Annotated in this window: 182 protein-coding genes and 7 pseudogenes (2 of these 189 only partly in view); 113 read left to right on the forward strand and 76 right to left on the reverse strand. The window is 72.7% G+C overall.

Features of this window, described 5'->3' with window-relative positions:
* From EKG83_RS15030 to EKG83_RS15040, 3 genes are all read left to right on the forward strand, one after another.
* A protein-coding gene (locus EKG83_RS15030) for a hypothetical protein (protein WP_153278119.1) crosses the window boundary here: on the forward strand, positions 1–19582 show its 3' portion. 13580 nt of this gene lie to the left of the window's left edge; the window shows 19582 of its 33162 coding nt (coding positions 13581–33162); its start codon lies beyond the left edge, outside the window; it ends in the stop codon at positions 19580–19582.
* 75 nt (positions 19583–19657) lie between these two features.
* Positions 19658–20284, forward strand: coding sequence for a helix-turn-helix transcriptional regulator (locus EKG83_RS15035; RefSeq protein WP_153278120.1), 627 nt, complete (start codon positions 19658–19660; stop codon positions 20282–20284).
* A 24-nt stretch (positions 20285–20308) separates the two neighbouring features.
* Entirely contained in the window at positions 20309–20497 is a 189-nt protein-coding gene (locus tag EKG83_RS15040) for a hypothetical protein (RefSeq protein WP_033433239.1), read from the forward strand.
* 501 nt (positions 20498–20998) lie between these two features.
* Here the strand turns inward: EKG83_RS15040 and EKG83_RS15045 are convergent.
* The 6 genes from EKG83_RS15045 to EKG83_RS15070 form a co-directional block, all read right to left on the reverse strand.
* Complete coding sequence (locus EKG83_RS15045; protein WP_033433238.1) at positions 20999–22336, reverse strand: multicopper oxidase family protein; 1338 nt, start codon at positions 22334–22336, stop codon at positions 20999–21001.
* Positions 22329–23153: a cupredoxin domain-containing protein gene (locus tag EKG83_RS15050; protein WP_084716808.1), complete on the reverse strand. Its 825-nt coding sequence runs from the start codon at positions 23151–23153 to the stop codon at positions 22329–22331. Before EKG83_RS15050 ends, EKG83_RS15045 begins: the two co-directional genes overlap by 8 nt.
* 173 nt (positions 23154–23326) lie before the next feature.
* Complete coding sequence (locus EKG83_RS15055) at positions 23327–24280, reverse strand: NADP-dependent oxidoreductase (RefSeq protein ID WP_033433264.1); 954 nt, start codon at positions 24278–24280, stop codon at positions 23327–23329.
* Positions 24281–24840: 560 nt separating this feature from the next.
* Positions 24841–25215 (reverse strand): hypothetical protein, encoded by a 375-nt coding sequence (locus EKG83_RS15060; protein ID WP_033433236.1) that lies wholly within the window; start codon positions 25213–25215, stop codon positions 24841–24843.
* A 119-nt stretch (positions 25216–25334) separates the two neighbouring features.
* Positions 25335–25766, reverse strand: coding sequence for an SRPBCC family protein (locus tag EKG83_RS15065; RefSeq protein ID WP_033433235.1), 432 nt, complete (start codon positions 25764–25766; stop codon positions 25335–25337).
* A 135-nt stretch (positions 25767–25901) separates the two neighbouring features.
* The gene (locus EKG83_RS15070; RefSeq protein ID WP_033433234.1) at positions 25902–26474 is read right to left on the reverse strand and encodes a TetR/AcrR family transcriptional regulator; all 573 of its coding nucleotides are present in this window, start codon (positions 26472–26474) and stop codon (positions 25902–25904) included.
* 921 nt (positions 26475–27395) lie between these two features.
* Here EKG83_RS15070 and EKG83_RS15075 point away from each other — a divergent pair.
* Together EKG83_RS15075 and EKG83_RS15080 are read left to right on the forward strand one after the other, a co-directional pair.
* A complete protein-coding gene (locus tag EKG83_RS15075) occupies positions 27396–28826 on the forward strand; it encodes a DHA2 family efflux MFS transporter permease subunit (RefSeq protein ID WP_084716807.1) in 1431 nt (476 codons plus the stop codon).
* Complete coding sequence (locus tag EKG83_RS15080; RefSeq protein ID WP_033433233.1) at positions 28823–30169, forward strand: carotenoid oxygenase family protein; 1347 nt, start codon at positions 28823–28825, stop codon at positions 30167–30169. The genes EKG83_RS15075 and EKG83_RS15080 overlap by 4 nt, the downstream gene beginning before the upstream one ends.
* A 321-nt stretch (positions 30170–30490) precedes the next feature.
* On the opposite strand, the gene EKG83_RS49590 is transcribed toward EKG83_RS15080, so the two are convergent.
* Positions 30491–30754 carry a CGNR zinc finger domain-containing protein gene (locus tag EKG83_RS49590; RefSeq protein ID WP_228122622.1) on the reverse strand — a complete coding sequence of 88 codons (264 nt, stop codon included), beginning with the start codon at positions 30752–30754 and terminating at the stop codon, positions 30491–30493.
* Positions 30755–31154: 400 nt separating this feature from the next.
* On the opposite strand from EKG83_RS49590, the gene EKG83_RS15090 reads away from it, so the two are divergent.
* Entirely contained in the window at positions 31155–31544 is a 390-nt protein-coding gene (locus tag EKG83_RS15090; protein WP_194283021.1) for a hypothetical protein, read from the forward strand.
* A gap of 128 nt (positions 31545–31672) precedes the next feature.
* Here the strand turns inward: EKG83_RS15090 and EKG83_RS15095 are convergent, their stop codons facing one another.
* Positions 31673–35068, reverse strand: a complete 3396-nt coding sequence (locus EKG83_RS15095; RefSeq protein ID WP_051766432.1) for a BTAD domain-containing putative transcriptional regulator — start codon at positions 35066–35068, stop codon at positions 31673–31675.
* Between the two features lie 580 nt (positions 35069–35648).
* Here EKG83_RS15095 and EKG83_RS15100 point away from each other — a divergent pair.
* The 3 genes from EKG83_RS15100 to EKG83_RS15110 all read left to right on the forward strand — a co-directional run bounded on the left by EKG83_RS15100 (position 35649) and on the right by EKG83_RS15110 (position 40414).
* Positions 35649–36494: a DAHP synthetase I family protein gene (locus tag EKG83_RS15100; RefSeq protein ID WP_033433232.1), complete on the forward strand. Its 846-nt coding sequence runs from the start codon at positions 35649–35651 to the stop codon at positions 36492–36494.
* 226 nt (positions 36495–36720) lie between these two features.
* Positions 36721–38610, forward strand: a complete 1890-nt coding sequence (locus tag EKG83_RS15105; RefSeq protein WP_051766431.1) for a DUF6461 domain-containing protein — start codon at positions 36721–36723, stop codon at positions 38608–38610.
* A gap of 418 nt (positions 38611–39028) precedes the next feature.
* On the forward strand, positions 39029–40414 hold the full coding sequence (locus EKG83_RS15110) for a hypothetical protein (protein ID WP_033433230.1): 1386 nt from the start codon (positions 39029–39031) through the stop codon (positions 40412–40414).
* Here the strand turns inward: EKG83_RS15110 and EKG83_RS15115 are convergent.
* Positions 40344–40772, reverse strand: coding sequence for a CAP domain-containing protein (locus EKG83_RS15115; protein WP_051766435.1), 429 nt, complete (start codon positions 40770–40772; stop codon positions 40344–40346). The genes EKG83_RS15110 and EKG83_RS15115 overlap by 71 nt on opposite strands.
* A 160-nt stretch (positions 40773–40932) precedes the next feature.
* Here EKG83_RS15115 and EKG83_RS15120 point away from each other — a divergent pair, with 160 nt between their 5' ends.
* On the forward strand, positions 40933–41391 hold the full coding sequence (locus tag EKG83_RS15120; protein WP_033433229.1) for a hypothetical protein: 459 nt from the start codon (positions 40933–40935) through the stop codon (positions 41389–41391).
* A gap of 480 nt (positions 41392–41871) precedes the next feature.
* Here the strand turns inward: EKG83_RS15120 and EKG83_RS15125 are convergent, their stop codons facing one another.
* Positions 41872–42717, reverse strand: a complete 846-nt coding sequence (locus tag EKG83_RS15125) for a hypothetical protein (protein WP_033433228.1) — start codon at positions 42715–42717, stop codon at positions 41872–41874.
* Positions 42718–43248: 531 nt separating this feature from the next.
* Complete coding sequence (locus EKG83_RS15130) at positions 43249–43749, reverse strand: hypothetical protein (protein ID WP_153278121.1); 501 nt, start codon at positions 43747–43749, stop codon at positions 43249–43251.
* 267 nt (positions 43750–44016) lie between these two features.
* Here EKG83_RS15130 and EKG83_RS15135 point away from each other — a divergent pair, with 267 nt between their 5' ends.
* The 4 genes from EKG83_RS15135 (at position 44017) to EKG83_RS15150 (ending at position 48209) form a co-directional block, all read left to right on the forward strand.
* A complete protein-coding gene (locus tag EKG83_RS15135; protein ID WP_051766430.1) occupies positions 44017–45699 on the forward strand; it encodes a hypothetical protein in 1683 nt (560 codons plus the stop codon).
* A gap of 225 nt (positions 45700–45924) precedes the next feature.
* Positions 45925–46374: a DinB family protein gene (locus EKG83_RS15140; protein ID WP_033433226.1), complete on the forward strand. Its 450-nt coding sequence runs from the start codon at positions 45925–45927 to the stop codon at positions 46372–46374.
* On the forward strand, positions 46371–47579 hold the full coding sequence (locus EKG83_RS15145) for a MalY/PatB family protein (protein ID WP_051766429.1): 1209 nt from the start codon (positions 46371–46373) through the stop codon (positions 47577–47579). The genes EKG83_RS15140 and EKG83_RS15145 overlap by 4 nt, the downstream gene beginning before the upstream one ends.
* A 141-nt stretch (positions 47580–47720) precedes the next feature.
* Complete coding sequence (locus EKG83_RS15150) at positions 47721–48209, forward strand: hypothetical protein (protein WP_033433225.1); 489 nt, start codon at positions 47721–47723, stop codon at positions 48207–48209.
* Between the two features lie 50 nt (positions 48210–48259).
* On the opposite strand, the gene EKG83_RS15155 is transcribed toward EKG83_RS15150, so the two are convergent.
* On the reverse strand, positions 48260–48922 hold the full coding sequence (locus tag EKG83_RS15155) for a type 1 glutamine amidotransferase domain-containing protein (protein WP_033433224.1): 663 nt from the start codon (positions 48920–48922) through the stop codon (positions 48260–48262).
* 107 nt (positions 48923–49029) lie between these two features.
* Here EKG83_RS15155 and EKG83_RS15160 point away from each other — a divergent pair, with 107 nt between their 5' ends.
* The 5 genes from EKG83_RS15160 (at position 49030) to EKG83_RS15180 (ending at position 54684) form a co-directional block, all read left to right on the forward strand.
* On the forward strand, positions 49030–49935 hold the full coding sequence (locus EKG83_RS15160; RefSeq protein ID WP_033433223.1) for a LysR family transcriptional regulator: 906 nt from the start codon (positions 49030–49032) through the stop codon (positions 49933–49935).
* 541 nt (positions 49936–50476) lie between these two features.
* Complete coding sequence (locus EKG83_RS15165; RefSeq protein WP_033433222.1) at positions 50477–52120, forward strand: AMP-binding protein; 1644 nt, start codon at positions 50477–50479, stop codon at positions 52118–52120.
* A gap of 37 nt (positions 52121–52157) precedes the next feature.
* Positions 52158–52427, forward strand: a complete 270-nt coding sequence (locus EKG83_RS15170) for a phosphopantetheine-binding protein (RefSeq protein WP_033433221.1) — start codon at positions 52158–52160, stop codon at positions 52425–52427.
* A 5-nt stretch (positions 52428–52432) separates the two neighbouring features.
* Positions 52433–53713: a cytochrome P450 gene (locus tag EKG83_RS15175; protein ID WP_153278122.1), complete on the forward strand. Its 1281-nt coding sequence runs from the start codon at positions 52433–52435 to the stop codon at positions 53711–53713.
* Positions 53710–54684, forward strand: a complete 975-nt coding sequence (locus tag EKG83_RS15180) for a ketoacyl-ACP synthase III family protein (protein ID WP_033433219.1) — start codon at positions 53710–53712, stop codon at positions 54682–54684. The genes EKG83_RS15175 and EKG83_RS15180 overlap by 4 nt, the downstream gene beginning before the upstream one ends.
* Before the next feature lie 305 nt (positions 54685–54989).
* On the opposite strand, the gene EKG83_RS15185 is transcribed toward EKG83_RS15180, so the two are convergent.
* Positions 54990–55355 (reverse strand): hypothetical protein, encoded by a 366-nt coding sequence (locus EKG83_RS15185; RefSeq protein WP_033433218.1) that lies wholly within the window; start codon positions 55353–55355, stop codon positions 54990–54992.
* Between the two features lie 226 nt (positions 55356–55581).
* Between EKG83_RS15185 and EKG83_RS15190 the strand changes: the two genes are divergently transcribed.
* Both EKG83_RS15190 and EKG83_RS15195 read left to right on the forward strand, forming a co-directional pair.
* A complete protein-coding gene (locus tag EKG83_RS15190; RefSeq protein WP_051766428.1) occupies positions 55582–56385 on the forward strand; it encodes an SDR family NAD(P)-dependent oxidoreductase in 804 nt (267 codons plus the stop codon).
* A gap of 649 nt (positions 56386–57034) precedes the next feature.
* Positions 57035–57409 (forward strand): hypothetical protein, encoded by a 375-nt coding sequence (locus tag EKG83_RS15195; RefSeq protein WP_153278123.1) that lies wholly within the window; start codon positions 57035–57037, stop codon positions 57407–57409.
* A gap of 31 nt (positions 57410–57440) precedes the next feature.
* On the opposite strand, the gene EKG83_RS15200 is transcribed toward EKG83_RS15195, so the two are convergent.
* On the reverse strand, positions 57441–59114 hold the full coding sequence (locus tag EKG83_RS15200) for a prenyltransferase/squalene oxidase repeat-containing protein (protein ID WP_033433217.1): 1674 nt from the start codon (positions 59112–59114) through the stop codon (positions 57441–57443).
* Positions 59115–59554: 440 nt separating this feature from the next.
* On the opposite strand from EKG83_RS15200, the gene EKG83_RS15205 reads away from it, so the two are divergent.
* The 4 genes and pseudogenes from EKG83_RS15205 to EKG83_RS47765 form a co-directional block, all read left to right on the forward strand.
* On the forward strand, positions 59555–60031 hold the full coding sequence (locus tag EKG83_RS15205) for an RICIN domain-containing protein (RefSeq protein ID WP_084716805.1): 477 nt from the start codon (positions 59555–59557) through the stop codon (positions 60029–60031).
* A 492-nt stretch (positions 60032–60523) separates the two neighbouring features.
* On the forward strand, positions 60524–62359 hold the full coding sequence (locus EKG83_RS15210) for an RHS repeat-associated core domain-containing protein (protein WP_153278125.1): 1836 nt from the start codon (positions 60524–60526) through the stop codon (positions 62357–62359).
* A gap of 70 nt (positions 62360–62429) precedes the next feature.
* Positions 62430–62642, forward strand: a complete 213-nt coding sequence (locus EKG83_RS15215; protein WP_033433213.1) for a hypothetical protein — start codon at positions 62430–62432, stop codon at positions 62640–62642.
* Between the two features lie 292 nt (positions 62643–62934).
* A pseudogene (locus tag EKG83_RS47765) lies at positions 62935–63331 on the forward strand (aldehyde dehydrogenase family protein); the annotation flags it as partial.
* Positions 63332–63817: 486 nt separating this feature from the next.
* Here the strand turns inward: EKG83_RS47765 and EKG83_RS15225 are convergent.
* Both EKG83_RS15225 and EKG83_RS15230 read right to left on the reverse strand, forming a co-directional pair.
* Positions 63818–64771: a transposase gene (locus tag EKG83_RS15225; RefSeq protein ID WP_228122623.1), complete on the reverse strand. Its 954-nt coding sequence runs from the start codon at positions 64769–64771 to the stop codon at positions 63818–63820.
* 206 nt (positions 64772–64977) lie between these two features.
* Positions 64978–65427, reverse strand: a complete 450-nt coding sequence (locus tag EKG83_RS15230; protein ID WP_033433255.1) for a MarR family winged helix-turn-helix transcriptional regulator — start codon at positions 65425–65427, stop codon at positions 64978–64980.
* 74 nt (positions 65428–65501) lie between these two features.
* Between EKG83_RS15230 and EKG83_RS15235 the strand changes: the two genes are divergently transcribed.
* On the forward strand, positions 65502–66347 hold the full coding sequence (locus EKG83_RS15235; RefSeq protein WP_084716803.1) for an alpha/beta fold hydrolase: 846 nt from the start codon (positions 65502–65504) through the stop codon (positions 66345–66347).
* Between the two features lie 17 nt (positions 66348–66364).
* Complete coding sequence (locus tag EKG83_RS15240; RefSeq protein ID WP_033433212.1) at positions 66365–67264, forward strand: NAD-dependent epimerase/dehydratase family protein; 900 nt, start codon at positions 66365–66367, stop codon at positions 67262–67264.
* A gap of 584 nt (positions 67265–67848) precedes the next feature.
* Here the strand turns inward: EKG83_RS15240 and EKG83_RS15245 are convergent.
* Together EKG83_RS15245 and EKG83_RS15250 are read right to left on the reverse strand one after the other, a co-directional pair.
* Complete coding sequence (locus tag EKG83_RS15245; protein WP_051766425.1) at positions 67849–68154, reverse strand: cupin domain-containing protein; 306 nt, start codon at positions 68152–68154, stop codon at positions 67849–67851.
* Positions 68111–68698: a TetR/AcrR family transcriptional regulator gene (locus EKG83_RS15250; protein WP_033433210.1), complete on the reverse strand. Its 588-nt coding sequence runs from the start codon at positions 68696–68698 to the stop codon at positions 68111–68113. The genes EKG83_RS15245 and EKG83_RS15250 overlap by 44 nt, the downstream gene beginning before the upstream one ends.
* Between EKG83_RS15250 and EKG83_RS15255 the strand changes: the two genes are divergently transcribed.
* Positions 68697–69533, forward strand: a complete 837-nt coding sequence (locus tag EKG83_RS15255; RefSeq protein ID WP_228122624.1) for an oxidoreductase — start codon at positions 68697–68699, stop codon at positions 69531–69533. The genes EKG83_RS15250 and EKG83_RS15255 overlap by 2 nt on opposite strands.
* An 8-nt stretch (positions 69534–69541) precedes the next feature.
* Here EKG83_RS15255 and EKG83_RS15260 read toward each other — a convergent pair whose 3' ends face one another.
* Entirely contained in the window at positions 69542–69940 is a 399-nt protein-coding gene (locus tag EKG83_RS15260) for a hypothetical protein (RefSeq protein ID WP_033433208.1), read from the reverse strand.
* A 305-nt stretch (positions 69941–70245) separates the two neighbouring features.
* Here EKG83_RS15260 and EKG83_RS15265 point away from each other — a divergent pair, with 305 nt between their 5' ends.
* Positions 70246–72372, forward strand: coding sequence for a tetratricopeptide repeat protein (locus tag EKG83_RS15265; protein WP_194283022.1), 2127 nt, complete (start codon positions 70246–70248; stop codon positions 72370–72372).
* A gap of 28 nt (positions 72373–72400) precedes the next feature.
* Here the strand turns inward: EKG83_RS15265 and EKG83_RS15270 are convergent, their stop codons facing one another.
* The 8 genes from EKG83_RS15270 to EKG83_RS15305 all read right to left on the reverse strand — a co-directional run bounded on the left by EKG83_RS15270 (position 72401) and on the right by EKG83_RS15305 (position 88247).
* Entirely contained in the window at positions 72401–73498 is a 1098-nt protein-coding gene (locus EKG83_RS15270; protein ID WP_033433207.1) for a HesA/MoeB/ThiF family protein, read from the reverse strand.
* Between the two features lie 613 nt (positions 73499–74111).
* Positions 74112–75602, reverse strand: coding sequence for a TRAFAC clade GTPase domain-containing protein (locus tag EKG83_RS15275; protein ID WP_033433206.1), 1491 nt, complete (start codon positions 75600–75602; stop codon positions 74112–74114).
* Positions 75599–76396, reverse strand: coding sequence for a P-loop NTPase family protein (locus tag EKG83_RS15280; RefSeq protein WP_033433205.1), 798 nt, complete (start codon positions 76394–76396; stop codon positions 75599–75601). Before EKG83_RS15280 ends, EKG83_RS15275 begins: the two co-directional genes overlap by 4 nt.
* 230 nt (positions 76397–76626) lie before the next feature.
* Positions 76627–79176 (reverse strand): hypothetical protein, encoded by a 2550-nt coding sequence (locus tag EKG83_RS15285; RefSeq protein ID WP_153278127.1) that lies wholly within the window; start codon positions 79174–79176, stop codon positions 76627–76629.
* Between the two features lies 1 nt (position 79177).
* Positions 79178–80707 carry an Hsp70 family protein gene (locus EKG83_RS15290; RefSeq protein ID WP_051766423.1) on the reverse strand — a complete coding sequence of 510 codons (1530 nt, stop codon included), beginning with the start codon at positions 80705–80707 and terminating at the stop codon, positions 79178–79180.
* A complete protein-coding gene (locus EKG83_RS15295; protein WP_051766422.1) occupies positions 80691–82508 on the reverse strand; it encodes an SPFH domain-containing protein in 1818 nt (605 codons plus the stop codon). The genes EKG83_RS15290 and EKG83_RS15295 overlap by 17 nt, the downstream gene beginning before the upstream one ends.
* A complete protein-coding gene (locus tag EKG83_RS15300) occupies positions 82501–84135 on the reverse strand; it encodes a protein kinase domain-containing protein (protein ID WP_084716802.1) in 1635 nt (544 codons plus the stop codon). The genes EKG83_RS15295 and EKG83_RS15300 overlap by 8 nt, the downstream gene beginning before the upstream one ends.
* A gap of 419 nt (positions 84136–84554) precedes the next feature.
* The gene (locus EKG83_RS15305; protein ID WP_153278128.1) at positions 84555–88247 is read right to left on the reverse strand and encodes a bacterial transcriptional activator domain-containing protein; all 3693 of its coding nucleotides are present in this window, start codon (positions 88245–88247) and stop codon (positions 84555–84557) included.
* A 441-nt stretch (positions 88248–88688) separates the two neighbouring features.
* Here EKG83_RS15305 and EKG83_RS15310 point away from each other — a divergent pair, with 441 nt between their 5' ends.
* Positions 88689–90245 carry a peptidoglycan-binding domain-containing protein gene (locus tag EKG83_RS15310; protein ID WP_033433202.1) on the forward strand — a complete coding sequence of 519 codons (1557 nt, stop codon included), beginning with the start codon at positions 88689–88691 and terminating at the stop codon, positions 90243–90245.
* Positions 90246–90282: 37 nt separating this feature from the next.
* On the opposite strand, the gene EKG83_RS15315 is transcribed toward EKG83_RS15310, so the two are convergent.
* Complete coding sequence (locus tag EKG83_RS15315) at positions 90283–92064, reverse strand: NACHT domain-containing protein (protein WP_153278129.1); 1782 nt, start codon at positions 92062–92064, stop codon at positions 90283–90285.
* 790 nt (positions 92065–92854) lie between these two features.
* Between EKG83_RS15315 and EKG83_RS15320 the strand changes: the two genes are divergently transcribed.
* The 4 genes from EKG83_RS15320 (at position 92855) to EKG83_RS15335 (ending at position 96280) form a co-directional block, all read left to right on the forward strand.
* Entirely contained in the window at positions 92855–93364 is a 510-nt protein-coding gene (locus tag EKG83_RS15320; protein WP_051766419.1) for an NUDIX domain-containing protein, read from the forward strand.
* The gene (locus EKG83_RS15325) at positions 93336–94814 is read left to right on the forward strand and encodes a prenyltransferase/squalene oxidase repeat-containing protein (RefSeq protein ID WP_033433201.1); all 1479 of its coding nucleotides are present in this window, start codon (positions 93336–93338) and stop codon (positions 94812–94814) included. The genes EKG83_RS15320 and EKG83_RS15325 overlap by 29 nt, the downstream gene beginning before the upstream one ends.
* A 40-nt stretch (positions 94815–94854) precedes the next feature.
* Entirely contained in the window at positions 94855–95250 is a 396-nt protein-coding gene (locus tag EKG83_RS15330) for a MerR family transcriptional regulator (protein ID WP_033433200.1), read from the forward strand.
* A 106-nt stretch (positions 95251–95356) separates the two neighbouring features.
* Positions 95357–96280 (forward strand): NADP-dependent oxidoreductase, encoded by a 924-nt coding sequence (locus EKG83_RS15335; RefSeq protein ID WP_153278130.1) that lies wholly within the window; start codon positions 95357–95359, stop codon positions 96278–96280.
* A gap of 84 nt (positions 96281–96364) precedes the next feature.
* On the opposite strand, the gene EKG83_RS15340 is transcribed toward EKG83_RS15335, so the two are convergent.
* A complete protein-coding gene (locus EKG83_RS15340) occupies positions 96365–97225 on the reverse strand; it encodes a helix-turn-helix transcriptional regulator (protein ID WP_033433198.1) in 861 nt (286 codons plus the stop codon).
* Between the two features lie 185 nt (positions 97226–97410).
* Between EKG83_RS15340 and EKG83_RS15345 the strand changes: the two genes are divergently transcribed.
* The 4 genes from EKG83_RS15345 (at position 97411) to EKG83_RS15360 (ending at position 100411) form a co-directional block, all read left to right on the forward strand.
* Positions 97411–98382 (forward strand): SDR family oxidoreductase, encoded by a 972-nt coding sequence (locus tag EKG83_RS15345; RefSeq protein ID WP_033433197.1) that lies wholly within the window; start codon positions 97411–97413, stop codon positions 98380–98382.
* 343 nt (positions 98383–98725) lie between these two features.
* Entirely contained in the window at positions 98726–99049 is a 324-nt protein-coding gene (locus EKG83_RS15350) for an antibiotic biosynthesis monooxygenase family protein (RefSeq protein ID WP_033433196.1), read from the forward strand.
* Positions 99050–99159: 110 nt separating this feature from the next.
* Positions 99160–99354 (forward strand): hypothetical protein, encoded by a 195-nt coding sequence (locus EKG83_RS49595; RefSeq protein ID WP_211269173.1) that lies wholly within the window; start codon positions 99160–99162, stop codon positions 99352–99354.
* Between the two features lie 223 nt (positions 99355–99577).
* Positions 99578–100411 carry a hypothetical protein gene (locus EKG83_RS15360; RefSeq protein WP_033433195.1) on the forward strand — a complete coding sequence of 278 codons (834 nt, stop codon included), beginning with the start codon at positions 99578–99580 and terminating at the stop codon, positions 100409–100411.
* 74 nt (positions 100412–100485) lie between these two features.
* On the opposite strand, the gene EKG83_RS15365 is transcribed toward EKG83_RS15360, so the two are convergent.
* Positions 100486–101688 carry a hypothetical protein gene (locus EKG83_RS15365; RefSeq protein WP_033433194.1) on the reverse strand — a complete coding sequence of 401 codons (1203 nt, stop codon included), beginning with the start codon at positions 101686–101688 and terminating at the stop codon, positions 100486–100488.
* 430 nt (positions 101689–102118) lie between these two features.
* Between EKG83_RS15365 and EKG83_RS15370 the strand changes: the two genes are divergently transcribed.
* Positions 102119–102637 (forward strand): RICIN domain-containing protein, encoded by a 519-nt coding sequence (locus EKG83_RS15370; RefSeq protein WP_170191898.1) that lies wholly within the window; start codon positions 102119–102121, stop codon positions 102635–102637.
* 122 nt (positions 102638–102759) lie between these two features.
* Here the strand turns inward: EKG83_RS15370 and EKG83_RS15375 are convergent, their stop codons facing one another.
* Positions 102760–103569 (reverse strand): DNA/RNA non-specific endonuclease, encoded by an 810-nt coding sequence (locus EKG83_RS15375; protein ID WP_153278132.1) that lies wholly within the window; start codon positions 103567–103569, stop codon positions 102760–102762.
* 300 nt (positions 103570–103869) lie between these two features.
* Between EKG83_RS15375 and EKG83_RS15380 the strand changes: the two genes are divergently transcribed.
* From EKG83_RS15380 to EKG83_RS15490, 24 genes are all read left to right on the forward strand, one after another.
* On the forward strand, positions 103870–104994 hold the full coding sequence (locus EKG83_RS15380) for a DUF2235 domain-containing protein (protein WP_051766418.1): 1125 nt from the start codon (positions 103870–103872) through the stop codon (positions 104992–104994).
* Positions 104995–105690: 696 nt separating this feature from the next.
* Positions 105691–106587: a hypothetical protein gene (locus EKG83_RS46875; protein WP_033433191.1), complete on the forward strand. Its 897-nt coding sequence runs from the start codon at positions 105691–105693 to the stop codon at positions 106585–106587.
* Positions 106563–107240, forward strand: coding sequence for a DUF4255 domain-containing protein (locus tag EKG83_RS46880; protein ID WP_033433190.1), 678 nt, complete (start codon positions 106563–106565; stop codon positions 107238–107240). Before EKG83_RS46875 ends, EKG83_RS46880 begins: the two co-directional genes overlap by 25 nt.
* 11 nt (positions 107241–107251) lie before the next feature.
* Entirely contained in the window at positions 107252–108814 is a 1563-nt protein-coding gene (locus EKG83_RS15390) for a phage tail sheath family protein (protein ID WP_033433189.1), read from the forward strand.
* Positions 108815–108852: 38 nt separating this feature from the next.
* Positions 108853–109299 carry a phage tail protein gene (locus EKG83_RS15395; RefSeq protein WP_033433188.1) on the forward strand — a complete coding sequence of 149 codons (447 nt, stop codon included), beginning with the start codon at positions 108853–108855 and terminating at the stop codon, positions 109297–109299.
* Between the two features lie 9 nt (positions 109300–109308).
* Positions 109309–110955, forward strand: a complete 1647-nt coding sequence (locus tag EKG83_RS15400) for a phage tail sheath family protein (protein WP_033433187.1) — start codon at positions 109309–109311, stop codon at positions 110953–110955.
* A 1-nt stretch (position 110956) separates the two neighbouring features.
* Positions 110957–111388 carry a phage tail protein gene (locus EKG83_RS15405; protein WP_033433186.1) on the forward strand — a complete coding sequence of 144 codons (432 nt, stop codon included), beginning with the start codon at positions 110957–110959 and terminating at the stop codon, positions 111386–111388.
* A gap of 5 nt (positions 111389–111393) precedes the next feature.
* Positions 111394–111597, forward strand: a complete 204-nt coding sequence (locus EKG83_RS15410) for a hypothetical protein (RefSeq protein WP_033433185.1) — start codon at positions 111394–111396, stop codon at positions 111595–111597.
* 4 nt (positions 111598–111601) lie between these two features.
* A complete protein-coding gene (locus tag EKG83_RS15415) occupies positions 111602–112258 on the forward strand; it encodes a CIS tube protein (RefSeq protein ID WP_033433184.1) in 657 nt (218 codons plus the stop codon).
* Complete coding sequence (locus tag EKG83_RS15420; protein ID WP_033433183.1) at positions 112255–113328, forward strand: phage late control D family protein; 1074 nt, start codon at positions 112255–112257, stop codon at positions 113326–113328. The genes EKG83_RS15415 and EKG83_RS15420 overlap by 4 nt, the downstream gene beginning before the upstream one ends.
* A gap of 9 nt (positions 113329–113337) precedes the next feature.
* Positions 113338–113991 carry a phage baseplate assembly protein V gene (locus EKG83_RS15425; RefSeq protein ID WP_051766416.1) on the forward strand — a complete coding sequence of 218 codons (654 nt, stop codon included), beginning with the start codon at positions 113338–113340 and terminating at the stop codon, positions 113989–113991.
* 16 nt (positions 113992–114007) lie between these two features.
* Positions 114008–114391, forward strand: a complete 384-nt coding sequence (locus tag EKG83_RS15430) for a PAAR domain-containing protein (RefSeq protein ID WP_033433182.1) — start codon at positions 114008–114010, stop codon at positions 114389–114391.
* A gap of 3 nt (positions 114392–114394) precedes the next feature.
* Positions 114395–114811 carry a GPW/gp25 family protein gene (locus tag EKG83_RS15435; RefSeq protein WP_033433181.1) on the forward strand — a complete coding sequence of 139 codons (417 nt, stop codon included), beginning with the start codon at positions 114395–114397 and terminating at the stop codon, positions 114809–114811.
* Positions 114808–116778: a putative baseplate assembly protein gene (locus tag EKG83_RS15440; RefSeq protein ID WP_033433180.1), complete on the forward strand. Its 1971-nt coding sequence runs from the start codon at positions 114808–114810 to the stop codon at positions 116776–116778. The genes EKG83_RS15435 and EKG83_RS15440 overlap by 4 nt, the downstream gene beginning before the upstream one ends.
* On the forward strand, positions 116775–118049 hold the full coding sequence (locus EKG83_RS15445) for a phage tail protein (RefSeq protein WP_033433179.1): 1275 nt from the start codon (positions 116775–116777) through the stop codon (positions 118047–118049). Before EKG83_RS15440 ends, EKG83_RS15445 begins: the two co-directional genes overlap by 4 nt.
* 10 nt (positions 118050–118059) lie before the next feature.
* A complete protein-coding gene (locus tag EKG83_RS15450) occupies positions 118060–118986 on the forward strand; it encodes a hypothetical protein (protein WP_033433178.1) in 927 nt (308 codons plus the stop codon).
* Entirely contained in the window at positions 118983–119738 is a 756-nt protein-coding gene (locus tag EKG83_RS15455; protein WP_033433177.1) for a hypothetical protein, read from the forward strand. Before EKG83_RS15450 ends, EKG83_RS15455 begins: the two co-directional genes overlap by 4 nt.
* Positions 119735–120685 (forward strand): hypothetical protein, encoded by a 951-nt coding sequence (locus EKG83_RS15460; protein ID WP_033433176.1) that lies wholly within the window; start codon positions 119735–119737, stop codon positions 120683–120685. Before EKG83_RS15455 ends, EKG83_RS15460 begins: the two co-directional genes overlap by 4 nt.
* 7 nt (positions 120686–120692) lie before the next feature.
* Positions 120693–122018, forward strand: a complete 1326-nt coding sequence (locus EKG83_RS15465; RefSeq protein WP_153278133.1) for a hypothetical protein — start codon at positions 120693–120695, stop codon at positions 122016–122018.
* Positions 122015–123862, forward strand: coding sequence for a hypothetical protein (locus EKG83_RS15470; protein ID WP_033433174.1), 1848 nt, complete (start codon positions 122015–122017; stop codon positions 123860–123862). The genes EKG83_RS15465 and EKG83_RS15470 overlap by 4 nt, the downstream gene beginning before the upstream one ends.
* 46 nt (positions 123863–123908) lie before the next feature.
* Positions 123909–124265 carry a hypothetical protein gene (locus tag EKG83_RS15475; RefSeq protein ID WP_153278134.1) on the forward strand — a complete coding sequence of 119 codons (357 nt, stop codon included), beginning with the start codon at positions 123909–123911 and terminating at the stop codon, positions 124263–124265.
* A gap of 23 nt (positions 124266–124288) precedes the next feature.
* Complete coding sequence (locus EKG83_RS15480) at positions 124289–125119, forward strand: hypothetical protein (RefSeq protein WP_153278135.1); 831 nt, start codon at positions 124289–124291, stop codon at positions 125117–125119.
* Between the two features lie 81 nt (positions 125120–125200).
* On the forward strand, positions 125201–127327 hold the full coding sequence (locus tag EKG83_RS15485; protein WP_084716798.1) for an AAA family ATPase: 2127 nt from the start codon (positions 125201–125203) through the stop codon (positions 127325–127327).
* A 2-nt stretch (positions 127328–127329) separates the two neighbouring features.
* The gene (locus tag EKG83_RS15490; RefSeq protein WP_033433170.1) at positions 127330–131043 is read left to right on the forward strand and encodes a hypothetical protein; all 3714 of its coding nucleotides are present in this window, start codon (positions 127330–127332) and stop codon (positions 131041–131043) included.
* Positions 131044–131099: 56 nt separating this feature from the next.
* On the opposite strand, the gene EKG83_RS15495 is transcribed toward EKG83_RS15490, so the two are convergent.
* Entirely contained in the window at positions 131100–132413 is a 1314-nt protein-coding gene (locus EKG83_RS15495; protein WP_033433169.1) for an actin cross-linking domain-containing toxin, read from the reverse strand.
* A 160-nt stretch (positions 132414–132573) separates the two neighbouring features.
* Positions 132574–133665: an alpha/beta hydrolase family protein gene (locus tag EKG83_RS15500; protein ID WP_153278137.1), complete on the reverse strand. Its 1092-nt coding sequence runs from the start codon at positions 133663–133665 to the stop codon at positions 132574–132576.
* 100 nt (positions 133666–133765) lie between these two features.
* On the opposite strand from EKG83_RS15500, the gene EKG83_RS15505 reads away from it, so the two are divergent.
* Both EKG83_RS15505 and EKG83_RS47770 read left to right on the forward strand, forming a co-directional pair.
* Positions 133766–134299: a helix-turn-helix domain-containing protein gene (locus EKG83_RS15505; RefSeq protein ID WP_051766415.1), complete on the forward strand. Its 534-nt coding sequence runs from the start codon at positions 133766–133768 to the stop codon at positions 134297–134299.
* Positions 134296–134442, forward strand: a complete 147-nt coding sequence (locus EKG83_RS47770) for a hypothetical protein (RefSeq protein WP_228122625.1) — start codon at positions 134296–134298, stop codon at positions 134440–134442. The genes EKG83_RS15505 and EKG83_RS47770 overlap by 4 nt, the downstream gene beginning before the upstream one ends.
* A gap of 411 nt (positions 134443–134853) precedes the next feature.
* Here EKG83_RS47770 and EKG83_RS15510 read toward each other — a convergent pair whose 3' ends face one another.
* From EKG83_RS15510 to EKG83_RS49605, 3 genes and pseudogenes are all read right to left on the reverse strand, one after another.
* Positions 134854–135660: an NPCBM/NEW2 domain-containing protein gene (locus EKG83_RS15510; protein ID WP_033433168.1), complete on the reverse strand. Its 807-nt coding sequence runs from the start codon at positions 135658–135660 to the stop codon at positions 134854–134856.
* 115 nt (positions 135661–135775) lie between these two features.
* Positions 135776–136432: an IS3 family transposase gene (locus EKG83_RS49600; RefSeq protein WP_153278138.1), complete on the reverse strand. Its 657-nt coding sequence runs from the start codon at positions 136430–136432 to the stop codon at positions 135776–135778.
* A pseudogene (locus tag EKG83_RS49605) lies at positions 136390–136524 on the reverse strand (transposase); the annotation flags it as partial. The gene EKG83_RS49600 and the pseudogene EKG83_RS49605, both read right to left, overlap by 43 nt.
* Before the next feature lie 186 nt (positions 136525–136710).
* Between EKG83_RS49605 and EKG83_RS15525 the strand changes: the two are divergent.
* Together EKG83_RS15525 and EKG83_RS47775 are read left to right on the forward strand one after the other, a co-directional pair.
* Positions 136711–137979 (forward strand): hypothetical protein, encoded by a 1269-nt coding sequence (locus EKG83_RS15525; RefSeq protein WP_051766414.1) that lies wholly within the window; start codon positions 136711–136713, stop codon positions 137977–137979.
* A 74-nt stretch (positions 137980–138053) separates the two neighbouring features.
* Positions 138054–138296, forward strand: a pseudogene (locus EKG83_RS47775) (flavoprotein); the annotation flags it as partial.
* Between the two features lie 178 nt (positions 138297–138474).
* Here the strand turns inward: EKG83_RS47775 and EKG83_RS47780 are convergent.
* Positions 138475–139056, reverse strand: a complete 582-nt coding sequence (locus EKG83_RS47780; protein WP_033433166.1) for a hypothetical protein — start codon at positions 139054–139056, stop codon at positions 138475–138477.
* Between the two features lie 660 nt (positions 139057–139716).
* Between EKG83_RS47780 and EKG83_RS15535 the strand changes: the two genes are divergently transcribed.
* The gene (locus tag EKG83_RS15535) at positions 139717–140739 is read left to right on the forward strand and encodes an SGNH/GDSL hydrolase family protein (protein WP_033433243.1); all 1023 of its coding nucleotides are present in this window, start codon (positions 139717–139719) and stop codon (positions 140737–140739) included.
* Positions 140740–140825: 86 nt separating this feature from the next.
* Here EKG83_RS15535 and EKG83_RS15540 read toward each other — a convergent pair whose 3' ends face one another.
* The 6 genes from EKG83_RS15540 to EKG83_RS15565 form a co-directional block, all read right to left on the reverse strand.
* Positions 140826–141407, reverse strand: a complete 582-nt coding sequence (locus tag EKG83_RS15540) for a ribosome-recycling factor (protein ID WP_084716796.1) — start codon at positions 141405–141407, stop codon at positions 140826–140828.
* Positions 141404–141661 carry an RNA recognition motif domain-containing protein gene (locus EKG83_RS15545; RefSeq protein WP_033433165.1) on the reverse strand — a complete coding sequence of 86 codons (258 nt, stop codon included), beginning with the start codon at positions 141659–141661 and terminating at the stop codon, positions 141404–141406. The genes EKG83_RS15540 and EKG83_RS15545 overlap by 4 nt, the downstream gene beginning before the upstream one ends.
* Before the next feature lie 472 nt (positions 141662–142133).
* Entirely contained in the window at positions 142134–142517 is a 384-nt protein-coding gene (locus tag EKG83_RS15550; RefSeq protein ID WP_153278140.1) for a hypothetical protein, read from the reverse strand.
* A gap of 286 nt (positions 142518–142803) precedes the next feature.
* Entirely contained in the window at positions 142804–144516 is a 1713-nt protein-coding gene (locus tag EKG83_RS15555) for a DUF11 domain-containing protein (RefSeq protein WP_170191896.1), read from the reverse strand.
* A gap of 55 nt (positions 144517–144571) precedes the next feature.
* On the reverse strand, positions 144572–145027 hold the full coding sequence (locus EKG83_RS15560; RefSeq protein WP_033433240.1) for a hypothetical protein: 456 nt from the start codon (positions 145025–145027) through the stop codon (positions 144572–144574).
* A gap of 82 nt (positions 145028–145109) precedes the next feature.
* Positions 145110–146411: a DUF11 domain-containing protein gene (locus EKG83_RS15565; protein ID WP_153278142.1), complete on the reverse strand. Its 1302-nt coding sequence runs from the start codon at positions 146409–146411 to the stop codon at positions 145110–145112.
* A gap of 1090 nt (positions 146412–147501) precedes the next feature.
* Between EKG83_RS15565 and EKG83_RS15570 the strand changes: the two genes are divergently transcribed.
* Positions 147502–148383: an NAD(P)-dependent oxidoreductase gene (locus EKG83_RS15570; protein ID WP_051765863.1), complete on the forward strand. Its 882-nt coding sequence runs from the start codon at positions 147502–147504 to the stop codon at positions 148381–148383.
* 62 nt (positions 148384–148445) lie between these two features.
* On the opposite strand, the gene EKG83_RS15575 is transcribed toward EKG83_RS15570, so the two are convergent.
* Entirely contained in the window at positions 148446–149390 is a 945-nt protein-coding gene (locus EKG83_RS15575; protein WP_033431273.1) for an acyltransferase domain-containing protein, read from the reverse strand.
* Positions 149391–149680: 290 nt separating this feature from the next.
* Positions 149681–150625, reverse strand: a complete 945-nt coding sequence (locus EKG83_RS15580; protein ID WP_033431272.1) for an NADP-dependent oxidoreductase — start codon at positions 150623–150625, stop codon at positions 149681–149683.
* Positions 150626–151115: 490 nt separating this feature from the next.
* Here EKG83_RS15580 and EKG83_RS15585 point away from each other — a divergent pair, with 490 nt between their 5' ends.
* On the forward strand, positions 151116–152336 hold the full coding sequence (locus tag EKG83_RS15585; protein ID WP_228122626.1) for a glycosyltransferase: 1221 nt from the start codon (positions 151116–151118) through the stop codon (positions 152334–152336).
* 9 nt (positions 152337–152345) lie between these two features.
* Here the strand turns inward: EKG83_RS15585 and EKG83_RS15590 are convergent, their stop codons facing one another.
* On the reverse strand, positions 152346–153983 hold the full coding sequence (locus tag EKG83_RS15590; protein ID WP_051765859.1) for an FAD-dependent monooxygenase: 1638 nt from the start codon (positions 153981–153983) through the stop codon (positions 152346–152348).
* Between the two features lie 343 nt (positions 153984–154326).
* Here EKG83_RS15590 and EKG83_RS15595 point away from each other — a divergent pair, with 343 nt between their 5' ends.
* Together EKG83_RS15595 and EKG83_RS15600 are read left to right on the forward strand one after the other, a co-directional pair.
* Complete coding sequence (locus tag EKG83_RS15595; RefSeq protein ID WP_211269113.1) at positions 154327–155877, forward strand: flavin monoamine oxidase family protein; 1551 nt, start codon at positions 154327–154329, stop codon at positions 155875–155877.
* On the forward strand, positions 155874–157064 hold the full coding sequence (locus EKG83_RS15600) for a cytochrome P450 (RefSeq protein ID WP_051765857.1): 1191 nt from the start codon (positions 155874–155876) through the stop codon (positions 157062–157064). Before EKG83_RS15595 ends, EKG83_RS15600 begins: the two co-directional genes overlap by 4 nt.
* Positions 157065–157073: 9 nt before the next feature.
* Here EKG83_RS15600 and EKG83_RS15605 read toward each other — a convergent pair whose 3' ends face one another.
* From EKG83_RS15605 to EKG83_RS47790, 8 genes and pseudogenes are all read right to left on the reverse strand, one after another.
* The gene (locus tag EKG83_RS15605; RefSeq protein ID WP_033431271.1) at positions 157074–158228 is read right to left on the reverse strand and encodes a cytochrome P450; all 1155 of its coding nucleotides are present in this window, start codon (positions 158226–158228) and stop codon (positions 157074–157076) included.
* A gap of 38 nt (positions 158229–158266) precedes the next feature.
* Positions 158267–161194: a ferritin-like domain-containing protein gene (locus EKG83_RS15610; RefSeq protein ID WP_033431270.1), complete on the reverse strand. Its 2928-nt coding sequence runs from the start codon at positions 161192–161194 to the stop codon at positions 158267–158269.
* Positions 161195–161454: 260 nt separating this feature from the next.
* Positions 161455–161760, reverse strand: a pseudogene (locus EKG83_RS49610) (SDR family oxidoreductase); the annotation flags it as partial.
* A gap of 42 nt (positions 161761–161802) precedes the next feature.
* Positions 161803–162216 carry a transposase gene (locus EKG83_RS15620; RefSeq protein ID WP_211269112.1) on the reverse strand — a complete coding sequence of 138 codons (414 nt, stop codon included), beginning with the start codon at positions 162214–162216 and terminating at the stop codon, positions 161803–161805.
* A 61-nt stretch (positions 162217–162277) separates the two neighbouring features.
* Complete coding sequence (locus EKG83_RS15625; RefSeq protein ID WP_228122874.1) at positions 162278–162892, reverse strand: transposase; 615 nt, start codon at positions 162890–162892, stop codon at positions 162278–162280.
* Positions 162853–163347, reverse strand: coding sequence for a winged helix-turn-helix domain-containing protein (locus tag EKG83_RS15630; RefSeq protein WP_153278143.1), 495 nt, complete (start codon positions 163345–163347; stop codon positions 162853–162855). The genes EKG83_RS15625 and EKG83_RS15630 overlap by 40 nt, the downstream gene beginning before the upstream one ends.
* 53 nt (positions 163348–163400) lie before the next feature.
* On the reverse strand, positions 163401–163697 hold the full coding sequence (locus EKG83_RS47785) for a hypothetical protein (RefSeq protein ID WP_211269111.1): 297 nt from the start codon (positions 163695–163697) through the stop codon (positions 163401–163403).
* A gap of 321 nt (positions 163698–164018) precedes the next feature.
* A complete protein-coding gene (locus EKG83_RS47790) occupies positions 164019–164660 on the reverse strand; it encodes a transposase (protein WP_211269110.1) in 642 nt (213 codons plus the stop codon).
* A 234-nt stretch (positions 164661–164894) separates the two neighbouring features.
* On the opposite strand from EKG83_RS47790, the pseudogene EKG83_RS49615 reads away from it, so the two are divergent.
* Together EKG83_RS49615 and EKG83_RS15640 are read left to right on the forward strand one after the other, a co-directional pair.
* Positions 164895–165182: pseudogene (locus EKG83_RS49615) on the forward strand (transposase); the annotation flags it as partial.
* Entirely contained in the window at positions 165133–165768 is a 636-nt protein-coding gene (locus EKG83_RS15640) for an IS5 family transposase (RefSeq protein WP_211269109.1), read from the forward strand. The pseudogene EKG83_RS49615 and the gene EKG83_RS15640, both read left to right, overlap by 50 nt.
* Positions 165769–165779: 11 nt before the next feature.
* On the opposite strand, the gene EKG83_RS15645 is transcribed toward EKG83_RS15640, so the two are convergent.
* From EKG83_RS15645 to EKG83_RS15665, 5 genes are all read right to left on the reverse strand, one after another.
* Positions 165780–166877, reverse strand: a complete 1098-nt coding sequence (locus EKG83_RS15645; RefSeq protein ID WP_084716416.1) for a serine hydrolase domain-containing protein — start codon at positions 166875–166877, stop codon at positions 165780–165782.
* Positions 166874–167782 (reverse strand): DUF6895 family protein, encoded by a 909-nt coding sequence (locus tag EKG83_RS15650; RefSeq protein ID WP_033431267.1) that lies wholly within the window; start codon positions 167780–167782, stop codon positions 166874–166876. The genes EKG83_RS15645 and EKG83_RS15650 overlap by 4 nt, the downstream gene beginning before the upstream one ends.
* Positions 167779–168513: a hypothetical protein gene (locus tag EKG83_RS15655; RefSeq protein WP_051765855.1), complete on the reverse strand. Its 735-nt coding sequence runs from the start codon at positions 168511–168513 to the stop codon at positions 167779–167781. Before EKG83_RS15655 ends, EKG83_RS15650 begins: the two co-directional genes overlap by 4 nt.
* 55 nt (positions 168514–168568) lie before the next feature.
* Positions 168569–168757 (reverse strand): hypothetical protein, encoded by a 189-nt coding sequence (locus EKG83_RS15660; protein ID WP_033431266.1) that lies wholly within the window; start codon positions 168755–168757, stop codon positions 168569–168571.
* 72 nt (positions 168758–168829) lie between these two features.
* A complete protein-coding gene (locus EKG83_RS15665) occupies positions 168830–169216 on the reverse strand; it encodes a peptidase inhibitor family I36 protein (protein ID WP_033431265.1) in 387 nt (128 codons plus the stop codon).
* A gap of 316 nt (positions 169217–169532) precedes the next feature.
* Here EKG83_RS15665 and EKG83_RS47795 point away from each other — a divergent pair, with 316 nt between their 5' ends.
* Entirely contained in the window at positions 169533–170420 is an 888-nt protein-coding gene (locus EKG83_RS47795; protein WP_228122627.1) for a transposase, read from the forward strand.
* A gap of 359 nt (positions 170421–170779) precedes the next feature.
* Here the strand turns inward: EKG83_RS47795 and EKG83_RS49620 are convergent.
* Positions 170780–170992, reverse strand: a pseudogene (locus tag EKG83_RS49620) (SDR family oxidoreductase); the annotation flags it as partial.
* A 353-nt stretch (positions 170993–171345) separates the two neighbouring features.
* On the opposite strand from EKG83_RS49620, the gene EKG83_RS15680 reads away from it, so the two are divergent.
* The 3 genes from EKG83_RS15680 to EKG83_RS15690 all read left to right on the forward strand — a co-directional run bounded on the left by EKG83_RS15680 (position 171346) and on the right by EKG83_RS15690 (position 174866).
* Positions 171346–173622, forward strand: coding sequence for a hypothetical protein (locus tag EKG83_RS15680; RefSeq protein ID WP_228122628.1), 2277 nt, complete (start codon positions 171346–171348; stop codon positions 173620–173622).
* 86 nt (positions 173623–173708) lie between these two features.
* Positions 173709–174410, forward strand: coding sequence for a hypothetical protein (locus tag EKG83_RS15685; protein ID WP_153278145.1), 702 nt, complete (start codon positions 173709–173711; stop codon positions 174408–174410).
* 165 nt (positions 174411–174575) lie between these two features.
* A complete protein-coding gene (locus EKG83_RS15690) occupies positions 174576–174866 on the forward strand; it encodes a DUF4342 domain-containing protein (protein WP_051765851.1) in 291 nt (96 codons plus the stop codon).
* A gap of 65 nt (positions 174867–174931) precedes the next feature.
* Here EKG83_RS15690 and EKG83_RS15695 read toward each other — a convergent pair whose 3' ends face one another.
* Positions 174932–175879, reverse strand: a complete 948-nt coding sequence (locus tag EKG83_RS15695) for a helix-turn-helix transcriptional regulator (protein WP_033431262.1) — start codon at positions 175877–175879, stop codon at positions 174932–174934.
* Between the two features lie 60 nt (positions 175880–175939).
* On the opposite strand from EKG83_RS15695, the gene EKG83_RS15700 reads away from it, so the two are divergent.
* The 5 genes from EKG83_RS15700 to EKG83_RS15720 all read left to right on the forward strand — a co-directional run bounded on the left by EKG83_RS15700 (position 175940) and on the right by EKG83_RS15720 (position 179977).
* A complete protein-coding gene (locus EKG83_RS15700) occupies positions 175940–177073 on the forward strand; it encodes an epoxide hydrolase family protein (RefSeq protein WP_033431261.1) in 1134 nt (377 codons plus the stop codon).
* Between the two features lie 130 nt (positions 177074–177203).
* Complete coding sequence (locus tag EKG83_RS15705) at positions 177204–177761, forward strand: TetR/AcrR family transcriptional regulator (RefSeq protein WP_170191841.1); 558 nt, start codon at positions 177204–177206, stop codon at positions 177759–177761.
* The gene (locus EKG83_RS15710) at positions 177761–178651 is read left to right on the forward strand and encodes an aldo/keto reductase (protein ID WP_033431295.1); all 891 of its coding nucleotides are present in this window, start codon (positions 177761–177763) and stop codon (positions 178649–178651) included. Before EKG83_RS15705 ends, EKG83_RS15710 begins: the two co-directional genes overlap by 1 nt.
* A 20-nt stretch (positions 178652–178671) precedes the next feature.
* On the forward strand, positions 178672–179691 hold the full coding sequence (locus EKG83_RS15715; RefSeq protein ID WP_033431294.1) for an NADPH:quinone reductase: 1020 nt from the start codon (positions 178672–178674) through the stop codon (positions 179689–179691).
* Positions 179692–179812: 121 nt separating this feature from the next.
* Complete coding sequence (locus tag EKG83_RS15720; RefSeq protein WP_153278146.1) at positions 179813–179977, forward strand: hypothetical protein; 165 nt, start codon at positions 179813–179815, stop codon at positions 179975–179977.
* A gap of 3 nt (positions 179978–179980) precedes the next feature.
* On the opposite strand, the gene EKG83_RS15725 is transcribed toward EKG83_RS15720, so the two are convergent.
* The 4 genes from EKG83_RS15725 to EKG83_RS15735 form a co-directional block, all read right to left on the reverse strand.
* Positions 179981–181159, reverse strand: coding sequence for a hypothetical protein (locus EKG83_RS15725; protein ID WP_033431260.1), 1179 nt, complete (start codon positions 181157–181159; stop codon positions 179981–179983).
* A gap of 557 nt (positions 181160–181716) precedes the next feature.
* Entirely contained in the window at positions 181717–184164 is a 2448-nt protein-coding gene (locus tag EKG83_RS15730; RefSeq protein ID WP_322746673.1) for an ATP-binding protein, read from the reverse strand.
* Positions 184164–184484, reverse strand: a complete 321-nt coding sequence (locus EKG83_RS49400; RefSeq protein WP_322746674.1) for an AfsR/SARP family transcriptional regulator — start codon at positions 184482–184484, stop codon at positions 184164–184166. Before EKG83_RS49400 ends, EKG83_RS15730 begins: the two co-directional genes overlap by 1 nt.
* 415 nt (positions 184485–184899) lie before the next feature.
* Positions 184900–186120 carry a glycosyltransferase family 4 protein gene (locus tag EKG83_RS15735; RefSeq protein ID WP_051765847.1) on the reverse strand — a complete coding sequence of 407 codons (1221 nt, stop codon included), beginning with the start codon at positions 186118–186120 and terminating at the stop codon, positions 184900–184902.
* A gap of 119 nt (positions 186121–186239) precedes the next feature.
* Here EKG83_RS15735 and EKG83_RS15740 point away from each other — a divergent pair, with 119 nt between their 5' ends.
* The 7 genes from EKG83_RS15740 (at position 186240) to EKG83_RS15770 (ending at position 194908) form a co-directional block, all read left to right on the forward strand.
* Positions 186240–187193 (forward strand): NBR1-Ig-like domain-containing protein, encoded by a 954-nt coding sequence (locus tag EKG83_RS15740; RefSeq protein ID WP_228122876.1) that lies wholly within the window; start codon positions 186240–186242, stop codon positions 187191–187193.
* Positions 187190–188029 carry a hypothetical protein gene (locus tag EKG83_RS15745; protein ID WP_153278148.1) on the forward strand — a complete coding sequence of 280 codons (840 nt, stop codon included), beginning with the start codon at positions 187190–187192 and terminating at the stop codon, positions 188027–188029. The genes EKG83_RS15740 and EKG83_RS15745 overlap by 4 nt, the downstream gene beginning before the upstream one ends.
* A gap of 319 nt (positions 188030–188348) precedes the next feature.
* A complete protein-coding gene (locus EKG83_RS15750) occupies positions 188349–188789 on the forward strand; it encodes a hypothetical protein (RefSeq protein ID WP_033431258.1) in 441 nt (146 codons plus the stop codon).
* Positions 188776–190200: an SUMF1/EgtB/PvdO family nonheme iron enzyme gene (locus EKG83_RS15755; RefSeq protein ID WP_084716412.1), complete on the forward strand. Its 1425-nt coding sequence runs from the start codon at positions 188776–188778 to the stop codon at positions 190198–190200. The genes EKG83_RS15750 and EKG83_RS15755 overlap by 14 nt, the downstream gene beginning before the upstream one ends.
* Positions 190201–190216: 16 nt before the next feature.
* Positions 190217–192739, forward strand: a complete 2523-nt coding sequence (locus tag EKG83_RS15760) for a hypothetical protein (protein ID WP_033431257.1) — start codon at positions 190217–190219, stop codon at positions 192737–192739.
* Positions 192739–194091, forward strand: coding sequence for a hypothetical protein (locus EKG83_RS15765; protein WP_033431256.1), 1353 nt, complete (start codon positions 192739–192741; stop codon positions 194089–194091). Before EKG83_RS15760 ends, EKG83_RS15765 begins: the two co-directional genes overlap by 1 nt.
* A 49-nt stretch (positions 194092–194140) precedes the next feature.
* Positions 194141–194908 carry a Bax inhibitor-1/YccA family protein gene (locus EKG83_RS15770; protein WP_033431255.1) on the forward strand — a complete coding sequence of 256 codons (768 nt, stop codon included), beginning with the start codon at positions 194141–194143 and terminating at the stop codon, positions 194906–194908.
* A gap of 199 nt (positions 194909–195107) precedes the next feature.
* On the opposite strand, the gene EKG83_RS15775 is transcribed toward EKG83_RS15770, so the two are convergent.
* Together EKG83_RS15775 and EKG83_RS15780 are read right to left on the reverse strand one after the other, a co-directional pair.
* Complete coding sequence (locus tag EKG83_RS15775; RefSeq protein ID WP_033431254.1) at positions 195108–196232, reverse strand: cytochrome P450; 1125 nt, start codon at positions 196230–196232, stop codon at positions 195108–195110.
* Positions 196233–196324: 92 nt separating this feature from the next.
* A complete protein-coding gene (locus EKG83_RS15780) occupies positions 196325–197449 on the reverse strand; it encodes a M28 family peptidase (protein WP_228122629.1) in 1125 nt (374 codons plus the stop codon).
* Positions 197450–197585: 136 nt separating this feature from the next.
* On the opposite strand from EKG83_RS15780, the gene EKG83_RS47800 reads away from it, so the two are divergent.
* Entirely contained in the window at positions 197586–198170 is a 585-nt protein-coding gene (locus EKG83_RS47800; RefSeq protein WP_228122630.1) for a tryptophan 7-halogenase, read from the forward strand.
* A gap of 1109 nt (positions 198171–199279) precedes the next feature.
* Positions 199280–199561 (forward strand): hypothetical protein, encoded by a 282-nt coding sequence (locus tag EKG83_RS15790; protein WP_153278149.1) that lies wholly within the window; start codon positions 199280–199282, stop codon positions 199559–199561.
* A gap of 488 nt (positions 199562–200049) precedes the next feature.
* On the opposite strand, the gene EKG83_RS15795 is transcribed toward EKG83_RS15790, so the two are convergent.
* Positions 200050–201615, reverse strand: a complete 1566-nt coding sequence (locus EKG83_RS15795; RefSeq protein ID WP_228122631.1) for an outer membrane protein assembly factor BamB family protein — start codon at positions 201613–201615, stop codon at positions 200050–200052.
* Between the two features lie 1018 nt (positions 201616–202633).
* Here EKG83_RS15795 and EKG83_RS15800 point away from each other — a divergent pair.
* The 6 genes and pseudogenes from EKG83_RS15800 (at position 202634) to EKG83_RS47810 (ending at position 207499) form a co-directional block, all read left to right on the forward strand.
* Positions 202634–204646: an MMPL family transporter gene (locus EKG83_RS15800; protein ID WP_051765839.1), complete on the forward strand. Its 2013-nt coding sequence runs from the start codon at positions 202634–202636 to the stop codon at positions 204644–204646.
* The gene (locus EKG83_RS15805; protein ID WP_170191839.1) at positions 204534–204806 is read left to right on the forward strand and encodes a rhodanese-like domain-containing protein; all 273 of its coding nucleotides are present in this window, start codon (positions 204534–204536) and stop codon (positions 204804–204806) included. Before EKG83_RS15800 ends, EKG83_RS15805 begins: the two co-directional genes overlap by 113 nt.
* Before the next feature lie 238 nt (positions 204807–205044).
* Positions 205045–206160, forward strand: coding sequence for an FAD-dependent monooxygenase (locus EKG83_RS15810; RefSeq protein ID WP_033431250.1), 1116 nt, complete (start codon positions 205045–205047; stop codon positions 206158–206160).
* Between the two features lie 256 nt (positions 206161–206416).
* Positions 206417–206779 carry an SRPBCC family protein gene (locus tag EKG83_RS15815; protein WP_211269108.1) on the forward strand — a complete coding sequence of 121 codons (363 nt, stop codon included), beginning with the start codon at positions 206417–206419 and terminating at the stop codon, positions 206777–206779.
* Between the two features lie 23 nt (positions 206780–206802).
* A pseudogene (locus tag EKG83_RS47805) lies at positions 206803–206919 on the forward strand (transcriptional regulator); the annotation flags it as partial.
* Between the two features lie 283 nt (positions 206920–207202).
* Positions 207203–207499, forward strand: coding sequence for an MmyB family transcriptional regulator (locus EKG83_RS47810; RefSeq protein WP_248782389.1), 297 nt, complete (start codon positions 207203–207205; stop codon positions 207497–207499).
* Between the two features lie 59 nt (positions 207500–207558).
* Here EKG83_RS47810 and EKG83_RS15825 read toward each other — a convergent pair whose 3' ends face one another.
* Entirely contained in the window at positions 207559–208173 is a 615-nt protein-coding gene (locus EKG83_RS15825; protein ID WP_153278150.1) for a TetR/AcrR family transcriptional regulator, read from the reverse strand.
* Positions 208174–208262: 89 nt separating this feature from the next.
* Between EKG83_RS15825 and EKG83_RS15830 the strand changes: the two genes are divergently transcribed.
* Together EKG83_RS15830 and EKG83_RS15835 are read left to right on the forward strand one after the other, a co-directional pair.
* The gene (locus EKG83_RS15830) at positions 208263–209126 is read left to right on the forward strand and encodes an NmrA family NAD(P)-binding protein (protein WP_033431249.1); all 864 of its coding nucleotides are present in this window, start codon (positions 208263–208265) and stop codon (positions 209124–209126) included.
* A gap of 157 nt (positions 209127–209283) precedes the next feature.
* Positions 209284–210192, forward strand: a complete 909-nt coding sequence (locus EKG83_RS15835) for a TIGR03619 family F420-dependent LLM class oxidoreductase (protein WP_033431248.1) — start codon at positions 209284–209286, stop codon at positions 210190–210192.
* A gap of 121 nt (positions 210193–210313) precedes the next feature.
* On the opposite strand, the gene EKG83_RS15840 is transcribed toward EKG83_RS15835, so the two are convergent.
* Complete coding sequence (locus EKG83_RS15840) at positions 210314–211828, reverse strand: FAD-dependent monooxygenase (protein WP_033431247.1); 1515 nt, start codon at positions 211826–211828, stop codon at positions 210314–210316.
* A 34-nt stretch (positions 211829–211862) separates the two neighbouring features.
* Positions 211863–212741: an SDR family oxidoreductase gene (locus EKG83_RS15845; RefSeq protein ID WP_033431246.1), complete on the reverse strand. Its 879-nt coding sequence runs from the start codon at positions 212739–212741 to the stop codon at positions 211863–211865.
* 114 nt (positions 212742–212855) lie between these two features.
* On the opposite strand from EKG83_RS15845, the gene EKG83_RS15850 reads away from it, so the two are divergent.
* Complete coding sequence (locus EKG83_RS15850) at positions 212856–213428, forward strand: TetR/AcrR family transcriptional regulator (RefSeq protein WP_033431283.1); 573 nt, start codon at positions 212856–212858, stop codon at positions 213426–213428.
* A 365-nt stretch (positions 213429–213793) separates the two neighbouring features.
* Here the strand turns inward: EKG83_RS15850 and EKG83_RS15855 are convergent, their stop codons facing one another.
* Positions 213794–214951 carry a sugar ABC transporter substrate-binding protein gene (locus tag EKG83_RS15855; RefSeq protein WP_228122632.1) on the reverse strand — a complete coding sequence of 386 codons (1158 nt, stop codon included), beginning with the start codon at positions 214949–214951 and terminating at the stop codon, positions 213794–213796.
* Between the two features lie 264 nt (positions 214952–215215).
* Entirely contained in the window at positions 215216–215905 is a 690-nt protein-coding gene (locus tag EKG83_RS15860; RefSeq protein WP_051765828.1) for a TetR/AcrR family transcriptional regulator, read from the reverse strand.
* Positions 215906–216116: 211 nt separating this feature from the next.
* On the opposite strand from EKG83_RS15860, the gene EKG83_RS15865 reads away from it, so the two are divergent.
* The 3 genes from EKG83_RS15865 (at position 216117) to EKG83_RS15875 (ending at position 221741) form a co-directional block, all read left to right on the forward strand.
* Positions 216117–217364: an amidohydrolase family protein gene (locus EKG83_RS15865; protein WP_228122633.1), complete on the forward strand. Its 1248-nt coding sequence runs from the start codon at positions 216117–216119 to the stop codon at positions 217362–217364.
* 32 nt (positions 217365–217396) lie between these two features.
* Positions 217397–218149 (forward strand): SDR family NAD(P)-dependent oxidoreductase, encoded by a 753-nt coding sequence (locus tag EKG83_RS15870; protein WP_033431245.1) that lies wholly within the window; start codon positions 217397–217399, stop codon positions 218147–218149.
* Positions 218150–218966: 817 nt separating this feature from the next.
* A complete protein-coding gene (locus EKG83_RS15875; RefSeq protein WP_051765876.1) occupies positions 218967–221741 on the forward strand; it encodes an AAA family ATPase in 2775 nt (924 codons plus the stop codon).
* On the opposite strand, the gene EKG83_RS49625 is transcribed toward EKG83_RS15875, so the two are convergent.
* A complete protein-coding gene (locus tag EKG83_RS49625; RefSeq protein ID WP_033431244.1) occupies positions 221704–222009 on the reverse strand; it encodes a hypothetical protein in 306 nt (101 codons plus the stop codon). The two genes, EKG83_RS15875 and EKG83_RS49625, sit on opposite strands and share 38 nt — an antisense overlap.
* Positions 222010–223053: 1044 nt before the next feature.
* Here EKG83_RS49625 and EKG83_RS15885 point away from each other — a divergent pair.
* The 5 genes from EKG83_RS15885 to EKG83_RS47830 all read left to right on the forward strand — a co-directional run bounded on the left by EKG83_RS15885 (position 223054) and on the right by EKG83_RS47830 (position 225730).
* Positions 223054–223530: a hypothetical protein gene (locus EKG83_RS15885; RefSeq protein ID WP_033431243.1), complete on the forward strand. Its 477-nt coding sequence runs from the start codon at positions 223054–223056 to the stop codon at positions 223528–223530.
* Positions 223527–224699: a zinc-dependent alcohol dehydrogenase gene (locus tag EKG83_RS15890; protein ID WP_033431242.1), complete on the forward strand. Its 1173-nt coding sequence runs from the start codon at positions 223527–223529 to the stop codon at positions 224697–224699. The genes EKG83_RS15885 and EKG83_RS15890 overlap by 4 nt, the downstream gene beginning before the upstream one ends.
* 319 nt (positions 224700–225018) lie before the next feature.
* A complete protein-coding gene (locus EKG83_RS49020) occupies positions 225019–225150 on the forward strand; it encodes a hypothetical protein (RefSeq protein ID WP_265590336.1) in 132 nt (43 codons plus the stop codon).
* Positions 225151–225164: 14 nt separating this feature from the next.
* Positions 225165–225395: a hypothetical protein gene (locus EKG83_RS47825; RefSeq protein WP_211269107.1), complete on the forward strand. Its 231-nt coding sequence runs from the start codon at positions 225165–225167 to the stop codon at positions 225393–225395.
* A gap of 2 nt (positions 225396–225397) precedes the next feature.
* On the forward strand, positions 225398–225730 hold the full coding sequence (locus EKG83_RS47830) for a transposase (protein WP_211269106.1): 333 nt from the start codon (positions 225398–225400) through the stop codon (positions 225728–225730).
* On the opposite strand, the gene EKG83_RS47835 is transcribed toward EKG83_RS47830, so the two are convergent.
* Together EKG83_RS47835 and EKG83_RS15905 are read right to left on the reverse strand one after the other, a co-directional pair.
* Entirely contained in the window at positions 225707–226798 is a 1092-nt protein-coding gene (locus EKG83_RS47835; protein WP_211269105.1) for a barstar family protein, read from the reverse strand. The genes EKG83_RS47830 and EKG83_RS47835 overlap by 24 nt on opposite strands.
* Positions 226799–226924: 126 nt before the next feature.
* On the reverse strand, positions 226925–227758 hold the full coding sequence (locus EKG83_RS15905; protein WP_033431240.1) for an SDR family oxidoreductase: 834 nt from the start codon (positions 227756–227758) through the stop codon (positions 226925–226927).
* 162 nt (positions 227759–227920) lie between these two features.
* Here EKG83_RS15905 and EKG83_RS15910 point away from each other — a divergent pair, with 162 nt between their 5' ends.
* The 4 genes in view from EKG83_RS15910 to EKG83_RS15925 are tightly spaced (at most 48 nt apart) and all read left to right on the forward strand, a layout consistent with a single transcriptional unit that may run on beyond the window.
* A complete protein-coding gene (locus tag EKG83_RS15910; RefSeq protein ID WP_153278151.1) occupies positions 227921–228067 on the forward strand; it encodes a hypothetical protein in 147 nt (48 codons plus the stop codon).
* Positions 228064–229245, forward strand: a complete 1182-nt coding sequence (locus EKG83_RS15915) for an LLM class flavin-dependent oxidoreductase (RefSeq protein ID WP_033431239.1) — start codon at positions 228064–228066, stop codon at positions 229243–229245. The genes EKG83_RS15910 and EKG83_RS15915 overlap by 4 nt, the downstream gene beginning before the upstream one ends.
* 48 nt (positions 229246–229293) lie before the next feature.
* Positions 229294–229485: a hypothetical protein gene (locus EKG83_RS15920; RefSeq protein ID WP_211269104.1), complete on the forward strand. Its 192-nt coding sequence runs from the start codon at positions 229294–229296 to the stop codon at positions 229483–229485.
* Positions 229482–230686: the 5' portion of a cytochrome P450 gene (locus EKG83_RS15925; protein ID WP_084716409.1), read on the forward strand. It continues 22 nt past the right edge of the window; 1205 of the gene's 1227 nt are visible here — the first part of the coding sequence; the start codon lies at positions 229482–229484; its stop codon lies beyond the right edge, outside the window. The genes EKG83_RS15920 and EKG83_RS15925 overlap by 4 nt, the downstream gene beginning before the upstream one ends.

Below are 230686 nucleotides of genomic sequence, written 5' to 3' on the forward strand. Positions count from 1 at the left end.
CGACCGGCCGGTGCTCGAACTGTCGCTGGTCCACGGGCCCGGCGGCGGGCCCGTGCCCGAGCAGTGGGAGCGGGTCGACGCGTTCCGGCAGCACCTCGTCCAGGAGGTCGCCTCCCGCGCCGACCGCTACGAGCCGCCGAGCGTGCTCGTCTCCGGTCCGGGCGAGGCGGCGGCCCGCGTGGCGGCGGAGCTGCGCGGCGCGGGTGTCGAGGTGACCCTCGACCCCGTCGGCCCGGCCGGCCGGGTGGACGTGCGGGTGGACTGGTCGCTGCGGGCCACCGGCACGCGCGTGCCGGCGGGGCCGCCGACCGGGACCGCTTTCGCGGCCGGTCCGGGGATCGCGGCCGGTCCGGGGATCGCGGCCGGTCCGGGGACCGCGATCGGTCCCGACACCGCGGCCGGCCCGGGAACTGCGGCCGGTCCGGAAACTGCGGCTGGCCCGGACACCGCGATCGGTCCCGACACCGCGACCGGCGAACCGGCGCGGGAGCGGCGGGCGCGCGACATCCTCGCCGACGAGTCCTGGCGGCACAGCCGGGACCGGGACGCCGCCTGGTTCCGGCGGACCGACCCCGTGCCCTCCGACGCCGTCCGCGCGGCCGTCGCGCGCGCCACGTCCGCGGAGCGGGTCCGCGGTGAGGACCCCACCGTGAGCGGCCGGTCCGCGATCACGCCGACCGGCATCAGCCTCGACCGCGTCGACTCGCGGATCGCCTACGACACGGTCGTCGTCGACGTCGGCGGCGTCAGGGTGCGCGACTTCACCGTGAAGCTCTTCCTGGACCCGGTGGACGGCGCGGACGGCACCGCGGGCCACGCTGGCCCGGAGCAGTTGGCCGAACTGCGCGACCGCGTCGAACGGGGTGTCGCGGAACTGCTCAACCGCGGCAACCACCTGCCCGGTGGTGAGCAGTTCCACGTCACGGTGGCGTTCACCGACTCCCCCGGGGAGGCCCACGGGCACATCCGCGTCACCCCGGCCGGTGCGCGGGCCGACCAGGTCCACTGGCCGGTGGACGTGACCCCGCAGGTCGCGGTGCACGAGCTGGGTCACTTCCTGGGCCTGCGGGACGAGTACGCCTCGGCTGCCGGGCCGGTGCTGAACCGGCACGAGGACCGCGGTCGGGCGGTGTCCGACGACGGCCTGATGGGCGAGGCCGTGCTGACCTCGTCCGCCGGCCTGCTGCCCAGGCACCTGTGGCGGGTCGAGAACACCCGGCTGGCCCTCGGGCCGACCGCCCTGGCACCCGACCACCCCGCCGACGGGGACGTCCTGGTGTCGGCCCCGGACGAGCAGGAGCGGCGCTGGCGCCGCCGCGGGGCCGACTTCCTGCGCCGCGTGGTGCGCCGGCCCAGGCGCGCCGGCGACTCGGACCGCTCGCCCGTCCCCGAGGGGATCGCGGAACTGCCCGCCTGGGACACGGACGTGGCGTTCCACACCAACGTGCCCGCCGAGCTGCCGGCCGTGGAGGCCGTGGAGCGCGTCGGGTGGACCGAGACCGACGTCCACCGCGAGGCGGCCCACGTGCGGGCGCGGATCTGGGACCGCGAGGACGAGTGGGACCGGGCCTTCGGGGTGGCCCACGGCATCGTCACGAGGGTCGTGGACCCGCGCCGGGTGGTCGACCGGGCGCTGCACGCGGACCTGGCCTACCTCGTGGCGGAACGCCTGGTCGGCAACTGGGGCACGGGCGCGTCCACGGCGTGGGCCCGGTCCGTGGTCGACGACCTGGGCCTCGCACCGGAGCCCGAGCAGGACGCCGGCCCCGCGGTCGACCTGCCGCCCGACGGCGGGCCGGCCCGGTGGACCGGGGAGTCGCTGCGGGTGCGCGGGACGGAGGCCAGGCAGCACCTCGACGAGGTTCCGGCCGGCTTCCGGGACTTCACCGAGCGCCACGCGACGCGCCTGGTGCGCTCCGTGGTCCTGGACCCCGACGGGCGACCCGAGGTGCCGGACCTGGTCGCGGTCGTCATGCGCGACCTGACGAGCCAGGGGAACCCGCGGCAGTCCCTGGTGCTGGCCCACTCCATCGCCCGGGACCTGGGGATCGCCCGGGACCTGCCGCCCGTGTACCGGGCTCCCGACATCTCGTTCACCTACCGGTCGGGCAGCACCGAGCCGAACGCCGCGCAGCGGGCCATGGTGCGGGCGAAGGTGGCGGACCTGGTCGCCGAGGCGTCGCTGCGCGTCCGCCGCGGCTACCTGTGGCCGGTGCTCCGGGTCGCCGGTGACCCCACCGGGGCGCGGTTCGTGCTCGACGTCGCGACCGAGATCGCCCCGCAGGTCGTCGTCCAGGCCCTGCCCGGACGGCCCGACGGGGTCGACGTCGTGGTCGAGTGGTCCCGCGAGCTGTCCGACGCCGGGCGGGAGCGCTCGCGCTCGCGTTCGCACTCGCGAGCGCAGTCCCGGTCGTCGTTCCGCGACGGGGCCGAGGCCGAGGCCGGGCCGTCCGACGCGGTCGAGGTCGACTCCAGCCGGATCGGCCTGCACGACGTCGCCTACCGGACCCTGGTGCAGGACGGGCAGGCCATCGGCGTCGCCTTCCTCGTCGGCGGCGAGGCCGAATCCGCCGCCGAGGCGTTCCGGAACCGCGCGGCGGACGACCTGGCCGCCAGGGTGGGGGAGCGCGGCGACTTCCACGTCGTGGCCAGGCACGACGCGCGCGGGTTCTTCGTGCCCGCCCGGAGCGGTTCGGGCGGGTGGTGGCTCGACGAGCGCGGGATGGCCCGGTTGGTGATGTCGGTCGGGATCAGCCCGAACGCCACGCTGGTGTTCCTGTCCTGCCTGGTCACCGACCCCAACCCGCTGCGCGCCGCGGTCTGGGAGCGGGGGCACCGGGGTACCGTGACGACCTTCTCGGACCGGGTGCAGCTCAAGCCGTCCGGCCAGGTCGACCTGTGGTCTCCGGACACGTTGGTGCTGCCGTCGCCCGGTGCGGTGCTGCTGGACGACCGCGGCGGGAGCGACGTGGTCGACCTGGGCCCGAACGACGCGGGCGTGGTCGGCATCGTCGTCCCGACCGGTCCGGACGACCTCGGGCGCTGGCGCGACGTGCACTCCCGCGCGACCGGGGTCACCGCCGAACCGGTCGAGATCCAGGTCTACGCGTCCACGGCCGGCGGCCGGTTCCGGGACGGGAACGGCGAAGTCGGGCCCGCGGTCCTCGCGACGAACGTGAGCACGTCCCCGAGCCTGTCCAACGCCTTCCCGTGGACACCGGTGGTGCTGGTGGTGGACCCGCTGGACGGTGTGGACCCCATGCCCGCCGCGGCCGAGTTCGAGGCCGCGCCGGCGCCGGCCGCCCTCCACCCGCGCGTCCTGACCACGACCCTGGCGGCGCTGCCCGGCATCACGCCGGCCGAGGTCGGTCGGCAGGAGGTCGGCGAACAGGATCCGGCGCGGGTGCCGTCGGCGGACTCCACCGAGGACCCGTCGACCGGCGGGCGGGTGCTGGACGGGCGTGGGTACACCTCCCCGCGGTCGATGAGGTGGCTGTCCGGCAGTCGTGCGGCCGCTGCGGCCCGACCTCCGCTCGCACCGGCGGACCCGTTCCCCGCCGACCGGTGGTCGCGGTGGCTCCGGAACTCGGTCGTCCCGGACGACGCCCAGCTCGACGAGTGGGCCGAGTTCCTGGGACCGGACTACTTCGGCCTGCGGGTCCCGCCGAGGACCCCGGCCTTCCTGCTCGGCCTCGACCACCGGGAGCTGACCCCCGGGCAGGTCGTCAGCCTGCTCCGGGCGATGGACCTGGTTTCGACCGGTCCGGTGGCCCCCATCACCTCGGCGGGCCTCGACGACCGGGTCGAGCTGGTGCTCGTCAGCGACCGGCGGGGCACCGACCGCACCGCCTGGGCCCCGGTCGGCGAGCAGGCCCCGCTGCCCGAGGTGCTGTCGCTGCCGAAGCTGATGCACTCGATCTGGCTGGGTGGCCCCCTGGCCGACCGCGGCACGACGGGCGCCTTCCGGCGTCAGGTGGCGGCCCGAGCGCGGCTGGCCCCCCGCTGGACGCAGGTCGTGTGGACCGACGTGTCCCGGGACGAGGTGCGGCGCGCGGTGTCCGCCCCGGACGGCGCGACCGGTCGCCTGGCGGACGTGCGGTCGATGCGGGAGTGGGCGCGGGACAACGGCGTCGTCCTGGTCAACGTGGACGAGTACTTCCACGAGGCGAACCCGCTGCGGTTGCACGGACCGGTCGCGACCGAGCGGGCCAAGCTGGTGCCGTCCGGCTACGCCGCGGCCAGCGACGTCCTGCGCTGGGAGCTGCTGTACGGCGTCGGTGGCGCCTACGTCGACGGCGACAACGCGGTCGACGACGTGACCGCCATCGAGGACGTGGTGTCGACGCCGGAGGCGTACGCCATCTCCGTCCCGCCCGTCGACAGCATCGGCAACGAGGTGGTCGTCGTGCCGCGGGACCACCCCGTGGTGCTCGCGCAGCTCAACGTCCTGTTCCGGTCCTACCGGTCACCGCAGGACGAGGTCGTGGACCCGCTCCTCGACGGTCTGGACTTCGACCACTACCGGGATCGGCGGCACGGCCACCTCCAGGCCCGCCGCCACTCGGTCATGGGCCGCACCGGACCGGGCACGCTCACCGAGCTGGCGATCGGGCTCGGCACGAGCACCGCGGAGATCCCCAGGGTCCGGGACGGCATCTCCGACTCCGGCAGCCTGAGCTGGGCCGGTCGACCCGCGGCGGAGCCGTCGCCGGACATGGGCGGGGCCGAGGTCCTGCACACCCTGCAGCGGGTGGTGCACACGCTGGTGCGCGACGTGGTCAACCGCAGGGGGGACCTGCACCTGACGGCCGTGGAGCCGGTCGTGAACCGGCTCCCCTCGCCGGAGGACGGGTGGACCGCCGTCCTGGAGTTCCTGGCGTCCCGCCCCGAGATCGCCGACCTGGTCGAGTCGGTCACCCTGGTGCGCGCCGACCAGCCCGCCGACGCGGAGGTCGTGCTGCCCGACCGGGCCTGGCGGTACCTGGGGGTCGGCTCGGAGTTCTCACACCTGCGCGGCGAGCTGCTGGTGCCCGCGCGACTGGTGCCCGCCGCCGGGCCGGTGGGCCCCGGTGCCCGCGCGGCCACCGGGAGCACCGTCGCGCCCGGCGGGCAGCGGTCCGTGCCGTTCGGGTTGTCCCCCGCGGACTGGGAGGCGGCGCGGGCGCTCGTCCCGCCGCTGCGGCGCTCGCACCGCTGGCACGACCCGCGGCCCGAGCTCGCCGAGTTCAACCGCCGCACCGAGGACGACCGGGCGCACCGCGCGGAGTTCGGCGCCGAGCTCGACGCCGCGGCGGACCAGGCGCTCCGCGACCGCTTCCGGCACGAGCTGGGGCGCGTCGGCGGTCCACGCCACGCCCCGGTCACCGGTGCCGCCGTCGACGCCGCTTTCGACGTGCGCCGGGTGGAGCACGCGGGCCGACGGGTCACCGAGCTGACCGTGCGCATCGCCCTGACCCCCGCCGGGACGGTCGGGGCGCGGGAGGCCGACGCGGTGTGGTCGGCCCTGGAGACCGGGGTCGAGGAGGTCTACAACGCGCCGGGGCACGTGTTCCGCACCGGCCCCGCCGGTGACCGCCTGCTGGTCCGGGTCGAGCGGGTGGGACCGGGGGGCGATCCGCACCGGGTGGTCGTGCTCACGGACGACCCCGGCGTCGGTCCCGACCAGGTCACGTGGCGCGTCGACCGGCCCGCGGCGGAGTACGCGCACGAGCTGGGGCACCAGCTCGGGCTGCGGGACGAGCACCGCGAGCGGCCCGAGGCCGCCGACCGCCCGGAGCCGGACCGGGCGGCGGAGCCGCCGCACGTCCCCGGTTCCCTCATGGGCGACTACCGGTTCCCGGGGGACGACGGCCTGGTGCGCGGCGGCCTGCGGCCCCGCCACCTCGACCTGCTCGGCACGGTCGTGGGCGACGTGCCGCCGCACCCGCTCGCCGAGGCGCCGCCGCCGAGCGGTCCGGAGGTGGTGCACCGACCGCTGCACGACCGGCGGGGACGCGTCGTCGGCGTCGCCTTCCTGGCCGGCGCGGAGGCGGACCTGGTGGAGGAGGCGTTCCGCAACGGCGCCGCGGCCGGGGACGGCGCACCGCGGTTCTCCGTGGTCGGGCACCACGGAGCCACCGGGTTCCGGGTGCCGCTGCGGGGCGGTGCCGAGGCGGTCGTCCCCAACGACACCTTCCTGCGGCTGGCGCTGGGCGCGGGTCGCGTCGACCCGCGCGCCGAGCTGAACGTGCTGAGCTGCGTGGTCGGCGAGGCGGACGCCGCCGAGTTGCGGCAGCTCGCCCGGGACCTCGGTCACGAGGGCGCGGTGCGGACGTTCCGGTCGAACGTGCTGCTGCGGCGCGACGGCCGGTCCGCCGTGCTGCCGGCCGGGTACGAGCCGCCCGCGTCGGACCAGTGGGTCGTGCTCCTCACCGGTGCGCGCGAGGCGGTCGACCTCAGGGCCACCCCCCACTCCGCCGGGGCCACCGCGTTCCCGCGCCTCCGGGTGGACGCGGAGGTCTGGCGGGACCACCACGGCACGGTCCCGGTGCCGGTCGAGTCCGCGGCGCCGTACTACGTCTACGTCCACGGCACGCCGGACGGTGCTTTCCTGGTCGACGGCGAGCGGGTGGACGGTCGGGGGCTGGCCCGCGTGCTGCGCCTCCGCCCGGCGTTCCGGCGCGCGGGCCGGGTGCCGGTGCTGCTGGTGGTCGACCGGCCCGCCGAGGTGTCGGTGTCCGCGCTGCTCGAAGGACCGGTCGAGGACCACGACGGCACGGCGCACCTCGCGGAGGCGCGGGAGTTCGCCCGTGCGTTCCGGCACCGCGGCCGACCGCGCCTGGTGGTCACCAACTCGCGGGCGGGCCTGTCCGGTGCGGAGTACGAGGTCGTGTCCGACGTGACCGCGGAAGACCTCTCGGAGACGGTGCTGCCGGACATGGAGGGGCGCACCTCCGCGCTCGCCTACCCGGTGGCGCACCAGGATGAACGGGAGCTGGCCCGATACCTGCGCATGAGCACCGCGCAGGACCTCCGCCTCGTCGCCACGGCCCCCGACGGCGCGTCCGTGCGGTGGTCGCCCGCGCCGTGGGTGGACAGCACGGGGGAGGGGCGGACGCCGCCGTTGCGGTTGTTCCTGCACAGCCGTGGTGGTCGGTTCACGGCGCGGGTCGTGAGTGGTTGGCGGGTGCGGCTGGGTGCGGAGGTGACGTCGCCGCTGGTGGTCGCGACGGCGGATTCGTTGCGGCGGTTGGATGGTGTGGTGCGGGCTCCGCTGGTCCTCTACACGGAGGATGCGGTGGGTGATCGGAAGTTGAACCGGCGGTTCTTGTCGTCGTTGCGCGAGTTGGAGGGGGCTCGGCAGACCTTCGACTACTCCGGTCCGCTGTCGTTCAAGGGCGACGAGTTGCCGTTCCCCACGTTGCACGGTGCCGACGGGTTCGCCTCGGGACCTCCGCCCGCGCCCGGCGACCTGGTGCGCGCGGTGCGGGACGACGTCATCGGTTTCCCGGTCGACGGGCAGACCGTGGAGGACATCTACCAATTCGCCGCCTTGGTTGGTGGTGGTGGGGTGGTTGTGGGGCCGTGGGGTGGTGTGCGGCCGTTGTTCGTGGTGGTGGTTGCGGGTGGTGATGGGTTTGCGCGTGTGTCGGGAGTGGGTGGTTTTTCGCTGGAGTTGAGTGGTGGGGAGTTGTTGGAGCATGTGGTTTCCGATGGTCGGGTGAGTGGGGTGTTGGCTGCTGATCCGGGTCGGCCGGTGGTGTTGGTGGGGCCGGGTTCGGGTCGTGCGGTGGTCGGTGATCTGGGTTATGACTTCGCGGGTGCTTTGCATCGGCGGGGGGATTTCCGGTCGGTGTTCGTGGCTGCCGGTCCGTCCGTGGTGGGCGGTGGTGGTGTGCGGGTGGCCGGTGGTGCGGGTTTTGTGGACGTGTCGGGTTTGCGCGCGGGTGATGTGCGGGTCAGTTGGATTCCGGCGGCTGATGGGCGTGCGTTGGTGTTTTTGGTGCGGAGGGAGGGTGATCAGGGGCGGTTCGAGGAGTTGACGCGGTGGGCGGCGGGGGTGACGCCGGAGTCGTTGGAGCGGGTGTATTTGTCGGATGGGCGTTCGGCGCCGTCGCCGTGGCGCAGGGGTCGGGTGCCGGTGGTGGTGTTGGCTTCTCGCCGTGGCGAGGGGTATCACGTGGAGCGGGTCGACGGGGTGGTGCTGGACCCGGTTTCAGGTGCGGGTTTGGCCGAACTGTTGGTCGACGACCTGTACGTGCGTACCGCGGCAGGTAGCAGTCCGGCGACCCCGTTCATGCTCTCCGCACTCGACGGACCGACGATCGACGTGATCGGCTTCGCGAAGGGCATGGCCCCTGGCGGGTACTCGCGCGAGTTCTACCAGCCCGTCGGCAGGTTGCTGTTCACCCGGCACGGGCAGATCACCCTGAGCGGCAACGGGCTGCAACAGGTCCCGCCCATCCCGCCCGGTGGCGACGACGTCCAGGTCCTCCCGCTGGTCGACCCGAAGACCGGTCAGGTGTACGGGCAGGCGTACCCGTACACCGACGAAGACCCGCGCGTGATGGTCACCTACTCCCGGCTGGAGGCGAGCCGGGCCGCGGGCCACTACTTCACGGAGGTCGTCACGGACGACGGCCGTCGGGTGCTGCGGGCGATCCGCAAGCCGTGGCCCGCCGGCACCTGGCAGTTCAGGCTGCACGGCGCCCCGAGCGGTTTCGTCGTCCGGATGCGCACGCGCCTGCCCGCGCGAGGCGGCGACGCCCTGCTGGTGTCGGGGGAGCAGGCCGCGAAGCTGTTCCGCGGCGCGTCGGTCCTCCGCGCGGCGCGGCCCGAGCCGAGCGGGCCGTTCCTGATCATGTCGTGCAGCGTCGATCGGCAGGGCGGTGGGGGTGACACCCAGGCGTACCGGCTGTGGCGCCAGTGGGCCGTCGACCACGAGGTCGACGCGGCTTTCTACGCCGCCAACTTCAACGTCTACACGCGACCCGACGGCACGAACGCGGTCGAGGACGAGGGACGGTTCCACCGGGTGCAGGAACCCGGAATGCTGCACGACCCCGTCGAGCGTCAACCGCAGCTCGACGTCCCGGCACCCCTCGAACTCCGCAACGTGGTGTCCGTCACCCTGGCGGACGAGTCGGGGAACCCGGTCGGCGTGGGCTTCCTGGCCGGTGGGGAAGCCGAGGTGGTCCGGTCGGCGTTCACCGCGGGGGTCGCGGGGAGGGTCCCGGGAGCCGCTGCCGACGCGCGCCGCTTCTTCGTCGCGGTGCACCACGACGAGCACGGGTTCCGCGTTCCGCTGACGACAGGGCGGACCGCGGTGCTGGACGACGTCGCGTTCCTGAAGCTGTCGCTGACCGCGGGGCTGCACCGCGACGCGACGTTGACGTTGCTGAGCTGCTCGGTCGCCGACGGCGAGGCGCTGCGCGCGGCCGCCGGGGTGGTGGGGTTCCGGGGCGGGGTGGTGTCGTTCCCGCAGCGGGTCGAGCTGACCGCCTCGGGTGGCTTCCGGCTGCTGGAGGTCGGCGAGACCGCGCCCGGGACGTCCGACGCGGTCGTCCTCGACGGTGACCGGAAGGTCGCCGTGTTCGCGCCCGTGGCCGGGCGGGACGCCGGTTGGGGCGACTTGCCGCGCCGGATGCCCGCGCACGGCGGGGGAGCGGAGGCCGTGTACGCCTTCGTGGACCTCGGGGAGCAGGGCTTCCTGGTCGAGGGCGTGTGGTACGACGGTGCGCGGTTCGCGGCCGAAGCCGCGGTGGCACCGGCCTTCCGGGACTCCGAGCCCACCGCGCCGGTGGTGCTCGTGGTCGCACCCGCCGCGGTGGGGCAGCGACGGCTCCAGCACGCGCGGGAGTTCGCCCGGGCCCTGCGCGGTGACGGACCGCCACGGGAGGTCCTGGTCAACACCCGACCGATCATGGTCGACCCGGCCACCGGGTTCGTCGACACGCAGGACGCGGGCTTCGAAGTCGTCTCGTCGCCGGTGGACGACACCGTGCCGGTGCCGGGCGGAACCCCCGGCGCGCGTTCGGGCGGCGCCATCCGCTCGGCGAGGCGCGGTGGGCAGGCGGGTCACGACCGTCGCCGCACGGGCTCCCAGGCGCCTGTTCCAGGCGAGTTCGCCCGCACCGACCGGGCCGCCGGGGGCGTCTGGTTCCGCCGGCTGCACAGCGACGACTCGCTGTGGCGAGCGCACTACGGCACGGTGCCTTTCCGCGATGCCTCCCCCGCGCCGTACTACGTCTACGTCCACGGCACGCCGGACGGTGCTTTCCTGGTCGACGGCGAGCGGGTGGGCGGTCGAGGGCTGGCCGGCAGGCTGCGCGCGCTGCCGGGGTTCAAGCGGGTCCCCTTCGCGGTGCCGGTGCTGCTGGTGGTCGACCGGGCCGCCGAGGTGTCGGTGTCCGCGCTGCTGGACGGACCGACCGGGGTGGAAGACCCCGAGGCCCACCTCGCGGAGGCGCGGGAGTTCGCCGAGGCCCTGCGGGACGACGCGCGACCGCGCCTGGTGGTCACCAACTCGCGGGCGGGCCTGTCCGGCTCCGACTACGAAGTGGTCTCCGAGGTGATGCCGCACGACCTGGCGTCGCTGACTCCGCGCGACGTGGAGGGGCGCGCCTCCGTGCTCGCCTTCCCGGCGCAGCACGAGTACGCGGTACGGCTGGTCCAGTACGCGACCGGCAGCACGGTGTACGACCTCCGCGTGGTCGCCCAGGACCAGGGTGCCGAAAACGCGGTTTGGGCGCCCGCGCCGTGGGTGGACAGCGCGGGGGAGGGGCGGACGCCGCCGTTGCGGTTGTTCCTGCACAGCCGGGGTGGCCGGTTCACCGCCTGGACCGCGGGTGGTTGGCGGGTGCGGTTGGGTGCGGAGGTGACGTCCCCGCTGGTGGTCGCGACGGCGGATCTGCTGCGGCGGTCGGGTGGTGTGGTGCGGGCTCCGCTGGTCCTCTACACGGAGGATCCGGTGGGTGATCGGGAGTTGAACCGGCGGTTCCTGTCGTCGTTGCGCGAGTTGGAGGGGGCTCGGCAGACCTTCGACTACTCCGGTCCGCTGTCGTTCAAGGGCGGCCCGATGTTCTTCCCCACGCACACCGGCGAGTTCACCTCCGGACCGCCACTGGCGGCGGGTGACCTGGTGCGCGTCGTGCGGGAGGACGTCGTCGGCTTCCCGGTGGACGACGCCGGCGCCCGCGCGATCGCGGAGTTCGCCGCCTTGGTTGGTGGTGGTGGGGTGGTTGTGGGGCCGTGGGGTGGTGTGCGGCCGTTGTTCGTGGTGGTGGTTGCGGGTGGTGGTGGTTTTGCGCGTGTGTTGGGGGTTGGTGGTTTTTCGCTGGAGTTGAGTGGTGGGGAGTTGTTGGAGCATGTGGTTTCCGATGGTCGGGTGAGTGGGGTGTTGGCTGCTGATCCGGGTCGGCCGGTGGTGTTGGTGGGGCCGGGTTCGGGTCGTGCGGTGGTCGGTGATCTGGGTTATGACTTCGCGGGTGCTTTGCATCGGCGGGGGGATTTCCGGCCGGTGTTCGTGGCCGCTGGTCCGTCCGTGGTGGGCGGTGGTGGTGTGCGGGTGGCCGGTGGTGCGGGTTTTGTGGATGTGTCGGGTTTGCGCGCGGGTGATGTGCGGGTCAGTTGGATTCCGGCGGCTGATGGGCGTGCGTTGGTGTTTTTGGTGCGGAGGGAGGGTGATCAGGGGCGGTTCGAGGAGTTGACGCGGTGGGCGGCGGGGGTGACGCCGGAGTCGTTGGAGCGGGTGTATTTGTCGGATGGGCGTTCGGCGCCGTCGCCGTGGCGCAGGGGTCGGGTGCCGGTGGTGGTGTTGGCTTCTCGCAGTGGCGAGGGGTATCACGTGGAGCGGGTCGACGGGGTGGTGCTGGACCCGGTCTCGGGTGCGGGTTTGGCCGATCTGCTGGTCGACGACCTGTACGTGCGTACCGCGGCAGGTAGCAGTCCGGCGACCCCGTTCGTGCTCTCCGCGCTCGACGGACCGACAGTCGGTCTCCACGACTTCGCGAAGGGGATGCGCCCGGGCGGGTACGCGCGTCAGTTCTTCGGCTACGACGGCTTCGAGTTCGTCGCGGGGGGGAAGCTGCAACTCAGCCACCCGAACGGTGAGATTTCCAACCCGGCACTGCCCGAGGGCGACGAAGTCCACGTCCTCCCGCTGGTCGACCCGAGGACCGGCCAGGTCTACGGGCAGCTCTACCCGTATGCCAACAGCGACCCGCACTCGATGGTCACCGTCTACCGCGCGGTGGCCGCGAACTCGGCGAACCACTACTTCAGGAGCCGCCGCACCGAGGACGGCGGCACCCTCCTGGAGGCGATCCGCAAGCCGTGGCCCGTCGACGCCTGGCAGTTCGCGGGGCATGGCAACGCAGAGGGGTTCACCTTCCGGATGCGCACGCGTCGTCCCGGGCTGGGCGGCGACGCCTTCACGCTGCCGGGTGAGCACGCCGCGAAGGTGTTCTACAGCTCGTCGATCTTCAAGGCCGCGGGTCGCTCGTTGAACGGGCCCTTCCTCCTGGGCGCCTGCCTGGTCAACACGCGGGACGAGCAGGGGAACAGCCAGGCCCTGCGCTTGCGGCGGAAGTGGAACGAGGACCACTCCGTCGAGGCGACCTTCTACGCCGCCGACGCCATCGTCCACTCCGGACGTGACGGCCGGTACTCGGTCGAAGACAGCACGATCAGCCGCGTGAGATCCGCCAACGCGTCGCCGGAACCCGTTGAACGCCTGCCGGAGTTCGACCACGTCCTCCCGCCGGAAGACCAGGAGGCGTCCGTCACGCACCTGGCCGGCGCGGTGTCCGCGGACCTCGCCGAGTCGTCGGACGTGGCCTTCACCGACCTGGTGGACGGGCGCGGTGTCCTCGTGGGCGTCGGGTTCCTGACCGGCCGTGAGGCCGACATCGCCCGGGAGGCGTTCCGCAACGGCGCCGCGGAGGCGGTCGCACCGCCCCGGGGAGGTGCCTCCCGCTTCTTCGTCGCCGTGCACCACGACGAGCGCGGATTCCACGTGCCCCTGAAGTCGGGCGGCGTCCGGGTGTTCGACGACCACTCGTTCCTGCGGCTGCCGGCCGTGATGGGCGCGTTGCGCGGCGGGCGGACCTGGCTGACGCTGCTGAGCTGCTCGGTCCAGGACACCCGTGCCCTGCACGGCTGGGCCTCGGCCACCGGGCGGTCCCCGCAGGTGGAGAGCTTCCCGGGCAAGGTGGAGCTGTTCCGGTCCGGCGCCGTCCGGTTGCTGCCCCCGGACGAGGTCGCCTCGCCCGCGGGTGACGACTCGGTGGTGCTGTTCGGCGGACCGGAGCCGGTCGACCTGGGGGTCGCCCCGTCGGCGTTGGCGGGTTTCGCCTTCCCGAGCACACCCGGGGACCTGGAGCGGTGGCGGAGCATCCACACCGGACTCGTGCCGTCGTCCGACCACAAGCCCGCGGTGAACGTGTTCGTGGGGTTCGGCAGCGGTGCGTTCCTCGTCCGCGGCGCCCCGGTGTCCCCGGAAGCCCTGGCGGCGGAGGTGACCCGGTTGGAGAACTACTCGGGGGTCGCCTCGACCAACCGGCTGCTGCTGCTCGTCGACGGCGTGACGGGGGACGAACACGTGCCGGTGGCCTTCCGGTTCGTCGCGGCGCTGAGGGGTGACGGCCCCTTCCGCCACGTGACGACCAACACCCGTCCGGTTCCCGCGCCACCACCGGGCGGGCAGGTCGTCCTCCCCCCGGACGGCACCAGGTTGCTGCCGCAGGTGCAGGCGACCGACTTCGAGCACGAGTCGCTGGTGGACGCGCACCGGCGCGAAGTCGGCCTGGTCTTCCCGTACTCGGACGCCGCGCCGCCGGTGGAATCCCTGTGGTCGCTCACCGACGAGGGCTTCCAGCTCGTCCGGGTGTTCGACGCGGCGACCGATGAAGTGGTGATCGCGCCCTGGGCCGGGGTGATCACGTCCGGCCGGGCCCGGCCTTTCGTGCTCTACCTGGCCGCCATCGACGGGCGCTACCGGCTCTCCGTCGGCGACGACACCTCCATGGGCCTGACGGCGGAGCACGTGGCCACCGTCCTGACCGGGAACCCGCTGTTCCGGCGCTTCCTGGACGAACCGGTGCGGCGACCGCTGATCCTGCTGACGAAGGAACTGCCGTCGTCCGATCCCGCCGCGACCCCCGACGTGAACACCGGGCTGAACGAGCGGTTGCTGCGGAAGTTGTTCGAGCTGTCGGGGCCGAGGCCGACCTACGAGTACACCGGTCCCCTCGTCGCCGGCCACAACGCCGTCGCCGAGCTGCGCCCCGACCGCATCCACCCGGGGCCCGTGCCGGCGCCCGCCGAGGTCGTGGGGGTGGTGCGCGACCACGTGTTCGCCTTCCCGCCCGGAGCCGGTCCGTCGGCCCTCCCCGACGTGGTGGCGGCGTTGACGGGCGGTCACGCGGCACCGGTGGGCCCGTGGGGTGCCGCGGAGCCGTCGGCAGTGGTGGTCGTGTCGGGCACCACCGGTTTCGCGACGGTGTTCACGCCCGACGGCAGGGCGATCGAGATGGACGGTGACCAGTTCGGGCGTTCGCTGCTGCGGGACGGTGACTTCACCTCGCGCCTGCTCGGCCACGCGGGTCCGGTCGTGCTGCTGGCGGATTCCGCGGGTTCGCGGGTCGGGTTCGGCGGGCTCGGCTTCGACTTCGCGGGGGCGTTGCGCGCGGCGGGCTTCTTCCACGACGTGTACGCCCTGGCCGGTGGCGGACCGGAGGTGGTGGCCGGAGCTGTCGTCCCGCAGCAGGGCGCGCGGTTCGAGCTGGTGTCGGTGTTGCGCCCGGGGGACGTGCGCAAGGACGTCATCCGCGACAGGTACGGGAACGTGGTCGCGATCCTGCTCCACTACCACCTCAAAGAGAGGATGGAGGCGGTACTGCGGTCCTGGGCCACGGGCCTGAGGGCGGTGAAGGTGGCGCAGTACGAGCGCGAGGCAGAGCGCGTGACGGCCAGGTCGCCGTGGATGAAGGACGTGGTCCCCCTGATGTTGGTCGCCGCGAGGCGGGAGGACGGCTACGAAGCGGTGCGCGGTGACGGTGTGACGATCACGTTGTCGCCCTCGGAGCTGAGCGCGGTGCTGGCCGACGACCTCGACGTGCGCGAGGGAGCCGGCAACTGGTCGGCCGTGCCGTTCCTGCTGGTCGCGGTCGACGGGAGCACCGTGGGAGCGCAGGAGATCGCCGACGGCATGACCGCCGGGGGCTACCTGCGGGAGGTGGTCTACCCCGACCGGGGCAGCATGTTGTTCAGCGACGACGGCTTCCTGGCCGTCACGGAGGGCAAGCTGGTTTCCGCCAAGCCGACCCAGAATGCGTACCCGGTGACCAGTCACCCGTTGTTCGACCGGAACGGGGTCCTCATCGGCGAGAACTTCCCGGTCCGGACCATGGACCGGCTCTTCGCGTCGGCCTTCGCGGCGAGCGGGGCGATGCGGGACTCCGACCACTACTACCTCATGCGCGAGGTCGGACCCGGCCAGGAGCCGCTGCTGACCAAGGCCCGGTTGCCCTGGGCGGATTCGCCCCTGCTCCCCTGGCACGCCATGGTGCACGGCGGGTCGTTCGGCGTGACGTTCAGCCTGCGGACCGGCAGGCCCGACCGACTTGGCGACCTCGCCCCCAGGAGCGGCGTGCAGGCGGCGGCCACCATCGTGGCCACGGACCTGTTCGCGCGTGCGAGCACGGTGCCGGGTACCCCCGTCGTGCTGGAGTCGTGCGACGTCGCCGCTCCCGCGGAGGGGGACCGGGTGCCCGAGACCTCTGCGCTGCGACAGCTGCTGGAGAACTTCCACCGGGTTCCCACGCCGGTCTACGGCGCGACCGACGTCCTCACCACCGACATGGCCGCCCGCGTGCGCATGGTCAGGTGGCCGGGGCAGCTGACCGAAGCCCTGCCGCCGGGCGCACCGCTCACCCCGGTGGTGGTGGTGCCGGAGCTGGATCCGCGGGACGTGACGCTCGTCGACCTGGTGGACGAGGTGGGCGGGCACGTGGGCGTCGGGTTCCTGGACGGGCGCGATGCGGTGATCGCGCGGGAGGCGTTCCGCGGCGGCGCCGCGAACGGCATCCCGGCCGGTCCCCCGGGCGGACCCCGGTTCTTCGTGGCGGTCCACCACGACGAGCGCGGCTTCCACGTCCCGCTCAAGTCGGGCGGCGTGGCGGTGCTGGACGGCTACTCGTTCGGGCGCCTGTTCACCGCGGTGAACGCCGTGGCGCTGCCCGGTCCCTACCTGACCTTGCTGAGCTGCTCGGTCGCCGACTCCCTGGCCATCTCCGCCCACCTGGAGCGGTCGAACCGGAGGGCCCACGTCCAGGTGTTCCGGAACAAGGTGGAGCTGTACCGCTCGGGCACCTTCCGGGAGTGGCCCGCGGGGGTGACACCGCCCGGGTCGGAGGACTCGGTGGTGCTCTTCGGTGGCTGGAGCAGCCGGGCCGAGTTCGACGCGCACGCGGGTGCGGCGGGGGGCATCGCGTTCCCCACCGACCGGGCGCAGAAGTCCCGGTGGAAGGACCTGCACCGGAGGATGGCGCGGATTCCCGGCCTGCCCGCACCGGTGTACACCTACCTGAACTCCGCCGACGACCGGTTCACGTTCCGCGGCAAGCCGGTGGAAGCGGCCCGCCTGGCCGCGGAGCTGCGGTCGTCCCGGGCCTACCGGAAGGCGGACCCGGCGGCGCCGGTGGTGCTGGTGGTCGACGGGCCCGCGCGGGCCGGCCTCGTCGACGCGGCGCGCCACCTGGCCGGCGAACTGCGCGTGCACGACGCGGACCGCCGCGTCCTGCTCGTCGCCGGCCCGGCGGGCACCGGCGCCGGGGAGGTCGACGTCCGGCGCGCCGGCCTGCGCCAGGTGTCGCCCGTGCGGCCCGACGACGTGGTGTGGCGACCGCTGCACGACGCCCGCGGCGCCGGCTACGGCGTCGGCTTCCTGGCCGACCACCGGCAGAGCGCCGCCCTGGCGGCGACCGGCCCGGACATCACCGAGCACGCTTTCCGCATGGTGACCGTCAACCGGCGGGGAGGGGGGTTCACGGCCGAAACCCCACCGTGGGCCCGTGCCGCCGGCGGCCGGGCGCGACCGGCGGTGGTGTACGTGCAGGGCGACTCGCGGAGCTTCCTGGTGGCGGCGCGCGACGGCTGGGCGGTGGCGCTCGACCCGGTGGCCATGGCGACGCTGCTGCTGGCGAACGACTTCTTCCGGGCCCTGGTCGGGGGAGCGGTGAGACCCCCGCTGATCCTGGTCAACCAGGCGAGCCCGAGGGCCGCGGTGATGACCGGGCTGCTGGGGACCGAGCTGCGCAGGCTGATCGGACCCCACCCGACCTACGGGTACACCGGCCCGTTCTGGCTCCGCAACGGCGTGGGGCTGTTCACGCTGCCCCCTGGCGGTCGCCCCGTCGACATCGCACCGCCGCTGTCGCTGGAGCAGGTGCTGCACCGGACGTCGGGTGCGGTGCTCGCCTTCGGCAGCCGCGGCCCCGGTGGCGCGGCGCTGGACGCCGTCGTCGCCGCGGTCGGCGGTGGCGCACCGGTCGTGGGTCCCTGGGGGGACGAGTCGCCGCTGCTGATCGCGGTCGAGTCAGCCGAGCGGTTCGCGACGGTGTACCCGCCCTCGGGGGGCGGCGTCGAGCTGACCGGTGCGGAGCTGGGGCTGATGCTGCTGGCGGATGACGGCTTCACCGCGCTGCTGGAGGCGCACCGCGGCCCGGTGGTGCTCCTGGGCGAGCGGGCCGGCGACCGGGTGGCCATCGGTGGCCTCGGGTTCGACTTCGCGGGTGCGCTGCGCGGGAAGGGCTTCTTCCACGACGTGTACGCGCTGTCCGGCGGCGGGGTGCGCCCGGCGGGCGGTGCTGTCGTGCCGCGGCGGGACGCGGAGTTCACGTCGGTCTCGGTGCCGCGCGCGGGGGACGTGCGCACCGAGGAGCTGCTCGGCCCCGACGGCCGGGTGGTCGCCCTCCTGGTCCGCTCGCCGGGCGACGACGACCGGTCGCGGGCGCTGCGGGCGTGGGCCGCGGCGGTGCCGCCGGACGGCCCGCTGTTCCAGCGCTCGTCGGACGGCGCCGAGGTGCCCCGGCCGTGGCGGGAGGGGACGACGCCGGTGCTGTTCCTCGCGACGCGCGTGGCGGACGGCTACGGCGCTGTGCGCGCCGACGGCGCACCGGTGCTGCTGTCCGACGACGACCTCGCGGACACCCTGCGGGACCACGGAGCGGTCCGCGCGGTCGCGGGGTCGCGGTCGGACGACCCACTCGTGTTCCTCGCGCTGGACGACGCCGCCGTGGACGTGGGCGCCTGGGCCGCGGGCATGGCGGAGAGCGGCTACTTCCGCGAAGTGCACCACCTCGACGGACCGGTCGAACCGGGAGCCGGCGGCGTGCTGCTGGTCGGTGGGACGGGCACGTGGCGCACCGAGGCGCCGGTGCTGGGCGCGGAGGTGATCAGCCACCCCTACCTGGCACCCGGTGACACGCGCCCCGGCGGGCAGTTCTTCCCCCTCGTGCCCCTCGACGCGTTGCACATGGCGTCGGCCTGGTTGCGGGAAAAGCGGTCGAACCCGTCCCACTACGCGGTGACGAGGGCGACCGGCGACGACCAGCGGCCCGGTGGGACCACCCAGGTGTCGGTGCGCCTGCCGTGGGCGCGGTCCACGCTGCCACCCTGGTACGTCGACGGGCACGGCGGCGAGCAGCACATGACGTTCCGCCTGGGTACCGGCGATCCCCTGGTGCCCGGTGACGTCCTGCGGATGGGCGGCAAGGCCGCGGCGCGGGTGATCGCGTCCAGTGCGGCCTACCGCCGGGCCGCACTGCCCGCCGGTACCCCGCTGGTGCTCGGCGTGTGCCGGATCGGGGCCACTCCCAAGGACGGCGGGCCGTCGACGGCGTACCTGATGCGGGAGGAGTTCGAACAGATCCGCCACTCGCCCACGCCCCTCTGGGCGGCGACGCAGGTCATGGACCACAGCGTCGACAGCGGCATCCGCACGGTGCACGCGGGAGGCCGCTACGTCGAGGCCCTGCCGCCGGGGGCCGAGCAGGCCCCGTTGGAGGAGGTGCCCGTCCCCACCATCGTGGACGCGTCGTTCGTCACGCTGACCGATGGCGGCGGCGGTGTGGCGGGCCTGGGCTTCCTGGTCGGTCGGGACGCCGAGATCCTGAGGGAGGCGTTCGGCAACGGCGTCGCGCGGCACTTCCCCGACCCCGGTCCGCGGCGGTTCTTCGTGGCGGTGCGGCAGGACGACAGGGGCTTCCACGTGCCGCTGCACTCGGGCGGTGCGGCAGTGCTGGACGCCTCCGCGTTCATGCGGTTGCTGCTGGAGTCCGGGGCGGTGGACGGGAAGGCGGTGGTGACCTTCCTGAGCTGCTCCTCGCCCGACCTGCACGGCCTGGACGAGGTGGCCCGGCAGTGGGGGCACACCGGCAGGGTCGACGTATACGCGACCGGCGTCGAGTTGACCAGTACGGGCATGTTCAGGGTGGTCCCGCCCGACGAGGTGCCACGGCCCTCCCGGAACTCGCTCCTGCTCGTCGCCGGCCGTGTTTCCGCTGGTGGAGGCTTTCTCCCCGACTTCGAAGAACGCGTTTAGAACGGCTTCAGACGGGATGTGGTGATCCTTCGGCAGGCTGCGCCGCAGAACAACCGGAGTCGTTCGGAGGCGGCAGTGCGCAAGGTGAAGGTGGCTCTCCAGGCGGCGGACCCGTTGAGCAGGGCGGGCCTGATCGGCTATATCGAAGACCACCCGGGTTTGGTGGTGTTGCCGGCGGAGCAGCGTCATCTGGCGGAGGTGGCCGTGGTGGCGGTGGACCGGTTGTCGGCGGAGGTGGTGGCGGGGATGCGGCGGGCGGCGACCGAGGTGGGGACGCCGGTGGTGTTGGTGGTGGGTGAGTTGGAGGAGTCGGAGTTGCCCACGGCGGTGGAGTGCCGGGTGGTGGCGGTGTTGCCCAGGGCGGTGGCCACCGCGGAGCGGTTGGTGCACGGTGTGGTGACGGCCGCGGCGGGTGACGGGGTGATGCCGCCGCATCTGGTGGGGGCGTTGATCAGGGACGTGGAGCGGTTGCAGCGGCAGTTGCTGGCCCTGGACGGTGTGGGGTCGCGGGACCGGTTGACCCCGCGTGAGGAGCAGGTGCTGCGGATGATGGCCGAGGGGTTGGACACGGCGGAGATCGCGGTGAGGCTGTCGTACTCGGAGCGGACGGTGAAGAACGTGATCTACGGGGTGACCACGCGGTTCAACCTGCGCAACCGGCCGCACGCGGTGGCCTACGCCGTCCGCGCCGGCCTGATCTGACCCCCACCACCCGAGGAGACAACCATGCGCACGAGCCGCCACCACGACCAGGACGCCGACCGGCAGCGGGATCGCCCGGGAGGTGAGGCGGGGCACCGGGGCTCGCTCGTCGGCTCCGGGCCCCACCACGAGGCGGACGCGGGCACCGACCGGTGGCGGATGACCGACCAGGGGGTCATCGACGTCCCGTTCCCCGAGTCGGACGTCGCCTGAGCCGTCCGGCGGGCGGCGTCCGAGCCGGTTCCCCCCCCCGTCGGGAATCGCGGATGGCTCGTGCCGGCAACCCCGGTGGTACGACGGCGATGTGGGTGCGTGACCGCCTCGGCGGCCCGTCGCGCGCGTCGGGGACAGGTCACCCGCCGGCAGGGTTTCCTTACCCGTGACCGAAACCCGCTCCGGCGACAGCCCGAACGTGATCACCGCCGTGGCCACCAGGCCGGCCACCGGTTCCGACGCCGGAGTCCTGCCCGGCGTCCACACCGGACTGCGACACCAGGGCCTGCGACCACACCTCTCCGGTCCACCTGGAGCGGGCCGAACGCGGACACCGGACCACGTCGTCGGACCACTGCCCGCAAACCCCACCCTTCGGCACCGGAAGGCCGAGGGCTTCGCCCGCGACGACTTCCGGCACCAGCGCTACGCGGCCCGCCGCGGCTCGACAACCACACGGGGACACCCCCTCCGGTGCGCCGCGCCCCCCGGGCGGGTCGGTCACGCGGTGACCTCCAGCACCCCCATCATGCCCTGGTCCTCGTGCGAGGCGATGTGGCAGTGGTAGACGGTGCGACCCGCTTCGCCGAGGAACGGCACCGCGATGGTCACGGTGCCGCCCGGCGGGACGTTCACGGTGTCGCGCCAGGCCGTCAGGGCCTCGGGCCGACCGTCGCGGGCCACGACCTGGAAGCGGTAGCTGTGCAGGTGGAACGGGTGGTCGGTGGTGTGCTCGTTGACCAGGTCCCAGACCTCCAGGGTGCCCAGCCCGGCGGTCAGGTCGACGCGGTGGTGGTCGAACACCCGGCCGTCGAGGGTGAACCCGCCGGTCCCGTCCCCGCCGAAGGCGATGCGCCGCCGCCGCACGGCCGTCGCGGGGTCCAGCACCTCCACCTCGCGCAGCCGCCCCGGCAGGGGCACGGCGGCCAGGCCGCCCTCGGGGACCTCCACGGCGGCCAGGCGGGACCGGGGCGTCGCGGCCCCGCCGGCGCCGTAGGTGGAGTACGGCAGGGCGGTCAGCTCCAGTCTGCCGGCGGCACTGGTCTCCACCAGCACCTCGGCCCGCTCGCCGGGGGCCAGCAGGACCTCCGCCACCTCGACCGGGGCCTCGACGAACCCGCCGTCGGTGGCGATCAGGTGCATCGGCACGCGGTCCTCCCGGCGCAGCACGCCGATCAGCAGGTGGTCGCCCGGGGTGGCGTTGAGCAGCCGCAGCCGGGTGCGGCCCGAGGTCGGCCGGAACACCGGCCGCACCACGCCGTTGACGCCCACCTCCCGCCCGGTGCGGGTGAACATCACCAGCCGGTCGTCGCAACCGCGCAGCAGGTCGTCGGTGGGACCGGTCACGACGACCGGCCCGGCCAGGCCCGCGAGGATCTGCCACTCGACACCGCCGTGGGCGTGGGGGTGGTACCAGTACGTCCCGGCCGTGCCCGCCGGCACGGTGAACTCCTGGACGCGGCTCCCGCCGGGGGCCTGGTGCTCCAGCGGCGCGTCCACGGCGGGGGCCAGCGGCAGGCCGTGCAGGTGCAGGCTGCTGTCGACGTCGAGGCCGTTGCGGAAGCCCAGGCTCACCCGGTCGCCCTCGCGCAGCTCCACCAGCGGGTTGACCCCGTTGTAGCGCAGGCCGTCGCCGGTCGGCGCGGCGACCAGTTCACCCCGCAGCACGCCGTCGGCACCGGCGCGCAGCCCCAGGGGCTCGGGCCGGGGGAGGGGCGGGCCGTCGGCCGGCCCGCCCCCGGTGGCGCGCACGGCCAGCGCGCCACCCCCGACCAGCGCGGCGGCCGTGAGGCCGCCCGCCACCAGCAACGCCCGCCGGGACAACCGCGGCTCAGCCATGGTGGTGCCCGCCGGTGTGCTCCTGCCCGGACGCGGCGCCCGCCGCCGCGTCCAGCGCCCCGTCGACGACGGTGAGCCTGCCGACCATGCCCTTCTCCTCGTGGTCGCCCGCCGCGCAGTGCACCGCGTACTGGCCGGGCTCGGCGTCCACCACCGCGACGCGGGTCCGGCCGCTGGGCACCTCGATGTCCACGCCCAGGTCGGTGATGGTGAAGGTGTGGTCGTCGTCGGTCTCGTTGGTGAACCGGAACGCCACCGGCTGCCCGGACCCCACGCGCAACTGGGCCGGGGAGAACTTGAAGTTCGTCATGTCCACGGTCGGGAGCGCGGCGACCTGCCGGTCGGTCAGCGAGCCGGTGTCGTCGGCCTGCGGCCACACCACCACCAGGAGCGCGGCCAGCGCCGCGCCGAGCGCCCCGCCGCCGCCCAGGACGACCAGCCGACCACCGGCGCCGCCGCGCAACTGGAGCACCAGGGCTGCCGCGACGGCCACCCCGGCGGCCAGGACCAGTGCCACCGCGGTGGTGAACGGCGGTACGTCGGCCGGGCGGACCAGGTCGAACGACAGGCCGGTCGGGCGCGAGAACACCACCAGCGCCGCCACCGACGCGGTGACGGCCGGGGCGATCCGCGACCGCCGCCACAGCAGCACGGCGGCGATGACCGGGAAGGCGGAGATGGCCGCCATGCCGGGGTTCGGCTGCCCGGCGAGCACCAGGAACGTGATGGCGTTCGCCACGGCCAGGACGGCGGTCGCCGTCAGGGCCGCGATCGTGGCCGCCGAGGTGGACCGCGCTGTTGTCGCAGGAGCGCTCATGACATCCTCACTTTGTGATTGATTGACCACTCACTAACGGGTACAGCTCACCTTGTGCGGTGTCGGTATGTCAAGTCACCTAGGGGTTCGACCGGCAGAAGTGCCTTAAAGCGCAGTGCTGGTGGCCGAGTGTGTAATCAGTCAACCACTGAGGTGTCGGAGCGGTGCGGCGCTCACGGGGACACCCGCAGGACGAGCTTGCCGCGCACCCGCCCGCCGGCCGAAGCGCGGTAGGCGTCGGCAACGTCGGCCAGCGGCAGCACGTCGGCCACCTCGACCCGCAGCACGCCGCTGTCCACCAGGGTGGCGATGTGCCCCAGGGCCACCCCGTCCGGCTCGACCAGGAACGACGTGGCCCCGAAGCCGCGCTCGCGGAACCCCGCCAGGAGGTGGTGCGGCGCGCTGGAGGCGACGGCCACGTACAGCCCGCCCGGCTCCAGCACCGCCATCGACCGGCTGCCCGTTTCGGCGTGGTCGTCACCCACGAGGTCCAGCACCACGTCGATGCCGCCGATCCGCTCCTCGAACGGCCCCTCGGTGTAGTCCACGCACTCGTCCGCGCCGAGGTCGCGCAGCCAGGCGTGGTTCCCGGCGCGCGCGGTCGCCGTGACGTGGCAGCCGAGGTGCTTGGCCAGCTGCACCGCGAGGTGCCCGACCCCGCCCGCCCCGGCGTGGACCAGCACGCGCATGCCCTCCTCGACCTCGGCCGTGTCCACCAGCGCCTGCCACGCCGTGAGCGCGGCGAGCGGCAGGGCGGCGGCGTGCACGTGGTCGGCGGTGCGGGGCTTGCGCGCGAAGTGCCGGGACGGGGCGGTGACGTACTCGGCGTACGCCCCGGCCGCGCGGGGGAACCACGGCATCCCGTACACCTCGTCGCCGGGGGCGAGGGTGGTCACGCCGAATCCCACCTCTTCCACCACGCCCGACACGTCCCAGCCCGGGATGAACGGCAGTGCCCCGATCGCGGGCGCCACCGCCTCGCCGCGCCCGGTCTTGTGGTCGCACGGGTTCACGCCCGCCGCGATCACCCGCACCAGCACCTCGGTGGGCAGCGGCACCGGCCGCGGTACCCGCACCGGCGTGAGCCGCTCGGGCCCGCCGAACTCCGGCTGGTGGATCGCGCGCATCATCTGGCCGCTGTTCATGGCGTGCCTCCCGGGACGAGGGGTGGATCGGCTCGGGCACCGGTGGGCTCCCGCCGCGGTGGCGGGGCCCGTGGCGTCGCCGTCGACCCGCGCGGTGCCCCCGCGACGCAGTCTGGGAGTCGCCGGCGCCCCTCGGTGCTCCGACCGGGCGCGGCGTGCCCCGAGGGGAAGGGGACCGTGCCCGAGCACCTGGTGCCGCGGTGCCCGCGGGGCTCTCGCGCCGGATGCGCCCGGCGGTCACCGGGCGGCGTCCGCGTTCCCGCCGTGGGGTGTCCCCTCGACCTCGGTGGTGCTCTGTTCGCGTTGTGGGGGAACGGTTTTCAGGCTGCCCCCGTGAGGGGCGGGATCTCCGGCACCGCCGGGTGGCCGGTCCTCGGGCCGGGGGCGTGCGTTCGCGCCGGCGCGAAGTCGTACCGGACCCGCGAAGCGGGGAAGCAGTGCGCCGCCCACCGCCCGGCGGTGTGCCGGGTGGTGGGCGGCGCGGTTGCCGTCCACAGCGGACTGCGGCGGACGTGTCGCCGGAACTGCTCCGGCTCGTGCGCTCAGAGGGCGGGGAAGGTGATCGCGGGGTTGTTGTAGGTGCCCGAGACGGTGATCGTCATGTTGCGGTTGAACCTGGGAAGGGCGTACGACCGCGTGGCGTACCCGGACCGGTCGTGGTTGACGATGACGTACACCGGCTCGTTGCCGTAGTGCGTGCTCGTGACGCACTGGTTGGTCCAGGCGATGAAGCTCCTGATGTTCCGGTTGGGGAAGCTCAGCGACGAGTGGATCTCGTTGGCCGGGTTGCACAGGGTCAGCGCGTACTGGACCGGCGTGGCCGTCGTGGCGCCGGCGGTGCCCGCCCCGCCCGCGACCACGGCCGCCGCGACCGCGAGGGGGACGGAGAGCTTGCGGAGGAAGGACTTGATGCCCACGGTGCTCCTTCGGGGTTGGTTGTTCTCGCGGCGAAGTCTGGGTGAGCCGCGCGCCGGTGAGGACGGGTCGAGGTCCCTTCGTGCCTCAATGTGCAGGCCGGTCTGCGCGGACCGGTCGGTCAGCTCTCGGCGGCGGCCTTCAGCCGGCCCAGCCACGCGATCAGGGAGGAGTCCAGGCCCGCCTGCATGGCCGCCACGTCGGCGCGCACCGCGGGGCCGTCCCACGACTCCTCCGTGCACACCTCCACGGCGCCGTCGATTTCGGTGAACGTCCACACGTGCACGCCGTCGATGCCGTGGGCCGGACCGCCCCAGCAAGTGCGGCGGAGCGGTTCGACCTCGTGCACGGTCGAGGTGATGTCCAGGCCGTAGGTCTGCCAGGAGAAGGAGGTGCCGGGGGCGAACGGGCCGTCGAGCGCCGCCGAGGTGATGTCGGTCTGCCACGCGGGCCAGGCGGCCACGTCGGTGTGCAGGGCCCAGACCTTCTCCAGCGGGGCGTCGACGGTGATGCTGTGCCGAGAGATCACGGCGGCGTCGCGGTCGATTTCCATGGTCTTCGTCCTTCCGGTCCGCCCGGTGGTCACCGGGCTGGTGCACCCGATGCGGGTACACACCATTGATTGGTCAATCACTCACTTTTGACACGCGCGTCGTTGCCGCGCGCGTCGTTGCCGTGCGCGGCCGGCTCAGTAGTGGCGGATGCCCGCCGCCAGGGTCCTGCTCCACGGGGCGTCGAGCGCATCGGCGTCCACCGCGACCAGCAGGTGGCACAGCGCGCCCTTGGCGAAGAAGTCCCGCACCTGGTCGTCGTTCCCGCCGGAGACCTGGCGGACGTACTCCACCATCCGGGCGTACCCGTGCTGGACGGCCTCGCGCGCCGACGGTTCGGACACCGCTGCGGCCTGGGCGTGCATCTGCACCAGCAGCAGGGTGTCCTCCTCGCCGATCAGGCGTGCGTACGCCTCGCCCATCGCGTCCAGCACCGCCTCGGGGGAGTCGGACGCGGCCCGTGCCGCACCGTCGGCCAGGCTTTCCCGGATGCGGGCGAAGCAGTGCTCGACCACCCTCAGGAAGAGCGTCTCCTTGTCCGTGAACAGCCGGTAGACGTAACCCTGCGAGATGCCCGCCGACTTGGCCACGTCGGCGGTCGTCGTGCCCCGGTACCCCTTCGCCGCGAACGCGCCGAGCGCGGTCCTCAGCACGGTGTCGCGCCGTTCCTCCGCCGAGGAGAGCTGCCTGCGGCTCGTTTCTCCGGTCATGTGAGTAATCAACCACTCATACTTTCCGTTGTCAAACCACCTGCCTGAAGGTCCGGGGGTGCTGCCTGTCGGGGCAGCGTCGTTCCCCGGCGGGTCCGCCGAGGTGTCGCCACCGCGCCGGTCGGCGTCCACCGCGCACGTGGACGGCGGGCGGGACGTCCCGGCGTTGTCGGGCCCGGCGGTCCCGGCGGTTCGGCCAGGCCGGCCGTCGCCCTCGCGGCGATACCGGCCCGGCCTTTGCGCTGTGGCTAGGGAGATGCCCAATCGCTCTTGTACGCGGTGAGGGCCTCCGTGTGCCGGAATGGGTGCGTCGGGCACATCCACTCCGCCCGGAGGTCCTCCCTGCTTTCAACCCGACGTGCCGTCGACAACCTGATTGGTCACTACACCTGGACGGCGGCCTGCTCCGTGCGAGTGGTTCCGGTCGGCCTGGTGTTCACGGTGGTGTCGCGAACCATTTGCCGATTGATGTTCCACCGCGCAGTCGGGCGAATTGGGGTCGGAATTCTTCGGCTGGCATTTTTGGTGCGATCCGGCACGTTGTTGCGCACCGGTGTTTGGTGAACCACTCCTTGACGTGCCAGTTGGCTTGGGCAAGCGGCTCGATGTCCGAAAAGTTCCACTAGGTGACTCTGTGGACTCCATGTTGCGGCCGTGAGTGACCGATCACTCTAGGCAGGCTTCGTCAGGTAGGCAGGTGCCTCCCAGGCGTCTGCGCGCAGCGTCGTGTGACTGAGCGCACCGACGTCGGGCGCCCTTTCCGCAGGTGCGCCTTGCATGAACGGGCGAAGCGGTCCGCCCGAAGGAACATCGCGCCGGAACCGCCTTGGAAAATGGCTCCGGCGACTGGTCTGATGCTTTCCGCGGCACCCCTGGAACGCCGCTTCCCCCACCGTGGAACCACAGCCGAGGTGACGTCCCGTGACTTCCCCAGCCCCACCGCTCGAAGCCGCCCCGGTAGGCCGCCGCACCGCCGCGCTCGCGGTGCTGGCGGGCGCGCAGTTCCTGGTCGTGCTGAGCACGTCGATCGTCAACGTGGCACTGCCCGCCATCGATGCCGGGCTCGGGCTGTCCGCGTCCGGCATGGCGTGGGTGGTCAACGCCTACGTGCTCGCGTTCGGCGCGCTGCTCCTGCTCGGGGGCCGGGCGGGCGACCTGCTCGGCAGGCGGCGGGTGTTCCTCGCCGGGGTGGTGCTGTTCGGCGTCGGCACGCTCGCCGCGGGGCTCGCACCCTCGGCGGCGGTGCTGATCACCGCGCGGGCGGTGCAGGGCGTCGGTGCGGCGGCGCTCGCCCCGGCGGCCATGTCGCTGGTCGTGGCCCTGTACCCGGAGGGGCCCGCGCGGGGACGGGCCCTGGCCGTGTGGGGCGCGGTGTCCGCCGTGGGCGGTGCGGCGGGCATCCTGCTCGGCGGGGTCGTCACCGGGGGACTGGGGTGGCGCTGGGTGTTCCTGGTCGGCGTCCCCGTGGCGGTGGCGGTGTTGGCCGCGGCCCTGGTCGTGGTCGCGCCCGACACCCCCGGTGGCGGGGCGCGCGCGGACGTGCCGGGTGCGGCGCTGGTCACCGCGGGCCTGGTGGCCCTGGTGACCGCCCTGTCCGGCGGGCGCGGGTGGACCGACCCCGTCACGCTCGGGCTCCTCGGCGCCTCGGCCGTGCTGCTGGCCGGGTTCGTGTGGTGGCAGCGGCGCAGCGCCCACCCCATGGTGCCGTTGCGGATCTTCACCACCGCCCGCGTCGGCGCGGCGAGCGTCGGGATGACCGTGCTGGGCTCCGTGTGGGTCGGCATGTTCTTCTTCTTGCCGCTCTACCAGCAGCGGGTGCTCGGCTACACCCCGCTGCTCGCGGGCCTGACCCAGTTGCCGCTGGCCGCGGCCAACACCGCGGGCTCCTGGCTGACGCCGCGCGTCTCCGCCCGGTGGGGTGAGCACCGCACGCTGGTCGCGAGCCTGCTGGCGCTGGCCTCGGGCCTGCTGTGGCTCGGTGCCATCAGGGCGGACGGCACCTTCGCGGTGGACCTGCTGGGCCCGTCCGTCGTCGTGGGGCTCGGGCTGAGCGCGTCGTTCGTGCTGTTCACCGGTGCTGCGGTGGCTGGCGTGCCCGCCCGCGACCTCGGCCTGGCCAGCGGGTTGAGCAACGCCACCCGCCAGATCGGCGGCGCGGTCGGCCTGGCCGTCCTCACCGCCATCGCCGCGGCCCGGACCGCCGCACTGCCCGGCGTCCCGGCCCCCGAGGCCCTCACCAGCGGCTACCGAGCCGCGTTCCTCACCGCAGCGGCCGTGATCGCGGCCCTGTCCCTCTACGTCGCGCGCGCTTTCGCGGGCGCACCCGTCCCCGGAAGGAAGGACCCGTCATGAGCCTGCCCTACATCAGCGACCACTACACGCCCGTGGTCGAGGAGAGCACGGCCACCGGTCTGGTCGTGCGAGGCACCCTGCCGCCCGAACTGGACGGCCGCTACCTGCGCAACGGCCACAACCCCAAGCCCGGTGTCACCCCGACGCACTGGTTCAAGGGCTCGGGCATGGTGCACGGCATCCGCCTGCGCGACGGGCGGGCGGAGTGGTACCGCAACCGCTGGGTGCGCACCCCGCTGTTCGAGGGCAAGCCCGCCTACGACGAGCACGGCAAGCCCGACCTGGCCGCCAGCGTCGCCGGCACGCACGTCATCGAGCACGGCGGTCGCCTGCTGGCGTTGCAGGAGGCCAACCTCCCGTTCGAGCTGGACGCCGAGCTGGGCACGGTGGGCTGCTTCGACTTCGGCGGCAAGCTGAAGACGAACATGACCGCCCACCCCAAGGAGGACCCGGTCACCGGCGAGCTGCACTTCTTCGCGTCCTCGCCGTTCCCGCCGCACCTGATCTACTACGTCGCCTCGCCGCAGGGCGACATCGTGCGGCAGGAGGTCGTCGAGGGGGTGGGCACCGGCCTGATGCACGACTTCGCCATCACCGAGAACTTCGTGGTGTGGGCGGACATGTCGGTCACCTTCACCATGGCCGAGAAGTCCGGCATCCCCTACCGCTGGAACGACTCCTACACGCCGCGCATCGGCGTCATGCCGCGCACCGGCGCGCCGGTCGTGCAGTGGTTCGAGGTCGAGCCGGGCGCGCTGCTGCACGTGGCCAACGCGCACGAGGACGCCTCGGGCCGCATCGTGCTCGACGGTCCCCGCTTCGACCGCTCCGCGTGGGAGGCGTCGTGGAAGTGGTGGGCGGGCCTGGCCGGCCACCCCGAGGTCCCGGCCGTCGGTGTCGTCTCCCACCGCTGGGTGTTCGACCTCGCCGCGGGCTCGGTCAAGGAGGAGCTCGTGGACGACCTCGTGGTCGACTTCCCGACCATCAACGAGACCGTCCTGGGCCGGGAGAACCGCTACAGCTACGCGGTGGCCTTCCCCGGCGCCGGCCTGCACCACCACGGCATCGTCAAGTACGACAACCTCACCGGCGCGCGTCAGGTGACGCCGCTGTCGCGGGACGAGATCCCCGGCGAGGCGGTGTTCGTGCCCGCCGCCGGCGGTGGCAACGAGGACGACGGCTACCTGCTCACCATCGTCAGCAACACCGCCCGCAACACCTCGGAGTTCCACGTCCTCGACGCCACCGACCTGACCAGGGCCCCGGTCGCCGTCGTCGAGCTGCCCCACCGGGTGCCGGGCGGCATCCACGGCTCCTGGGTGCCGGCGTCCGACCTCGCCTGACCGGTTCGGCCGCCGACGCTCCCCCTCGGCCCACCGGCGGCCGACTCCCCGCGATGCCCCTGTCCGACCCCGCGGGGTCGGACAGGGGCATCGCCCTTCCCCCGGTCGGCGGGCCGTCGCCGGTGCACGGCCGTCGACGACGCGGGGGGCTTGCCGCTCGGTGAACGGGTTCGGTCGTGCTGCGAGCGCTGTTCCGACCGCCGGGAGTGCTCCGGCCAGGAGGCGGTGCTCGGGGCTGCCTGCCGGGACGGGCGAACGCGACGGCGGACCGCCGCGGCGGACCCGGCACCGCGGTCGGGACGATGCCGGTCGGAGACCCGGTCAGCCCCGCGCCGGCACCTCCGGTGCGGAGGACCGCACCAGGCGCCGCCTGCGCCGGTACTCGGCCGCCTTCACCCGGTTTCCGCACTCGACCATGCCGCACCACCGCCGCGGCTCGCCCCGCGAGTCGTCCACGAACAACGGCGTGCACTCCGCCCGCCCGCACTCCGCACGCGCGCCAGGTCGGCCGACCCCAGCAGTTCGATCGCGTCCCGGGCCACCGCGGACAGCGCCGCCGCCGGGTCCCCCGGCGCTCCACCGCACCGCGGGCGATGAGCACCGGGCGTACCGGCGACGCGTCCGCGAACGCCTGGAGCCGCGCCGCGTCCACGGTCACCCGACCGCTCACGAACACGTGCACGTCACCAGCACGGCAGCGACGTCAATCCGCCTGTCGTCGGTGACCCGCCGGTGCCGCTCCGACACCCGCTCGCGCGCGTGCGGGCGCACCGGTCGGGTTCGGCGTGCCCGGGCCGTGCGGGCAAGTGACGTGGTCCAGGTGGGCAGACACCGGCCCGAAGACCTCGTCGCGGTCCGGCGGCACGTGATCAGCTTGGCGCAGCCCTTCCGGAAGGAGGTGCGCCGTGGGCACTCGCGTCCACCGGTCCACCGCGGTCCCCGTCCCGCCCACCGGCCACCCCGGGCGCACCCGGCGGGTCACGACGTGACCGACCAGGACGAAGCGGCCCTCCCGGGCGAGACCGGTCCGGTGTTCGCCGGTGACCTGGTCCTGAGCCTCGCCACCACCGGGGCGCTGGTGCTGGAACCGGCCGAGGCGGACCGGCTGATCGCCGGGCTGGAGCGCACGCTGGACGAGGTCACCGAGCGCATCCGGGTGGTCGACCTGCTGCGCGGTGCTTCGCTGGACAACCTCCGCCGTGCCCACCCCGAGGTGGAGCGCGCCGTCGTGGACGTGGTGTTCGCCGAACAGGTGGGCAACAACGGCCTGCGGCGGGCCCTGGACGAACTGCCCAAGTACATCGAAGCCTTCGAGAGGGCCAAGAGGCCGCGCCCCGGCGCGGATCGCCCGCCGGAACCGCGATCCGAGCGGTGAGGCGCCCGAGCCGAGCGGCGGACCCGCGACGGCGGCGGTGGTCGCACCACCGGTGTCGCGTCGTCGGGACCGGACTCGCCGCCCACGCGGCGGGACGTGAGCGCCCCGGCTCACGTCCCGCCCGCGAGTCAGAGCTTCAACGTCCCGAGCAGCCGCTTCTCGGCCCGGAGCACGTCCCTCGCCGCGCCCAGCGCCTCGTAGCCCGCCAGCGCCTCCCGGAAGGCGGCGTCGGCCTCGCCCGCCGCCCCCAGGCCCGTCAGCACCACGGCGAGGTCTTCCAGCGCCTCGGCCAGCTCCACCGGCCGCCCGGCCATCCGGTAGCGCGCCACCGCCGTGCGCAGCGGCTCCGGGTCGCCCTGGAGCAACCCCCGGCAGCGCGCCTCGGCGGCGAAGGCCCGCGCCGGCACCCGCTCCCGTGCCGCCTCGGCGACGCACACCCGGTGGGCGCGTTCGGCGAGCTCCCAGGCACCCACCGCCACGGCCGAGCGCACCGCGTTGGGCATCCACTGGTGCCGCAGCGTGAGGTGTCCCGGCTGCTCGCGCAGCAGCGGCTCCAGATGTCCGAACACCTCGGTCACCCCGGCGCCCTCGCACTCGGCGACGAACGCCCGCGCGGCCAGCAGGAAGTCGGCGTGCTCGCGGTCGGCCACCAGCGCCATCGGGTGGTCCGCCGCGGTCGCCAGGTGCGCCCGCGCCTCGTCGAGCCGACCCCGGCGCGCCTCCACCAGCGCCGCGAGGCCGGGCACGAGCAGCGCCGGCCCGTTGTCCTTGAGGCCGTGCTGGTCGACCACGTCGGCGGTGTGCTCCAGCCCGGCGAGCGCGTCGTCCCAGCGGCCGGTCCAGAACTCGTGCACCGCCACCCACGCGCGCAGGAACGCCGCGCTGGGGCCGCGCCGCGCCCTGGCCTGGGCCGCGCGCAGCGCCTGGCCCGCCTCCTCCAGCCGGTCCAGGTTCTGGAGCGTGAACGCCCGGTTCTCCAGCAGCACGGGCCGCAGCTCGTGCACGTCCTGGGGGTCGCCGATCATGGTCAGCGCCAGGTCGACCTGGGCCAGCGCCTCGACGTGGTCGCGGCGCGCCGTGCTGATCTGCCACAGCACGCGCAGCGAGTGGCTCATGGCGAACCCGTCGGCGGACTGCTCGGCCCGGCTGATGGCGTCGTGCGCGTACCACTCGGCCTTCTCCAGGTCGGCGAACCCGGACCGGTAGATGTCGGCCAGCAGCGCCTCCTGCCGCGTGCGGCACGGCTCCGGCGTGGCGTCGTTCTCCACCGCGACCCGCAGCGTGCCCGCCGCGGCCTCCACCTGCCCCTCGCCGAGGTAGAGCATGGCCAGCACGCACCGCATCTCGGCCGCCAGGTGCGGGTCGCGGGTGTGCGCGAGCACGGCCCTGGCCTCGCTCTCCGGTCGCTCACCGCGCCAGAACCTCAGCCACGCCAACCAGGAGGTCAACCGGTCGCGCTGCGCGTCGGTCAGCGTCGGCTGGTCGGCGGCCGAACGGATCAGCTCGAAGACCAGGTCCTGGTCGGTGAGCATCACCTCGCGGACGTTGTCGGCGACCCAGCCCGTGCTCCAGGCGTCCAGGTTCGGGGCCGCGGCGGCCAGGTGCCGGGCCACCCGCACGGCGGGCGCGCCCGCACCGGCCAGCGCCCGGGCCGCGTGCCGGTGCAGGGCGGCGCGCACCGGGGGCAGCACACTTTCGTAGAGGCCGTGGCGGAGCAGCGGGTGGCGGAAGGCGAACTCGGCGTCGGCCTCGACCAGCACCCCCGCGGTCAGCGCCTCCTGGACCGGGGAGACCAGCTCCGAGGGCGAGCGGTCGAGCACGACCGCCACGTCGCCGATGGCGAACTCCATCCCGAACAGCGCACCGGTGCGCAGCACCTCCACCGCGTCGACGGACAGGAAGTCCAACCGGTCGGGCGGCAGGACCTCCGCCGACCACGTCGACTCGTCGGACTCGCCGGTGAGCTCGGCCACCCCCGAGCGCACCCGGATCGCGTCCCGGCCCACCAGCTCGTCCAAGGCGCTGACCGCGTAAGCCGGGTTGCCGCCCGCCTGCGCGATCAGCCGCCGCAGGCCCTCGGTGGGGGTGGCGGCGAGCCTGCGCGTGACCAGCTCCACCAGCGCCTCGTCCGGCAGCGGGCCGAGGCGGAGCACCTGCCCGCCCGTGCCGCGCACCGCCTCGCGGACCCGGTCCAGGTCGTCGCGGCGCGGTACCGGCCGACAGGTGCCCACCAGCAGCAGCGGCAGCCGCCGGGTGAGCCGGACCAGGCGGTGCCACGCCAGCGCGCTGACCCCGTCGGCCCAGTGCAGGTCGTCCACGGCCAGCACCAGCGGTCCGCGCCCGCACAGCTCGGCGACCAGGTCGACCAGCCGGTCGACCGCCTCCAGCTCGGAGTCGTCGCCGCCCGCCTCCAGCAGCGCCTCGGCCACCGCCGCGCGGACCGGGTCGTCCGAGGTGGTGCTCACGCCCAGGGCGTCCAGCAGCACGCGCAGGGGGAACCGCATCCCCAGTTCGTCACCGGTGCCCCAGGCGATCCGAACCCCCTGCGCGCCCACCTCGGCCAGCAGCGCGGCCAACAGCGCGGACTTGCCGATGCCCGGCTCGCCGTCCAGCCACACGCCGCCGCCGCGCCCCGCCGCCAGGTCGGCCGCCGACCGGCGCAGCAGCTCCAGTTCCGACTGCCGCCCGACGACGTTCGGGGGAGTCGGGGGCTTGCGCACCGGGATGGTGGCGCGCAGCGGCGCGGCAGGGGCGACCATGCCCTGCAACAGCCGCTGGTACACCGCCAGCAACTCGGCGCCCGGCTCGATGCCCAGCTGGTCCACCAGCAGCCTGCGGGTTTCCCGGAAGACCGCCAGGGCCTCGGCGTGCCGGCCCGCGCCGTGCAACGCGGTCATCAACAGCGCGCGCAGCCCTTCGCGCAGCGGGTGCTCGGCGGCCAGGGCGGTCAGCTCGGGCACGACCTCCGCGTGCCGGCCCAGCTCCAGGGCGAGCGCGGCGCGGCGCTCGGCGGTCGCCAGCCGTAGCTCGGCCAGGGCGGTGCGCCGCGTCCGGGCGAACGGGCCCGGGACGCCGGCCAGCGCCTCGCCGCGCCACAGGGCCAGCGCCTGCTCCAGTTCCTCGACCGCCGCCGCCGCGGGCATCGAGGCGGCGCGCTGCCGGTGCGCCTCGAACAACGCCACGTCCGTCGCACCGGGACCCAGCCGCAGCGAGTAGCCGGAGCCGGTGGAGACCAGGACCTCGGGGGCCGACCGCGCCGACCGGTGGGGCTCCAGCAGCTTGCGCAGACCGGAGACGTAGGTGTAGACCGACGCCTCCGCGTTGGTCGGGGGCTGGTCCCCCCACACGGCGTCGACCAGCTCGTCCAAGGCCACCGGCTGGTTGGCGCGCAGGGCCAGGACGGTGAACACGGCCTGGCGCCGGGCGGCCCCGAGGTCGATCTCGGTGCCGGCGAGGAAAACCCGGACCGGACCGAGGAGTTCGGCGAACAGCGGCTCGGCGCGTGGAGGTTCGGCAGGCGGCATGGTGCGTCCCAGGGGTGTGCGGTGGACAGGACGTCGGGTCCCAGCCTAATGGCGCGGTGAACGGGAATTGTGAACACCGCGTGTCGGCCGCGACGCCGCTTCCCGGTGGGACCGGGGATCGAACCGGTTCGGTCGCCGGTACCTGACGGGGCGTGGAGGAGTGGGGCGCCCCGGCGGCTGTCGCGTTGCGCGGGGCGGCCGTTACCGGGTCCGCCTCCCTCCGCGGACTTCGAACCGCTCGAACGGAATGCACCGGTCAACTCGGTCCAATCCGGCGCGGAACGCGGAGCGGGGTGCCCGGGTCGGGTGCGCGACCCGAACAGCCGGCGCGCACGCCGTTCGGGCAAGGCCGACCGGCCCAAGGTGCAACGGGGGCCGGGGGAACTGTCGCGGCGCGGCGAGCGCGGGGAAGGTGGTCGGAACTCCGGCCGGAACGCCCGGTGGACCGGGTGGCGCGCCGGCGGGCAGGTCGCCCGGTCGCATCCCGGCGACCGGGGTTCCGGCGTCCGCCCGAGACCCAGCGGACCTGTGCGCGCCCGCCGTCGCCCGCGCGCCGCGAAACCCAGGAAGGAGCGAATTCGTGATCTCCCCCCGGGTCGCCCCGTTCGTCGCCTCGGTGGTGGAGCGCCACCGCGCCGCCGTGCAGGCGGTGCTCGACCGGATGGACGACAGGCTGCTGGTGGTCGCCGGCCCGCGGGTCGTCCACGACGCGGGCACCGGCTTGGACTACGCCGGGCAGCTCGCCGAGGCCGCCGCCCGCTGCACCCGCCAGCTGCTGGTCGTCCTCGACGCGCGGCTGGTCACCCGGGACGTTGCGGCGGCCCACGAGTTCGCGCTGGAGGCCATGCGGATCGGGCTGCCCCTCGCCGCCCGGGTCGGGGATCTCGCACCGGCACCTCACCTGGCCGCCTACGCCCTCACCGGCCCCCGCACCGCGGCCACGTACCGGTTCGCCCTGCCGGTGGGCTGCGAGAGCGGCGCGGACGGCGACATCGCGGACGCCGTGGGAGCGCTCCGGCAGGCCGCCGCGTCCCGCCTCGCGCCGCTCGGCCCGGCTCGCGCCGAGCGGCGGACGCACCTGGTGCTGCGCTGCGCGCCCCACCGCCCCGAGCACGACCCCGACGCGACCACCGCGGCGCTGACCCGGCTCCGGACGGCCGGCCTGCCCGCCCGCCTCGCGGTCTCCGCTTCCGGCGGGGACCCCCAGCGGCAGCGCGGCGTCGTGGCCTCGGTCGCCCGGCAGGTGGGTGACGGGCAAGGGGGGATCGTCGGCGTCGTGATCCCCTCGTCCGTGCACGAGGAGGGCGGGGCCGCCGTGCGCCGCGGCGCGGCGACCACCTCGCCGTGCCTGGGCCTGCCCGACACGGTGTCCGCCCTGGACGCGCTGGCCATCGCGGTCGAGCGCAGGCGCATCCGGGACCGCTGACCACCCGCGGTCCCGGCTCGTTCGGGAACCGCGGCAACCCCGGAGGTGGGTGGCGGCCGACGTGCCCGCCGGTGGCGATGTCACGCGTCCGACGCACCGGCCACCGGGGCCACTGGCCGTCCGGGCAACACCACCGGCACGTCCGCGCACCGGGGACCGGCGTCCACAGCGGACGATCACGGCCCGCTGCTACTACTGGGGTACGTAAGCGAACCCAGGAGTCCCGGTGCGCGAACTGCTCCAGCAAGACCGGCTACGCGCCGGCGACGAGGTCCTCTCCCCGTCCGGACGCCACGCCCTGCACTACGACGCCCGCGGTGCCGCCGTGCTGACCGACCGGCAGCGGGCCGAGGTCCGGTGGCGGTCGGAACCGGGGCGGTTGTTCCTCGACGGCGACGGCGTGCTGCGCGTCGAGGACGGCACCGGGGGGCCGGTCCGGTCCACGGGCCTGGCGTGCCCCGGCGCGGAAGTGCTCGTGGTCACCGACGACGGCGACCTGGAACTGCTCAGCGGCGAACGCGTGCGCCTGCTCAACTCCCGGCTCGGACCGGTCGGGGTGACCGCGGTGGCCGGTGCCGCGCCCGCCGCCGCCATCACCGCCGACCGGTACCTGTTCAGGCAGGGCGAGCACCGGCAGGTGGTCGCCCGGACGCCCGACGGGTCGCTGCGGGTGACCACCGACGAGCCGGGGAGCTGGAGCTTCACCCTGCCCGCGCGGCTGGCCCGCTGGCTGGAGCAGGACGGCACGGTGCTGACCTGGCGCATCCTGCCCAACGGCGAGCGGTTGGCCTGGACGTTGTGCCTGGTGGACGCCTCCGGTGACCTGCGGTGGCGGGAGAACCCGCGGCAGGCGCACGCGTACCCGCCCCCCGCGCGCCCGCACGCGCACGGCGGGCCGGAGCTGCCGCGCGGGGGGCGGCTGCGCCACCAGTCGCTGACGTCGCCGGGCGGGTCCCGCACCCTGGTCCACGAGGACGACGGCAACCTGGTCCTCTACGCGAACCCGAGCGGGCGCGCCCTGTGGTCGACCGGGACGTGGTGGGCCGGTGACGGCTGGGTCGACCTCACCGACGCGGGGGATCTCGTGGTGCGCAACTCCTGCGGCGCACCCGTGTGGCGAGCGGGCGCGCGGGACGGGCAGCGGCTGCGGGTGGGCGACGACGGCGGCGTGGCGCTGCTGGACGCGCTCGGTCGGGAGGTGTGGGGCGTGCGCGCCGGATCCGCCGACGCCGTCCCCTTCCCGCACGTCGGACGCGGCCCGGCCCTGCGGCGCGGGCAGAGCCTGGGGAACCACTCGCTCACCTCCGCCGACGGCGGCACGGTGCTGGTGTGCCAGGCCGGGCGGCGGCTGGTGCTGTTCGGGCCCGGCGGGCAGCGCCTGTGGGAGCGCTACCTGTGGGAGACCGACCGGGCCCACCTCGCGCTGGACGACGACGGCGTGCTGCGGCTGCGGGCCCGCGACGGCAGCGCGGTGGCCCGCCTGGCCGGTCCGGCGGACGAACTGGTCGTCCTGCCCGGTGAGGCGGTGTTGCGGTGCGCCGACGGGACGGTGGTGTGGCGCACCGGGCGCCCGCCTCGCGACTACACGTCGTGGCTGAGCGCGCTCGTGCACGACGGCGCCTACTGCGCGACCGTCGTCCACGACATCGACCCCGACGAGGCGCTGCGCAGGCTGGGTGCCCGTCCCGGCGGCATCGCCACCGGCACGTGGAGCGAGCTGAGGAAGCGGGTCGACCCGGACAGCGGCGTCGCCGTGGCGGCGTTCACCCTCGGCTGGCACACCTTGCTGGTGCAGGCCGGTTCCCGGCTCGCGCCACCCCGCCCGAACCTGTCCGCGGGCACGTTCGCCGTCACCTGCTGCCGCGAGGCGGGCGCCGACCCCGCGTTCCTGGTGTTCCGGGACGGCGCCGTGGTGGCCGACCACCGCGGCGGTGACCCGGGTGACCGGCCCCGCGCCCCCGAGGTGCGCCGGGCACTGGCCGCGATGGGGGTCGACAGCCCCGCGCGGGCGGCGGTCGAGCGGGACCTGGAACTGCTCTGCCGCACCGCCGAGGTCCACCCCACGCCCCTGGACGTGGTCAGGCCCGCCCGCATCGCGGTCATCGGGCGCGGATGAGCGCCCGGCCGAGCGCGGTGCTCGCCGGCGCGCGGGAGGCCGGGTGCCGACCGGGCTCCCGACGCGCGGCTCCACCGCCCCGGCACGGCGGGGGCGGTCGGTGGTGCCCGTGGTCGGTGGTCCCCGCGGTCGACCGGTCCCCGCCGCGGCGCGCGGTGGTGGTCGGGAACCGGGCCACCCGGTCCGGCGGTGCCGCCGCCGGTCCGACAACGGTGGCGTTCGGGCAGAGTTGGCACCCCCGACGGGCACACCCGACCGGTGCGGTGCTCACCGGCGCGGTGGTGATCCCTACCTTCGACTGAAGTCCTCGCGCCTTACCACACCAGGGTTGCGAGGCGGTGAAATCCTTTACCCGTCGAGGAGAGCGCATGTCCGCAGTGGTCGGTAGGAGACCGCGCCCCAGTGCCGTGGCGGCCACGTGACCGGCTGGGACCGGTACCGCCCGCTCGACGGCGGGTGGGTCGGGCTCCTGCGCCGGACCTCCTGGCGGGTGCGGTGCGGCATCGTGGTGGAGCGCGAGGGCGCGGTGGTCGTGGTGAGGTCCGCCGGGGACGACGAGCACCGGCTGCGCCAGGTCGTCCGGGCGCTGCCCGCCGCACCGGCCTCCGTCGTCGTGGGCACCACCGGGAAGGCCGTCCTCCCCGTGCTGGCCCGGGTCGTCGCCGACCGGGCCGGGCGGGGCGCCGGCGTCGTGCGGCTGGTCGCGCCCGGCGGCCTGCCCGCGGTCGACCCGTCGTGGTGGCGCCGCCTGGCCGAGGCGACCGGTGTGGAGCTGCTCGTGCCGTCCGGGCCGGTCGCCGTGGCAGGCGGCACCCTGTTCGTCCGCGGCGACCACGAGCGCCTGCCCGGCACGTGGCGGAGGTACGCCCCGGGCGGGTCGGGCCGCGACCTGGGGCCGCGCCACCCCCCGCCGCACTGGCAGGACGCCGTGCCGGCGAGCGGGACGCGCGTGCACGGCCGCCTGATCGCCGAGCACCTGCCCGTCGGGGTGGTGCTGCGTCCGGCCGCGACCGCGCCCCCGGCGGAGTGGCACGCGGTGGCACCCGACCCGCACCGCGTCACCGTCATCGTCGGCGTGCCGGGTGGACCGCGCGTGTGCGCCGAGGACGTGACCGACTACCTGGCCACCCTGCTGCCCGAGGTGTGCGCCGCCGCCCGCCTGGTGTGCGGCGACGGCCAGGACGCGGTGACGCTCGGCAGGACCGCGGCGGGGCTGCTGGGCACGGCCGTCACCGTGGTCGACGGCACGCCCGTCGTGCGCGGTGACGAGATGCGGTTCACGCTCCGCGACGGAGCCGGGCGCCCCACCTGGGCGCCTTACCTCCAGGAGATCCGCTGCCCGGCGGGGGAGGCGTCGGCGGCGCCGCTGCGCTGGCGCGTCCCCGTCGCCGGGCTCGTGCCCCACTCACCCGGCGTGTTCCGGGTGGACGACGGCTGGCTGCTGGGCGTGATGCGCAGCGGCCTGTGGTTGCGCCGGAACGGCCGCCCGCCGCACCCGGTGCCCGTGGGGCCGCCCGTCGACCCGGCGGTGGTGACGCTCGCCGTCGGCGACCCCGGGGAGCCCCTGCCCGAGCAGGTGTGGCCGGTGCTGGCCGACCTGGTGGACCGCCTCGACGCGGACGTGCTGCCCAGGCTGCGGCTCTCCGTGCTCGGCGAACCCGGGCCCCGCGGCCGGGCCGCGGCGCGGGAGCTGGCCCGTGGCCGCGACATCGGCATCCGCCTGCCCGGCGCGGTCAGCGGTCAACCGCTCCCGGGTCCGGTTCGAAGCCGAAGTTCTGCGTCCACCAGTGACCGTCCGCGGTGAGCACCAGGCCCACGCCGATCCGGGTGAAGTCCGGGCGCAGGACGTTGGCGCGGTGCGGGGTGCTGCGCATCCACGCCTCCACCACCTGAACCGCGGACTCCTGGCCGAACGCGACGTTCTCACCGCCCGGCTGCCCGTACCCCTCGGCCAGCATCCGCTCGAACGGGTCGGGCCCGTCGGGCAGCTTGTGCGCGAGCAGCCGGACCCGTGCCATGTCACCGCTGTGCCGGCGGGAGGAGCACCGCAACCGCTCGTCCACCACGAGCTTCGACAAGCGGCGTCGGGAGCGCTCCACGTTGACCAGCGACACGACCCGGTCCTCCAGCGCCTTGCGGGCTGGTTCGCGAAGGGAGGCCACGGGGGAAAGGTAGAGCACCCCGTACCGCGGGTGGCCGACCTCTGTCCGGGAGGACCGGCGTTGTGCGCGGTCGGGCAGCCGGTGGCGCCGGCACACCGCGCGACACGCCCACCGGTGGTGCGCTGCCCAGCCCGTCCGCGGTGCGGTCCTCAGCGGCCCGGTGCCGGTCCACGTGGAGGGCGGGGGTGGTGTCGAGGTCCGCCCCGAGGCCGCCGACGAGGGGGACCTCGTGCGCACCGCCGAGCCCCAGCAGGCGGCCGACCCGCACTCCGATCACCCGGTGGGACGCCCCGACGGGCCACGTGCCGGGCCCCGGCCCGTCCTCGCGCACCAGCCGGACGACGTGGTGGGCCTCCGCCGCGTCCTCGATGAACTCCACCGACAGGGGGAGCAGTTCACCACCCGGCAGGTGGTACCCCTGGTTGAACACGCGGTCGACCGCGGTGGCGACCCGGGCCCGGAACAGGGCCACCTCGGCCGCCCCGACCCCGGACGGCCGCAGGTGCGGGACCAGCGTGGCGTCGCGCACCCGGACGCCGTCCACCTCGAACGCGCGGACCTCGCACGCCGGACCCCGCGCGACGACGGGGGCGTTCCGCCGCGCCGAGTCGAGCCGTGACCACGGGACCGCGGTGGGCCGCGCGTCGTGGGGGCCGTGGCGCCACCGGCTGTCGACCGGCAGCGACGACTCGCCCGGCACGGGCACCACCCGGCGCGGCCACTCCACGAACACGTCCACGCCGTCGCTCCGGCCACCGCCGAGGACGCGGGCGTCGACGGGGCCGCGGCGGGCGAGGTGGTGGCGCACCGGCTCGGCCCCGGCGCCCGAGACCACGACCACCGGCGGGGGGAGGCCGCGCACCGCGAGCACGCGCCAGCTCCCGCAACGGCCTCACCAGCCGTTCCACCCGCAGCCACTGGAGGGCCGTGAGCGCGGTGCGCCCGCCTTCGAACGACAGCGCCAGTTCCCGGGCGCGGTCGGCGCCGTCGACGACCTCGGTCCGCAGCTCGGAGGTGGTGCGCGCGACGGCGGTCCGCAGGCCCCGGTCGGGGTGGTCGTCGGCCAACCGCTGCGCCAGCTCCGCGGTGACGACCGCGGTCAGGTCGTCCACTGCGGCGGGGGAGAGCCGGTGGTCCCGGCCGAGCGCGGATGCGGTGATCTCGGCGGCGCGGCGCCCCAGTTCCCGCACCACGTCCCGCGAGGGGGCGTGGCGGTCCACCGGGACAGCGGTGCGGCGATCCCGAGTTCCACCGCGATGCCGCGGACGAGTACTGCCGGCCCGTTCGCGCAGCGGCGCTCCCGGACCTGCCCCACCACCTCGGCCGCCGCCACCGCGGCGAGGTGTTCCACGGCGTCGAGCGGGACGCGACCACCCAGGTCCACGGCGGACACGGCGATGTCCCACCCGGGCGACGCCGCGGCAGTCCTCCAGGCGACCTCGGCCGCCGCCCGCAGGCCCTCCGCCGTCCACTGTGGTGGGTGGTCGCCCCCTCTCGTGCCGGCCACCGCACCCCTGACGACTTGTTCGGTGCCGGGGAGCGGGCTTCGCGCGGCGAACCGGTCGGGGACGGGCCACGCCTCGTGCGCGCCCGGGGTGGCGGTGAGCCGCGCTCGCTCCAAGGGGGCCCGCAACCCCGCCGCGACCCGGCGCAGCACTGCAGTCGACGTGGCGGTCGGCACGACGCCCACCAGCCAGGTCGCGGCGATGTCGACGACGTCCCGGTGCAGGTCGTCGGCGAGGGGGCCGTGCGCGTCGAGGACGGGGGCGACCAGGCGCCAAGCCGCCTCCTCCACCGCCCGGAGGTCCTCCGCGGGGTGGTAGTCGGCCCGCCAGCGCCGCGCGTGGGCGGCTTCGGCGCGCACGTCGGCCGCTGTCAGCGGGACCTCCGCGCCCCCGATCCGCTCGTCCTGGTCGCCGAGGTCGAACCCGGTGTGCGCGGCCAACCAGAGGTGGCGGGGCCTGAGGACGGCCGTCGTCCCCGTCCTCGCCGGCCGTCCGCCGGGGTGGGCCGGCCGCGGTCCGGTTCCCGAGGCGTGCTCGGCCGGTTCGGACCGGGGGCCGCGGGTGTCGTCCCCGCTCGCCGCTCGCCCGTTCTCCCTCCGCTGTGCTCCCGACGCGGTGCTGATCGGACTCCAGCGGCACAACAACTCCTGTGGGCAGGACTGGAAGACACCTCGCATGCGGAGCGGTGGTACCGCGTCGGTAACCCTGAAGTGAACACCGGTGGGCGACAACGTTGCCCGTTGACGCCCTCCCCATGTCCCCTTCGCGCCGAACCGGCCGGGTTCACTGGCCGAGAACGGCTCGGAACCTCAAGGGGACATCAAGTGTCGCAACGGTTCACGCCGATGGGTCGCGGGTCCGGAGTGGACCGAGGCGAACCGGTCGGCAGGCGGGTTTGCCAACGCACGGCGCACACCGCCCGTGCGTCGAGGTCCGCCCTCGCGGTCGGGGCGCCGGCTGTGGGCAGCGGGTCAGCACCAGGGCGAGGTGCTGACCCGCCACTGCCGGGAGTCGGGGTTGCCGAGGTTCTGGTCGGGCCCCCGCATGGACAGCCCGCCGTCGGGCCACGCGGTGAGGTACTTGCCGTTGCTGACGAGTTCGGCGTCCGTCGTCGCGCAGGAGGTGATGTTCCACTCCTGACCGCTGTCGCCGGCGACGCAGTTGCCGAAGTAGGGCCACCACCCGTCGTTGTCCAGGCACATGCCGTTGTGGTTGCGCAATCTCATCTTGCCCGTGCCGGTGGAAGTGGCGTACCAGGTGAAGGCATCCGGGGCGCTGACGAAAACGGAGAACTGGCCGCTGCTGCACCGCCGCTGCACGAGCAGGTCCGATCCGTTGTCGGCCAGGCAGTTCGAGGTCAGTTCGCTTTTGATCACCAGGGTGGTCAGGGCGTCGGCGGACGGGGCGTTGACGGCCAGGGCGCCGGTGAGCGCGGCGACCCCGGTGGTCAGGGCCAAGAGCTTTTTCAGCATGCGGGAGAACATAAGGAGGACTTGAGCCACCCCCTACGACCGCGTCGCTCCCGTGCCCCTGCGCGCAGCAGCCGCCGCCCGAGCGGGCAGAACCCGCCACCGGTGGGGAACCTCGGGAAGAGCAGCCCACCCGGTGGTCACCTCCGGTCGGGGTGCGGCCCGTTCCCGTTCGGGCATTCCTCGCTCGGCGTCCGGTGTCGCCGGTCCGGGCGCGGGTCATGATTGCCTCCCGAGCAGGTCGGTGAGCAGCGTGGGAGGTCGACCGTCATGAACAGCGGGGACGCGGCGACTGAGTCGATGATGGTGTGGCCCGCCGAGGACTGGGCGACCGGCCTGTTCCAGAAGCTGGACCCGCTGCCCAGCGGGCGCGAGCCGCTGCGCGTGGAGGTGGTGGGCGGCGGGCCGGTGGGGCTGTCGTTCGCGTGCACCTTGCGGGCGATGATGGGTGACCAGGTCGTCGTCCGCGTCCACGACCGGCGTTGGAAGAGGCAGGGCAACCGGGTCGTCTGGTTGGGGGAGGCGGAGGGCAACCACCGCCGGGAGCAGGTCGTCACCCTCCAGAGCAACGTGTGGTCCACGCTGCCCGACCTGGTCCGGGAGCGGTTGTTCGCGGCCGGCCGGTTCGCCGAGATGTGGCCGCTGGGCCCGGATTCGCCCGCGGAGAAGGGCAGGCCGCGCAACGTCAGGATCCGGTGGTTCGAGGACTGCCTGCTGGAGATGGCGCGCGACGTCTACGACATCGAGCTGGTGCCGGGCCGCTACGAGGTGCCCGAAACCTTCGGCGACACGCACATCCTGGTCGTCGCCGACGGGGCGAACTCGCCGACCCGAACCGCGCTGAGCGACCACTTCGGCACGCCCGACCGCAACTTCTACTCGGTCGGCGGGGAGCAGTTGGTGGAGACGGTGCTGGGCATCCGGGTCCGGGGCGTGTTCCCCGACGAGTACACGGTGCCCCTGACGGTGTCGCAGAACCGCTACCTGTTCAACTCCCTGGGCGGCGGGTTCATCAACATGCGGCTGACCACCGAGGAGGCGTCGGAGCTCGTCGCGATCGGGGAGGACGCCCCGGTGGAGTGCATCCGCACCTACCGCTGCATGATGCTGCCGCGTGCCGACCGGTTCGTCTGCGACCGGCACCGGGCGGTGTTCAAGCCCTCGATCGACCGGCTGTCGTTCCTGTGGCCCCGCGTCCTCGACGGGGCGCGCCTGTTCGGCGCCGGACCCCGGGACATCCTGGGGATCACCGCGTTCAAGCTGTCCATGACCCAGAACGCCCGCTTCACCGCCCAGCTCGGACCGGGCACGTTCGGGTTCCTGATCGGTGACGCGGCGAACTCGCTGCACTTCTGGCCCGGACGCGGCCTGAACACCGGGGTCAAGAGCGCGCTGTCCCTGGCGGGCACGCTGCGCTCGCGCTGGCGGGGGCGGGCGTTCCGCTCGTCCGACTTCTCCGCCCACGAGGGCCTGATGCAGCAGCTCCAGTACCGCGAGAAGTCCCGCGCCTGGACCACCATGCTCATGCCCGACGACGACGGCACGCCAAGGCTGATCGAGGACCGGCTGCGCGCCGGGTTGACCGGCCCCCACGACCGTGCCGAGCTGACCAGGCTGCTGTTCGAGCGCGTGAAGGACGTCAAGGCCAGGTTGAGCGACCGGATGGGACCCGTGCCGGGCGACGACTGGTACCTCCGGCGGATCAACGGGCTGCACGTCAAGACGCTCGCCCAGCTCGTCGAGAGCGGCCCCTGGATCACCCGTGAGATCGGGGGCGACGAGGTGGCCGTGCACGTCGACTTCCCGGGCGCCGCCGCACCGGTCGAGCCCTCGTGGCGCCACGCGAGGACCGCCCACCCGGTCCTCGCCCAGGCCCCGCTGGTCGAGCAGGTCGACCCGGAGCAGACCACCATGACCTCGCTGCGCGACGTCCTCCCGGCCCTGAACGCCTGACCGGACGGCTCCCGCCGCCGGCGTGGTGCATCGTCCACGTGCCGCCACCTCCGTCACCGTATTGACGGTGACGGAGGTGGCGGCCAGAATCAAGTCACCATTTAAACGGTTACTTGGTTCGGGGTAGGGCGCGGGCACGCCGGTGTCCCACCCCGGAGCCGAGCCGCCCCTGGGAGGAGACCTCCGGTGACGCCCGAACGACCTCACGCGCGCGGATCGTGCCCGGTGGACGAGTACCTGTACTTCGTGGACCGGGCCTTCGACGGGATGCTGGCCGCCCTGGACCGGCTGGGGCCCGACCGCGGCAACACCGCGCCGCCGCTGCCCGGCGCCAACAGCCCCTACGCGATCGTCCACCACTGCGCCGAGGTCGTGGACTACTGGATCGGCCACCTGCTCGCGGGCCGGGCGATGGACCGGGACCGGGACGCGGAGTTCCGCGCGACCGGCGACCCGGGCGAGCTGCGCGACCGGGTGGCCGCGCTACGGCTGCGGCTGCGCGAGGACCTGGCGGGCGTCGACCTCGCCGCACCGCCCGCCACGGCGCCGCCGGCCGGCTACCAGGGCCCGGAACGACCGCTGAGCGGCGCGGGCGTGCTGCTGCACGTGCTGGAGGAACTGGCCCAGCACCACGGGCAGGTGGAGATCAGCCGCGACCTGCTGGAGGCGTCGTGACCACCGACCCGCTGTTCGACGCCCGCACCGCCGAGGAGCTGCGCGCCGGGTACGGGGTCAAGTGGGGGCGCGTCGCCGACGACGTGCTGCCCGCCTGGGTGGCCGACATGGACTTCCCGGTGCCGCCGGTGGTGGTGGAGGCGCTGGACCACGCGGTGCGCCACGGCGCGCTGGGCTACCCGGACTGGCCCGGCGGCAACCCGCTGCGCGCGGCCTTCGCCGGGCGGATGCGGGCGCGCTACGGCTGGCGGGTCGCCGCCGACGAGGTCCGCGAGCACACCGACCTCATCCAGGGCCTGCAACTGACGCTGCACCTGGCCACCGCGCCGGGCGACGGCGTGCTGGTGCAGACCCCGAACTACCCGCCGTTCCTGGCCACGGTCACCACCATGGCGCGGCGGCGCGTGGAGTCGCCCTGGCTGCGGACCGCCGACGGGTGGGTCCCCGACCTCGCCGGGCTCGACCGCGCCGCCCGGGACTGCCGGGTGCTGCTGCTGGTCAACCCGCACAACCCGACCGGGCGGGTGCTCACCCGCGACGAGCTGCGCGAGGTAGCGGTCATCGCCCGCCGCCACGACCTGCTGGTCATCAGCGACGAGATCCACGCCGAGCTGACCCACGACGGGCACGAGCACGTGCCGCTGGCGTCGCTGGGCGATGACATCGCGCGGCGCACGGTCACGCTCACCTCGGCCACCAAGGCGTTCAACCTCGCCGGGTTGCGCTGCTCGGTCGTGCACTACGGGCCCGAGCGCCTGCGCGCGCTGCGCGACGCCCAACCGCCCGACCTCTACGGCGTCGTGTCCACCCTGGGAGTGGTGGGCACGCTGGCCGCCTGGCAGGGGGGCGACGACTGGCAGCGGCGCCTGCTGCGGGTGCTGGACCGCAACCGGCGGCGGACCGCGGCCGCGCTGGCCGAGTGGGGCGGGGCCGAACCCCTGCCCGAGGCCGGCTACCTGTACTGGTTCCCGGCCGCGCTGCTGGGCGCGACCGGGGAGGACCCGGTCGCGGACGTCCTCGACCGGACCGGGGTCCTGCTCGACGGGGGAGCGGGCTTCGGCGGGGACGGGCACCGGCACCTGCGGCTCAACTTCGCCACCGGCGCGCCGCTGCTGGAGGAGGTGCTGGGCAGGCTCTCGGCCGCCGCGCGCGGAGCGGGTGCGCCGGGCGCCGGGGCGGGTGCGTCGCCCGCCGTCGGGCGCTGAGCGGGCGCTGAGCGGGCGCCGGCCGCCGGAGCCGGCGCGTCCGGGCACGACCGCCGGACCGGGCGGGCACGGGAGGCCGTCCGGCCTTTTGGGCGGGGCGTTCGCGTGGTGGTCTGGGAGGCGTCCTGGAGGAGGTCGACCGTGACACCGCACCGGATCGCCCAGCGGCCCGCCCCGCCACCCGCCCGTGAGGCTGCGGCGGTCGCCGAGTGGTACCGCCACCGCTGCCGCTGGCCCGTCGAGGTGGTGGCCGACGAGGCCCGCCTGCCGCTCGGCGGCGGGGTCGTCGCGTTCAAGGTCCCCGCCCGCCTGGTCGCCGCGGTCGTCGCCCGGTTGACCACCCAGCAGGCGCTCGGGCCCGCGCTGCGCGTGGCCGACGACCGCGTGGTGTTCCTGTGCGACGCCAACGACGACGTGTTCAGCGGCATGGACCTGCCCGTCGGTGTCGTGCACCTGCGCGCGCCGTCGAAGCTGGTCCTGCCGCCGCCGCGGCTCGCCTCCTGCTGGCTGGCCCTGCCCGAGCGGGACCGGACGTGGCTGCCCTCGGCGAACGCGGTCTTCCGCGCGATCGTCGACGTCGCGACCACCCACGCGTCGCCCCGCCGCCTCCCGCGGTTCCCGTACACCTGACGGCGCGGCGCCCCGCGCGGCCGGGCCGGGCGGGGGGCCGCGGTGGGCGATCAGGCCAGCGCCTTGAGCACCGCCTGCGCGGTGTCCACACTGGACTGCGGGTTCTGGCCGGTCACCAGCGTGCCGTCCACCACCACCGTGCTCGACCACGCCGGCCCGGTCTCCAGCACCGCGCCCAGCTCGCGCAGCCGCGCCTCCACCGAGTACGGCACGGCCAGCCCGCCCTGGCGCTCCTCCTCGTCGGTGAACGCCGTCATCCGCCGCCCGGCGAAGGCGAACGAACCGTCCTCGCGCACCGCCGACAGCAGCCCGGCCGGACCGTGGCACAGCGCGGCGACGACCTTGCCGGCGTCGGCGAACGACACCAGCAGCTTCCCCAGCGCCGGGTCGCCGGCCAGGTCGGCCATCGGGCCGTGCCCGCCGGGCAGCACCACGGCGTCGTAGTCGGCCGGGTCCACCTCGGCCAGCACCAGCGGCGAGGCCAGCTCGTCGGAGATGGACTCCAGGTAGGCGTCGAACTCCTCGCCGCGGCTGGCCGCGTCCACCACCGGCCGCGCGCCGCCCGGCGTGGCGATGTCCACCCGCGCCCCCGCCTCCCGCGGCACGCGCACCGACTCCACGACCTCCTCGGCCCAGAACCCGGTGGCGTGGCGCGACCCGTCGGCCAGCACCAGCTCGTCCGCCGCGGACACCACGACCAGCACCCTGCTCATCGGAAAAACCCCTTCTCAACTCGGGACCGTCGACGACCAGTCCATCACTTTTCCGACGACTAGGCTGGGTGCGGCCATCACGTTCCTTATGCCTCGGAGTTGACGCGGTGCCCGACCTGGACCTGCTGGCCACGTTCGTGGAGATCTACCGGAGCGGTTCGCTGACCGCCGCGGCGCAGCGGCGCGGCCTCACCCAGCCGGCGGTGAGCGGACACCTGGCCCGGCTCGAACGGGAGCTGGGCGAGCCGCTGTTCACGCGCGGCAGCCGCGGCGTGACGCCGACCGCGCGCGCCGACGAGCTGGTCCGGCGCGTCGGCGCGCACGTGGACGCGCTGCGGTCCGCGCTGTCGGGCGCCGACGGGCGGGAGGCGTTCGCGGGCACCGTCCACCTCGCGGGCCCGGCGGAGCTGCTGACCGCCCGCGTGCTGCCCGCCCTGGCCCCGCTGACGACGCGCGGCCTGCGCCTGCGGGTCGCCGTCGGCCTGGCGGCGGACCTGCTCACCGCACTGGCCAACGGGCGGCTGGACCTGGTGGTGTCGTCGGTGCGGCCCACGGACCGGGCGCTGAGCGCGACGCCGTTCGCCGACGAGGAGTTCGTGCTCGTCGGCGCGCCCACCCTGGCCCGGTCGGTGGACCGGGAGCTGCTGGCGCTCGACCCGGTGCGGGCGCTGGCGCACCTGCCCCTGGTGGCCTACGCCGAGGAGCTGCCGATCATCCGCCGGTACTGGCGCAGCGAATTCGGCCGCCGCCCACCCAACCAGGTGGCGGTGGTCGTGCCGGACCTGCGGGCGGTGCTGGCCGCGGTCGTGGCGGGCGCGGGTGTCTCGGCGCTGCCGCGCTACCTGGCCGAACCGGCGCTGTCGGCGGGGTCGGTGGAACCGGTGCACGTCGCGGCCGTGCCGCCGCTCAACACCCTCTTCCTGACCACCCGCGTCGGCGGCCTGGCCAACCCCGCCGTGGCCCTGGTCCACGACCACCTGCTGGCCCGCGCGAAGCACTGGAACGGCCTGTGACCGGCCGGCCGCCCCCGGGCCGGACCCGAGCGGTGCCGGCCCCGGTCCGTCCCATGTGGACTGGACGTGGTCCGGCTCGGCGCAGCCGGTGGCGCCCGCGAAGTACGGCCGGGCGGATGACGTTGCAGCCCGGCCGGTGGGTAGCTCACCGTGGACCAGCCGCCGCCGTTGGAGGCGCTGCCCGCGGAGAGGCGTTCGGCGAGGGCGGTCCGCGGTGTCGGGCCTCCGACGCGCCGCGGACGGCGAGCGCCCGCGGGATGCCGGGCAGGCCGGTCACCGACATGACCGCGACCTCCGGCAGCGGGAGCGCGGGACGGCCCGCGTCCGGCATCGATCCATTGCTTGACAATGCACTGGGCGAAACCCAGACTCTGTCCCGAAAGAGCCCAGCGTCGGGCGGACCACCAATCCCCCAGCCCGGACGCCACCCCGTCGGGAGACCACCCCACCTGCTTTCCCACGCGGATCGCGCCCGCGATCCGCGTGACCCCCGCACGTCCGCGAACCCCTTCGTCCTCCCGGGACGGTCAGGAGAGTGAGCATGGCGGACCACGGCCGCGCCGCGGTGACGACCCTGGCGGAACTGCTCGACCACCTCGACGACGAACGCGGTGACGCGGTCGTCGCGTTCCCCGAGACCGGGCAGCGGTTGTCGCACCGCGAGGTCCCCGCCCTGGCCTGGGGTGTCGCGGACGCGCTCCTGCGCGCCGGGGTGGGTGAGGGGTCCGTGGTCGGCGTGCTCGCCGGCACCGAGCCGGACTTCCTGCCCGCCGTGTTCGGGGTCTGGGTCGCCGGCGCGGCGGTCACCGTGGTGCCCGTGCCGCCGATGCCGACCCGGCCCGAGCAGGTCGCCGACGGGCTGGCCGCCCTCGTCGCCCGCCTGGACCACCTGGTGGTCGCGGAGGGCCTGCTCGCCGTCGCCGCGGAGCTGGCCGGGCGCCGGCCCGGCCTGCGGGTCGTCCGCGTCCGCGACTGCGCGCCGAAGCCCCGGCCGGCCTGCGCCGCCCGGCCCGGGTCGACGGCCGTGGTCCAGTTCACCTCCGGCAGCACGGCCCGGCCCAAGGGCGTCGTGCTCACCCACGCCGCGGTGCTGGCCTGCTTCGCCTCCACCGCCGTGGCCAGCGGCGTGCGCGCCGACGACGTCTTCGTGTCGTGGGTCCCGCTCTTCCACGACCTGGGCCTGATCACCGTCCTGTTCGGCCTGTGGAGCGGCTACGAGCTGCACCTGTTCAGCCCCTGGCACTTCGTCCGCAGACCGCGCCGGGTCGTCGAGCACCTCGGCGCCGTCGGCGGCACCGTGTTCGCCGGACCCGACTTCGCCTACGACCGCCTCGCCGAGGCGTACGGCGACGGCGTGCTCAACGGGCTGGACCTGCGGTCGTGGCGGCTCGCGCTCAACGGCGGCGAACCGGTCAAACCCGGTACCGTCGACCGGTTCTCCCGCGCCCTCGCCCCCGCCGGCCTCTCCGACCGGGCCGTGTTCCCCGTCTACGGCATGGCCGAGGCCACCATGTCGGTCGCCTGCCCGCGACCGGGCGGGCCCACGCGGGTCGCGTGGCTGGACCGCGAGGCGCTGGCCGACCGGCGCACCGCGCTGCGCGTGCCGGACGGCGCGGAGCACGGCACCGGGCTGGTCTCGGTCGGCCGGCCGGTGCCCGGCATGTCGCTGCGCCTGGTCGCGGCGGACGGCACCGAGGTCGCGGACGGGCAGGTGGGGGAGATCGCGCTGCGCGGCCCGGCGCTGACCAGCGGGTACCTCGACGACCCCGAGGCGACCGCGAGGGCGTTCCGCGACGGCTGGCTGCACACCGGCGACCTCGGCGTCCGCCTCGACGGCGAACTCCACGTCGCGGGCCGGCTCAAGGACATGATCATCGTGGCGGGCCGCAACTTCTACGCCGAGGACGTCGAGGACGTCGTCCGCGCCGCGCTGCCCACCGGCCGCGGCCGGTGCGTCGCGTTCGCCGACCACGAGCGGGAGCGCATCGTCGTGGCGCTGGAGACCGGGGACCCGGCCGGTGCCGCCGAGCTGTCCGCGCGCGTGCGCGGGCTGGTGTCCGCGCGCCTGGACCTGGGCGCGGTCGACGTGCACGCGGTGCCGCGCAACACCTTGCCCCGCACCACGAGCGGCAAGTGGCAACGTGCGCTCACCGCCCGCCTGTTCCGCCGGCTGACCGGGGCGTGAAGCCCCCGACCACCCGCACCCGCCGAGGAGGACCAGCTTGTCCACGACCGACCGCGACACCGTCGACTTCACCGCGCTGATCCGGGAGGTGCTGTCGCAGGCGCTCGACGTCGACCAGGACGCCGGCGCGCTGCCGCTCGACGTCCCCTTGGTCGGCCTGCCCAACATGAGTTCCCTGGCGATGCTGCGCGGCGTGGTGCTGCTGGAGGGGAGGCTGGGCCTGGAGCTGGACGACGACGAGCTGGTCACGGCGAGCACGATCGGCGAACTCGCCGCCGTCGTCGAGCGCCAGTACCTGCGGAGGTGAGCCGGGTGCGCCAGGAGGACGCGACCACGTGCCCGCGGCTGATCACCGAGGGCTACCGGGACCGGGTGCACCCCGAGATCTACGACGAGCTGGCCCGGCAGGGGCCGGTGCGGCGCGTGCTGCTGCTGGGCGACGTCCCGGCGTGGGTGGTCACCACCCGTGCCGAGGCCGACGACGTCTACCGGGACCCGAGGCTGGTCAAGGACCCGCTGCGGGTGGCGGCCCTCGGCCAGGCGATCGGCACCCGGCGGGTGCCGGAGGACCTGCCGGCGGTGGCCGGCAGGCAGTTGATGAACCTCGACGGCGAGGACCACGCCAGGGTCCGGCGCGTGATCGGCAAGCGCCTGTCCGACGCCGCCCTGGAGAGGTGGCAGCCGGCCATCGACCGGGCGGTCGAGCACCGGGTCGAGGCCCTGGCCGCCCACGACTCCGCAGATCTGGTGCGGGACTTCGCGACCCCGCTGGTGATCGAGGTCGTCGCGTGCGTCCTGGGCGTCCGCGAGGAGCTGACCGGGACGATCATGCGGCACGGCCGCCGCCTGCTGGGCACCGGGTCGCCGCGCAGCGCCGAGTGGACCGAGTCCTACCGGCTGGCGGTCGAGGCCGCCGACCGCGCCGTGCGCGAGCGCGACCCCGACGACGGCGACGACGTCCTGGCCGCGATGCTGCGCGGCCGGCGCGACGGCCTGCTGAGCCGCCGCGAGATCACCTCCAACCTGATCATGCTCATGCTCGGTGCCGACCTGCCGGTGGTCGGCTTCATCGCGCACGGCGCCGCCGTGCTCCAGGACGACCACCGGGAGCGCGCCGCGCTCCTGGGCGGCGACGCGGCGGCCGTGGTGGACCGGCTCGTCGCGAAGCGGCCACCGATCCCCTTCTCCAGCTGGCGCTTCGCGGTCGAGGACCTGGAGATCGCCGGGCAGCGCGTCGCGGCCGGGGACGCCGTGCTCGTGCTCACCGCCACCGCGAACCGCGACGGCACCGCGAACCGCGACAGCACCGCGAACCGCGACACCACCGCGAACCGCGACACCACCGCGTGCCCGGTGACCGCGGGCGCGGCTCGCGGCCGCTCGTCCGGGCACCTCAGCTTCGGCGCCGGCCCGCACCGCTGCCCCGGGGGCCCGCTCGCCCTGCGGCAGGCGGCCACCGCGCTGCCCGCGCTGTTCCGCCGGTTCCCCGGGCTGCGGCTGGAGGTCCCGCTGTCCGAGGTGCCCTGGCACGGCGGCATCGGGCCGCGCGTGCCCGAGCAGGTGCGCGTCCGGCTCACCGGGACGCGGTCGTGAGGGTCGCGGGCGCCGTCACCCTGGCCGGCTGCGCGCTGTGGTTGCCCGAGGAGTGCTACACCGCGCGGCAGGCGCAGGCCAACGGCGCCGTGAGCACCGCGGACTCGTCGGGCGAGGGCATCGACCGGCTCCCCACCGCCGCGGGCACCGCCCCGACCCTCATGGCCGTGCTGGCGGCGCGGCGGGCCCTCGACCAGGCCGGGGTGCGGCCCGACCGGCTCGCGCTGCTCGCCCACGCCTGGGTCTACGACCAGGGACCGCAGACCTGGACGCCACCGCACCGCGTGGCGCGGGAACTGGGCGCGCTCGACTGCGCGGCCGTCGGTGTGCGGCAGATGTCCAACGGCGGCGCCTCGGCGTTGCAGGCCGCCGTCGCCCACCTGCTCGCCGAACCCCGGGCCGAAGCGGCGCTGGTCACCACCGCGGACGCCTTCACCGACCTGCCCTACGACCGCTGGCGCCCCGTGCCCCCGCTCGGCGACGGCGCCACCGCCGCGGTGCTCACCAGGGGGCCGGGCCGGCAGGTGGTCGAGGCGATCGCGTCCGCCGGTGACAGCGGGCTCGAACTCTCCTACCCGACCGCGCACCCGTTCGAACCGCTGCCGGGAGGGCACGTGCGCACCCCCGGCGCGCCCGACCGCGGCGCCCTGCGCCGGATCGCGCGTTGCGTGGGCCGGGCCGTCGACGCCGCGCTGGAGGACGCCGGCCTGGCCCCGGACGACCCGAGGATCAGCGCGGTGCTGCCGCCCCGCGTCGGGCGCACGTTGACCGACTACCTGACCGGTGCGGCACTGGCACCGCCACTGCGCGGGAAGACCGTCGCATCGGGACGGCACACCGGCCACCTCGGCTCCGGCGACCTGCTCGCGAACCTCGCCGAGCACCCGCCACCCGCCGCCGGGGACTTCCACGTGCACATCAGCATGGGCGCCGGGTTCACCAGCACCTGCCTGGTCACGCGGGGGACCTGAGCCCGGCGCGCGGGCCCGCCGGGAACCCGGTCGAGGTGCTCGCTCGAACGTTCCGAGGGCCCGGATCGGGCTCGGTCGACCCGATCCGGACCGGGCACGGGTTCCGGCCGGCCCCGCCACGCCGCCCTGGAGGACGGCGGTGCGACCCGGCGCGAGCAGGCCGGGACCGCCGGAAGAGGTCCGGTCGACCGCCCGCACCACCGGGGAACCGGTCACGCCCCTCGGGGTGTTCTCCGCAGGACGCTCCGCACCGGTGCGGCACCGGCGCGGAGCGGGGGCGCGAGCCCCGGCGTCGGCGACCGGTGTCAGTAGCGGAAGACCGACCCGTCGGCGCGGACGTGGAAGACCTCGTTGGCCAGCCGGGTGGTGTACGAGCTGCGCACGGTGTTCCGGACGGGGTTGGAGCCGGGCTTCGGGGACACCTCGATGACGACCTGCTCGTTGCCGTAGTGCGTGATCGAGGTGCACTGGTTGTAGCCGACCGTGGTGCTGGAGACGAACCGCTGCGGGAAGGTCGCCCTGGCGACCAGTGAGGTGGAGTAGTCGCACAGGGTGAGCTGGTACGCGGCGGCGGCCGAGGCGGTGCCGGCGATGCCCAGCACCCCCAGGACGATCAGGGCGGTGGTCAGCAGCGGGACGGTGATGCGGCGCAGGGCCGAGGTCGGGGCCACGGTGTTCCTCCATGGTGGTCGGTGTGCTCAGCGTGCAGTCTGGGAGGTTGACGGGCCGTCCGCGCCGGGTCGCCGGGCCGCTGTGCGCACACGGGAAAGCCGCCGTGCCCGGACCGCTCGACCTCGTTTCCCGGTCGGGCACGCCGACCGGGCGCGGCGGGTGTCGCCGGGACGCGCCGGGGTTAGCGTGCGGCCACCAATCCCGACCAGGCGAGGGGCCGAGCCCATGTCCTACGACTTCAGCGGCATGACGTTCGTGATCACGGGTGGCTCGCGGGGCATCGGGGCGAGCACGGCGCGCGCCGCCGCCCGGTACGGCGCGAACGTCGTCGTGTCCGGCACGCGGGAGGCGACGGGCGAGGCCGTCGTGGCGGACGTCCTCGCGGCCGGCGGCGAGGCCACGTTCGTGGCCTGCGACGTGCGCGACGAGGACCAGGTGCGGGGGTTGATGGCCCGCGCGGTCGAGGTGTACGGCGGCATCGACGTGCTGCACAACAACGCGGGCGTCAACGAGACCGCGCTGACCCCGAGGGTGTCGCTGGAGGACCTGACCGCCGAGACGTTCGACCACGTGCTGGCGGTCAACGTGCGCGGCGCGTTCCTGTGCGCCAAGTACGCCCTGCCGCACCTCAAGGCCAGCACCCGCCACCCGTCGATCATCAACACCGGCTCGACCGGGTCGTTCCTGGCCTTCCCCGGCTGCATCGCCTACGGCGTCAGCAAGGGCGGCATCAGCCTGCTCACCAAGAACCTGGCCCTGGACCTCGCACCGCACGGCATCCGCGTCAACTCCTTCGCGCCCGGCGTCACCGAGACCGAGATGGTCGCCGACTACGTGGCCGCCGCCGCCGATCCCGACGCGCTGATGCGGGCGATGACCGGCGCCCACCTCGTGCCCCGGCTCGGGCGGCCCGAGGAGATCGCCGAGCTGGTGTGCTTCCTGGCCAGCGACAAGGCCCTGTTCGTCAACGGCGCGGAGTGGCCGATCGACGGCGGCACGCTGGCCTGGCGCGGCACTGCCGAGCGATGACCACCCGTTCCGCCGACCGGGGACGGGGGCCCGCATCGCCGCGGACCCGCACCGCGCCTGCGGCGGTCAGCTCGCGCCGTACGCCCGCACGACGGGGTAGCCCAGGTCGTCGAAGACGTAGGTGTAGACGTTCTGGTACTCCGCGGTGAGCTCCTTCGCCATCATGGTGCCGCCGCGCTGGTCGGGGTTGCCGAAGATGACGACCCTCTCGCCGCCCCGATGGGTCCCGGTGACGCACTGACCGGCCGTAGAAGGCGGCGTAGAAGTTGTACTCGTCGGCGGGGTTGCAGAGCTGGAAGGTGTACGTCGACGCCGCCGCGGTCAGGGCGACCGGAGACTTGCGGAGGACGGGGGTGAGGCGCAGGATGCTCCTCCTGCGCGTTCTCGGACGGTTCGCGGCGAAGTCCGGGTGATCGGCGGACGGCGCCGGGACGACCCGCCCCGCGCCCTGCCCCAACGGGAACCGGCTGCTGCCCGAAGCCGCGTCGTCGCCCCCCGGTCCGAAGTGGACCGTAAGTCGGCCACGCGCTGTGGGCCTCCGGGACGAACGGCACGCCCGTGCGGCGGCTCGTCGTGCGCGACGACGGCGACGTGGTGCTGCTCGACGTCGACGGCGCCGAGCGCTGGAGCACCGGGCCCGCGCGCGGACGTGCCCCGGACGCCCGCCCAGTGGCGCGCCTTCCCGAGCTCCTACAGCGCCGACTACCGGCGCGTCGCCGACGAGGACGACCTGGAGCAGGTCGAGTCCGGCCGGCTGGGCTTCGCGGGAGCGGACGAGAACACCCTCCTGGCCCTGGAGGAGCGCCTGGGCCGTCGGCCGGCTACCGGGCGTTCCTGCGGGTGTCGGACGGGTGGACCGACCCCGGCCCGTTCACGTACTCGACCCACACCACTGCGACGGTCGGGTGGGTGGGTGGCCGACGTGAACCCGGCCCTCGCCGAGGTGTTCCCCGAGGGCGAGACCTTCGAGTACCTGCGCACCTACGCCGGGCGGCCCGTGCGACCGGCGGAACCGACCGGCTGACCGGGGTTCGTCCGGCAGCGGCGTGGTCGCCTCACCCGAGCCGGTTCCAGCGGACGGCCGCCTGGCGCACCAGCACCGCGGTGGGATCGGTGCTCCCGGGTGCCGCTGCGTCCGGCCGGTGCGTCGCCGGGAAGCCCGCGTGCGACCGCACCGGGTCGCGCAGCCAACCGATCCCGGCGGCCGCCGCGTCCAGCACCGGTCCGGTGCCCGGCGCCTCCGCCAGGGCGAGCAGTGCCACCGCGGTGCTCAGGGGGTCGGCGGCCCGGCCACCCGCACGGGCCCAGCCCCCGTCCGGGAGCTGCGCGGCCAGCACGTGCCGGGCGCCGAGTTCCACGGGAGGGGCCCAACGACCGCGCAGCGCCCCGATGACCCTCATGCACGCACGGGTGCCGTGGAGCGTGCCGGGCCACCGCCCGGACACCCAGCCGCCGTCCGGCGACTGGGCCGAGCACAAGCGGTCCAGCACCCGCTCGACGGGCAGGTCCGCGCCGAACTCCAGGCCGGCGTGCAGGAGGTTGGCCAGTGCTCCGGGATCGGTCGCGCCGCTCCCGCGAGGACTGCCGTTCGTCGGGAACGCCCACCGCAGCGCTCCCTCGACCTCCTCGCGGAGGGCGTGCGCGCGGCCCGTGCCGACCAGCAGCCTCAGGACCTCCGCGAGGACGTCGACATCACACGAGTCGTCGGGCAGGTCGGGGACGTCGGGCAGGCAAGCCCACAGCACCCGCCCGGGGCGACGACCGGCCAGCAGGCGCTCGACTTCGCGGTCCGGGTACCCGTCCGGCCCGCCGCCGGCGACCGGGTGGCCGACCTCGACCAGCGCGTTCGCCACCAGGAGGCGGGCGAGGAGATCACCGTCCCCCCGGGGCGGGACCGCCGACCGCTCGTGTTCCGACGGGGTGCGCGGACCGGCGTGGACGAGAACCCGCCGAGGACCGCTCGGGAAGGGAACCGTGACTACGTGACCCTCAGGAAAGGCGTCTCGTGGGGCGGTTCCGGGGAGAAGCCCGCGCCGCATCGTGATTTCACGCCCCACCAGGTCCACGTGGGCCAGCCACGCACCGACCGGCAGCCCGTCGGCGGCGACACCGGCCGCCGCGACCGCCGCCGAAGCGCGGTCGAGCGCCTCGGCGGCGACCCCGTCCAGGTGCAGGGCGCGCCCGAGCCGATCCACCTCGGCGGCCGACCGGCAGCTCGACGGCCACCCGCCCAGCCCGGCGAACCGCGCTGCCAGCGCCAGGACCGGCGACGGCTCGCCGGTCAGGGCGTCCTCGCGCCAGCGGGTTACCCCGTTCACCAGGGACTCGGCCACCACCAGGTGCTCAACCGACCGCGCCAGCCGGTCCGCGGTCCCGGCCGCGCCACCGAGCCGACCCATCGCCACCAGCAGCACACGGGCGAAGGCCACCCTCAGCCGCGCCGGCAGCGGTACGTCGTCAGCGGCCGCGCACTCCGGTGAGCCGGCCCGGTGGTGCCCAGGGGTGCCGGGTGCCACCGGGCACCACACCGGGTTGGCGCGCAATGCTTCCCGCACGCCGAGGGGGACGGGCAGCAGGCCCACCGCGACCCGGTAGCCCTCCACTGCGGCTGGCGCTCCTCGCAGGACGGACGAGGCGAACGCGGTGGCGGCGGTCGAGAGCCCTGCCAGCTCGTCGGAACCCACACCGGGGAATGCGGGCGCGAACCCGCGGACGTCGACCTCCGGCATGGGCACCGGGTCGGGGAATGATCCCGCGGAACCGCCGGCACAGGTTGTCCCGTCCACCGCTCACCAGCCTCCCTCGCCGGGGATGACCAGGCGCATGGGAAGGATAAACGCGCTACAACCCGCGCGGCGAGGCTGTGGACCCATTGTGCGCGAAGGAAAATCACGCGGTGCCCGATCAGGCAGCCGAGGAACGGGCTCGCCGGTGGTTTCCGCCCCGGGCGATGCGGGTCGGGTCGGACGGCGTGCACCACGTGAAGTCGGGGCACACCCCCTTGCGCGTTGAGGCAGAGCGGTCGATGGCGGTCTTCGCGCGGTCACCACTGATGATCCAGACTTCGGGGCGGTTCGGGTGGGCCTCCGGCGGTTCCCGGTGTCCGGTGCCGTCCGTTCCGCCCGACGTGGCGCCGGCCTCGTCAACCACTGACCAATGAGAAGGTGTCATGCGTTTTCTCCGTATCACCACGTTGATCGGCGTCATCGCCGTCGCTGTCGGGTTGCTGTCGGCGCCGGCGCAGGCCGCGACCGTCACCCTGTACGGCACCCTCCAGAACAAGCAGACCGGTTTCTGCCTGGACTCCAACGCGCAGGGGAAGGTCTACACGTCGACGTGCGCCTCGGCCAACAGGTACCAGCAGTGGGTGTTCACCTTCGACGAGGCAGTGGGCACGCACACGATCAGGAACGTGGCGACCGGCAGGTGCCTCGCCGTGGGCATCGTCGAGAACCCCTTCGTCGCGACCACCTCCTGCGGTACCGGGAAGGACTCACCCATGGAGTGGGTCAAGTCGGGTGACCGACGGGTCAACAAGCTCTTCGGAGTCTGCCTGGACTCCAACAGCGCCAAGGAGATCTACCCGCTGCAGTGCAACGGCGGCAACTACCAGAACTGGCAGCTCAACAAGCTCTTCGGAGGGTGAGTCACGCGGTACCACGCCACCGCTGTTCCGCTGTGGAAGTCGCGCGCACTACGGCCACGAGGCCGGCGCCGGCCGATGCGTCACCATGTTGACAGTGACGAGGAAGACTCTCCAGATTCTGTCACTGTCTGAATGGTTGCTTGTTCGGGGAAGTGCGAGCGGGTTCCGTGACCATCGACGAGTACCTGTACTTCACCGGCCTCGGAGCGCGCAATTGACCAACGCCGGTGTGCTGCGACCCGCTGTTCGACGACGTGCTGCCCGCCTGGGTCGCCGACATGGACCTCCCCGTGCCGCCGGTGGTGGCGGACGCCCTCGCGCACGCGGTGCGCACCGGCGGCCCGGGCTACCCCGACCGGCCCGGCGGCAACCCGCTGCGCGCCGCGTTCACCGAGCGCATGGCCCGGCGCTACGGCTGGGAGGTCGCGGCGAACGAGGGTCAACCCGGACGGCAAGGAGTCGAAGTACCTCTACGACGCCGACGGCTCGCGGTTGATCAGTCGCGAACCGTCCGCGACGACGCTGTACGTGTTCGGCCAGGAGATCCGCCTGGAAACCGGCACCAGCATCCCGTCGTGGACCCGCTGGTACTCCCACGGCGACCAGACCGTGGCGGTGCGCAACAGCGTGACGGGCCTGAAGTGGCTGATCCCGGACCACCAGGGCACCAACCAGATCACCGTCGCCAAGGACGCCAACCTCACCGTCACCCAACGCCGCCAGACCCCCTACGGCGCCAACCGCGGCACCGCACCCCCGTCATGGCCCGACCGCCTCGGGTTCGTCGGCGGTCGCAACGACGAGTCGGGCCTGACCCAGGTCGGCGCACGCCTGTACGACAACGCCTCGGGCCGGTTCCTCTCCGCCGACCCGGTCATCGACAACAACGACCCGCAGCAGCTCAACGGCTACGCCTACGCCAACAACAGCCCGGTCACCTTCAGCGACCCCACCGGCCTGATCCGCGACTGCGGCCCCGACGGCGTGATGTGCGGCCTCGACAGGCGCATGTTCAGCGGGGACAAGGACGCGCAGCAGGCTCAACACGAGAAGGAGAAGCGGTCCGTCCAGTCGTACCGGCGGGCGGTTCAGCAGTACACCGCCGCCGTCAAGGCCGAGACCGAACAGGCGATGACCCAGCAGGGCGTCAGCTGGGAGGACTACCAAAGAGCCCTGGCCGATGCCCACAAGACCAAGTGGGATGTGATCAAGGAGGTCGCCTGGGACGTCCTGAAGGAGATCTCGGGCTGGAACGACATCGTCGACTGCTTCACCAAGGGCGACATCTGGGGCTGCGCCGGACTCGTCGCCGGCCTGGTCCCGTGGGGCAAGGTCGGCAAGATCCTCGAAGCCGGCTGGAACGCCATCAAAGCCGTCGACCGACTCGCCTCCATCGTCAGCAAGGCCCAGGGCGTGCTGCGCCGCGTCCAGGGCATCGCCGAACAGGCGGCCCGGGCCGTCACCGAGAAGTTCCAGAAGACCTCCTCCGGAGGCGGGAGCTGTGCTTGGCACAGCTTCGTGGCCGGAACCCGGGTGTTGATGGCTGATGGTTCGACCAAGCCAATCTCGGAAGTGAAGATCGGCGGCGAAGTCAAGGCCACCGACCCGGCCACGGGGGAGACCACCAACCGCGAGGTCGTCGGCACCATCGTCCACGACGACGAAGGCGACATGACCAAGCTGACCGTCGCCAGCCAGGACGGCGCCACGGGCAGCGTGGACGCCACCTCCTGGCACCCGGTCTGGGTCGACGCCGAAGGCCGCTTCGTCAACATCGGCGACCTCAAGCCCGGCCAGGTCCTGACCTCGGCCGACGGCACTTCACCGGTCGTCACCGATGTTGACCGCTACACGCACTTCGAGCCGGTCTACGACCTCACGGTCGAAGGCGTCCACACCTACTACGTCGTTATCGGTGTGGACGACATGCTCGTGCACAACTGTGGCGACAACATGGACTTCGTCCACGGCACGTCGGCCGCGCACGCGGACAACATCGAGGCCAACGGCCTCAGTGCCGACGGTGCTCGTGCCGGCTTCCACGGAGGCAGTCTGGGGCAGCCTGGAAAGTTGTTCACTTACCAGGTGCATGGCGCCGGAGAATCGGAAACCTTGAGCGCTGCGGCTACCTTCGCGCGATCACGAACTCCATCAGGGCAGGACTCGTCAATCCTGATTTTCCGTACGTGCGCTTGCATCTACAACCGGTTGACGAACGAAGGGCACATCTCGACTCACGTGACCGATGAGACGACGGGTAGGATTGAACACATCTTCGGCGGTGGTGCGATGCCGCACCTGGAACTCATCCACCGTAGGACTTTCTAATCTGTGATCACGGGTAGTAGCTTGACAGGTGCGACGGAGGTGGCCAGTGCGAGAAAACGGAGAATCTCCGATGTCGAGTGAGTACGACGACATCTCGCCGGAGGTCTGGGAGCACGCAAACAAGTTCCGTCGAGCGCTGGATGCGGTTCGGCTCACCCATCGGGGGCGCCCGGTGGGGGAGATCCGCCAAGCTCTCGTCAAGGAATGCGAGGCGGAGGGCATCAAGCCTTGGAACGAGGTCCTGGATGACGCCGCATACCAGGTGTCGATTCAAACGGATTGAGCGGTTCGCGGTCCTGGGAGTTGACCTGAGTGGGTAGCGCGACGGCCCGTCGGGTGGGGTTGGTTCCTTTTCTGTAGGCACCGTCCACCGGTCGGGCCGTTGTGTTTTCCAGCTATGGCTGTACTCTGCGGAAAAAAGCGGAAGAATGGTCTCCGGAAAGGTCTGCGAATCGGTTTTCGACCGGCTTCTGAGCCTGATTTCCCAGGGTTGAAGGCATCTTCGTGGTGCAGGCGGACATTTCCGGTCATGTTGCTGCCGGCCTCGTTGCCGGCCGAGGCGAAGTTGCCTGAGAGCGGTGCTGCCGGTGCCCAACGAGGTCGTGGGATGTTGGCGGAGGGTCCGAGATTGCCGGTGGTGTCGTTCACCGGTTCGGGGTCGGTGGGTATTCGATCCTGGGGCGGGTGCCGCGCAAGCACGTGGTGCTGGAGCTGGGCGGCAACGTCGCCGCGGTGGTGTGCCCGGACTGGGACGACCTGGACTTCGCCGCCTCGCGCATCGCCACGTTCGTGATGTACCAGGGCGGGCAGTCGTGCATCTCGGTCCAGCGCGTCTACGCCCACGCCGACATCTACCCCGCGTTGGCCGAGACGGTGGTGGCGCACGTGCGCAAGCTCGGTGTCGGCGCCCCGACGGACCCTGCCACGGACGTCGGCCCGCTGATCAAGCAGGCTGCGGTAGTCGCGCTCAACCTGTCAGCGGATCTGCGCAGCCTGGGTGAGGAGAGCGAGTCGGCGGTGTGGCACGCGTACACGGTGGAGGGGGCCCGCCGGGTACTCGGCGAGGAGTGCCCGGCGGTGATCGCTGCCATCCAGTATGTCCGGGTGAACTGCGACGCTGACACCATGCAGTTCTGACCGACGCGGTTTTGGCTTGAGATTCAACCGGTTCGGTGTGGTCGACTGCGTTCCGTTGCGGGCACGTCGTTTTGTGGCTTCCAGTACGGACACCAAGTGCACGTCGTGGCGGGTGGCGGGCCGGTGGTTGGGGTGTCCGGCCGGTCGCCCTGGGCCGGGGCGGGTGGGTTTTGGTGCACCGGTCGGGCGGGTGGTGTGTCGGCGCAGGTGCCGAAAGGCGCGGCGGACGCGAGCGGGAGTGAGCCGGTCGGGTGAGGCGGGTTTCTCCCAAGGACGACGTAGGTCGGCGGCCAGGACCAGCCATGTCCACCGGTCGGCCGCTCACGGGTCGTGGATCTTCGGGTGGGTCCGGCCCAGGGTCTGTTTGAGCATGCGGAAGGTGTGCTCGATGTCGAAGCGGCGCAGGAACGCCTGCCAACACCGGTCGACCTCGCCGGTGTCGAGGTCGACGTTGGAGTGCCACAGCCAGACCGGTTTCGGGATCGCCCCGGAGGGCAGCCGCTGCACTTGAAGCCGGATCACGGCGCCCTCGATGATCGGCAGTCCGTCCTCGCCCGCCGCCCAGGCCGAGCGGTGGGGCAGCCGCGGGTGCAGCCGGTCCCTGGCCCGGACGCGGGCCAGGGCGTAAAGGCGGATCCTGGTCCGTGACCGCACCTGTGGCGTACCCCGGGCGGCCGGGTCGCCGAAGACGAACTCGTCACCGTGACGCCGCGGACGACCCCACGTACCCGGCGGACGCGGCAGGGTGGCCCGGCGCAGCACGCGGTCCGACCGCATCCGCACCAGCACCGCCACCGGCAGACCGGCCAACAGGAACGCCAGACGGGGACCGTCGTAGCCTGCGTCGGCCACGATCAGGATGTCCGGGTCATCCGGCCGGTGGTGGCCGAACTCGACCAGCGCGCCCACCACCCGGCGCAGCTGCGCGGCGGTCACTGTCGCGGCGTCGTCGCCCGGCGCCAGGCGCACCGCGTCCAACGGCGCGGTCCAGGAACCGCGTCCGGTCTTCAGGGCGACGACGATCGAACAGGGCCATCCCGGCCCATCACGTGCTGATCCCTGCTCTGCCCGTAGGTGTGGCACAGGATCCGCTGCGGCGAGGTGTGGGCTTCCGGACGCAGCCAGGCGGTGATGTCCCTCGGTGTCCACCTCGCCGCGCGCCAGCGCGGCATAGACGCTGCCGTGCCCGCGACGGCGTTCACCCACCAGCGACAATTCCGCCGGCGAGCGCACCGGCCCGTCCGCGTACAGCATCGCCTCGGCTGGCTCGAACAACGCAGCCGACCGCCTGGTCAGACACCGGTGGAACTCGGTTCGGAACCGACCCAACACCCCACTCGCCGTCCTGTGGTCGGCGTCGTGCACACTGGCCACCGCGGCCTCTGGTCGATCTTCTAACTGTCGCAAGAAGGATGATCAACCAAGGGCTCTTCCATGATCAACCGGGTCCGGCGGCCGACCGTCGCTCGTTAAATCTCAAGCTAGGTCAGCTCGTCGGCCAACGCCGTGATGGTCCTGGCCAGGTCCGGCAGCAGTTCGGGCGGGATCCGGTCGAGCACCCGCTTGCGCGCGCTGGTCAGGTACGACGGCTGAGCCGCCTGCATCACCCGCAGTCCCTCGTCGGTCAGGATCGCGTCGTTGCCGCGCGCGTCCTCGCCGTGGCGCTCCTTCTGCACGAGACCGTGCTTGCCGAGCCCGTCGACGACCCTGGTGATGCGGGACGCGGTGAGCCCCGCCCGGGCGGCGAGCGCCGACATCCGCAACCGGCGGCCGGGTGCCTCGCTCAACAGCAGCAGCACGGCGAACTCGGTCATCGTCACGCCGGTGCGCGACATGTCGTCCTCCAGCGCGCGGGGCAACGCGTGCACCAGGCGGCCGAGGCTCTGCCAGAGCCGGTTCTCGTCGGGCGATAGCGGAGTGGGTGCGGTCACGCTCACAGGTTACTTGCCTAACCAAGCAATAGGGAGTATTCCTTGCTTAGGCAAGCAAGCTAAGGGGTGATCGCATGAGGTCTCCAGCGTCGGCGCCGGAGGGGTTCGAACACGCGTATGCCGAGGTCAACGGCGTGAAACTGCACTACGTGATCGGCGGAGAGGGACCGCTGCTCGTGCTCGTGCACGGCTGGCCGTTCAGCTGGATCGAGTTCCGCGCACTGCTACCGCTGCTGGCCGCACGCGGCTTCCGGGTCGTCGCACCGGACCTGCGGGGCTCCGGCGACTCGTCGATCCCCGACGGGCACTGGACCAAGCAGGACGAGGCCGACGACCTGCACCGGCTGCTGCGCCACCTCGGCCACGACAACGCGTTCGTGCTCGGCACCGACGTCGGCACCATGACCGTGCACGCCTGGGCCCAGCGCTACCCGCGGGACGTGACCAGGCTGGTGCTCAGCGAGTGCTTCCTGCCCGGCTTCGGCCTGGAGGAGCACCTGTCGTACCTGTGGCACTTCGGCTTCCACGCCGAGAGCGAGTTCGCGGCGAAGCTCGTCGAGGGCCGCGAGGAGCAGTACCTGTCCTGGTTCTACCGGCAGATGATCCGCGGCGGCATCACCGAGGACGACCACGCCGAACTGCTGCGCACCCTCACCCGGCCCGGCGGCATGCGCGGCGGGTTCGAGCACTACGCCACGGTGCTGGAAGACGGCCGCAACGCGCGCGCCGGCGGCAAGGTCGAGGTCCCGGTGCTCGTGCTGCACGGCGAGTACGGCCTGCCGTCGGACGTCCTGCTCAACGGCGCCCGCGAGGCCGCGACCGACGTGCGCGCCGAGATCGTGCCCGACGCCGCCCACACCTACGCCGCCGACAACCCGCACGCCACCGCCGACGTGCTGACCCGCTTCTTCGCCGCCTGACCACGGAGCCGGAACCAATGCAGATCCTCGTCACGGGCGCCACCGGCTACGCCGGCCGCCGCGTCTCCGCCGCCCTCGCCCGCGCCGGGCACACCGTCCTCGGCCTCACCCGCGACCCGTCGACCGCCCAGGACCTGGTCGTCGACGAGGTCATGCCCGTCGCGGGCGACCTCGCCGAGCCGGACACCTGGCGCCCCCACCTCGACGGCACCGACGCCGTCGTGCACCTGGTCATGGACCTCGACGACCCGGCGGGCATCGACCGCGGGCTGTTCGCCGAGATCGCCGAGGCCGAGAAGCGGGACGGCCGACGACGCCACCTCGTCTACACGACCGGCATCTCCGCCTACGGCCGCACGGGCGTGGCCCTCATGGACGAGAACACGCCGGGCAACCCGGAGAGCCCGATCGGGTTCCGGTTCGCGCTGGAGGGCGAGCTCGCGGCGAGCGGCCTGGCGCACACGGTCGTGCGTCCCGGCTTCATGTACGGCGGCACGGCCACCACCTCCATGACCGCGCAGTGGTTCGCCGCGGCCGAGGCGGGCACGCCCGTGTTCTACGGTGACACCACCAAGCGGTGGAGCTGGGTGCACGTCGACGACCTCGCCGAAGCCTACGTGCGCGTCCTCGACCGCGAGCCCGCCGGCGAGGTGTTCGTGATCGCCGACGACCAGCGCCTGACCGCGCTGGACGTGCAACGGGTCGCCGTCCGGGCGGCGGGCTTCACCGGTGAGATCCGGCTGGAGCCCGCGGAGGCGGGTGGGATCATGCAGGTGGCAGCGGACCAGGACGAGCTCGTGTCCAGTGCCAAGGCGCACCGGCTGCTCGGCTGGCGGCCGAGGCACGTCTCGTTCACCGACGATCCCGGAAAGCACTACCGGGCCTGGGACAGCGGTCGACGACGCGTTCGCGGGTGAGGAACGCGACTCCTCGCGTCATCGCCACCACGCGTCCGGGTCGCCGGGAAAACCTGTTGGAGGCGTTGAATTGTCGGGCGCGGTGTTCCGCCGTTGGACGCAGGGATCGTCGAGTGCTCGGGAACCGCTCTGGGGCTTGTTGACCTGCACGACGACGTCGTACCGGTGGTGATTGATCCGGTTCTCCGTCGAGTGGACGACGACAACGACGGTGGGGTGGAAACGTTACGCGCGGTTCACCCCGCCGTCCGTACTGCTGGTCGAGCGGCTTGTCTGTACTCGTTGGTGAGACCGTCGAGGATGAGGGTGCGGAGCACTCCGCGGGTGTCGAGCTCGTGTACCGCGATCGGGTGTTGCCGAGTCTCGGGTGGTGGTTGGTCGCGGGCCTGGTGGTGTCGATGACCCGTTCGCCGTGGCGTTCATCCGGGGCGTCTGTGGTGCGCTGGTGGAGGGTGTCTGAAAGCCTGTGTGGAGGGTTTGTCGAGGCGGTGGAGCAGGATCATGGCGCGGCAGCCGGTGGGCCGGCGCGTTGGCGATCTCCCGCCGGGAGTGCGGAGCACGAGAAGCAACCATCACCGTTCGTCTCAGCGGAAGTTGCCAACCTGCTCGTCAAGCGACACGGTCCCCTCCACGACGACGTCGCCCGTGTGCGCGGTCGTCACGGTCTCGATGAGCACGACGTGCATTTCGTCGTCGGCAATCGGGTTGTGCTGCACGCCTCGGGGTACCACGTAGAACTGCCCGGGCGTCAGCACGACCTCCTCGTCGTGCGCGTGCCAGACCAGTTGGCCGAGGAGCTTCGCGACCTTGACGTACTGGTCGTTGACCCGCCCGACGACCCAGCGTTCACGGCCGCGCAGCCTTCCGGGAGATGCCGGCGATCGCCGCATCGGCGATGCGATTCCGCGTCGCCGGGGCGACCCCCGCCTTCGCGAGTGCCTCCAGGCCGCGATGCGTGGCGACGACCAGGCCGCCGAGCGCCTCCGCGTCGGCCTCCGGGTCGACGAGCCCGGCGCGCTGGGCCTGCTCGACGAGCCGGCGACAGCTGTCCAGCAGGGTCTCGTAGGCCGCCAGCGACCGCGCGGCGACCGCGTCGTTCTCGGATGCCAACTCCGCGGTGCCCTTCGCGAGCAGGCAGCCGTACCGGTTGGTGATCTCCGGTGAGTGCAGCCACGCCCGGAGCCGGATGAGGGCTTCGTCCTCGGGTCCGTCGACCAGGGCTGCGGCCATCGCGTCCGATCCGGCGCAGTAGTCGTCGAACACCCGCTGGAAGAGCGCCTGCTTGTCGCCGAACGCCGCGTACAGGCTGCCCTTGCTCAGCCCGGTCGCCCGTGACAGGTCGTCGACGGAGGTGCCGTGATAGCCGGTCTCGGTGAACCGCTGCCGAGCGGCATCCAGCACGTCGGCTTCAACGAACTTCCGCGGCCTGGCCATGCGCCCAGCGTACGTCGTTCTGGACGATCGGTCCAGAACGTGTATTCTGGACCGTATGTTCAAAACTCCTGCCTCTTCCGATCCCTCCGAGTTCGCCGGCAAGCGGGTGATCGTCACCGGTGGCTCCCGCGGCATCGGGGCGGCGATCGTCCAGCGGTTCCTCGACGGCGGTGCGAGCGTCGTCACCACGGCACGCAGCGCCACCGACGAGACGCCGAAGGGCGCCACCTTCATCCCGGGCGACATCAGCACCCTCGCCGGCGTCCAGGCATTCACCGCGGCGGCGCTCGGTGAACTCGGCGGCGTCGACATCGTCGTCAACAACGCCGCTGCCGCCCGCGCCCACCTCGGGGGCATCTCGTCGATCCCCGACGAGGAGTGGGTCGACGCCCTCGACATCAACTACCTGTCCGCCGTGCGGGTCACGGGTGCGCTCCTGCCGGCTCTGCGCGAATCCGGTGCCGGCGGCGTCGTGGTCAACATCTCCTCCGGGGCGGCCGTCCTGCCGGCGGCACCGTTGGCCCACTACGCCGCCGCGAAGGCCGCGCTCAACGCCTACGGCAAGGCGCTCGCCGCCGAGCTCGCCCCGGTCGGCATCCGCGTCGCCACCGTCATGCCCGGCAACGTCCTCACCCCCGGCGCCGACGCGATCCGCCAGACCTTCGCCGACGCCATGGGCGTTCCCCTGGAGGCCACCACGTCAGCCGTCCCCCTCGGCCGACCGGGAGACCCGCGCGACATCGCCGAAGCGGTCGCCTACCTCGCCTCCGACCGCGCCCAGTGGGTCACCGGGGCGAACCTCGTCGTCGACGGCGGCGAACTGCCCGTCTTCTGACCGCGGAGTCAGTGCGTCACTGACGCACTTCTCGCCCGGCGGCGCGAAGCCCGAACCGCGCCGCCGGGCGCAGCACGCGGGCACTCCTCGGGCGGATGACCCGCGAAAGGCAACCCGTGGACACCGCACCCTCGCCCTCGACCGGTCGGCTCGCCGGCCGTCGGGCAGGGGGAAGCGAGCCGAACAACCAAGTCGACGTGCCACCGGTCCCCGAACGCGGTGGCCGGCTCGGCCATCGCATCGACCACGTTGATCACCACCAACGGGTGCAGCCGCGCCCGCTTCGCCGACGCCACCGAGAACGTGCACAGGTCGGCGTACCGCACCGGGGCGTCGGCACGCGTTCCGGCCAACCCCTGCTCGAAGAGGTCGATCGCGTCGTCGAGCGCCCCGGGATCGCGGACCACCGGGGCGTCACCAAAATCCTGGTGGTAGCGCGCCGGCGACGTGCATCTGTTTCACGGCCACGTCGTTCCCGCGTTGATGCGGTGACCAGGTCACCGGATCACCGCCCGGCATGCAGACGACCTTCCTGCCGCGATGGCCCGCGACTGCCCACGACTCGTATGCCCCATCCGTGTGGGTAATGGAAGCTGTAAGTGGGCGGCGGAGGCTGGTTGCCCTCGGCTCGTCCGCAGTTGGGGTGACGCAAATGAGCTGGGCGGGTGGCATACCGGCTTTGCGGGCGCTTTCTGCGAGAGACTTGGAACTCATGGTCGATGGTGTCAGCAACGACATGGGCGGCACGGTCCACGGAGTGTCGGTCCAGGCAGGCCGAATCGATCAAGTGGTGTTGCCGCCCGCTCCGGAAGCCGTGGTGGTGCCGCGACAGTTGCCGGCCGTGGTTCCCGATTTCTGCGGGCGCAGTGCCCATGTCGCCGCTCTCGACGCCCTGCTGGCGGAGTCGGAGGGAAATACCGGCGGGGCGGTGGTCGTGGCGTTGAACGGTTCGGCTGGAGTGGGGAAGTCGACGTTGGCGGTGTGGTGGGCGCACCGTGTCCAGGACCGTTTTCCAGGCGGCACGTTGTTCGTGAACCTGCGCGGCTACGGCCCGAGCGCCCCGTTGGCCCCGCAGGTCGTGCTGACGGACTTCCTCACCGCGCTCGGTGTCGCGGAGCGGCGGGTGCCCGAGGGCGTGGAGGCGCAAGGCGCGTTGTTCCGGTCGTTGGTGACGGAGCGGCGAGTGCTGGTGGTGTTGGACAACGCCGGGTCCGCCGAGCAGGTGCGTCCGTTGTTGCCCGGTGCGGCGGGGTCTCTGGCGTTGGTGACCAGTCGGGGTGCGCTGTCGGAGCTGGTGGTGCTGGAGGCGGTCCGGCGGGTGGCGGTGGACGTGTTCGAGACCGCGGACGCCGTGCGTTTGGTGGAGGGGGTGGTGGGTGGGCCTCGGACCGCCGCGGAGCCCGATGCGGTGGGGGAGTTGGCGGAGGTGTGCGCGCTGTTGCCGTTGGCGGTGCGGGTGGCGGCGACGCGGGTGGCCTCGCGTCCGTTCCTGTCGGTGGCCGACGTGGTGGAGGAGATCCGGGAGGAGCAGCGGGGTCTGATCGGGGCGGGCGGGTCGTGGCGGGGGTTGGGTGCGGTGAGGTCGGTGTTCGACTGGTCCTACGCCCGGCTCGACCCGGTGCATGCGCGGGTGTTCAGGTTGGTGGGGTTGCACCCGGTGCCGGAGTTCGGGGTGCATGCCGTTGCCGCGCTGGCCGCGCTGGATTCTCGTTCCGCGATCCACGTGCTGGAGGAGCTGGCGGAGCAGCACCTCGTCGAGCCGGTGGCCCGTCGTCGGTACCGGATGCACGACCTGTTGCACGACTATGCCGCGTTGCGCGCCGATCTGGACGAGACCTCGGGAGGGCGGGAGGAGGCGGTGACGCGCCTGGTGGGGTGGTATGCCGGTGTCGCGGTGGCGGCGGACCGGTGGCTGTTCCCGCGGGCGGCTTCGGTGCCGATGCCGGTGGAGGCGCGAGATGTCTCGGCGCTCGTGGCGGACCGGGAGCAGGCGGTGGGCTGGTTGCGCCGGGAGCGGGCGGTGCTGTCGGCGGTGCAGCGGATGGCTGCGGAGCGGGATCTGTACCCGGTGGTGGTGGCGTTGGGTGTGGCATCGCGTCATCTGTGGTCGGGCCCGCGGGCGTGGTGGCCAGAGGGTGTGGAGGCGGTGTCGCGGGGTGTGGACGCCGCGGTGGCGTCGGGGGACGTCCCGGCCGAGATGCTGCTGCGGGATCTGAAGGGGCACAGTCACCGGGGCGCCGGGGAGTTCGAGGCGGCCGAGGCGGAGTACCGGGTCGTGCAGGGTGTGGCGGAGCGCTCGGGGAACCACGACTGGCACCGGTGGGCGTTGTCGGGGCTGGGGAGCCTGCGGCGGGTGCAGGGACGTCCGGAGGAGGCCGATGGGTTCTACCGGGCCTCGTGCGAGATCGCCGTACGGGTGGGCGACGAGGTGGCCGAGGCGATGGTGCGGGGCAACCTGTCCGAGGTCGCCGTGGCGCGCGGTAGGTTCGACGAGGCGTTGGACTACGCGCGACGGGCCTGGGAATGGCGCAGCCGCAACGGCGATGTGCTGACGATCGCATACGGTCGGCACCAGTTGGCGGTGGCGTGGCAGGGGCTGGGCGGGCACGACACGGCGGTCGAACTGTGGGAGCGGGTCGTGGACGTCTACGCCACGCACGAGGACAGGAAACCACAGCTGGCTTCGGTGCTGGAGGCGATGGCCGGGTCGCTGACGGCCACCGGCCGGCCGGACGCCGCCGCGGACCGGTTGCGGCGGGCCGCCGGGATCCTGTCGGATCTCGGTGACCCGCGCGCCGGTCATCTCGTGCGCCGGGCTGACGACCTTTCTGCCGGCTGACCCCTCGGGGCCGTGGCGGAGCGGTGGTTCAGGCCGCGGCGGGGCCGCAGGCGGGGCAATCCGGGTCCGGTGCCTCGCAGTCGTCTTCGGCGTGCCGCAGGGTGACCAGGTTGTAGGTGACCCACCGGGTGGCCTGGAGCCGGGGGATGCCGGTGATCAGGCTCATCACGGCGTGCGCGGACAACAGCCCGGCGATCCCGGCCGACACTGCGTTCACCGCGTGCACCCCGTCCTCCCAGGCGTCACCGGGCCGGAATGCGACCGGGGTGGCAGTACGCGCCTGCGCGGCAGGGCGTGCGCACTCCCGGCACCGGCCGTGGCCGGGCACGAACACGCCGACGCTCACCCGGGGCCCGCGGTAGCCGCCGTCGACCCAGGCGGTACCGGTGGCCAGGCACGCCCGGTTGGTCCACGACCGGATCGCGCGCGGGGTGTCGGCGCCCATCAGCAGTACGTCGCATCCGGTCGCCAACCGCCGCAACACCCCGGTCCCGTCCACGGTGGTCCGTTCGCCGGTTATCTCCACATCGCTGTTGTGCCGCCGCAACGCCTCGATGGCGGCGTCGACCTTGGGGCGGCCCAGGTCGTGCTCGGTGTAGAGGACCTGCCGGTTGAGGTTGGACAACTCCACCACGTCCGGTTCGACCAGGTGCAGCGCGCCGATCCCGGATTGGGCCAGGGCGAGCGCGGCCGCGCTGCCGACCCCGCCGACACCGACCACCGTGACCCGCGCTCGCCGCAGCGCCAGCTGCGCGTGCCAGCTCGTGGTCCGCGGTGCCGTGTCCATCGACCGCCACAACGCCCGGCCCCGGCCGTACCGTTCGAGGTCGGCGTCGGTCAGGCCCTCGGGGGCCGGTTCGTCCGCGTCCTCCAGGTAACCGGCGGCGGCCAGCGTGTCGATGGCCGCGCGGACCGTGTCGGGCGGCTCGTCGGGGTGGTGGTGGACCAGGTCGGCGACCGCCTGGCCCACTGTGCGGGACCCGTCGAGAAGGACGAGCAGCGCCCACACCGTGCCGTCCGGGTCCGGGATCGTCGCGGCGACCCCCGGCAGGGCACCGCCGATCCGCACGTGGCCGTCGCCGAGGCGGACCGGCCGGTGCTCGTATTTGATGCGCGGACGCAACATCACACTTCTCCTCGTCACCGGTGTCAGCCGTTCGGGTCGCTGTTGCTGTCGGTGCCGCCGAACTCCTGCGTCACCGGGATCAAAATGATGATCATGTCCTCACCTCCGTCCTTGCCGGTCGAGGTGGAACAGGGCGGGGAAGGGCAGGCACGGACGCGGCGGCCGCGCGTCGTCTGCTGGTGGGACGTGGAACCGGAGCGGGTTCACCCTGGTCCTCCTCTCCTGTGGCGGCCGGCGGATGGCCGGTCGAGAAGAGGATGCGGCGCACCCCGGGACAGGACCGGGGACGGCCGGCGGGTCAGGACCGGGACAACGACTCGCCCGAACGGGTGGTCTCGTGTCCGCTGGGCGGGGTGGGCTCCACAGCACCCGGGACGAACACACGCCGGCCACGGAACCGAGGTTTCGACCGGGTCCCCGACGACCAGCGCCGACGGTCCGGGAACACCGCTCCTACCGGGGAGTCCTGCGGCGGGAACGCGGGCGGCGCCCGGGCGGCGACCTCGTCGTCAGAAGAGGGCGGTGCAGGCGAGGGCCAGCAGGCCGATCGTGGCCAGAGCGGACAGGAGCAGGAGGACGCGGGCCACAGCGCGGCCACGGTTGGTCGACGAGGTCATGGGGTGGTTCCTGTCAGCAGCCAACGGATGGGAGCGGCCGGGTCGTCGTGGGGGGTGGCGGAGGTGGCGAGGTAGGTGACCACGAAGTAGCGGACGTGGGGGAAGTGGTGTTCCGCGGAGTGGACGAGGTCGGCATGGCCGTGGGCGATGAGCCACGCGCGGACCGCGGCGGGGCGGTCCGGCGGGTCGGTGGCGTAGGGATGGGTGTGCCCGGAGAGGGTGTCACCCTTGGTGACGACGACGGCGATACGGCGCGGTGTGGCCGTGTCGTGCTCGCTGAGGGTCTCGGTGAGCAGGTCGAGGACCGCCTTGGGGTCGGTGCCGGACGGGCGGGAGGTGGCGAGGACGTCAGGGGCGGCGCGGGCGCGGACGGCGGGAAGGGCGAGCGGGTCGACGACGAGGATCACGCCGTCGCTGAGGGCGAGGAAGGCGGAGTCGGCGATGAGGTCGGCGTCCTGCGCGATCTCCCCCGCCGCGTCGTAGAGGTGCAGGAGCCGGTTGCGCACCCGCAGGGTGTGCGAGACCGGTTGGCCCACCGGCGTGCGCGGCGGGAACGCGCCCTCGGCGAGCAGGGCGTCGGTTTCGGCCAGTCTGCTGTCGGTGAACGGGTCCGCGGGGACGGCGTCGTGACCGGACCTCATGCGGGCGACCGCGGTGTGCAGGAACACCGACTTCCCGGCGCCGGTGCCGCCGACGACCGGGACGTGACGCGTGGGCGTGATCTGGGTCGGGGCGGGAAGGGGGGCGTCGCAGTCGCCACAGCGCGGGGAGAGACCGCGTTTGCCGGTGAGCAGCAGTGTCGGCAGGTCCTGGCCGCAGCGGCAGGTGCGGAGGAACAGGCCCTGTGCGCCCGGGATGAGCGCGTGGTGCTCGCGACCGCAGGGGCAGACGAACACCGGGCGGGCGAGTCGGGCGTGGCAGCGGGGGCACTCCGTCGTGATCCCCCTCAGTGCCAGGGAAAGCGCTTCGAACAGGTACAACGTGCCGCAGAGGAATCGGAAACCCGTGACCGCGGCGGTGAGGAGGACCAGCTGCACCACCCAGGTGGTGGTCAGCAGGACGAGCGCGAGGGCGTGGCCGATGGCGAACCCGGTGCGCACGGTGAGCGCGAGGAACGGCATCGTGGACGAGCGCGTGATGACCGGGGATTCCCGGATCGGGCGCACCCGCCGCAGCCCGTCGCCCGCGAAGCCCTCGTCGACCCGGCTCGGTCGGCGCTGGTAGAGCGCCACGAAGCAGGCCACGCCGAGGTGCCGGTGGTCGCGCAGGGCCGGGCCGGACAGGTACCGCCGGTCGGCGGGATCGGGCAGGGTGTCCAGCGCGAGGTGCGCGGTGTCCGCCCGGGCGGCGAGGCAGTCGAGCGCTTCCCGGGTGACGGCGATCAGCGCCAACACCAGGCTGAGCGCGACCGCCGCGGCGAGGACCGGTCCGGTGATCACGACCACGAACACGGCCAGCAGCAGGTAGAGGACGAGTCGGACGATCACGAGGTCGTCCCCTCGCCGCCCCGGAAGCTCCGCATCGCACCGAACCCGGCGAGCAGCCACAGCAGCGGGTCCTCCACCCGGTAGGCCACCGGTTCCCTCCTGCCGTCCGCGCGGTCGCCGAGCGCGGTCGCGGCGAAGTAGCGGTGGTGGCGGAACGCGGTGCGGACACCGCGGATGAGGTCCGTCCTGTTCCAGTGGCCGAGCCAGGCGGTGGTCTCGTGGTGGACGTCCACGCTGTCGGACACCGCGTGGCCGCCTGTCCGCGGGACGGGCCGCAGCAGCGGCGACCCGGGGTCGACCATGTCCCACACGGTGTCCAGTTTGGTCAGCACCACGGCCAGAGGCAGGTCGATCGGGCAGTGGGGGCGCAGGCCGCGTGCCGCGCGGACGGCGTCGGCCAGTCGGGTGATCCCCGCGTCGCCGGGCACGGCTCCGGGTTCGACGGCCAGGACGAGGCCGTCGGCGTGCGCCGGGTTCGCCGCGGCCGCGTCGGCGCTGTCGTAGAACGCGATCACCACGGCCCGGGCCCGCGATCGGACGCGCAGGCTGACCAGCAGCGGCTCGGGCCCCGTGGCGCGGTGCAGGACTGTTTCGGCGACCAGCACACGGTCCCGCTCGTGCCGCAGCCTGCTCTTCTCGCCGAGCACGTCGAGGGACATGCCGGGGAAGCGGTCGTCCAGGTGCCCTTTCGCGACCCGCCGGACGACCGACGCCAACCACGTGCTCTTACCGGAGCCCGCCGCCCCGACCACGGCGACCACCCTGGGGTGGCCCTCGATGTACTCGCGCGGCACGGCCTGCCCGCACGCCGGGCAGACCCGACGGGCCTGCGGAGCCCGCCCGTGCGGGCACCTGCCTCCGCGCGCGGCGGAGACCGGGAACGGGATCGCGCTCTCGCCGCAGCGCGAGGAGCACCGCCTCAGGTACGCCTTCCCCGGCGTCCGGGTGTGGCAGTAGGGGCAGGCCGGGACACGCCGGGTCAAGACGCCCCGGAGCGGAGCAGGCACAGCGGTCTCCTCTCGGGTCAGGGCACGACCAGGAGGTGGGGGGCGGGATGGGCGAGCGCTACGGTCTCGTCCAGGGAGAACGCGCGGAGGAACACCGGCCGCGGTAGTGGGCGCGGCACCCGGATGCGGACGGGCCCGGGCGGGCCGGGGGCGGGCAGCCGCAGGATCTCGACGCCGTCCTCGGGGACCAGCGGACGTGATCCGGACTTGGCGACGACCGCGATGTCGGGGGTGGGCTCCGGACCGTGCACGGCCAGCAGCAGGTGGTCCCGGCGCCACCAGGCCGCGCGCCGGACGCTGTAGCGCACCTCGCGCAGCCGGATCGAGCACACCGTGGCCATGGGCCCGAACCGGCCGGAGTCCGCGACCGACACCCCGAACCAGTGCGCGCCGGGCAGGGTCGCGGTGATCCGCGCGCCGCGGCCCGCGTACGCGGACCTGCTGATCTCGACCGCGGTGGCCTGCGGGTCCAGCGGCCCGGTGGGCGGCCCGTCCACCCGCCAGAGCACCCGCGCGTCGGTGGCCCACATCGGCCACTGCCACGACAGCACCACCTGGGGGCCGAATCGCCTGGCGTGCAGGCCGGTGACCGGTTCCAGTGGCGGAGCCACCCGTGTCGCCGGGCCGATGGCGGCGAGCGGGCCGGACACCGTGACCGGCACGAGCACCCGCTGCCCCGCCAGGGCCGCCAGCGGGACCGACGCCCGGCCCGTGTCGCTGACCGCGACCACCCGGCCCGCGACCACCGCGTCGGCGGCGCGGAGGACCTGGGGCGCGGGTGCGACCCCGTCGGGTGGGACGCGGATCACCAGCGGAGTGGAGCTCTGCCTGGTCCAGGTCAACTCCACGGTGTCGCCCGAGAGGCCGGCCCGCAGGTCGGTGACCTGGCGCGGCTCCCCCGGGCACTCGCCGTGGACCGTCAAGCCCGCGCTGTCCTCGGGTGTGCCGGCCCGGCCGGGGTAGCGGGCGCGCACGAGGTAGCGGTACTGCACACCGGGCACCGCGGCGGTGTCGTCGAACCCGGTCCCGTCGGTCGTGGCGGTCTGCGCGGTGTCGCCCGACGGCGCGGTCCTGGTCACCGACGCGCCGACCGCCCCGGGGGGCAACCGCCAGCGGCCGTGCACCGACAGCATCGTCGACTCGACCACCAGGTCCAGCACCTCGGGCGCCGGCACGATCTCCCTGCTGTGCGCCACCCCGCCGGGGACGCCGTTGCGCAGGGTCTGCACCGTGTACGACGTCGGCACACCGAAGGGCGGCACGTCCGTCAGCGCCAGGGCGTCGGTGTCGTGGGCGATCACCGTCCCGCCCCGGCTGACCCGGTAGGTCAGGCGGCCCGCGGTCGATGTCGACCGCGGCCACGTGACGACGACGGCGTCGTGGTGCGCCCGCACGGACACCTCGGCGGGTGCCGCGGCCGGACAGCGGCGCAGGCCCGACGTGATCGCGGGGTCCGTCAGCTCCCGGTCCACCGCCAGGTAGCGGGCGGCCGCGTCCTCCGGCGCGGTGTCCTCCAGTTCGCGGGCGGCCGCGAGATCGGCGGTCAACCGGTCCACGGTCGCGGCCAGCGCGTCGCGGACGCGCTCCCAGTCCCCGGTCAGCCGCCTGCTCGTCAGCACCAGGAGCGCGGCGTGCAGCCTGCCGTCCGCGATGGCCTGCCGGTAGTCGGACTCCCAGTCGGATGGGTGCGTGTGCCGGCACCAGACGGCGTAGGCGAGGGTGTCGGGGTCGCGGGGGAGGCCGCTCGCGACGCGCCGTTGCGCGTCGGCCGCCGCGAGGAAGCTGACCTCCTGGTAGCCCAGAAGCACGGCCACCGACAGCTCGGTGAGGAACTCGTGGCGCAGCAGCGCGCTCAGTCCGTCGGGTTCGTCCAGCGCTTGTTCGACGAACTTGAGCACCGTCAGCTCGGCCTCGACATCGGCTCCTCGTCCGGTCCGCAGGTGTGCGCGCCTGCGTCGGAGCGCGTCCGCGTGGACGTCCGGGCCGCCCGAAGCCAGTTCTCGGGTCAGGTACTCCCACAGGCTGGGGATCCCGAGGTCGGCCAGCGCGGCGGTGATCCGGCGCGACCGGGGCGTGTCCGGCGTGATGTCGAGGCTCGCGGGTTCGCGCTCGGCCGCCCGGTGCTGTTCGAGCGCGGCCAGGACGTCCGGACGGCTCCAGCGGCCCGCGGACTGCCGGACGAGGGCTGCGACGGCGGCGGCGGGCATACCCGGCGCGGACTGCAGGAACTGGTCGACCGCCTTGGCGAGGGCGGTGCGTTCCGCCGCCACGGCGGTCCGGTGCGCCGACCGCCGGCCGGGATCGCCCAGCACCCGCGCGGCGGTCCGGCGCCCGCGCCTCAGGCGGTCCACGGCCTGGGTGTGCTCGCGCAGTTCGGGGGTGCCCCACAGCGCCGGAACGGCGGTCAGCGCCGAGTCGACCTCGTCGGCGGTGCAGTCGGTGGGCAGCCGGTAGACCCGGAACAGGTTCCGGTGGGGCGACCACCCCGTCTCGACCGGCGTGATGACGTCGGCGAGGTAGGCGCGGGCGTCGGTGTCGCGGAGCCCGGGAAGGTCCTTCTCGGCCATGTCACCGCCGCAGGCCCGGTAGCGGCGCGACGGCGTCGGTGCCGCCGCCGCGGACCTGGGTCTCGATCCGCAGCCGTGCACCGTTGGCCGCGCGGGCGTCGATTCGCAGCACGCCGTCGGCGCCGAGGGAGAAGTCGAGCTCGATCGGGTCGCCGCGCCTGCCGTCCCGGGGGAGCCCTTCCATGGTGCGCTCGTCGAGCCGGAGGTGGTCGGCCTCGTCGTCGGAGAGCACGTCGGTCGTGGACTCGTACACGGCGACCCGCATCGCGGTCTGCCCGTCGCGCACGGTGCACAGGGTGTGCCGTCCGCTGGTGGGCAGCGGGGTGTTCGGGGCGATGATCCAGTGCACCGCGCTGCCCAGGGAGGGGCGACCGGCGTCGCGCACGATCAGCACGCCGTAGCCCTTGGACGTCACGTCCACGACCTTCCGCGGCTCGCCCGCGGCGACCTGGGCGGCGCCCCTGGCGACCACCAGTTCCGCGTCGGCCGCGAGCCGCGGCGCCGGCAGGTGCGGGAACGTCTCCCGGAGCCTCCTGGCCACGGCGGGCGTCCGTGACATCCCGCCGACCAGGAGGACGTCGTCGATCGTCGGCACCCCGGCGGCGCGGGCCTGGTCGAGGAGGTCGCCGGTGAAGTCGAGGGTGCGGTCGAGCAGGTCGGAGGTGGCCTTTTCGTAGTCGCTGCGGGAGATGACCATGCGGTGCACGCGGCCCCGCGTGGTTCGCAGGCTCAGCACCTGCTCGGTGGAGGTCGACAGCGCGACCTTCACCGCCTGGACCTGCCCGAGCAGACCTGCCATCAGGCGCGGAGATGTCCGGGGGTCCTCCTCCTCGTCGGAGAAGTCGCCCAGCTGGTCGAGGACGAGGTCGACGAGCACCCGGTCCCAGTCGGCGCCGCCGAGCCGGGCGTCCCCGCCGGTCGCCACGACCCGGACCTCGTCGGGGAACATGAGCACGACGGTGACGTCGAAGGTGCCGCCGCCGAGGTCGTAGACGAGGACCGCCCGACCGGCCGGGGTGGCGCGCAGGCCGCTGGCCAGCGCCGCCGCGGTCGGTTCGTTGACCAGGTCGAGCACGTCCAGCCCGGCGGTGCGGGCCGCCTCGCGGGTGCGTGCCCGCTCCGCGGTCCCGAAGTAGGCGGGCACCGTGACCACGACGCGGGCCAGCGGACCGTCGGCGGGCACCGCGGTGCCGAGCGCCTCCAGCGCGTCCTCGACGGCCTGCCGCAGGATCAGGGCCGAGATCTGCTCGGGCCGCAGGTGCCCGCCGGGGACCGCGACGGTGTAGTCGCCGCCGATCTCGCGCTTGATCTCGGTGATCACCCGCCCCGGCTCGTGCACGCGCTGGTCGAGCGCGAGCCCACCGACCGCCGCGGTGCCGTCCGCGGCGAGGTACACCGCCGACGGGGTGGTCGCGCCGCCCTCCCGGTTGGTCAGCACCCGGGCCTCCCCGGTGCCGTCCACCACGCAGACGCACGTGGTGGTCGTGCCGAGATCGATGCCCAGGCGGGGAAGATCAGCGCCGGTCGTCATGCTCCTCCTCCTTCCGGTCGTAGGTCTCGGTGAGCTGCGCCGGCTGTGGCTGCACGTCCGCGGTGTCGAGCACCCACAGGGGAATCTGCCCGGCGCGCTGGGAGACGCTGCGGACCCGTCTGGGAAGGTCGAGGATCCCGGGGTCGCCCGACGCGACGAAGACCTGGGGGACCTGGCGGCTCGCGTCGATCCTGGCCATCCGCTCCGCGGCGACCTGGTCACGGCCCAGGATGCGGACGTCCTCCTCGAGTTCCGCCGACCGCTTCATCTTCTCCTGCTTGATGCTCTCCCTCCGCAGGTCCGTCTCCACCGCCGCGTTGGTCAGCTGCTGGCCGAGCTGCCTGCTCTGCTGCCGCAGCTTCGCGATGTGCCGGAACTCCTCGTTCATCTCGTCGGACTGGAACTTGATCGCGCCGATGGTGGTCAGCCGGGGGGAGACGTTCTGCTCCCGCAGCGCCTGTTCGACCAGGGTCTTCAGCTCGGCGCGGACCTGGTTCTGGTCGCTGATGAACTCCTCGATGAGGTGGCTGTTGGACACCTCGTTGAAGTAGCCCTTGACGACCACCCCGAGCAGGCGGGTGACCAGCCGCTGCACCGCGGCCGACTTGCGCACGCCCGCGGTGCCGTGCGCCTCGTCGTCCTCGCCGAACCGCTTGACCAGGTGCGGCGCGGTCTCCGGCGGGATGACGAAGGTCTGGGTCAGCTCGACCGAGACGTGGAACCCGTCCAGCGTCACCTCGATCAGGTCCAGTTCGGAGTCGTAGCGGTCGGCGCTGACGTCCTTGCGGCCCCAGGAGAGGATCAGCTCCCGTGAGGGGATTCGCACCACGCGGGCGAAGAACGGGTTGATCGCGTAGGTGGAGCCGCCCGGGAGCACCTCCGACTGCGGCCCGAACTGCCCGCCGTTGGCCAGGAAGATCCAGGGGAACTGGAAGCTCTCGTGGCCCTCGATCTTCGGCGCGGGCTCGGCGGCGTCGACCGGGTGCAGCCCTTCGGTGACGATGACGACACCGGTCTCCTCGCTCTCCACCGACACCAGGCGCAGGTCCTCAGGCTCCAGGTAGTGGTGGGACAGCGGGACCGTCTCCAGGTCCATCTGGTTCTCGGTGAGGACGTTGAACATGTCGGTGTTGATGGCGTAGTAGCTCCCGCCGGGGAGCAGCGCCTGTTGCGGGCCTTGCTGTCCGCCGTCGTTGAGGAACTTCACGCCGTCCTGGAAGTAGTTGCAGTCGACGTGCTGGGCGAGGGTGTGGCCGTAGGGCATGATCCCGCCCACCTTGGCCACCACCACGCCGATGGTCCGCAGCGGGACGTAGGTGCGTTTGACGATCCGCACCTCGAAGACGGTGGGGTGGATGGCGTACTGGCCGCCGCTCTGCAGGACCTCGATCTGCGGTCCCTGCTGACCGCCCTGGTCGAGGAACGCCTTGAAGTCCTGGAAGTGGTCGCAGGGGACGTGCCGGGCGATGGGCTGTCCGTGTTCGAGCGGACCGCCCATCCTGGCGTGCACGATCCCGATCGAGTCCACCGGAATGCTGATCAGGTCCTGGACGTCCACCCGGTGGAGCCAGTGTGGACGGAAGTAGATGCGACCGCCGCGCAGCAACTCGCTCTGCCGGTTCACCGCCCCGGCGAGCGACTCGGCGAGCCGGAACGAGCTGTACTTCCGGGTCACGATGACGAACTTGCCCAGCGGGACGTCCACGATCGACCGCTTGACCTGCTGCACGACCAGGACGAGGAAGCCCAGTCCGGCCAGGATGGCGAGCCCCGACAGCACGAAGCCGATGATGTCACCCACTGCGCCGCTCCTCGCTGATCCGGTCGTGCACCGCGGTGACCGTCATGCTCCAGTTGTCGTACCAGCCGTATGACCGCTTGGGTGGACGCAGCGTCGGGAAGAATCCGGGGACGTCCCCGCGGTCGGCCACCCATGTCTCGTAGTCGTCCGATATGGCGCCATCACGGCTCCACCCGAAGGCGCGGGACAGGGTGAACATCCTGTTCCGCGAGTTCTCCGGCAGCAGCGCCCGTTGGGCGCGGAAACCGTGCCTGCCGCCGGTTTCCCGCTGCCACACCTCGGCGAGCTCGCGCAGGAACGCCGTGCCGACGTAATTGACGTGGGACCGGGTCATCCAGCCCTCGTCCGACCGGCCGGCGGCCGCCAGCAGCATGTCGGTGGTCAGCCGGTCGGCCGCGACGAGATCGCCCGCCCGCAACGCGGTGCGCACCGCCGCGACGAGCGCGGCCGTGCGGTCCACCGGGCTGGTGGCGTCGTGCGTCGGCTGCTCCGTGCGCACCAGGGCGCGCAACCGCGCGAGGTGGTCGGGACCGGGCAGCGCGTTGGCCCGCGCGTCCAGGAAGGCGTCCGGCTGCCGCGGACCGGCGACGACGATCCGCCGGACGGGGATGTTGCGCCGTTCCGCGGCGAGCCGCATGTCGACGGCCTCCGGTGAGGGCCGGTCGGTGACCAGGGTCAGCAGCACGCCCGCGCCGTTGAGGGTGTCCGGAACGGAGGAGATCCGCACGGTGAAGCCGTTGTCCACCAGGAGCTTCCGCAGTCGGGCCTGGTAACCGCCCGGGGATGCGCCGCAGATCACCACGGACGCGGCCACCGATTCCAGCTCGGTGGCCACCTCGTCGGCGTCCGGCCGGTCCCGCGCCTGCTTGGACAGGGCCAGCCCCACCATCTCGCGCACTTCGCCCGGTACCGCGCGCAGGTCCGGATCGGCGCCGAGGATGGCGGGGATGACCTCGCCCGCCGCGCCGTCGCCGAACGGCCCCTGCCCGGTCGCGGCGTAGAAGACCACACAACCCCACGCGAAGACGTCGGACTTCACCGACGCGGTGCCGCCTCCTTTGACCAGTTCCGGAGCCTGGTAGGGCAGGGTTCCCATCACCTTCCCGGTGCTGGTCAGTCGGCCGATGTCGGCGACGGTGGTCGCGATGCCGAAGTCGATCAGCACGGCGCGGGTCGAGCCGACCATCACGTTGGAGGGCTTGAGATCGCGGTGGACCAGCCCTTCCCGGTGGATGTCGCGCAGCGCCCGCGCGGTGTCGCGGGCGAGCGAGACGACGCGTTCGGCGGGCAGGCCCCTCCCGGGCATCGCCAACCGGTCGAGCGACTGTCCCCGGACCACCTCCGTGGCCACGTAGAGCGGGTCGCCCACCACTTGCCGGTCGACCACGGCGGCGGTGTACTCCGAGCGCACCGCCTGCGCCGCGGCGATCTCCTGGGTGAACCGCTTGCGGTACACGGGATCCGCGGCGTGCGACGAGTGGATGACCTTGACGGCCACCTGTTCCCCGGACGACTCCGCCAGGTACACCGTTCCCATCCCGCCCGATCCCAGCCTGCCCAGAACCCGGTAGGGTCCCAAGCGCCTCGGATCACCGGGCCTCAGCCCCCCGAACTGCTCAATGACCATTCGTCACCTTTCCGGCACACGAACGCCCCCTGACGCCTGCCACACGCGGACCCCGCTTGCCCGCGGTGCGTCAAAATACGATGCTAGCCCGGCCCACAACAAAAGCGCTTGGTTATCACGCTTTTGTCCTAAAACACTCGACTCAGCGTGTTCCCCGGTAACGGAACCGTCAAGATCGCCTGTTCGACAAGAGTCCGCGACGTGGAATCGGCTGTCCTCGCCGTAAATCTGCGGATTTGCAACTCCGGAAACAATGATCTTGCAATGCGGTTGACCACCCGGTGGTCGACCGTGGTGTGGAGCTCGAAGCGACAAAGGCACCAGGCTCGTGATCGCCGCCACCTGCCGACGCCGCCTGCGCAATCACTCGTCGTCCGAGGAGTTCCCGCGCACCACTCCGGTCCTCAAGCGGACCCCTCTCACGGCCACCAGCGTCGCGCGTCGTCGATCGCCGCGGCGATGCCGTCGGGAAACCCGGGACCGGCGAGCTCCGCCAGCCTCGGGGCGGCCCTGTCCAGGAGCGCGAGACACGTCGTCCGACTGACCGACCGCATCGTGCGGCGAAGCAGGGCGACCAGGTCCGGGCCTGGCAGGACCGCCGCGGCACGGGCCACCACCAGGATCAGCAGTCCACGGTCCCGGCTCGGTGCCGCCGCCGCGGCCCGTGCGAGGTGAGCGGCGGAGCCGAGGACGGGGACCAGGCCGGTGAGCGCCCGCGTCCGGGCTTCCTCGGGGAGGTGCTCAACGGCGGAAAGCGCCACCTCCACCTCGGCGTCGGCCAAACCGGGTGCGGCCGAGGCCAGCGCGCGAGCTCTGCGGAACGGGTCGTCCATCGCCAGGATCTCGGAGAGCGTGCGAGCGGGGGGCGGGGGAAGGCCGTGTCCCACGGCGGTGGTCCGCTGGTCGGGCAGCGCGTATCCGGCCAGCACCCCGGCGCGGGTCTGGCGGTCGGCCGCTGCGGAGACCTCGGCGTCGGCGGGGTCGGAAGTGGCGGTGATGGTGCGGGCCGCGGTCAGCGCGGCGGTGAGCACCGGCGGCCGTTCGCCGACGGGCAAGCGGGCCGCGACCGCCGTCAGCAGGACGGCCCGCGCGTCGAGGTCGGCGATCCCGGGCGCGGCGGCGAGCACCTCGGCGAGGTCGCCGTCGGAACCGGTCGGGATGAGGGCGACGAGCTCGTCAAGGCGTGCGGGTTCGCCGCCGTCCGCTGTGGCGCGCTTCAGCAGTGCGCCGATCGGCGGCCGGGGCGCCTCACGCGGAGGGGCGGTCGAGGCTGCGGCGGACACCGCGTCATCGACGAGGTCGTCGGGCAGTTCCGGCAGGATCCGCCGGACGGCCTCCGCGCGATCGTGCTCACCGGCGACGGACATCGCCGAGTCCAGCGCGTCCCGGAGCAGGCTGCGCCTGGGCTGCCCGTCCAGGCGTCGGGCGATCGCCGCCTGCGCGGCGGCGCGCCACCCGCCGTGCCGTATTCGGGAGGCGATCGACACCGCGTCGGCCACGTCCGCCAGGTGCGGCGCGATCCGGGTCAGCACGTCGCCGGTGATGTGGGTGACGGGATCACGGGCGGCGGCCAGCGCCCACGCGACCGCCGCAGGACGAAGGCCGTCCGGCAGGAACGGGACCAGCGCGGCGAGCAACAACCCTCTGGCGGGCGGGGCGTGCAGCCTGCGGGCGTGCGCGACCGCCCGCGACGGCGTCCACATCCCGGCCTTGACCAGGGCGACCACCAGGTCGGCCGGGATGTTCGCGGTGAGACTGGTGATCGAGGAGACCGCGAGCGCGCACCGTGCCTCGTCCACCAGCGTCGGCGCGGACCTGCCCGCGGCCAGCGCCTCGTCGGTTCGGTGTGCGAGGTGCGTCCACAGGGCGGCGATGTCGGCGAGGTAGTCGTCGACGGCGTCGGCGTGCTCGTGGGCGGCGAACCACAGGTTGCCCGTCCGGCCCTCGACGGCGAGCAGCCGGCAGAGCTCCTCGGCCCGCCCGGCGTCGAGCAGGTGCCCGGCCAGGTGCCGCACCGCGTACCCCGACCCCGCGGTCAGCAGGTCGGGGTCGGCGGCCAGCCGCGGCAACCCGGCGTCGAGTCCGCCGAACCTGCCGAGGTGGTGGTCGACGATCCGGTGACGTGCGGTCGACGCCGCGGCGCCCAGCGTCTCGCTCCAGTGCCAGTCCTCCTCTGCCCCGAGGTCGTCGAGGGGGCGGCCGTTGAGGAACTCCCGCAGGCTGGTGTGGTGGACGGCGAACCTGCGGGCCGTCGGCCCCGCGCGCTCCACGGCGAGGAACGGCCGAAGGGTGCCGTGGCACCAGCGCCGGACCGCGGTCTCGTCGGCGTCGGCCGCCAGCGCGAGGTCGGCGGCGTCGAGCGGCTCCCCGATGACGGCGACCACGCCCAACAGCCGCAGCAGTCCGGCGTCCCAGGCGGGGCTCCGGCTCCAGCGGTCCACGGTGTCGGTGTAGTAGCGGGACAGCCCCGGGGGCAGAGTGGCGAGGTCCCGCACGTTGCGAACCCCGTTCCGCAGTTCCTCGACGGCGTAGCGCAGGTAGACCCAGACGCCCTGGCAGCGGTCCGACAGCGCGGCGATGACGTCCTCACCGGCAAGCTCCGGCGGCAGCACCGCACGCAGGTGCGCCTCGACGTCGAGGCGGTTGCGCGGGTCGTCGGCCGCCAGCCGCACCACGGCGGAGTCGCCGCCGGCACGCGGCGGGGGATGGCCGGTCCGGTAGGTGCCCACCACGAACACCCCGTCCGGCAGCACGAACGGCAGCCCCCACGGCTGCCCGTCGGTCTCCGCCTCGTCCGCACCGTCGACGACCAGGACCAGTGGGCTCCCCGCGGCCCGCGCCCGCTTGGCCGCCGCGTGGAGCACCACGTCGAACCCCTCCGGGGTGAACGCCCACTCCGGCACCATCGCGCCCGGCGCGATGTCCGCCAGTGACCACCGCCGCACCAGCTGGCCGGCCAGGTTCTGCAACCCGACCCGCACCGTCGCGCCCCGGCTCAACCCGGCGAAGTGCCCCACCCATCCCCGCTCCCGCACCAGGAACGCCGCCAACGCCGTCTTCCCCACCCCGGCGTCCCCCGCGACCCAGACGTAGCCGCCGGACATCCCGGCCAGCCAGGCGTCGATCTCCGCGAGCACCCAGGCCCGCCCGGTGAACCCCTCGCTCAACACCCGGTCCGTCACCTGCCGGTGCTCCCGGACGGCGTTCTCCACCGACACCGCGGCGGGGCCCGCCGGCACCGGGATGACGGTGTGGCCCTGAACTCCGACCGCGGGACTGCCAGGGACGACGTCGGGTACGGCCTGGCGGCCGGTGAACTCGGGCAGCTCGGCCGGCAGGCCGTTGGACGCCCGGGGCGCGGCTGGTGAGAGCCGGCGGGGCATGGCGATCGTGCGGCGGACGTGGGCAAGCGTGTCCGCGGAGGGTTCGGCGCCGTGGATCTGGCGCATCAGGGTGGTGAGGCGGTCGCGCCAGGCGGGGACGGCGATGTGGCGTCCGAGCGCGGACAGGGCGCGGACGCCGAGGAGCAGGAACTCGTCGGTCGGGTGGTGCTCGACGAGGACGTGCAGCTCCTGCAGCACCCGGTCGGCGTGGCCGCTGTCCAGCAGGGCGTGTAGGTGGTGCTCTTTGAGCGTCCGGTGCCGGGCGATCATGTCCTCGCGGCGGCGGTCGGCCCAGTCGCCGCCGAGTCCGGCCAGCGGGGCACCCCGCCACAGGGCGAACGCCTCCTCGAACCGGTCCAGGTCACGGGCCTGCTGGGCAGCGTCGGCCAGGATCAGGAACCGGTGGTAGTCCACCAGCATCGGGTCGATGTCGAGCACGTAGAACCCAGGACGTGACCTGCTGTCCAGCCAGGCGCTGTTGCCGCCCGCGCGGGTGAGGGCGCCGCGTATGTGCTTGGCGTAGGTCTGGATGGTGGACGCTGGTTTCCTGGCCTGTTTGCGCTCCGGATTGTCGGGCGACCACAGGCAGTCGATCAGCTTTCCGACGCTGACCGGTTTGCGCGGGGACAAGGCCAACGCGGCCAGCATGCATTGCTGCGTTCTTGTTTTCAGCTTGTGCTCGCCCTGGTCACTGCGAATCTCGACCCCGTCCAACAGCCGGATCTCCACCCGCGCCCTCCCGCAAGGCTCGACCTGTCCGGAGTGTGGCAGGCGGTCGGTCGGGGGAATCCGCAACCGTGCGGGCGTTCACCCGTTCGGATGTGGTTTTGTCCCGTCGGTCGTTCCCGGTTCTATTCGGGAACACCCGTCTCCAGGTAGTGCTCAAACTGGGATTCCCACTGGCGGCCAACACCGCCGAAGCGGTGTCGTTGGCCGCGTGGAACGGTGAAGCGGAGGATGTGGTCCAGTACTGGGCGCGGACCGCCCCGCGTGAGGCGACTGCGGACATGACGTTGACCCGAAGTCGTCTGCAGGTCGCCCGCGCCACACGTACCCACGCGACGGCCTGACCGGGAGGACGGCGTGGGCTGCCCTTCCGGCTGCCCACGCGGGCGGTCACAGGCTCGGCGCGGGCGAGGACCGTGGGACCGGTTGGTCCGGGGAGGGAGCATGCGCGGTGTTCGGCGGGCGTCCGCGGTGGTCGCGGCCGTGCCGGCACGCGTCGTCCAGGCGCCCCGGCCCCGCGGCGTCCTGGCGTTGCAGCGGGCCGCCGGGAACCAGGCCGTCGCCCACGCGCTCCAGCGGCTGACCGAGACCGAGCGGTTCGAGAACCTGGTCGCGCCCCGGTATGCGAGCAGCGACCGGCTGCAGAGCGCGTTCGATAACCAGCCCGCGATGGGCGCGTTCGAACCCGACCACGAGGCCGTCCGGCTCGTGCAGCAGGGGCTGGTCAAGGACGGGTTCCCACTGCCCAAGTCGACCAGGCCCGACGGCACGCTGGACGGCGTCTTCGCCGGGGAGACCGCGGGCGCGGTGACGGCGTTCCAGCGCAAGCACCAGCTCCCGACCAAGGACGGACGTGTCGGCCGACAGGTGCTCAGGCGCCTGGACGAGCTGGAGATCGGCGGTGTCGGGCCGGGCTCGAACGAGACGCAACGCCGCCACGCCCTGGCCGAATCCGTGCTCCGCGCGCAGCAGGACCGCGTCCGTGCCCTGATCCGGAACGGCCTCGCGCTGCGCCCGGCCGGCACCGCGCCCGACCGCCGTGACGTCCTGTTCCGCAACGCGTGCGAATGGATCGACCGCGGCCGCGCCGACATGCACGTCATGGTCCGCACGCACGACTCGCTCTTCCGCGCGGGCAAGGCCGGCGCGCAGAACGCGACGCCCGGCACGTTCGCCTACTTCGACTCCGCCACCACGCACCCCGGCAGCGGCGGCACCTACCCGATCAACCCCGGGCCGGGTGAGGAGCGGCACGTCTCCTACGCGCCGGGTGGTTTCCACGGCGTCACGGTCAACTCCGACATCAAGCTGCTGGACGTGGAGAACCGCACCGACGAGGAGCTGAAGACCACGATCCTGCACGAGGTCCAGCACATCGCCGACCGCACCGAAGGCCAGACGCCCACGCAACCGGAAGGGCCTGGCCGCGTGAAGATGTTCGACCGCGCCGGCCGGCCGGACCTCCAGCTCGAAGGCCACGTGAACGTCTACCAGACGGAGTTCCGCGCGCACTGGATCGAGCACCCCGAGGGCGATCCGGCCGACAGGTACGGATCGTCCACCGCGCCCGCGACGAACGCGCAACCCGTGGTGTTCGCCGATCCGACCGGGACCACCCGGCAGGCCAGGACGAGCTTCAAGAACCTGCGTCAGGAGAACGTGTTCTTCGATTTGATCAACAACGGCTACGAGGTGGCCGGGCCGTACACGTCCAGCGCGCAGTTCAAGAAGATGGCCGACGACTACGCCCTGCCGGCCGGGGTCAACCTGGTCGACTCGGTGCGGGTGGACGACCTGCTCAACGCCGTGGGCGCGTGCGACACCACCATGACCGACCGGCACCCGTCGATCGTGGCCATGCTCGCCTCCGCCGGGCGGCTCGACGAGCCCGACCGGCGGTTCCTGCGCGACCGGGGGCTGTCGAAACCGTTCTGGGACAACGCCGACCGGCACCTGGGCAAGGCGCAGACGGCCCGGCTCGTCAAGGCGATCGGTCCGTGAGCGGAGCCGGTCCGGAGTTCCGGTCTCCTCACGGCGATCATCCGGTGTCGTAGGTGCGCGCCAGGTACTCCTGGAGTTTGCGGTGCCGGAACTGGTAGACCGCTCCTTGTCGGCGGAGCACGCCTCGCGCGTGCGCCTCGTCGAGGAAGGCGATCCACCGCCAGGGCGCTCGACGCGTCAGTGCCCACCACGGACGGGCCACCGCTGCCCACTGCCCCCACGCCGTGGTGGCGAGGCCGCGGCGGAGGGACAGCACGGAGGTGCCCGCTGTCCCGAATGCCACGGCGCCCATCAGACTGAGGTCGGCAAGTGTGGTGGCTGTGCCGAAGAGGGCGATCGTGGGGGTCACCAGGGCGGTGAGGAACCCGATCTTCGCCATCGCCTGGACCGTGGCGTTGCGCCGGTCCATGGCCAGCGACCTCGTCGGCCCGGCCACCGACTGGATGTCGATCGGGATCTGCAACTGCGGCATGAACCACTGCAGGGGGAGGACCAGCAGAAGTGCGTAGAACAGGATGCCGAGCGGGGCTGGTCCGTCCCGCAGGAGGCCGACATACCCCACGCTGTAGACGTGGTGTGAAAACATGAACGTTTCCCTCGACTCCGGCCTGCCGCGGAACTTCGGACGTCCCCAACGCAGGCGTGACGGTTCCGCCGGTCCTTCGCGCTCCTGTCTGCGGAGCATGCCGTAGGCGACGACGGCCAGCAGCGCCGCGAAACACGCGAAGAGGACGTTGCCGCTGACCGCGGACCCGGTGTCCGCACCCGCGACCGCGATCAAAGCCCTCGACAGGCCGAGCACGAGGAAGACCTCCGACACCGCGATCGCGGCGAGCCACGACCTGCGCAGGGTTTCGGGGACGGCGTCTCCCACCTGCCACCACGCCAGGTCCTGCCTGCCCGTGTCGGTCAAGTGCCTGGCCGCGACCCGGAGGTACCGGAGGACCCGGTCGACGTCGTGCCGCGGTGCACTCGCACCCGACCGGAAGGCCGCCGGGACGAAGCCGGCGAACAGGTGCTCCTCCAGCAGTCTGCGAGTTCCGAACCGGTTGGCGTCCAGCAACTCGGACGGGTCCTCACCCGGTGTGTCGCTGTAGGCGGTCCTGGCCAGCGACACCATCAGCGGCGTCGTCAGCAGCTCGGCGAGCACGGACGCGGCCCGGTCGTGGGGCCGGCTCCGCAGGCGTTCGAGGACCGGCTCCCACGCGGTGGTACCACCCTCCGAGGTCTTGCGGGTGGTGAGGGGGAGGTAGGCGACCACGTCGTCCACGCCCAGGTCCACGAGTTGGATGCACGCGGCCCGGGTCAGCACGTCGGCTTCGGCGACAGCGGTCGCGTACTCGTCGGCACGACTGGTGATCACGGCCGGGGCGGAGGTGGAGTTCAGCTCCTCCAGCACGGTCGCGCGAAGCGGTGCCGCGACCTCGTCGAAGCCGTCCAGGATCGGCAGGACGTGCCGCGCGTCGACCAGCGCCGCGGCCAGCGGCTCCCCGGTAGGCGCTCGTCGGGCGAGTGCCGGGTAGTCCCGGACCAGCCCGTTGACGAGCCACTCGCGCAACGAGGCGCTCCCAGGATCCCAACCACCCGGGTTCACCAGGACGGGCACCGGCTCCTCGCGGCCGCGGGTGCCGAGCAGCCCGAGCACCAACCGCACGGCCGCGGACGTCTTGCCGATCCCGGCCCTGCCCAGCACGACCAGGCGTCCCGACGGGAGCCCGCGGTAGAACGCGGTGATCCCGTCGAGATCACCGCCGGGGTCCGCGAGCTCCTCGGTCCGACCGCCCGACGTGCGCACGACATTGGCCCAGTGATCGCTCAACCGTTCGTCGGCCGGTCGCCACCGCACCGGTAGTGGAAAGGGATCGTGCAGACGTCTGCGTTCTTCCTCGTCGCGCCACTGCACGTGCACCGCGTGCGCCAACAACTCCGCGGTATTGGCCAGCACATCGGAAAAACCTCGTGCGGACTGGTTGATCACGCTGATCGACCCTGTGACGTCCCCTGTCTGTATCAGGGGGCCGTGCACGGTGCCTCGTACCGCATTGCGCACCGATCCGCGCTGCCGCTTGAACAGCTGTACCCCCTGTGCTCCGTGGTGAAGCGCATGCTAGGGCATGGTTTGACAGGTCGGGCCGCAATACTGCGAGCTCATGTGGTGACTTCGTGGTTGCCGAAATGTCGTCCAAATGCGGACCGGGAACGATTCGGCTCCGTTCCATTTCCGAAGGGGGCGATCTGTCGGTTTCACCTCTTCGGGCACTCGCCGGGAACGCCCGGCGCCGTCACGAGGACCGGTGTGCGCGGCTGGGCTCGCACGAAGTCGGGACGGGTCTTGTACCCGCTGGTCGGAGCGGCTATACCGGTGTCGGGACACCCGGGTTCGGCCCCCGCTGCCGGACGAGATCGCCGCCCTGGCCTGGTTCGAGGCCGACCGGCAGGCGCGCGAGCACATCGTGCGGCGCTTGGCCGGGTTCCGCGACCAGCAACCGCCCGGACGACGCCCGTCCAGGAGGAACCGGCATGAGCGACGGCGTGGAAGCGGTCGTCCACACCCGGGACCGATCCGCGCGCGGGCGACCGCGGCACGGTGACGGGATGGCCGCCTCGTCATGGAGATGATCGACTTCGTCGACGCCGACGACCGCGTGGTCGGTCGGGGGCAGCGGGGCGGTGCCCGCGACGCCGGTCTGCACTACCGGGTGGCCGCGACGGTCGTCCTCAGCGCGGATCGCGTCCTCGTCTACCGCCGCCCCGGCACCGCCGGGGTGTACCCCGGCCACCACGACGTGCTCGTGGGCGGCACGGTGCGGTCCGGGGAGAGCTACCGGCAGGCCGCCGAACGGGAACTGGCCGAGGAGTTCGGCATCCGGCCGGTGCTGCGCGAGGCGGTGCGCGAGCGCCGGGAGTCACCGATCGGGCCGTGTCACCTGGCGGTGTACCTGGCCGAGGCCCGCGGCCGGCTCCGGCCCGACCCGGCGGAGGTCGACCACCACGAACTGCTGTCCGTCGCCGAGGTCCTCGCCCGCCCGCCACGGCCGTTCGTCGCCGTCGGGCTCGCGGTCCTGCGCCGACTGTTCCGGGAGCACCCCGATGCGTTCCGACGTGAACCGCTGCCGTGACCGGCTCGCCCGCCGCGTGCTGGACCGGGTCGGTCCCACCGGCCTGGTCGACGCACCCTGCACGAGCCGGGTGTTGGAGTCGGCGTTGCTGGTGGCGCTGCTCGACCGGGAAGGGCTCGCGCCGGACCGGGCCGACGCGGCGCGGGGTTTCCTCAGGGCCGCGCTGGATTCCGACCCGCCGGATCCGCTGCAGTGCGCGCTGGGCCGCGCGGCCCTGGGCGAGGCCGTCACGGGAGAACCGGTGCTGCGGGACCTGCTGTCCCGGGTCGGCCCGGACCACGCCGCCCGGAAACTGCTGGTGTTCCGGACCCTGTTGGCCGAACTCGGCGCGGCCGAACACCCCCGCGACGTGCCGGGGGCCGTCTTCGAGGCCGGGCACCAGGCGAGTTGGGTGCGGTTGCAGCTGTCCGCGCTGAAGGTCATCACCGCGCCGGGCACCGCGGGCGAGGCCGACTGGGCGTGCCTGCGCCCGGCACTGCGGCCGGGCCCGGTGTGGGAGGCGAGCCACTTCACGCGCCTGGTGGGGCTGTTCGCGCTGCGCCGCAATCCGGTGTACCGGCCTGCCGTCCGCGACGCGCTGCTGCGGGTGGCGGCCGAACAGCGGTCGGGCGGCGGTCTGCCGTTCATCACCGGGCTGGACGTGTTCGCCACCGCGATCGCCGGCATCGCGCTCGCTCGCGTCACGCCGGAGGAGCCGAGGGTGGTGTCGATGGCCGACGGCCTGGTCGCGCAGCAGAACCCGGACGGCGGGTTCGGCTACACGGTCGGTGTGCGCCAGAGCGACGTCGACGACACCGCGTACGGCATCGAGTTCCTCCGCGCCCTCGCGCCACGACGGCACCGGGACGTGATCCTGGCGGCCGAGGAGTACGTTCTCGCGCAACAGAACCCCGATGGCGGGTTCCCGACGTTCGGTCGGGGAGCCCCGTCCGAGGTCGCGATCACCGCGGGCGCGGTCAACGCGCTCGCCCCCGACCCCGCGCACCGCGGCGCGGTCGAACGCGGGGTCGGGTTCGTGGTCGACGCCCGGCAGGTCGTCGAACGGGGGTGGAGCCGCAACGCGAGCAACGTCCTGTTCCGGGTCGCGCTGGCCTGTGGCGCACTGGCACCGGATGCCGCCGTCGCACTGCGCTCGGCCGCGCACGGCACCCGTCGGCGCGCTTGGCGGTACCTGGTCGACACGCAGGGGCCGGACGGCGGCTGGGGGCACGAGCGCGGTGATGCGAGCGACCCGATCAGCACCGCCTACGCCGTGGTCGCACTGGCCGCGTCGCCCGACCACGCCGCGGCCCTGGGGCGTGCCGTGGACTACCTGGTGACCCGCCAACAGCCCGACGGCGGCTACCGCAGCCGGCCCGACCAGGCCGGACCTCGGCCACTGCTGTACGACACGCCCGCACTGGCCGACATCGCGGTGCTCCTGGCCCTGAGCGCCTGCGGCGAGCGGTGACCCGGTCGTCGCTCGGGCACGCGGGCGTAGGCTCGCGGGAATGCGGATCGGCGAGCTGTCCAAGCGCACGGGCGTGAGTCCGCGCTCACTGCGGTACTACGAGGAGCAGGGCCTGCTGACCAGTTCGCGCTCCGAGGCGGGGCAGCGGCACTATTCCGATGCCGCGGTCCAGCGCGTGTCGCTCATCCGACAGCTGTTCGACGCGGGCCTGTCCAGCCGGGTGATCGCGACCGTGCTGCCGTGCGTGGACGTCCCCGGTGACCTGGACGTCGCCGAGGAGACGTTCACGGCGATGATGCGCGAGCGCGACCGGATCGACGCCGAGATCGCGCACCTGGTCGAGACCCGGGACGCGCTCGACGTGCTGATCAGGGCCAACAGCCGGCACCGGGCGGAGCTGTCCACGGCCCCGGAGCGGGCGGCACGGTCGGCCTGATGCTGTGACCTGCGCCTCAGCCGCTTGCCGCTGACACCGATGTCAGAGGTGAGGATGGCGACAGCGCCCGGAATCACCGGGTCGGGAATGCAGGAGGCGGTAGGAAATGGGTCAGGCTTGGGGTTTCGGCAGGTATGGCGGGCCCGAGGTGCAGGAGTTGTTCGATCGTCCCGATCCCGTCCCCGGTCCCGGCGAGGTGCTGATCCGGGTCGACGTGGCCGGCGTGAACCCCCTCGACCACCTCCTGCGCTCGGGCCTGGTCCCCGGGCTCGACGGCGGGCGTCCGTTTCCCCGCGTGCTGGGCATGGAGGCAGCCGGAACCGTTCTCGCCCTGGGCGAGGACGTCGACGGCCTGGAGGTGGGTGACGCGGTCTTCGGCTTCGCGCTCACCGGTGGCGGCACCTACGCCGAGACGACGGTGCTGTCCGCGCCGAACACCGCGCGCATCCCGGCGGGCCTGTCCGCGACCGTGGCGGCGACGCTGCCGGTGGCCGGGACGACCGCGGTGGACGCGCTCGACCAGCTCGGCCTCCCGGCCGGTGCCGCGGTCCTGGTCAACGGCGTCGGGGGCGGGGTCGGCCTCGCCGTCGCCCGGCTGGCCGCCGGGCGCGAGCTGCGGGTGGTCGGCATCGGGAGCACCGCCAAGCGCGAGCACGCCGAGGCCATCGGGGTGCGGTTCGTCGACTACACCGCCGGGGACGTCGTCGCCGCGGCGCGCGAGCTGGTCCCGGACGGCTTCGACGGGATCGTCGACACGGTCGGAGGCGCCTCGCTGCGGACGGTCGCTCCGCTGGCCCGGGAGCCCCACAACGTCGTCGCCGTGGGTGATGTGTCCGTGTCCGATCTCGGTGGGCGTTTCGTCGAGCGCCGCCTCGACCGGGAGAACCTGGAGCGGTCGGCCCGGCTGGCCCTCGACGGCCTCCTCGAACCCGTGATCACCGCGGTCCACCCGCTCGCCGACGCCCCGGCCGCCCTCGCCACCGTCGAGAACGGTCACACGTCGGGCAAGGTCGTCATCAAGGTGGCATGAGAAGTGCCCGGCCACCCGACGCGGTCAACCGTCCACAACAGACGGGTGAGGGACCGCGGCCGGCGCGCACGTCGGTCAGGGCGGTCACGTGCCCGGGGGCGTCCGCGCGACGATGCGCTGGGCCCCGATGACCGAGAGGAGCCGCAGCTTCTCGTGGCTCTCACCGCCGGGCACCGCGGTGTAGACGAGCAGGATGTGGGACTGCTCGGGGTCCAGGAGCGTCTGGCACGTCAGCTCCAGGACGCCGACCTCCGGGTGCACGTAGCGCTTGACCCCGTCGTGGTGGACGCCGATCTCGTGCTCGTCCCACACGGCGCGGAACTCCGCGCTGCGGGCGAGCAGGAGTTCCCTGAGATGGGCGGCCCGCGACCCGGGCCCGCGGAGGGTGACCACCTTGCGCAGCCCGGAGGCGAAGACGCGGGAGTGCAGCGCGTGGTCGTCGGGGTGGTAGAGGGCGCGGGTGGCCGGGTCGGTGAACCACCGGTAGCCGATGCTGCGGGACGGGCCGGTGTACCCGGTGGTGTCGCCGGTGAGCGCGACGCCCAACGGGGTCTGCCGGAGCGTCTCGCCCAGCTCGGTGACGATCTCGGCGGGCGTGTCGGCGAGCCGGTCGAGGATGCGGAGCAGGCCGGGGCTGATGTGCTCGCTGGTCGCGCCCCTGGCGGGCGGGTTGTGCCCGGCGAGGCGGAACAGGTGGTCGCGTTCGTCGAGGGACAGGTGCAGGCCCTGCGCGATCGAGGCGATCATGTGCTCGGACGGGTGCGGTCCGCGTTCCTGCTCCAGCCGGCTGTAGTAGTCGGTGGAGATGTGGCAGAGCGCGGCGACCTCCTCGCGGCGCAGGCCGGCGGTCCGGCGCCGCTGCCCGCGGGGCAGGCCGACGTCCTCGGGTTGGAGCGACTCCCGGCGGCGGCGCAGGAACCCGGCGAGCCCGGCTCGGTCGATCACGACTGCTTCCTCCCTGGTCCCGGTGCCGTTCCAGTCTGCCCTCGGCGCCGGGCGGTTGCCTGGGATCACCGATCCCCCCATCCGGGCCGCCGGGTGGGACCGGCCTGCCTGGGATCGGGAGACCGTGGATGTCCCCGCGGATCGGGCGCAGCCTGGGGGCACAGCCACCGACCGAGGAGCAGCACATGGCACGCACGCGACCGGACATCACCGTTCCAGACCTCTCCGGGAAGCTCGCCGTCGTCACGGGCGCCAGCGACGGCGTCGGCCTGGGCCTGGCGGCCCGTCTCGCCGCCGCCGGTGCCGAGGTCGTCATGCCCGTCCGCAACCGCCGCAAGGGCGAGGCGGCGATCGCGCGGATCGAGGAGCGGCACCCGGGCGCCGTGCTGTCCCTGCGGGACCTCGACCTGTCGTCGCTGGACTCGGTCGCCGCGCTGGGGGCCGCGCTGCGCGGCGAGGGCCGCCCGATCCACATCCTGGTCAACAACGCCGGCGTGATGACCCCACCGGACCGGCAGACCACCGCCGACGGGTTCGAGCTGCAGTTCGGCAGCAACCACCTGGGGCACTTCGCCCTCGTCGCCCACCTGCTGCCCCTGCTGCGCGCCGGACGGGCCCGGGTGACCTCGCAGATCAGCGTCGCCGCGAGCCAGAACGCCATCAACTGGGACGACCTGAACTGGGAGCGGTCCTACCACGGTCGTCGCGCGTACAGCCAGTCCAAGATCGCGTTCGGCCTGTTCGGGCTGGAGCTGGACCGGCGCAGCCGGGCCGGGGGCTGGGGCATCACCAGCACCCTCGCCCACCCCGGCGTCGTGCCCACCAGCCTGCTGGCCGCGCGCCCCGAGATCGGCCGGGCCCGGGACACCGCCGCCGTGCGCCTCATCCGCGCCCTCTCGCGCCGCGGCCTCGTCGTCGGCACGGTCGAGACCGCGCTGCTCCCGGCCCTGCTGGCGGCCACCTCACCGGACGCGCACGGCGGGCGCCTGTACGGTCCCGGCGGCCTCGGGCACCTGGCCGGCGCGCCGGCCGAGCAGGCCGTCTACTCGCCGCTGCGCGGCGAGGACGACGCCCGCCGCATCTGGCGGATCTCCGAGGACCTCACCGGCAGCTCGTTCCCGACCGTAGAGAGTGCCCGGACCGGGTCCGGCGGGTGAGGCCGGGACCGCGGCCACGTGCACCGAGCGGTCGACGGTCCGACTGGAGTCGGACACGATCGGCAACCGGCACCCGAGTGAGCTCCGGACTCCGACATCGGGCCACCGGGTGATCGTCACCACAGCGCCAGGATGCGGGTAGCCCCTTCGGCGTTGGAACCGATAGCCTTCGTCGGTCGAAAAGGACCTGGGTCGGCAATGGTAAGCCCGACCCCCTCAACACGAGGCTCCGTTTCGTCGCCTCGGCGACGGACCCGCGACAAGTTCTCGGCGAGCAGCCGGGGCTTGACGCTGCCTGTCTGTTGAGTCTCGGCTTCTCACCTCGTCATGCAGAGGAGAAGCGATGCCCGTCATTCGTGTTGGCTCAGCGGTGACCCAGATCAACGTCTTCACCGTCGAACCAGACCACCAGCAGCCTCTGATCGACCACCTCGCCCGTGCTGCCCGGATCGCCAGCGAGGTACCCGGCTGGATGTCGGCCAGCCTCCACCGCAGCCTGGACGGCACCCGCGTCGTCAACTACGCGCAGAGCGAGGATCACGATGCCGCGCAGCGGGTGATCCGGCACTTGAAGTCCCAGGGAATGCTGGAGGGCAACAAGGCGTTCGGGCAAGCCCACCCGGGCCTGTACGAAGTTTCCTTCACCCTTGATCGAGACGACATCTGACACCTGCACGGCCAACCTCGGCCAGGGAGGAATGAAGACATCCATTGCGCGGTGTCCGGCGTAGCCACGCCTGAACGGGGCCGCGGTCCCCGCCGGGGATGATGAATGCGGTGAACGGGATCGCCTGTCCGGCGATCCCGCCGGTGCCGCCGGAGCGGACGGCGTGCTCGATCTGGACGAGGGTGTCGTGCGAGGTTGACCAGCGGTTGCGGGACTGGCACGAGGCCGGCGTCCGGCAGCGACCGCACGAGGGCCTGCTCGCCGAGTTGGACGCCGCGAACGCGCTGGACCGGTCGCGGTGGTGATCGACGGATCGCACGTGCGGGCCCTCGTAGGCGGCCCACCGCCGCCTACCGATCCGGTGGGAGGTCCGCGATGACATCCACGAGGCGTTCCCGAACCCGGCCTGCGGGGCGGTGACTGTTCGGGATCGCCCGGCGTCGCGCGTCCGGTGACATCGCGTCCCGTCAGTGTGGCAGGGCGCCGCATCCGGGACGTGGCCGACGGCACCCGCTTACCGTTACGGCCATGACCGGTGTCGGACTGCAGCTCGCGGTGTTCGACGGGAACTCCTGGTCGTGCGCCGAGCCCTGGTTCATCCCGGCCGATCCGACCGCGCCGGTCCCCGCTGCCCTGCGCGTCTACGACGACGCGCTCCACTGCGTCGTGGTCCGACGGGGCCGACTGGCGCTCGACAAGTACGAATTCGCCAGAGGTGGCTCCTGGGGAAGGGGGGAGCGCATCGAACCGCCGGGTGGAGCGGTCCTGCTGAACGGCGTGGCCCTCACCGGACCGGATCTGTACGTCGAGGCCGAGCTCGTCGACGGGCGGGTGGGCCTGTACGCCACGCCGGTGAACGCGACGACCAACTGGGAACCGGTCGTCGAGCCGACGCGGGTCGGCGAGGGCACCGGCCTGTCCTGCCGTGAACGGGTCACCGGGGCGTGTGCGGGGCTGCCGAAGCCCGGAGGTGCGGAGCCGGGCATCTCGGAACTGCGGTCGCGGGCGACGATGACCGCATACCGGGGGAAGGTGTGGTGCGCCTACGACACGGGGGCGGCGAACAACCCCTTGTACTGGCAGACCTACGTGGCCTCCACGTGGAGCCCGCCTTACCGGTTCGGCGGCACGACGCGCGGACTCGATCCCGCGCTGTGCGTGTACGGTGACCTGCTGTACTGCTTCCACCGCGCCGAAGACGGCGTGCGGTTGCGGTGGAGCGCCACGAACAGCCTGGGCTGGAGCGCGGCCCACGACACGCCGATGAAGGCCCTGAGCACCCCGGCCGTCCGGGCGTTCCAAGGCGCGCTCTACTGCGTCTACCTGGCGGCCGAGCCGTTGTCGGACGAACCGGCTGGTTAGGCGTCGGCACACCCCGACCGCCGGCGGTTCCCCGGTCGGAGCGGTCGGAGCGACCGGGGCACGGGGCTCCGCCGCTACCGGCTGTCGTGGGTGGTCGCATCGACGTCGGGGGGCAGGTAGGGGAGCATCCGCTCGGCGACCTGGTGCTCGGGGTTGTCGGCGTGCTTGGTGAGGACCTGGGTGAGGTAGGCGCGGAAGCTGGGTTTCCGCCATGCCACGGCGAGGTCGTCGCGCAGGAGGGCCGCGGTCTCCGGGTCCGGGGTCGCGGTGGGCGGGATGGTGCCGAGACGGGCGCGGGCGCGGTGGAACTCGAACCAGTCGGACTTGGTGGGTGCGCCGCGCAGGGCGATGGCCTGGTCCAGCTCGGCGAGGGCGCGGTGGTGCTCGCCGACGTCGGCCAGGGCGGAGCCGAGTTCGGCGCGGTAGGCGTAGCGGCCGGGGTCGGCGTCGACCAGCGCCCGCAGCACCGGGATGGTGCGGCGTCGGGCCAGGTCGTCGGTGGACGGGGAGCGCCGCACCTTCGTGACGCTGCGGAAGGCGTACTCGCGTTGCGCCGGTGTCGCCTTGGCCAGCAGGTCGGCGAGGGTGTCGAGGCGCGGTTCCGGGCCGCGGGAGTCCAGTTGCGCGTCCACCACGGCCAGGAGCTCGCGCAGGGCGCGCTGGTCCTGCTGGACCTGGTCGACCTCGGCCTGGACCGGTGCCAGGGCCTGGTTGACCTGGCTGCGCACGAACGAGGCGATCCCCCCGTCGAACTCGGTGAACATCTCCATCAGCCAGGTGCGGGCCCCGATGTAGCTGACGAGGAACCCCAGCACGGTGGGCAGCACCACCAGCGCCCCCGCGAGCACCGTGGCGTGCTTGGCCGGCTGGAACGCCGTGGCGATCGTGTCGACCAGCCGTCCCGCCGCGTCCCCGATCGCACCCACCTGCACCAGGCCGACACCGACCAGGATCTTGGTCAGCCAGTCGGAGATCTGCTCCAGGTTGGTGTTGGCGCTCAGCGCGGTCGTGCCGTCGCCGCGTTGCGCGCGGTCCTCCGGGATGCGGGGGATGCCGAACAGGAAACCCGTCAGCGCACCGCAGGCCGTCGCCGCCGCCGCGACCAGCAGTGCGGTGCCGAGCACGGCGGTGGCGGGCACCGTGCTCAACGCGACGAGCACGATGAGCACGCCGAGGGACACGGCGGCGATGCGCACGTGCACCAGCAACAGGCGCCGCCGCTCCACGCGGACCTCGTCCGGTTGCCGCCCCGTCGGGTGGCTGCCGGTCACCACCATGTGCCGCCCCGATCCGGACCTCGCCGCCAGTTGCGTTCCCAAGTCTGGGTTCGCCGCCGGCGCCGTGGCAATCCACAGCACCCGCACAGGTGGGCCGTCCATCAGAACGGCTGAATCTCGCGGCGCGGCGCCGGACGCCGACATCGCACGATCCGGTGGGCACTCCATCGTGGTGACCCCGTCGCGGACAGGTGGCGGCAGCCCCCTCCTCGTAGCGGAACCGGGCCGCGTGGTGGTGCCGCACCGGAGACCGCGCTCGCCGCGCCGATCGACCACCTGGCGTTCACCCCCGGCCTCAGGGCTGGGCCACCCCCTACCGGTGACCGTTCGGAATCGCCGCAGCGCCGAGGTCGGTGACGCTTAGCCCCGTCAGCGTGAACAAGCGCCGCGACCGACAGCCCTCCGACGGCGCCCGCTTATCGTCATGGGCATGACGAGGAAACCAGGCCGCGCGTTGACGCTGGTCTTGATCATCGCCCTGTCGCTGACGACGGCGATCACCACCGCATCCGCATCCGACGCCGATGTCGGTGCCGAGCGGATGGTCCAGCAACGTCCTTACTCGATCCGACCGAAGGTCGATGCTTCCTTCGCGTTCACGCTGGCCGCCACCAACACGGACGTGACGGTGGAGAAGCGGAACAGCAAGAACGACCACCAGCTCTGGATCCAGGGGAAGTCCGACGGCCAGGGCTACTTCCGGCTGCAGAACAAGTCCCGGAAGGACATGTGCCTGGCCATTCCGAGCGGTAGTGGCTCGGCGAACGTCTTCGCGTGGCCCTGCGGCACGCACACCGGTTACTACTGGAAGTGGACGAAACAGCAACAGCTCCTGAACAAGGACTCCGGCAAGGTGGTGGCGCCCCAACCCCCGCCGGCTCCCGGCAAGCCGATCGTCCAGTGGACGTCCGGAGACGGGAAAGCCGACCTCGTGCGGTACGAGTTCTGATCCGGCGCGGCCGTCGAGTTGCCCTGCGCGACGCCGGAAGCCGCGGACACCGGTACTGCTCGACGACCCGGCGCCGGGCGCTCCCGGGAACCTGCCCGGTCGGCCGCACCGGCGGGTGGCGATCAGAACCGCGCGCCCTTGGGGTTCGGCGTCCACTGCGGCGTGAACTCCCCCGTGACGGGGTTCATCCTGATGCCGCGTGGCGGGAGTTCGGGCAAGGGCAACTTGGTCAGCTCGAACAACCCGTTCAGGATCTCCTTCGTCGTCTCCGAGAGCTCCGGGCAGTGGTAGCGGACGTCGATCTTGATGTACTCCCTGATCGACTTCTCGCAGTCGACCTCGGAGTCCGGGAACATCAACTCGGGGCTGACCTCGACGTCGAAAAGGATCTTGATCTCCTCCACCTCCTCCAGCCCCTTGACCGTCTTGCCCTCCTTCAGCTGGCGCAGTCGCTCGATGGCCTTCTTGACCGGGGCCTCGACCTTCCCCAGGTAGCTCCCGTTGGCCTTCCTGGTTAGCGGGGTGAGGTTCGCGGAGGTGCCGGGACCGCCGAGGTTGTCGTTCTCCAGGTGACCCTTGACCCAGTCCGAGTCGGCGTCCATCCCATGGGCCTCCAGCATGTCGACGAGCGCTTGGGAGAGGCCGTTCTCCCCGCCCTCCTCTCCCGGCCCGACGGGGCGGATGACCCTTCTCCTCCCCAGTTCCTCGACGTCGGTGCACTCGCCGTCCTTCGGCTGGTTGCCTACGAAGCCGGTCGGTGACCTCCAGTCGTAGACGGCGGAGGCCGAGGTGCCTCCGCCCTGCGTCAGGGACCGGAGGGTCCTCGGCTTCTTGGTCGCCTCCGCCGCGGGGTCCGGTTCGGCTTCCCGCGGTCGTTTCCCGGCGCCTTGGCCGACCGGTGGGGCGAGGTCGCTCCCGAGCAGGTGGCGCATGCGGTGCCGCGCGTCCGCGGGAAGGACCGGAACGGCGGGGGACTGCCGTCCCGGGCTCGCGCCCTCGTCCCGCACCGCCTTGCCCGGCCCGCCACCGGAGGTCTGGCGGGAAGGATGTTCGTGCCCGCTCGGCATCTGCTCAGGATTCCCGATCGTCGGCGTGGTCACAATCACCGCGACGAGGGACCGACGAGGTGTCCATCGCCTGGCACCGCACACGTTCGGGCGACGCCGGGCGCCGCCGTGCGCGCGGGGCGGAATAGTTGGGCCCGACTCGCCGTGCACGGAGGAGGAAAGCCCGTGAGCGCACCACCCGCCGACGACCGACCGGCAGGTCGCGCTCTCGTGCTCTGCCTGGACGGAACGCGCAACGAGCCGGAGACCGGCACCACGAACGTGGCGCGCGTTTTCGACCTCGCGGTCAAGGACGAGCGGCAGCTGGTGTACTACGACCCCGGCGTGGGGACGATGGGGTCGCGGGCCGCCGCCACCCGGTTCGGCAAGGCGCTCACCCGGTTCGCCGGGCTGGTGGTCGGCTTCGGCATCAAGGACAAGGTCGAGGACGCGTACCGGTTCCTCGTGCACCACTACCGGCGGGGCGACCGGATCTACGTGTTCGGGTTCAGCCGCGGCGCCTACACCGCGCGGGCCCTGGTCGGGATGATCAGGACGGTCGGCCTGCTGCGGCCCGGGGCGGACAACCTGGTGCCCTACGCGCTCAAGCTCTACACCCGCGGCGGCAACCGGAAGCGGACCGAGGAGCAGGAGCGGGCGTTCTGGGACCTGTGCACGAGGTTCGAGGCCAGGTTCGGCAACCCGGACTTCCCACCCCGGCTCGGCCGGCAGGTCGAGTTCCTGGGCGTCTGGGACACGGTGAAGAGCGTGGGGTGGCTCAACTGGCGCGCCCGGTACGAGCAGGCGCACTGGCCGTTCACCCGGAAGCTGCCCAACGTGGGGCGCGGCAGGCACGCCCTCGCGCTGGACGAACGCCGGCGCCACTACGAGGACTACCGCTTCGACCCGGCGCAGGTCGGCCGCGGTGGCGGTCGGCTGCGCGAGATGTGGTTCCCGGGAGTGCACAGCGACGTGGGGGGCACCCCTCCCGACGACCACCGCCTGGCCGACATCGCGCTGAAGTGGATCGTCGACGAGGCGGTGGCGGTCGGCCTGAGGGTGGACGGGAACGCCTACCGGGAACACGTCTCCGTCCTCCCGGGGCAGGACCTCCCCGCCGACCACGCCCTGGGCCGGATCCACCCGAACAAGGCCGCCTGGGCGCTCCTCGGCCTCGGCTGGCACCGGCGGACCGCGGGCGACGGCGACGAGGTCCACCCCAGCGTCCACGACCGCGTGGACGCGACCAGGGACGACCCCCGGCCGTACCGGCCGCCGGTTCCACTTGGGCAGGCGGCCACCTCGCGCTGACCCGGGCGGCCCGGCGCACTGCCGCGTCGCACCGCCGCGTCGCACCGCCGCGTCGCGCGGCGGCTTCCGCGACCGCCGGAGCCGATCGGTCCCGGGCCGGGTTCCACCGCCTCCCGGCGCGACCGGGTGCCGGTCGGGTATCCGGAAGAGCGGTACCCGGCAGAGCCATTACCGCCCGCGAGCCGCGCTCGATCGTCGACGACGGCTTGATTCCTGCTCATTGGCGGAGGGCATCACCCCGAGGTGGGCGGCGGAAGCGGGGCCGTTGACAATGAAATGCACGGCTGATGGCCCCACCCGGCAGGATGACGCCGTCGCGCGGTTACGCCCGTGGCACGCGGGTCATTCCTTCAGGTCGGATTCCGGTCACTCTCGGTCGAGATCGTGCGGCGGACCGCCGCGAAAACGGGCGATCCGATCCCGACGGGCGGGGTCGGCGGGGTGGGATCCTGTCCCGGCGTCAGCAGGCGATCACCACGAGGTCCATCATCCCGGTGATCCGTGGAACGGCGGCGTTGCGATCTTGTCGAAGCGTGTGCACGATCGGAATCGTCATCGTGAGGCATCGAAAGCCGAGAAGACGGTTGAAAACCTCGGCATCGGGTTGTCGCGCAACCTCGGGGTGCCGGTAGTCATCTGCCGGTGTTCGGATATTCGGGCGGCGACTGTTCGGGCGACGGGAGACGAGTGGCGGAGATGGCGGAACAGTCGGCGCCGGAGGCGCGCGAGTACCAGGGCAGCGCGGACCAGTCCGCCGGAATCGACCCGGAGCGGGAGATCCGGGAGCTCACCGAGCTGGTCTACTACTCCGACAACCTGGCCGGGAACCTGAAGTCCCGGGCCGAGGACCTGAAGGCGGCCCTGGCCAAGTTGCAGAAGGAGCGCCAGGAGATCGCCAAGCAGCACGGCGAGTACGTCAAGGGCAAGTACAACGCGAAGCTGCGGGAAATCCTTTCGAGCGTCAAGTGTTCGCTGCCGGACTACCGGCTCGCCCTCGGGGAGAAGGCGGACGACGCCGACAGGCTGATCGAGGAGCTCAAGGCCGAGATCGGGCAGGCGCGCAAGGACCTGGCCGCCGCCCGCAATTCGCTGGACCAAAAGAAAGGAGAGGTGAAGAAGCTGGCGGAGGCGTTGAAGGAGAGGCAGGACGAATTCGACGACTCGATCAAGCTGTCGGCGACCTTGACCGTCAAGCACAAGTACCTCAAAGGGCTCGCGGACGGGATCGCGGGCAGCGTCAACAACAAACCGCCTTTCGAGGTGTACGCCACGGCCGTCGAGATCGTCCGGCAGTTCGACGAAGCCGAGGTCCGCGTCCCCTTCCCCGGCGACTACCTGGACGACCTGATGAAGAAGTGGGCCGCGGTCGTGGCGGCGCGGAAGGCGCTGACCACCGCGTCGGCGCAAGAGGCCGATCTCCAGGGCAAGGTCCAGCAGTACGACAAGCTCCTCAAGGAAGACCTCACCAAGGACAGGATCGCGGTGCTCCTGCGGCGCTGGCAGCAGCAGACCAAGGACGAGGTCCCGCAGGTGGACCCCGAGGCGCAGTCCGACGAAGAGGTGTCCGAGTGGGGCGCGGTCACCTCGCTCTGAACCTGGTCAGCCACGCGTTGCGGTCGCTGCTGGTGGAGCAGTACCGGGCCGACCCCCAGGTGGGCAGCCTGGTCGGCGGTGAGGGCGGTGTGGTGTGCAGCGATCCGTCCCAGGCCGCCAGGGATCCCGCCCGGCGCCTGTCGCTGTGGTTGTACCGGGTCTCGGAGAGCGAGTTCCTGCGCAACGCCCCGCCGATCGCGGAAGGGTTCCGGGAACAGCGGCACGCCCCGCTCGCCGTGGACCTGCACTACCTGATCACCCCCTTGACCTCCTCGGAGGAGAACGACCAGGTGCTGTTGGGCAGGACCTTGCAGATCCTGTACGACCACCCGGTCATCCACCTCAGCAAGACGGGGGCCGACGACTTCGACGAGATCCGCGTCGCCCTCGTGACCCCGGACATGGCGGAGATGACCGGCATCTGGAGCGCGTTGGGCAACCCCTACCGCCTGTCCGCCGCGTACCTGGTGCGCATGGTCAAGATCGCGAGCGAGTGCATCGAACCGGTGCACCGGGTGCTGGACGCCAGCGCGTTCTACGCCGCCATGGACAACTCGTCCGGCGCGCCCGTTGTCGGCCCGTTCGAACGACGCGGGATCGGGATCGGGGCGGAGCCGGCCGCCTCGCCCACGTCCCGACCCGATTCGGCCTGAGGAGCGAACAGATGCCCGAATACCTGTCTCCCGGCACCTACGTCGAAGAGCTTCCCGCTGACGTGGTGCCCATCGAAGGAGTCGGCACGAGCACGGCCGGGTTCGCCGGTCTGACCGAGCGCGGCCCGACCGCCGCGACGCTGGTCACCTCGTGGCCCGAGTTCGAACGGTGGTACGGGGGCGTCTTCGACCCGGAGAGGTACCTGCTGCCCATATCGGTGCAGGGTTTCTTCGCCAACGGCGGGCTGCGGGCGTACATCGCGCGGGTGACGTTCTCCGTCGACGTGGCGGAGCTGCGATTCGGCGAGGGCGGACCGAGGGTCAGGGCGGTCGGCCCCGGTGACTGGGGCAAGCGGATCGCGGTGCGCGTGCAGAGGGCCACCTTGAACCCGAACGCCTTCCGGTTGCAGGTCCTCTACTTCACCGTCAAACCCGGTGAGCCGATCGACGAGGCCAAGGCCGCGGGTGCCACCGTCATCGAGGACTTCGACGAGCTCGTCACCGACCCCACCAAGTCGCAGTTCGCGCCGAGCCTGGTCAACACGGGGTCCCAGATCATCACCCTGGACTGGCCGAAGACCCCGACCGCGGCCCTGGAACCGTTCGACGACTTCCGCTTCCTCGGCATCTCGGGGGAACCCGAGAACTGGCCCACCGCCGACCACTTCATCGGCAAGGCCGATGCGAACAAGGGCGCCACGGGCTTGGCCGCCCTGGCCGCGGTGGACGACATCGCCCTGCTGGCCGTGCCCGACGCGGTGAACCCGGCGATGCAGGCGATCCGCGGGAAGGTGGTCGGCGCGATGATCGAGCAGTGCGAGAAGCTGAAGAACCGGTTCGCCATCCTCGACGTGGAACGGGGCAAGCGCGGGTTCGACGGCAAGGCGGCCAAGCCGTACCTCTTCCCGCGCTCGGACTACGCCGCCATCTACTACCCGCACGTGCGGACGCTCAACCCGATGACCGGGCAACCGGTGCTGGTGCCGCCGAGCGGGTTCGTCGCGGGCCTGTACGCCTTCAACGACACGACGCGGGGCGTGCACAAGGCACCGGCGAACTACGAGTTGCGGGGCATCCTCACCGAGGACGTCCGCCCGGGCGAGGGACCGCTGGAGTTCACCGTCTCCAAGGGGCAGCACGACACCCTGAACCCGGTGGGGGTCAACGTGATCCGCGACTTCCGGGCCGCGGGCCGGGGGGTGCGGGTCTGGGGCGCCAGGACCACCTGGGCGCACCAGGAGTGGATGTACGTCAACGTGCGCCGCCTGTTCAACTTCGTCGAGGAGTCGGTGAACCGGGGCTCGCAGTGGGTGGTGTTCGAACCGAACTCCGAGCCCACGTGGGCACGCCTGCGGCGGACCGTCGACGCCTTCCTGGAGCAGGTCTGGCGGGACGGCGCGCTGATGGGCGACAGCAAGGAGCAGGCGTACTTCATCCGCTGCGACCGCAGCACGATGTCGCAGGCGGACATCCTCGGCGGGCGGCTCTACTGCCTGATCGGCCTCGCCCCGGTGCGCCCGGCCGAGTTCGTGATCCTTCGGTTCTCCCAGAAAACGATCGAGGCGGCAGGCTGATCCCGCTTCCGGACAGCTTCTAGACAGGAGGCACGACGATGGCAGAGACCGGCAAGCGGCTCGACCCGTTCGCCGCGTTCAACTTCACCCTGAACATCGACGGGCTGGGCGGCTCGCACGGTTTCTCCGAGTGCACGGGGGCGAACACCGAGCAGGACGTCATCGAGTACCGCGAGGGCAACACCGACCCCAAGCTGCTCAAGCTGCCCGGGTTGAAGAAGTTCGGTGACATCACGCTGCGCCGGGGCTTCACCACGAACAAGGAGCTGTGGCAGTGGCGGCAGACGGTGTTGCAGGGCAAGACGGTGCGGCGCACCGGCAGCATCGTGCTCAACGACGAGGGGGGCAAGCCGGCGCTGACGTGGAAGTTCACCGCCGCCTGGCCGCGCCAGTACTCCGCGCCGAACTTCAACGGCACCGGCAGCGAGGTCGCCATCGAGGAGCTGATCCTGGTCGTGGAGACCCTCGAACTGGACGCGAAGTAGGCGGCCGGCATGAGCGAGGGCCAGGTCGTGCCGGTGCGGTCCGACCCGTTGGGGGCCGACCGGGTTCCCGGCGTCGGGGTGGAGTGGCTGGACGCGGCGCCGCAGTTCCGCGACGCCGTGCCCACCGACGTGGCCGGCTTCGTGGGGATCGCCGAACGGGGCCCGCTGCACCAGGCGGTGCGGGTGGACAACTGGGACCAGTTCCGCGGTGTGTTCGGCACCCGGCTCCCGCACGCCTACCTGGCCTACGCCGTCGAGGGGTTCTTCGCCAACGGCGGACGGCGGTGCTGGGTGGTCCGCGTCGCGGACCCGGTCGCGGCCGGTCCGGCGTGGGACCGGGTGCGGGTCGGCGTGACCTCGCGGTGCCTCCGGCTGGGGGCGAGCAGCCCGGGCGAGTGGGGCAACCAGGTGCGGTACCGGGTGGAGCCGGAGGCCGGTGGGCTGTTCGGCCTCCGGTTGCGCCGGGGCGACGTGGTCGAGGCGTGGCACGGGCTGTCGGACGGGTCGACCGCCGGCGATCGCGACGCGGTGGCCGTCCTCAACGACCCCGTCAAGGGCTCGCGCCTGGTGGCCGCGTCCTGGTGGGAGGAGGACCGGCCCGCGGACGGCGGGCCGCGCACCCGGGACGGCCGGCTGAGCCGGGGTGACGACGGGCTCCGCCGCTTGCGCCCGGAGCACTTCGCCGACGACGAGCGCGGTTGGGGCGTCGAGGCCCTGGACGGGGTGGACGACGTGTCGCTGGTCAGCGTCCCCGACTGCTGGTCGCCCTCGTCGACGCGGTGGCGGAGGCCGCGCCGGCGGTGCCCGCACCGGGGCCCCGACGACCCGAAGGCGGCGGGCCCGGTGCGGGCCGAGTTCGGGTGGAGGACCGCGGCGTGGGTGCAGCGCCAGGTGGTGCGGCACTGCGCGGAGCGCCAGGACCGCGTGGCGCTGCTGGACGCACCGCGGTTCGACGAGCGCGGCAAGCCCGCGGACCGGGCCGCGGTGCTGGCGTGGCGGGCCGGGTTCCGCTCGCCGTTCGCGGCCCTCTACCACCCGTGGATCGTGGCACCGGACGGCACGGCGGGCGGCGGCACGGTGGTCCCGCCCAGCGGCCACGTCGCCGGGGTCTGCGCGGCGGGCGACAGCGCGGTCGGCGTGCACAAGGCCCCGGCCGGCGAAGTCCTGAAGCTGGCCGTGGACACCGCGGCCGAGGTGGACGACGTGACGCACGGCGAGCTGAACCACAACGGGGTGAACGTGCTCCGGGCGAACCGCGGCGTCCGGGTGCTGGGCAACCGCACGCTGGCTCCCGCCGACTCACCCCTGCGACGCCTCAACGTGCGTCGCCTGATGTCGGCGCTGGAGGAGCAGATCCGGCGCGGCACCGCGTGGCTCGTCTTCGAGAAGGCATCGCTGAGCGTGTGCGGCGACGTGGAACGCGTCGTCCACGGCGTGCTGGAGGACGCCTGGCGGTCCGGCCGGCTCGCCGGTCCCACGCCCGAGGCGGCGTACTCGGTGCGGTGCGACCACACCGTCAACCCGCCGGTCGAGCTGGCCAGGGGGAAGATCACCTGCCTGGTGGCGGTGCTCCCGCCGCAGTCCGCGGAACGGCTGGTCCTGCGCCTGGTCCGCAGCCCGGCCGGCGTGCTGACCGAGAAGCAGCCGGGAGGGTGATGTGACGGCACGGCACTACCCGTTCCTCGCGTTCCGGTTCGAGGTGAAGGTCGGCCCGATGGCGATGGGCGGCTTCAGCGAGTGCAGCGGGCTCCAGGTGCGCGTCGAGACCCACGACGTGGTGGAAGGCGGGCTGAACACCTACGTGCACCGCCTGCCGACCCGCCAGCGCCAGAACGACATCCGGCTGCGCCGCGGGTTGGCCGGTCAGCGGCTGTGGGAGTGGTACTCGGCGTGGACCGCCGGCCGTTCGAACTGGCAGACCTGCTCGATCCTGCTGTGGGCGGAGAACGGCACCGACGTGGTGGCCGAGTGGCAGGTGCTCCAGGCGTGGCCCGTCGCCTGGGTCGGGCCGGAGTTGGACGCGACGCGCAGCGCGGTCGCGGTGGAGACGGTGGAACTGGCCCACACGGGCGTGAAACGAGTGAGGTGAGGGTTGTGCCGCTGCACATCGACAACCTGGTCAGCCGGGTGCGCACCGCGGACGGCGACGCCGTCGGGGGCGAGTGGAGCGAGGAGCAGCTGGACCGGCTGGTTGAGCTGGTGCGGGAGCGGTTGGCGCGGGACCGGCGCGACGCCGAGCAGGTGGCCGACGCGACGCGGATCGGGGCGGACGCCCTCGCCGCGGGCTCGGCGGAGTGAGCGGATGTCGCTGACCAAGCTGCACTTCGAGGTGTTCGGCAACCCGGGGTACGCGTTCGACGCGGACTTCAACCCGACCGAGTACACCCTGGCCAAGGAGAACGACGTGTGGAGCAGGAAGCGCCACAGCCAGAAGCCCCTCCAGCAGTACGTCGGCGTCGGCAACGAGGACCTGACGCTCGACCTGCTCTTCGACACCACGCGCGAGGGCCTCGGCCGCGACGCCGTGGCCGTCACGACGCGGACCGAGCGGGTGGACCGGCTGATGAGGGTGGACCGGCACACGCACGCCGTGCCCCAGTTCCAGGTGACGTGGGGGACGGGCCTGAAGCTCCGCGCGGTCGCGACCCGGCTGCGCCAGCGGTTCACCCTGTTCAACGCCGACGGGGTCCCGTTGCGGGCGGAGGTGACGCTGACGATGCGGGAGGTCGGGGCGGAGAACAGCGAGAAGGCGAAGAAGACCGCTTCCCCCGACCGGACGAAGACGTGGGTCGTCCGGCGCGGCGAGACGATGACGACCATCGCGTCCCACGCCTACGACGACGCGCGGCACTGGCGGGTGATCGCCGAGCACAACCCGCGGGTCGACCCGCGCCGCCCGGCGCCGGGCACGGTGCTGGAGCTGCCGCCGCTGCCCTCCACCGAGGGGGCGGCGCGGTGAGCAGGGGTGCGGCGCGCGACGACCGGGCCTTCTTCGTCCCGGACCTGGGGCTCAGGGGTGAGAGGGGGCCGATGGGGGAGTCCGTCCTGCGCGACGTCGTCGACGTGACCTTCACCGACGGGATCGACCGGATCGACAGCTTCACCGTCACGCTCGTCAACTGGGACGAGACGACGAGGACGCCGAAGTACAGCGATGCCAAGGACTTCCTCCCGGGCAAGGGCCTCGCGCTGTCCCTCGGCTACCGGGGCGCCGGGGAGCTGACCACGATGCTCGCCGGCGAGATCACCGTGGCCAGGACCCACCTGCCGGCCGACGGGCTGCCCACCCTCACGGTGACCGCGGTCGACGTCCTGCACCGCCTGAGGGACGTCCGCCGCACGGCGGTCTACGAGAAGATGACCGACGACGCCATCGCGAAGAAGGTCGCCAAGCGGCTGGGCGTCCGGATCAGGACCACCCCGGTCGACGGTCCGGTGCACCCGTACGTGTTGCAGGACAACGAGTACGACGTGGTGTTCCTGCTCGGCCTGGCCAGGCGCGCGGGCTACGAGCTGTGGGTGGAGCAGGGCGACCTGCTGCGCTTCGGCGTCGCGGGCAAGACGGAGGTCCACGAGCTGGTCTGGGGCGGCGGCACCCTGGTCGAGTTCGAACCGGTCCTGAACTTCACCCGGCAGGTCGAGGGCGCGACGGTGCGGGGGTGGGACCGGTCCAGGAAGGAACCGATCGTCGCCTCCGCGACCGCCGGCGCACTGCCCGGTCCCCGGGAGAAGGACCTCAAGCAGGCGCTGGCGGCCGCGCGCCGGGGCCGCGAGGACATCACCGTGGGGGTGGTGGCGAGCGCGGGGGAGGCGAAGCACCGCGCCCTGGGCCGCCTGCGCACCCTCGGCACCGAGGTGCTGCGCGCGACCGGGTCCACCGTCGGCCTGCCGGAGATCCGGGCGGGCTGCCGCATCGAGGTGGGCAAGGTGGGCACGAGGTTCAGCGGCATCTACTACGTCACCGGCACCGAGCACCGGCTCGGCAGGTCGGGCTACCGGACCCACTTCGACTGCCGACGGGAATGGTGAACGCCGGACATGGCGACAACCGACGGTCTCGGGCTCGTGGTCGGCCTCGTGGTCGACCTCCGCGACCCGCTGCGGCTCGGCCGCGTGAAGGTGCGCTACCCCGAGCTGGGCGCGGACGTCCGCAGCGACTGGGCCCGCCTGGTCACGCCGATGGCCGGCGGGGGGCGGGGCGTGGTCTTCCGGCCGGAGGTCGGCGAGGAGGTCGTGCTCGGCTTCCTCCAGGGCGATCCCCGGGCGCCCTACGTGCTGGGCGGCGTGTGGAACGACAAGGACCGACCACCCAAGGGCGATGCCGAGGGCAGGAACGACCTGCGCTTCATCACCTCCCGCAGCGGTCACGTCGTCCGGCTGGACGACACCGCCGGCCGGGAGCGCATCGAGGTGGTGGACCGCACCGGGCAGTGCCGGGTGGTGATCGACAGCGCCCGGAAGAAGGTGGTCGTGGTGGCGGGCGCCGGCGGCATCGAGCTGGTCAGCAGCACCGGGACGATCAGGTTGAACGGCAAGGACGTCACGATCGACGCCACCAACACCGTCAAGATCTCCGGTCGCGCCGTGGACGTCGGCTCGACCACGTCGACCAAGGTCAAGGCCGGCACCACGCTGTCCGCGTCCGGCACGCAGAGCACCACCATCCGCGGCGCCACCGTCAACATCAACTGAGGGCCGGAGGGCCACCGTGGGCAAACCAGCCGCCAAGCAGGGAGACCGGGTCGTCGGGGTGGACGTGCACCTCGTCCAGCCCCCGGGCGCACCGTCGCCGATCCCGGTCCCCCTGCCGTTCCAGGGAACGCTGAGCGGGGCGCTGTCCCGCAACGTGAAGATCGAGAAGCGGCCCGCCGCGATGTTCGGCAGCACGGTGCGCAACACACCGCCGCACCCGCCCCTGCCCTACGTCAAGCCGCCCACCAACGAGGGAAGGGTCTTCCTCGCGAGCTTCACCGTGTTCATCAACGGCCGACCGGCGGCGCGGTCCGGCGACCTGGTGCTGACCTGCGGCGACCCGGTCCCCCTGCCGACGGCGGTCGTGCAGGCGACCGGCACCGTGCGGATCGGGGGCTGACCGGTGGACGTGCGGGTGCTGGGCCGGGGGCTGGGGTTCCCGGTGCGCCGGGAGACGGCCGGGCTGCGGGTGTCGTCCGGGGCGGACAAGGTGCGGCAGAGCATCCTGCTGATCCTGTCCACGGCGCCCGGTGAGCGGCAGATGCGCCCCGACTTCGGCTGCGCCATCCACGACCTGGTGTTCCAGCCCAACACCCCGGTGCTGCACGGCCTGGTGATCGCCAAGGTCCGCGAGGCGCTCATCGCCTGGGAGCCGAGGGTGGACCTGGTGGACGTGGCGGTGGAGGTGCCCGCGGGCACCCCCGACTGCGTGCTGGTCCGCGTCGACTACCGGGTGCGGGCCACCAACGCCGCCCACAACCTGGTCTACCCGTTCTTCGTCGACGAGGGCGGCGTCGGGACGGTCGGGGGCAGCTGGTGAGCATCGACCTGCCCAACCTGGACACCCGGTCCTTCGACGACCTGATCGCCGAGGCGCTGCGGCGGATCGCGAGGTTCGCCCCGGAGTGGACCGACCTCAACCCGAGCGACCCCGGCGTCACGCTGGTCGAGCTGTTCTGCTGGCTGGCCGACACGGTGCTGTACGAGACCAACCGGGTGCCCGAGCTCGCGCACCTGAAGTTCCTCCAGCTGCTCGGGATGCGGCAGCGGCCCGCGCTGCCCGCCGAGGTCGACCTGACCTTCGACCCGGTCGAGGACAAGCAGGTGGACGTGCCGAAGGGCACCCGGGCGGCGGCCACGGACGACCGCGGCGAACAGGTGGTGTTCGAGACCGACCACCACCTGGCGCTGGTGCCCCACGAGCTGACCCACGTCGCCGTGAAGTCCGCGGGCCGGCTCCAGTGGATCCGCAGGCCCGACCAGCCCGCGCCCGCGTCGTTCCACCCCCTGGGGTGCGAGCCGATGCCCGGGGACGCCCTGTACCTGGGTTTCGGAGCACGCGCGCGATCCGCGGGCGGATCGACCCCGAAGGGCGACTTCCCCCGGGAACTGCGGCTGCACGTGGCCGTGCCGGGGCGGGGGGCGACCGCGGAGGCGCTCGCGGCCGCCGCCCCGGACCCGCCCGCGGAGCTGAGCTGGGAGTACCTGACCGCGGCCGAGGGCAGGCCCGGCGACCACGAGTGGCGGCCGCTGCCGGTGTTCGAGGACGACACCGGGCGGCTGACCCGCGGTGGCTACCTGGTGCTCGGCGGGCCGAAGGGCGTGCCGAGCACGGCCCCGACCGGCATCGGCGTGGCCCGGTACTGGTTGCGGTGCGGCCTGGCCGACGGGCACTACCCGCCGGGCCGGGAACCCGTGATCGCGCCGCCGGCCGTGAACACCGTGCACGCCCGCAACCTCGTCACCGTCCGGGAGGAGCCGCTGGGCGTGAGCGAGGGGCACCCCGACGAGTCCTACCGGCTGCTGCACCGACCGGTCGCCGAGGGCAGCGTCGCGGTGGCCGTCCGACTGACCGACGGAGAAGCCGGGGAGCAGCGGTGGGAGGTGCGCGACGACCTGCTGTCCTCCGGGCCGGACGACCGGCACGTCGTGCTGGAGCCGACGAACGGCGTGCTGACCTTCGGCGACGGCCGCCGGGGTCGGGTGCCGCCGGTGGGGGCCGAGGTCGTGGCCGTCGAGTACCGCCACGGCGGTGGTTCGGCGGGCAACGTGCAGGCCAGGACGGTCACCACCCTGGTGAGCGAACTGCCCGAGGTGACCTCCGTGGTCAACCACCGGCCCGCCGTCGGCGGCACCGACCGGCAGTCCCTCGACGAGCTGCGCGCGGAGGCGGCCGCGGTGCTGCGCCACCAGCGGCGGGCGGTGACCGCCGGGGACTACGCGGCGCTGGCCCGCGAGGTGCGCGGGATCGTCGACGCGGTCGCCCTGCCGGAGACCCACCCCGGCCACCCGGGGGTGAAGGTGCCGGGCGCGGTCACCGTGGTGGTGGCGGCACACCCGGACGTCGGTGGTCCGGCGGTGCACGCGCGGCTGCTGTCGGACGTGTGCGAGCACCTCGACCGCCACCGGCTGCTCGCCACCGAGCTGTGGGTGAGCCAGCCGCGCCTGCTGCCGGTGGAGGTGGCGGTGGCGGTCACCCTGGAACGGCGGGCGCTGTCACCGGACCTCGTGCGCGAGGACGTCGACAAGGTGGTGAGGGCGTTCTTCACCCCGTTCAGGCGGGACCGGCACGAGGTGGTGCGCGGTGCGGCGTTCCGCGATTCGCTGCGGTCCGCCGAGCTGACCCGCGACCTCCTGCGGGTGCGGGGGGTGTTCGGTGCCAGGGTGCTGATCACGGCAGGCGGCAAGCAGGTCACCGACGAGGTGGAGCTCGGTCGGGGTGCGCTGCCGGACCTGCGGGCGGTGCGCGTCGACCTGGTGAAGCAGCCACCGCGGGAGGGCCGATGAGGCCGAGCGGACCGACGCACTGGCTGCTGGACCGGCGCACCGGTTGGCGGAGCGCGACGACGTCGGGCGTGATCGCCGGCGAGCACCTGGCCCTCGCCGCCGGTGGCGGTGTCGGCACGTGGACCTGCCGCCCGCTCGACAGCGGCGTCAACCGGTGCGCCTGGGGCCGCGTCGAAGTGGAACTGGCCCGGCTGCCGGCCGGTGCGGCCGTCGAGCTGAGGACCGCTTCGGAGGAGGCCGAGCCGGACGGGGACGCCCCGACCGTCCCGCTGCCACCGCGGGAACCCGACTGGGTCGTCAGCGGGCGCGAGGACGGCCCGGTCGACGGCGCCCGGGAGGACGTCACGGTGGACTGGCCCGTCAGGGCCCGCCCGGGTCGGTTCCTGGAGGTGTGCCTGCGGCTGTCCGCGGCGGCGGGCGCGGGACCGGAGGTCCGGGCCGTCCGGGTGCACTACCCGAAGACGTCCGCCATGGACTTCCTGCCCGCGGTGTTCCGGTCGGACGAGACCGGCCGGGACCTGCTCGACCGGTTCCTCGACGCGCTGGACGTCACCTGGGCCGAACTGGTCGGCCGGGCACGCGCGCTGCCCTCGCTGCTCGACCCCGGCGCGGTCCCGGCCGGTGAGCCGCTGCGGTCGCTCGCGCGCTGGTTCCGCATCCCGGTCACCGCGCCCGGCCGGCCCGCGGAGGCGGAGCGCAGGCTGCTGGCGGCCGGGATCGGGTCGCTGCGCCGCCGGGGCACGCCCGAGGCGCTGCGCTCGGCCCTGGCCGCGCTGCTCGGCGTGCGCGGCACCGGGTTCCCCGTGGTGGTGGAGGGCGGGGGTGCCGGCAGCACGCCGTGGTTGGTGCTGGACAACCCCGGCCGGGCCCGGCTGGGCAGCCCGGTGCGGTTGTGGAGCCCCGAGGCGGTGGGCAGGCTGCGCATCGGCGCGTACTCCACGGTCGGCGTGGCCCGGCTCGTCGACCTGGGCGACCCGGCGCGTGACCGCGACGCGGTCACCAGCACCGGCCACCGCTTCCGGGTGTACCTGCCCGCCACCTGGTTGCGGGACCCGGCGGTGGTCGAGTCGGTGCGCGCGGTGATCGACGCGGAGCGCCCGGCCACCAGTTCCTGCACGCTCGTCGCGGTGCCCCGGAGGACCGTGGTGAACCGGCAGGCCACGGTGGGCGTGGACACGATCGTCGGCGAGTTCGGCACGGTCGTGGGGAACCAGTCCGCCGTGGGCCTCGACACGCTGGTCGGTCCCGCCGCGCCCGCCGGGGCGAGGTGATCGGGAGCCCATGACGGACAAGGTCGACGTGCCCCCGCCGGAGCCCACGCAGCGCAACCGGTACTTCACCGGCAAGTTCATGACCGCCCGGGACTTCGAAGCCGACCCCGACTACCTGTACGGCCTGCACCGCAGGCACAACCGGCTCCTGCACGGGGCCGGCGTGGTGACCGGGTTCACCGTCACACCCCATGACGACCCGACGTGCCGGTCGGAGTGGGTGAAGGTCTCGCCCGGCGTGGGCATCGACGACTACGGCCGCGACCTGGTGTCCGACGCGGTGCTGTCGAAGCAGGTGCCGGTGCAGAAGTCCGTGCTGTGCCTGGGGTACCGCAGGAGCGGGATCGAACCGGTCCCTCCCGTGTCTACCGCGCCGGCCTCCTCCCCGCCGTCCGAGATGAACCGCTGGCAGGACGGTGTGTTCCTCACCTGGGAGGCGGACGTGGGCAAGAAGGGGCTGGTGCCGTTGGCGCGCGTCCAGCGCGGGCAGTCCGGGGGACCCTGCACCGTGGAACCCATCGCCCGCGGCGGCGCGGCCCGGTCGCTGACCCGGGTGGGCGAGACGAACTGGAGCCACGGGAAGACCGTCCACCTCGACGCGGAGAGGCGGTTGTCGGTGCGGTTCACCCGGCCGCTGCACCCCGAGCACAACGGCGTCTCGGCCCACACGTTCCGGGTGCGCGTCATCGGGAAGGAGACGGGCACCCTGTGGCCGTCCCGACCGCCCCACTGGGATTCCCGGGAGCAGGCAGCGGTCTTCTCCGGTGTCCGGGCCGAGGTCGGCGACTGGGTGCACGTGTCGCTGCTGTGCGACTTCATCCTCGACGAGAACGGGGTGCCGGTGGACGGCAACCACCTCGGCGGCCTGCTGCCCAGCGGCAACGGCGCCGCCGGCGGCACCTTCGAGAGCTGGTTCCAGGTCGGGGGAGGGGCATGAGCAGGTCCTTCGTGCGCCCCAGGTTCCTCTTCGGCCAGGTGCTCGCCGAAGAGGACCTGAACACCCTCACCGCGTACGCCCACGACAAGAGCCTCCGGGCGGCCCGACGCCACGCCTGGGGCGTGGTCGAAGGTCTGGAGGTGTCGGGCACCGGCTCGAACCAGGTCACCATCACCGCGGGGTCGGCGGTCACCGCCAGGGGCGACGACATCGTGGTGACCGGGAGCGTCCCGTTCACCGTGCCGAACGTGAAGGTCTGCGACCTCGGCCTCAAGCACCGGGAGAAGGGTGAGCGGCCGGTCTCCGGTGCCGAACAGCGACCGGTCGACCCCTGCGGGAAGGTGGAGCGGCAGGAGGAGGGCGACCGCCATTCCCGCATCGTCGAGTACTACGAGCCGATCGCGCTCGACCCCGCGAAGGCCGACCAGGACCCGGACGTCGTCCCCCTCGCCCGCCTGACCAGGTCGAACAACGGGATCGAGGTCAACCCCCTCATCCGGCGGTACTTCGGCGCGGAGGTCCGGCACGACCCGGAGGGGAAGCTGCTGCTCGACAGGATCATCGGGATCGACGTGCTGGAGGCGACCGCGCTGCTCACCCGCTGGGGGGTCGTGGTGTCGGAGTGGACCGAGGGCGACGACGTGGGCCACCGCGTGCCCCCGACCGCCAGGCGGGGGGAGCTGGTCCGACTGGTGAGCGACCGCAAGACCCGCCGGGTGCTGCGCATCGAGAGCTGTGAGGTGTGGACATGACCGACCCCCGAACCCCGCGCCGCCCCCGGTACCGGGAGGGGCAGGTGTTGCGCGCCGAGACCCTGAACACCGAACAGCACTACCGCGTGGAGATGCGGCGCCGGCACGAGGAGGTCGTCCACGACGGCAGCGGCCACGAGGAAGAGGAGCTGCCCGCGGGCGGTGGACGGGTGGGCGCGGCCACCGTCGCCGCGCCCGCGGGCGTCGAGCTGCGGCTCGCCACCGGGGGCCCGCACCCGCTCTTCGCCGTGGACTTCCGGGACGAGGACCCCCCTCCGGTGCGCGCCCTGGAGATCGCCCGGGACGGCACGTGCCTGGCCCGTGACGCGGTCAGCGCCACCGAGGTGGCACCCGCCGTGCTGGTCTCGGCGGCGCCGACCGGCGCACCCCGGGGGCCACGGCCCTGGCAGTGGTACCAGGTGTTGTCCGGGGAGGCCGCGCAGACCCGGATCGAGCTGGAACCACCGCTGCTGCCGGGCGCGCTCGACCGGAGCAGGTTCGTGGTCGGCACCGCGGGCCGGGCCAACCGGACGGTACCGCTGCTCACCGTGGACGCGGGCGGTACCACGACGGTGCGGGGCAGGCTGCAGGTCAACGGGCCGGTCGTGCACGACAGGTCGGGTGGACCGCCCACCGGTGCGGGGCCCGCGCTGGTGGTGTCCGGCGCCATCGGGCCCAAGGCCGACGGCTCGGGAGGGCTCGCGACGTTCTGGGTCAGCAACGTCGGTCCCCAAGTGGTCGCGGAGCTGGTCGTCGTGCTGGTCATCGGTCCGTCCGAGTTCCGACCCGTCGGCGTGCCCGGCTTCCTCGCACCCGGCGCGTACGCCCAGGGCGGCGTCGCGGTGCCCGGTGAGGTCGACGCGGCGACGGTGATCGCGGTGGGCCTCCTGCTGGGCGGGCGGCTGTGCCATGCCAGGTCCGTGGTGCGAAAGCCCAAGGCGGGGTGAGGACGCGGTGGAGACGGGCGGGAAATCCGGCTGGGTGCAGCGGATCAGGTACCGGGACGGCGACCACCTGGGCGTCGACCACTTCGACAACGAGCAGCGGTACCACGTCACCATGCGCAGGCGGCACAACCTGACCGGCCACACCTGGGGCATCGCCGACGGGCTCGAAATCGAGGTCGCGTCCGGCGTGGTGACCGTCAACCGGGGGTGCGCGGTGGACGGCTTCGGCCGTGAGATCGTGGTCGGCCGCCCCCTCAAGGCCGCGATCACCCCGCGTTCGGGTGAGCGGTACGTGAACGACGTGTGGTTGTGCTACGGCCGGACGACCGAGGGCAACTGCTACTGGTCCGAGAAACCGTCCCTGATGGTCACCGACGCGGACCCGGACCGGCCACCGGACCCGGACGAACCACCGGACCTGCGGGACTGCGATCGGAAGTTCGGTCCGCACCTGCCGGCTCCCGAGGACGCGAAGTGGCCGGTCTTCCTCGCGCGGGTGACCACGGAGCGCAGCGGCAAAGCCGTCCCCGACACCGTCCACCGCCGCTACGTCGGGGTACGCGCCGCCCGGGTCGAGCACCCCGGCGGCAGGGTCGCCGTGCTGCTGCACGACACCGCCGAGGGCCGCCGCCGCCTCGTGGTGCAGGAGCGGCTGACGGCCGGCGGGACCGCGCGGGCACCCGGATCGCGGCCCCTGTTGATCGTGGACGACGCCGAGGTGGTGGTGCCCGACCGGTTGGTGGTCCGCGGCGAGCTCCGGGTCGGCGCGGCGGGACTGCGGTTCACCACCCCGTCCCCACCACAGGCCGCGCCGGGTCCCGGGACCGTCTACCGCAGCGAGGACGGCGGGTACCGCGACCTGCGGATCACCCTGCCGGACCAGGGCAGGGCGGTCATCGGCGCCTGGTCCGACGAACAGGAGGAGTTCGTGCCCTGCCTGACGGTCTCCGCCGACCGCACCGTCACCGTGGACGGCACCCTGGTGGTGCGGGGCAGGATGGAGGGGTACGCCGCGGGTGGCGACGACCCGGTCGACGAACCCGGTCTGCCCGTCGCGATCGCGACCGTGCTGGCCGGCCGGCCCGAACTGCTCGCGGACGTGGTCGAAATCCTCAAGAAGGTCCCGGACGCGCTGGCACGACTCCGCCGGCAGGTGTGCGGTCGGCGCGAGCCCGGGACGCCCCGTGCGGTCGCCGTCGAGCTGGCCGAGCTCGAACCGGCCGTGCTCGCGGAGGTGGCGGAAATCCTCAGGCGCGAGTTCCCGCGCGCCCTGTCGATCCTCTGCAACCCCGTGCACGGTCAGGGCTGGCCCGAGTCGGAGCCCGAGTCGTGAAAGGCCACATAGGACACCTGATCTGCGAGTACGTCGTCGCCGGCGAGCAGGACGTCGCCGAGTTGGACCGGCTCGCGGCGACCTCGCTGGCCGCCGAGCTGGCCGCGGCGCTGGACGACGTGCGCGGCGACGACGGGACGGTGCACGTGCTGCGAGAGGTGGTCGCCGACTGCCGGGTCGACCCGGGCGCGCCCGATCCGGCGAAGGACTGGGCGCGGTCGCTGGCCGAGGCGATCGACTCCGCCATCGCCGCCGACGACGGCTCGGGGTTCGGGGTCGTGTCGTTCCCCGACGAGGGCGCCTACCTGGCGCGGTACCTCGCCGAGCGCCTCCGCGGCCGGGCGTCCGCCTCGTGGTGCTTCCGGCCGCTGGCCCGGTTCCACGACCTCAGACCTGCCGAGGTGCTGCTCGTGCTGGCCCGGGAGGGGCGCGGCGGCCCGGTGCTGGCCGCGTTGCACCGGGAGGGTGTGCTGCTCGGGATCCTGTCGTCGATGACCGCCGCCGAGCTCGCCGTGCTGGCCCGGTGCGAACCGGGCACCGGACCGACCGCGGACCCGCTCGTGGCGGCGGCGGTGCGGGTGGCCGACTGCTGCGGGTTGTGGGCCAACGACCCGATGTCCGCGGCGGTGGCGGCGCGCTGGCTGCGGCCGGCGCGGGCGGACTGGGCGGATCCGGCGAGCCTCACCGACGCGGTGGTCGACCTGCTCGGGCAACTCGCGGAGGCGGGGGTCGTGGTGCGCGACGGCGAGCCACCACCGTCCCGGTTGCGGGTGGAGCTGGACTGGCTGGACCTGCCGCGCCTGACGTGGTGGCTCACCGGGGACGACGGTCCGGCGTTGGCGGAGGGGCGCACCCACTGGGCCGACCTGGTGCGCGCGCTGGCGGCCTCCCGGGACGCCTCGGGACCGTCCGCCGACCACCGCCGGCCCGTGGTGGGGACGTCGGAGGAGGTGCGGCGGGTGCTGCTGCGCCTGGTGGCCCGCGAGCCCGGTTCCGCGTCGCTGAGGCAGCAGTTGGCCGCAGCCGGGCCGGGGGCCCGAGCGGCGGTGCTCCTGCGGGCCGCCGTGGCCGCGGACCAGCCGCAGTGGATGACCGACCCCGTGATGGAGCCCGCGGTGACCGACGCGGTGGCCGGTGTGGTGGCGGCGTGGGAGCGGCACGTCGCCTCGGTGGGGATCGACGAGGTCGTGCACGTGCTGACCGGCCCGGCGGCCGCACCGGGTGCGGCGCCGCTGACGAGCCCGGTGGCGGGGGTGCTGCTGCTGTTGCGGGCGGCGGCGGACCTGCGGCTGCCCGCCGTGCTGCACCGCGCCGAGTGCGGTGACGCCCTGCCCGGCACCCTGCTCGCCGTCGCGATCCGGTTGACCGGCGCCGTGCCGGAGGACCCGGCGGCGCTGCTGTTCGCCGGGCTGACCGGTCCGCCCGGTGGGTCACCGCCGGCGCTCGACGTGTGGCGCCGGGCGGGTGCCCGGCAGTGCGCGGCGGTGCGCGCGGAACTGGAGCGGGTCGTGGCCGCGCACGGCGTGGCGCTGGACGACGTGCCGGCCTTCGACGGTGCGCTCGGCCACCCCCTGGCGGACGAGACCCTGGACCTGGTGGCGTTCGCGGTGCTGCGGGTGTGGTCGCGGTGGCTGGGCCGCTTCGCGACGGCCGGCGCGGAGTACCTCGCGGCGCACTTCCTCCGGCGCTGGGGGGCGGTGGAGGTGACCGCGGACGAGGTCGTCGTGGAGTTGGCCGAGGCCCCGTTGGACGTGGTCCTCGAACTCGCGGGGTACCTGACCCCGGTCAACGCCGTGCCGTGGCTGGGCGGGCGGACGGCGACGTTCCGGTTGGGCGCCCGGTGACCGGGGCGCGGCTCGGACTGGCATCGGTGCGACGGAGTGGGTGGTCATGGGTCAACGGGTAGTGGCGGGTTTCGTCAACGGGGACGGGGGAACGGTCGCGGGTTCCGGGTTCCGGGTGGAGGGGGCGCGTGACGGGACTTTCGACATCGTCTTCCACCAGGCGTTCCGGGAGCCGCCCGCGGTGGTGGCGGCCCAGGTGTACCCCAACGACCCCGACACGAAGATCATCGTGAACACCCTGGCCAACGTGATCGTGCTCGGCATCTCGCCGTCGGGTTTCCGGCTGACCGTGGGGGCGCCGAACGGTCGACCGGTGGCGCGCGCTTTCACGTTCGTCGCCGTCGGCAGGTCGGGCACACCGCCGTACACGCCCTTGCTGGAGTGCTTGAAGGAAGAGGGCTGAGCATGGCTCCGAGGTCATGGGACGTGCACCTTGCCGTGTTCGACGGAAATTCCTGGTCGTTGGTCGACGGTTGGTCCACGCTGGCCTGCGGTGCGGCCCCGGTGCCCGTCGCCCTGCGTGCCTACGGCGACCGACTGCACTGCATCGTCGTCCACCCGGATCAGACCAAGCTCGTCAAACGCGAACTCCGCAAGGACGGCACCTGGGACCCGACGATCCAGGAGATCGCGATGCCGGCCGGAACCAACGAGATCGGCGGCGTGGCCCTGACCGGGCCGGACCTGTACGCCGTGGCCAAGGTCGGCCAGGTCGAAGACCTGTTCGGCACGCCGGCCGACGCGGTCCAACCGCCCTCCTGGCAGAAGGTCGAGCTGAACCCGGTGGAGCGCAAGGACTGTCGTGGCTTGATCAGTGCCGCGTGTGCCGGGCTGCCGAAGTCGGTCAAGGAGAGCACGAACATGTCGGCGTTGCGGTCGCGGGCGACCATGACGGCTTTTCGAGGGAAGGTGTGGTGCGCCTATGACACGAGCCTGGCGAGCAATCCCCTGTACTGGCAGACCTACGCGGCCGAAGCTTGGAGCCCTCCCTACCAGTTCGGCAACGCGGTGTGCGGGCTCGACCCGGCGCTGTGCGTGTACGGGGACGCGCTGTACTGCTTCCACCGCGGCGAGGACGAGGCGCGGCTCCGGTGGAGCGCCACCGACGGGTTGAGCTGGAGCACAGCCCACGACACCCCGATGAAGAGCACGGCCACCCCGGCTGTCCGGGCATTCCGGGGCAAGCTCTACTGCGCTTACCCCGTCCCGATTCCGGTGATGGCGGACGACGATCCGCGTCGGTCGGACACCGGTTGACCCGGTACCGGGTCGCGACCCGGGGATCGGCGGGCCGAGGAAGCCCCGGTGCTCCCACGTCTCGCTCGGAGGAGCGGCTGGATGAAGTCGAGCAGTTGGATGTCCGCCTACACCGACAGCACGGACCACATCCGGGACGAACTGGCCAGGATGAAGTTGCTGCTGCGCGAGGCCGGCGCGGACGACGGTGACGAGACCCGGGCCGGGTACCGCGATGCCGCCGCCGAGCTGACCCGGCGCATCGCCGATCGCGTCGCGGCCACCGACGTCCCGCTCCGGCTGCCCGCGCTGGTCCGCTGGTTCGGCCTGGACGACCGCGAGCGCGACATCGTGGTGCTGTGCCTGTTCGCGGAGGTCGAGAAGTCGGCCCGGTACCTGCTGGAGGACCTCGGCGGTGAACGGGGCGAGCCGACGGTCGACGCGGTCCTCCGCGTGCTCGCCCCCGAGATCGCCGGCACACCCGCGTTGTGGGCGTTGTTCTCGGCCGATCGCCCCCTGCTGCGGGACCGCCTGGTCGACCTGGACGACACCGGGGTGCTCCGGCTCGACCCGGTGGTCGTGCGCCACCTGCTGGGCGACGACGCCGTCGCCGACCACCTCCGGCCCTTCCTGGGCCTGGCCGACCCCGGGACGGCGCTCGACGACCTGGTGCTCGACGCCTCGCTCCGGCAGACCCTGCGGCCGCTGGCCCACCGGTTGACCGAGGACGGGCGGACCGCGGTCCTGCTGCACGGACCACCGGGCGCGGGCAGGCGCGCCGTCGCCGCGGCGCTGTGCCGCACCGGCGGCCTGCGGCTGCTCCTGGTCGACGTCCCGGCCGCCACCGGGAGCCAGGACTGGGCGCGTGTCGTGGCCGAGTGCTACCGCGAGGCGGGCCTGCGCCGCGCCGCTCCGTGCTGGGTGGGGGTGGACGCGTTGCTCGACCACGAGGCGGCCGACCGCCGGCGCGTGCTGCTGGCCGCCGCCGACCGGTTCCCGGCGACGACGTTCCTCACCGCCGAGCGGGCGTGGGACCCGGACGCGGGCGCGTTCGCGGACGGCCGGTTCCTGCGCGTGGAGTTGCCGCCCCCGGACTTCCGCGGTCGTCGGGAGCTGTGGCGCTCGATGCTGCCCCACGACCAGCCCGCCGACCGCGATCGGGTGGTGGAGCGGTTGGCGAACACCTTCCGGTTCACCCCGGGCCGGATCCGGGACGCGGTGGGGGCCGCGCTCGGCGTGGCCCGGCTGCGCGACCCGGCATCCCGGCACCTCACCGCGGCCGACCTGGAGGAGGGGTGTCGGCGCCAGTGCCGGCGAGGGCTCGTGAACGCCCACCGGGTACGGGCCCGGACCGACCTGACGTTCGACGACCTCGTGCTGGCCGAACCGAACCGGCGCCAGCTGCGGGAGCTGGCGGACCGCATCGCCCTGCACGGTCGGATCTACGGCGACCTGGGCTTCGGCCGCCGGGTCGGCCTGGGGCGCGGTGTGATCGCGCTCTTCGTCGGCGGGTCGGGCACGGGCAAGACGATGGCGGCCGGGTTGCTGGCCCGCGCCCAGGGCGTGGACCTCTACAAGGTCGACATCGCGGCGGTGGCGAGCCGGTGGGTCGGCGAGACGGAGAAGCACCTGGACCTGCTGTTCACCGACGCCGAGCAGGCCAACGTGATGCTGTTCTTCGACGAGGCCGACGCGCTGTTCGCCCGGCGCGGCGAGGTCACGGAGGCCCGGGACCGCTGGGCCAACGTCGAGATGTCGTTCCTCCTGCAGCGCATCGAGGAGTTCGAGGGAGTGGTCGTGCTGGCCACCAACCTGCGGCAGAACCTCGACCAGGCGCTCTTCCGGCGGCTGCACGCGGTGGTCGACTTCCCGTCGCCGGACGCCGACGACCGCCTGCGCATCTGGCGCGGCCTGTTCCCTCCCGGACTCGCCCACCCCGGTGACGACGTCCTGGTCGACCTCGCCTCCCGCTTCGCCCTGACCGGCGGGGACATCAAGAACGTGGTGCTCGACGCGGCCGTCCGCGCGCTGTCCGAAGACCCCCGCGCGACCGCCGTTTCAGCGCGTCACCTCGTCGTCTCCGTGGGACGGGAGTACCAGAAGATGGGCAAGCCCATCACCCCGGCGGTCTTCGGCACGGTGTTCCACGAGTGGGTCGAGACCGCCCTCCTCGGTGACACCGGTGTTCGTCCTGAGGCGGGCACCCGGACAGCGCGGGGCGGTGGTTGACCGTGGTGGGGAAGGAACAGCAGCCGCCGCGGGAGGACGAACCACCAACCCCGTCGACAGCGAAGAGGCTCAGGCTCAAGAAGCCGTCCAAGGCGCTGCTCGCCGGGTTCGCTGACCGGCGCCTGGCCGAAGAGGCCGAGGCGTTGTTGATGGACGTCGAGACCATCGACCAGATGATCGTGAACGACTACGAACGGCAGTACCGCGAGAACGCCGTGCTGCCGGGGTGGCGGGACGTGTTCGCCCGGGGCAGTACGTCGGGGAGGGTCGAGAGGGCCACGATCGTCAGCGAGCAGATCCAGAATTCCATCGTCCTGCGAGACGAGAAGATCGCCGCCGTAGAGCGCCTGATGAAGGAGGACAAGAACTTCCAGAAGATCGAAGAAGACCTTTTGAAACGTCAGGGGGAGTGGGCGAAGGATCCGTATGCGGCAATTTTCGAGCGCCATGCCCGCGAGGCGAAACTTTTGCTCGAAATGGCCGACGAGGCGGAAAACATTCGCCATCGAGTGCGCGTGGACGATACTGGGGACCCGGTTGTGCGCAGCGCGCGAGAATCGGCTCACGAAACGACTCGGCAGATGCTCCGAAATGCCGCCGCGCTGGGACGGGGCGATTTTCCGCAACGCGTCCGCGAATACTCGGACGACCAGCCGAACTGGAGGGCCGGTCAGCTCTACCACGTGCGGACGACGACCGCGTTGGTCGGCATGGCCGATCTCATCGTGCAGTACGGCGCCCTGCCAGCCGGGCTCCGGCTCGGCCGGCCCGCGGCCGATCCGGTCCACCGGAGACTGGACCGGCGGGGACTGTCCGAGGATCAGCTGGAAGGGGTTTCGGCTGCCGTGGCCAAGCTCAACGCGAAGTACGCCGAGGACCTGGACGACGCGCTACGCGACCTGAGCCCGACCGGGAAGACCGTTTACGTCGTCAGCACGGCGGAAGGTGCGCTGGGCAACGCCGACCTGGAACTGACGGAACCGGAACGCGCGGTGTCGACCCCGATCGTGGTGACCATGCAGGCGTGGATGACGTCGCTGACGGACTTCATCACGTCGATGCATCGGCTCGACGAGCGCATGAGGGCGGAGAACCTCCGGATGAACTTCGCCTTGGTGGCGCTGTCCAACCAGCTCGGTAAAAACGTCGGTGGCGCTGCCGTCACCGCATCCGTCGGTGCACTCCTCAAAGGGCCGACGGCGGCGCTCTGCGCGCTGGGCGGACCGCTGGTGGCGCTCCTCCGGGATGTCGTGAACATCGCCACCATGGACAACCCGTTCCTGCATCTCCCGAGCGCCCTGGCGATGCCGCTCCTCGATGACGTGGTCATCGCGGGGAAGCGGTTGGGCGACGCCGTCAAGAGCGTCAACGGAATCAGGGGACCCCTGAAGGAAATCGCCAAGAAGGTGGATGAGATCAAGGACGTCGCGGAGAGGATCCGGGAGTCGCTGAAGAACATACCGGTCGGGAAGATCGCGGGCGTGGACCTGGGGGACGTCGTCAAGGGGGCGTTCAAACCCCTGAAAGCGCTCAACGACCAGTTGACGGACATCCTCGCCAACCTGGCGGACCCCCTCTCCGCCGCGGTCGAGAAGATCGGCGCGGTCGTGGTCAAGCCGGCGCAGCGCGTCGGTGCCAGGGCCGGGGCCGCGGCGGGGCGCACGGCGCTGGGTGGTCCCGACCAGCTCGGCAGCAGGCTGGACGCGGAACGGAAAGCCGCCGAGGCGATGTGGAAGCGGCTGCGGAGCCACGCCATCGCGCGCGGGACCTACGAGGCGGCCAAGCCCGCCGTCGGCCAACGGATCACCACCGAGCACACCACCCTGGCGTTCAGCGACGAGGGCGCCGCCCTCGCGTTCGCCACCTCGCTCCCCGAGAGCATCGGCGGAAACCGGCACGTCACGGTCATGCGCGTCCGCCTGAACAACGTCGCGGGCTACGACATCGGTCCCCTGGCCTCCTACCTGCGGCACCGGGACGCCGGGCTCGACACGGTCATCCGGTCCGGTGCGCAGTTCGACATCACGTCGGTCTCGGTGGTCCAGGGCCCGGGGCGCCGCAAGGTCGAATGGGTCACCGCCGACGAGACCGGCAGGATGGGGCCGTCCTTCCGCGGCGGTCCGGTGGACAGCGAACCGAAGAAGAACACCCCCGTCACGCGGATCCTCGCGCGGTACCTCATCGAGGGGATCAGCTCGGCGGTGGCGATGACCTACCTCGCGCCGCGCCTCGCCTGGAGCGACCGGGGTGACATCAGCGCGTGGGCGAAGGAGAACTTCGGCAACCAGGGCGCGGAGCTGGTCGACACGGCCAAGCAGTACACCAGGCACGGGAGCGTCGAGGTGCCGCCGTCACCGGCTCTCCAGGCGAACCGGGTGAAGAAGTTCGTCGTGTCCTGGGTCGTCGAGGCGATCACGGGCAACAGGAGGCTCGCGGGCCTCGTCAAGGAGTTGCTCACGGAGCGCGACATCGAGGAGAAGGTGTTCGAGAAGATCGCGCAGCACCAGGAGGAACTCGAGGACAGGCCCGAGGGCGTCAGGAAGCTGGTCGGCATCGTCACGGACGCGTGTCGGGAAGCCCTCGACAAGGTGTGCTCGAAGGGTGAGGTGGTCCGATCGCGGGAGCGGGAGTCCCGGCACGCCATGCAGTTCATCGGTGTCGCCATGGCGGCGTTGAAGACGGCGCTGACCGAGAGCCACTCGCCGGAGGCCGTGGTGGACAGCATCATGGCCACCGAGGGGGTGGTGGGCGCCGGCCTCAAAGGCGCTCTCGCGGGAGCGCTCGGGGACGTCGAGGGGTACCGGTTCGCCAAGAACACCATCGGCGGGCCCGAGGCGGCTCTCGGTGCGATGCTGATCAGCGCGGTGCGGGCCTATCGCAGCCTCACCGAACTGCACCAACGGCTGGTGCACAGCCCCCTGGTGGCGAGCCTGGCCCGGTGGTTGCCGGAGGCCGAAGCCGTCGTCGCCCTGGCGTCGACCGTCGCGTCCCGGGGCGCGGAGCCGCCCGCGGCGTTGAGGACGGGGTTGTCGGTCGCCCACTACGGGCTCGCGTCGCTGCACAGCGTTCCCGAGATGATGGGGTTCCGCACGGTCGCGACGATGAGCAAGACGGAAGTGGTCGCCCTGGAACTGATGCTCGCCGCGGGCGTCGGGGTCGCCGGTCACGGCGTGCGGCACGTCGCGCCGCTGCTCGCCTCCGGGGTCCGCTACCTGGCGGGCCACCCGGTGGACGCGGTCGTCGCCGCGGCCAAGCTGCTGCTGCCGCTGGCGAAGCGCCACCCGTTGTACCGCGCGTACACCATGGTGCGCCCACCCGAATTGCCGGAGGGCGTGGCGACCGCGGCCGATCCCGACCTGCGGAGCCGGATCTCGACCGCCGCCTGGTACCTGGTGGGGCGCGCGGAGCCGCGGAAGCCGAACCCGGACGACCACCGCGCGTACCAGCTGCTGGACACCGCCCTCGGCCAGCTCGACCTGGTGGGGGCGGAGGTGTGGGCGAGCTTCGGTCGGGACAAGGACTACCTGGTGAGCCTGGTCACGACGCCGGGAGCGGAGCGCGGGACCGGCGGTTCGCAACCCACCCTGCTGGCCCGGGACAAGGCGCTCCTGGCTGCGATCGGACTGGGTGTGGCCTGGTACGCCGGCTACCTCACGCCACTGGGCATCACGACGTTGTTCTCACTGGGCGCCCGCATGCCGACCGGCTTCCGCTGAGCGCCGTTCGATCCCCGGGGCCGCCGCGACGGTGACGAGCGGTGGCGGCCGTGCGATCACGAGGGGGGCGGATATCGGTCGGTGATGCTCTTCCAGTCCTGTTCGCGCGTGCTGCGGATCCACTCGGCCTTCTGCAGGGCCGTGCCGGCTTGCAACGGGTCCTTGGCGTTCCGCTTCTCGGCGAACCTCTCCCGGAACCACCGCGCGAATTCGTCCTCGTTTTCCCCGGCGATCTGGTTGATCGCCCTGACGGCCAGGGGACGCGCCTTGCCGAACCACCGCTCCAGCGGGTCCGCGACCGGTGGGTTGAGTTCTCGCGCGTCCGGCAGGTAGTTCACCAGTTCTCCGGGGACGGAGCGGAACTCGAACAGCGCGGCTCTGGTGCCGGCGACGGAGGCGTCGTCGATGGTGTGCCCGGCCACGGTGCCGAGCCCGAAGATGACGTACTGGTAAGCGGCGTACTCGGCGGTCGGGTTGTCCGGGTAGCGCTCGCTGAGGAGGATTCGCACGATGCGCTGGTCGTCGCCGCCGAGCGCTTCCAACATGGTCGCGCACTTGGTGCGGGGCAGTACCCTCCAGTCGTTCTTCACCCGGGGATCGGTCAACGCCAGGCCCGATGGCGTGCCCCCGGGTCGGTAGCCCTCGATGCCGAAGCGGTGCTTCTTGGCCAGTGCGGCGACAAAGTCGATCATGGATGCCAGGAAGGCGTACAGGTTCCTCACGGCTTTCTCGTCGGTGCAGGCGGGTTCGTCCGGGAGCGTGGCTTCACCGGCCAACTCCGGGCGGTACCAGGGTGCGGCGGCCTGCACCGACGTGAACATCGCCCCTTCGCGGAAGAGGAGGTCCCTGGTCGAGATCGCCGCGGTGAGCTGTTGCCCCGCGCGCGGCATCCCGGCGGACGACGCCCTCTTGACGATGACGTGGTTGCGGTTCGTGACCACCAGCCGGAACCTGCCTCCCCCGCCCTCGTGCGACTCGAGCGGCCTCGCCTCGCCGAGGCCGATGCCGTTGAGGGTGCTGAGCACGAACAGCACGGCGGCATTGGGCTCCCGGTAGTCCTCCGCCGGGTGTTCGTCGCTCTTCAGGGCTGGATAGGTGATGAGTTCGACGGTGTGGAGCCTCCACCCCGGTCGGGCCGGGTAGTCGCCGTGATCCATGTCCTTGGTGATCCGCACGAGAGGACGGCCGGTCTCGGCCGACTCCACGTAGGCGAAGGTCTGCACCGAGTGGGCCGGGAGCGCGCACTCGAGCCCGGTCAGTTCGCTTTCGGAACCGATGGAGACACCGCGGAACACCTTGCCGAACTCCGGCGCGCCCTCCGGCTGCCGCCGTGCCGCGGGACGCAGGCGCACTGCCGCGCCGAACAGCATCGGACTCGTCGTCGTCCCCTGGTCGGTGGTGCGAGCGGTTGCCGTCGGCGAACGCCCGCGCGGTGACCTCGACGTGGAAGGCTCTCGGCGGTCGCGGTCGTGCATGGTTCTCCGATCACGGGCCGTGCCTCGGCCGAACGCATTCACCGGCGTTGATCGGTTACCAGGAGAACACGTCGAGGGGGGATGTTCCAGCGCGTCGGCGTGTTGCACCCGTTCGTGCGGCGCGAGCCACGCCTGTGGGTACCAGGGGTCGTGGTCGGCTTCCCGATCGCAGCCCCTGAGCACTGTTCGGTGCGCTGGGCCCGCCGGGCCGCCCCTCCCGGTCAGAGCGGGCAGCCGGAGATGTCGCCGCAGGTCCCTCTGCCACGGCCGCGGAAGCACCTCCGAAGCCGCGACCACACTGGATCACCTCTTGCTGCCACGCGGGGTCACCGTCGTGGAGGGCCGATCGCAGGTAGGCCCATGTCGCGCGCTGGGTGACCGCCGGCCGTTCGGGGTCCTCGTCGTCGGTCTCGGCGAGGCTGTAGCCCATGATGCCGCCGAGGTGGTGCTTGGCGCCGCGGGTGGTGGCGACGCGGTTGTCGTCTTCGTCGCCGTGGACGACCAGGGTCGGCGTGGTCAGGTGCGAGAAGTCGGCTTCCAGTTCGGGGTACCGCTCGCGCATGGTGTCGGTCATGCCCTCGGCGCTGCCGGTCGAGGCGAGCGGCACACCCGCGCCGATGCGGGGGTCACGCAGGTCGAGCGCGGTTCCGCCGGCCGGATCGGTGGCCCGCGCGCCGAGCAGCACGCCGGCCGTGTTGCCGCCCGCGGAGTGGCCGACGACGGCGATGCGCGTCGGGTCGAGCCGCACCGGCGCCTGGGCCTCGACGGCGGTGAGGTTGTCGAGGATGAGCGTGAAGTCGTCGATCCGCGATCGCCAGAACAGCGGGTGGCCGGGGGCGCCGGTGTCGAGGCCGAGCCCGCCGCCCGGGGAACTGAGGTGGGTCGGCTGGATGACGGCGAATCCGTGACTCGCGTAGAAGTCGACCAGGGGCGAATAGCCGTCCTTGGACACCAGGTAGTGCGAGCTGCCGCCCCCGTGGGACAGCAGCACGATCGCGGCGGCGTCGCCGTGCAGGGGTGCGGTGACCCGCAGCTGCAGCGGGAGACCGCGGTCCGGCGCCGGCGGGGTGACCGGGTTGACCGAGACGGTCGGAACCGCGTCGGGGACGGGGATGCGCCGGGCGAGCCGGACGTGGTTGTTCGGCATGGACCCGCGGTGCGGCCGGTCGTCCTGGTCGACCAGGACCGATCTGTCCAGGACCAACCTCGTCCTGGGTGGGGCCGCGTCCGTGCGGCACACTGGACAGGTGATCGGCCGACCCGGACTCGCCGAGTTCCTGCGTCGGCGGCGCGAGAAGCTCTCGCCGTCGGAGGTCGGCCTGCCGGAAACGCGGCGCCGCCGGACACCCGGCCTGCGGCGCGAAGAGGTCGCCGTGCCGGCGGGCATGTCGAGCGACTTCTACGCGCGACTGGAGCAGGCCCGCGGCTCCGACCCGTCGGAGTCGGTCGTGGCCGCCCTCGCTCGCGCGCTGCGGTGCACCCCCGACGAGAAGGACCACCTGTTCCGCCTCGCCGGCGTGCCCGTCCCGCCGCGCCGCAACGCGCTCGACGACGCCCTGGCCTGCCGTGACGAGCGTCGCCCCGACCGCGGGAGCAACGTCCACCGGAGCTGGTTCATCCGCCAGGAGTCGCGTCACCTCGCTCCGGAAGCAGACCGGGCCCGCCTGTCGGCGGCGCACGTCAGCGACCTCCGCGCCACGTACTCCCGCCGCGGCGGGGACCACCGGATCGCCGAGCTGGTAGCCGACCTCGCCGCCTACAGCGCGGAGTGCCGGACGTGATCCAACTGCGTTGCCAGTTGCTCGTGACACCCGAGACCGGTACCCGGATGCGAATCCTCCTGCCGCTGGAGGGCACCGACGCCGCCGAGAAGCTCGAACTGCTGCGCGTGATCGGCACCCAGCAGTTTTCCGAGGCGGAGTGAACACGCTGGTCACGCACGACACGGCCGCAGGCATGGCCTGCACCATCGGTGAGTTCACCGTAGGTCGGGAGTGGCTGGGATCGCCCCGATCCGCTCGCCCGCGAACGCCCGCTCCTGCCGCTGAGGGCGGTGATCGGCGCCGGCTGCTCGCTCGGAAGGGAGGCCCGGCCGACTCGCTGGAGCGCAGGTCGGCTCTTCGGAGTCGGGGAAGTGCTCACCTCGGAGCAGGCTCCGACCGCTATGTCGTTCAGAGCGCTGATCTGCGGTTACGTGCTGTTGAGCGCCGTTGAGCCCACGGTGTCGTTGCACGCGTCCGGCGGCTCCCACGCGCTCTTCGGTCGCTGAGAACTTCGCCGCAACAGCATCGGTCCGGAACGGGTGCGTGCTCCACGCGGAGCCGGTCGACGATGATCAGGTCCTGCTGACGATGACCGGGTCGATCCAGGCGGCCAGGGCGGGTTCGCTGGACTCGTTCTCCGCACTGATGCCGAACCGGGTCTGCCCGGAGATGTCGGCCTCGATGTCGTCGATGGTGCCCCGGGTGACGACCTTGGTGGCGACTGGTCGGCCGTCCACGGTGATGGTGAAGGTCACCGACGCCCCGGTGGGTGCGTCGTCGGCGACACCTATCCGTGACCGGAAGATCGTGGACACGGCCGGCGGGACGGTGTACTCCTCGTCGACCACGCGGTCCATGGCGTAGTTGGAGAACGGTTTCCCGACCTTGGCCTGGCTGTACGTGGTGCCGTTGATCGTGATGGGCAGATGGACGTAGTCCTCTTCCTGTGGGGTCAACGACAGGAGGGATCTCTCCGCTGGACCGGCCTGGTCGGTGCTGGTCGTCGGTTGTCCAGTGGTGTTCGTCCCGGTCACGGCAGCCGGTCGGGACGTGGTCGACCGGGGAGTTCCGCCTTCGGTGTCGGATGGGCCGGTGACGGCGGGGTCGAGGAACAGGCGGGTGAGCGCGATGCTCGCGGTGGCGACGGCCACGGCCAGCGCCACCACCGCGAGGAACCCCTTGCCGCCGAGCGGGACATCGCGATAGGACCACAGGTAACCGGCGCTCGCGATGACGGCCACGCCGGCCGCGACCGCGACGACGGTGGCGGAGGTCGTTGTCAGCGTCAGTACGAGCGCGACCACGGCCGAGACGTCGGCGACGAGCCCGGTGCCGGGTAAGAGCGGGTTGGGGCGCTTGGCAGGCGCCTGCTGGTTCACAGTGGCTCCCCTCGTTCGGACCGTCGATCATATGGCTGGGCGGAGGCGGAAGGCGCCGGGGGAGTTCGCTTCCTGTTTGTTGGGCGAGCACTTCCCCGGCGCCGGAGGGGGCCGCTCACGGGAGAAGCGGTTGGTGGTGGCGCCGGAACCGTCCTGCCCAGTCAGGGGAGCCGGATCGCTTCACGGGCGCGCACCCCATCCGTCGTCCGGAGAGCGCTCGTGGAGCACATCGGCCGTGGCTCGACCTGCGGTCGCTGTGGTGGATCAACTGGCCTTCGCGCACGTCGCGGGACCAGATGCGTATTCCAGGGCGCCGGGCACGAGGTCGGTGTCGCAGCGGTCGCTGGTCTTCCAGCCCACGATCCGGTTGGAGAGGCGTCGCGCACGGCCGCGAGCCAGAAGGCGCCCTCGCCGGTGCGGACCGCGGATCCCGCCTGGTCAACGGCGTCCGCCAGTGTTTGCGCAGGAAGGCGCCCTGCAGGGCGGCCTGGCGCATCAGCCGCTCCACCCGCTTGCGCGACACGCGGATGCCCCGGTGCCGCAGGACCTGGTGGATCCGCGGGCTGCCATAGGTGCCGCCCGAGGCGGTGTGGATGTCGACGATCTCCGCGGTGATCGCCCGGTCCTCGCGTTCGCGGTCCGACGGGCCGGCCTGTCGGGCCACCCAGCCGTGGTAGGTGGAGGAGGCGACGCCGAGGACCCGGAGGACGAACTCGACCGCCGCAGCATGCGCAGCTCCTCCGACTCGGCGGTCGTGGGCCGGTCGCCACATTCGCCGCGGTCGGCCTCGTCCTGCCGGATCCAATTCCGCAACGCCTCCGGGGGCACGCCCAGCTGCTCGGCCAGGCGCCGGATCACCGGTTTGGGGTCCGACTCCCTTCAGGCCCTATCGGACCATGCCTGGAAAGACTCCGAGCTACCGGGGAACCTCAACTGCTGCCCATAGACGGGGCAGATTGTGGGGCATATTGGCGCGGACGGGCGAAAATGCGTCGTCTGGGATGGTCGCCTGGTTACGGTCCGTTCATGTCCGGAGGAATGGGGTGAGCCGTGCCGGGGCCGAATGATCTGTTGCGTGCCGCGCGTAAACGCACCGCGTCGGCTGCGCTGCCCACCGAGTCGATGTCGCGCCGGGAGTTGGCCGAGGCGGTCAACGCCTGGCTGTGGAGGACCACGGGGAAGCGGTACAGCCTGGACGCGCACACCATCGCGCGCTACGAACGCGGTTCCGTGCGTTGGCCGGGCGCCCACTACCGGGCGGCGCTGCGCCACGTGCTGGGCGTCGCCACTGATGCCGAACTCGGTTTCCGCGCGATGTCGGCACCGCTGCCGGTCGACGTGGCTGCCTCGACCGTTGCGTCATCCTCCGACGAGCACGTTGTCGAGACCGATTGGCAGGTACGCGCACTGCCAGGCCCGGCGGGGCGTCCCGGCGCGTTGCGGTTCGCGACTGCGTTGGTGGAGGGTCTGCACCGCGACTACCAGGCTGCCCGGTACGCGGAGGTCGCTGCGGCACTGCCCGGTGTCACCGACACGGTCACCGGGCTGGTTGAAGGGACCATCAGGGATCGGCACCGGCAGGCGTTGAGCTTGCGGTGTCAGGCGGCGGTGGTGGAGGCGAAGCTGGCCACCAAGTTCGGTGACGGCATCACCGCTTACCGGGCCGCCGAGCGGGCCCGTGCGGCGGTGGAGGAGGGCGAGGACACCTTCGGGCAGGTCGCGGCCGCCTACCAGTTGGTCTGCGCACTGCCGCACCTGGGCGGCGCGGACGAGGCCGAGCGGCACGCCGCATCCGTGGCCGGGGCCATCACCGAGGAGGATCCGACAGGGTGGACCTGGCGTGGCATGTTGACCCTGATGGGTGCCGTCATCGCCGCCCGCCGTGCGGATCGGGTCGAAGCGCACGGCCGGCTGGTCGAGGCCGAGCGCTTGGCCACTTGCCTGGGGCGTGACGGCAACATCGGCTTCACCGCGTTCGGGCCGACCAATGTGCAGATCCACCGCATCGCGGTCGCCGTGGCCACCGACGACCCCCGTGCCGTGCTCGCCGTGGGTCTCGCTTTGGACGTGGAAGCCCTGTCGCCGGGTCTGCACGGCAGGCGGGGGCAGTTCCACCTCGACAACGCCTGGGCCCACGCGCGGCTGCGCGAGGACCCGCTGGCGGTCATCCACCTGCTGGAGGCCGAGCGCGTGGCGCCGCAGTTCCTCCGCTCCCAGCGGACCGCGCACACCGTGGTGGGACAACTGCCGGCACGGGAGCGGCGCCACGCCGTCCCGGGCTTGCGCGGCCTGGCCGACCGCATGGGCGTGTCGGCATGAGCGATCCGTCGCGGTGGCTCTACCTGGTCGTCTCCGCCGCCCCGCCCGTGCTGGGCGTCGGCCGGGCGATCAGCCTGCTCGACGCGCAGGGCTGGCGGGTCTGCCTCGTCGCCACCCCCACCGCCGCCACCTGGATCGACCTCGACGACCTGGCGGCACGAACCGGATGCCTCACCCGCTGCGCCGCCCTGCCACCCGGACGGCAGGACTCCCTGCCCAGGGCCGAGGCGGTCCTGGCGGCGCCGATGACCTTCAACTCGATCAACAAGTGGGCGGGCGGGATCAGCGACTGCCTCGCCCTGGGGGTGCTCAACGAACTGCTGTCGGCCGACGTGCCCATCCTCGCGGTCCCGTGCGTCAAACCACTGCTGCGCCGACACCCCGCCTACCAACCCGGTGTCGACGTGCTCACCGCCGCCGGCGTCACCTTCCTCGACCCCGACACCGTCACCACCCGCACGGACGACGGACTGGCCGCGTTCCGGTGGGTCGAGATCACCGCCGAACTCCAGGGATGCACTGGCCGCCGCCCAGGATCTGCCGGAAGAGGCGCTGTCCCTCATCCGGTGCGCCTTGGAAGGCAGCACGACAGGAGACAAAGACGCCGTCCTGGCCCATCTCACCGAGGTGATCGAGGAGCTGTGGGGGCCCCTTTCCGGGCGATCGACGATGCCTGCGCACTGCTGCACGCCCTGCAAGGCGACGGCACACCGAGCACCCCACCACGCCCAGCCGAAGCACCATGGCCCACACCGTCAGACTCAAGACCACCACCTTCGTCAAGGTCACCGAAGTGGCGGGCTTCACGTCCCACTGCAACCCACCCGGAAAGCCCCCGGCTCCACCGGACAGGCCGAGACGGGCCGGTAGACGGCGCACGACCGCATCCGAGGTGCGGGCGCCCACTGACCGGGGCGGCCCGCCGTGCCCGGAGGTGTTCGCGACATCGAGCACACGGGCGGTGAACCGGCGTCCTGCCGCGTCGACCAGCGGCGACATCGACGACCACGCCACATCCGGTCCCAGGCGCTCGACGCAGGCCGTGAGGAACACCGACGCCCGCCCCGAGTCGTACACCGACGCCTCGTCGACATCAGCCGCTACCCGGCGCCGAGACGACTCCTGCGGTATCGGACCAGAAAGGCAGTCCCCTGGACCGGTGGTTCCCGCCGCAGCGGTTGACCGCCGGTCCAGCACGGAGAACCTGTTCACACGATGGTGTATCGACTGGGCTGACAGTGCCTCGGTTCGTGGTCGGGGCGGTCGGGTTCCGCGTCAGTGCCTCCTCCCGGCCGCGTCGTGCCGTTACAGCTTCACATCTGCTGTGATCCACGGCGTTCGGGGATCGAGGGCTGGCACTGACCGACCCCCGTGCGCGGTGGACCGGGTCCCCGCCACCATCCAGACCACCGGGCGGTGGCGCGCGGTCTCGCGCACGAGCCAGTCCACCGGCCACGGCTCGCCGCGACCGGTTGCGCGACGCCGTCGCAGACCCCGGCCCGCTGCAACCGCCGCAGCCCGGCCGTGCGCCGCCTGCGCCGTGCGGGACCGTCGTCGCGGCGGGGGCTCCGCGGGCTGGACACGCCGCACGGTCGGGTGGAATCCGCATCCTCCACCGGCAGGCGAGGCCAGGTCGTGCCTACGTTCCTTTTGGCAGGTCGTCGGCCAGGCGACCGACGCTGCCGCCCCGGGTGGGGCGGCAGCGCGCCGAACCGACCGGTGAAGGGACTGCACGTGATGACGACGACGAGACGGGGACGCGGCCTGCTCGTGGCGGCGGTGGCCGTGGTGCTGTGCGCGGGGGCCGCCGCGCCCGCCGCAGCGGAGCAGGCGACGCCGCGGGCGGAGGGGGTGTCGACGGTGTTCTTCGGCGACTCCTACACCGCCAACTTCGGCATCGCCCCACTCCAGCAGGTGGACTCCGAGGAGGCGTACTGCTTCCGGGCCCAGGAGAACTACCCGGCGGTGGCGGCCCGGCGGCTGGCCGCGAAGGGCACCGCACTCGACATCGCCTCCGACCGGTCCTGCGGCGGTGCGCTGATCGAACACTTCTGGACCGCACAGCCCCTGCTGGGAGGTATCGCGACCAGGCCGCCGCAGCAGGAAGCGCTGGGCACGGAGACCAAGCTGGTCGTCGGCAGCCTCGGGGGCAACACCGTCGGCTTCGCCAACATCCTCAAGCAGTGCTCCCAGAAGCTCCGCGACCAGGGCGCGCTGCTGCCCGCCGATCCGGTCGACGCCGACGAGCCCGCCGACCAGTGCGCCGCCTTCTTCACCACCGGAGACGGCAAGGACTGGCTCGACTACCGGTTCGACAAGGCCCAGTTCGAACTGGAGCAGTTGCTCAACCGGATCTACTACGCCGCGCCCGAGGCCACGACTGTGCTGGTCGGCTACCCGCGGATCGTGCCCGCCAACGTCGCCAGGTGCCAGAACCCCGCGCCCGGGCAGACCGAGAAGCCCCTGGCCGACATCGACACCGGCGCCCTGCTGGTGTTCGACAAGATCCAGAAACGCCTCAACGACCTCATGCGCACCAAGGCCGACGAGAACGGAGCCGTGTTCGTCGACCTCTACGCCGCCACCGACGACAACACCGCCTGCGACGGCGCCGACCGCGGCATCGGCGGCCTGTTCGAGAACTCCCAGCTCCAGGTCTTCGGCACCACGCTGCCCTGGTACCTGCACCCCAACACCCGCGGACGCGACATCCAGGCCGACCAGGTCGCCACCACCATCCAGAACGCCCTCAACCGCTGACCACCACCGGTCCCCACCGGCACCCGACCGCCCACCCACTCCAACCGAGCCCGGACACCCGCGCGGCAGTGCCGGTCGGCGACCGGTCACACCGCGAGGATGTCCTGTTCCGCGGCCGCCGTCACGGCGTCGACCTGGCGCAGGCCCCGCTCGGCCAAGTCGCGCAGGCGCGTGTGCAGCCCGTCGGCACCGGTCTCGTCCAGGCTGCCGCCCTCGGCGAGAGCGGTTGCGGTCCGCTCACCCTCGCGCAGCGACTCGCGCACGGCCGTTCTCGCGGTCTCGGCGTGCTCGCGCGCCGAGGCGACGGCCTCCTTGCGCTCCTGTTCGGTCAGCGGCTGGAGCGGAACGCGCACCAAGTCGCCCTCGACCTGCGGCGTCAAGCCCAGGCCCGCGTCGCGCACGGCGTCGCCGACCGCCGTGATCTGGTTCCCCTCCCACGGCTTGATCGTGATCAGACGCGGTTCCGGGACGGAGACCGTGGCCATCCGGGCCAACGGCGTCGGTACGCCGTAGTAGTCCACCCTGACCCCGTCCAGCAGACCGGGTGAAGTCCTTCTCCAACCGGTCGACCTCGGACACCGGTACGTTCCCTTCCCGTGGTTTCGCGTGCTCGTGACCGAAGCGGTCGCGCACCGACTCCACCCCGCGGCCCGCTGGTCGACCCTCAGCGGCCGGGCCGTGCGCGGTGTTCGCGGACAGCGAGCGAACGGCCGTCGAGATCGCGCCCGTGGAGCCCCTCGATCGCGGCGGTGGCCGCGTCCGGGGACCCCATCTCCACGAAGCCGAAGCCCCTGGAGTTGCCCGTCTCGGCGTCGCGTTCGACGGTGGCGTCGATGACCTCGCCGAACTCCGCGAAGGCGTTGCGCAGCCCTTCATCGCTCGTGTGGGCAGCCAGGTTGCCCACGTACAGCTTGGTCGCCATCGCCTGTCTCCTCGTCGTCGAACGGCAGCAGCGGTCGACGACGACGGTCCCAGAGTTTTCCCGGCGACGCGGTGCGGCGTGGCCCGACATCGGCGACAACGACTCCTTCGGGTGATGTTCCGCCCGGCGCACCTGAAACGACCGCGACCCCCTGTGCACAGTGCACTCGTGCCCCTGCTCAGCTGCCGCGCCATCGCCCTGGCGAACACGCGTCGGTGAACGGCATCCACCCGCGCAGGAGCAGATCCGCCACCGCGGCCGCCGCCCCCACCGACGGGCGTCGAGAAGGGCGCCCCGACCGGACCACGAGCCTGGTCCCGTGGTCGCCACGACCGAGCCGATCGTGAACGCCCCGTGCTCGCGCGTCGTGGGAAGAGCCTGTGTCCGGGCACGCCGACCACCGACGAAACCCTTCATCGAAGCGGCTGCGCCCCCACGGCGAACCGTGGAGGGCACGGCACCACGCGGTCTGCTACTTGGTGTGTGCGGCTGCCGGATCGGTGGCCAGGGAGTACTTCTTCGGTTTGTCGCTGGTGTGCAGGGCGTAGCCGTTCTCGACCAGCTTCTCCTGGGCGTTGTGCACGGCGCCTGCGGAGCGGGTCAGTGCCCGGCCGATCGCGGTCGGGCTGAACTCCTCGCCGGGGTGCTCCCGGAGGTGGTCCTCGACCATGCCGCGCAACGCACCCGGCGCCCGCAGTTCCCGCGGCTCCTGGTACTCATCGGCCGACACATCGCCCGTCGGCGCAGCGGCCTGGGACTGTTCGGCGGTGCGGACCCAGTCGCGCGAACGGACCGGCACGACGGCATCCCTGCGGAACCGCGCGGGGTACTTCGACTTACCCGACACGGAGGACATCCTTCCTCCGGACCGCCGTCTGGGATCAAGGTGTCCGATTCAAGGGGACAACCTCGGGGCAACCGACTGCTTCGCTCACGCAGTAGTCACTGGAGAGCCGGATGATCGGGGAACCACCAAGTCCGGTTCGGAGGGAGGCCGCGCGGATCGGAGACGCTCCCCGGCACGTCCGCAGCCGCACGCGCGTACGAGTCCACCCCGGGTGTCGCCGGGGTGGACTCGGGTCCGTCGCGGGCGGTCGGCTGCGTGTCCGGGCCACCCGCGACGGGGGAGAGGGGAGCCGGGTTCAGCAGCTGGTCGTGATGTCGCCACCATCGACGGTGCAGGTGTCGGTGCCGAGGCCGCCGTTGGCGGTGTCGCCGCCCACGCCGTCCTGGACGTCGATGCTGTCGTTGCCCACACCGCCGGAGAGGGTGTCGGTGCCGTCGTGGTCGTAGAGGATGTCGTTGCCGTTCTGGCCGTCGAGGGTGTCGTTGCCCGGTCCGCCGTAGAGGGTGTCGGCGCCGTTGTCGAGCAGGCCGAGCAGGTCCTCGCCGTAGCTGGAGTCGTCGCCGGCTCCGGCGTAGACGGTGTCGTTGCCGTTGCCGCCGTTGATCGCGTCATTGCCCGCGCCGGCGTAGATGGTGTCGGCGCCGTTGCCGCCGCTGATGGTGTCGTTGCCACCGAGGCCGCAGATCACGTCGTTGCCGTTGGTGCCGGTGAGCGTGTCCGGGCCGTTGGTGCCGGTGATGGTGCAGCCGAGGGCGTTGTTGACGGTGGTGGACTCGGCGTCGGTGTTGTTGCCCGGGGTCGGGTCGGTCCCGGTGGCCGACACCGTGGAGGTGGCGGTGACCGTGCCGGTCGCGGACGGGGTGACCGTGATCGTCACGGTGGCCGAGCCGGACGCGGCGACGCCGCCCAGGGTGCAGGACACGGTGGGCGCGGAGACCGAGCACGAGCCCTGCGAGGACGTGGCGGAGTCGATGCTCGCCGCCGCGCCGGACAGGGTGGTGGACACCGCCACCCCGGTCGCGCCGGCGGGTCCGGCGTTGGCCACGCTCACGGTGTAGCTGTACGGGTCGCCGCCGAGGGAGACCGGGTCGGCGGAGTCGGTCACCGACACCGACACGTCCGCGCCGACCGGCGGGATGGCGGCCCAGTCGCCGGTCGTGACGATGCCGAAGGTGAAGGTGTAGAGCCGGGTCTGGTTGGTGCCGTCGGGGTTCATCAGCAGCAGGCCGTTGTTGTCCTGGTACTGGATCTTGGTGCCGTCCGGGGACCACACCGAGTTGTAGCCGTCGGCGAGGCTGGTCTGGTTGGTGCCGTCGGCGTTCATCGTGTACACGTGGTTGCCCAGGGGGTCGAAGCTGAACGCGGTGAAGGTGATCTTCGAGCTGTCCGGCGACCAGTTCGGCGCGTAGTAGGTCACGCCGGGGGTGCTGGCCAACGTGGTCTGGCCGGTGCCGTCGGGGTTGACGGTCTTGATGACCCCCGAGTCCTGGTAGACGATCTTGCTGCCGTCCGGGGACCAGTTGGGGTGGTTGCCGCTCACGCCCAGCGGGGTCGGGTTGGAGCCGTCGGCGTTGATGACCGTCAGCGTCCCACCGGGCCGGTAGATGAGCTTGGTGCCGTCGGGGGACCAGGCCAGCGACTGGCCGTCCGCGCCGGCGCCGGAGGTGATCGCGGTGATGCCGGTGCCGTCGGGGTTCATGACGTGGACCTGGAGGTCGGGGCTGTTGACGCCCCGCTCGAACGCCACCTTGGTGCCCTGCGCGTTCACCCGCGGGGCGTTGGCGCCCGGCGAGCCCAGCACCTGGGTGACCCCGGAGCCGTCCGGGTTGACCGTGTACAGGTTGCCGGACTCGGTGAAGTAGATCTTGCCGTTGTCGCCGGGGAAGGCGGCGTGGGCCGGGGCGCCGGCGGCCACCAGGGACGCCAGGGCCAGGGTCGTCGCGGAACCCAGGACGCGTAATCGCCGCACGACCGCGGTGCGCGGTCTGCTCGTGGGTGTAGTGGACAAGGCAACCTCGTTTCGATGTCGGCGGGGCATCGCGTGCTCCCGCCGCTGTGGGGTGTTACTGGCGGGTGGCTCGGTGTTCGGTGGTGGCGCTGACGCTGCCGGGGTCGGTCTGGAGGTAGACGAAGCCGTCCCCGGAGCGTTCGACGTACATGTCGAAGTGCAGGGTGCCGTCGATGGTGAAGGTGCCGGTGCAGTCGGCGGCGACGGTGTAGGTGCCGGTGAAGTCGTGCTGGGAGGTGATGGCGCCGTTGAAGCTGCTCGACGAGGTGCCTGCCAAGCCGCCGTCGCCGTCGAAGCGCTCCACGCCGGCGAAGGCCAGCGGCACGGTGCCGGTGCCGGAGACCGACCAGCCGTCGCCGGCGAACAGGTAGGTGCCGTCCAGGGTGTCCAGGCCGCAGGCCGGTGCGGCCGAACCGGCGGCGGCCGAACCGGCCAGGACCGGAACGGCGACCGCCAGGGCGGCGGCGGACAGGACCACGGTGCGGCGCAGGCGTCGGGCGTTCGTGCTCACGAGGTGCTCCTCACTGGTTTCGCGCGTGCGGACGAGGCCGTTGTGCGGCACCCGGTCCGCGGGTGCCGCACAACGGCGGGGTTCAGCAGCCGGTGGTGGTGTCGCCTGTGTCGGCCAGGCAGGTGTCGGTGCCGAGGCCGCCGTTGGCGGTGTCGCCGCCCACGCCGTCCTGGACGTCGATGCTGTCGTTGCCGTTGCCGCCGGAGAGGCTGTCGGTGCCGTCGTGGTCGATGAGGGTGTCGTTGCCGTTCTGGCCGTCGAGGGTGTCGTTGCCCGGTCCGCCGTAGATCGTGTCGGCGCCGTTGTCGAGCAGGCCGAGCAGGTCCTCGCCGTAGCTGGAGTCGTTGCCGTCGCCGGCGTAGATGGTGTCGTTGCCGTTGCGGCCGTTGATGGTGTCGTTGCCGCCCAGGGCGCAGATCACGTCCGCGCTGTTGGTGCCGGTGATCGTGTCGTTGCCGTTGGTGCCGACGATGGTGCAGCCCAGCGCGTTGTTGACCGTGGTCGATTCCTGGCGGGCGTTGTTGCTCGTGTCGGGATCGGGTTGGCCGGAGTTGCCCGCGACGAACACGAAGCGGAGCGTGCTGGTGGAGGCGGGGGTGCCGACGATGGTCACGGTGGCCGAGGCGGAGGCGGCGATCGTGCCCAGCGTGCAGAACACGTTCGGGCCGCTGACGGTGCACGAACCCTGGCTGGGGGTGACGGACACGATGCCCAGCGCGTCGCCCTGGAGCTGCGAACTCGACGCCGTGGCCCCGGTCGCGGTCGCGGGGCCGGCGTTGGACACGGTGACGGTGTAGGTGACGTTGTTACCCAGCGATACCGGGTCGGGGGAGTCGGTCACCGACACCGACATGTCCGTCTCCGCCGGTGCCGTCAGCACCACGTCGACAGCCAGGTTGCCGGCATTGCCCCCGTTGTTCGGGACGCCGCCGACCTGGATCCAGTACGTGGTCGACGCGCTCGCCGTGAACTCCATCAGCGACGTGAGGGTCGACGGGTAGTTCTCGTCGTCGTTGCAGGCGATCTCGGACAGCGAGCCGAGGTCGGTGCCGGTGTAGGCCGTGACGATCGTGTCGAAGTTCGAGCCGGCCGTGCTCACCGACACCTCGGTGCCGGCGGTGATCGTCAATCCGTACCAGACGGTTTTCGTGGCGGGGAATTCCGGATCGAAAGTGCAGTCCGACAGCACCGGCTCGCCGCTCTCGGTCGTCGCGTCGACGTTGCTGAGGCTGTCGGTGAACGAACTGGTCTCCACCCGGGCGTTGGCGAAGTCGTCGTTGGACGGGGCGACGGCCCAGCTCGGTGTCGTGGTGCCCAGCACGAGGGCCAGGGCGGCGGCGACGGTGCCGACGGAGCCGAGTAATCGTCGGGACAGCGTGTTCACGGTAACCTCGTTTCGACGCGGCGGGACACCACGCGGTGCCCCGCCGGCATGGGGGCGCCACTCCCGTCGAGGTCGAGGGGCAAGGGCCGGACCGGGGCGGGGGGACACCTGCTGTGCGGCCGGGGCCCGTCCAGGGCGGGCGGCGACCGGGCCCTACATGCTGTGCCCGGAAAAGAGCACCCCGACAGAGGCCGAAAGGCCCATCACCGCAGGCCGGAAGGCCCTTTCACTGCACCGTGCGGACTCACCGTGACAGATCCGATCGGCTCAGCGACAAACATCGGTGCGAATTGCAGTGCACCACTCGTCCGGCCGCCCGCCATTCGAGTGCCCGTCGCTGGGCGCACCGGCCCATAACGCGTTTTCGAGCCCCCGATCCGGGCACACGAGCGCGTCGAGCACGACGGCCGCACGTTCATCGTGAACGGCGACCCCGAACGGTGGGAACTCCGACCAGGGCCGGTGCATCGCGGGACCGACCTGACGCGCGTGCAGGGGTGGCGTGGCCCGCGCCGAACTCGGTCACGACGGCATTGCGTAACTGCTGCGCAGCAACGGGTTCCACGACGCCGTGCGTTGCGCGGGTCGCCGGCTCCGGGGGCTGTCTCGTGATCGGGTCCGACCCGCAGTCGGCGGTGACGTGCGCGCCCGGCGACTGGTCTGCGCGGTGCTGGGCTGTCGACGGCAGACCTTCCGGGAACAGTTCCCGGACTGCTGGAGCGCCACCAGCGTCGCTCGGCCACCCGCGGAGGCCGTCCGCCGCGCCCTGCCCGACTGCTCCCGCCGCGTGGTCGATCCCGCGGCCCCGGTCACCCCTCCACTCGCGGAGATCCGGGAACTGGGCTGCACCGGCAGCGCCACCCTGCTGGCCCGCCACCTCGACCAGGGCCGTGCCGAAGGCGACCCCCTGTCACGACCTCCCGTCATGCCGGCCGCCTTCTGCTCACCAAACCCTGTTCTGGCTGCCCCCGAAGCTCGCTCCCGCTGCACGGCCATTCGAGGGTTCAAGCGCTCGCTTCGCGGCATGGCGGTGCGTCGCGGTGAGCCACCGGCTTGACCTCCAGCATGGTCGAGGTTCCAGGATCGTGCCATGGTCGAGATCGAGAAGTCGGCAGCCAGGGTCGCGGTGATCGGTACGGGGGCCATCGGTAGTGCGGTGGTGCGTCGGCTGCTTGACGGTGGGCACGAGGTCACGGTGTACAACCGGACTCGGAGTCGTGCTGCCCGGCTGGTGGCCGCGGGGGCGCTGCGGGCGCGGTCGCTCCGGGAGGCGGTGTTGTCCAGTCCGCTCGTCCTGCTGACGCTCAAGGACTACGCGGCGGTGCAGCAGTGCCTCGCCCACCTGGACGTGGACCTGTCCGGGCGGACGATCGTCGGGATGTACACCGGCACTGCCGGCGAAGCGCGGCAAGCCGCCGAGCGGGTCGCGAGCCTGGGCGCGCGGTATGTCGGCGCGGGGATCCAGGTCTCGCCCGAGGTGATCGGCACCGATACCGCAACGATCTTGTACAGCGGCTCCCGCCACGCCTTCGAGCAGCACGAGTCGGTCTTCGAACTGCTGGGCAGGCCACGCCTGGTCGGAGAAGCACCGGAGGCGGCCGCGGTCTGGGACCTCGCCCTCTTCGGGGTGTGGTACGACGCCCAGCTCGGGCTGCTCCGAGCCCTCGACACGGTACGCGAGGCCGGCATCGACGTGGAGGAGTTCGCCCGGACGGCGAACACCCAGCTCGACCACGTGGTCGCGGCGGTCCCCGCCACCGTGTCGGAGATGCTGCACGCCTCCTACCCGGCGGGTCCCGCGAACCTCACCGAGCACCTGGCGGTCGTCCGCCACCTCGTGGAACTGCGAGCCGGGGGACGTCTCGGTGACGGTGGGCTACCGGAGGTGGCGGCGAGGATCGAGGCGCTCATCGCGGCCGGTCGCGGCACCGAAGGGCTGACCGCGATCGTCGGACGGCGATCCGCCGGCTGACACCCGCTCGCCGGCACGACGGGTTTTGAGCGAGGTCTTCGCGCCGGGCGGGGTTGCTCCGGTTAGATCGGGAAGTGGCCGCGGCGCCACTGCCAGTGGCGGCCGGACTTCAGGTGGTCGACGGCCGCGCGTTGGAGTGCGGTGCGGCGCGGCAGTTGGTCCAGCGGTGTGGTCAGGGTGCGGAACACGAACCGCAGCACCTCGACGTCGGCGTCGATGCCCTCGGGCTGCTCGTAGGGTTCCAGCTCGAACCTCTGCTGGAACCGGACGATGTTGGAGTCCCCGGGCAGGTAGTCCAGCAGTTGCGGGTCGAGCAGCCACGAGCCGCAGGAGAACGTCGTGTAGTGCTCGTCGGGGAAGTGGCGCGGGAAGAACGCGCGGGCCTGGTCCAGCGATGCCTCGACTGCCTGCGGGGTCAGCGGGCCCGATTCGGGGATGTGCAGGCCGAGGGTGGTGTCACCGCGCTGGTACTGCAGCCGGCCCAGTTCGTAGAGGCCGCCGCGCGCGTGCAGGGTCAGCCAGCTCTGCATGACCGGCCAGCCCTCGCCGCGCATCCTCCGGTCGACCGCGAGGTTGCGGCCCAGGTCCGCCAGGGTCGTCCACGACACGGCCTCGGCGATGCCGTGGTCGCGGTGGTATCCCACGGCGACCTCGACCAGGGCCAGGTAGGCGTAGACGTACAGGTGCCGCCAGGCCGGGCCCCGGTCGCGCGGCAGCTCCGGACCGGGTACCAGCCAGCCGTGGCCGCCGAGGTCGGCGCGGACCAGGGCGGTGGAGCGGTCGAGCAGCCAGCGCAGTTCCGGGGTCCACAGCGGAGAGCCGAGATCGGGCCAGCCGGCCATGATCTCGGCGGCGTCGTCGGGCCGCACCGCGAGCCGGGCGAGTATCGCGGGCGCGTCGGCCTTGGCGGGCAGTGGAGCCGAGGGCAGGTCGCCCGCGAGCCGGTGCACGCGCTCGACGTCTTCAACGGGCACCCCGAGTCGGGCAGCGATGCCGTCCAGATCCACGCGTACGACCCTACCAGCCGGGCTGATCAACACCCCCGCGTCCGGGGGATGATCGCCGATCTTGACGCGGGCTGCGCAACTTTCCGCTGCACCTGATCAGGTGTGGTCGGGGAACTGGGGGTGTCCCCACCGCCACCGCCGGGGGAAGCACTGAGATCAGGGCCACGAACCCTCGGTCAGGGGCAGGGCCGGCGGTCGAACCGGGTGTGGGGCCCGCATCGCGCCCGCCACCGGGCCGGCGCCGCGACGATCGCGGAATCCGGCCCGGGAGGCGTGGTCTTCTCCTGCTGTCAGGCGCCGGGGACGAGGAAGACGACCTTGCCGTGGACCGCGCCCGACGCGGCCTGGGCGTGGATCGCCGGCAGCTCGGCCAGCGGCACCCGCCGCGCCACGTCGACCCGCAGGTCGCCGGAGTCGACCAGCGCCACGAGCTCGGCCAGCTGTTCGGCGTCGCTGCGGACGTAGAGGTTGACGCCGCGCACGTCGCGGTCCTCGTCGGTCGGCGCGGGCATCCAGATCGTCGTGTTGACGACGGTTCCGCCGGGGCGGACCGCGGTGACCAGTCCGGCCAGGACCTCCGGGGCGACCGGCGCGAGGTTGAGCGCCAGGTCGACCTGTTCGGTCACCGCGGAGAGCACGTCGGTGGTGGTGTGGTCGACGACCTCGTCGGCGCCGGCGGTCTTCACGGCCTCGGCGCTGCGCGGGCCGGCCGTGGCGATCACGTGGGCACCGGCTTGCTTGGCGAGCTGGACGGCGTAGCCGCCGACCGGTCCGCCCGCGCCGTTGACCAGCACGCGCTGCCCGGCCTTGAGCCGGCCGTGGTCGAAGAGCGCCTGGTAGGCGGTGAGGCCCACCAAGGGCAGCGCGGCGGCGTCGGCCAGCGGGATGCCCTTGGGTGCCGGGGTCAGGACAGCCGCCGGTGCGAGGACGTACTCGGCCGCGGCGCCGGGCTTGGTCATGGGCAGGAAGCCGACGACCTCGTCACCGACCGCGAGGCCCTCGACGCCCTCGCCGAGCGCGTCGACCGTGCCGGCGACGTCGAGGCCGGGGGTGTGCGGCAGCTCGACCGGGATCGGGCCCTGCATGACGCCCAGGCGGATGTTGCCCTCGACGGGGTTGAACGTCGTGGCCGTGACGCGGACCAGGACCTCGCCGGCCGCGGGGACCGGCTGCTCGACGTCCTCGTGGCGCAGGACCTCGGGGCCGCCGAACTCGTGGAAGCGCACTGCCTTCATGGCAACTCTCCTTCGTCATTTGCTTCGAACTCGAAGCATCTGGGACTGAGGTTAGACCTGCTTCGAATTCGAAGCAAAGTGACGTGCGGCACGTCACGGCCTCGTGCCGGAGGGGAGGGGCGGGTGCCGGGCGCACGCTGCTCGCGACCGTGCCGCCCGGGCACGTCGAGGTGGTCGGCGGCCTGCTCCTCGAACCGCTCCCACGCGACGACGTCACCACCCTCGCCCGCCTGCCGGCGCCGGTGCGCGACCACGCGCGGTCCGCCCCACCGCGCCGGTGGTGCGGCACCGGTCCACCCGGGACTGGTGGAGTTCAACGCCGGGCGACCCGGTCGGCGGTCGGGGCCCGTCCGCCCAACGACCCGTTCGGGTGCGTGCTCAGGTGGCGCGACCCGGTTCGCCTTACCGTGGTCGTCGACAGGTGACGGTCACCGGGCGGTGATCGGATCAGGGGCGACCCGAGAGGCACGCCATGCGGGTGCTGTGCTGCGTGACCACCGCCGTCTCCCACGCCAGGGCGCTGCTCCCGGTGGCGCGGGCCCTGGCGTGCGCGGGGCACGAGGTCCTGGTGGCGACCACGGTGCCGCTGCTGCGCGTGTTCGACGGCGAACCGTTCCGCGCCCGAGCGGACCTGCCGCCGCTGATCCCCGACGTGAGCCCGGCCCTCGCGGAGGCGGGCCGGGGTGCCGGGGAGGACGCGGCCACCCTCGCCCGCAAGGTGGGCGTCCGCCTCTTCGCCGGTCCGCACATCGTCGAGGGGTATCACGCCCTCGCCGCGGTGGCCGACCGGTTCCGCCCCGACCTCGTGCTGCGCGGCGAGGCGGAGTTCGCGGCCGTGCTGCTCGCCGAGGACCTCGGTGTCCCGCACGTCCCCGCCCCGGCCGGCAGCGCCAACGCGCTCCCCCCGGACTACCTGCTCGTCCTGCTCAACGAGCGCAGGCGCGAGCTAGGCCGACCGGAGTGGGACGACCTCGAACCGCTCTACCGCCACGGGCGGCTCGACTTCATGCCCGCGTCGTACTCGTTCGCCCCCGCCCACCTGCCGGACGCGATCACCTGCCGGCAGCCGGACGCCGTCGACCGCGCCGAGGTCCTGCCGGACTGGGTCCTCGCCCTGCCCGCGGACCGCCCCCTGGTGCTGGCGTCGTTCGGGACCGTCATCTCCGTGCTGCACGCGCAGGCCGTCGACCCGTTCACGGTCGCGGTGCAGGCCGACACGCGGTCGGCCCTGCTGGCCGTCGTCGCCGCGCTCGCCGAGACCGACTGCGTCGGCGTGGTCGCCACCGGCGGCCTGGTCCCGGCCGACTCGCCGGTGCCCGGGAACGTCCGGCTCGCCGACCACGTCCCCCAGCCCCTGCTGCTGCGCTGCGCCCAGTTGTTCATCACCCACGGCGGCTACAACGGCATCCGCGAGTCGATCGCGGCCGGCGTGCCGATGGCCGTGCTGCCCCGGTACGGGGACCAGTTCGCCAACGCCGCCCGGGTCCGGGAACTCGGCCTGGGCCTGCACGTGACCGACGGCTCGGCGGGGGCGATCGCCGCGGCGTGCCGGACCCTGCTGGACGACGCGGCGGTGACCGCGCGGGCCCGACTGGCCCAGCGCCACATGCTCGCGCTGCCGCCGGTGGAGGACCTCGTCCCGCGCCTGGAGCGGATCGCCGCCGGGACCGGTACCCCGGTACCCGTGGGCACCGGGGCACCGGTCCCGTAGCGCGGGCCGTCAGCCCGACGGCACGGCCGCCAGGACCGAACCGCGGACCGCGTCCACGAGCCGGACCGGGTCCGCGGGCAGCCGCTCGTCCCGCCAGGCGACGTGGCCGTCCGGGCGGACCAGCACGAACGGGCACGCGTACAACCGCGCCAACTCCGGGTCGCCGCACTCGACGACCCGCAGCGGGACGCCCCGCGCGTCGAACGCCTCCCGCACCTCCCGGGTGCCCCGCGGGTCGTGCCCGAAGCACAGGAGGACGAACCCCTCGCCGAACACGTCCAGCAGGGACACCCCCGGCCGCAGCCAGGCGTGCGCGGCCCGGGAACCGGGGTCGCTGCCCGGTCGCCACTCCGGTGTCAGCTCGGCGCCGGTGCCGATGACCAGCGGGGACCGGTAGCGGTAGCCGAAGTGGACCTCGGGGTTGTCGAACTCCTTGTCGGCGCCACTGGCGCGCAGCCGTTCGGCCATCTCCGCGCGCCGGCGCTCGCCCTCCGGCGTGTCCGCGCGCAGGTCGACGGGCAGCGCGCGGGCCAACGTCCGCTGGAGGTGCCGGTTGGCGGCTTCGAGGCTGTCGAGCGCGACGGGCCGCCGCTCGGCCTCGTAGCTGTCCAGCAGGTGCTCCCCGCCCCAGCCGCGGAGGTGGGCGGCCAGCTTCCAGCCCAGGTCGGCGGCGTCGGCGATGCCGATGTTCATGCCGAACCCGCCGGACGGCGACACGGTGTGGGCGGCGTCCCCGGCCAGGAAGACCCGGCCGTGCCGGTAGCGCTCGGCCACCCAGTGGGTGAGGTGCCACTCGTCGTCGGCCACGGGTTCGACCGGGGTGTCGAACGCGATCGCGTCCCGCAGCAGCGCGGTCGGGTCCGCCGTCAGCGCCGGACCGGACACGGTCAGGTTGAACAGCTCCCCGCCGTCCATCGAGCGCAGCGGGTAGCGCAGCTCATTGGAGAGCATGAGGAAGTAGACCATGGCCGGCCGGTGGCCGCGCTCGCGCAGGTGACGGGTCAGCTCCGGCGCGCGGAACAGGATGTTGCGCAGCACCCTGGCCTCGTGCCGCGCCGGCGCGTCGATGCCGCACCAGCGCCTGACCGGGGACGAGGCGCCGTCGCAGGCGACCAGGTACCGGGCCCGGACCACGCTCGCCGTGCCGGTGCCGAGGTCGGTGACGTGCGCGGTGACGCCGTCGTCGTCCTGGGTGAACGAGTCCAGCCGGTGGCTCAGCAGCAGCGGGCCGTCCGGGGCCCTGCCCACCGCGCCCACGAGCAGCGGCTGGAGCCAGTGCGCGGGGCAGACCTGGTCCGGTTCCGGCGTGTGCCGGAACTCCGGGCGGGTGGCGACGCTGCCCCGCTCGAAGCGGTGCAGCTCGTGCCCGCCGACCCGGGTGACCCAGGCGATGTCCAGCGGGTGGTCCGGCGGCCAGCCCGCGGCGCGGATGTCGTCGGCCAGCCCCCACCGCCGGAACAGCTCCATCGACCGCGGTCCGATCGTGCTCACCCCGGGTTGGGGTATCCGTCCGTCCCGCCGCTCGACGACCAGGTGGTCGATCCCCCGGTAGCGGAGGTCCAGCGCCATCGCCAGGCCCACCGGGCCGGCCCCGACGACCAGGACGTCCGTTCCGCGGGTCGGGGGCGGTGCACTGCCTGTGGGCACGGGAGCCACCTCCGGGACATCGTCGTGATCGGTCCGCTCCTCCCGTCGATTCTGCTGGCCGCACGGGGTGCGCACACCTTCGGCCATCCGATCGGGTAACGAGTCGCGGTCCGTTCCCGCGTCCACTGGGGACAGGGGCGGGCCGGTGTTCCCCGGACGACTCCGCAGCCCCTGCGCGCGCGCCGGTTCCGCTGAGTGACCGGTGTCCCGGAATCCGCTCCGACGGTGGGAATTTCGAGTGGCCGCAAGGCTGGCGGACTTGCTGGGACAAGGGAACTCTGCTCACCGTGGTGGCGCAACGAGGGTGGGGGTGGTCGCTGAGGTGCCTATTCGAGGAGAGTTCATGCCTGGCATGCACGTGGTCGACCGCCGTTTCGCCACCGATCATCCCGGCGAGGCGGCACGATCCGGTCCACTGCGCGGTGTCCGCGTCGTGATGCCGGTCGGCTGCCCCGCGGCCGATCCCTGTTCGGACGCCCCGCCGATCATGATCCTGGGCGCGGGCATCGCGGGGTTGGTGGCGGCCCACGAGCTGGAGCTGTTGGGGCACCGGGTCGAGGTGCTGGAGGGCAGCGGGCGCGTGGGCGGTCGCATCTTCACCCACCGCTTCGGCGCCGGCGGGTCCGGGCCGCTGGTGGAGCTCGGCGCCATGCGGGTGCCCGGCGACCACCGGTACACCTTGGACTACATCGCCCGGCTGGGCCTGTCCGGGAAGCTCCGGCCGTTCCGGACCCTGTTCTCCGAACCGCGGGCGTACCACGCCACCAGCCGGGGCTTCGTCCGCCTCGGCCAGGCCGCGCGCATCCTGGTCGAGGACTTCCGCGCGGAACTCGCCGACAGCCGCTACCGCGAGGAGACCGTGCTGTTCGGCGCGTGGTTGACCGCGATGGGCAACGCGATCGGCCCGGCCGGTTTCCGCGAGCGCGGTTTCACCGCGGAGCTGCTGGACGCGGTGGACCGGGTCGACCTGGCGCCGTTCGTGGTGGGCGCCGACCGCGATCGGGTCGACCTGCACGCCTTCTTCGCCGCGCACCCCGGGGCCCGGGCCGGCTGCGGTGGCCGGCTGGCCCGGTTCGTCGACGACGTGCTGTCGGAGACCAGTCCCGACCTGGTGCGCCTCGAAGGCGGGATGGACCAGCTGGTCCAGGCGCTGGTGTCGCGGTTGCGGTCACCGGTGCGCCTCGGGTGCGAGGTGGTCGGGCTGGAGGTGTGCGGCGAGCGGGTGCTGGTGCAGGTCCGCACCGGCGACCGCGTGGTCACCCGGAGCTGCCCCGGGGTGCTGTGCACGTTGCCGTTCTCGGTCCTGCGCCGGATCCGGTTGCGCAACCTGAGCCGGGCCAAGGTCGAGGCCATCCGCGGCATGACCTACTGGCCGGCCACGAAGGTCGCCTTCCACTGCCGGGAGGCGTTCTGGACCCGGGACGGGATCTCCGGCGGCGCGTCGTTCAGCGGCGGGCGCGTGCGCCAGACCTACTACGTGCCGGCGGAGTGCGACCCGGCGCAGGGGGCCGTGCTGCTGGCCAGCTACACGCTGGGGGAGGAGGCCGAGTCCTTCGGCCGGATGCCCGCGGAGGACCGGCACGAGTCGGTGCTGCGGGAGGTGGGCCGGATGCACCCGGAACTGCTGGAGCCCGGCATGGTGATCGGCGCGGCCAGCATGGCCTGGGGCCACCACTGGTGGAGCAGCGGTGCGGCGGTCAGCCAGTGGGAGCTGGACGACGCCGGCCGGGCGGAGGAGCGGCTGCGGGCGGCGAGCCCGGAGAACGGGTTGTACTTCGCGGGCGACCACTGCTCGGCGAACCCGGCGTGGATCGACGGCGCCATCCGGTCCGCGGTCGACGCCGCGCGGCAGATCCACCTGGACAGCCGGGCGCGGACGGCGGTGTCGGTGTGAGCGTGCTCCACGTGCCCGGCGCGCACCGGTCCGACCTGCCGCCGTTCGACCACCGCTCCCTGGGGCGGGAGGAGATCATCCGGCCCTACCCGCGGTACCGGCGGTACCTCGCGGAGGAACCGGTGCACTGGAGTTCCGCGGGCGGCGCGTGGTACGTGTTCGGCCACCGGCCGACGGTGGAGGCGCTGGGTAGCGCGGACTTCACCCGCGGCGGGTTGGTCTTCCCGCCCGGCTGCGACGCGCTGACCCGCCTCGTGCGCGACTGGCTGGTGTTCCTCGACCCGCCGCGGCACACGCGGCTGCGGTCGGTGCTCGCCGGCCGGTTCACCCTCGCCGCGGTGCGCTCCCTGCGCCCGCGAATCCAACGGGTCGCCGACGACCTCGTCGCCGCCCTCGCGGGCCGACCGGAGATCGACCTGGTGGCCGACTTCGCGACCAGGCTGCCGCTGCACGTGATGTGCGACCTGCTCGGCCTGCCCGCGGCCGACCGGGAGTGGCTGCACCGGCGCGCGCTCGCGCTCCAGCAGGCCAGCTCGACCCGCCAGGGCGACTACGCCGCCGCCGAGGAGGCGGCCCGGGACCTGGGCGGCTACTTCCGCCGGGCCGCCGCCGACCCGGCCGAGGACGGGCTGCTCGCGCCGCTCGTGCGGGCCGGGTGCACCCCCGACGAGGTCGCCGGCACGGGCGTGCACCTGCTCACCGCGGGCCACGAGACCACGGCCCACCTGATCGGCAAGTCCGTGCTGGCGCTGCTGGACCACCCCGAGGTGCTGCGCTCGCGGCCGGTGTTCACCGCCGACCACGTGGACGAGCTGATCCGCTACGACGGTCCGGTGCAGATGGTGAGCCGGCGGGCCGCGCGGGACGTGGTGCTGGGCGGTCGGCGGGTCCGGGCGGGCGACAAGGTGGTGCTGGTGCTCGGCGCCGCCAACCGCGATCCCGACCGCTTCGCGCGGCCCGACGAGCTGCGGCTGGACCGGGCGCCCCGCGGGCACTGCGGGTTCGGCTACGGCGCCCACCGGTGCCTGGGCGCCGCCCTGGCGGGCCTGGAGGCACAGCTCGCCCTGACCGCGCTGGTGCGGGCTCTGCCCGCGCCGCACGCCGCCGGGCAACCGGTGCGCTACCACCACGACCTGATCTTCCACGGTCCGCGGACCCTGCCGCTGCGCACCGGCTGGCCGGGGTGACGCACCGGGTCAGGCCGGGCCCCCGGCGGGGACGAGGCGGACCGGCAGCGAGGTGAGCTGCCGGATGGCGTACCCGCTCACCCAGCGGGTCTCGCCGGTCGTCCGCGTGGCGTCGGGGAACTCCCGGAGGAACTCGGTCAGGGCGATCCGGAGCTCGGCGCGCGCCAGTGCCGCGCCGACGCAGTAGTGGGCGCCGTAGCCGAAGGTGTAGTGCGCCGTGGGCGGCGAGGCGTGGTTGAAGGCGGAGATGTTGAGCAGGACGGGCTTGCCCGCCGGGATCTCGTGCTCCTGGAGCAGTACGGGGGAGGTGGTGAACCGCCAGGTGGCCAGGGGGAACGGCGGGTTGGCGCACAGGGTGGCCTCGACGCGCGCCTCGACCTCCCGCGCGGTGGCCGGGCGCCTGTCCGGTGGCTCGTCCAGCACGTCGGCCAGCAGCGCGGCCAGCACGCTCGTCGTGGACTCGTGCCCGGGGATGACCAGCCCGGGGGTCCAGGTCGCGATCTCGACGGTGCTGACCGACCCGTCGGCCTCGTGCAGCGCCAGCAGGTCGGCGATCATGCCGGGGCGCAGCTCGTGCCGTCGCGGGCCGAGGAAGGCCCCGACGCCGCCGTAGAGCTGGACCCGCCCCCGTTCGCGCTCGGCGTCGTCCGCGCCGTGGGTGACCAGCCGGCAGGCTTCGACGAGCGGCTCGCGCATCTCCGGCGGCAGCCCGAGCACGGCGCTGATCACGGCCACGGGCAGCGGGTAGGCGAGCCGGGGCACCAGGTCGACCTCCCCGTCGAGCGTGCGCAGGAGGTCGTGCACGACCTCGGTGATCAGTTGCTCCCAGCGCTCCCGGTGCCGGGCCGAGAAGACCGCGGCGTGCAGCTTCCGCTGCCGGGTGTGCTCGGCGCCCTCGCTGGTGATCAGCGCGGCGGCGCGGGAGGTCTGGGCGGAGCCGATCATCCCGGTGGCGTCGTCGAACCAGTCGGGCGCCGCGTCGGCCTCCTTGGTGAGCCGGCGGTCGCGGAACGCCAGGCGGACCAGCTCGGGGTCGTTCACCAGCCACACCTCGCCGCCGGCCCAGGCCACGCGGGCGAGCGGGTGGCGGCGGGCCACGTCGAGCAGGCGCTCCTGCACGTCGCCGGGGCTCACGTCGAGCCGGATGTCGACCAGGTTCGTCATGTCGGTTCCCAGGGTCTCGGGGGCGGGTCGCGGGTCGGTCAGCGGGGCGGCCCGCCGAACCGCGCCGCGAGGTGGGCGCTGATCCCGGCCACCCGGTCGGGCACCCGGTCGTCCTGGCGGCACCGCGCCGCGAGGTCCGCGAACTCCCGTGCGATCCTGCGGCGGGCCACGTCGGGCCGGGACACCGGGACGGGCGGTTCCGGCAGTTCGAAGGAGGGGCCCGCGGTGCGGCCGGGAACGCCGGAGGGCAGCGTCACCAGCAGCTCGGCGAGGGGCCGCATCACCCCGGTCATCACGTCGATCGCGGCGTTCATCAGCTCGGACCGGCGCAGGCTGGTGTCGGGTCGTTCGGCGAAGTGCTGCGCGGTCAGCAGCAGCATCAGGTAGTACGACCTGTTGAACAGCGCCATGACCCGCGCGGTGCCGGGGTCGGTGACGGGTTGCCCCACCCCGGGACCGGTGCCCGTGGTCGGGTTGCGCAGCACGGGGTGGGCCGGGTGCCACCGCCCGCCGCCCCCGCGGAGGTGCTCGGTCATGAGCAGGTCGGCGATCCGGCGGAAGGTGTCGTGGTGCGACGGGCCGGGGTCGCCGACCGCCGGCAGCACGCCGCCCTCGCCCTGCTCGGTCACGAAGTCGACCGCGAACAGCGCGCTGGACAGGTCGTCCACCTCGAACTGGTAGTCGGGGTGGGTCGCGTCGATCGACTCGCGCAGGAACAGGTGGTGCTCGCCGCCGCCCCGGCCGCGCTCGACCGCGAACAGGTCGGGCACCCGGGTCAGGCCGTCGCGGATGGCGCCGTACAGCTCGCTCAGCGACCGGTAGGGCCCGCCGCCCGGTCGGCCGTCGTCGGGTTCCTCGATGGCGATGAACCGCTGCACGCTGCCGAGGTGCAGCGGTTCGAGCGCGAAGTCCACCGGCAGCGGCAGGCGGGCGTTGATCGTGGTGAAATCCACCTCGGGCACGTGGAACGGCTCGCCCACGGCCATGAGGACGTTGTTGACGACCAGGTAGTGCGCCATCTCCTCGCGGGCGACCCCGAGCAGGCCGCCCCGGATGCCGGTGCGCAGCGTCCGCCCGCCGTCGCCGCAGGCGAGTTCGAGCTGTTCCGCGGTCCACCGGCCCTCGCGCACCCACTCCGTGCCGACGCCGTAGGTCGGCACGGAGTACGCCGCGTACAGGTACTGCAACATCACCGCCAGTTCGAGGGTGACGGCCTGGCGCAGCGCGGCGACCAGCTCGCCGCGGGTGGTGATCGGCGGCGTCCACGACGTCTCCGCGGCGATCGGGCGCGGCGCCCGGTGCTGCTGGCGGCGCAGGTACTTCAGCAGCAGTCGCGCCTTCGGCGCCGACAGGTCCCTGGTGGGCGGCATGTAGTAGGTCTTGCCCTTGTTGCGCGGGTCGCACATCTGCCACATCAGCGTCGCGTAGGTCTCGACCCTGCACCGGTCGGCGAGGCTGAACACCTCGGTGCGCATGAACGAGGACACCAGCTCGTAGTAGGCCAGGACCTTCTCGTGCACCAGCTCGAAGGTGACGTCCTGCTCCGGGATGTCGTCCAGCTCCCGGTCGTCGGGCAGCACCCGGACCGCCACCACGCCGTGCGGTCCCAGCTCGACCCGGGTGACACCGGCCCGGAGCCCGCGGACGGTGAAGCCGCCGAGACCGGTGCCGTCGACGTCGACCTCGCCGATGGCGAGCAGGTCGTGCCGCTGGCGCACGACGGGGGCGGCCGGGTGCGGCCGGCCCCGCAGGAACGCCCGGAACGTCACCCGGGCGTCGTGCCCGGGGGTGCCGTCGGTGTGGTCGAGGACCAGGGCGGCGTCGTCGGACTGGACGTTGAGCTCGACCTCGCGCAGCAGCTCCACCGGGTGGCCGTGCCGGTCGAGGTGGACCACCCGCAACGCCTGGTCGTTCGCCGCCCGGGCACCGGACGCCGCGGGCACGGTGACGATCCCGCTGGTCGGCGCGTGCTCGTGCACCTTCTCGGGCACGGTCGCGACCAGCTCGTCGGACCCGGCCGTGCGCAGCAGCAGGTCGCCACCGCGCCAGGGCCGCGGCACGGCCGTGATCAGGTTGAACGTGACGTGCGTCGGCGCCACGTCGACGCTGAGGGTGTGCAAGCCGGTGCGCCCGCCGCACGGCACCAGCAGCCGCCCGGCGGGGTGGGTGCGCAGTTCCGCCGCGCGCCACGGCGCGATGGTGCCCCACAGCCGCCACAGGTTCGGGGTGTCCGGTGCCGTGGGCGGGGACATGTGGCCGAGCGCGAACTGGACCACCAGCCCGTCGCCCGCCGCCTCCAGGTGCTCGACCGCGGGGGAGGTCCCGTCCAGCCACCGCGGCTCCTCGACCACGAACTGGTAGACCACCGACCTGCGCAGCTCCGCCGCCAGGAAGTGCTCGCCGACGTCGGGCACGTGATCAGGGTTCTGCCACCGCGGCGGCGACGTGCCCGCCACCTGCCCGGTGACCGCGTACCCGACGTCGTGCGACCGCCCGGCGCGGCCGAAGCCGAACTGGCCGACCACCAGGGTCATCGTGTCCGCGGCGGTCGGGTCGACGTCGAAGACCCGCGCCCGGTTGACGGTGGTCGCGAGGTACTCGTTGTGGTGGCCCCACACGTCCACGCAGCGGCCCACCAGCGGGTCGTCCGGGTCCAGCCGGCCGGCCTCCCGCTCCACCCCGGTGATCGTCGCGTCGATCGCGAAGTGCCCGCTGCCGCCGAAGTTCCAGCCCGCGGTCGCGCTGAACACCCCGTCGGGGCACGGCCGGCCCGCGGCGTCGTACCGGGGGCCCCGGTCCACCAGGTACTGGTGGTACTCGCGGGCCGGCCGCCCCACCGGGAACGGGCCGCTGTCGGTGAGCGCGGTGTTGGTGGTGACGTCCACCAGGCCGCTGCGCGGTCCGGTGGGCAGGCTGGTCCGCGCCGTGCCGCCGAAGTGCAGCCGGGGCAGGTCGAACACGCTCACGGCTGCTCCGGGGCAGCGCCCCGAGCCGGATCCGACCTGCTCATCGGCACCTCCGCGACGCGACCCGCTCCGGAACCGGTCCCCGGCTCCCGCTCCCACGGTGTGCGGACCCCGGCCCGCCCGGCAACCCGGTCCCGCGCCGGTCACCCGAAAACCCCACCGTTGGAGCGGCGATCCGGCTCCGGCGTCACCCAGCGGGACCGCCCCGGGAGCGGCGGCACGGGGCGTGGGGGACCGGTCCGGCTGGCCGGTGGCGGCGATCACCGGGTCCCCTCTGCGACTTGCGGCTGGAGTTGGGTGACATCGCCGTCGACGAGCAGTTCCGCGCCGGTGGTGAAGGTGCTCTGGTCGCCGGCCGGGTAGAGGGCGGTGGCGGCGACCTCGTCGGGGTGGCCGGCGTGCCCGAGCGGGGAGGGTTCGGCCGCGGTGGGGCCGTCGCCGTGCGGGTAAGCGGCGCGGAGCTCGTCCCCGCCGAGGGTTTCGACGAAGCCGGGGGTGAGGGCGTTGACGCGGATCCCCCGGCCGGCCGGCTCGGCGGCCCGGGTGCGGGCGAGGGTGCGGATCGCGGCCTTAGCTTGACTCTGTCGGTGATCTTGGTCGCTGCTGTGTCAGCCGGCGGCTCGCCAGGAGCGCTGGCGTGGGATGTCCTGTTGATCGAGGTAGTCCTGGAAGGCCGTCGGTGGTCGTGGGGGCGCGTTTGTGCCGGGAGGTTGCCGGCTGAGGCGTTCGATGTTGACCGCGATGGCGGTGAGCACGTGCTGTAGGTGGGTTTTGCTCTGTCCTCGGTAGCGGCAGCGGCGCATGCCATGACCGTGGGTGAACTCGAAAATGGTCCCCTCGATGCCGGAACGCACCGCGTAGCGCTTGTGCCAGGCCGGTTCCTGTCGTTCGGCGCGGTTGCGCAGCTGCAGTTCGAGCAGTTCTTTCGGAGGGAAGCCCACGCTGCGCGCGGAAGCACGGGAGGTGGTGCACTGGGCTCGGACCGGGCAGGGTTGGCACTGGCTGGTGGTGAAGCGGGCCACGATCAGCGGGGCCGAGGTCGGCGAGGATGTCGGATACTGACCTTCTCGGTTCAGGGTGACGTCATGGTGGCGTAGTGATAAGTCCGGTTTGTGCGATGAAGCCGTTGAGCAGGTCGGGCCGGTATTGCAGGCGTTTGAGGCGGGTGCGGACCGCTGCGGCCAGGGCGTCGATGTCGAACGGGGCGAGGTTGGCCAGACTGCGTTTGAGGTGCGCCCACACGCCCTCGGCCGGGTTGAGCTCCGGGGCGTAGGACGGCAGCCGGAACACCGTCAGCCACGTCCGCTTGTCGATCAACCCGCGCATCAGGGCGTCGACGTGGTGGGTGTAGTTGTCCCACACGAGCACGATGTTCCCGCCGAGCTGCCGGTGGGCGGCGTCCAGCAGGGCGGCGAAGTCCGCTTCGCGGAAGCCCTTCTTCTCGCCCTTGCGGCCGCGGTGGACCATCATCCGGTAGATCAGGCGGGTCCGGTGGCCGGGTTTGCGGCAGACCGGACCGGCCAGGGACAGGCGCGCCTTGCCCGCGGTGCGCACCCGCAACACCGGCGTCCGGCCACGCCGGGCCCAGGTGCGCGCCCGCGGTGGGCGCAGCAGTTGCCCGGACTCGTCGGCGAAGCACAGCCACGCGTCCCGGGCCTTTATTCTTTTCCCACCCGGGGCCAGGTCGTGCGGACCCAGGTGGCCACCCGGTGCTCGTCGCGTTCGGCCGACCGGTGCGCGGGAAGCTGCGGGGTGAAGCCCATCTGCCGCAGGATGCGCCAGGTCTGGGCGGGGCTGAACCGGACGTGGAAGCGTCGGGCGATGACCAGGGCGACCCGGGCCAGGGTCCAGCCCTGCTCCTCGTCCCAGCCGTGCGCCGCCGGGCCCTTGTCCAGCTCTTCTCCCAGCCAGTCCCGCCACTGCGGCCGCATCCGCGACCGCCTCCCACACGGACCCTTCGATGCCAGCGCCTCCACCCCACCGGCCCGCCAACGGGCATGCCAGGCATAGGCGGACTTGCACGAGACCCGTAACAGCTTCGCGACCTGCGGCGGGCCGACACCTCGGGCGAACAGCTCCGCGGCCTCGAACCGGACCTGCTCACGCCGGGCCCGCTGCTTCGCGGTCAGACCACCACCATCGGGATAGCGCATGCCACCGGCATACACCCGCAGGCAAGACCCACCATCACCCCGAAACGAAAAGATCAGTAGGGGCCGTGCCGGCCTCTGCTGATCTGGCCTTGTGGGCAGGTGACCTGGCGGCGGTCGAAGTCGATGCGGAAGTCGTCGCGGGCGAAACCTTCGCTCTTCCGGTGCTGGTGGGTGGGATTTCCCGGGAGTGGTCCGATGACGGTGATCCGGTGTTCACGTTCGGCCCGCTCCAGGTGGACCAGGGAGGTGTAGCCGCCGTCGACCAGATGCCGGTCGGGCCGCAGGCCCCGATGCTGCAGTCTGATGTGGATGCCGGGCAGGACCCCGGCGTCGGAGCTGGTGGCGGGCATTGTGGCCACATCGGTTATCACGTTCGGGCTGTCGCCGGAGCAGGTCTGGGGTCACGTGCGCGAGGAACCCCTGCCGGCGGGTGACCTGCCCACGACGCGCGTAGCGCACCGTCGGGTCGCAAGGGCGAGACGATCCGGAGCGCCGACGGCGGCAGACCGCTGCCCTGCTCGTCCTCACGCCACCGCAGGCGGCCCGTGGCATCCCGGTGGTAGTTCTGCACCGGCACCTGCCGCAGAGCCTGGACCTGGAAGACGTCCAGCAGGCCGGGATGGTTACGGCTGAGGTGTTCGAGCAGGTGGCGGGCGTCCGCCCCGGTGGCATTAATCCTGGTCTCGGGCCGGGTCGGGTTCTTGCCCAAGCGCACGGGGCGGCCGTAGCGGCGGCCCCAGTGCTCGTCGACCAGGCCGTGCAGCGCGTGGTCGGCGACGCGGGCGAGTTCCACCGAGGGCCGCGCGCACCGCCTCTGTCACCAATTCGAGGCGGGTCAGGTCGCACACGGCGGCCAGGACGCGGGTGGAGTCGGTGCACTGGGTGATGCGCTCGCGGACCAGTCCGGCGTCTTTCAGACGGGCCAGGGCGACATCGAAGAGGTGGTCCGCCCGGCCGGCCCACAGCAGGCGGTCGCGGAAGTCGCCGAGCACGCTGTGGTGGAAACCGGGATCGTCCAACCCCAGACCGAGCGCGTACGTGAAGTCGATACGGCAGCGCACGGCCTCGGCGGCGCCGCGGTCGGACAGGCCCAGCAGGAACTGCAGCACGCTCACCGTGGCCAACTGGGCAGGGGAGAGGCCAGGCCGCCCGTTACGCGAGTAACAGTCGGCGAAGTCCTCGTCGCGCCACAGGCCGCCGAGACGGTCACGCACCCACATCGCCGTCGTGCCACCGGGATTGCCGGCGCGCGCCATCCGCGCGGTGAGCTCCGGGACCTCCACCGCGGACCGGGGACCGACCGGTAAGGACATCCGACCACCTTGGGGAGCGTTACGACTTTACCGACCCCGGAAGCGTTACTGCTACCAGTCGGTCACCCTCCGCAACACGCTGACCGTTCCAAGATCACCGACAGAGTCAAGCTTAGTGGCCGTTTCCGAGCTTGGGCAGGTGACGGCTCTTTGGTGCGCAGACGAGGGAACTCCTGGGAGATCGGACGTTGTCGAAGCGCCGTTCTGCCAGGAGTTCCGTTGTTGTCGTGCCCGATGCCCGCGGGCGGCTCCACCGCGGGTGGCCTCTGCTGCCGCCTGGCCGCCTCCCACCAGCCCACCGTGCGGACGGCCCGGTATCCGACCGACGTCACCGACGCCCGGTGGGCCGAGTTGGACCCGCTGTTGCCCGATCCGGCGTGCCTGGCGGGTCGAGGTGGGCGGTGGGAGAAGCACTGCCGCCGCCTGATCGTGGACGCGATCCCGTACGTGGTCGACAACGGCGTCACGTGGCGTGCCCTGCCGGCGGACTTCCCGCCCTGGCCGACGCCTCCACAAGCGTTTCGCCGCCTGGGAGAGGGTCGGTGCGTCGCAGCGGCTGTTCGACGCGTTGCGCGACCGCGTGCGCCTGGCCGAGGGCCGGGTGGCGGCACCGTCGGCGGCGGTCATGGACTCCCAATCGGTGTGCGCGGCCGCCACCGTCGGGAAGGCCACCCGCGGTTGGGACGGAGGCAAGAAGGTCGCCGGCCGCAAACGGCACATCGTCGTGGACACCATCGGCCTGCTGGTGACCGTTCTCGTGACACCGGCCTCGACACAGGACCGGGTCGCCGCCCGCAGCCTGCTGCGGCGCCTGCGCGACACCGTCGGCGGGCGGGTGTCGCCGGTGTGGGCCGACGGCGGCTACACCGGACCCCTGATCGACTGGGCGCGGAAGACCCTTTGCCTGGCGGTGGAGATCGTGCAACGCCCGCAGGTGCCGTACTTCACCGTGCTGCCCAAAAGGTGGGTGGTCGAAAGAAGCCTTGCCCGGATCACCGGACACCGCCGCTGCGTCCGCGACTACGAACGACTCCCGCACCACCACGAGGCCATGGTCCGCTGGTCCATGATCCGCATCACCAGCCGCCGACTCACCCAACACCAATAGCTCGAAAACAGCTACTTACAGTCCCAGACGGGTACGTGCTTCGCGGGCCGATCCCCGCGATCGCGGTCGGCGTCCTCACCGGTCCGCGCGGCCAGGGCGACCAAGGTGTCGTAGGAGCGTTGGATGAAGGTTCTGCTGGAGCCGGCAGAGGTGTTGACCAGGCTGACCAGTGCGGTGTGGGTTTGGGGGCTGAATCCGGCGAAGGCGGTGAACCCGCGGGTGGTGCCGGCGTGGAACAGCAGGTCGTGGTCCGCGCTGGTCCGGTGGAACCAGGCCAGTCCGAGGTGGCCGTCGTCATGGGGCAGGAGTACGCGGGGGCGGGTGACGTCGGTGAGCGCCTGCGCCAGCGGTGTCGACGGCGCGTCGTCGGGGGCGAGGTGTGCGGTGAGGTAGCGGAGCAGGTCGCGGGCGGTGGAGCGCAGTGCCCCGGCGGCGGGGAGACCGGGTATCCGGAAGGCCGGTCGTGGTCTGCCGTGCCAGTGACCGGTGGCTTGGGGGGTGGACGCGCTGCTGGTGCGGGCCAGGTCGAGTGGGTGGAGAACGCGTTCGGCGAGCAGGTCCTCGAAGGGGCGGTGGGCGGCTTCGGCGAGCAGCCATCCGAGCAGCCCGACGCCGAGGTTGGAGTAGCGGAACCGCGAACCCGGCGTCGATCGCAGCCGGATACGGCTCAGAGTGGTCCGGACCTGCTGGGGCCCGAACCCCTGGTAGGGGTTGGAGTACCAGGTCGGCAAGGCTGTGACCACGATGCCCAGTGGGAATCGCGGTAGACCTGAGGTGTGCGTGGCGAGGTGTTGGAGCGTGACCGGGGCTCGTTGTCGCAGGCGCCAGCCCGGCGGGAGGTAGCGGTCGACGGGGTCGTCGTAACGGACTTCGCCGCGGTGCGCCATGTCGGCGAGCAGCAACGCGGTGAAGGTCTTCGTCGTGGATCCGATCTCGAACCGCGTGTCCGGAGTGATCGGTGGCGCGGGGTCGTGGCGGGTGGTGCCGGCGACGAGGAAAGCCTCCTGGTCCCCGTGCCGAGCCGCGAGTGCCATGCCGGTGGCGCCCTGGGGAACAGACAGCAGCGGGAGGAGCACCCCGTCGAGGTCCCGGTCGCGCGCCACGGTCATCCGTCGTGGTTCAGCAGCCGGGACAGGGTGAGCGTGCCGGCCACCGCCGCGACGACGGTGGCGTGCTGGTGGTTCAAAAACCGCCGGGGGCCATCGTCGTCAACCGGGTTGCCGTTGCGGGGCATGAGCCCTTCGGTGTGCTGCGCGGCGGCGAAACGCCGCCATTCCGCGAGATCGCACCGCGGCTCGGGCAGGCAGGCGCCCACGATGAGCAGCTCGCCGACGAGGTCCCACTCCTGCACCTCCGACCACACGTCGATCCACACCGGCAGCCAGGTGCGGAGGTAGTCGGCGATGTCGGCCGGGAGGCCGTGGGGCTTGGCGCCCCAGTCGGTGACGTGGAAGACGGTGTGGGTCATCGAGTACGCGGTGTCCCAATCGATGGACCAGGGCGGCGGTGTCGCGCCCAGCCAGGTCGCGCGGAGCATGGCGTCCCAGTCGTCATCGGTCGGGGTGCCGGAAACCCGGTAGGCGTTGGCGACCCCGAGCCGCCGGTTGGGGAGCAGTTCGGGCATCGAGCGCACCGTCGCGTTGTGGGCCATCAGCTCGTCCAAGGCGACGTGGCGGTATCCCGTGCAGGTGAAGTGGGCGTAGCACTCGACCGGGTCGGTGATCAGCCAGTTCCGCACCTGGCGGTCGTAGAGCAGGTCGCCTTCGCGTACCTGTCGCCAGCCGAAGTCCACCAGTTCCCGGGCGCGGTGCAGCTGTTCGGTTCCCGCCACTCCTTCCCGCAGCACCAGCGCCGCCGCCAGGCTCGCTTCGGCCAGCGCCTTGTACGTGCTGTCAGGATCGTCCGGCTCGACCGGCATGTCCTCGGGAAAGGTGTTGAGGTCCCGGTGCGCGTACAGGAAGGTCAGGGCGCGGTCGGCCACCTGGTGGGCGACCGCCGCCACCGGTGCGGTCATGCGGGCTCCATCCCGAGGATCGTGCGCGCGATGGTCAAGTCGAGTGACAGCCGCGATCCGGAGCCGCCGTACAACCGGATGCGTTCGACCAGCTGGATCGGGTCCAGCGGCTGCCGCACCCCTGCGCTCGTCAGCAGCGCCAGCCACCGCACCAGCCGCGCGGCGGTGACGAAGTCCCTGCGCAGCATCGCCCTGGTCGTGCCTTGCGCCAGCGGTCGCGTTCCCTCGGCCACGGCCTCCTGGACGGGGCCGCCCACGCCCGGTAGCGCCAAGGGGCACAGTGCCGCCGCATTCGCCGACCACTCCCGCCAGTCCCGTGACCTGCCCAACAGCATCGCCACGGTTCCTGCGGCGGGCGTCGATGCCGCTCGCGACGGGGACACCTCCACGTTGGCATGGCACAGCATCCGCCCGGTGGCCCAGTCCCGCCACGCGGTGACGCGCCGTTCACGGGTATCGGCTTCCCCGCCCGTGCCCGAAGGGAAGACGGCGAACGAGTCGGCGATGACCGCCGCGTCGCCGGTGTCCACGGGGCGGCCCAGCAGCAGGTGCGGGGCGAACAGATCCGCGCCCACCAACCGGACCGCCCCCATGGCGACCTTCGTGTCCGCAAAGCTGTTCACGTACGCGGCAAGACCGATCGCACCGCTGCCTCGCACGGCACCGACAACGAGGTCCGCCACCCCGGCCGCCGCGTCCGCCAAGGACGTCCGCAGTCGTTGACCGTCCACCGGAGCAGCTCCTTTCCTCAGCCAGTGCCGAGCAGGTCCGGCGCACCGGACCGGGTCACTTCCTCTTCGGCAGCTCAGGGGAGATCAGGAGCGCGAGGAGCGCATTCGGCAACTCGACGTACCGGGGTGCGTCGCTGACACCGGCCTCGGGCTCTGCCATCAGAGCTTCGAGCACGAACTGCTCCTCCACGGTGGCCTCGGGCAAGACCTCTTGCTGAACGGACATCACAGCCTCCTCGTACATCAGCGATTACTCGGCGGAATCCCGGAAGTGTCGGGATTCCCGTTGCGGGACGCCGGTCGTCCCACGGACCTGTCAGAGCGGCAGGAACAGCACGCTCTGGAACGGGAGCGTCTGGAGCAGGCGTTCTCCGGGGAGCAGGGTTGAGACGATCAGTCCGCCGCAGTTCGAGTTTGCGTACATGACGGCCTGGTAGCCCGTGTCGTTCACCGTGGACTGGCGCGGCTTGTGCAGGTCGTAGCAGACGCGCTCGCCCAGCACAGGAGCGAGGGGAGAACTGACCTCCGGGTCCACCACGTTGATGACGTCGCCCTCCATGGAGGGCCGCTCCCACGCGCAGAACGTCGGAGTACTGCTGCACCCCTGGGCGGCGCCGGCCGAGGGCGCCGCCACGACCATGCACACGGGGATCAACGCCGCCACCACGGCCGCTGCGATCCGCGAACCTCTCCACCTGCTCATGACTCCTCCTCGCCTGGTCGACACCGGCAGATGATCGTCACCACTTCGGGTGCCACCGGGTCGTCTACTGGATAGACGCTCCAGTCACGTCCACTACGCAGAGAAAAACCGCGCTGCCCCGATGTTCACCTGTTCGGACCAACTTTAAGCTTGACTTTTTAGCTTGCCGTTTAAGGTCCCGGACGGGTGGTGTGCACCCCGGTTGATCATGGAAGCAGCCCTTGGTTGATCATCACTCTTGCGACAGAAGGATGAGCGACCAAAGGGCTGCGTGATCAGTGTGCACCATCTCGAATCCGGACCGGCACTCGGGGCGTTGTCCGGGTTCCGGCGTGAGTTCCACGGTTGCCTGACCCGCCGGGCGGACGGGCTGTTCGAGCTGGCCGACGCCGTGCTGTGTGCCGACGGACCGGTGCGCACCCTGGTCGGCCTGTCACTGACACCGGAGCACCGGCGCGGGCACGGCGGGCTGTACGACGTCTCGCCGTGGCTGCGTCCGGACGGCAACACCTGCCCGGACCGCTCCTTCTGCCACACCTACGGTCGCGGCCGCAACGAGCACCGCATGATCCCGGGATGGCCGTACTCGTTCGTGGCCGCGCTGGAGGCCGGCGGCACGTCGTGGACGGCGTTGCTGGACGCGGTTCGGTTGCCGCCCGGCGCGGACGTCGCCGCGGTGACCGTCGCCCAGCTGCGCGGGGTGCTCGAACGGCTGGTCGCCGCAGGCCAGTGGCGGCAGGGCGATCCGGAGATCATGGTGGTGCTCGACGCGGGCTACGACGCGCCCCGCATCGCGTATCTGTTGGCCGATCTGCCGGTGCGGGTGCTGGGGCGGATGCGGTCGGACCGGGTGCTGTGCCGGCCGACCCCACCCCGGGTCGGCACCGCCACCGCACAGGCATGGAACCGGCTGCACCCACGCCTGACCCGCCGAGCCGCCTGGATCGACCACACCGCACCGCTGCCGATCATCGAGGGCACCGTCATCCGGCTGACAGTGGAACGGCTGCCCAGCGGCGGGGTGAACAAACCGGTCTGGTTGTGGTGCTCGGCCGTCGACGCCGACGCGGCGCGGGTCGACTGCTGGTGGCAGATGTTCCTGCGGCGCTTCGACATCGAGCACACCTTCCGCATGCTCAAGCAGACCCTCGGCTGGACCCGGCCACGGTTGCGCGACCCCGACGCCGCCGACCGCTGGACCTGACTGATCCTCGCCGCCCACACCCAACTACGCCTGGCCCGTCCACTGGTCGCCGACCTGCGCCACCCCTGGGAACGACCCGCCGAACCCGCCAGGCTCACCCCGGCCCGCGTCCGGCGCGGGTTCCGCAACCTCCACACGAAGATCGCCCGCCCAGCAGCGGCACCGAAACCTGTTCGGCCCGGCCCGGGACGACCCGTCGGGTCGAAGAATCGCATTGTCGCGCAACGCTTCGACGTCGGACTCATCCTGGCCACCGGCCAGGCACACACCCGACCAACCCACCACAAGAAGGGCACCAAACCCCGCCGAACAGCTTGAACGGCAAGCTTAGTGGCGGCGTAGAACTCCAGGCGGGGGACGGCGCGCAGGGCCGCGCTGGAGGAGAGCAGCACCACCGAGGCGCCGGCCGTCAGCAGCGGCAGCGCCTTCTGGACGGTGGAGATCGTGCCCTTGGGGTTGATCGAGGTGGTGCGGTCGTCCTCCTCCTCGGTGATCGCGCCGAGCGGGCCGTGGTCCCCGACCGCGGCGTTGGCCGCCACGGCGTCCAGCTCGGCCGGCAGGCGGCGGATCACCCGCTCGGGGGTTTCGGGTTCGGTCGCTGGAGGAGAGCGCTCGGTGGGCTGTGCCGCCGGCCCGCGGACTGCGCTGGTCCTGTCCAATGCGGATCGAATTCCTCTCGGCGCGGAATTCGTCGAACCCGAGAGCGGGGTTGACTCGCGCGCTAGCCTGTGACCGCTGCGACGTTCTCTTTCGCGGTGAACGCTCAAGCCGGGGGGTGGAGCGACACAACCGTGCTGCGGCTGTTTTCTCTTCGCGCAGCCATGTGCGTCGTCGAAGCGACACCATGCCCCGATTGTCGTCTTCGTCAGGGGGGCTTGCGTTGTTGTGCAGATCAGTTTTACCGATCGCGGCCGCGTTGGCCGTGGTGCTGGCGCCTGCGATGGCCACCGCGGCCGTGGGTGCGGAACAACCGAAGCAGGGCGAGAACTGCACGTTCGTCGAGGGGGAGCACACGCGTTGCGTGCGCGTCGGCATCGACCTGCCCGAGGTGCCCCGAATCGGCGGCACGGCTGCGATCGGCATCGAGGTCGCCGCGCAGGCCGGGATCGGTGAGGCGGAGGTGATCGTCGACCTGCCCGCCACGCTGAGGTGGGAGCGCGTGCCCGAGGGGTTCACCACGTCGCGGATCACCGGTGCGCCACCGGAAACCGGTGGCGTCGTGGAACGGGCTTCGGGCACGCTGAAGCTCACCGGCGGCCTGGCGGTGCGGCTGGACGCGACCGTGACGGCCGTGGCCACCGGCGCGGCGCCCATCCGCGCGGCCGTGGTGGGGGCGACGCACAGCCAGCTCGACACCGCTTCCGGGAACCTGGTCGCCACGGTGGGGCGGACGTCGGGCGAATCGTTCCAGGGGTACCGCGAAGCGGAGGTCAACGAGGTCACGGCCACACCGGCCTCCGCGACGGTCACGCGGGCCACGCCGCGCCTGCCGCACCGGTCGGTCGGCGGGGAGGGGCTGGCGAAGCCCACCGGGCTGCCGACCGACCCGCAGGCGCAGGCGTTGACCTGCGTGCGGGGCTCGTGGCAGTACCAGGACCAGAACGCCCAGTGGCACCCGTCGGCGAACTTCCAGGTGCAGCTGTGGCGGCGCACGTTCGTCGGTCCCCAGTTGCTCACCTCGGACATCACCGACGAGAACGGCGCGTACCGGGTGTGCTCGACCTCGGCGGCCGGTTCCGACGTCTACGTCCGGTTCCTCGCCGAGAACGGCAAGTGGTCGGTGGTGAACAACAACAACGACCCGTACGCGTTCGTCAGCCGCGACATCGACAACATCGGCAACGGCGCGACGGTGGACCTGGGCGCGCTCAACCCGGCCGACAACAACCTCATGCGCGCGCTGCACGCGTTCGACGAGGTCAACGACGCCAAGAACTGGACCCCCGGCGACTGCTGGGACGCCCGGCACACCAACTGCCGGGTCGTGCAGTTCCGGTGGACGCCCACGTCGACCCAGGGCCCGTTCTACCGGACCGGCGAGAAGCGGGTGTACCTGCGGGCCGACGACCCGAACTTCCGGTCCGTCGTGGTGCACGAACTGGGTCACGCGGTGATGGACGAGGTCTACGAGGACAACTTCCCGCGCGCCGACAACTGCAGCCCGCACTACCTCAACCGCGCGTCCTCCCAGGGCTGTGCGTGGACGGAGGGCTTCGCCGACTGGTACCAGGCGGCGGTGTACGACGATCCGCGCTACATCGGCGGGCCGGGCTTCGAGGTACCGCTGGAAACCCCGACGTGGGGCACGGCGGACTGGGACAACGGGGACGCGGTCGAAGGTCGGGTCGCGGGGGCGCTGGTCGACCTGGCGGACCGGGCGGTCGAGCCGTACTGGGACGCCTACGGCGAAGGAGCGCCGAACCGGCTGTGGGAGACGTTCCTCAACCACCGGTCCGCCTCGTTCAACGAGTACTGGACCCAGCGCGGCCAGGACCAGTTCGACGTGTCCGACGGTCCGCAGGGCAGCCTGTTCCAGAACACGATCGACTACGGCTACCGCAACCCGCTGGCCGACAACCAGGCGTTGACCAGGCCGGAGCCGCTGACCCCGCACAACTACCAGTTCCGGACCACGACCGTGTTCTGGTCGGCGGTGGCGGTGCGGCCACCGGCGGGCGCGCGGTACGACCTGTCGGTGTTCGACGACCGGGACCTCAGGCAGCAGCTCGCGTCGAGCACGCTCGGGCCGGATGTGGTGAACTTCGTCGCCGTCGACTCCAACCGCAGGCCGCTGGGCGACTACTACCCGCAGGTCAGGGCCGTGTCCGGGCACGGTGACTACCAGATCCAGCTGGCCCAGGGCGCGAGCCAGCTGCCGGCCGCCTCCAGCACGCAGATCACCATGGGCGCGGGCGACGTCGTCGCGGTGCGCGACGTCTGCGGTGTCACGCCGGACCAGCAGATCACGGTGACCGCCACCCCGTCGGACGGCGGCCAGGACGCGGAGCTGTTCCTGCTGGCCTCCAACCCGGACCAGCCCTCGACCTTCGTGCAGGGCCGCGCGTCGGCCGTGGCGCAGGCCACCGGGCAGGGACCGGGCCTGCCGGAAACGCTGACGCACACCGCCACGTCCTCGGGCTGCTACGGGGTCGTGCTGGTCAATCGCGGCGGTGCGGGCGTCTACACGCTCAGCCGCGGCTGATCCCGCCGGTGCCGGCCGGGACCGCATCCCCGGCCGGCACCTCCCGGAGGTGCAACCACATCGTGCGCCCTGCCCGTCCTGTGACCGTGAGACTCGTCCTCGCCGCGGCGGCGGTCGTCCTCGCCGCCTGCCAGTCCACGCCCGCGCCACCGTCCGGGAAGACCGTCGCGCTGCGCGTGGAGGTGATCGGGGGCGGACCGCTGCGGCCGGGGACCGTGACGTTCCCGGAGTTCGTGCTCTACGGCGACCGCACGCTGATCAGGGCCGACGGTGACGTGCCCGTTGAGCACCACCTGACGCGGGAGGAGTTCGACCGGATTTACGACCGCGCCCGGTCCGCCGGGCTGGAGACGGCGCGGACGTTCGACGAGCAGGCCCCCGACGCACCGGTGCTGGAGGTCGTGTTCGGCTTCGACGGCGGCCGGTCGGTCACCCGGATCACCGCACCCGACCGGGAAAGCCCGGGAGAGGCGGGTGAGGTCACGCGGGCGGTGGTGGTGGATCCGGAGCGGGACCTGTCCTCGCCCCACCAGCCCTATGCGCCAGAACGCGTCGCTGTCGTCGCGGGCACCTCGTCAGGCGCGGCGGAGGGACCGGAATGGCCACTGGAACCGCTGGCCGAAGGGGTTGCCCTCAATGGTGGGCGTTGTGCGGTCTACGACGCGGCCCAAGTCCACGAGATCCGCTCCGACACGACGTGGACGAGCCGCGGGGTGGCTTATCGGGTGCAGGTGAGACCTCTGCTGCCCGACGAGGCCGACTGCGCGGCGCTGACCCACCAGCCGTGACGGGAGGTGGGTGGACGCCGGGGCGTGGAGGCGTGTGCCGGGGTGGGGGCGGTGAGCGGTGTCAGGGGAGGAATCAGGTGGGGGTCAGGGAGACCCCTGATGGCAGGGTGCCCGATCGCGGGCAGGCTGAAGGCGTCAACAACGATCCGCTGTTCGAGGAGAGTCATGAGCGAGTCCAGGCCCGAGTCCGTCAGTACCGCTGTCGACGCCGTGGTCCACGCCGTTCGCGGGCTGGTCAGCGAGGGCGTCAACCGCCGTGTGGTCGTGCGTGACAGCAAGGAAGACGTGGTGCTGGAGGTGCCGGTGGCCCTGGGGTTGGTCGCGGTGCTGGCCGCCCCGGTGGTCACGGCGATCGGTACCGGTGTCGCGCTGGCCGGCAAGTGCGCGATTGCGGTCGAGGACCGCCGGCAGCCCGGCAGCCAGGCCGCGACCACGGTCGACAGCGAGCAGGTGTAGCCGGCGGTTGCGGGTCGATGGGGTTTCCCGCTGCATAGGAGGCTTTCCGGGCGTGGTTCCGGTGGTCAGGCGCGGGCGTAGCGCTCCGCGAGGGTGCGCAGCAGCGGCCTGAGCTCGCTGGGCGACTCGACGGTGAAGTCCATGCCCAGCATGCCGATGTAGGCGGCGATCGTGTCCAGCGAGTCGGCGCCGGTGACGAGGACCGAGGTGGTGTCGGTGACCGTCTCGACCACGCCGACGGCCGGGTGGATCCGGTCGAGGACGGCCTGGGCCGGCGCGTCGACCCGCAGGCGTGCGTGCACCCGCCAGCCGCTGGACGCGACACGGTGCATGGTGAAGCTCGTGTAGTCCTCGTCGGGCAGTGCGGTGGGGGCGAACCGGCGGTGGGTGCGCGTGCGTGGCGTGATCCAGTCCGCCCGGTAGACGTCCCACTCGCCGCTGGACGGGTCGCGGGCCACCAGGTACCAGCGCCGCTTCCAGGCGAGCAGGCGGTAGGGCTCGACGAGCAGCGCGGTGTCGCGGTAGTCGAAGCGGAACCACTCGACGTCGTGGATCGCGGTCGCGATGGTGCGCAGCACGGCGGGGTCGACCTCGGGGTCCGGGGCGTCGGTGTCGGTGTTCTCCGGCGCGTGCTCCACGACCGAGGCCAGCGCCTCCACCGTCGGCCGCAGGCGTGTCGGCAGGACCTGTTCGAGCTTGGCCAGCGCGCGGGCGCTGGCGGTCCCGATCCCGGCGATGCCGCGGCCGGCGCGCAACCCGATCGCCACGGCCACCGCCTCCTCGTCGTCCAGGAGCAGCGGGGGGAGCTTGCCGCCCGCGCCGAGCCGGTAGCCGCCCGTCGCGCCGCGGGTGGCCTCGACGGGGTAGTCGAGCGTGCGGAGGCGCTCCACGTCGTTGCGGACGGTGCGGGTCGTGACGCCCAGCCGGTCGGCGAGCTCGGTGCCGCTCCACGACGGGCGCGACTGGAACAGCGCCAGGAGCGCGAGGAGCCGTGCCGATGTGTCCGCGGTCACTACGACACCCTCCGTCTTATAGGAACGTTCCTTTCCTATATGCACTCTAGCGTCTGTGCCATGACGAACACGGAGATCCGCCCCTTCCGCATCGAGGTCACGCAGGCCGAGCTGGACGACCTGACCGGTCGCCTCGACCGCACCCGCCTGCCGCAGCCGGCGCCGGGCGACACCTGGGAGCACGGCACCCCCAACCACTACCTGCGCGAGGCCGTGGCGGCGTGGCGCGCGTTCGACTGGCGCGCCGCCGAGGGGCGCATCAACGCCCACCCGCACTTCGTCACCGAGATCGACGACCAGCCGATCCACTTCATCCACGCGGAGTCGCCGCACGAGGGCGCGACGCCGCTGCTGCTCGCGCACACCTACCCCGGCTCGTCGGTCGACTACCTCGACGTGATCGGCAGGCTCACCGACCCCGTCGCCCACGGCGGGCGCGCCGAGGACGCGTTCCACGTCGTCGTGCCGGACGCACCCGGCTTCGGCTTCTCCAACCCGGTCACCGAACCGGGCTGGACCACCGCCCGCGTGGCCCGCGCCTACGACACCCTCATGCGCGGGCTCGGCTACCGGCGCTACGGCGTCCACGGCTCCGACCACGGCGCGATGGTCGCCCGCGAACTCGGCGTCCTCGCCCCGGAGGGCTTCCTGGGGTTGCACGTGCTCCAACTGTTCTCCTTCCCGTCGGGCGACCCCGCGGAGTTCGAACGACTCGAACCGCGGGACCACGCCGCTCTGGAGCACATGCGGTGGTTCCAGAAGGTCGGCGGCTACAACACCATGAACGCCAGCAGGCCGCAGACGGTCGCGGCCGGGCTCAGCGACTCGCCGATCGGGATGCTCGCCTACAGCGAGCTGTTCAACTCCTTCGGCAACGGCACGTCCCTGGTGCCGCTGGAGACCATCCTCACCGAGGTGTCCGTCAACTGGTTCGCGAACGCCGCCGCGGGCATGGCCCGGTCCTACTTCGACAACGCGGCCGCCCCCGCCGACGGGCCCGCCCCGGTGAACGCCGCCCCGACCGGCGTGGCCGTGTTCGCCGACGATTTCCAGACCGTCAAGGTGTTCGCGGAACGGGACAACTCCAACATCGTGCACTGGAGCCGTTTCGAGAAGGGCGGCCACTTCGCCGCACTGGAGGTCCCGGAGGTCGTGGCGGACGACATCCGGACGTTCTTCACCGCGCTGCGGTGACCTCCCGGGAACGGCCTCCCGCCCCCTCGCCGGCTCCTGCCCGTCGGCTCCGGCACCGGAGGCAAACAGAGCCGCGGTTCTGCTAGTGTTCGAGCAAGCAGAATCACCGTTCTTTTTGCAGGAGGTGCGGGTGCCGCGGCTCACCGACGCGCGCAAGGAGCTCCGACGTGCGCAGATCACCGAGGCGGCGGTGCGCTGCTTCGGGCGCAGCGGCCTGGAGCGGACGTCGATCGCCGACATCACGGCCGAGTCGGGTCTGTCGACCGGATCGATCTACGCGCACTACCGCAGCAAGGCCGAGCTGGTCCAGGCCGCCGCCCGGGCCACGCTGGCCAAGCGCGCCGAGGTCCTGGGCGAGTACGCCCGGGCCGAGGACCCGCCCGACCCGGACGAACTGCTCGCCCGCATGACCTCCGCCGTCAACCCGGTCGAGGCCAGGTTCGGCGTGCAGATCTGGGCCGAGGCCACGACCGATCCGGTGATCGGCCGCATCGTCACGGACATGATCGGCCGGTTGCGCCTGATGGTGCACGACTGCGTGACGGCGTGGCTGGTCAGGGCCGAGGGCGGCGATCCGGCCGCCGCTCGGGAGCGGGCCGCGCCGATCGCACACCGGGTGATCGCCCTCTACCTCGCCGAACTGCTCCAGACCGCCTTGCGACCACCTGCCGAGGAGACCACCTCGTGATTCCCCCGACCGCTTCGTTCAACGGCCGCGCCGTCCACCGGGTGGGCTACGGCGCGATGCAGCTCGAACGCCTGCACGACCGACGTGAAGAGGCCGTGGCGCTGCTGCGGCGCGCGGTCGAGCTGGGCGTGGACCACGTCGACACCGCCGAGTTCTACGGCTCCGGGTTCGTCAACGAGGTGATCCGCGAGGCGCTGCGCGGCGAGGACGGCGTCCTGGTCGTCAGCAAGGTCGGCGCCGACCCCAACCCCGGCGGGTCGCCGCCATTGCGGTTGGCGCAGCGCCCCGAGCAGCTGCGGGCCAGCGTGGAGGACAACCTGCGCAGCCTGGGCACGGATCGCCTCGACGTGGTGAACCTCCGGCGCCTCGACGCCGGCCCCGGTCTGCGGCCGGAGGGCGACCAGGTGGTCGACGTCGACGACCAGCTCGCGGTGATGACCGCCCTGCGCGACGAGGGCAAGATCGGCGCGATCGGTCTGAGCAGCGTGAGCCCCGACGTGCTGCGCCGGGCCCTGCCCGCCGGCATCGCCTGCGTGCAGAACGCCTACAGCCTGGTCTCCCGCGACGACGAGGACCTGCTGCGGCTGTGCCTGGCCGAGGGCATCGCCTGGGTGCCCTACTTCCCGCTCGGCGGCACCTTCCCGGGCCTGCCCAAGGTGACCGACGAACCCGCGGTGCGCGCCGTCGCCGAGTCCCTGGGGGTCACGCCCGCCCAGGTCGGCCTCGCGTGGCTGCTGCACCACGCGCCGAACGTGCTGCTCATCCCCGGCACCGCCGACGCCGCCCACCTGGAGGCCAACATGGCGGTCGGCGGGATCACCTTCGACGCCGGGACGCTCGCCACCCTCGATGCCGTCGAATCCCGCTCCAGCGAAGTCCCCCTCGGATGAGGGACGGTGAGGACACCGCCGTGAAGGCCGTCATCCACCGCCGCAACGGCGGTCCCGAAGTCCTCGAACTCGTCGACCGCGACCTGCCGTCACCCGGTCCGGGTGAGGTCCGTGTCCGCGTCGCCGTGTCGGGCGTGAACCCCACCGACGTGCAGGCCCGCTCCGGCGTCGCCCGCGCCGGGAACTTCCCCGAGATCACCCCCCACCACGACGGTGCGGGCACGGTCGACGCGGTCGGTGCCGGGGTCGACCCCGGCCGCGTCGGCCGGCGGGTGTGGCTGTTCATGGCCGCGGCCGGCAGGCCGACCGGCACCGCGGCCGAGTTCACCGTCGTGCCCGCCGAGCGCGCCGTGCCGCTGCCGGACGGGGCCGGTCTCGACGTCGGCGCCGCGCTCGGCGTCCCCGCCCTCACCGCGCACCGCGCGCTCACCGTCGCCGAGGACGGGCCCCGCCGCCTGCGACCGGGTGCGCTCAGGGACAGGGTGGTGCTCGCCGCGGGCGGCGCCGGTGCGGTCGGGCACGCGGTGATCCAGCTCGCCCGGTGGGCCGGTGCCACCGTGATCAGCACGGTCAGCGGGCCGGAGAAGGCCCGGCTGGCCGGCGCGGCCGGTGCCCACCACGTCGTCAACTACCGCGAAGGCGACCCGGCCGGCGCGATCCGCGACATCGCCCCGGACGGCGTCGACGTCATCACCGAGGTCGCCCTCGGCGCGAACCTCGAACTCGACCTCGCCGTCCTCCGCCCCCGCGGCACGATCTCCACCTACGCCAACGACGGCGGCAGACCGGTCGACCTCGACGTGCGGCGGAACATGGTGCTCAACGCCCGCCTGCAGTTCCTGGTGCTCTACACCGCGGGACCGCGGGTGCTCGCCGCGGCCGTCGAGGACGTCACCGCCGCCGTCGCCGACGGCGCCCTGCCCGTCGGCGAGGAGCACGGCCTGCCGCTGTCGAGGTTCCCGCTCGACCGCACCGCCGACGCGCACCGAGCGGTGGAAGGCGGTGCTGTCGGCAAGATTTTGATCGACGTCACGGCTTGACGTGCCGATGGGACGCCCTGGTGGCAGATTTACGCTCGCGGTCCACTTTGGTCCGGCACGTGGCGCTGATCTACGTGTTCGGTGGCCGTAGCGGTGTGGTCGTCCTACCAGGCTCTGGGGCATGAGCGCGGAGCGCAGCCAGTCCTGGGTGTACTGGCCGCCGAAGACGGTGCAGTACCAGGGGGCGGCGGCCGAGATCGCCGGGTCGGGGGCCTGCGACGTGCACTTGCGGGGGCCCGCCGCGCGTGCCGACGCCGACGTGGCCCGACCCCGCGGGTGGCGGTGACCGTCATTCCCGTTCGGACTCGCTGCCGTACCGCTCGGTACCCCCGTGGGGTCCGTGGTGGCCCGGGACGGCGGTCCGGTACGTGGCCGTGACGCCCGCCCGCTCCATCTTCCCGAACAGGTTCCGCAGTACCGATTCGGCGGTCTCCCGGAACACGTCGACGTTCTTCATCAGCTCCACGGAGTAGAGGTGGCCGGGCCGCGTGGCGGTCGTCCCCTCCGGGTGGAGACCGAGGTAGCAGGTGAGGCACGGTCTCCGCGTGCCGCCGATCATCGTCGGTGGCACGCCGCCGGTGAGGGTCATGATGCGCTGTTCCGCGTGGACCTCCGGCGTCGCGTCGTCGGGGACCCTGACCTTCGTGGCGATCGCGGTCAGCACGTCGCCGTACTGTTCGCCCTCGTCGCCCAGGGCGCTCTCGGCCTTCGCGCTGTGCGCGGTCAACCGCGCGTGTTCGGCGGACCTCGTGGCCGGGTCGTCCGACGGTCTCGTCGGCGCCCCGCCCCTGCGCAGTTCCGACCCGAACCCGCGGGCGAGCGCCTTCAGGTACCCCCGGAGGTCGTTGCCCTGCCGCGCGAACGCCTGCCCGAGGGCGGTGTTGGCGGCGACGTCGTTGCAGGCGATCAGGAACTCCCCGCCGTGGACGGCGCACTGCACCTCCACCGGGTTCTTCCCGCCGGCCTCCAGGAAGCCCTTGACGACGCCGGCGAGCCAGGTGAGGGACCGTTCCTGCCCCTCCATCGCGTGGGGCCGGACGGCGGGCGTCCGGCCCGAGGCGTCCAACTTGCGCGCGGTGAAGCGCTTCCGGCGGCCCGGCCGGTCGGCCGTCCAGTTGACCTGCCAGTCGCTCCTGCCGGCGAGTTCCCGGTAGACGCCCTGGACGATCTCGTCGTACTTCTGCTGTTCGAGGGAGTCGACGGCCGCGAGGAAGCCGTCGTCCTCGTAGTCCGACTCGTCGAGGTCCATCGCCTCCCCCGCCGTGGCGCGCTGGACGGTGGCACCGCCGGCACCGGCCCGGCCGGTGATCAACCGGCTCGTCGCGGCGTTGCCGACCAGGCGTTGCAGCGCCAGAGCCTCCCGCGGCGACGCGAGGTCGTGCGGGGAGGGCAGGTCGCGGGGGCGTTCGTCGAGGTGCAGCACCGCGGCGTCCCGGTCCCGTTCGCGCTTCTCGTCGTGGTCGTGCACGAAGTCCGCCCCCCACCTCGGCGTCGCGGTCGTCCCCGATGGTCTTCCGGCCGCCCCCGTCGTGGCGAGGACCGCGAGGGCAACATCGGGGCAGATTTCGCAGGCGGGGCGGTGCCGGTGGGCTGGTGGCCCAGGCGACCGTCGAAGAACACCCACCCGCCGGCGCGGACGTCCGGCTCGGTGTACCACCGGCCGGCCGGGACGATGTGGTCCACGAGCCGGTTCCAGCCGATGCCGGTGTGCACCGCGTGGTCGTCGAACTCGCCGTGAAGACCTTCGGCCGCGATGCCGGTCCGCTCGTGCTGTTGGACGGCGGCACCACCATGCCGCCCTGGCCGGACGCGCCGTGCGAGCGACTTGCGGCGCGCCGAGGGCCGGAAGGCATCGCGCGGGACAGCACGGGCTTGGTCGAGAACCCCACGGTGTCGTCACCGCTGCCTCCCGGCACCGTTCCCGGTCGGCGAGCCAGGACTTGGGCAGGTGCGGCTGGGGCGCCAGGCAGGGGAGAACGTGCCGGTGACCCGCAGAAGGCGGCATGCGACGGGTGTTCGCGCAGTTCAGGGTTCGCCGAGTGCGTCGAGTTGCCGTTGCACCCGCTCGGCGTCGGCCTCGCGTCCCTGCTCCCGGTACAGCTCCCGCGCTTCTCGCCACACCTCGCAGGCGTGGTCGTGTTGTCCGAGGGCGGCGTAAGGGTGGCCGAGGTTGTCCAAGGTGTCGGCCATCCGAGGGGTGTGGTCGAGGGTGCGGTACAGGTCCAGGGCTCGGCGGTAGTGGCGGATGGCGGAGCGGTGGCGTCCGGTGTGGTGGTCGATGTAACCGAGGCTGTCCAGTGCGGTCGCCTCGCCGTCGTGGTCGTGGTGCTGTCGGTGCAAGGCGAGGGCGGCCCGGCAGTGGGTGCGAGCTGTGTCGTGGACGCCCAGCCTGGCGGAGTACCAGCCGACCGCGTTGAGGGCGCGGGCCTCCCACCTGGGCTGGTCGAGGGCACGGACGAGGTCCAGGGAGTGGTTGGCGTGGCTCAAGGCCCGCTGGTCGTCCCCGCGCTGCGCCCATGCCCACGAGAGGGTCAGGTGGATGAGGACCTGGTCGAGGTGGTGGCCGGCCAGATCGAGGGCTTGGTACAGGTGCTCGATCGCCTCCTCGTGGCGTCCGAGGTCGGCGTAAGCGATGCCGAGGAGACGGTGGGTGGTGGTGCGGACGGCGGAATCGGACGAGTGCGTGGCGGCGTCCAGCGCGACCCGCCACACGACGAGCTGGTCTTGGAGGTATCCCCGCCGGTACTGGAAGGTGTTCAGCGCCCAGGCCAGTTGCCACGCGGTGTGGTGCCAGTGCCGGGTGGTGGCGGTGTGCAGGGCGGCCAGCAGGTTGGCGTGCTCGTTGTCGAACCACGCCATCGCCGCCGGTCGATCGGGTAACGGGTCGATGTGGGTGCCGGGTGCGCGGGGGTCGAGCTGGAGGGGCGTGCGGTGGGGAGCCAGGAGGCGGTCGGCGGTGTGGGCGGTGTGCAGGTAGAAATCCACCACTCGCTGCAACGCTGAGACCCTCGCCGGTTCGGGGAGGCTCTGGGCGAGGGTGGCGGCGTAGGCGCGGACGAGGTCGTGCAGGGCGTAGCGACCGCCGGGATGTGGGTCGATCAGGGCGCTGTCGGCCAGTGCCCGCAACACGGCGCGCGTTTCCCGTTCCGGTAGGCCGGTGAGGTTGGTGGCGGCGGGGAGGCCGATGTCGGGGCCGGGGGCGATCCCGAGCAGTGCGAAGGCGGTGCGTTGTCGTTCGGTGAGGTGGCGCAGGGACCAGGACAGCACGGTGGGCAGGCTGGCGGTGGGGTCGTCGGCGTCGAGGGCGTCCAGGCCCGACTCGCGCAGCTCGGCGACCACCTCGCTCAAGGGTGGGCTGAACTGGGTGCGTGCGGCGACCAGGCCGAGCGCGAGCGGGAACCCGCCGCACAGCGCGATCAGCTCGGCGGTCGCGTGATCGTCGTTGGCGACGTGGTCCGGGCCGAGGGTGGCGATGAGCAGGGCGCGGGACTCGGCGTCGGTGAGCACCCCGAGGGATAGCGGGTGTGCGCCGTGCCGGGCGGTCAGCCCGTGCAGGCGGTGGCGGCTGGTGACCAGCACGGTGCACGAGTCGCCGCCGGGCAGCAGCGGTACGACCTGGTCGGTGGTGGCGGCGTTGTCCAGGACGATCAGCATGCGCTTCCCGGAGACCAGGCTGCGGTACAGGGCGCTGCGTGACTCGGGGTCGACCGGGATGCGGTCGGGGGCGACGCCGAGGGCGTCGAGGAAACCGCGCACCGCCACCGCCGGGTCGGTCGGTGTGCCCTCCGGGCTGAACCCACGCAGGTCGACGAACAGTTGCCCGTCGGGGAACCGGTCGAGGTGCCGGTAGGCCCAGGTCAGGGCCAGCCAGGTCTTGCCGATGCCTCCCGCACCGCCGATGGCGGAGATCACCGCGGTGCCCCGGTGGCCCAGGGCGGCGTCCAAGTCGGCCAGGTGTTCGGCGCGGCCGGTGAAGCACCGGGGTGGTGCGGGCAGTTGCCGGGGCACCGCCGGCGGCCGGCCCGCGGCCGTGGTGGCGTCGGTTCCCGGCGGGGTGAGGGTGGGATCGGTGGTGAGGATGCGTTGGTGCAACTCGCGCAGTTGTGGGCCGGGGTCGACCCCCAGTTCCTCCGCGAGTCGGCGTTGGACGACCTGGTAGTGCCTCAGGGCGTCCGCCTGCCGGCCGCACCGGTAGAGGGCCAGGACGAACTGTCCGGCGAGGCGTTCGTCCAACGGGTTCTCGTCGACCAGCACGGCCACCTCGGCGACCAACGCCTCGTGGTGGCCGAGACGCAGGGCGACGTCGTTGCGGTGCAGCAGCGCGGTCCATCGTTCCCGTTCCAGCGAGCGCCGCATCGCTTCCGCCCACGCGCCGTCCGCACCGCTGAGCGCCGGACCGCGCCACAGGCTCAGCGCCTCGTCCACCAGTACCAGGTCCCGCTCGTCGTGGTCCTCGTTGTGCGACTGCCTCATCAGCAGCCGGAACCTGTGCAGATCGACCGCGTTCTCGTCGACGGGCAACAGGTAACCGCCGGGCGCCGGTCGATGCGCACGCCCGGTACGTCGGAGAATGCCTGTCTGAGCCGGTAGAGGTAGCCGTAGAGGGTGGTACGAGCCTGTCGTGGCGGGTGCTCGCCCCAGACCCGTTCGATCAGCAGATCGAGCGGCTGCGGTTGGTTCGCGTCCACCAGGAGCGTCGCGAGCACGCACCGCTGCCTGGCGTGTCCGAGATCGACCGCCTCTCCCCCCACGTGCGCCTGGATCTCCCCGAGCAGTCCGAACGTCACCGCCACCGATCCTCCCCCGCCCTTCCCCGTTACAGGGGGTACCGGGTTACCGCAGGGGGCACAAGGCCGATCCCGGAACTTCCCCGGATCGGCAGCGGACAATGCGCCGGGTGCGCGGAAGCGACGACCTCGCCGCGGTCGGTCCGACGCCGAACTGCTACGGGGTGCTCAAAGGCTCCGGGGTGCGGGGGAAATTCACGTGCCGGTGTTTCCGGAAATTCGAACCCCGAGGGAAATGGGTTGTTCTCCCGTGCCAGGCCGACAGCGTGTCCGATGTGTGCGGATTTCAATTCCGGGCAGGAGGGACGGATGTGGCCGCGCCACCTCGACCACCGCGACGCCGAAGTCGGCCCTGCGGCCCTGGCCTGCGTAGCGGTCGACGTGGAGCTGCCGCGGGTTGAGTCTGCGGCACGTCGGTTGGTCAAGGGGTTGCCTCTTCGGGCTGCTGAACACCGAGTTGCCCCAACAGCGAGGCGACCGCCGAGTCCCACGAGTAGCGGCTCGCGAGGTGTTCCCGCAGTACGTGGGCGCGGGCGAATGCCGCGACGCGGTCGTCGAGCACGGCTTCGATGGCGCGTGCCCAGGCATCGGCGTCCTCGGCGTCGTCACCGGACATCGCCACGACGAACGGCCGCGCCCCGTCCGCCCCGAGTTCCTCGCGGATCAGCAGGCCGAGACCACTGGTGCTGCTGACCAGGACCGGCGTGCCCGCGGTGATCGCTTCCGCACCGGCCAAGCCGAACCCCTCGGTGCGTGACGGCATCAGCGTGAGGCTCGCGGTTCGCTGGGCGGCCGTCAGTCGCGCCCCATCGCTGGTGTACGGGCGCACGACGACGTTCAGCCCCGGGTAGCCGGCCCACCGGAGCAACTTGGACCGCACCGCCGCCGAAGTGCCGGGACGTGCTCCGCGAACCACGAATTCCAACCCGGTCGTGCCGGCCCCGCGGCGCCGCGCCACCAGCCCCACGGCTCGTGCGGCGAGGTCGAGCCCCTTGAGCGAGGAATCCTCGGTCCTTCCTGACAGCAAGATCCTCACCGGTGAGCCCGGCGGTGGTGTGCGCCGCACCGCGGGACCGCCGTCGAAGCCGGGCACGAACAGCAGGGGAGGCGGAACGTCGAACGCGGACAGCTCGGTCAGGTACCTCTCGTGCAGCACGGGCCCGATGGCGACCGCGCGATCCGCGGTCGCGGCCAGGTCGAGTTCAAGCGCGGTCCTGCGTTCGGCGCGGTCGCCCGCGTCTTCGCCGCGTCGGTCCTTGTGCCACTCGATCTCGTCCGGCGAGACGTGGAGGAAGTGCAGCCTTCTCGCGGTGGGGAAGTAGTCCTCGGTGATGCCGCGGGCCACCAGCCCGGTGAACCTGCCGTGGCCGATGACGAGGTCCGGCACGACCCCGTCGGGGAGGTGCGGGCGTCGGGCGAGGGAGAAGTCCCGGGGGCCGGGAGCCGCGGGCACGAGTACGACGCCCTGGCGCTCGGCCTCCGCGATTTCCCGGTGCGTCGCCGGGGGGACCCGGCAGAACACCTGCAGCCCCGCCCGGGCCAGCGCGGTGCAGAACCTCTGGTTGAGCATGTCGATCCCGCCGGTCTGCGAGTACCAAGCCGTGCCGACGGAGAGGACGGTGACATCCGGTCGTGTGCTCATGCCCCACAGCGTGCGGTGCGGGTATTTTTCCGCGCGAACGTAACCACACGGGGACGGTGCCGATGAGTCCTGGCAGCCGGGGTAGACCCAGAGCCGTCGCGTCCACGCACATGGTCGTGATGAAGGAGCTGTCCGCGGCGATGAGGCAGCTGCGGTCGGCTGCCGGGTGCGAGCGGCTGGAGGACGCGGTGGAGGTGCTCAACGCCACGATCGCCGAGCTGTACCCGGAGTCCGCTCGTTCCCGGCAGGCCGGGGGCACTTCGTCGCTGCCGCACCCGGTCACGGTGCGGTACGTGTCCGGCATCGAGACCGGCAACACCACCAAGGCCCCGGTGCCCGCCTGGCTGCGGTCGGTCACCGCGTACCGGCGTGAACAGCTGCGCGGGAGTCAAGTCCCCGCCTGGCTGGTGCACGCCTACGACGTCGCGTTCCTGGCTGATGGCTACCTCGTGGACATGTACCGGTGGGCGGTGTCGCTGCAGGCCGACCAGTCCGCGGACCCGCCGCGCGCTCCCGCCTACGCCCGGTTGGCGCAGATCGGCCCGGACGGGTTCGACGCCGAGGTCGCGATGTTCCTCGACGGCCCCGAGACCATGCGCGTGGCGGTGCGGGACATGAGCGCGGCGATCCGCCGCTACCCGAGCGCCCCCACCTCGGCGACGGACTGGCTGCCGGACCACGAGGACCGCTGCGGGAACGTGGTCAACCCGGAACGCGACCTGCCCGAGGGGGTCGTGGTGCTGCCCGGAACGTTCGTCCTGGGGTGGTGGCGGCTGCGCAACACCGGTGTTCGGCCGTGGAAGCACAAGGTGCTCTACCGCGCGGGGGGCGGGGACGCGGGCCTGCGCACACCGCCGTTCGTGCCGGTGCCGGACGCGCCACCGGGCGGTGAGGTCGACATCGCGGTGCCGATCCGCGCGCCGCACCACCCCGGCACCTACCGGTTGTGCCTGCGGCTCGGCTGGCCCAACGGGGTCTACTGCTACCCGAGCACGCTGATCGGGGCGATCATGACCCTCGTCGTGCTGCCCGAGCAGTACGCCGGCTGCGGAACACCTTGGCGGACCACATGACCGAGCACGCCTCGCTCCTCGTCGACACCCGCAGGGGACTCGGGCTCTCGCTCGCCGGGTTCGCACGACACCTGCAGGACCGCTCCGGGCCGACGTTGACCCGTCAGCGGCTGAGCAGGCACGAGCAGGGCAGTCCGGTACCGGAGCGCCTCCTGCGCGCCATCGCGGAGACGTGCGCGGCCGACGACGCGCTCGACCCGGTCCTGCGCACGCGGTGGCGACGCCTGCTCAGCGGACCGGAACCGGTGATCGCGGCCACCGACCACAGGCGGCGGTTGCACGAGCTGACCTGCCGGCTGCCGGGGAACCCCAGGTGGCCGCTGTTCCGGCAGCTCGCGCGTGAGCACGGCGCGGACCTCGACGCGCTGCTCGCCGGAGCGCGCGACCTCCTCGCGATGCCACCGCGAGACGACTGGCGACCGGTTGAGGGCGACGCTGTCACAGTGGTGGAGCAGGAGAGCGCGCTGGGCGTCGCGCTGGTGCGCGGGGAGCCATTCGTGCTGGTCGCGACGTTGCGCAACAGCGGCACGGTGCCGTGGCGCCAACGGCTGCTCACCAGGTTGGGGCCACCCGTCACGTCCAGTCTGGCGTTCACGCCGCCCGTGCTGCCGATCCCGGACACGCGGCCGGGGGAGACCTGCCGCATCACGATTCCCGGCCGCGGGCCGTGGTTTCCCAACCAGAGCCTCGTCACCTACGTCATGACGTTCCCCGACCTCACGCCGTGCCTGCCCGGGAGCCTGATCCTGTTGGTCGATGCGAGCACCCGGGACGACGTGGTGACCCACCCGGTCCCCGTGGACATCACCACGCGTTTCCGCAGTCTGCCGAGCTGATCCCCCACGTGGTCCGGCCGGTGCTCTCCCGTGCCGTCCGCTCGATCAACGCCACCACGTGGCGGCCTCGTGCCGTAGCACCGCGCCCGACGATCATGCCCCGGAAGCCCAGGGGCACGATCGCCGCAGCTCGGCGTCCCGGGGCGGGGTTCCGGCACCCCGCACCGCACGGGGATTGGCAACCTCGATCCACGTTCCGCGGGTGATCGTAATTCCTTTCGAAAAGGAATGTGCGGCTTGCTCGACTTTTCCTTCGCGGTGATCCGCTATTGATATGCTCAATTCGGGGAAGCTTTCTCGTCCGCAATAAGGAGGAGAGTTGGCGGAGTCGGTCGTCGGGGTGCTGCGCGTGACCAGCAGCAGGTACGCCGCCCATCACCCGGCGTGGCTGAGGCAGGTGGACGATCTCGTCGAGCAGTTGCGCGGGGTCGCGGCGGCCGGTGATGACGACGAGGGCGTGGTCCTGCGCGTGGAGCCCGACCTGTCGGAGCCGCCGCCCGACCCGGCCGGCAGCAAGGGGTTGGTGGAGGTCTCCGCCCTCGTGCTGGCCTCCGCGCAGGTCATCCGGTCGGCGGCCTGGGTGATCCGGGAGTGGGCGAAGGTGGACGCCGGGCGCAAGGTGTCGTTGAGGATCGAGCGGGACGGGCGCGAGATCGTGCTGGAGGGCATTGGCGAGCGCGGGGTCGAGGCGAGTCTGGAGCTGCTCCGCTCCGAACTGGAGTCCGGGGCGGAAGTCGAGCGCCGGGATGACGTCCGATGACTTCAGGTCGACCGCTTTCAAGGCTTTGGCGGTCGGCAACGCCCACTTCCCGGAGGATCCCCACCGGCTCGGTCGCCTGAACGGCCCGCTGAACGACGTCGATGCGGTGTGCGAGGCCCTGTCGGTCCCGGGCACGGGGTTGTTCCACTGCGAACCGCCTCTCAAGGACTCGGCTGCGCAAGCGGTGCTCGACGGCGTTGACCGGTTCTTCACCGAGGCCCAGCCTGACGACTGCCTGCTCCTCTACTACAGCGGCCACGGCAGGGTCGACGTGCACGGCGACTTCTACCTCTGCGCGCGCGATACCGACAGCGGCAAGTCGCTCAGCACGCCCAGGGTCACCGGTGAGCAGCTGCGCAAGATCGCGTTCAACTCGCCGGCGATGCTCAAGGTCATCGTGCTGGACTGCTGCTACGCCGACCGCTTCACCGCCGCCTACGGCGACCGGCAGTACGTGCTGGCCGCGACCCGGCGCTCCGGCAACCCGCTCGTGCCCGACGCACCGGGTCCCGACGAGCTGAGCCCGTTCACCGCTGCATTCGTAGCGGCCTTGGGCCACGCCGGGCTGGACACCGACCATGACGGTTTCATCACCGCGCACGACGTCGCACGGCACATCTGCGACCTCGCCGCCGAAGACCCGGCGGTGCCGTTCGCCGACGAGCAGTGGCGCGGCAGCGGCATCGTGCCCATCGCGCGGTCCCGGCCCGTGCCCGTCGCGCGACCCTCGTCCCGGCCCGTTCGGAAGCCGCGCGACCCCCGGGTCGGCCGGCCGAAGACCGCTCCGCCGGTGCGCCCCGGTGTGCTTCCGGACCTGGTGCCTGTGCCGCCCTCGGGGAAACCGCAGTTCCACCTGAGCCGTCACCTGGTCACCAATGGCCAATTCCACGCTTTCCTGCTCGACGCCGGCAACGAGCGCTGGCATCCCGAGGCCGTGCGACGGGACCCCGCCGCGCGGGACTACCTGCGGTACTGGGACGGCCTCGACGTCGCCCCGGACCAGGAGCGCCACCCCGTCGTGGCGGTCACCCCGGACGCCGCCGCCGCGTACGCGGCATGGGCGGGGCGCCGCCTCTCCCGGCCGCTGCGACTGCCCCGTGCCGAGGAGTGGGAGCGCGCGGCAGCCGCCGGGCGCGACGGCGACTGGGCCGCCGAGGACGTCCGGTCCGGCAGGGTCTGCTTCCGCGGCACCGCGCAGGGTGGGCTGTCGGACGTCGACGACCTCGCGCCGAACCCGTACGGGCTGAGCGACCTGCTGGGCAACGCGTGGGAGATCTGCGTCGACGGGGCAGGCCGACCCGTGCTGCGGGGCGGTGCCTTCGACACGCCCGCCGGCCGCCTGCGTGACGAGGTCCCCCTCCCGCCGGACGCGCCCTGCCGCGCGGACACCGGCTTCCGCTGCGCTTGTTGAGGAAGAAGGTCCGGCTATGACCGAAGGCGTGTTCGACGAGTTGTTCCTCAAGGCCCCGTTCGCCTGGGAGCCGGAGGAGGCCGAGCGGGTCAAGCAGGAGTTCCGCGACACTCGGCCCGCAGCGCAGCTGCCGGTCGTCTCGGGGCTGTGGCAGTACTGGCGGCAGCGGGCGGCCGACGCGTCGCTGTTCGACGACCCGGACGAGGACCTGGCCCTGGTGCTCCACGCCAAGGCGTTAGGGCTGGACGTGCCGGTGCCCGACCCCGAGGAGCCGCTCGCGGCGCTGCTGGGCCGTGCCGAGGACCCCGAGGAGTGCGGGCCGCTCGTCCCCGAGCCGCTGTCCTGGGGCCCCAGGGCGGCGCTGGCCAGGCAGGTGCGCGCGGTGTTGCCGGGCAGCCTGGTGCGGGTCTGGGTCGTGGTGGACGACCAGGGCCCGGTCGAGGTGCTGGCCGTGGGCGAGGGGCTGCCCGACATCCGCCAGCACGTGGTGCAGTCGGCGCTGATCACGTCCCTGCGCGTCAACGGCCTGGTCGACCCGACCTCCGGCCCCCAGGTCGAGGACTTCATCGGCGTCGGCCTGACCCACGTCTCGGCCGGGCTGGCCGGCCGGGACTCCGCGGTCAGGCTGCCGTCGGTGTTCGACGCCCGGCGTGCCGCGGTGGGGGACGCCGCCACGCCGACCGCGCGCGGCCTGGTGCGCGAACTGGTCAACGGCCTGCGAGCGCTGCAACGCGAGACCAACCTGGTCGAGGTGGTCGAGGTCCGCCGAGCCGACGTCACCGCGTTCGGCCAGGCTGTCCGCGACCTGGCCGACCGGGCGGCCGACCACCCGCACAAGGCGTTCCTGCGGCCCGCCCGCGCCGACACCGACGGCGGGGGAGTGGTGGCGCTGCTGCCCTGCCTGCGCACCACCCGCTCCGGCGGCCCCGGCGCGAGCGTCCACGTCGTGCTGCACCCGGACCTGCTCAGCAGCGAGGCGTACCGGGACCTGGAGGAGGCGCACCAGCGAGTGCTGGCCCGGCGGTTGACGGTGGACGCCAAGCTCCGTCGCGACCGCATCGAAGCCGACATCAAGTGGCTCACCGCCGACTTGGAGTCCTACGAGCGTGCGACCAAGGAGGAGCGCGTGCTCAAGTGGGACCCCACGGTCCTGCTGGTGGAGAAGTTCGACGAGCTGACCGGCACGGTGATCAAGCTCGCCGAGCCGGAGGAGATCGACGTCGACCTGTACTACACCAACAACGTCCCGCAGCTGATCAAGAGCCGCGAGGTCTGGCGCAAGCGGCTCGACGAGGTGGTCACCAACCTCGACGCGGCGGCGGGCAAGCCGCACGCCCCGGCACGGCAGCTCGCCGCGGGCCGGTTCCTCGACGCGGTGCTGCGCGACGTGGTGCCCGACGAGAGCCCGGCCGTCGAGGTCGCGTTCCTGCGGTGGCGTGACCAGGTCGCGCCGATGCTGCGCCACGAGTGGCGGCGGGCGCTGCGGGCCCAGGGCATCGACCCCTCCGACGTGTTCACCCGGCACACCGCCTTCCTCACCCGCTACCTGCCTTCGGTCGAGGGTGACGAGGCCGCGTTGTTCGTGCAGCCCTACTCCGTCGTGGACGAGCACCTGTCGGCGGTGCTGGCAGACGCGCGGCGCGGCGTGCTGGTGGTGCGCGACGCCACCGACCACGCCGTGCCCGAGCACGACGGGACCGACACCCCCGAGGCGCGAGCGCAAGCCGAGGTGGCCTGGGCGGAGTTGGCCCGGCTCGGCGACGACCCGGGCACCGACGAGCGGACGTTCAACGCGGCGTTCCTCGACGCCCTGCGCGCCCACCCCCGCCACATCGCCCGGCGCATGACCGAGGAACTGCACCCCGGGGACCCCGGCGCGGCCGAGGCCGAGACCATCGAGGACGAGCTGCGCCACGCCGCCCGCGCCATGTCGCTGGGCGAGGGCATGGACCGGGCCCGCAGAGCCATGCGCGCGTCCGCGTTCGTCACCGCCCGCCTGAGCCTGGACGGGGTCCGCGCGGACCCGCACTGGGAGGCGCGGGCGTGGCTGCTGCGGGCGGTCGTCGAGTGCGCCGCCGCCGACCTGGTCACGGCCGACATCCCCGGCATGTTGGGCAGCCAGATGCCCGGCGTCCCGGCCGCCGCCTTGCGTGCCCTGGACGAGGCCGTGCACCTGGACGCGGCCTACACGACCGAGTGGCTGGCGACCCTGCCGGAGGTGGACCTCGATCGCGGCATCCGCAGGCTGTTCCACGGCATCCCCAGGATGCGCGCGAGCACCACCGACCGAGAACGCGCCGTGTGGCTGTTCCGCGGCGCGGTGGAGGCCGCCCGCCTGGCTCGGCAGCTCGACGAGGCGGGCGAGGAACTGCCCGAGGACGAGGAAGCGATCGACACGGCGCTGGTCAAGCTCGGCAAGGCGGTGGAGGACGTCCTGGTCGGTCCCTACGTCGGCGGCGTGCACAACGAAGCCGACAGCCTGCTGGAGGTGCTGACCGGCGAGGAGCCGCCCAAGTACGGCGGCAGGACGGGAGCCTGATGGAACACGAATTGTACGTCGTGGCGCTGGTCAAGTCCTCGGAGCGGGCTCGCGCGGCGGTCGGCGGCATGGCGCGCTCCGACCTGCTGCGCCACCTCGCCTCCACCGGGCGCACCGCGGAGGAGTGGGCGGAGCTGGCGGCCCGCATCCGCGCCGAGTTCACCCCGCCGCAGCTGCCCGCCGCGCTCACCGGACAACACCTGCGTGCACTGCTCGGCACCAAGGCCACCGAGGTGCTGGCCGAGGTGCTGGGCTGCCCCGCGCCCGACGTGCACGAGACACTGCTGGACGCCGAGCGCCTGGAGTGGGCGCTGCGCGACTCCGGCAGCACCCGCCGCACCATCAGGGACGCCGAGCGCCTGATGATGGAGCTGATCCCCCGCTTGCCCCGGCTCGCAGCCGCGCACGCCCTGTCCTCCGGGGACTGGGGCTGGTTCGTCGAGCGCCACGGCTGGCTCACCGGGCACGCCGTCCGCCGCCTCACCGCGCACGCCAGGCGCCGCGGCTGGCCCGCCGACGCCCGACCCGCGCAGGTCCTCGCCGCCGTCCTCGACGAGGTGGACGGCCCGCGCACCGAGGTCCACGACTCCGCGCGGTTCGACAGCCTCGCCCTGATCGAGCTGCGCCGCCGCATCGGCCTGCTCACCGAGCAGCTGCGCGACGACGCCCTGTCCCGCGCCGAGGAGGCCGCGCTGCTGGCACCGGACCTGACGAGCGTGGCCCGGCTGCCCGCGTGGCTCCAGCTCTACGAGCACAACGCCGTCGCGATCGGCCTGCACCGCCTGTTCACCGGCGCCACCTCGCTCGCCGAACTGCTCCAGGGCGCCTACTCCGAACCGCCGCCGGTCGTCGGAGATCCCGTGCCCGGCAAGGGCTTCGGCATCGAGAACGAGATCGCGTTCGGCGTCTTCAAGCGTCGCGTCGCCTTCGACGTCACCTGCGAGGTCGAGGGGCACACCGGTCCGCAGGTCGTGCTGCGCTGCCGCGGCCTGCCCCGGGACGCGCACCAACCCGTGCGGACCAAGATCCTCCAGCTGCGCGGCTCCGACCTGTCGCAGATCGGCTCCTCGATCGGCGAGCGCCTGCTCAACACCAGGGTCGCCCAGCACCACGGCCTGCACGGCCGGCTGCGGCTGGCCCTGCACCAGCACGGCACCGAAGCCGTCCAGGCGGTGCTGCTCACCGGCATCCGCCGCCCGATCACCGTCCCAGCGCCGTGGTGCGACCACCTCACCACCACGCTGCCCTTCGCCGAGCCACCTGCGGGCGACACCGGTTTCGGTGATGTGCGCGAGGTCAACCGGGCGCTGCGCGACAGCGCCGGTGACCGGCGGGTCGAGGAGGTGACCTGAGCGGCCGCGGACAGCCGCACCCCACCGACACCCCACGACGGAGGCGAGCGTGCGCACGACCACCAACCCCCCGATCCGCAGCCTGCTGAGCTCCACCCCGGCCGCGTCCGCCAAACCCGGCAAGGCGGCGCCTGCCCGACACCCCGCGTACCGGCAGATCGGCCGCGGCCGCGGGATGACCACCGACGACGTCGTCACCAAGACCGCCGCCGTCCTCGCCTCGACAGTGGCCTCGACGGTCGTCACCCTCCAGGTCGGGAGCTGGGTCCCGGTCACCGTGGCGCTGCCGGTGGCGCTCGGGTTGGCCGTCTACCTCACTTTCCGGCCCAGGGACAGCGCCGTGCTCGCCCTGCTCTACGCCGTCGCCCAGGGCGTGGTGCTCGGCACGACGACCCGGGTGTCCGAGACGGTCGCACCAGGTGTGGCCATGCAGGCCGTGATCGCCACGATCTCGGTGTTCGTCGTCGTGCTCGCCGTCTACAAGCTGCGGCTGGTGCGGCTGACGACCCGGCGCGTGAAGTGGTTCATCGTCGTCCTGGTCGGATTCCTGCTCACCGTCCTCGTGGACGTCCTGCTCGGGTCCGTCGTCGGTGTGGACCTCGGGCTGCGCGACATCGGCGTCATGGGTGTGCTGTTCTCCCTGCTGTCCATCTGCCTCGCCGCGTTCAGCTTCCTGCTCAGCTTCGCCGCGGCCGATCGGATGATCAGGGACGGCGTGCCGGCGTCGTGGGCGTGGTACCTGGCGTTCGGGCTGGTGATGACGCTTGTCTGGCTCTACACCGAGATCCTGTGGTTGCTGACGAGCGCGCGGTTATAGGCCAGGGCTGAGCTGGTCGGACGCCCGATGGTGCCCGGACGCGGAACCGAAGGCCGCACCTGCCGAAGATGAGGCGTTCGCTGCTCTCGGCGGTTGAACCGCCCCGGCTTTGACGGGGATGACGCGCCGTGGGTCCCGCGGAGTCGGTTCACCGGTCACGCCACCGGCCCGGTGGTCGGCGGCTCCGGGTGCCGTCGGTTCACCTGACCACGCGCACCGGCAGGTGGTCCAGCCCTCGCTGGGTGGCGGTCGGCCGTTGCGCCGGGGCGCCGGCAGGTTCGAGGCGCGTCACCCGACCCAGCGCGTGCAGCAGCGCCGACAGCACCTGCCTGCCCAGGTGGCCGCCGAAGCAGGAGTGCGTGCCCCGCCCCAACCCCAGGTGCGGGTTGGGGTTGCGGGTGAAGTCCGCGGTGTCCGGATCGGGGAACACCTCGGGGTCGCGATTGGCCCCGGCCAGCACGACCACCACCACGTCACCCCGTGCCAGGTGCCGCCCGCGCAGTTCGACGTCCGCCTTGCAGTGCCTGCTGACCACCTGCACCGGACCGGTGAGCCGGATCAGCTCCTCGACGCCGCGGCCGTCGAGCGCCGCCAGGTCCGCGCCGCGGCACGGGCCGTTCCCGACCAGCCACGCCACCGCGTTGCCGAGCAGGTTGGCCGTGGTCGAGTAGCCGGCGTCGAACACCGCGCGCAGCGAATTGCGCAGCACCCGGTCGTCGGGTGGCACCGCCGCCAGCACGCCGACCGGTCCCGCCGCGCCGCGCCACCGGTCGATCATCGCGTTGATCGTCTCCCGGGCGGCCAACGACGGTTCGCGGCGCTCGGGGGCGAGGCCGGAGTCCATGCCGAGCACCAGCGTGCGCGAGGCCGACCGCAGCTGTTCGTGATCGTCCGGCACGGGTATGCCGTAGAGCGCGCAGACCGCCCGCAGCGCCAGGGGTTCGGCCACCTGCGCCACGAGGTCGACCACGCCGTCGAGCCGGCCGACCAACTCCTCCGCCGCCTGCCGCACGCCGTCCGACCAGCCCGCGACCTCCTGGCGCCGGATCGCGTCGACGAACCGGCGCCGCACGGCGGTGTGCTCGGGCGGGTCGAGGGTCTGCACGCTCAGCACCTGCTCGGGGATCGGTTTCCCCAGCGCCCGCGGGTCCGAGCCGAAGACGTCGGTGTCCTTGAGGACGCGGGTGCAGTCGTCGTGCCGGGTGAGCACCCAGGCGGCCAGCTGCTCGTGCCGGTGCACGGGGTCCTCGGCCCGCAGCCGCGCGTACACCGCGTACGGGTCGGCGAGCATGGCGTCCGACAGCGGGGCGAAGATGCTGCTCACCGTTCTCCTCTCGGGTCGGTGGGGCACGGTTCCCCGCACCCCACCGCGTCACTGTTCACCTAGTGCGGGTAGTCCATCGGGGACACCTCCTCTCACCGGCTCAGGTCGTCGTCCACGGCGAACCGCCCGATGGCCCACGCCATCGCGCGCATCGCCTCGCCCAACGCCCGGACGTGCACGTTGGACAGGTCGTCGCACGGCTGGTGGTAGCAGGGGTCGTAGGGCTGCCCGGCGACGCCGCCGAACACCGCGGCCTCCTCGGCGGTCTTGATGCCCCGCACCCCGCCGAACGCCCCGCCCACCGGCACCCCGGCGCGAGCGAACGGCTCCTGGTCGGATCGGATGTCGTTGAGGTCGGCGGTGCGGAACGGCAGGCCCTGCACGCGGTACCCCCGGGCCAGCACGGCCTCCACCGCGCCGGAGCCGGGTGGTCCCGCGGGCGCGCCGACGTCCGGGTGGTCGCTGTCGTCGCCGTCGACCACGAACCGCACGAAGTTCGGCGAGGCGATCAGCTCCCAGTTCAGGTAGAGCCGGATCGCGGCCAGCTCCGCGGGCGTGCGGGTGCCGACGTAGTGGGTCGAGCCGACGTTGATCAGCTCCTCGGCGCCCCAGAACGCGAAGCGCACCCGGTTCGGGACCCGGTGCTGGTGCGGTGCGAGCCGCACGGCGGTCTCCAGCAGCGCCGAGACGCTGGTGGCGTTGTCGTTGACGCCGGGTCCGTCCTCGCCGCTGTCCAGGTGGGCGCCGGCCATCACGACGTGGTCCGCCCGCCCGCCCGCGGTTTCGGCGAACACGTTCACCGTGGTCGCGTCGGAGGATCGCCCGCTCAGCTCCAGGACGCCGCTCCCGGACAACGACTCCGCGTCGCGCTGGCTGACGAACGCCACCGGCAGCACGGTCCCACCGGCCTGGCGGCGGATCACCGAGTCCACCACCGGCGACGGGTCGTAGACCAGCAGGGCGCGCGCACCGGCCTCCGAGGCGGCGACCGTCTTCGCCGCGGTCGTGCAGGCACCGCTGGGCGCGACCGCGATGGCGGTGCCCGGCGGGTAGTCGGCGGAGGCGCACCCGGACGCGGTCGCGCGGGCGATGACGCCCTCAACCCGTGCCGACGGCCCGTACTGGGCCATGAGCACCCGCACCCGGACACCGGCGGAGGTGATCAGGGATTCGCTGTCGACGGTGAACTCGCGATAGGGCACGGATTGCGTGGTCACCCGGTATCCGGCGCTTTTCAGCACACTTTCCAGGTAGGCGCGGGACATTTCAAAGCCGGCTGAACCCGAGGCCCGGTTGCCACCTCCGGTCCGGGCTGCCGCGTCGAAGGCGCGCACCGAAGCCATGGCGTCCCGAGTGCTCACCGAATGGGCCAACCGCTGCGCCAACCAGGTGTTCGACGAGGCGGCCGAGACGGGAACGGGAACGAACAAGATCGACAGCATGATGGCAGCAATAACGCGCATGAACACCCCCAGGGGTCGAAAGAATGCCCTCCCGACATTTTCGCCACCTGTTCACAGGCTACTTGCACAAGTGGTGTGTTCGCAACCGCAGGACTGGTCGGCCTGTTTCTTGGCCATGTGGAATACATTCTGCGCGGTCATCGGCGCGACACCGCGGGCCGCACCGCCGGCGAGGAGGTCCGAGGTCCCGGCCCGAACCCGCCCCGGCGCACGCGTGGTCCGGTTCCGCGTTGGCGGGCACGAGAAGGCGTTGCGCGGGAACGTGATGGGGATCGGAAACTCCTGCGCCTTCGTCGAACCACTCGAGTCGGCCGGCATCCTCATGATCACTTCGAGTGTGCAGGCACTGGTCGCCTCCCTGTCCGCTAAGACGGTTCTGCTGGGACGGGAGGTGCCGACGCGGCTGCTGCACCGCGCGGAGCCGCCCGACCGGTGGTGGGCACGCCGGGCCGCCGCTGCGGCGATCACGCGGTGAGCGTTGCCGCGGAACGAGGCGTTGGCGTGGTTCCACGACGATCCGGCCTTGAACCGGCAACTGCTCTTCGCCCCGGACAGCCGGGCGAGCCCGCTGCGCGCCGAGCCAATCGGAATGCTGTGACGGATGACGCGTTCCGGTCGGCGTCCGGTCGTTCGCGCCGGTTTCCCGACCGGAGTCGCCGTCGTCGACAGGCTCGCGGCGATCCGACGGCGAGGCTTCTTCGCGGTGAACCCGGTGCACGACGAGGCGCGGGCCACCGCGGAGCTGTTCGCACCGGGCGCGGCCGACCGGTTTCGACCGAGTGCGCCGGCGGGCGGGGACCGGCGGGCCGCACCTGCCCCGCTGTGCTGCCGGCCGGCCTGGCGTTGATCGTCGTGTTGGCACGGGTGTTCGACGCACCCGCCGTGCGGTGCGGGTTGCCGTCGGTGATCGGTGAGATCGCCGTGGGCGTGCTCTCGGTCCGTCGTTGACGTGATCGCCGACGTCGGGCTCACCGTATCCTGCTGGTGGCGGTCGGCGGCAGGTTCGGCCGGTTCTCCGCGATGCTGCAAACCGCTGATCTGGTCACGGGTGAGCAGCACGATTGACGAATAGCGTGATCGGCTTGCCGTCATTCCACGCCGACAAGCCCTGAGTCGTTGCCGAACACCACGTGCAAAGCGGTGGACAGGTTCGTTCTTGAGCACGTCTGACCGGCGCGGGAGACCGGCTTGTAGCGATCGCGCTACTTTTCGCCGGCAGTGGGCTCAACCTGGCCCTCGTGCTGTCGAGACCGTGCCGACGCGCTGGCCGCTGCTGAAGTCCCGCGCCATGGGGAACTTGAGCTGCTCCCGGGGCATCGGGGCTCGAATCCGCAGGACGGAGACCGCGTTCGTCACGCGGTCGACCGCATGGGTGATCCGGAAGGTGGTTCCAGATTTTCCCCAAAATCTCCCCAAAAACTCCTGGCAACGTAGTCGGCGCAGGTCAGGGAGTTGCGGTCTGGATTGCGGTGAAGCCGCGCTTTCCGGGCACGGCAGCTCGGGGGAACGATCGAAAGGTGTCACATGCGCAGGCACATCGCCGCACTGGCAGTCGCCGGGGGTGCCTTTTTGGCCCTGCCCGCTGTGAGCGTGGGGGCCGCCCAAGCGGACTCGGGGCCGATCCAGGCCGCCGCCGGGTCCTGCTACGGCGGATGGCACGACGAGAACACCTACGGCGAGGGCTGCAAGGGGTACCCCTCGGGGTACAGGGTGCAGGCTTCGGCGCAGTGCAAGAACGGGAGTTGGGCGTACGGCAACAAGGTGTCCATCTCGGGGAGCAGCTACTCGTGGTCGTACGCCTACTGCGCCGGCAAGGGCGGCTACAAGCTCGGGACCGGTGGTTACGTCATCCTGGGACCAGCGTAGTCCGACAGGGCGTCGGGGGCCGTTGAACGAGAACTCTGACGCCACGGGCGGTTTCGCGTGATGCGAAAGGCTGTTGCCGGGTGCGGTGCATCGGTGCCCGGCAACAGCCGCGACACCCGGTCCGGGCCTGGGGAACGTCGGCCGGGTTCGCCAACGCGCTTGCGCGGGGACAAGGTCCGCGCCACGCGTTGGCCGGCGGGGTCCCGGGTCGGTGGCCGGGCCCCAGGCTCGGGCGTGTGGAGCCTCGGGATCTGGTCATCGCGGTCGATCCGGCACGCCTGGCTCACCGACATCACCGGGCATCCCACCCGCGAGGGCGAGGTCCACACCCGGCGCCGGAGCCGGTCGTGGGCCGGGTGACCCCCGCGGTGCGCCAGAGCCATCAGCCGGCAGGGGTGGGCGAGCCGGCCACCGCCTGCGGGCCGCGCCGACGGGACCACCGCGTGCTGAGCCGAGTCCACCGTGGAGCCGGCAACAGCCCGACCGCGTCACCGCCCGCGCGGTAGCCCGAACGCGATCAGCACGCCACCGCGGATGCCCGTGCCGAACACGTACCCGGAGTTGACGAACAGCATCCCGCCGGCCACCACCGCGCCGCCTGCCGAGCTGATCGACCCGCCCCGGCCGGTCAGACCGTTGACGCCGGTGAACTCCCGCACGGTGTCGTACTGCCACAGCACCCGCCCGTCCTCGGCGGCGTAGGCGCGGATTCGCCCGTCCTCGCTGCCCTCGAACACCACGCCCGGCACGCTGGACACCGCGGTGCCGTGCGCCAGGTCGCACGCGTCCGGGACCGTCGCCGCGCCACCGGTGGTGCAGGCGTCGGCGGGCAGCTCCGCCCGCCACAGCACGGCCCCGGTCGCCGGGGCGATGGCGTGCAGCGCGCCCGGGTGGGCGTGGTAGGTGGCCGCGTAGATGCGCCTGCCGTCGTAGCTGGTGCCCCACTGGATGCCGGCCGCCTGACCGGAGCTGAGCGCCGTGCGCCACAGCACGGCGCCCGTCGCGGCGTCGAAGAGGTGGTAGACGCCGCTCTTCTGGCCGACCCCGACGACGGTCCGGTCGCCGACGCGGAAGACGTTGGGGCTCGCGCCGAAGTCGTGGTTCGGGCCGGGCACCGGGCAGCGCTCGTTGACGCCCTTGAAGCACTGCAACGTCCACGTGTCGGGGTGGGTGGCCTGCTGCGTCCACCGCCGCCGGCCGGTCTCGGCGTCGAGCGCGATCACGCTGTCGCTGTCGCCCCCGGTGCCGCTGTAGTTGTTGCCGGTGCCGACGAACACCGTGCCGGTGCGCGGGTCGATCGCGGGGGAGGACCACACGGCGGCGCCGCTGGGCGCGAAGACCGGCACGCCGGTGGACGTCTCGCCGGTCCGCACCGGCGGCGGCGTGGTGTGGTCGCGCCACCGGAGCGCGCCGGTCCGCGCGTCGAGCGCGACGGTGCTGCCGCGGAAGGTGCAGCACGGGTAGTCGTCGTCGGCCGCGAACAGGTACTCCTTGCTGGACACGCCGACAATCAGCACGTCGCGCCACAGCAGGGGCGAGCCGGTGATGATCGCGGCCGGGTGGGTGTCGGCGGCGGTGCGCCAGCGCAACCGGCCGGTCGCCTGGTCGAGCGCGTAGACGCCGCCCTTCGAATCCCCGAAGTAGACGGTGCCGCCGGCGACGGTCGGGCCGTCGCGCAGCGGGTTCGGCGCGGGGCCGGTCACCGCGTGGGTGTCGAAGGACCACCGGGTCGCGCCGGTGCGGGCGTCGAGGGCGTAGAGCACGCCGTTGTGGCCGCCCACGTACACGCCGCCGTCGACCACCGCGGGCTGGCTCGACTGCATCCCGTCGGAGTCGGGGAACACGAAGGCCCACCGGGGCGCCAGGTCCGCCGCGGTGCGCCGGGTGATCCGGACCTCGTCCGCGTTGTGCCTGCTGCCCCGCACGTCGTGCTGCCACATGGGCCACTCCGAGCGCCCACCGGGGTGCCCGGCCGCGTGCGCGGGCGTGACGGAGGTCGGCAGGAGGAGGGCGACGGCGAGCGCGCGCAGCGCGCGGAAGACGGTCATTCGCATGGCGGGACCCCGGTGTTCGGTCGGTGTGCGGCGATCCTGGCAGCGGGCTGTCATCCACCCGTCATCGGCGCGTCAACGCGTTCCCGATATCCGCCGGCGGCCTTTGTTGGTTCACCGCGGGGCGGTGCGCGGTGGGATACCGAGAAGTGCGGACAACGATTCGCGGCCGTGTGGTCACTATGTGCGAACCAATTACATCGAACGGATGAGGGGCGCCGAAGAATTTCTTGACCTGCCAGGGATCTGTGGGGAAGGTGGTCGTGGTGCGAGGGTGAACTCGCTGGTCGGGGGGCTGGATCTTTTCGACGCACAACGCGGTGCATCCGCCATCGGGGCGAGGGCGGGGTGGAGTCGGGGGCGCCGTCGGGCGTTAATCCAATCTTCAACGGATTATGCGCGGCGGCGCCGTGCCGATTTCAGGCTCCTCGCGTCGAATATCCGTTTGGTGTGCAGGGAGGGGGCCGTGCGATGGGTGAAAACGAGGTGGTGGCGACCGGGAGGTGCCGCCGGTTGGTCCTGCTGGGTGAGATGACCGTGGACGGCGAGCCGATCGGCTCCACGCGCAGCAGCGTGACGCGCATCGTGGCCTTCGTGGCGCTGTGCGGCCCGTCGACCCGGTCGAGGCTGGCGGAAGCGCTGTGGCCGGACACGGTGGAGAGCAAGGCGCAGGGCTCCCTGCGGACGGGCCTGTGGCAGCTGCGGCAGCGGCACGCCGGGCTGGTCGTGCTGACCGGGCCGACGGTGGGCCTGGGGCCCGACGTGTGGGTGGACGTCCACCACCTGACCGCGGTCGGCCACCGCCTGCTCGACGCCACGCGCGCGGACCCGGTCCCGCTGCTCGGGGCGTGCGACGGCTTCACCGAACTGCGGTGGGAGCGCGAGGTGCTGCCCGGCTGGGCGGACGACTGGGTGGCGCACGAGCGCGAGCGGTTCCGGCAGCTGCGCCTGCACATGCTGGAGGCGCTGGCCGGGCGGCTGTGCGAGGCCGGGATGTTCGGCATGGCCCTGGCCGCCCCTGGTGGCCGTGCTCGCCGCGCCCGACCCGATCCCCGACGTCGTCGCGGCGCAGGTGTTCGACGGCATCGGCGCCGCCGTGCCGACCGTGCGCGTGGTTTACGACGACCCCCGCTTCTCCCTGGACGGCGGCCGGCTGCGCCACGCCCTGGTGTTCGTCGGCTCCGGCGGGTTCGGCGGTGTCGAGACCGAGCCGGTGCGCGCGGCCCTGGGCGCGTCCGCGCCGCCCGGCGTGCGCGCGGAGCTGACCGGCCTGGACGTGCTCGCCCAGGGCGGCGACGTGGACGGGCCGGGCGTGTTCGCCGAGACGGCCGTCGGCGCGGTCGGCGCGCTCGCCGTGCTGGCGTTCGTCTTCGGCTCGCTGCTGGCGTTCGTGCCCCTGCTCGTCGCGGGCATCTCGATCACCACGACGTTCCTCGGCCTCTACGGGCTCACCTGCCTCGCCGACGTGAACCCCCTGGTGGAGTTCCTGATCGCCCTGGTGGGCCTGGGTGTCGCCATCGACTACTCGCTGCTGGTGGTCACCCGGTGGCGGGAGGAGCGGCAACGCGGCCTGGGCAACCACGACGCCGTCGTCGCCGCGGTGGGGACCGCGGGCCGCACCGTCGCCTTCTCCGGTTTCACCGTCGCGCTCGGGCTGGTCGCGCTGGTGGTGCTGCCGGTGCCGTTCCTGCGCAGCATCGGGTACGCGGGCATGCTCATCCCGCTGGTCAGCGTCGGCGTGACGCTCACCGCGCTGCCCGCGCTGCTGGCCGCCTTCGGCCCGCGGCTCGACTGGCCGGGCAGGCGGCGGGAGCTGACCGCGTCACCGCGGTGGACCGCGTGGGTGCGGTTCGTGCTGCGGCACCGCGTCGCGTGCGCGGTGCTCGCGGTGGCGGTGCTGGGCGTGCTGACCGCGCCCCTGGGCGGCCTCCGGCTCGGCCAGGCGTCGTCGGAGTCGCTGTCCGGGTCGGGCCCGGCGCACGAGGCGCTGCGGGCCGTGCGGGACGCGGGCGCGCCCGCCGGGGTCCTGACCCCGGTGGAGGTGCTGGTGCGCGGCGACGCGGCGGCGGCGCGCGCGGCAGTGGCCGACGTGCCGGGGGTGGCGTTCGCGGTGGACTCGCCCGCCCGGGACGGCTACACCGACGTGGTGGCCCTGCCCGACCGCGAGACCGTCAGCGCCACCTCGGTGGGGGTGGTGGAGGGCGTCCGGGAGGCGGTCCGGGACGTGCCCGGCGTGGTGGGCGTCGCCGGCGTCGGGGCGACGCACCTGGACTTCCGCGACGCCGTGTACGGCAACGCGCCGCTGGTGCTGGCCGTGCTCACGCTCGCCGTGTTCGTGCTGCCGGCCCGCGCGTTCCGCTCGGTCGTGCTGCCGCTGAAGGCGGTGCTGCTGAACTTCCTGTCGCTCGCGGCCACGTTCGGCGCGGTGGTGTTCTTCTGGCAGTGGGGCCGGGGCGGCGAGCTGCTCTACGGCATCCCGCCGACGGGCGCGATCACCTTCTGGATACCGGCGATGGTGTTCGCGTTCCTGTTCGGCCTCTCGATCGACTACGAGGTGTTCATCCTGGCGCGGGTGCGCGAGGAGTACGACGCGGTGCGGGACACCGACGCGGCGGTCGTGGCCGGCGTCGCGCGCACCGGCAGGCTGGTCACCAGCGCGGCGCTGATCCTGTTCCTCGCGTTCGCGGCGATGTCGGCCGCGCCCGCCACCGAGGTCAGGATCTTCGCCACCGCGCTGGGGTTCGGGGTCCTGCTGGACGCCACCGTGGTGCGCGCCCTGCTCGTCCCGGCCCTGGCCGGCCTGCTGGGTCGGTGGAACTGGTGGCTGCCGCGCCGGGTGCGCGGCGCGAGCGGAGGAGGAAGCGGTGCCCGGCGTGAAGCGGGAGGTCCCCGAGATCTCGGTGTCGGAGGTGGCCCGGCGGTTGCCGGAGCTGACGCTGCTCGACGCCAACCCGGCGCGGCGGTACGCGAAGGGGCACGTGCCCGGGGCGGTCCTCGTCGACCCGGCGGCGGTGGGGGAGGTGCTGCCGGATGACCGGTCGACCGCCCTGGTCTTCTACTGCCGCGACCGCAGCTGCGGCGCGGCCCCGGCGGCGGCCCGCCGGGCGATGGCGCTGGGCTACGACAACGTCCACGTGATGCGCGACGGCATCGACGGCTGGGAGCGGTCGGGCGGCCCGGTCAGCACGGACTGACCCGCCGCCCGGTCGGGACCGCCGCCGCTCACCGGGACCGCCGGACCGGTCAGCCCGGGGGAGTGCGCCGCCAGGTCCACCACGACCGGGCGGCCGGCCCGAGCGAGAGCCCCCGGACCCTCGCCACCCCCTCACCGGCCCCGGGCCGTGCCCTGCGCGGTCACCGGCCGGGTGCTTGGCGCACGCGGCCCGCCACGTGATCCACTGGGACCTCGTCATCCTGGGGTGAGGAGCGGTCATGACGAGTGTGCGCGCGGTGCTGGTGGTGGGTGCGGGTGCGGCGGGCACCGCCACCGCGGTCCGGCTGGCGGAGGCCGGGGTCGAGGTCGACGTGGTCGAGCGCGAACCCGACGTGGGCCTGCGCGGGGCGGGCATCACGCTCCAGCGCAACGCCCTGCGGGTGCTGCGGGACCTCGGCGTGTGGGAGCGGGTGCGCGACCTCGGCTACGCCTTCGACGGCGTGGCGCTGCGCAGCCCCGACGGCGGGCTGCTCGTCGAGGCGGACGACCGGCGCGCCGAGGGCGAGGACCTGCCCGCGACGCTGGGCATGCGCCGCCCGGACCTCGCCCGCGTGCTGGTCGACCGGGCCCGCGAGGCGGGCGCGGCGGTGCGCACCGGTGTCGCCTTCACGGGGCTGGCCCAGGACGAGCACGGCGTCGACGTGACCTTCGACGACGGTTCCTCCGGGCGCTACGACCTGGTGGTGGGGGCCGACGGCATCCGCTCGTCCACCCGCCGGGCGGTCGGGATCGACGTGGAGCCGCGGCCCACCGGCATGGGCATCTGGCGGGTCACCGCCCCGCGACCGGCCGGGCTGACCCGCACGGAGCTGGTCTACGGCGGGCCGTGCTTCATCGCCGGTTACTGCCCGACCGGGTCGGACACGATCTACGCCTACCTGGTGGAGCGGGCCCGGGACCGCACCGGACTGGACGCGGGGCAGCGGCTGGAGGTGGTGCGCGGCCTGGCCGCCGGCTACGGGGGCCACTGGGGGTTCATCCGGGAGCACATGGGCGAGCCGAACTACACCTGGTTCGAGTCCCACGTCCTGGAGCGGCCCTGGCACCGCGGCCGGGTGGTGCTCGTCGGCGACGCGGCGCACTCGTGCCCGCCCACCCTGGCCCAGGGCGCGGCCCAGGCCCTGGAGGACGCCTGGGTGCTCACCGAACTCCTCCTCGCCGCCGACCGCCTCGACGAGGACCTGTGGCGGCGCTTCGGCGACCGCCGCCACGACCGCGCCACAGCCGTCGTGGACGCCTCCGTGCAGATCGCCCAGTGGCTCCTGGACGGCGAACGCGGCGACATGCCGGGCCTCATGGGCCGCATCGCGACGATGCTCCAGGAGCGGCCGTGACCGGCGCCCCGTCCGGGGCCGGTATCCACGCCACCGCGCCGCAAGACCCGCCCCAGCGGGGGACGACTCCGCGGTGGGAGCGCACGGCGCGGCAGGTCGACGCTGATCGGCGCCGCCGAGTCCGTCCCCACGGCGAGACCGCGAGGGTGTGTACTGACAGGTGTCTGCCTCGGACGGGCGTGGCCCGTGATGCTGGTGGCATGACGAAGAAGAGCGTTCCGATCACCGTCTTCGCCCGTGCGGCGTCCAGCCGGAGGTGCGCGACCAGACCGGCACCTGGGACCGGCCGGGGACCTCGCGCCGGACCTGGTTCACCGACGGCTCCAAGGCCGACGAGCGGCTCACCGAGGTCGTGGACGGGCACGGGTTCGCCTACGAGCTCGGCGGCTTCACCAACGTGCTGGCCAGGCTGGTCTCCGGGGTGCGCGGCGAGTGGTCGTTCCTCCCCGACGGCACCGGCACGTCGATCCGGTGGACCTACGACTTCCGGCCGCTGCCCGGCCGCCGCTGGATCGTTGCCGGGCCGTTCAAGCCGCTGTGGACCCGCTACATGCGCGCCGCGCTCGCCCGCATGGTGACCGCGGTGCAGGGCACGCCCGGTGCGACCATGGAGGGGTGAACGACCTGAGCTTCGGTGCCTTGGTGCGCGGCTGGCGCGACCGCCTCGACCCGGCCGGTGCCGGCTACGCCCGGTCGGCTCGCCGGCGCGCCCCCGGCCTGCGCCGCGAGGAACTCGCCGAGCTCGCCGGCCTCTCCCACGAGTACGTGCTGCGGCTGGAGCAGGGCCGGCCACCAACCCGTCCGCCCAGGTGGTCTCGGCCCTGGCCCGCGCGCTGCGGCTCTCCCTCGCCGAACGTGACCGGCTCTTCCGCGTCGCGGGCCTGCTCGCGCCCCGCGACCAGACCGTCGGCACCCACGTGCCGCCGAGCATCCGCCGCCTCGTCGACCGCCTCGGCGATCTACGGGCGAGGGCCGCCGGCACCTGCGCCCGGTCACCTCGACAGCCGGACCGCGCGCTTTCGAGACCGCGATCGTCGCGGACCTGCGCGAGGCGGTCTCCCGCTACCCGGCCGACCCGGAACTGGCGGCGCTCGTGGACGGCTTGCGGGCGGCCTCGCCCTTCTTCGGCGAGCTGTGGTCGGTGGCGGGCACGGGGCAGCTCACCGGCGACGTCAAGACGATCGGCCATCCCGAGCTGGGTGACATCACGGTGGACTGCGACGTGCTGACCGTGCCCGGCGTCGACCTGCGCATCGTCACCTGCACGGCGGCCCCGGGAACCGGCGGCGCCGACCGGCTCGACCTCCTGCGCGCGTCCCGGCTCGGCGAGGCCCGCTGACGACCGGGCCACCCGGCCCGTGACCGGCCTCCCGGGGTTCCGCCCGCGAGCAGGCGCGGCTACGGCCGCGCCAGTTCGTCCAGCACCCGGTCCACCTCCAGCGACGGGTCGGCGACCCGCGCCGCCCGCAACGCCCCCGCGAGCACGGTCATGAGCATTTCCACGACCTGGTCCACGTCGAACGGGTGCGCGTCCAGCAGGTGGTCGCGCGCCAACTGGTCGGCCGCTGTCGTGTACATCCGCAGCACGGCCCTGACCGCCGGCCGCTCGAAGTCCAGCCCCAGGTTCTCGCACAGCTTCCGGTTGCCGTCGTCCCGCACGCGGTCGAACGGCTCCTCCGCGCCCCACGGGCGCAGCACCAGGTTCAGCGCCAGGTCGCGGTGCGCCAGCAGGTACGTCAGGTGCGCCCTGTGCGACTGGCGGATCCGCTTCCCCAGCGGCACGGCAGGGTCGCTGACGTGCAGGTCCAGCACTTCGCGCCCGATGGCGCACAGCACCTCGCGGTAGAGGCCCTGCTTGCTGCCGAAGTGGTGGAACACCAGGCCGTGCGCCACGCCGGCGGCTCGGGCGATGTCGGCCGCCTTGACGTCGTCGTAGCTCGACGTGATGAACAGCTCGCGGGCCGCGGCCAGGACTTTTTCCCTGGTGGCGGCAGCGGTGGCGGCGCGGGACATGCCCACACGCTAACAGCTCGTTGACTTGGAGTCAGCGAGACGGTATTCGTTGATTAGAAGTCATTGACTGGAAGTCAACGGAGGAGAACATGACCAAGACGCTGATCATCGGGGCGACGGGCACCGTGGGCGGCCTGGTGCTCGACGAAGCCGTGCGCCGGGGCGTGGAGGTGCGTGCCCTGGTGCGCGACAGGGAACGGGCGAACCTGCCCGGCGCGGTCGAGGTCGTGCAGGGCGACCTCGGCGATCGCGAGGCCGTGGGAGCCGCGCTGCGGGGCGTCGACTCGGCGTTCTACGTGTCGCCCCACGAGAGCAACGAGGTCGAGATCGCCACCGTCTTCGGCGAGGAGGCCCAGCGCGCGGGCGCTCGCCTGGTGTTCGGCGGCTTCCACATCGAGGACCCGCGGGCGCGCGAGGCGGCGAGCCGCGCGATCCCGGCCTACGCGCCGAAGCTGCGGCTCGCCGCGTTCCTGGCGGGCACCGACACGCGGCCCGCCATGTTCAGCCTCACCAACTTCGACCAGAACGACGAGGTCTTCCGCGAGGACATCGAGGCCGGTTCCTTCCCGACGCCGCTGCACCCCGGCGGCGTGAACCGGATCGACGTGCGCGACGCCGCCGAGGTGATCGCCAACGCGCTCACCGACGTCGACTTCGCGCCCGGCTCGTACCAGCTCCTGGGGCCCGAGTCGCTGAACGGCGAGCAGAGCGCCCGGATCTGGGCCGAGGCGCTCGGGCGCGAGGTCGTCTACACCGGTGACGACCCGGAGTGGCGCAAGGCGTTCGAGCGCAGGTTGTCCGGCCGGAAGCTCGTGGACTGGATCCGCAGCTTCGAACTGCTCGGCTCGGCGCCGATCCCGACCGACCCCGCCGAGGTCGACGTCATGACCGAGCTGCTCGGCCGTGCGCCCCGCACGTTGCGCGACTACGTGCGCGACTCGGTGAACCGCTGATCGCGGCCCCGCGCGAGTGACCGCCCGAACGGACCCCACCCGCGCGGGGCCGCCCTCCCGCCGGCCGACCCGGCGCGACGACCGCAGCGGTGAACCGCTTCCGGTCCTTGACATCGATTCGCAGGCAGGAGCCTGCACCGACCCACGGGGGAGTGACGTGAAAATCGGGTTCTCGCTGCCGCAAGCAGGGGGTGTCGCCTGGCAGGCGCCGCGGGTGGCCGGGTACGCACGGGAAGTCGAACGGCTCGGAGCGGACAGCCTCTGGGTGATCGACCGGCTGCTGTCGCCGGTCGACCCCGCGATCGGCCACAACGGCGGCGAGCGGTTCCCGGACGAGTTCCGCGCGGTCCTGGACCCGTTCGTGCTCCTCGGCGTGGCCGCTGCGGCCACGGAGCGCGTGCTGATCGGCAGCAACGTCCTCAACGCGCCGTGGTACCCGCCCGCGGTGCTCGGCCGCGCGCTCACCACGCTCGACGTGCTCAGCGGGGGACGCCTGGTGGCAGGCTTCGGAGTCGGCTGGTCACCGGAGGAGTTCGAGGCGGTGAACGTCCCGATGGCCGAGCGCGGCTCCCGCCTGGACGAAACCCTCGACGTGCTCGACCGGCTGTGGACGGCCGATCCCGCCGAGTACCGGGGCGAGCACTGGACGCTGCCCGCCACCCGCGCCGCCCTGAAGCCGGTGCGCCGCCCGCCGGTCTACCTGGCGGCGTTCGCGCCGGCGTCGATGCGCCGCGTCGCGCGCCGCGCCGACGGCTGGCTGCCGGCGTTGGTGCTGCCCCGCGCCGCGGACGTGCGGACGGCGGTGACCGAGCCCTGGGCGGTGATCCGCCGCATGGCGGCCGAAGCGGGCCGTGACCCGGACGGGCTGGACGTGGTCCTGCGCATCTACCCGACCGTCCGCTCCGGCACCGTCGTGGACGAGGTGGCCGGGCTGATCGGGCGCGTGGAGGCGGAGTCCGAGGTGCGGCACGTCCTGGTGGACCTGATGTACCTCGCCGACGACGTCGACCGGATGCTCGACCTGGCCGCCGGGGTGCTGTCGCGTGTCCGCGGGCCGCGGGGGTGACGTGCGGGAGCGAGCACCCGACTCGCCGTTCGCCGGGACCCGCGGTCGACCACGTCGGCGCCCACGAGTTCGCCCCCGGCCCGGAGGAGCCCGCTCCCGCGGCGGTTTCAGCGCGGCGGTCTCAGCGCGGCTCGCCGAACCACGTCCGCAGCGCGTCGGCGAGCGAAGCGGCGTCCGCGCCCGCCCACGCCACGTAGCCGTCGGGTCGGACCAGCAGCGCGTCGGCGGGGGCGGCGTCGGACGTGGCGACCACCAGGTCGACCCGGTCGGCCCAGCCCGCCGCGACCCCGGCCCGCTCCGGAGCCCCGGTCAGGTCCACCAGCAGCGGTCGGCCGGTGCGCGCCAGCTCGGCGGGCCGGACCGGGCGGCCCGCGCGGGTCAGCGGGAAGTCCGGCACCCACCGCCCGGTGAGCTCGTCGTCCCCGGCGGACGGGTGGCGCACGTCGGCGCCCGCCATCATCGCCGCGATCCGCCGCGCGTTCGCGGGGTCGGCCAGCAGCTCGCCGAACACCTCCCGCAGCGCGGTGACCTCGCTGCCCGGCGCGAGCAGCGCCAACTGCGCCTGGGAGGACACCACCACCCGCTCGCCCGCCGGCCGCCGCTCCTCCTGGTAGGTGTCCAGCAGCCCGGCGGGCGCCCACCCCCGGACCTCGGCGGCCAGCTTCCACCCCAGGTTGACGGCGTCCTGCAGGCCCGCGTTCAGGCCCGGCCCGCCGATGGAGGAGTGCACGTGCGCCGCGTCGCCCGCGATCAGCACCCGGCCCACCCGGTAGCGGTCGGCCAGCCGGGTGTTGAAACCGGGCAGCCGCCGCAGCACGTGCGGACCCGGACCGCCCGGCTCGCCCATCGGCACGTCCCGGCCCAGCACGCGGGCCACGGCGGCCCGGACCTCGTCGAAGGTCACGGGCTCGCCGTCGGCCACCTCGGGCCGGTCCCACTCCACGGCCGTGACCCGGTGCACCCCCGCCTCGATCGACACGGACGCGAACACCCCGTGGTCGGTGCGCCGGTAGGTCAGCCCTCCCGGTGACGCCGGTTCGTCGGTGAGCGCCCGCCGCTCGGACTCCGGCAGCACCGCGTCCGCCGCGCGGACGACCATCCGCCGCGCGCTCACCCCCGGGAAGCCGATGCCCGCGAGCTTGCGCACCCGGCTGTGCCCGCCGTCGCAGCCCACCAGGTAGCGGGCCCGCAGCGACCCGCCGGTCAGCCGCGCGGTCACCCCGTCGGCGTCCTGCTCGAAACCGAGCAGCTCCTGACCGCGGCGCAGCTCGGCCCCCAGCCCGACGGCCCACGCCTCCAGGTGGGCCTCCAGCTCCCACTGCTGGATCGTGAAGGCGTACAACGGGTTGTCCGCCCAGCCGCCCAGCAGCAGGGGCATCGCGCCGTAGGGGAACACGTCCACCGGCCGGGGCGGGGCGGCGTCCCCGCTCAGCCCCTCGTACAGGCCGCGGTGGTCCATCAGCCGCACGACCTGGCCGACCAGCCCGCCCGCCTGCGGCACCGGCACGCGCCGCGGCGACCGCTCGACCACGACCGGCCGGACCCCGGCCAGGCACAGCTCACCGGCCAGCATCAAGCCGACCGGACCCGCGCCGACGATCACCACGTCGGCCGTCTCCACCGCCGAGGCGGTCATGCGCACCACTCCAGGTAGTCGAAGGTCCCGTGCATCACGCGAAGTAGTGACCCGCGTCCAGGTCCTCGACCAGCCCCGGCCCGACCGGCCGCCAGCCGAGCAGGTCGCGGGTCAGCGCGCTGGAGGCGGGCTGGTCGATCCCGAGGAGCCCGCCGAGGAAGCCGAACCCCTCGGCCGGGACGGCGGCCACGGGCACGTCCAGGTGGCGGCCGACGACCTCGGCGATCTCCCGGATCGGCACGCCCTCGTCGCCGACGGCGTGCAGCACCGACCCGGCCGGGGCCTGCTCCAGCGCCAGGCGGAACAGGTGCGCGGCGTCCCGCACGTGCACGGCGGGCCAGCGGTGGGAGCCGTCGCCGACGTAGCCGGAGACGCCCCGGTCGCGAGCGGTGTCGACCAGCATCCTGACGAACCCCCGGTCGCCGGTGCCGTGCACGGACCGGGGCAGCCGCACCACCGAGGAGCGGACGCCGCGCGCGGCCAGGCCGACCGCCGCCCGCGCGTTCGCGTCGCGCAGCACCGCGAACCCCTCGCCCTCGGCCCGGTCGCGCTCGGTCGCCACCCCACCGGGCACGACCGGCGTCCCGGACGCGACGACCAGCGGCTTGCCGGAGCCCGCCAGGGCCGCGCCGAGCGCCTCGACGACCCGCCCCTCCTCCCGCGCCGACTCCTCGAAGCGGCTGAAGTCGTGGCCGAAGGCGAGGTGGACCGCCCCGTCGGCGCCCGCCGCCGCGTCGCGCAGCAGGTCCAGGTCCGCCAGGTCGCCGCGCAGCACCTCGGCGCCCAGTTCGGCGGCGGCCGCGGCCGAGCGGTCCGACCTGGCCAGTCCGACGACGCGGTGACCCGCCCCGATCAGCTCGGGGACGAGGGCCGAGCCGATCCAGCCCGCCGCGCCGGTGACCAGAACACGCATGGGAAGCCTCCTGGGAACAACCCCGTCCGGCCCGGTGCCGGACGAGTGATAGGACTTGGTCCCATCACTGTAGCACCAGTGATGGGACCAAGTCCCGTCGCCTATCCTGTGGGCATGGCCCGATGGGAACCCGACGCGCAGGACCGGCTGCTGCGCGCCGCGCTCGACCTGTTCGCCGAACAGGGCTACGACGACACCACCGTCATCGAGATCGCCCGGCGGGCAGGACTGACCAAGAGCACCTTCTTCCGGCACTTCCGCGACAAGCGGGAAGTGCTCTTCGGCGGCCAGGACCTCCTCAACGGACTCCTCGCCGAGGGCATCGCGAACGCACCCGGCACCGCGACACCGCTCGACGCCGTGGAAGCCGCCCTCGACGCCGTCGCCACCGTCTTCACCCCCGCCCGGCGCGACTACGCGCCCGCCCTCGTCGCGGCCATCGCGAACAACAGCGAACTGCGCGAGCGCGACGCGCTCAAGCGCACCGGCTTCGCCGAGACCATGACCGCGGCGCTGCGCCGCCGCGGCGTCTCCGACCGGCCGGCGAGCGTCGCCGCCTGGCTCGGCGTCCTCGCGTTCGGCGCGGCCTACTCGCGCTGGGCCGACCCCGCCAACCACCAGGGGTTCGGCGAACTCGCCAGGCAGGCGCTCCACGAGCTGCGGACGACCATCGCCGAACTCCGCTGAACCCGGTCCCGTCGGGGGACCTCCGGGAGGGGGTCGAGGCCGAGCGGGTGTCGTGGGACCGGGGCGAGGACTCGGTCTTCCCCTCCCCGCGCGGTGGGACCGCCTCCGGGCGAGGTTTTTCTGTTCTGCGGGGTGAGGTGCCGCGGTTGCCGTGTCATCTGATCCAGGCAGGACTTCGTTCGACCACCCACCTTCTGGGCGGCACGGTGAAGTACGGCACCGGTGTGGCCGCCGCCGTCCCACCCCCCGCGTGGCCCGACCGACGGCGCCGCCACCCGGCCCTCCGCCAGGCGGACGCGGCCAGGCGGCGGCAACGGGTACGCGCACCAAACGGCCTTCACCTGCTCAAGCTCGGAAACGGCCACTCATTTGGCTTGGTGTACCTCGGGTCGCAACGCCGTCTGCTTGGGGGTGGCTCGTCCTCGCCTCATTCGTTCCAGTACGTGGATCGCGCTCTCGGCGAGGCGGCGCGAGTCCTGGACCACGGTGGCGCGTAGCGGACCTGTGCCGTTGTCGATCAGCGCGAGGGCCTCGGGTGCCCCGTCCACGCCGATGATCACGGTGTCCCCGGTCGTGGGGGAGTGGGTCCCGCGCAACGCGTCCACCGCGCCGAGCGCCATCTCGTCGTCGGTGCAGAACACGGCGTCGAGTCGTCCGTCTCGCGCGTCGAGTTCGCGTACGTGGGCCTGCACGGCGTCACGCGCGCGGGACCGCTGGAACGCGCAACTGTCGTCCACCACGATGGAGACGCCGTCCACGCGGCTGCGCAGCACCTCCGCGCAGCACCTCTGCCGGTCCACCTGCTCCAGGCCCGCCAGGATCAGGAGGTGGGGGCGGCGGACCCCGTGTCGCGTGAAGTGGTCTGCGAGCCACTGCCCGGCGAGCACGCCTATGTCGGCGGGGAGGTAACCGACGAACGCCGTGTTGGGCGGGTAGTCGGCTTCGTCGTCGAACGGCTCGATGTCGAGGAAGACGACCGGCGCCCGGAAGTCGGCGCAGAACTCGACGAGTTCCGGCCGCAGCCGGTGGACCTCGGTGGCGACCACGAGCCCTCCGAGGTAGTCGCGCCGGGATCGCGCCAGGTGCCTCAGGTGGTGTGCCTGTGCGGCGGCGTCGTAGTCGTGCTCGGGTGCTTTGAGCACCAGGTCCAGTCCGTTGCGGTTGAGCGTGCCGTGCACGTGCTGCATCAGCTCGACGATCCAGGGCTTGCGGTTGAACGCCGACGTCACCAGGAACACCCGCCGGCCGCGCCGGAGCGGCAGCGCGGTCACCGCGCCGGCCATGACCGCGAGGAGCGTCGTCCACACCGGGACGGCGAGGTTCACCAGTCCGCTGAGCAGGAGGACGAGTCCGCTGGTGCACACCGCGCCCGCGAGGAGGACCACACCCGCCGGGCGCGGAGACGGGTACGGGCTCTGCTTGTAGGTGATGCGCACGTCCCGCCCGGCCTGCACGACGGAGCTCCTGGAGGACGCCTTCGCCACCTGACCGCCCGGCCGGTCTGCCGGCACCTCGTCACGCACGCCGCGATGGTCCCGCACCGCCCGCTGGGGTGATCGTCGATCCGGTGCGATTGCCCGACTTGGCGCAATGCCGTCGGCAAGGGGTGCCGACGAGCGGCATGGGAGGCCGCCTGTTCCCGAGGGGGTGGGCGGAGGCCGGGTGGGCGGTCGGACGGCGACGACGCGGGCGGTGAGGGCGTGGTCGTTCGCGTTCGGTCCGTCAAGCCCGCTGCTCGACCCGCGCGGGACCGCGGTCCCGGACCCGGGGGGCGCACTTGATCCCCGTCAGGAGCGGGCTTCTGGGGTGTCGGATTGGTCCGGCTCCGGTGAGCGGGTCCCGCGCTGGGGTGCGGCCGGTGCGGGAAGGCGAGGCGAGTCGGCCTCCGCGCCCTCGTCGACGAGGCGCTGGAGGACGTCGGCCAGCCAGTCGCGCAGCTGCGGGCCGGTGGCGGCGGCGACCGCGCCCGTGTGCAGCATCCTGCGGGTCACGACGGTTCCGACGATGAAGGACTGGATCGCGTTCGCCGTGTCGACCGCCTGGTGGTCGGAGAACCCCCACGACACCAGCGCCCTGGTCAGCGGTGCGGTCGCCTCCTGTTCGAGGAACTCGCCCAGTGCCGCCGGGCGGGAGGAGGCCGAGCGCAGCAGGGCCAGCAGGGGGTCGGCGTCGCCCTGCCGCTCCCAGCGGTCGACGATCCGGTCGGCCAGCCGCCGGCCGAGGCCGTCGATGCTGCCCGGCAGCGTCGAGTCCAGGTTCAGCCGCGTTTCCATCGCGGCGAGGAACAGGCCCTCCTTGCCGCCGAAGTAGCGGGTCACCAGGTTCGGCGAGAAGCCGGCGGCCTGGGCGACCTGGCTCACCGTGGTCGCCTCGTACCCGTTGCGCGCGAACAACGCGGCCGCGGCCTCCAGCAGCCGTTCCCGCGTGGCGGCCGCGTTGCGCGGCCGGGACGGTTGCCTGCCCTCCGCGGATCCCACGGCCGCTCCCGACGCATGTGTATGGGTAGACACAACGGCGCGAGTCTACACGGGCCCCCAGTCGGCGACGTGGAGCTGATCACCCTGTCGGTCGCCCGTGCGCCGACCGGGACGAGGGCGGTCAGAACAAGATGTGTACGGCCAAGCACATGATGTGTATGGTCGTATACAAGTTGGTTCGTCAAGCTGCGGGCGAAAGCCGAGGTGCGTTGTGATCCACAGGAGCTACGCCATCCGCAACGTGAAGGTGTTCGACGGTGAATCGGTCATCGATGCCTCCACGGTGACGCTCGCGGGCGGTGTGATCACCGACGTCGGCCGCGGTTCCCCGCCGGCGGGGGCGACGGTCGTCGACGGTGCCGGCGGAACACTCCTGCCGGGCCTCGTCGACGCCCACGTCCACCCTGATGACGACGGCCTCGCCCAGGCGGTGCGCTTCGGCGTGACCACCGTCGTGGAGATGGGCGGACCCCCGCGCGGCCCCGAGGACCGGGCCCGGATCGCCGGTGACGACCGGCTGGCCGACATCAGGTCGGCGGGCCTGCCGCTCACCGCCGTCTGCGGGCACCCGAACGAGCTGTTCGTCCCGGTGGAGGAGCTGATCGGACCGGATGGCCGCCGTCATCCCGAAGCGGCGCCCATGCCCGGCCTCGCGGACCCCGACGAACTCCCGGCGTTCATCGCCCAGCGGGTGCGGGAGGGTTCCGACTTCATCAAGCTGCTGGCCGAGGAAGGCACGGTGCTCAACGCGCCCGGTCTGCCGGAGCTCGGCGAGGACGTGTTCGCCGCCGCGGTCCGGGAAGCCCACGGCCACGGCAAGCTCGTCGTCGCCCACGCGCTCACCCACGACGCCACGGTGGAGATGCTGCGGGTCGGCGTCGACGGACTCGCCCACCTCTTCCTCGACCGGGCGCCGACCGACGAGATCGTCGACGCCATCGCGCGGTCCGGCGTGTTCGTCATCCCCTGCCTGGTGCTGAACCGGTCCATCACGGGCACGACCGGCGAGGACCTGGCGGCCGACAGCCGCGTCTCGTCGCGCATGGGCGAGGAGTGGCTGCGTGCGCTGCGCAGCTCCTTCGGCACCTACCCCGAAGGGGACTACCGGTTCTCGCGGCAGACGGTGGGAACGCTCCACCGCGCCGGCGTGCGCATCATCGCCGGAACCGACGCGGCGCGGGCCGAGGAGGAGCACGGCGGACTGGCCCAGGGCGCGAGCCTGCACCACGAGCTGCAGCTCCTCGTCGAGGCGGGCCTGTCGAACGTCGAGGCACTGCGCGCCGCGACATCCGGCCCCGCCCGGGTCTTCGGGCTCGACGACCGCGGCGTGATCCGGCCCGGGGCCAGGGCCGACCTGCTCCTGGTCGACGGCGACCCCACCGGCACCATCTCCGACACCCTCGCGACGCGCGCCGTGTGGCGGCGAGGGGCGATGACCACGCCGCTGGCGACCGCCTGACGCGGCCACACCACCACCGGAGGGAAGCAGACATGACCACCGCACGCAACGTCGTGATCACCGGGGCCGCCGGCGGCATCAGCTCCGAGATCACCAACCGGTTCCTGCGCAACGGTGACACCGTCCTCGCCAGTGACCTGTCCCAGGGGACGCTCGACGAGTGGCGCACCCGCTGGGACTCCGACGGCCCGAACCCGTCGCTGCACACCTTCCCCGCCGACGTCTCCGACGAGGCGAGCCTGGCCGGGCTGGCGGAAGCGGCGCGGCAACGGCTGGGCACCGTCGACGTCCTGGTCAACGCCGCCGGGCACTTCCCCCAGACGCCCGTCGAGAAGATCTCGGGCGAGGAGTGGCGCCGGGTCGTCGAGGTCAACCTCAGCGGCACCTTCTACACCGTCCAGGCGCTCCTCCCGCTGATCAAGCGGAGCGAGCGCGGGCGCATCATCAACATCGGGTCCGGCGGGATGTTCTTCGGAGTCCCGATGCAGGCGCACTACATCGCCGCGAAGGCCGGCGTCATGGGCCTGACGCGAGTCCTGGCCCGCGAACTCGGCAACGACCACCCGATCACCGTCAACCTCGTCACCCCCGGGCTCGTCGTGACGCCCGCGGCCGCCGCGGTCCTGCCCGAGCCCCTGCTGGCGATGCAGCGCAACCTGCGTTCCCTCCACCGGGACGAGGTGCCGGACGACGTCGTCGGCTCGGTCTTCTTCCTCGCGTCCGACGACGCCGCTTTCATCACCGGCCAGACGCTCAACGTCGACGGTGGCCTCACCATGTGGTGACGGCGGTCGAACCCCCGATTCCGGACGGAGGGTCGGGAGGGGATCTCCTGCCGGCCGCCGAGCGGGGAACCGGAGCGATACGGGTAATCCGTATTGACGAAATCGACGGGCATGGCCAGGATCGGCCGCGCCGCCGGGGATCGCGGATCATGCGGTGCCCTTTTTCCCGGGTGGGGAGGAATTGGGGCACCTCGGCTGGTCAAAAGTGCAATGTCCGTTTTGGATGATCTTTACCGGTCCTGCTCGCCGGTAGCGTGAGGACATGACCGGTACGGCACGGCCGCAAGCCGGCGCCGATCGTCACGATCGGGGTGATGGGCCTGGCGAGCGGGGTGATCGGGGTGCTGCCGACCTGTGGCCGGATCGGCTGGGTGGCGGGGGCGCTGCTGCTGGTGCTGAGGGTGGTGCGGGGGCTCGCGGGAGCGCGGGTCGCGCGCGGTGAAGGTGCGGATCGCGATCGCGTGCTCGATCGTCGGGTCGTACGGCCGGGGAATCGGGTGCCGGCGGATTCGGCGGGTCGTCGCCGGGGCCGGGCTGGGGTGGCCCTCGATCTCGCCCGCGACCGGCCGGTAGGGCTCCTCGTTGGTTCGCTTGATCCGCGGGAGTGGTTCGAACCCGGACAGGCGGGTGGTCCCGACCGCTCACCCGGCCCTGCCGGCGCGGTCGGCCAGGGGTGCCGCCGGGGTACCGGGTCGTCGGGCGCCGGGGGCGTCACGATCCCCGCCCGATAGGAGTTCCCGCGGAAAAGGCCGATGCGGCGATTCGTTTGCAGTTCCTGCCGAGCAAGCTCCGGCTGCGCAAGACGGAGGGATCGTGCATGATCGAACGAGAGTCTGAACTCGCCGGGTTGACGGCGGCTCTTGCCGAGTCCGCCACCGAGGGCGTGCGCGTCGTCGTGCTCCAGGGTGTTGTCGGGACCGGCAAGACGGCGCTGATCGAGGAGTTCGGCGACCGGGCCCGCGGCGCCGGGGCGCGACTGCTCCGCGCCAGCGGGGCGCCGACCGAATCCTCGCTCTCCCTGGGCATCGTGCGCCAGTTGCTCGCCGGTGAGGTCTTCGACCGCGATGCGGCGGCGGTCGTCGGCGGTCTGCTCGACCACCGGCTGCTCGCCGACGCGGAATCCGACGGGGTGAGCCGTTCCCGGGTGCTGGACGGGCTGGCGACGGCGGTGCTGGGGCTGGCCGGCCGGGGCCCAGTGGTGATCGCCGTCGACGACGCGCAGTACCTCGACGCGTTCTCCCAGGACTGGCTCATCTACCTGATCCGCCGTGCCGGGCTCGCCCGGATCCTGATCGTCCTCGGCTGGCGCGACGACAGCGAACCGTCCCCGGGCAACTGCCGACTGCTCTGCGCCGAGTTCCACCAGCAGACCTACTTCCGGCGGATGCTGCTGGCCCCGCTCTCGTCGAGCGGCGTCACCGAGCTGGTGGCCGGGCGGCTCCGCGAGTCAGGTGCGGCGGAACTGACCGCGAAGGCGCACCAGCTCACCGGCGGCAATCCGCTGCTCCTGCACGCGTTGCTGGAGGACGGCCGGGCCGCCACCGGCGGCGACGGCCCGCCGGCCGAGCTGGACGCGTGGCCCGAGCTCGAACGGGCGGTCCAGCTCGCCCTGCGCCGGTGCGACCCGCTGACGCTGCGGGTCGCGGGTGCGATCTCGGTGGTGGGCGAGCCGTCGCGGTTCGCGCTGCTCGGCTGGCTCGTCGACGCCGCGCCGGACCGGGTCGCCGTGGCGATGCGCGTGCTGACCCGGATCGGTCTGGTGGAAGCCGGCCGGATGCGGCACCCGGTCATCGCCGGCGCCGTGCTCAACACCTTCTCGGCCGCTGATCGCTCCGACCTGCACTGGCGCGCGGCGGACCTGCTCAAGGCGTGCGGCGCGGACTCCCTGACGATCGCGGAGCACGTCGTCGCCTCCGGCCGCCTCGACGACCCGTCGGCCGTGCCGAACCTGGTCGAGGGGGCGCAGCAGGCGCTGGAGAAGGGCTACCCGCGGCGGGCCACGGAGCTGCTGCGGCTGGCGTACCAGGTGGACACCGACGTCCGGCGCAGGGCGGAGACCCGGGCCTTGCTGCTGCGGGCGGAGTGGCGGGTCGACCTGGGGGCCTCGGCCGGCCACCTGCCCGAGCTGACCGACGCGATGCTGAGCGGCCGGCTGCGGGGCCGGCACGCGACGATGCCGATCATCATCATGCTGGTCCAGGGGCGGGTGGCCGATGTCTGCTCCGTGCTCTCCCGGCTGGCGGCCGACTCGCCGCCGGGCTCCCGGCCCTCGTGGGAGTTCGAGCTGATGCAGATGTGGCTGGCCGACATGTACCCGGGCATCTTCCGCCGGGAGGACTGCGAGAGCAGGGCGAACGGCACGCCGATCATGCTCCCGGGCGCCATCGGCTACCGGCTGCTCGAACACTTCCGGAGCATCCACCACCAGGGGGCGACCGCGGAACGCCTGGTCCAGGCGGACGAGGCGTTCTGGCAGCAGCCGCTGACCGAGATGAACCTGCTGCCGGCCATCCTCGCGTTGTGCACGATGATCTACACCGAGCGGTTGGAGGAAGCGGAACGGCGGTGCCGGGGGTTGGTGCAGACCTGCCTCGACCTCCAGGAGCCCACCTGGCACGCGATGTTCTGCGTCATCGCGGCGGAGATCGCCCTGCGCAGGGGCTCGATCGGCGTCGCGGCCACCCGGGCCGGCGCCGCGCTCGAACTCATCCCGGTGGCCGAGTGGGGCGTGCTGGCCGGTGTGCCGTTGAGCACCCTGCTGACGGCGCAAACGCTGCAGGGCAAGCACGATGAAGCGGCGCGCACGCTCGCCCTGCCGGTGCCGGACGTGATGTTCGAGACGCCGTTCGGCCTGTCCTACCTGTTGGCGCGCGGCCGTCACTACGTCGAGCGCGGGCTCGCGCAGGTGGCCCTCGACGACTTCCAGGCCGTCGGCGACCTGCTCGACCGGTGGGGGATGGAGAAGAGCGGGGCGTTGCCGTGGCGCACGGAGATGGCCGCCGCCCACCTGCAGCTCGGCGACCGCGAGGTGGCCGCGCGCTACGCCCGCGAGCAGCTGCGCCGGATCGGCCAGGACGGCCACCTGCGGGTCCGCGGGCGCACCTTGCGGCTGCTGGCGGCGACCCGCGAACTGCGCCTCCGGCCACCGGTGCTGCACGACGCCGTGGACGTCCTGCACCGGAGCGGGGACAAGTTCGAGCTGGCGAGCGCGCTCGCCGCCCTGCACGACGCGTACACCCAGCTCGGTGAGGCCGGCCGGGCGCGGTCGGTGGCGCGCAAGGCCAACAGCATCAGGCAGGCGTTCTTCGGGGAACAGCCCGCTCGGCGGGTGGGTGCGCCGGACGTGCTGGAGGAGACGGAAGTCGACATGCTCGTGCTCAGCGATGCGGAGCGCAGGGTCGCCAAGTTCGCGGCGAAGGGACTGACCAACCGGGAGATCGCCGGCAGGCTCTACCTCACCACCAGCACGGTCGAGCAGCACCTGACCCGGATCTACCGCAAGCTGGGGGTCAGCTCACGGGTGCAGCTGCTGTCCCGACTCGCGCCCCAACCGGTCATCCCGCGCCAGGACCACGGCGAGGTCTCCGCCTAGTGCTCCGGCCGGTGGCCGGCGACTCCGCCGCCGGCGCCGGGTCGGCCACGCGCAGCACGAACTCGAAGACCCGCGGCAGGTCGGCCCGCACGCCCGCCGCCCGCAGCGCCGCCCGCGCGCCGACGATCTCGGCCGACAGCGACATGTCCCGGTAGCCGGAGACGGTGGTGCGGACGTCCCCGAGCGCCCGGCGGGTGAGGTTCTCGATCTCGCGGACCTCGTCGTACGCCCGGTCGCGCTCGTCGCTCTCCAGTAGCCGCCGTGCCACGCCCGCCTCGACGGACGCCCGATCCCGCGGGTAAGCACAACGGGAACAAACCACTCGATGCGGTGACACCGGCCGGAACTCGCCTCCGCCCGCCGCGGGATTTTTCCACAATCGATGTTTCCGGTCCGACACGCCAGGCCGAGGGGCCGGCGGGGTGGGCACTGTGAGTGATGGCATCGGACCTTGTGTGTCCACGCAAGAGTGACAAACCGGCGCGGGAGTTGTCGCCGGCGCAAGCCGCCGCGGCGGATGGGTCCCGTCGTCACGCCCGTCTGACGTCAACCCGGTGTCGACGTCAAGTCGGCACCATGTCCCGACCCGCGCGCCGGCAACCTGGATCGGGAAAAGGATGGCGCAGACGCGTGTACCCGAGACCCCGGGGGGTACCTGTGTGCGGTCCCCGTTGGACGCGCGGGCGATCGGGATTGATCAATCCGGCGATTGGTCGGGGAGCGTGGAAATGATCTCTCCGTGCCTGATGGAGATCAATTGACCAGATACTCGGATACCGGTTGAGGAATTGCCATGAAGGCCCTCGTGTGCAACGGCGCTGGCGATGACGAATATCCGCGGGCCGCCCCTGCACGTGTACGAGGGCCGCACCGGCTTCGAGACCGGGCGAGTGTTCGGTCACCAGAGCCTGACGAACTACTGCCCGACCACCCGGCCCGAACCGCAGCCGGCCGGAGCCGCGCACGGCCTCGCCGACACGGGTCCCAGGCCCACGACCCGCAGGGCGACGAGCAACCCGACGTGACGTTGGACGACCTGGTCACGTCGGTGCGGTTCACCGGCGGTATCGGCTCAGTGGGCGTGTACGTGCCGCAGGACCCGGGGGCCCGACGGGCCGGCCCGGCAGGGGGCCATCGCCTTCGACTACTGCTGGACCGAGGTCGTCCTCAAGCCCGCCATGGCCGGCTGGTCGCCGGACGCGAATCGCACGAGCGGCGACGGCGGGACTCGGTCGGCGCCGAAACCGGGCACGGAAGCACAAGCCGGCGGGCACTCCCTGCTCCGCCGTCCAGGACTGGCAGGAGGCCGGAGATGACGACAAAGGTTCGGTTCGCGCAACTGGTGGCCGCGGCGGGGGTGGGGGTGGCGGGCATCCGCGCGGCGCGTCGGGCGATGTCCGGGCATCGGGATGAGGGCGACGCGGCTCGGGACCGGTGGCTGGTCGTCACGGTCCTCCGGGCGCCGAACGAGGTGGTGTCCGACGGATCGTTGCCCGCGCCGCTCGCGGAGCTGGGCGACCTCGTGGAGGTCCGGGTCCGGCCCGCGCCCGGCGACAAGGGCACCGAGCTCGCCGCCCGGCTCACCCGTCGCGGACCGACCTCCACGTCCGCCCGCGTAGAGGGCGAGGACCCGCGCCAGCGAGTGCGCACGGCGTTGCGCGAGGCCAAATCCATCCTCGAGGTGGGCGAGATCGTCCGACCCGACGCGCCCCCGACGACCCACCCGGGCCCGGCCGGCCGCCTGGTGAGCAAGGCCACCCACATCGCACAAGGAGAGGGTCGACTGTGAAGGCGCTGTGCTGGGAAGGAACCAACAAGCTGCGGGTCGAGCGGGTGCCCGATCCGGAGATCCGCAACAGCGGCGACGTGATCGTCAAGGTGCGGGCCAGTGCGGCCTGCGGTTCGGACCTGCACCTGCTCGGTGGGTACATCCCCGCCATGGAGGCCGGTGATGTGCTCGGGCACGAGTTCCTCGGCGAGATCGTCGAGGTGGGCCCCGGCGTGCGGAACCGCAAGGTCGGCGACCGGGTTGTCGTGTGCTCGTTCGTCGGCTGCGGCAACTGCTGGTACTGCACCCACGACCTGTGGTCGCTGTGCGACAACACCAACACCAACTCGGGCATCACCCAGGCCCTGTGGGGCTCGGACGTGGGCGCCTGCTTCGGCTACTCCCACGCCCTGGGCGGTCTGGCGGGCAGCCACGCCGAGTACATCCGGGTGCCCTTCGCCGACCACGGCAGCTTCCCGGTGCCGGACGGCCTGGACGACGACCTGGCCGCCGTGTTCGCCTCCGACGCCGGCCCGACCGGGTGGATGGGCGCCGACCTCGGTGGGGTCGGGCCGGGTGACGTCGTCGCGGTGTGGGGGGCGGGCGCCGTCGGACAGGTCGCCGCCCGTGCCTCGGTGCTGCTCGGCGCCGAGCGGGTGATCGTCATCGATCGAATTCCCGAACGGCTGCGCCAGGCCCGCGAGCACATGGGGGTGGAAACCCTCGACTACACGAAGACCGACGTCGGCGCCGAGCTGCGCGAGCTCACCGGCGGTCGCGGGCCCGACGTGTGCATCGAGGCCGTGGGGATGGAGGCACACAGCCCCGGCCCCGAGTACGCCTACGACCAGATCAAGCAGCAGCTGCGGCTGCAGAGCGACCGGCCCACCGCCCTGCGCGAGGCCATTCAGGCGTGTCGCAAGGGCGGATCGGTCTTCTGCCTCGGCGTGTTCGGCGGTGTGGTGGACAAGTTCCCGCTCGGAGCGCTGATGAACAAGGGGCTGGTCTTCCGCGGTGCCCAGCAGCACGGGCAGCGCTACATCCCGGAACTGCTCGACCGGATCGCCCGCGGCGACCTGCCGACCCGGCACTTCGCCACCCACCCGATGACGCTCGACGAGGGGCCGGAGGGGTACGAGATGTTCAAGCACAAGCGGGACGGTTGCGTGCGACCGGTCTTCCAGTTCTGACCCGGGGCACCGGACGGCGCCGGCCTTCGCGGACCGGCGCCGTCGCTCGGAGGGAGTCGACCGTGCCGTCGCCGCGCACCCGCCACCGCCTGCGAGGCGGGCTCCGGATCGCCCCCCTGCTCCGCGTGCTCGCCGCGGCGCGTGCGAGCCCTGCTCCAGGACCGCGCCGGTCAACTCGCACACGGGTTTTTCGCTCGCTCATGCTGACCAGCATCGCCGGGTCGGTGCAGTCGCGATGCTCCCCGAGGTGGTCAGAGGACTTCGCCGACTGCTACTCGCGTAACGGGCGCCCTGGCCTGTCCCGGCCGAGTTGGCGACGGTGAGCGTGCTGCAATTCCTGCTGGGCCTGTCCGACCCCGGCTTCCACCACGGCGTGCTCGGTGACTCCGCGATCGTCTTGTGCGTGCCGGTCGGGCGGACCGCCTCCTCGATGTCGCCTTGGCCCGTCTGAAGGAGGCAGGTCTGGTGCGCGAGCGCACCACCCGGCGCGCCGACTCGACCCATCTCCTGGCCGCCGTGCGCGATCTGACCCGCCTCGAATTGGTGGCGGAGGCGGTGCGTGCGGTTCTGGAGGAACCCGCCCGCGACGACTTCCGCACCGACTTCGACCGCCCCAGGTCAGCCGCCCGCGGGGCCGGATCAGCAAGGGCCGACACGGCCCCTACCCGACATCCTCGCCAGCGGCGGCGCCGCTGATCGTGGCCCGCTCCACCACCAGCCAGTGCCACCCCTGCCCGGTCCGAGCCCAGTGCACCACCTCCCGCGATTCCTCGCGCAGCGTGGGCTTCCCTCCGAAGGAGTTGCTCGAACCGCAGCTGCGCGACCGCGTCGAACGGCAGGAACCGTCGTGGCACAAGCGCTACGCGGTCCGCTCCGGCATCGAAGGCACCCACTGCGACTTCACCCGCGGTCATGGCATGCGCCGCTGCCGCTACCGAGGACAGGGCAAAACCCACCTACAGCATGTGCTCACCGCCATTGCGGTCATCGTCAAGCTAGGCCGTGTCTCAGAGGTGTTCCGACGTCGCTGATCCGTCTGGACGGCGTTTCGAGTCGAGCCATTCGGCGTCGTTCCACATCACGGGTGTCGCGCCGACGGGTGCGAAGTGGATGCGTGGGTCGTTGCTGTGGACCAGGCACATGAGACGGTGACCGAACAGGGACGCGCTGCGGGAGTGCTCGGCCATGATGTCGAGGACAGCCTGGGCAGGGCTGGGGCAGCGGGTGGCGAACGCGTCGTAGTCGGCGAAGACCAGGACCAACCCGGTGGTGTGTGGCGTCCACCCGTAGTCCTGGCTGACGACGTCGCGCATGCAGTCGTTGAGGGCATCGAGGTTGTGCCCGTAGTAGTCCGGGAAGCTGAACGCGGCGGCGATGTCGCGGTGGAGGTCGGCCTCGGTGGACCAGTGCGCGGCGTCGACGCGGATGATCTGGTAGCCGTGGTCGCTCAACCAGGCGATGGTCTCGTCCAGGATCTGCGGACGCCAGAACAGCGTCACCGACGTGTTGGTCAGCAAGCGGAACGCGCGATCTCCGCTGAGATCCGCCCCGGGGTCGAATGCCGCCATGGTCGGCGAGGGTAGTCGACTCCGGTCACGGTGCTGCCCGCTGCGCAACTCGGCGTGTCGGCGATCGGTACTGGTGCGGGCACTGGCGCTCGGTGTACGGCCTGTACCGGCGCCGGCAGGCCGGGTGCGGATGCTGTCCGCGTTGCAGGGCCACGCCGACGCCGGCGGCCTGATCACCTGGGACACGAGCGTCGACTCGACCATCGCCCGCGAGCAGGGCCGCGAGCCGCCGTCCCTGGTCGTCACCGGCGGGCAGCGGGGCGACAGCCACGGTTCACCACCGTGCCGGGACGCATCCGGGTTGCCCGGCGGCGTACCCGCCTCGATCGGGCGTGGGCAGACAAGGCATGCAGCAGCAAGGCCAACCGGGACCACCTGCGCCTCCGCGACCGCGGCTGCGGGGATGGGCGACCACCAGCGTTCGACCAGAAGGCGCGCAAACGGCACCGCTTCGAGAAGCTCGCCGTCCGCTACGAAGCAACCGTCACCATCAGCATGGTCGACCTCTGGCTGCGCCGTCTTGAACGGCACTCGTCAACACGGCCCAGTGCTCCGGCCGCGCTCCGTCAGGCCGGGTGGCGGTGGTGGCACGGCCGGGGGGTGTTCGCGCCGCAGGACCGAGCGGGGCCCGGCCCTGCGGCGCGGTGCGGAACGGGCTCAGTCGCCGTGCGCGGTGGCCAGCGACCTGCTGCGCCAGGGCGCGATGTGCGCCGCGACCATCGCGTTCTTGGCCTCAAGGCGCTCGTAAGCGTCGCCGCCCACCAGCAGGTGCGAGGGCAGCGCCTCGCCGTCGGTCACCTCGACGATCAGCGCCGCGCCCTTGACCGGATCCCCGGGCTGGGCGTGGTTGAACGCGTCGATCCCGTCGCGCACGAGGTGGGCGGGCGTGCCGTCGTAGGCCGCCAGCCGCGCCTCGGCGACCGACCGGGAACTCGCGTCGAGCAGGTCGGTGCGGAACGCCCCGGGCTCGACGACCATGCTCTGGATACCGAACGGACCCAGCTCGACGGCGAGGGCTTCGCTGAGGCCGGCGACCGCGAACTTCGAGGCGCTGTACAGGCTCGCCCCGGGCTCGCCCTCGAACCCCGCCCGGGAGCCGATGTGCACGATCTTGCCCCCGCCGGCGGCGCGCATGGTCGGCAGGACCGCTCGCGTCACGTTGATCAGGCCGAAGACGTTGACGTCGAACAGCGACCTGGCCTCGGCGTCGGTGACCTCCTCCAGCGCGCCCACCAGCAGCCGACCCGCGTTGTTGACCAGCACGTCGATCGTGGCGAACCGGTCGACGACCTGCGCGACGGCGCGGTCGACCTGGGCCTGGTCGGTGACGTCGAGGGTGACCGGGTGGCACCGTTCGGCGTCGCGCAGGTCGTCGGGCAGCGCGTCGACGTTCCGGGCGCCGACGGCGACGTCGTGCCCCGCCTTCAGGGCGTGCCGCGCTATCTCGGCACCCAGCCCCCGGGTGGCTCCGGTGATGAACCATGTCGCCATGGCGGAAACCTCTCCTCCTGCGGGCATCGGGTGCCCGTGCCCGAACCGCGGTCCGCTCGCTGGCGCCCATCCCACCACATATCCGCGCTTGGTTTCACGCATGTCGAGACCCCAGAGATGTCGTGCAAAAAACCCCAGAGAGGCCCCGCAAAGATTAGGGGGGTGCTTACCGCGTCGAAGGTGGTCTACCTTGGGCGCAGCCAGATTTCCGGAGGTAAATTCATGGCCAATGCCGACCGCGCTTCGGTCCTGATCCATTTTCCGGCCGCGCGAACCCCCGACGTCGAGTTCTTCGCGGTGCTGACGTGACCAGCCTGCGCTTCGGCGCCTTCCTGCCCCCGATCCACCCGCTGGGGGAGAACCCGACGTGGTGGCTGCGCCACGACCTGGACCTGATGGCGCACCTCGACCGGCTGGGCTTCGACGAGGCGTGGATCGGGGAGCACCACTCGACCGGTCGGGACATCATCGCCTCGCCCGAGATCTTCATCGCGGCGGCCGCGGAGCGCACCACCCGGATCCGCCTCGGGACCGGCATGACCACGCTCCCGTACCACCACCCGCTGTGGGTGGCCGACCGGATGGTGATGCTCGACCACCTCACGCGGGGCCGCGTGATGTTCGGGGTCGGTCCCGGCTCCCTGCCCGCCGACGCCGCCATGATCGGCATGACCCCCACCGAGAGCCGCGAGCTCCTGGAGACCCACCTCGATGTCATCCAGCGGCTGCTGGCCGGCGAGTCGGTCACCGCGACGGTCGGCAACCACACGCTGGTCGACGCGACGCTGCAGCTGCGCCCGTTCACCGAGCCGTGCTTCGAGATCGCGGTGGCCGCGACGGCGTCGCCGACCGGCGCGCGCCTGGCCGGCAGCCGCGGGGTGAGCCTGATCTCGCTCGGGGCGACCATGACGAAGGACGGGTTCGACGCGCTGGGGTACCACTGGGGGATCGCCACCGAGCGCGCCGCCCACGCGGGACGGCCGGTGCCCGACCGCGCGACCTGGCGGCTGGTCACCGAGGTGCACGTCGCCGAGACCCGGGAGCAGGCGTACCGCGACGTCGAGTTCGGGCTGCGGGACTGGTTGGTGCACCTGAACGAGAACGCGGCCGTGCCCGGGCTCGCGCTGCCCGGCGGCAGCACGCGGGAGCTGATCGAGTTCGTCAACGGGTCGGGCCTGGGCGCGATCGGCACGGCCGACGACGTCCGCCGCCAGATCCAGCGCATGGTCGACCAGTCCGGCGGGTTCGGCACCGTGCTGCTGCTGGCGCACGACTGGGCCGACCCCGCGGCGACGTGGCGCTCGTGGGAGCTGATCGCCCGTCAGGTCGCCCCCCACTTCCAGGGACCGGGGAAGACCCACGCCCAGTCGTCCCACGACGCCCGGGCCCGGATCCTCGCGCGGCGCGAGGAGGCCACCATCGCGGCCGGGGCGGCGCTGGAGCACATGAACCGCAAGTACGCCGACGAGGTGGCCGGGGCGTCCTGACCGCCCGGGTGCGCCGTGACCGGGTTCGGTCGACAGGAGGGTGCGGCCATGGACGCCGGCCTTGAAGTGAGCTGCCCGATGTGCGGAGGTCTCATCGAGGCGGCTGACGAGGACGAGCTCATCCGCTTGTCCCAGCTGCACACGCTCGATGCCCACCGCTACAACGTTCCCGCCGAACACGTTTTGGCCGCGATGACGCCCGGTGATTTCGGTTCCGACCGGGGAGAGGACGTGCGATGAACCCCGCACCGGCGGAATTTCCCGTCGTGGACTTCGACATGCTTGATCCCGGCTTCGCGCAGGACCCCTACGAGACCATGGAGACATGGCGGGCCCTGGGGCCGGTCGTGTACAACTCCCGCCACGACCAGTACATGATCACGTCGTACCGAGACTGCGCGCGGGTGCTCGGTGACACCCGCTACTTCAACTCCGCGAACGTGCTCCCGGAGATGGAGAAGGCGTTCGGCGGGCCGACTTTCCTCGGCATGGACGGTTCCCGGCACCAGACGGTCCGCGAGATCTGGGCGCCGGGGTTCGAGCGCAAGGCCGTCGAGACCGACTGGCCGGCGCGGATCCGGCAGGTCGTGGACGTGTACGTGGACCGGTTCGTCGAACGCCTCCGGTCCGGCGAATCCCTCGACGCCCTCTCGGAGATGACGCGGATCATCCCCACCATCGTCACCGCCCAGCTGCTGGGCGTCGAAGAGGACGTGTACGAGGACTTCATCAAGTGGAGCGACGCCACGGCGGCGGTTCTCAGCGCGCGGCTGGACTCGACTCCGAAAGCCCAGGAGATCTTCGCCGAGGGCGCTGCCGCGGCAGCCGCTCTGAACTCCTACATCGGCGACCTCGTCGGGAAGAACCGCGCGCAGGGGGCGTCCGACGGGACGCTCATGGCGCAGATGGTGTTCGACGACTTCGGGCCGTCCATGCCCGACCGGGAGATCATCGCGAACGGGACGATGCTGACGGTCGCGGCGAACGAGAGTTCGGCGCAGTTGATGGCGCTGGCCCTGTACGCGCTGGGACGCCACCCGGACCAGCGTCGCGCGCTGGTGGCCGACAGGTCGCTCGTCCCGGCCGCGCTGGAGGAGGTCCACCGCTGGTTGACCCTCACGCAGTCGGTCCTGCGCGGTGCGTGCAGCGACGAGTCTCGGGTCCAGGGCTTCACGATCCCCAACGGGTCCGCGGTCATGCTCCTCCTGGGGTGCGCGAACCGCGATCCCGCCCGCTGGGCCGACCCGGGCTCCTTCGACGTCTTCCGCCCCCGCAAAGCGCACCTCGGCTTCGGCTTCGGTCCGCACATCTGCCTGGGGGTCCACCTGGCCCGGCTGGAGATGAACATCTGGTTGAACCGGCTGCTGGACGAGTTGCCGGAGTACGAGTTCGCGGGCGACGTCGAATTCGGCTCCGACTTCACGCTGCGCGGCCTCCGGGG

Source organism: Saccharothrix syringae (assembly GCF_009498035.1).
GTDB classification, from domain to species: domain Bacteria; phylum Actinomycetota; class Actinomycetes; order Mycobacteriales; family Pseudonocardiaceae; genus Actinosynnema; species Actinosynnema syringae.

Bases quoted from the DNA above. Each gene is read 5' to 3' on its own strand.
- EKG83_RS15040 (WP_033433239.1), top strand. From the start codon at position 20,309: ATGCGCACGAGCCGCCACCACGACCAGGACGCCGACCGGCAGCGGGAT.
- EKG83_RS15045 (WP_033433238.1), bottom strand. From the start codon at position 22,336: ATGGCTGAGCCGCGGTTGTCCCGGCGGGCGTTGCTGGTGGCGGGCGGC.
- EKG83_RS15050 (WP_084716808.1), bottom strand. From the start codon at position 23,153: ATGAGCGCTCCTGCGACAACAGCGCGGTCCACCTCGGCGGCCACGATC.
- EKG83_RS15055 (WP_033433264.1), bottom strand. From the start codon at position 24,280: ATGCGCGCGATCCACCAGCCGGAGTTCGGCGGGCCCGAGCGGCTCACG.
- EKG83_RS15065 (WP_033433235.1), bottom strand. From the start codon at position 25,766: ATGGAAATCGACCGCGACGCCGCCGTGATCTCTCGGCACAGCATCACC.
- EKG83_RS15070 (WP_033433234.1), bottom strand. From the start codon at position 26,474: ATGACCGGAGAAACGAGCCGCAGGCAGCTCTCCTCGGCGGAGGAACGG.
- EKG83_RS15080 (WP_033433233.1), top strand. From the start codon at position 28,823: ATGAGCCTGCCCTACATCAGCGACCACTACACGCCCGTGGTCGAGGAG.
- EKG83_RS15095 (WP_051766432.1), bottom strand. From the start codon at position 35,068: ATGCCGCCTGCCGAACCTCCACGCGCCGAGCCGCTGTTCGCCGAACTC.
- EKG83_RS15130 (WP_153278121.1), bottom strand. From the start codon at position 43,749: ATGCTGAAAAAGCTCTTGGCCCTGACCACCGGGGTCGCCGCGCTCACC.
- EKG83_RS15135 (WP_051766430.1), top strand. From the start codon at position 44,017: ATGAACAGCGGGGACGCGGCGACTGAGTCGATGATGGTGTGGCCCGCC.
- EKG83_RS15155 (WP_033433224.1), bottom strand. From the start codon at position 48,922: ATGAGCAGGGTGCTGGTCGTGGTGTCCGCGGCGGACGAGCTGGTGCTG.
- EKG83_RS15165 (WP_033433222.1), top strand. From the start codon at position 50,477: ATGGCGGACCACGGCCGCGCCGCGGTGACGACCCTGGCGGAACTGCTC.
- EKG83_RS15190 (WP_051766428.1), top strand. From the start codon at position 55,582: ATGTCCTACGACTTCAGCGGCATGACGTTCGTGATCACGGGTGGCTCG.
- EKG83_RS15200 (WP_033433217.1), bottom strand. From the start codon at position 59,114: ATGCCGGAGGTCGACGTCCGCGGGTTCGCGCCCGCATTCCCCGGTGTG.
- EKG83_RS15205 (WP_084716805.1), top strand. From the start codon at position 59,555: ATGCGTTTTCTCCGTATCACCACGTTGATCGGCGTCATCGCCGTCGCT.
- EKG83_RS15215 (WP_033433213.1), top strand. From the start codon at position 62,430: ATGTCGAGTGAGTACGACGACATCTCGCCGGAGGTCTGGGAGCACGCA.
- EKG83_RS15235 (WP_084716803.1), top strand. From the start codon at position 65,502: ATGAGGTCTCCAGCGTCGGCGCCGGAGGGGTTCGAACACGCGTATGCC.
- EKG83_RS15240 (WP_033433212.1), top strand. From the start codon at position 66,365: ATGCAGATCCTCGTCACGGGCGCCACCGGCTACGCCGGCCGCCGCGTC.
- EKG83_RS15245 (WP_051766425.1), bottom strand. From the start codon at position 68,154: ATGCGGCGATCGCCGGCATCTCCCGGAAGGCTGCGCGGCCGTGAACGC.
- EKG83_RS15255 (WP_228122624.1), top strand. From the start codon at position 68,697: ATGCGCCCAGCGTACGTCGTTCTGGACGATCGGTCCAGAACGTGTATT.
- EKG83_RS15250 (WP_033433210.1), bottom strand. From the start codon at position 68,698: ATGGCCAGGCCGCGGAAGTTCGTTGAAGCCGACGTGCTGGATGCCGCT.
- EKG83_RS15265 (WP_194283022.1), top strand. From the start codon at position 70,246: ATGGTCGATGGTGTCAGCAACGACATGGGCGGCACGGTCCACGGAGTG.
- EKG83_RS15270 (WP_033433207.1), bottom strand. From the start codon at position 73,498: ATGTTGCGTCCGCGCATCAAATACGAGCACCGGCCGGTCCGCCTCGGC.
- EKG83_RS15285 (WP_153278127.1), bottom strand. From the start codon at position 79,176: ATGGCCGAGAAGGACCTTCCCGGGCTCCGCGACACCGACGCCCGCGCC.
- EKG83_RS15290 (WP_051766423.1), bottom strand. From the start codon at position 80,707: ATGACGACCGGCGCTGATCTTCCCCGCCTGGGCATCGATCTCGGCACG.
- EKG83_RS15300 (WP_084716802.1), bottom strand. From the start codon at position 84,135: ATGGTCATTGAGCAGTTCGGGGGGCTGAGGCCCGGTGATCCGAGGCGC.
- EKG83_RS15310 (WP_033433202.1), top strand. From the start codon at position 88,689: ATGCGCGGTGTTCGGCGGGCGTCCGCGGTGGTCGCGGCCGTGCCGGCA.
- EKG83_RS15320 (WP_051766419.1), top strand. From the start codon at position 92,855: ATGGAGATGATCGACTTCGTCGACGCCGACGACCGCGTGGTCGGTCGG.
- EKG83_RS15325 (WP_033433201.1), top strand. From the start codon at position 93,336: ATGCGTTCCGACGTGAACCGCTGCCGTGACCGGCTCGCCCGCCGCGTG.
- EKG83_RS15330 (WP_033433200.1), top strand. From the start codon at position 94,855: ATGCGGATCGGCGAGCTGTCCAAGCGCACGGGCGTGAGTCCGCGCTCA.
- EKG83_RS15335 (WP_153278130.1), top strand. From the start codon at position 95,357: ATGGGTCAGGCTTGGGGTTTCGGCAGGTATGGCGGGCCCGAGGTGCAG.
- EKG83_RS15345 (WP_033433197.1), top strand. From the start codon at position 97,411: ATGGCACGCACGCGACCGGACATCACCGTTCCAGACCTCTCCGGGAAG.
- EKG83_RS15350 (WP_033433196.1), top strand. From the start codon at position 98,726: ATGCCCGTCATTCGTGTTGGCTCAGCGGTGACCCAGATCAACGTCTTC.
- EKG83_RS15360 (WP_033433195.1), top strand. From the start codon at position 99,578: ATGACCGGTGTCGGACTGCAGCTCGCGGTGTTCGACGGGAACTCCTGG.
- EKG83_RS15365 (WP_033433194.1), bottom strand. From the start codon at position 101,688: ATGGTGGTGACCGGCAGCCACCCGACGGGGCGGCAACCGGACGAGGTC.
- EKG83_RS15370 (WP_170191898.1), top strand. From the start codon at position 102,119: ATGACGAGGAAACCAGGCCGCGCGTTGACGCTGGTCTTGATCATCGCC.
- EKG83_RS15375 (WP_153278132.1), bottom strand. From the start codon at position 103,569: ATGCGCCACCTGCTCGGGAGCGACCTCGCCCCACCGGTCGGCCAAGGC.
- EKG83_RS46875 (WP_033433191.1), top strand. From the start codon at position 105,691: ATGGCGGAACAGTCGGCGCCGGAGGCGCGCGAGTACCAGGGCAGCGCG.
- EKG83_RS15390 (WP_033433189.1), top strand. From the start codon at position 107,252: ATGCCCGAATACCTGTCTCCCGGCACCTACGTCGAAGAGCTTCCCGCT.
- EKG83_RS15395 (WP_033433188.1), top strand. From the start codon at position 108,853: ATGGCAGAGACCGGCAAGCGGCTCGACCCGTTCGCCGCGTTCAACTTC.
- EKG83_RS15400 (WP_033433187.1), top strand. From the start codon at position 109,309: ATGAGCGAGGGCCAGGTCGTGCCGGTGCGGTCCGACCCGTTGGGGGCC.
- EKG83_RS15415 (WP_033433184.1), top strand. From the start codon at position 111,602: ATGTCGCTGACCAAGCTGCACTTCGAGGTGTTCGGCAACCCGGGGTAC.
- EKG83_RS15425 (WP_051766416.1), top strand. From the start codon at position 113,338: ATGGCGACAACCGACGGTCTCGGGCTCGTGGTCGGCCTCGTGGTCGAC.
- EKG83_RS15445 (WP_033433179.1), top strand. From the start codon at position 116,775: ATGAGGCCGAGCGGACCGACGCACTGGCTGCTGGACCGGCGCACCGGT.
- EKG83_RS15450 (WP_033433178.1), top strand. From the start codon at position 118,060: ATGACGGACAAGGTCGACGTGCCCCCGCCGGAGCCCACGCAGCGCAAC.
- EKG83_RS15455 (WP_033433177.1), top strand. From the start codon at position 118,983: ATGAGCAGGTCCTTCGTGCGCCCCAGGTTCCTCTTCGGCCAGGTGCTC.
- EKG83_RS15460 (WP_033433176.1), top strand. From the start codon at position 119,735: ATGACCGACCCCCGAACCCCGCGCCGCCCCCGGTACCGGGAGGGGCAG.
- EKG83_RS15475 (WP_153278134.1), top strand. From the start codon at position 123,909: ATGGGTCAACGGGTAGTGGCGGGTTTCGTCAACGGGGACGGGGGAACG.
- EKG83_RS15485 (WP_084716798.1), top strand. From the start codon at position 125,201: ATGAAGTCGAGCAGTTGGATGTCCGCCTACACCGACAGCACGGACCAC.
- EKG83_RS15495 (WP_033433169.1), bottom strand. From the start codon at position 132,413: ATGCTGTTCGGCGCGGCAGTGCGCCTGCGTCCCGCGGCACGGCGGCAG.
- EKG83_RS15500 (WP_153278137.1), bottom strand. From the start codon at position 133,665: ATGCCGAACAACCACGTCCGGCTCGCCCGGCGCATCCCCGTCCCCGAC.
- EKG83_RS49600 (WP_153278138.1), bottom strand. From the start codon at position 136,432: ATGTGGCGACCGGCCCACGACCGCCGAGTCGGAGGAGCTGCGCATGCT.
- EKG83_RS15535 (WP_033433243.1), top strand. From the start codon at position 139,717: ATGACGACGACGAGACGGGGACGCGGCCTGCTCGTGGCGGCGGTGGCC.
- EKG83_RS15545 (WP_033433165.1), bottom strand. From the start codon at position 141,661: ATGGCGACCAAGCTGTACGTGGGCAACCTGGCTGCCCACACGAGCGAT.
- EKG83_RS15550 (WP_153278140.1), bottom strand. From the start codon at position 142,517: ATGTCCTCCGTGTCGGGTAAGTCGAAGTACCCCGCGCGGTTCCGCAGG.
- EKG83_RS15570 (WP_051765863.1), top strand. From the start codon at position 147,502: ATGGTCGAGATCGAGAAGTCGGCAGCCAGGGTCGCGGTGATCGGTACG.
- EKG83_RS15580 (WP_033431272.1), bottom strand. From the start codon at position 150,625: ATGAAGGCAGTGCGCTTCCACGAGTTCGGCGGCCCCGAGGTCCTGCGC.
- EKG83_RS15595 (WP_211269113.1), top strand. From the start codon at position 154,327: ATGCCTGGCATGCACGTGGTCGACCGCCGTTTCGCCACCGATCATCCC.
- EKG83_RS15605 (WP_033431271.1), bottom strand. From the start codon at position 158,228: ATGACGAACCTGGTCGACATCCGGCTCGACGTGAGCCCCGGCGACGTG.
- EKG83_RS15630 (WP_153278143.1), bottom strand. From the start codon at position 163,347: ATGCGCTATCCCGATGGTGGTGGTCTGACCGCGAAGCAGCGGGCCCGG.
- EKG83_RS47785 (WP_211269111.1), bottom strand. From the start codon at position 163,697: ATGCCCGCCACCAGCTCCGACGCCGGGGTCCTGCCCGGCATCCACATC.
- EKG83_RS47790 (WP_211269110.1), bottom strand. From the start codon at position 164,660: ATGTCCTTACCGGTCGGTCCCCGGTCCGCGGTGGAGGTCCCGGAGCTC.
- EKG83_RS15645 (WP_084716416.1), bottom strand. From the start codon at position 166,877: ATGACCGTGGCGCGCGACCGGGACCTCGACGGGGTGCTCCTCCCGCTG.
- EKG83_RS15650 (WP_033431267.1), bottom strand. From the start codon at position 167,782: ATGACCGCACCGGTGGCGGCGGTCGCCCACCAGGTGGCCGACCGCGCC.
- EKG83_RS15660 (WP_033431266.1), bottom strand. From the start codon at position 168,757: ATGTACGAGGAGGCTGTGATGTCCGTTCAGCAAGAGGTCTTGCCCGAG.
- EKG83_RS15665 (WP_033431265.1), bottom strand. From the start codon at position 169,216: ATGAGCAGGTGGAGAGGTTCGCGGATCGCAGCGGCCGTGGTGGCGGCG.
- EKG83_RS15690 (WP_051765851.1), top strand. From the start codon at position 174,576: ATGAGCGAGTCCAGGCCCGAGTCCGTCAGTACCGCTGTCGACGCCGTG.
- EKG83_RS15700 (WP_033431261.1), top strand. From the start codon at position 175,940: ATGACGAACACGGAGATCCGCCCCTTCCGCATCGAGGTCACGCAGGCC.
- EKG83_RS15720 (WP_153278146.1), top strand. From the start codon at position 179,813: ATGAGCGCGGAGCGCAGCCAGTCCTGGGTGTACTGGCCGCCGAAGACG.
- EKG83_RS15730 (WP_322746673.1), bottom strand. From the start codon at position 184,164: ATGAGGCAGTCGCACAACGAGGACCACGACGAGCGGGACCTGGTACTG.
- EKG83_RS15735 (WP_051765847.1), bottom strand. From the start codon at position 186,120: ATGAGCACACGACCGGATGTCACCGTCCTCTCCGTCGGCACGGCTTGG.
- EKG83_RS15740 (WP_228122876.1), top strand. From the start codon at position 186,240: ATGAAGGAGCTGTCCGCGGCGATGAGGCAGCTGCGGTCGGCTGCCGGG.
- EKG83_RS15745 (WP_153278148.1), top strand. From the start codon at position 187,190: ATGACCGAGCACGCCTCGCTCCTCGTCGACACCCGCAGGGGACTCGGG.
- EKG83_RS15755 (WP_084716412.1), top strand. From the start codon at position 188,776: ATGACGTCCGATGACTTCAGGTCGACCGCTTTCAAGGCTTTGGCGGTC.
- EKG83_RS15760 (WP_033431257.1), top strand. From the start codon at position 190,217: ATGACCGAAGGCGTGTTCGACGAGTTGTTCCTCAAGGCCCCGTTCGCC.
- EKG83_RS15765 (WP_033431256.1), top strand. From the start codon at position 192,739: ATGGAACACGAATTGTACGTCGTGGCGCTGGTCAAGTCCTCGGAGCGG.
- EKG83_RS15795 (WP_228122631.1), bottom strand. From the start codon at position 201,615: ATGCGAATGACCGTCTTCCGCGCGCTGCGCGCGCTCGCCGTCGCCCTC.
- EKG83_RS15810 (WP_033431250.1), top strand. From the start codon at position 205,045: ATGACGAGTGTGCGCGCGGTGCTGGTGGTGGGTGCGGGTGCGGCGGGC.
- EKG83_RS15825 (WP_153278150.1), bottom strand. From the start codon at position 208,173: ATGTCCCGCGCCGCCACCGCTGCCGCCACCAGGGAAAAAGTCCTGGCC.
- EKG83_RS15830 (WP_033431249.1), top strand. From the start codon at position 208,263: ATGACCAAGACGCTGATCATCGGGGCGACGGGCACCGTGGGCGGCCTG.
- EKG83_RS15840 (WP_033431247.1), bottom strand. From the start codon at position 211,828: ATGACCGCCTCGGCGGTGGAGACGGCCGACGTGGTGATCGTCGGCGCG.
- EKG83_RS15845 (WP_033431246.1), bottom strand. From the start codon at position 212,741: ATGCGTGTTCTGGTCACCGGCGCGGCGGGCTGGATCGGCTCGGCCCTC.
- EKG83_RS15850 (WP_033431283.1), top strand. From the start codon at position 212,856: ATGGCCCGATGGGAACCCGACGCGCAGGACCGGCTGCTGCGCGCCGCG.
- EKG83_RS15870 (WP_033431245.1), top strand. From the start codon at position 217,397: ATGACCACCGCACGCAACGTCGTGATCACCGGGGCCGCCGGCGGCATC.
- EKG83_RS15875 (WP_051765876.1), top strand. From the start codon at position 218,967: ATGATCGAACGAGAGTCTGAACTCGCCGGGTTGACGGCGGCTCTTGCC.
- EKG83_RS15885 (WP_033431243.1), top strand. From the start codon at position 223,054: ATGACGACAAAGGTTCGGTTCGCGCAACTGGTGGCCGCGGCGGGGGTG.
- EKG83_RS15905 (WP_033431240.1), bottom strand. From the start codon at position 227,758: ATGGCGACATGGTTCATCACCGGAGCCACCCGGGGGCTGGGTGCCGAG.
- EKG83_RS15920 (WP_211269104.1), top strand. From the start codon at position 229,294: ATGGACGCCGGCCTTGAAGTGAGCTGCCCGATGTGCGGAGGTCTCATC.